The sequence below is a fragment of the Acidovorax sp. FHTAMBA genome (assembly GCF_038958875.1).
Taxonomy (GTDB): Bacteria; Pseudomonadota; Gammaproteobacteria; order Burkholderiales; family Burkholderiaceae_C; genus Acidovorax.
Window position 1 is genome coordinate 2,596,533 of sequence record NZ_CP152407.1, and the last position, 226,027, is coordinate 2,822,559.

The window sequence follows — 226,027 nt, forward strand, 5'->3', positions numbered from 1 at the left end:
GGCGCCTCCAGCGGCCTGGGCGCTCAGTTTGCCCGCACGTTGGCCCGCGCGGGCGCAGGCGTCGTGCTGGCCAGCCGCCGCGTGGAAAAGCTCAAGGAGCTGCGTGCGCGCATCGAAGGCGAGGGCGGTGATGCCCATGTGATCGAACTCGATGTGACCGACCACGACTCCATCAAGTCCGCTGTGGCCCATGCCGAGACCGAAATGGGCTCCATCGACATTCTGGTGAACAACTCGGGCGTGAGCACCACGCAGCGCATTCAGGACGTGACGCCCGAGGATTACGACTTCATCTTCGACACCAACGTGAAGGGCGCCTTCTTTGTGGCGCAAGAGGTGGGCAAGCGCATGCTGGCCCGCTCGCGCGGTGCCGCGCCGGGCAGCTTCACGGGCGGTCGCATCATCAACATTGCATCGATGGCGGGCCTGAAGGTGCTGCCGCAGATCGGCGCCTACTGCATGAGCAAGGCCGCCGTGGTGCAGATGACCAAGGCCATGGCCCTGGAGTGGGGCAAGTTCGGCATCAACGTGAATGCGATCTGCCCGGGATACATCGACACCGAAATCAACCACCACCACTGGCAGACCGAGCAGGGCAAGAAGCTCATGGACATGCTGCCGCGCAAGCGCGTAGGCCAGCCGCAGGACCTGGACGCGCTGCTGGTCATGCTGGCCAGTGACCAGAGCCATTTCATCAATGGCGCGGTGATTGCGGCGGACGACGGCTTCGCGGTATGAAGATCGAAATCCCCGAGGTCAAAAAGCTCGTTTTTGAGACACGCTTCCCGGTGCGCTGGGGCGACATGGACGCCATGGGCCATGTCAACAACACCGTCTACTTTCGCTACCTGGAAACGGCCCGCATCGACTGGATGGTGTCGGTGGGCTGCAACCCCGACCCGCGCGGGCAGGGGCCGGTCATCGTCAATGCGTTCTGCAACTTCTACAAGCAGCTCGAATACCCCGCCGATGTGCTGCTCAAATTCTACGTGAGCGACCCGGGCCGTACCACGTTCGAGACCTGGGGCACGATGGAGCGGGTGGACCAGCCGGGCGTCATCTGTGCGGCCGGTGGTGCCACCACCATCTGGGTGGACTTCCCGCAGCAGAAGGCGGCGCCGCTGCCGGACTGGATGCGGACGTTGGTGACGGCGGACTGAAAATTTAGTGAAATAGGGCTCCAGCGCTTTATGGATAAGCACTGGCAGCTATCAAAAATGCAGCAATTGTGTCGTGCTGATCACTTCTGCTTGGGCACCCGACCCATCAGATAGAACTCGGGATTGGGCTGCATGCCCGCAAAGCTGGCCATGCGGTTGGACAGGCCAAAGAACGCCGTGATGGCCGCGATGTCCCAGATGTCCTCGTCGTCAAAGCCATGGGCGTGCAGGGCGGTGAAGTCGGCGTCCTCCACCTCGTGCGAGCGCTGGCAGACCTTCATTGCAAAGTCGAGCATGGCACGCTGGCGCGGCGTGATGTCGGCCTTGCGGTGGTTCACGGCCACCTGGTCGGCCACAAACGGTTTTTTCTCGTAGATGCGCAGGATCGCGCCATGCGCCACCACGCAATACAGGCACTGGTTGGCCGCGCTGGTGGCAGTGACGATCATCTCGCGCTCGCCCTTGGTCAGGCTGCCTTCTTCCTTGAGCATGAGTGCGTCGTGGTAGGCGAAAAACGCGCGCCACTCGGCCGGGCGCCGGGCAAACGCCAGGAACACGTTGGGGATGAAACCGGCCTTTTCCTGCACTTCCAGAATGCGCGTGCGGATGTCGTCGGGCAGGGTGTTCAGGTCGGGGAAGGGGTAGCGGCTCACGGTGGGTCTCCTGGGTGTTTGTTCTGGCCAGTATCGCGGATGCTGCGCGGCGCCGAGCTAACCGCGGGACGGCGGACCCGGGTCTGTGATCGTGTCCTTGGGGTCCGATGGGTCAATCGATTGGAATTGGCTATTGAATAAATTTGTTTAATTCAATTTACATATTTTCTGGTCATTTGTAACATCCTCCCCAACCTCACGGTTCCTTGCCACGTTTTCACAGGAGATTCCCATGACCTCAGAAGCCAAATGCCCTTTTGACCACACCAGGGCTGCACCGCCCAAAGGCCGTGGAAATGCGGACTGGTGGCCCAACCAGCTCAATCTACGCCCGCTGAACCAGAACTCCCCGCTCTCCGACCCGATGGGCGATGGCTTCAACTATGCCGAGGAGTTCAAGAGCCTGGATCTCGCTGCCGTCAAGGCCGACCTGCGCGCGCTGATGACCGACTCGCAGGACTGGTGGCCCGCCGACTTCGGCCACTACGGCCCCTTGTTCGTGCGTATGGCCTGGCACAGCGCCGGAACCTACCGCCTGGCGGACGGACGTGGCGGCGCAGGGGCAGGGCAGCAGCGGTTTGCGCCGCTCAATAGCTGGCCCGATAACGCCAATCTGGACAAGGCGCGCCGCCTGCTCTGGCCCATCAAACAGAAATATGGCCGCAAGATCTCGTGGGCCGACCTGATGATCCTGACCGGCAACGTGGCTCTGGAATCCATGGGCTTCAAGACCTTCGGCTTTGCCGGCGGCCGCCCCGACGTGTGGGAGCCGGACGAGAACGTGTACTGGGGCGCAGAGAGCACCTGGCTGGGCGGCGACAAGCGCTACAGCGGCGAGCGCGACCTGGCCAACCCGCTGGCCGCCGTGCAGATGGGCCTCATCTACGTCAACCCCGAGGGCCCCAACGGCAACCCCGATCCTGTGGCCGCAGCACGCGACATCCGCGACACCTTTGCGCGCATGGCCATGGACGACGAGGAAACCGTGGCGCTCATCGCGGGCGGCCACACCTTTGGCAAAACACACGGCGCGGGCGACGCCGCGCTGGTGGGCAGCGAGCCCGAAGCGGGTGGTATCGAAGACCAGGGCCTGGGCTGGATCAGCAAGCACGGCAGCGGCTTTGGCGGTGACGCCATCACCAGCGGGCTGGAGGTCACCTGGACCACCACGCCCACACAGTGGAGCAACAACTTTTTTGAAAACCTGTTCGGCTTTGAATGGGAGCTGACCAAGAGCCCTGCGGGCGCCCACCAGTGGACGGCCAAGGGTGCGGCGGCGACGATTCCGCACGCGCACGATCCGTCGAAGAAGCTGGTGCCCACCATGCTGACCACCGACCTGTCGCTGCGGTTTGATCCGGCCTACGAAAAAATCTCGCGCCGGTTCCTGGCGAACCCCGATCAGTTTGCCGACGCGTTCGCCCGCGCCTGGTTCAAGCTCACGCACCGCGACATGGGGCCGCGCGCACGCTACCTGGGCCCTGAAGTGCCCGCCGAAGTGCTGATCTGGCAAGACCCGGTTCCTGCGGTGGACCATGCACTGGTCAATGAACAGGACATCGCAGCGCTCAAGGCCAGGGTGTTGGCATCGGGCCTGTCGATTTCGGAGCTGGTATCGACGGCCTGGGCCTCGGCGTCCACCTTCCGCGGTGGCGACAAGCGCGGCGGTGCCAACGGCGCACGCATCCGCCTGGCACCGCAGAAAGACTGGGACGTGAACCAGCCGGCCCAGCTGACCAAGGTGCTGGGCACGCTGGAAGCCATCCAGCAGGAGTTCAATGCCGCGCAGACGGGGGGCAAGAAGATCTCGATGGCCGATCTCATCGTGCTGGCCGGTGGTGCGGCCGTGGAGGCCGCTGCCCGCAAGGCGGGCCAGGACGTGACCGTGCCGTTCGCACCCGGTCGTACGGATGCCACGCAAGAGCAGACCGATGTGCCTTCGTTTGAAGTCATGGAGCCGGTGGCCGACGGCTTTCGCAACTATGTGCGCCCCGGGCTGGAAGGCGCGGTGGCCGAGCTGCTGGTGGACCGCGCCAACCAGCTCACCCTGACAGCCCCCGAGATGACGGTGCTGGTAGGCGGCTTGCGTGTGCTGGGCGCCAATGTGGGCCAGGTGCCCCATGGTGTCTTCACGCAGCACCCCGGCAACCTGAGCAATGACTTCTTCGTGAACCTGCTCGACATGCGCACCCGGTGGCAAAAGTTACCGGACGCCGCGGGTGTGCTGGAAGGGGTGGATCGCAAGAGCGGTGCGCGCCAGTGGACCGGCACCGTGGCCGACCTGGTGTTCGGCTCCAACTCGGTATTGCGCGCCCTTGCCGAGGTGTACGCAGGCAGCGATGCCCAGGCGGTGTTCGTTCAGGACTTCGTGCGCGCATGGACCAAGGTGATGAACCTGGACCGGTTTGACCTGCACGGGCCCACCCCGAACGCCTGAGCGATCTGACTGCGCCACCGGCTTTGCCTGATGCAGGGCATGGTCGGTGGCGTTGTGCTTGGGGCATGTGGGGGCGGCTACCATTGCGGCCCACACCGAACTGGAGAGCCCGCATGACGCAAACACCCCCATCCACCAAAGACTTCGACAAGGGCCTGGCCACGCGCAAACAGGTCATGGGCGAGGACTTTGTGGCCAATGCCTTTGGCAATGCCACGCAGTTCACCCAGCCCATTCAGGAGTTCATCACCCGCAATGCGTGGGGCGATGTGTGGCAGCGCCCAGGGCTGGACATGAAGACGCGCAGCCTGATCACCGTGGCTTTTCTCACTGCTTTGGGCAAGCAGCACGAGCTCAAGGGCCATGTGCGCGGCGCGCTCAACAACGGTGCCACGGCGGCAGAAATCCAGGAAGTGTTGCTGCACGCCAGCATCTACTGTGGCCTGCCCTCGGCCGTGGAGGCTTTTCGCACCGCCGCCGAGGTGATTGACGGGCCCAAAAAGGGCTGACGCGAAGCGGCCCGGGGGGGGCGGGCTTTAGCCGCCCGCCAGCAGCTTGTGCACCAGGTCTGCCGCGGTGGATGCGTTGTACTTGCGCATCAGGCGCGCCCGGTAAATCTCCACCGTGCGGTGGCTGATCTCCAGCGTGCGGCCGATCTCCTTGGAGGTCAGGCCCTCCAGCAGGCGCGCGGCCACTTCCCGCTCGCGCCCGGTCAGCTCAGCCTTCACGGGGCGCTGCGAGCTCAGGTCTTCAAAGCTCCAGATGCCCGATTCATGCGGGGCATCGCGGTTGAGCGCGCGGCCCGAGACATGGCACCAGAAGACCTCGCCGTTGGCGCGCTTCATGATGCGGTTGTCGGCGTAGTGGCCCTTGGCGTTGAGAATGGGCTCCATGTGCGCGCCCAGGCGCTCATACTCGTCTGCGCTTGGATACAGTATCTGGAACGACTGGCCGATCAGGACCTCGCGCGAGGCGCCAAACATCTCGCAGACATGCCGGTTGCAGTCGACCATGGTGCGGTTGCGTGAGAGCACCAAGCCTACGGGGGCCATATCGAAAGCGAGTCGGTAATCAACGTCCATAGTGCAAATCTTTACGGGGTACTACTTATTCGGATAAGTAGTATCGTAGCGCATCCAAATACACAAGGAGATCGTGGTGAACAAGTTATTTCCCTCCGCGGCCGAAGCCCTTGAAGGCGTGGTTGCAGATGGCCAGCTCATGGCCGTGGGTGGATTCGGGTTGTGCGGCATTCCGGAGGCACTGATCGACGCATTGCGTGATTCGGGCGTCAAGAACCTCACCGTGATCTCCAATAACGCCGGTGTGGACGGCTTTGGTCTGGGCAAGCTGCTCGAAACCCGCCAGATCAAAAAAATGATTTCGTCCTATGTGGGCGAGAACAAGGAGTTCGAACGCCAATACCTGGCCGGCGAACTGGAGCTGGAATTCACCCCCCAGGGCACGCTGGCCGAAAAGCTGCGCGCGGGCGGTGCTGGCATCCCGGCCTTCTTCACCAAGACCGGTGTGGGCACGGTGGTGGCCGAGGGCAAGGAGCTGCGCGAGTTCGATGGCGAAACCTACGTGATGGAGCGTTCGCTGGTGCCTGAAGTGGCGCTGGTCAAGGCGCACCGCGCCGACAAGTCGGGCAACCTGCAGTTCCGCCTGACGGCCCGCAATTTCAATCCTGCCGCAGCCATGGCCGGCAAGATCTGCATTGTTGAAGTGGAAGAAGTGGTGGAAACCGGTGCCATGGTGCCCGACCAGATCCATCTGCCGGGCATCTACGTGCACCGCATCGTGCACAACCCGAACCCGGAAAAGCGCATTGAAAAGCGCACGATCACTGAAAAGGCGGGCGTTTGAGCCTGCCGTCATAGAACAAGCTGGAGAAATACATATGTCGTGGAGTCAAGACCAAATGGCGGCACGTGCCGCCCATGAGCTCGAAGACGGCTTTTACGTGAATCTGGGCATCGGCATCCCTACGCTGGTGGCCAATTTTGTGCCCGCCGACAAGGAAGTTTGGCTGCAGTCGGAAAACGGCATGCTGGGCATCGGTCCGTTTCCTAACGAAGACGAAGTGGATGCCGACCTGATCAACGCCGGCAAGCAGACGGTGACCACCATCAAGGGCTCGTCCATCTTCAGTAGCGACCAGTCGTTTGCCATGATCCGTGGCGGCAAGATCAACCTGTCCATCCTGGGCGCCATGCAGGTCAGCGAAAAGGGCGACCTGGCCAACTGGATGATTCCCGGCAAGATGGTCAAGGGCATGGGTGGCGCGATGGACCTGGTGGCAGGCGTCAAGCGCGTGATCGTGCTCATGGAGCATGTGGCCCGCAAGAAGGATGGCACCGAAGACATGAAGATCCTGCCAACCTGCACGCTGCCCCTGACGGGCGTGGGTGTGGTGGACCGCATCATCACCGACCTGGCCGTCATGGACGTGACGCCCCAGGGGCTCAAGGTGGTGGAGCTGGCTCCCGGCGTGACCTTTGAGGCCCTGCAGGCCAAGACCGGCGTCACGCTCATCCAGTAAACCTGCCCACCTGCCTGCCAGCCCGCCTGCGGGCAGAGCAGCCGCCAGGCCAAAGAAAGGCCGGGACTCCTTCAGGAGCTCCGGCCTTTTTTTGTTTTGCGTGGGGAGTTGTGCTGCTCCATCAGCGCAGTGAATTGATCTGACTCAAGCCGGGCTTGCGCAGGGTGCGCGCCGCAGTCGCCATCAAAGGGTAACGTCATATAGTCCAAGGCAAGCTCTTGTGTTGTGCATGACAGACCTTTCCCTACCCCCCGACCTCGATATCGAGAACAGCCCCCACTACTTGCGCGCCTTGGTCGGGATGGCCGACCAGCGCACGGTGGTCGCTGACGCTGCCATTTACAACGACAACGGCATCAAGCTGGTCGAAAAAGGCACCCGCATCGACAGCCGCCTGTATGACCGCCTGGTGCAGCACAAGCTGCGTGAACCCATCGACCGCCACCTGTCCATCGAAAACCCGGTGGACGTGCCCGCCCTGCTGGCGGCATGCCAGGCGCTGATCGAAGAGGAGACGCTGCCCCACATGCTGGCCGAGGCTCTGGGGGCCTCCGCCCGGCTGCTGGCGCCGCTGCGTTCGCTGCCCCTGCCTGCCTCCATGGCCTGCAAGCTCACGGTGATGCGTGACCAGCGGCCCGAACTGTTCCAGCACAGCCTGCAGATGATGACGGTGGCCATCTTCCTGGGCATCAAAAGCGGGTTGGCTGAACGTGAGTGCAGCACCCTGGCCGCAGCCGCCTTGCTGCATGACCTGGGGGTGCTGCACATGGACCCGGCCTGGAGCGACCCTGACCACAAGGTGGTGGGTGCGCAGCGCAAGCACCTGGTGGCGCATCCCATCTCGGCGATGCTGATGATCCGCGACACGCAGGCGTATCCGCGGGCTGCGGAAGTGGCCGTGCTGGAACACCATGAGCGCATGGATGGCAGCGGCTACCCGCGCGCGCTGGCAGGGGCCGACATCACACCCATGGGCCGCATCCTGTTGCTGGCCGAGGTGGTGGCCGCGTTCTACGAAAAATACGACGACATGCCCGCCCAGCGGCTGTCGCTGGTGCTGCGCCTGAACCACCGCAAGTTCCCCGCTGCGCTGGTGGCTTTCATCCTGCCGCTGCTGCAGGAAGAGGTGGCCCGCGAGTCGGCCCTGATGCCTTTGGGCAACGATGCACCCCGCCAGATCGAGCTGCTGGCCGAGGCCTTTGCCTGCTGGGACCAGCTCAAGGCAGGCCTGCCTGCCGATACGGCTGCAAGGGCCGGGGCCGGCAGCGCCTTTGGATTTGCGGATTCCCGCCTGGGGGCGCTCCAGAAAGCCCTGATCGAAGCAGGTTCCCATCCCCGGCACCTGGGCGAGCTGATGGCGCAACTGCAGGGCGACGCCATCGGCCTGGCCGAGGTGGCGCTGGTCGGGCGTGAGGCGCTGTGGCAACTGCAAAGCATCCTCAATGCCTGCCACCGCCGCTGGCCCCAGCTGTCGGACCGCGCCACGCCTGCAGACGCGGCAGTGGCGGACTGGTGCGACTGGGCGCTGCGCAAGCTGTAGCCTCACAGCGCTTTTCCTGACTGCTGTGCGGGGGCTCCGGGATGCCCCGGAATTCAAAATACTGGTTATATTAACAGTGTTTTTGATTTCTGAACTCCTGCACCACCATGCCTGCGCCATGCTCCCCCCTGCGGGTTGCGTTCGATCTGCCGTCTGCCGTGCCCGGCATCTGGCATGCGGACGCCTTGGGCGCGGGGCCGCAGCCCGTGCAGCCCACGGGGTATGCGCTGCTGGATGCGCAGCTGCCGGGGGGTGGCTGGCCCGTGGGGGCCTTGAGCGAGGTCTTGCAACCCGCCGTGGGCCTGCACGAATGGCAGCTGGTGCTGCCCGCACTGGCGCAGGCCGTGGCGCGCAGCGCAGGCGCCGTGGTGGTGGTGGCGCCCCCGTGTGAGCCCTTTGGTCCGGCGCTCAGGGCGCAGGGGTTGGCGGCAGAGCGCCTGTGCGTGGTGCGGGCCGACACCGCCCGGGCTGCGCTCTGGGCGGCCGAGCAGGCGCTGCGCTGCCGCGATGTGCTGGCCGTCATGGCCTGGCTGCCCCAGGCGCAATCTGCCGCCTTGCGCCGGTTGCAACTGGCGGCGGCGCAGCACGATCAGTTGCTGTGGGTGTTTCGCCCGCTCGGTGTCGCGCAGCAGGCGTCACCTGCGTTGTTGCGGCTGCGGCTGGAGGGGCAGGCCTTGCCGGGGGACGGGGTGGCGCCGCCCGGCATGCAGGTGCACATCCTCAAGCGCCGGGGGCCGCCGCTGGTGGAGGGGATTCTTCTGCCGGGCTGCCACCCCCGGCTGGCCCAGGTGCTGCTGGCGCAGGCCGAGCGCCGGCGCGCCGCGCAGGTGGTGGCCAGCGCCTGGGTGGCAGCACGCTCTGCGGCGGCAGCCCCGGCCCCTCCCGGGGGGCATGGCGCCCCGCCAGGGAAGACAGGGCCAGAGGGGAGGGGGCATGCACTGGATCGCGCTGCCATGGCCCTGGTGCGATGAGCCTTCTGGGCCTGTCGGCGGTACCGTGAAAGCGGCGGCGGCAGGCTGGTGGGCCTTGCGTTTCACCCCGCGCGTGGCGCTGGTGGATGGTGAGGCCGTGCTGCTGGAGGTCTCGACCACCGAGCGCCTGTGGGGCGGGCGCGATGCCTTGCTGGCGCAGGTGCAGCGTGCCTGGGCAGAGGCTTTTGCCGCGTGTGTGGATGCGACCTTGCCACCGCCAGGCGCCCAGGCCGCCTGGGGCACCGGGCCCACGGCCCTGGTGGCACAGGCCTGGTTGCGCATGGCGCTTGCCGGGCAATCGGACCGTTTGCAGCAAAGGATTGAAACCCTGCCCCTGCACACGCTGACCGCCCTGCGCCCGCATGTGCCCAGCCTGGAGCGCATGGGCTGCCGCACCTGGGGAGCCTTGCGGGCACTGCCCCGCGCGGGGGTGGCGCGGCGCCTGGGGGCAGGCGTGCTGCACGTGCTGGACCAGGCCCTGGGCCATGCCCCCGAAGTGCACGCCTGGCTGGAACTGCCCGAACAGTTCGCCCTGACCGCCGAGTTGCCCGCGCTGGCCGAGTCGGCCGATGCATTGCTGTGGAGTGCCCACCGCAGCCTCACCGCGTTGCAAAGCTGGCTGCAGGCTCGGCAGCGGGGGGCGCTGGCGCTGGAACTGGCTTGGCGCCACGACCTGCGGCGCATCGACGGAGTGGCGATTGCCCCCACAGAGGCCTTGCAGATACGCACGGCGCAGGCCACGCAAGACATAGCGCACCTGCGGCGCCTGCTGTCTGAAAACCTGGCGCGCACCACCCTGGCCGCCCCGGTCAACCAGATCACGCTGCGGCTGCTGGAATCTGCGCCGCTGCCGCACCGCAGTGCCAGCCTGCTACCCCCCGCAGGGCCGGGTGAGGGCGGTGACGCTGCCCAGGGGCAGGGCGAGAGCCTGCTCCAGCTGCTGGAGCGCCTGTCGGCCCGCCTGGGGGCGGACCAGGTACAGGCCCCGGTGCTGCAGGCCGACCACCGGCCCGAGTGCATGCAGCAATGGCGCCCGGCGGCCGAGGTGCTGGGCCGGGCCCGTGCCGTGCAGGCGGGGGCTTTGGGGCAAAAAGACGGTGTTCACGCTTTGCAGCCGACGACTGCCCGGTCCGACAGGCTTTCTGGCCGCGCACATTTGCCTGACGCCACCCTGTGGCCTGCCTGGCTGCTGCGTTCGCCGCGGCGGCTGGCGGTGCAGGGCAACCGCCCCTGCCACCATGGCCTGTTGCGCCTGCTGGCGGGGCCGCACCGGTTCGAGGCCGGTTGGTGGTCGGCAGCCGGGGAGGGCGCGGCAGACCCGGGCCAGCCCAGTGCGGGCCTCGCCCTGCGCGACTACTTTGTGGCGCACAACGATGTGGTCGGGCTGGTGTGGGTGTTCCGCGAGCGGCTGGCTCCGCAGGCAGGCGCCCCCGCGGCGACCCAGCCCCAGCGCTGGTTTCTGCACGGCATTTTTGGGTGATGCCATGGCACCTGCACACCGCAACACCCCCGCTGTGGCCCGGCAGGCAGTGCCGCCGCCCTTGTCCTTGCCGCCCTTGCCGCCTTTGCCGGACTACGCCGAGCTGCACTGCCTGTCCAACTTCAGTTTTCAGCGCGGAGCGTCGCATCCGCAAGAGCTGGTGGAGCGCGCTGCGAAGCTGGGTTACCAGGCCCTGGCGCTGACCGATGAATGCTCGGTGGCGGGCGTGGTGCGCGCCTGGGAGGTCGCCCGGGAATGCGGCCTGCACCTCATCGTGGGCAGCGAGTTTCTGTGGGGCGACCTGCGGGTGGTGGCGCTGGCGCGGGATGCCGAGGGCTGGGGCAACCTGTGCGAGTTCATCACCGCGGCCCGCGCGGCGGCACCCAAAGGGCAATACCACGTGGGTGCGGCCAGCCCATGGGCTGCCTTGGCGGGGTGCGAAGTGTTGCTGGCCCCCTGCCGCGAACGCTTTGATGCTTCTGATTTGATAGCTGTTAGCGCTTGTCTGTCAAGCGCCAGAGGCCAATTTGACTCTAATTTTGACGGTCACCTGTGGCTGGCGGTCGCGCTGCACCTCGCCCCGGACGACAGCCTGTGGCTGGCCACGTTGCAGCGTGCGGGCGCAGCCCTGGGCCTGCCGCTGGTGGCCGCGGGCGACGTGCACATGCACGCCCGCTCGCGCAAGCCGCTGCAGGACGTGATCACCGCCGTGCAGCGGGGGCGCAGCGTGGCCGAATGCGGCTTTGCCCTGCAGCCCAACGCAGAGCGCCACCTGCGCCAGCGCGTGCGGCTGGCCGGCATCTACCCGCCCGACCTGCTGGCCGCCACGCTCACGGTGGCGGAGCGCTGCACCTTCAGCCTGGCCGAGATCCAGTACCAGTACCCGCTGGAGACCGTGCCCCCCGGCATGACCCCCACCCAGGCGCTGGCCTGGCTGGTGGACAGCGGCGCCGCCAGCTTTTACCCGCAGGGCGTGCCCGCCGCCATTGCCGCACAGATCCGCAAGGAGCTGGACCTGATTGCGCATTGCCGCTACGAGATGTACTTCCTCACCGTGCACGACATCGTGCGGTTTGCGCGCAGCCAGGGCATCCTGTGCCAGGGACGGGGCTCGGCGGCCAACTCGGTGGTGTGCTACGTGCTGGGCATCACCGCCGTGGCGCCCGAGAACTCGCACCTGCTGTTCGAACGCTTCATCAGCAAGGAACGCAGCGAGCCACCCGACATCGACGTGGACTTCGAGCACGACCGGCGCGAGGAAGTCATCCAGTACATCTACGGCAAATACGGACGCGACCGCGCCGCCATTGCGGCCGTGGTCACCACCTACCGCACGCGCAGCGCGCTGCGCGACGTGGGCAAGGCGCTGGGTGTGGCGCCCACGCTGGTCGATGCGTTTGCCAAAGACCACCACTGGTTTGACGAAGACATTGCCGCAGACCGCCTGCAGGAGCTGGCACAAGGCCTGGGCACCCCGCTGCACCGGCACACCGCCGCGCTGTGGCTGGAGCTGGCCGCCGACCTGACGGGTTTTCCGCGCCACCTGAGCCAGCATGTGGGCGGCTTTGTGCTCACGCAGGGCAAGCTCACGCGCCTGGTGCCGGTGGAGCCCGCCAGCATGCAGGACCGCTCCGTCATCCAGTGGGACAAGGACGACCTGGACGCCATGGGCCTGCTCAAGGTCGATGTGCTGGCGCTGGGCATGCTCAGCGCGCTGCGCCGCTGCCTGAACCTGCGTGCAGCGCTGCGCGGTGAGCGCTGGCTGCTGCACGACATCCCGCGCGAAGACCCCGCCACCTACGACATGATCTGCGCCGCCGACACCGTGGGCGTGTTCCAGATCGAAAGCCGCGCCCAGATGAGCATGCTGCCCCGCCTGCAACCGCGCGTGTTCTACGACCTGGTGGTCGAGGTGGCCATCGTGCGGCCCGGCCCCATCCAGGGCGGCATGGTGCACCCCTACCTGCAGGCGCGCGAGCGCAGGTGCCGGGGCGAGCCCCTGCAGCTTGAGAAGCCCGAACTGGAGGCCGCCCTGGCGCGCACCCTGGGCGTGCCCATCTTTCAGGAGCAGGTGATGCAGATCGCCATGATCGCGGCGGGCTTCAGCCCCGGCATGGCCGACGACCTGCGCCGCTCCATGGCCGCCTGGAAGCGCAAGGGCGGCGTGCACCGGTTTGAGCGCCCACTGATCGGCGGCATGGAGGCGCGCGGCTACCGTACCGAATTCGCGCAGGCCATCTTTCAGCAGATGCTGGGCTTTGGCGAATACGGCTTTCCGGAAAGCCACGCCCACAGCTTTGCGCTGCTGGCTTACGCCAGCAGCTGGCTCAAGTGCCATGAGCCCGCGTGTTTTCTGGCCGCGCTGCTCAACTCGCTGCCCATGGGCTTTTACAGCGCCTCGCAACTGGTGCAGGACGCCCGCCGCCACGGTGTGCGCGTGCTGCCCATTGACGTGACCGTGAGCGACATCGACTGCACGCTGGAGGGCGCGCCCGAGCCGCTGCGCCCCGCACGTGGCCTGGGCGCGCCGCTGCTGCCGCAGCCCGCCGTGCGCCTGGGCCTGCGGCTGGTGGGCAGCCTGCATGCAGACGCCGCCCGGCGCCTTCTGCAGGCCCGCGCCACCGGACCCGCCTTTGCCAGCACCGAAGACCTGGCCCTGCGTGCGCAGCTGGGCCAGCAGGACCTGCAGGCCCTGGCCGCTGCCGACGCCCTGGCCAGCCTGTCGGGCCACCGGCGCCAGCAGATGTGGGATGCCGCCGCGCAGCACACCGCGCCGCCCCTGTGGCGCGACGTGCCCGTGCAAGAAGCGCCGCTACAGCTGCCCGAAGCGGCCGAGGGCGAAGAGATCCTGTTTGACTACGCCGCCACCGGCCTCACGCTGCGCCGCCACCCGCTGGCCCTGCTGCGCCCGCGGCTGGACCGCTGGCGCCTGAAAACAGCACTGCAGCTGAACCACGTGCCGCACGGCCGCAAGGTGCGCGCCTGCGGCATCGTCACCGTGCGCCAGCGCCCGGGCACCGCCAAGGGCACGATGTTCGTCACGATCGAAGACGAGACCGGCCCCGTCAACGTGATCGTCTGGCCTGCGCTGGTGGACACCTGGCGCAATGCGCTGCTCCGGTCGCAATTGCTGGCGGTGGAGGGCGTGTGGCAGTGCGTTGTCTCGCCCTCCGGCGGGGCGGCACCGGCCCCGGTGGTGCGCCATCTTGTGGCGCAGCGGTTCAAGGACCTCACACCGCTGCTCGGCCGCATGGCCCAGGCCTTGCGGGGCAGCCGCGACTTTCATTGAAAGCGGTGTTGCTCTTCTGCAGGTGCTGCTCAGCGGGCGGGCCGCGAGGCTGCGCCGGCCGCCCCTTGCGCACCGGGCTTGACGGGCTGGCGGGCCAGGTCGAGAAGCGGTTTGCAATGGGTGTCATCGTCGGCCGCCGGCACGGTGATGGGCAGCAGGGCCAGCGCCGCCGGGGCCACCACGGCGGCCACCACCGCTGCCCCTGCGCGCAGCAGCAGCGGGCCGGCCTCCACGCCCACATCAGGGTCACCAAACGTGCCCCTCACGTACAGGGGCGATCGCAGTGAAAAGAACTTCCATTCCAGCGATTCGGGCTTGATGCGCAGGTCGAGCGCCTCGGTGCCCAGGTCGATGGTGCCCGTGGCCTCCACCACGGCGTCGTCGGTGCTCATCTTCACGGTGCGCGTGGTGGCCAGGCCATCCACCACGGTGAAGTCAGCCACCGCGCAGCGCAGGTGCACTTCCTTGTCTTCGCCAAACAGCTTGCCCACGATGATGCTGCCCAGGTTGAGCGCCGCCAGGTCCAGCATCTGCTTGCTCAGCGTGCCTTCGCGCACATACAGGCGCATCTCACCCGTGCCGTGGCCCAGCAGCCCGGCCACGCTGTTGCCGGTGCTCGCCAGGGCAATGGCGCCGTCCATGCGGCCGAAGCTTTTCTTCATGAGCTCCACCTTGGGAAACAGCGCCGACAGCTGCAGGCCCTGCACGGTGCCGCGTATCTGGGCCTTGAGGGGAGCGGCGCGGCCATCGATGGTGACCTGCGATTCGATCTTGCCCTTGGCCACGCCAAACGTGAGGGGAGCCAGCCGCAGCTGCGCGTTTTCCATCACGGCACGCAGGCTCAGGTCCTGCAGCGGCAGGCTTTCGGGGCGGATGATGTGCCGGCCCTTGAACACGATGTCCATGTCCATGGCATTCCACCGCTCGGCCGCAAACTGCGAATCCGGCAGCACCTTGCCGCCCCGGCTGCGGGCTGGCTGGGTGTTGCCGGGCTGGCGGGTTCCCAGCGCGGGCCCCAGGTCTGCCAGGCGCAGCTGGTTGGATGTCATGGTGCCGGTGAGCCGGGGGCGTGGTTTGCCCGAGGTGTATTTGAGCGACCCCTGCAGGTCGCTCTGGCCCACCTTGCCGCGAAAGTCGCTGTACTCCCACACGGCGCGCTCGGGCTCCAGGCTGCCAGTCAGCCGTCCCCGCGTGGCGAACGGCGGGGTGCTGGGCAGCACCAGCCCGGTCAGCTCGTACAGGTCGGCCATGCTGGCGCCCTGGAGGAACACCTGGAAGTCCAGCCCCGAGAGCGCGCCCGGGTTCGCCAGCACGCCCTCGGCCGACAATGCCACGCTGCCTGCGCTCGCGTCAATCTGCAGCGGGTAGTTCACCACCTTGTTGCGCAGGCTGATCACCTGGCCCGCGCGCCCTGTGCCCTTGATCTGCGCCTTGGCGTAGCGGCCCTTGAGCTCAAAACGCAGCCCATAGGGCATGCCGTCCGGGGAGAGCGCGGGGTTGGAAGTGTCTGCCGTGGCAGCACTGGCAGCACTGGCAGCACTGGCAGCACTGGCAGCACTGGCAGGAGCGCCGGAAGCGGGGCTGGCGGGTGCGCTGGGCTGGATGGGGTCGATGGTGTCGATGCGCGCCTGCAGGTCCAGGTCCTTCATGCCATCGGCGTACCCCAGCGTGCCCTGGTGGATGACCAGCCGGTCCACATCAAAGCTCCAGCCACTGCGGGGGCCATCCTTGCGCGCAAAGGTCCAGTTGTTGGTGCCGTCCACCGTGCGGGCCAGCGCCACCTGCGGGCCGGTCAGGGCCACGGTGTCGATCGAGAGGTGCCGGCCCAGCAGTGGCAGCAAACGCACCGTGGCCGTGGCGTGGTCGATGCGGGCCATGGTAGCGGCCTGCGGCAGACTGGCGTCTTCATCTTCCCGTGCTTTGCCATCGGCGCGCTGGAAGGGCGGCGCAAACCCCTGCGGTTGGTCCATCACCAGCTGCTCGGCCTGCACCGTCACGCCGGGTATCCAGCGGTGCCAGCCGTCTTCCAGGGGCTGCGGCCAGCGCCACGCTGCCGACAGATCGCCTTCGATGGCAAAGTGCCTGCCCGTGGCCTCGCTCACTTTCTCGTTGATCCACGGTTTTGCGCGGTTCCAGTCCATCACCGCCAGTAAGACACCCAGCACCAGCAGCAGCGCGGCTGCAAGCCCCAGGGCTATCAGCAACCACCGTGCGATGCGCCGTCCAAGCGTCGGAGCGTGGCGCGCAGTGGCTGAATCAGGGCGGTCAAGATCGGCAGGGGGATGGGCGGGCGATGGCATGAAAAGGGTCGGGTTATGGCCCGCACTGCACACACCAACCGGTGGCAGGGCGCGTGCGCGCGGAGGGTCTGGTGGGTTTCATGCTAGCCCGCATCGGTGCGCGATGCGGCGTTGGCGATGCAACTGCCGCCCTTGTCCTACAGCCTCCTAAAATCGCCCCCCATGCACAACCCCCGCCATCCCCACGCCCCCCCCATGCGTGACGGTGTGGGGCCCAGCTGCGTGGTGCTGCCCAGCCACGGGCGGGGCAGCATGCTGGACTTTCTGGCACACCGTCTGCCCGCAGTCTCGCGCGACGAGTGGCGGCAGCGCATGCTGGCGGGCGATGTGGTGGACGAGCGCGGCCAGCCCGTGGCCCCCGGGCGCCCGTTTGAAGGCAGCCTGCGCGTGTACTACTACCGCAGCCTGCCCGCGGAGCCGGCGCTGCCGTCGGCAGAAACCGTGCTGTACCAGGATGAGCACCTCGTGGTGGCCGACAAGCCCCATTTCATGCCCGTTACGCCGTCGGGCCGTTACCTGCACAACACCTTGCTGGTACGACTCAAGCACCAGCTGGGGCTGCCCGAACTGTCGCCCCTGCACCGCATTGACCGGGACACGGCGGGGCTGGTGCTGCTGTCGGTGCAGCAGCGCACCCGCGGCGCTTACCAGGCGCTGTTTCGCGACCGACAGATCACCAAGCACTACGAAGCGGTTGCGCCCTGGCGTGAAGACCTCGTGTTTCCACGCGACCACATGAGCCGCCTGGAGGAAAGCCCGCAGTTCTTTCGCATGCAGGAAGTGCCCGGCGCGCCTAACAGCCACACGCAGATGCAACTGCTGGAGGTGGCAGCGTCTGGCGCCTGGGCCCGCTACCGCCTCACGCCGGTCACCGGCAAACGCCACCAGCTGCGCGTGCACATGACCGCGCTGGGCCTGCCCCTGCGCAACGACCCGTTCTACCCAGTGGTCAATGACCCGCCCGAAGGCGACTACACGCGGCCCCTGCAGTTGCTGGCGCGGTCGCTGGAGTTTGTGGACCCGGTCACACAGGTTCCGCGCTTTTTTGAAAGCGGACAGCGCTTGCTCCTGCCATAGCTGCGTAAGGAACCTACGGCCCGCCGTTCCCGCCAGACGTGCCGCTAGCGAAAGGGAATCGGTTTGTTCTTGGCCGGAGCAATCTTGGGCAGCTGCGAACTGAAGAGTTCAGCGAGAGCCCGCTGTGTGTCGGGGTGCAGGCGCCATGCCGTCCATCCCAGTCCCAAGCTGCGCAGGTACACCGTCACGTAAGCGTCTTCCAAGGGGTGCTTGACGGCGATGGTGGGGTTGTCCTGCGTCATCACCGAAACGCCGACACCATTTTCATCTTTGGGCGCAGGCGTGGTTTCGGGCGTCATCTGCGAGCGCAACGTGGCCAGCTCACGGATCACGTTCTCCAACTCTGACGCCGTGAGTGTCTTGTTGATCGCCAATGTGGCCTGCGTTCGGTCGTCGCTCAATTGCATTGGGCGTTTCCTTCTTTTGCTGGGAGTTTCTGAAGCCTCTATTGTCTTGCATTGTCCGGCCCTTGCTGCCGCGCTAAAAGCTCAAACCCTGGAGCGCAACTCAGACATAAATTCCTCCAGCCGGTGATTGAGGGGTGCCGCGGCGTGGCTACAATACTGCTAGAGTCGATACGCTGCAGCCTGAACTGAACGGCGGCCTCTCGTCAGCAGCCTCTGCGCAGAAGCCGTTGCCAGCCAACGGACCAGCGCCAGGCGGGTGTAGTTCAATGGTAGAACGGCAGCTTCCCAAGCTTCATACGAGGGTTCGATTCCCTTCACCCGCTCCAAATTGCCATCTCATCAGGCATCAAACCAACCTATAACCCGTTGTCTCTATTGGAGCAGCGGGTTTTTTGTTGTCTCACGCAACTTCATTGACTAGCATGACATACCAACTCTTTGGTGGCAGTTATGTTGGTAGGCGACCGGTACCAGCTTTTGCCAACAAGCCAAATACCAGCACACCTACCAGCGGGGCAGTCCGATGAGCTTGAACGACACCTTCATCAAGAACAGTACGAAGTACAGCGGACGGCCGTCTGGCGACAAGCACAGTGATGGCGGAGGGTTGTACTTGCACGTCACGGCAGCGGGCAAATACTGGCGAATGAACTACAGGCTGTACGGCAAGCAAAAGACTCTGTCGCTGGGTGTGTACCCCTCTATCTCACTCGCACAGGCGCGAAGGGGGCGCGATGAGGCAAAGAAACTCATCGCGCAAAGTATCGATCCGAGCATGGCAAAGCAAGAAGCAAAGCAGGCCGAAAAGCTGGCAGCAGCCAACACCTACGAAACTGTGGCTCGGGAATTCCACAAGCTCAAGGCCGAAAGCTGGAGCGCATCACAGGCTGCGAAGTGGCTGCGCATGAATGAGATGTACATGTTCCCGGAGATGGGGTCTATGCCGATTGCGTCAATCAGGGCGAAGACCGTGTTGGATGCGCTGCGCAAGGTCGAAGCCAAGGGCATTCTTAGTACAGCGCAAGACCTGCAACAGATGGCGGTCAGGTATTCCGATACGCCGTACAGACTGAACCGCCCCGGGTTTCGTGGAGGCCGGTTGGTTTAAGTCAGACCACCACCATGGAGGTCTGACTGGCGAGTTGCCGGTAGTAGTTTGCCTCAGCCTCTGCAGGCGGTATGTATCCGATCGGTCCGAGCAACCTGTGATGGTTGAACCAGGACACCCATTCCAGCGTGGCCAGCTCCACCGATTCACGGGTTGGCCAGGACCGTCGGTGGATCACCTCGGCTTTGTACAACCCGTTGATCGTCTCGGCTAAGGCGTTGTCATAGCTGTCGCCCTTGCTGCCCACCGAGGGCTCGATGTCTGCCTCTGACAGCCGTTCGCAGTAGCGGATGCTGACGTATTGCGACCCCCTGTCGGAATGATGAATCAATTCCCCATCACGCTCGGGTTGCCGGGCATACAGGGCCTGCTCCAGGGCATCAAGAACAAAGTCCGTGTGCATGGAGGTGCTGACCCTCCACCCCACAATGCGCCTGGCGTATACGTCGATCACGAAGGCCACGTACAGCCACCCCTGCCAGGTTGAAACGTAGGTGAAGTCCGAGACCCACAGCTGGTTGGGCCGCTCGGCCTTGAACTGTCTGTTGACCCGGTCCAGCGGGCACGGTGCTTTCATGTCGCTGATGGTGGTGCGAACCACCTTGCCACGGCGCACGCCCTGCAATCCCAGGCGCTTCATCAAGCGCTCGACCGTGCAGCGGGCAATGGACAGCCCTTCGCGGTTCATCTGTTTCCAGATCTTGTCGGCGCCGTAGACCCGCTTATTGGCTTGCCAGACGCGCTCGATGTGCGCCACCAGGGTGTCGTCACGTTGGGCGCGCGCGCAGCGCAGTTGGGGGTTGCGGTCCAGCGCCTGTATCTGGCTCTTCTCATCCACGCACAGCACCATCGCCTTGACGGGCGGGTCCATGTACAAGCCGACGATGTCACGGACTTTGTCGACAAAAAACGGATCACTGGAGAGCTTGAACGTCTCCTGGCGGTGCGGCTGTAGACCGAAAGCCCGCCAGATTCGACTGACAGCCGTCTGTGACATGCCCATTGCGTGGGCCATGGTGCGGGTGCTTCAGTGAGTCGCGCCAACTGGCACAGACTCCAGCGTCTTGACGATCACTGCATCGACGCGCTCATCTTCAATTGTGCGCGGAGCGCCAGGGCGCGGCGCATCCATCAACCCCCCATGCGCAGTTCAACAAAACGGCCCCGCCACTTGGAAACCGTCTGCTGCGTGACCCGCAGGCGTGCTGCGACCACTTTGTTGTCCAAGCCCTCTGCGCAAGCGAGCACGATCCGCGCTCGCAGCGCCAAGGCCTGCGCGGTCTTGCGACGCTTGGTCAACGCAATCAGTTGCTCTCGCTCCATCACGCTCAACACCAATGGAGTCTTCGGCCTACCGCTCATGGGCACCTCGTCGTGAAACACACTTCACGACTGATCACCGTCAGGGAAAATAATTCAATGAATTTTGAACTCAGTACACTAGCGCTTGATGGGTATGCGTCAGAAGCCATCAAAAGAGAAGCGCTTTTATTTCTGGACATCGCCCACGCACAGGTACTTGATCTCCACGTAGTCATCCATGCCGTGGTGCGAGCCCTCTCGGCCCAGGCCCGACTGCTTGACGCCGCCAAAGGGAACATGCTCGGTGGCCAGGATGCCGACGTTGGCGCCCACCATGCCGTATTCCAGCGCCTCCGTCATGCGGAAGATGCGACCCACGTCGCGGCTGTAGAAGTAGCTGGCCAAGCCAAACTCGGTGTTGTTGGCGGCGTCTATGGCCTCCTGCTCGGTCTTGAACTTGAAGATGGGCGCAAAGGGGCCAAAGGTTTCCTCGCGGGCGCACAGCATGTCGGCCGTGGCATTGGCCACCACCGTGGGTTCGAAGAACTGGCCCGAGCCCAGGCTTTGGAGGCGCTGGCCGCCCGCCACCACCTTGCCGCCCTTGGCCAGGGCGTCATCCACATGGCGCTGCACTTTTTCCAGTGCGGCTTCCTCGATCAGCGGGCCCTGGTTCACGCCGTCTTCAAAGCCATTGCCCACCTTGGCGGTTTTGACCCTGGCCGCAAACTTGGCGACGAACTCGTCGTACACGCCTTCCTGCACATAAAAGCGGTTGGAGCACACGCAGGTCTGGCCCGCGTTGCGGTATTTGCTGGCAAAGGCGCCTTCCACGGCGCTGTCGATGTCGGCATCGTCGAACACGATGAAGGGCGCATTGCCGCCCAGCTCCAGCGACATCTTCTTGACCGTGGGCGCGCTCTGCGCCATCAGGATGCGGCCCACTTCGGTGGAGCCGGTGAAGCTGATGTGGCGCACCACGTCGCTCGCGCACAGCACCTTGCCAATGGCAATGGAGTTGTCGCTGTCGGCCGGCAGGATGTTGAACACACCGGGCGGGATGCCCGCGCGCAGGGCCAGCTCGGCGGCGGCCAAGGCGGTGAGGGGCGTCAACTCGGCGGGCTTGATGACCACGGGGCAGCCTGCGGCCAGCGCGGGCGCCACCTTGCGGGTGATCATGGCGAGCGGGAAGTTCCATGGCGTGATGGCCGCACACACGCCGATGGGCTGCTTCAAGACCAGCAGGCGGCGGTTGTTGTCAAAGGTGGGCAGCGTTTCGCCATTGACGCGCTTGGCTTCTTCGGCAAACCATTCCACAAAGCTCGCACCATAGGCGACTTCGCCCTTGGCTTCGGCCAGCGGCTTGCCCTGCTCGGCGGTCATGATGCGGCCCAGGTCGTCCTGGTGGGCCATGAGCAGATCGAACCACTTGCGCAGGATGGTGCTGCGTTCCTTGGCGGTCTTGGTCTTCCACGGGCCCCAAGCGGCGTTGGCGGCGGCAATGGCGGCCTCTGCATCGGCCGGGCCCAGGTTGGCCACATCGGCCAGCTTGAGGCCGGTGGCCGGGTCGTTCACATCAAAGCGGCTGCTGCCAGCCACCCACTGGCCGTTGATGAGGCCATCGGTCTTGAGCAGGGTGGGGTCGTTGAGCAGGGCGAGGGGGGATGTCTTCATGTCCATGGAGGTCTCTCATCAGCAACGCAAGAAGGAAGGGGGCAAGGGTAGCGCCAAACACCTTGGCCGACTGTCGCGTCGGCAAACCTGTGCTGGCATTGGGGGTAGAAGAAAAATATGAATTAAATAGGGATCCAGCGCTTATGCAGAAAGCGCAGATAGCTATAAAAATGGGAGTATTTTTAGCGGGTCGGGTGCATGCGCTAGCGGCGCCTGCGGGGTTAGCGGTCGATGATGCGCCGTGCAAACTTTTCCAGGTAGTCCATCAGCTGCTCTGCACCTGCCATCGCCTGGGCTTCGTCGCCGCTCGCAATGCCCTGCGCCAGTTGCAGGTGCGCGCGGGCGCCTTCTGATACATCGCCTTCGTGCTGGTAGGCGTACCAGAAGCGGCGGCACTGCACGATGAGCGGTTGCACGCATTTGACGGCCGAGTGGTTCTGGCTGGCCTGGTGGGTGACGAGGTCGAGCGCATGGTCGGCCTGCATGTAGCCGTCCAGGTGGCCGCGCGTTGCGGCTTCCATCATGTTTTCGGCGCACCGCACGATGGCCTGGCGCTGCGGCGCGGTGGCGCGACGGGCGGCGTTGGAGGCGAGCAGCCGTTCCAGCACGCGGCGGGTCTGGATCACGTCCAGGTGGTCGGCAAGGTCGATGTGCGACACCAGCAGCCCGCGCCGGGGCTGCTGCACGATGAGCCCGATGGACACCATGCGCAGCAGCGCCTCGCGCACCGGCGTGCGGCCCAGGCCGGTGCGCTCCGCAATCTCGGCCTCGACCACCGGGCTGCCGGGCTGAAGCTGCAGCGTGGAAATCATGGTTTCGATGGCGTCGTAGGCCACGTCTGCCGCGCGCCGCTTGGGCGCTGGCTCTGGCGGGTGGGCGAAGGTGGTTGTCATCGTGCGCAATCCGGCGAAAGTGGCGGCATCTTAGAACCCGCTCAGGGTCTTTGCGCAGATCGCGCCGCAGCCCCATCGGCGGGGTGGGACGCTACTGGCGCTGCAGGGCTTTGGGGGGTGGCAGGTGGTGCCGCTGTGGCCAGTGTGCCGATACGCGCTGGCGCCAGCAGGTGCCGTGGGGGTGCAGGCACCCAGCCGAACAGGTGCTGCGTGGCTGCACCGCAGATGCGGCCCTGGCAGGCGCCCATGCCGCAGCGGGTGTGGAGCTTGGCATCGATCCAGCCGTCGCGATCGGCCAGCGCAGTGTAGGGCACGTCTTCGCAGCGGCACACCAGGGTGTCGGGCTGCGCCAGGGTTTTGAGTGCTTCGTTCAGTGGAAACGAAGCCTGCAACGCCTGCGCAAAGCCCTCCCAGTGCGCCAGCTGCGGGCGCAGCGCCTCAGCCTGTTGCGCGTTTCCCGCCGCCACATGCCCTGCCATGGCGCCCTGAACCAGTGCACGTTCGCTGCCGCCAAAGCCGGTGGCTTCACCCGCGGCGAACACTCCGTGCACGCTGGTGCGCATGTGGGCATCGACAGCCAGGCCCTGGCCACCGCTCAGCGGCCCGCCCAGTGTGCAGCCCAGCATCTGCCCCAGGTGGGTGTTGGGCACCAGCCCGAACCCGCAGGCCACGCGGTCGCAGGCCATGGTTTCTTCGGCGAGTTGGCCTTTGCGCAGCCTCACTGTTAGCACCCGGGTGGTGCCTTGGACTTCCAGTACGTGGCTACTGGCGCGCAACTGCGAGTGAAGCAGGGTGAGGGCCTGCACCGCCTTGGCAGGCCAGCGCGGCAGTTGCGCTGCAAAGCCTGCGAGCGCGCTCCACGGCGCCTGCTCGGCCACACGCAACACAGTGGCTCCGGCCTTTGTGGCCGCTGCCGCAGCGGCCAGCAGCAACGGGCCGGTGCCTGCAATGACGATGCGCTGGCCGCGCACGTCGAGCCCCGCCTTGATGAGGGCCTGCAAGGCGCCTGCACCCGTCACGCCGGGCAGTGTCCAGCCCGGGAAGGGCAGCAGCAGCTCGCGGGCGCCGGTGCACAGGATGATGCGGTGGCTGTGCTGGGTCCAGCCCCGGTCAGCGTCTTCCAGCAGCAGGGCCGGGGCCTTGTCGCCGGGTTGCGGGTCACCCAGGCCCACCACGCGGGTGCCAGGCAGCAGGCGGATGTTGGTGTGCCGGGCCAGCGCCGCGCGGTGCTGTTGCGCCATGGCGGGCAAGACCACCTGGGGGCCGTCGCGCCAGATCTGGCCACCGGGCTGCGGGTTGTCGTCCACGACGGTGATCGACGCACCGCTGGGCGCGGCTGCGAGCGCTGCGGCCAAACCTGCAGGGCCAGCGCCGATGATGAGGATGTCACAGCGCTCATGTGCCGGGTGGTGCTGGGTCATCGTTTTGCGCTCCCAGGGGCGGCGCCGACGTCGGTGTGGATCAGCATGCCCTCGGCGCAGACTGTCTGACATGCCAGGCGGGTGCGGCCATGGATGCGCACCCGGCATTCATGGCACACGCCCATGCCACACAGCGGCGCCCGGGGCTCGCCGGTGACCGAAGTGCGTGTGGTGCCCGGTGTTTGCTGCGCCAGCGCGGCGACGACGCTGGTCCCTGCTGGCACCTGAAGGGGCGTGCCATTCACGACGATCTGCACAAGAGAGCGCGCGGCTGGGGTCATGGGTGGCTCAGGCCCGCAAAGCGTGCAGGTGCATAGGGCGCAGGGTCGATCAATGGAGTGCCCCCGGTGATTTGCGCCGCCAGCAACTGCGCGGTGCCCGGTGCGGTGGTCACGCCCAGCCCTTCATGGCCCACGGCCAGCCACAGGTGCGGGTGTTCGGGGTGCGCGCCGATCAGCGGCAGGCTGTCGGGCGTGGCTGCGCGAAAACCGGTCCAGGTGCGGATGGCGTTGAGGTCGGCCAGGCCGGGCAGGTAGTCGAGTGCCCGTTGCAGCATGCGCGCCATGACGGCGTTGTTGATGGCGGGGTCGGTGGTGTCGAACTCGCGCGACGAGCCGATCAGCAACTGCCCCGTGGGCCGGGGCTGCACGTTGAAGGCCACAGAGGTACCGTCGCTGTGGTGGGCGCTGGTGATGTAGCCCAGCTCCACCAGCTGGTGGTGCACGGTGCCTGGGTAGCGGTCGGTGATGACGAGGTGGCCCTTCTTGGGCCGCAACGGCAGGCCGGGGCACAGCTGCGGGGCCTGGATGCCGCTGGCCAGCACGATGGCGCCTGCACTGCGCTGGCTCCCGTCGCGCAGGCTGACGGTGTGGCCGTTGATGTCCGTGACTTCGGCCTGTTCAAAAGCTACGGTTCCATGAGCTGCGGCCTGGTCCAGCAGCCACTGGGCTGCGCGCGGGGCGTAGACCACGCTATCCCCCTGCACCTTGAGCGCTCCCGCCAACCCGGGGCGCAGTGCGGGTTCTGCGCGGGACAGGGCGGCCGCGTCGAGCATGTCGCAGGCGATTCCGTGTGCTTGCAGGATGCTGCGTTTGTCATGGGCCGCCTGCAGCTCTGCATCGTTGGCGGCCAGCCAGAGCGTGCCGCAGGGCGTGAACGCACAGCCCGCATCCATGTGGGGTGCCCAGGTGTGCCAGAGGTCCAGCGATGTCTGGCTCAGCGCCAGTTCGGCAGCGTTGTCATCCATCACCACCAGATGGCCCATGCCCGCCGCCGTGGCGCCGCCGAGGCGCGCATCGATCACGCGCACCGACAGCCCGGCCTTCGCGAGGGCATGGGCACAGGCCGCGCCGACGATGCCAGCGCCGATCACAAGGACATCGGTGGTTTGCATGGGGCCGTGCGGATGGAAGGAGGCGGTTTACAGCCGGATGCCCCAGCCGAACGGGTCCGCCTCGTCGATCAGCAAGGTCGCTTCCGCGCTCATGTAGGCGCGGCCACGCATTGTGGGGATGACCTTGCCATCGTCCTGCAGCGTGTAGCTGGCCTCGAACTGGCTGCCGATGATGCTGGCCTGGCGCCAGAGTGCACCCGGTGCCAGCTTGCCGTCAGCCGCCAGGCAGGCCACCTTGGCGCTGGTACCCGTGCCGCAGGGCGAGCGATCATAGGCCTTGCCGGGACACAGCACATAGTTGCGACTATCGGCGGGGTCATCGGCTTGGTCATCGTCGGCAAACAGCTCGATGTGGTCGATCTCGCCGCCGTCGTCACCCCGAATGCCCTGGTCTTTGAGGGCCTGCTGCACGGCGCAGCTGTAGCCCATCAACGCCTCCAGGTTGTCGCTGGCTACACGCTGGCCGTGGTCCGAGATCAAGAAGAACCAGTTGCCGCCCCAGGCCACATCGCCGACCACGCGGCCATAGCCGGGCACCTCGATGGCCAATGCGTGGTGCAGCCGGTAGGCGGGCACGTTGCGCACGCTGACCGATCCATCGGCGTGCAGGGTGGTGGTGACGGTGCCCACGGGTGTCTCGATGCGGTGCTCGCCAGGCTGGATGCGGCCCAGGTAGGCGAGCGATGCGACGAGGCCGATGGTGCCGTGGCCACACATGCCCAGGTAGCCGCTGTTGTTGAAGAAGATCACGCCCGCCGTGTTGGCAGGGTCTTGTGGCGCACACAGAAGGGCCCCCACTACCACATCGCTGCCACGCGGCTCCAGCACGGTGGCGGCCCGCCAAGCGTCGTGGCGCTCGGCCAGCAGCGCACGCCGCTCGGCCATGGTGCCAGTGCCCAGGTCTGGAAAACCGTCGATGACAAGCCGGGTCGGCTCGCCGCCCGTGTGGGAGTCGATCACGTGGATGCGTTGCATGGTGCTCTGGTGGTGGTGCAGTAGGGCGCTCAGTGTCTCAGGCGACAGACTGGTATTTTGTAGGGCGCGTGGCCAGGGCCTTGCGCACCACGCTCTCCACAAACGCACGTTCGTCGCCCACCAGGGGCAGGCGGGGGCGGCGCATGTGTTCGGTGCCCACACCCACCAGTGCGTCGATGAGCTTGAGGTTCTGCACGAGCTTGTTGGACACATCCAGGTGCAGCATGGGCGTCATCCACTGGTAGAGCGGCAGTGCCTCGGCAAATTTGCCAGCCTTCATCAGCTCGTACAGCGCCACGGTCTCGCGCGGGAAGGCGCAGCCCACGCCAGCCAGCAGGCCGTCGCAGCCCAGCGCCAGGCCTTCGTAGGCGAGGTCGTCCACGCCCAAAAAGAGTTGGTAGCGGTCGCCCACGGTATTGCGCAGGTCGGTGATGCGGCGGATGTCGCCCGTGCTTTCCTTGATGGCGGCGATCCACTCGCAGTCGGCCAGCTCCACCATGTGTTCGGGTTTCAGGTCCACGCGGTAGGCCACGGGGTTGTTGTAGACCATCAGCGGGCGCTGGGCAGCGCCCGCCATGGCGCGCACGTTGGCCATGGCTTCGCGCGCGTCGGCCACGTAGATCACCGAGGGCATGACCATGTAGCCGGCCACGCCGAGCTTGTTGCCGCCGTCGATGTACCGCAGGGCTTCGCGGGTGCTGGTTTCGGACACGTTGGCGAGCACTGGTACGCGGCCGTCAGCGGCTTCGAGGGCGATCTTGGCAACCTGGAGCTTTTCTTCCAGGCTGAGGGTGCTGGCCTCGCCGAGAGAACCGCAGGTGACCAGCCCGTGGATGCCGTTGCGGATCTGGAAGTCGATGTGGCGGGCCGTGCCCTCGGCATCGATGGACTCGTCGGCGTGGAACTTGGTGGTGATGGCAGGGAAGATGCCTTGCCAGCGGGGTTGTGGGTTCACAGGGTGCTCCTTGGGTGCGATGGGCGATGAAGTTATTAATATATTAACAAGATATTTGAATGGCGCAAGCGGATTTTCAGCATTCCTTGGACTGGTCGCAGGCTGCATCCGTCCGGGCCTGTCTCCCTCCTGCCACGTGCCACACACCTGCAAACCTATAATGAAAGGTTGGTCCCCATAGGGGCAGCGACAGGCAACGCGCAGGTGCGCAGCCTGCGGCCTGCCTGCTCCGTGCAACCACTCCACAACACCATGAGCACACCCACTTTTTCTGTCGCTGACATCCGCAAGTCCTTCCTGGACTTCTTCGTCTCCAAGGGCCACACCGTGGTGCCGTCAAGCCCCTTGGTGCCGGGCAACGACCCCACGCTGATGTTCACCAACTCGGGCATGGTGCAGTTCAAGGACGTGTTCCTGGGCACCGACAAGCGTTCGTACAACCGGGCGGTGTCCGTGCAGGCCTGCCTGCGTGCGGGCGGCAAGCACAACGACCTGGAGAACGTGGGCTACACCGCGCGCCACCACACGTTCTTTGAAATGCTGGGCAACTGGTCGTTTGGCGACTACTTCAAGCGCGAGTCGCTCAAGTGGGCCTGGGAGCTGCTGACCGAGGTCTACAAGCTGCCGCCAGAGCGCCTGCTGGCCACGGTCTATCAGGAAGACGACGAGGCCTACGACATCTGGACCAAGGAAATCGGCCTGCCGCCCGAGCGCGTGATCCGCATCGGCGACAACAAGGGCGGCCGCTACAAGTCCGACAACTTCTGGATGATGGCCGACACCGGCCCCTGCGGCCCGTGCAGCGAAATCTTCTATGACCATGGCCCGCACATTGCGGGTGGCCCTCCCGGCAGCCCCGATGAAGACGGCGACCGTTTCATCGAGATCTGGAACAACGTGTTCATGCAGTTCAACATGGACGAGACGGGTGCCGTGACCCCGCTGCCCGCACCCTGCGTGGACACCGGCATGGGCCTGGAGCGCCTGGCCGCCATCCTGCAGCACGTGCACAGCAATTACGAGATCGACCTGTTCGACCAGCTCATCAAGGCCGCTGGCCGCGAGACCGGTGTGACCGACCTCAACAACAAGAGCCTGCGCGTGATTGCTGACCACATCCGCGCCACCGCCTTCCTGGTGAGCGACGGCGTGATCCCCAGCAACGAAGGCCGCGGCTACGTACAGCGCCGCATCGTGCGCCGCGCCATCCGCCACGGCTACAAGCTGGGCAAGAAGACCCCGTTCTTCCACAAGCTGGTGGCCGACCTGGTGCGCCTGATGGGCGATGCCTACCCATCGCTGCGCGCGCAGGAGCAGCGCATCACCGAGGTGCTGAAGGTGGAAGAAGAGCGCTTCTTTGAAACGCTGGCCAATGGCATGGAAATCCTGGACGCTACCCTGGACGGCGGCGCCAAGGTGCTGCCGGGCGACGTGGCCTTCAAGCTGCACGACACCTACGGCTTCCCGCTCGACCTGACCAATGACGTCTGCCGGGAGCGCGACGTCGAAGTGGACGAAGCAGGCTTCAAGACCGCCATGGAAAAGCAGAAGGCCCAGGCCCGCGCGGCCGGCAAGTTCAAGATGGACAAGGCGCTGGAGTACAGCGGTGCGGCCAACCAGTTCACGGGCTATGAGAATCTTGCGGAGACTGCAAAAATAGTAGCAATCTACGTAGACGGGACAAGCGCTGCAGCCCTGAAAAGTGGTCAAAACGGCGTGGTGGTGCTCGACACGACCCCGTTCTATGCCGAAAGCGGCGGCCAGGTGGGTGACGAGGGCGTCATCACCAGCGGATCGGCCAGGTTTGCCGTGGGCGACACGCTCAAGATCAAGGCCGATGTGTTTGGCCACCACGGCACGCTCGAAGAGGGCACGCTGAATGTGGGAGACACGGTGCAGGCCCAGGTGAACACCGCCGTGCGCGCCGCCACGGTGCGCAACCACTCGGTCACGCACATCATGCACAAGGCCCTGCGCGAAGTACTGGGCAGCCACGTGCAGCAAAAGGGCAGCCTGGTCAATGCCGACCGCACGCGTTTTGACTTCACGCACAACGGCGCTGTGACCGCTGCAGAGATCCGCGAGATCGAGCGCCGCGTCAACGAAGAAATCCTGTCCAACCAGCCCACCCAGGCCCGGGTGATGGACATCGAATCGGCCCAGAAGACCGGCGCCATGATGCTGTTTGGCGAGAAATACGGCGAAACCGTGCGCGTGCTAGACATCGGCACCAGCCGTGAACTGTGCGGCGGCACGCACGTGCAGCGCACGGGCGACATCGGCCTGTTCAAGGTGGTGGGTGAGGGCGGCGTGGCTGCTGGCATCCGCCGCATTGAGGCCGTGACCGGCGCCAACGCACTGGCGTACTTGCAAAACCTGGAAGACACCGTTAACCAGGCCGCCAGCACCCTCAAGGCGCCGGTGGCCGAACTCAATGGCCGCATCAGCCAGGCGCTGGACAACGCCCGCGCGCTCGAAAAGGAAGTGGCGGCCCTGAAGGGCAAGCTGGCCTCCAGCCAGGGCGATGAGCTGGTGAACCAGGCCGTGGATGTGAAGGGCATCAAGGTCCTGGCCGCCGCGCTGCCTGGCGCCGACGCCAAGACGCTGCGCGACACCATGGACAAGCTCAAGGACAAGCTCAAGACGGCCGCCATCGTGCTGGCTGCGGTGGACGGCGACAAGGTGCAGATCGCTGCGGGCGTCACGGCCGACAGCGTGGGCAAGGTCAAGGCTGGTGAACTGGTGAACTTTGTGGCGCAGCAAGTGGGCGGCAAGGGCGGCGGCAAGCCCGACATGGCCATGGCTGGCGGCACCGATGCCTCCAGGCTGCCAGCGGCGCTGGCCTCGGTCGCAGGCTGGGTGACGCAGCAGCTGGGCTGATACCCGCAGCGGGGCACGATGGCGGCGCGGGTCGCTGTGGTGGGGTGGCCCTTGTTGCCAGATAACGGGTGACGGAACACCGGCTACCCCCTACATTCAAGCGCATGGACCCCTTGCGCGAAAGCCTGCACGATCCGCTGCCTGCCGACGGCACCCGCTCCAGTCTGTCGGGTCCCGAGGTTGCCCACCCGCCCTGGTGGCGGCGTTTCACCATACCGTTCGAGGTGGTGATTGCGTCGGTGGTGGTGTCGGCCATGGTGCTGCTTGCGGTGCTGCTGGTCTACCAGGTGGGCACCAGCGCGCGCCAGGCCATCATTGCGGCGTCGGATGACAGTGCGCTGCACATCAGCCAGTTGATCAGCGAACGGGTGCACCATGTCGTGGACCCGGCCGATGCCACGCTGCGTCTGCTGGCGTTTGACCCCATTGCCTCTGCCACCAGCTTGCAGACCCGGTTGCGCCGCCTGCCGGTGTTGGTTCGCCTGCTGGAGCAGAACGCCTTGTTGTCGGCGGTGTTCATCGGGTACTCCGATGGACAGTTTTTGCTGGTACGCCCGCTGCGCAATGCGACGCTGCGTGCCCGGCTGGAGGCACCTGCAGAGGCGGCCTTCCTGGTGCAGTCCATGGCGCGGGAGCGGGGCACGGCGGGGGCAGCAGGCACTGCGGGCCTGACCGGCCGCTGGAACTACTACGACGCACAACTGAAGCTGCTCGATTCCTCGGTGCGGCCCAACTACCGCTATGACCCCCGCTCCCGTCCCTGGTACGCCCTGGCGGCTGAACGCAACACACAGGTTCTCACCGCACCCTATCTGTTTTTCACCACGCAAGAGGTGGGGGTCACGCTGAGCCAGCCCAGCGAGGACGGCCGCGCGGTGATTGGCCTGGATGTGGCGCTCACCGATCTGGGCCAGGAGATTGGCGAGCTCCGGCTCGTACCGCGCACCGAAATCGCCGTGGTGGACCAGGACCGCCGCGTGCTGGTCTACCCGGACATGTCCCGCGTATGGGTGCGCGAAGGCAACGACACCAGCCTCCAGCTGCGAACCCTGGAGGAACTCGGCGTACCCAGTTTCCAAGGCTTGCAAGGTATTGACCTCAAGGCGGGGGTCACGCGCCGGCTCGAGGCAGATGGGGAGGAGTGGTTGTTCAAGGTCCTGTCGCTCAAGTCGCAGCGCTGGGAAGGTCTGCACATCCTGATGGCCATCCCTACCCGCGAGCTGTTGGCAGATGTAAACGAGAACCTTCGGCGGCAGGTGTGGCTGTCCCTGGCGTTGATTGCGCTGATGCTGCTATTCGGGTGGCTGGCCGGAAGGCGGGTGGGGCGCAGCCTCTCGGGGCTGGCCCTGCAGGCGCAGGCCCTGGCGCGGTTCGATTTCCGGCGCCCGAGTCGTCGCATGTCACCCGTGCGCGAGGTACGCGCACTGGGCCAGGTGATGGACCGCATGTCGGACACCATTGAAGAGTTCCTGCACATCACGCACCATATCAGCGCCGAGTCACGCATGGACGTCATGCTCTCCAGTGTGCTGTATGAGCTGGTGCGCGCCACCAGCTGCACGGGGGGCGCGGTGTACCTGGTGGAGGCGCAGCGCACGGGCCTTGCGCGCACCGCAAGGTACTGCGAAGACCCGGAGCAGCAGGCGCGCTACCCGGACCACCTGCCCATGGCGTTTTTCATCAACCCGGCAGAGCCGCAGGACGGCGATGCCCAGGACGACGATCAGGCCCTGCCCCAGCGTGCACTGAGAGTGCAGCTGCGCACGCGCGATGGGCAGCCGCTGGGCCTGCTGGTGCTGCGCTACCGTTCCAACCAGCAGCAGGCCGATGTTCACTTCAGGGCGTTTGTCGAAAAACTCTCCGGCACGCTGTCGGTGGCCATCGAAACACGCAGCCTGATCGAAGGGCAAAAGAAGCTGTTCGATGCCGTCATCCGCCTGCTGGCCGACGCCATCGATGCCAAGAGCCCCTACACCGGCGGACATTGTGAGCGGGTGCCCCAGCTGGCCGAATCCCTGATGCAACGGATGTGCGAGGCCAAGGACGGGCCATTTGCCCATGTGGCCATGACGGAGGCAGAGCGCTATGAGTTCCGTCTGGGTGCCTGGCTGCACGACTGCGGCAAGGTCACCAGCCCCGAGCACATTATCGACAAGGCCACCAAGCTGGAGGCGCTGTACAACCGCATCCATGAGGTGCGCATGCGCTTTGAAGTGCTGTGGCGCGATGCCGAACTGGACTACTGGAAGCAGCATGTATCCGGCGTGGACCCTGAGCGGCTGCAGCGCGAACTGCTGCAGCGGCGGGAGCGCCTGCAGGACGATTTCGCATTTGTTGCCCGCAGCAACGTGGGCGGTGAATTCATGGCCGAGACCGACGTGCAGCGCCTTGCCGCCATCGGGCGGCAGGTGTGGCAGCGGCATTTTGACGACCGGCTCGGGCTGTCGCAGGCGGAGATGGCGCGGCTGGCGAAGGTGCCTGCGCGCAGCCTGCCAGCCAACGAGCCCCTGCTGGCCGACCGGCCCGAGCACATCGTGCCCTGGGGCGCCCGCAAGCCGCCGGTGGAGGCAGACAACCCGGCCAACCGCTGGGGCTTCGACATGGTGGTGCCGCCCTTCGAGGCACACCTGGGCGAGCTGCACAACCTGTCGATCCGGCGCGGCACGCTCACCGCGGAAGACAGGTTCAAGATCAACGACCACATCGTGCAGACCATCATCATGCTCAGCGGTCTGCCGTTCCCGCCGCACCTGGCACGCGTGCCGTCCATTGCCGGGTCGCACCACGAGAAGCTGGACGGAACGGGTTATCCGAGGCGCCTGAAAGGAGCCGATCTCACGCTGGCCGACCGCGTGATGACCCTGGCCGATATCTTTGAGGCCCTGACCGCAGCTGACCGGCCCTACAAACCGCCCAAGACCCTGTCAGAGTCGCTCAACATCATGTCTCAGTTGGTGCGCGAGCAGCACATCGATGCCAGTGTGTTCCGCTTCTTCCTGACCAGTGGTGTCTGGCGCGACTACGCCGAGCTTTTTCTCGACCCCGCACAGCGGGATGCGGTGGATGTGGACGCGCTACTTGCGTCGTCAGGGTAGGGGTTCAGAAGAGTTCGACGTCGTCGTTGGCCACTTTGGCCGTCAGCTGGCCGCTGGCCACCAGGTCATCGTAAAAACAGACCTGGTTGCGCCCATGTTCCTTGGCGTAATACAGCGCCTGATCGGCCTGTCCCAGGATCTCCACCGGTGAGCCCTTGGCCGTGCTGACAAAGCCCATGCTCACCGTGACCCGGCCCACCTGAGGGAACGGATATTCCTGCACGGCGAGCCGAAAGCGGTTGAACACCTTGTGGGCCGTGGTCAGCGTGGTGGAGCGCAGCAGCACCACGAACTCTTCGCCACCAAAGCGGAAGATGCGGTCGTGGCTGCGGAATGAGCTGCGCAGGATGTTGGCGATCAGGATCAGCACCTCGTCGCCATACAGATGACCGAACCGGTCGTTGACCTGCTTGAAGTGGTCGATGTCCACCACGGCCAGCCACTGCTGCAAGGGTTCGCCTGGCTGGGATGCATCGTCGGCGGTAAGGGGCTCCGGCGCTGACGCCAGGCGGCCACTGACCATGCCGTTGAGCGAGGTGCGCGAGAACTGCTCGTCAAAGGTCTTGCGATTGAACAGGCCGGTGAGCGCGTCGCGCTCGCTGTAATCCAGCAGCCGCTGGTAGTTCTGATACACCTGAAAAACGCCCTTGACCACTTCGAGCTTGTGCGCCGAAAAGGGGCGCGACTGCGTGATCTCCAGGCACGTGGTGACCTTTTCATGCATCCACACGGGCAGCCACAGGACATGGCAACCCTTGCGGGGCGATACCAGCGCGCTGTCGCGGTGGTTGGCGATACATTCGCGCAGGGCGGTGTAGTTGTCCAGAGTCTCGCGCCGGGGGTCGGAGGCGGCTTCCGAATCGGTGGAGACGAGTTGCCCGTCCTCGATCCAGGTGCGGGGGCGGACATGGGATACACCGGCATCGGTGAAAAGCTCCAGCGCGCGCACCTCGATGATGCCGCTGAGCTTTTGCAGGGTGGACAACACCGACACCTCCAGCCGAAGGTGATCGCGGTGACCCGTCATCTCCACAAGGTTTTGCAGAATCGGTTTCATAGGCGTTGTGTACGGGCGCGTCCGGTGGGGGCTACGGTTCAGTTTCGGCGTACGAACACCACATCCCACACACCATGCCCGAGCCGAAGGCCGCGGTTTTCAAACTTGGTGAGGGGGCGGTAGTCGGGCTGCGGTGCGAAGCCGCTGGCGGTGTTTTGCAGCAGGGGTTCGGCGCCCAGCACCTGCAGCATCTGCTCGGCGTAGGGCTGCCAGTCGGTGGCGCAGTGCAGATAGCCACCAGGCTTGAGGCGGGCGGCCAGCTTGGCGACCAGCGGGGCCTGGATCAGGCGGCGCTTGTTGTGCTTTTTCTTGTGCCAGGGGTCGGGGAAGAAGATGTGCACGCCGTCGAGGCAGCCCGGCGGCAGCATGTGGTCGATCACCTCGACCGCGTCGTGTTGCAGGATGCGGATGTTCGTCAGTTCCTGCTCACCGATGCGCTTGAGCAGCGCGCCCACGCCGGGCTCGTGCACCTCGCAGCACAGAAAGTTGTCATCTGGCCGCACACGCGCGATGTGGGCCGTGGCTTCGCCCATGCCGAAGCCGATTTCGAGCACCAGCGGCGCATGGCGGCCGAAGGCTGCTGCAGCATCCAGAGGCGCGGGCGCATACGGCAGCACAAAACGCGGGCCAAAATCTTCAAAGGCCTTGGCCTGGCCCGTGGTGGTGCGTCCAGCACGGCGCACAAAGCTCTTGATGGTCTTGGGATGGCTCACGCCAGCGGGTGCCCCGCCAGGGGTTGCGGGGGCTGCTGCGGTCGCAGCGGTGGGGGCAGATGCGGTGGTCAGTTCGGTCACGGTGCGCCATTGTAGTTTCGTCGCCACGCGGTGACCCAGTAGGCGAGGGCATCGGGCAGGCCCTGCGGGTGTGGGTGTTCGGCGGGCAGCGCGGGAAGGCCCAGCACCTGCGCGGCGCTGGCCAGTGCCTGGAGCGGCTCGGTCAGGTCCAGCGCGCGCGCACCGTTTTGCTTGGAGAGCTTTTCGCCGTTGTCCCCACACACCAGGGGTGTGTGCAGATAGCGCGGCGTGGGCAGCCCCAGCGCCTGCTGAAGCAGGATCTGGCGTGGCGTGTTGTCCGCCAGGTCTTCGCCGCGCACCACGTCGGTAATGCCCTGGTCGGCGTCATCCACCACCACGGCCAGCTGGTAGGCCCACAGCCCGTCGGCCCGGCGCAGCACAAAGTCGCCCACCGTGTCAGCCACGTTCTGCTGCTGTGCACCCAGGCGGCGGTCCTGCCAGTGCACGATGCTGTTTGCTATTAAATTAGTAGCTGCTTGCGCTTTATGGATAAGTGCCGGAGGCTGTTTTGGTTTGAAATCCGTTGCATTGAACCGCCACGACCGCGCCGCACGCCCCTGCAGCCCGTGGCGGCAGGTGCCGGGGTAGGGCAGCGCGGCATGGCGTTCGCGGGCGTGGCCGCGCGCCGCGTGTACGTTTTCGATGTCCTTGCGGGAGCAGGCGCACGGGTAGGCATGGCCCTTCACCACGAGCTGGTCCAGTGCCTGGTGGTAGCGCTCGCCCCGCCGCGATTGCCATTGCGCTGGAGCGTCTGGCAAGAGGCCGCAGGTGGCCAGCTGCTGCAAGATGACCTCGTCGGCGCCGGGCACGCAACGGGGGGTGTCCACATCTTCAATGCGCACCAGCCAACTGCCGTGGTGCGCGCGTGCGTCCAGCCAGCTGGCAAGCGCCGCCACCAGAGAGCCCGCGTGCAGCGGACCCGTGGGCGACGGTGCAAACCGGCCCACATAGCGCAGCGCTGCCCCATCGGCTGCCGTCATGCAACGGCAAGTGCGAGTTCCAGGCCGGACACAAACGCGTCTTCCAGCCGGTGCCCGAGGCACCAGTCTCCACAGGCACCCAGTCCTGCGCCCGCATCCCATAGGTGGGTTTTGCCCAGGGGGTGGGTGGTTTGGGCATAACGCCAGCGGCGCGTGTCGGCGTGTGCTGGCGTGGCACGGATGCCGGTGACCTCGGCGAAGGCCTTGAGCAGCTTGGCCTGCACACGGGCCTCGTCGTCCTCCAGGTGTTCGGCCGACCAGGCGGGGCTGGCCTGCACCGTCCAGCGCTCCACCAGGTTGCGGCCGGGCTTGGACGACTCGCGCGCCAGCCAGGCGATGCGGTGGTGGGTGCTGCGCGCAGCGTTCCACTGCGGGCCCAGCGTGGTGAGGCCCGGGCGCACGGCCTGGGGGTAAGCAAGCATCAGCGTCCAGCAGGGTGCAATGGCCACCCGGGACATGGCGTCGGCCAGGGGTGTATCCAGTCCCGAGCTGGAAATCAGGGCCTGGGCAGGCACTGCGGGTTGTGCCAGCAGCACGGCGTCGAAGCCTGCATACACATGCTGGGCACCGCCAGCACCCTCGGTGCGAAGCTGCCATCCCGGTGTGTTCAGCGCATCGCGCTCGATGCGCGTCACGCGGGTTTGCGTGATGAGTTGCCCGGCCTGCACCAGGGGCTCGGCCCAGGTGGCGACCAGCGATTGCATGCCGGGGCTGGCCACCCAGTGGGCCTCGCGGTGCGGCAGGCCCACGGCGGCCACACGGCCCGCGGCATCAAGCACCTGCACGGAGTTGGCGCTCCAGCGCTTGCAGATGCCGGGCACGGTGTCGATGGCGCGCGCAAAACGCGGATCGCGCACGGTGAAGTACTGGGCGCCCGCGTCAAAGTTGCCAAAAGGGGAGTCGATGGTGGCGGTGCGGCCGCCGGCCTGGGAGGATTTCTCGAACACCGTCACGCGGTGCCCGGCCTGCACCAGGGTGCGCGCGCAGGCAATGCCCGCCATGCCCGCGCCGATGATGGCGAAGTGGCGCTGCGGTTTCCCGGATCGGGTGGAGGGGGTGGGCGTAGCTGCGGGTGCGGGGGCGCTGGTGCGTCGGAGCCGTTTGGCGGGGAGAGGATCAGGTTTGCTCATGGAGGGCCTTTCGGTGACGTGCGGCGATTGAAATGCAATGCAAAACCAACACCAACCACTCTACACGCGGTAGGGCGCACGTCGCACTTGATCAAGGTCACAAATGATGGTGGTTTTCCAGCAGAGCGCGGCGTGTGGCGGGGCTTTGCAGCTGGTTCAGCCACCACTGCAGCGCCCGGCCCGGCGCGGTGAAGCCGGGGCCACCCCAGGCGTAGTGCACGCGCACGCTGCGCTCGGGCCGTGCCACGCGGCGCGTCACCAGGCGCCCGGCCTCCAGGTAGGGGCGCACCATGGGTTCGGGCAAAAACCCGCCGCCCAGCCCGCGCAGCTGTACACGCACCTTGGCCTGCATGGTGTCCACCGTCAGCACATCCTGCCCACCCAGCAGGCCCATGGTGGCGCCGCCGCGCGTGGCCGAATCGGCCACGGCCACGGCGCGGTGCTCCAGCAGCGTGGCATCGGAGATGGGCTCTGGCGCGCTGGCCAGCGGGTGGTGGGGCGCCACCACGTAAATGAAAAGCACTTCCCCCAGCGTGCCCTGCTGCAGGCCCGCCACATCGGTGCCCGGCACCGAAACCCCGATGGCCAGATCGGCCCGGCCCGAGGTCAGGTTCTCCAGCGTGCCTTTCATGATCCCGTCGCGCAGCTTCAGGCGCGTGGGGGGCTCCATGGCATAGAAGGCATCCACCAGCTCCAGCATGGTGTGGGGCGAGATGATGCCGTCCACCGAAATCGTCAGCTGCGGCTCCCAGCCGGTGGCCACGCGGCGCACGCGGTGGGCCACGGCGTCGATGTCCTGCAACAGGCGTGCGCCCTCGCGCAGCAGCTCGGTGCCCGCCTCGGTGGGGCGCGCCTGGCGCGAGCTGCGGTCAAACAGCAGCACATCGAGCGCATCTTCGATCTGGCGCACGCGGTAGGTGAGGGCGCTGGGCACCAGGCCCAGCTGCCGGGCCGCAGCGGCAAAGCTGCCTGCTTCGGCGATCACCTGCAGCATGGTCAGTGCATCGGGGGTCAGAACATCGCGTGCGTTTTGCATGGTGGCGCCATGTTAGTTCAGATTATTTGAATATTCCCATCAATCCAGCAGCCCCTGCTGGCCTGCCCGAAGTTCTACAGTTGAGTCTTGAAAGGAGCACTCACATGCTGACTGTTCGTAAATCGCAAGACCGGGGCCACGCCGACCATGGCTGGCTCAATTCCTTCCACAGCTTTTCGTTTGCCGGTTACTACGACCCGGCCCACATGGGCTTTGGCAACCTGCGGGTCATCAACGAAGACCGCATCGCCCCCGGCACCGGGTTTGGCACCCATGGCCACCGCGACATGGAAATCATCAGCTACGTGCTGTCGGGTGAACTCGCCCACAAGGACAGCATGGGCAACATCAAGGGCATTCCGCCCGGCGACGTGCAGCGCATGAGCGCAGGCACCGGTGTGCAGCACAGCGAGTTCAACCACGCAGCGAGCCAGACCACGCACTTCCTGCAGATCTGGATCGAGCCCAACGTGCGCGGCATTCCTCCCAGCTACGAGCAAAAGACTTTTGCCGAGGCAGAAAAACGCGGTGCGCTGCGTCTGGTGGCATCGCCCGATGGCGCGCAGGATTCGGTCAAGATCCACGCCGATGCCGCGTTGTATGCGGGTTTGCTGGATGGCGCGGACTCGGTCACACAGGCCCTCAATCCGGCGCGCAAGACCTATGTGCATCTGGTGCGCGGCGACCTGTCGGTGAACGGCCATGCGCTGTCGGGCGGCGATGCCGTGCTGATGGAAAAGGAAACCAGCCTGTCACTGACCGACGCCCGCAATGCCGAGGTGCTGGTTTTTGACCTGGCTCCCTGACGCACGCTTGTCCATCCCACCCTCCCTCCAACGTTCTTTAATTTCATTTTTTCACCAGGAGTTCATCATGTTCACATCCCTGCAAAATCCTCTGGCACTTGCCTCACGTCTTCTCTTGGCCGCATTGTTTCTGCCTGCCGGCATTGGCAAGATCACCGGTTTTGCCGGTACGGTGGGCTATATCAGCTCCGTCGGGCTGCCCATGCCCACCGTGGCAGCGGCGGTGGCGGCTGCCGTCGAGGTGCTCGGCGCGCTTGCGTTGATTTTTGGCTTTGGTACCCGTCTGGCGGCGCTGGCGCTGGCATTCTTCACGCTGGTGGCCAGCTTCTTCTTTCACGCCTACTGGAGCCTGCCCGCTGACCAGCAGATGATGCAGCAGCTGATGTTCTTCAAGAACGTGGGTGTGACAGGCGGCTTGCTGGCCCTGGCGGCCTTCGGCGCAGGCGGCTGGAGCGTGGATGCGCGCACCTCCGGCCGTTGAACTAAGGTTCAAAGACCTGTAGGCTGCAAGAGCGCTCCCGCGGGGATTGCATCCCGCGCGGGAGCGCAGTGCGTTTACTTCACCAGGGTTTGAACAGGAGTTTTTCGATGGCAGACATTGCGGTGGTTTATCACTCGGGCTACGGTCACACACAGCGCCTGGCCCAGGCTGTGGCAGAGGGCGCGGGCGCCGAGCTGATGGCCATCGACCCCGATGGCAACCTGCCCGAAGGCGGCTGGGAAACCCTGGCAGCCGCGCACGCCATCATCCTGGGTTCGCCCACCTACATGGCCGGCCCCAGCTGGCAGTTCAAGAAGTTTGCGGATGCATCGTCCAAGCCCTGGTTCAGCCAGGCCTGGAAGGACAAGCTGTTTGCAGGCTTTACCAACAGTGCCGGCACCAACGGCGACAAGCAGGTGACGCTGGACTATCTGTTTCACCTGGCTATGCAGCATGGCGGCATCTGGGTGGGCAACGGCATGATGCCGGCCAACTCCAAGGCAGCCACCCGCAACGACGTGAACTGGATCGGCTCCTACAGCGGCGCGATGGCGCAGTCGCCCTCCGACGCCTCGGCTGCTGAAATGTTTCCGGGCGATCTGGAAACCGGCCGGAGGCTGGGCCAACGCGTGGCGCAGATCGCCGCCAGGCTCGCGCTGTCATCGTGACCGGCCACCAGGGAGAATTGTTTATGCACCGCCCAAATTGTTCTTCACGCCGCGATGACGCAGCGGGAGACGTATCGTGAGCGCGCCCCTGCGCCTGGCAGGCCACGCCAAAGACCTGGGCGGCGGGTTTACGGTGCGGCGCCTGCTGCCTGCCGTGCAGCGCCAGGCCGTCGGGCCATTTTTGTTTTTCGACCATTTCGGACCTGTGACAGTGGAGCCCGGTGCGAGCCACGATGTGCGGCCCCACCCCCATATCGGGCTGGCCACCGTGACCTACCTGTTCTCCGGCGCCATCCTGCACCGCGACAGCCTGGGCCATGTGCAGCAGATCGAGCCCGGCGCCATCAACTGGATGACGGCGGGGCGGGGCATCGTGCATTCCGAGCGCCGCCCGGAGAGCCTTGCGAATCAGGCCTATGTGAACCATGGCATCCAGCTGTGGGCCGCACTGCCGCTGGCCCATGAAGAGGCCGACCCTTCGTTTGTGCACACGCCCGCCGCTGCCATTGCCGAAGTGCAGGTGGGGGCCGCCACTGTGCGCGTGTTGATCGGGCAGGCTTTCGGGCAGACCTCTCCGGTGGCCACCTATTCGCGCACGCTGTACCTCGATGTCCAATTGCCTGCCGGTGCCACGCTCGACCTCCCGGCCCTGCTGCCGGAGATGGCGGTCTATACCGTGGATGCTGCGGTCCAGATCGATGGGGAAACCGTGGCCGCGCAGCGCCTGGCGGTGCTGGAGCCGGGCCAGGCCACCCACCTATCTGCAGGTGACAGCCCGGTGCGTCTGATGGTGATTGGGGGCGACGCGCTGGATGCGCCGCGCCACATGTGGTGGAACTTTGTCTCCAGCCGCAAGGAGCGTATCGTGCAGGCCGCCGCTGACTGGGATGCCCAGGCAATGGGCCAGGTGCCGGGTGAGGTGGAGTGGATTGCGCTGCCAGAGCGCCGCTTCAAGCCTTGACCGGTTTGCGGGTGGGCTTGAATGATTTGGTTTCAAGCCAAATTGGCCTCTAGCGCTTGATGGTAAAGCGCTGGCAGCTCACTTACTGATAGCGATTTCACCAACCACGGGTGCAGGGTCGGTCGACAGGTCTGCCGCCAGCACCCGGCGTTCATCGAACACAAAACAGCCGCCGTGGTAGTGCGCACCATCGGTGAGCTCAAAGTATTTGAGGATGCCGCCTTCGAGCTGGTAGACATGCGCAAGGCCTTCTTCGCGCATCAAAATTGCAGCCTTCTCGCAGCGGATGCCGCCGGTGCAAAAGCTCACCACGGTCTTGTCCCGCAGCTGGGCCTTGTGGGCGCGCAGGGCAGGCGGGAACTCGGTGAACTTGTCGATGCGCCAGTCGATGGCGTTGTCGAAGGTGCCCGCATCCACCTCGAAGGCGTTGCGGGTGTCCAGCGTCACCACCTCGCGCCCGTCATCGTCATGCCCCTGGGCCAGCCAGCGGCGCAGCGTGGCCGGGTCCACCAAAGGCGCCCGTCCCTGCGCGGGCTGGATGGTCGGGTGGTCCATGCGGATGATCTCGCGCTTGACCTTGACCAGCATCTTGCGAAACGGCACCGTGGTTGACCAGCTCTCCTTGGGCTGCAGATCGGCAAAGCGGGCATCGGTGCGCAGCGCATCGACAAAGCCGCGCACCGCTTCGGCCGGGCCGGCCAGAAAGAAGTTGATGCCTTCTTCGGCCAGCAGGATGGTGCCCTTGAGGCCAGCGGCCGTGGCGCGCGCATGCAGCACCTCGCGCAGCGCTGCCGCATCGGGCAAAGGCACGAACTTGTAGCAGGAGATGTTCAGGATGGTGTCGATGGGAGTCACGGCCAATGGGCGCGATGGGGGCGCGCGGGTACTTCGATAGGAAAACGTCGCACAGAGCGACCCACAGGCGCCGCGTCGATGACAGGCGGGGCGCGAGCGCAGGCCCTCTCAGGGAGCGGGGCTCAGCAGCGTGGTTTCGATCTTGTTGGCCAGCTGGGCAATCGCCAGGGCAGCGGGGCAGCCCGGGGTTTGCAGCAGCAGCAGCTGGCGGCGCATCACGGCCTCGCGCACGGACGGGTCGGCCGGAATATCACCCATGTGGATCAGGCGCATCGGACGGCCCGAATCGGTGCTGACAAACCGGTCCAGCACCTGCTGCAGCTGGCTGGTGATGGCGCGGCCATCACCCGGGCGCGCGGCCTGGTTGATGATCATGCGCACGTGCTGGCGCTTTTGCTGCATCGCCAGCACCTTGATGGCCGCGTAGGCGTCCGTGAGGGAGGTGGGTTCGGGCGTGGCCACGATCAGCACCTCGGACGCCAGCGAGATCGAAAACAGCACCACATCCGAGATACCGGCACCGGTATCGAGCAACACCACGTCGTACTGCGGCGTCAGGGCCTGGATCACGCTCAAAAACTGGCTGCGCACTTCGGGCGTCAGGCGCGAATACTCGACCATGCCGGAGCCTGCCAGCAGCACGTTGAAGCCGCCCGGCGCCTGGATGACGGCGTCTTCCAGCGCAGCCTTGCCGGTGAACACATCGTGCAGCGTGATCTTGGGGTGCAGGTTCAGCACCACGTCGAGGTTGGCCAGGCCGAGGTCGGCATCCAGCACCAGCACACGCTGGCCCCGGCGCGTGAGGGCCGCAGCCAGATTGGCGGATACGAAGGTTTTGCCAACCCCGCCTTTTCCGCTGGTCACGGCAATGATGCGGGCACCTGGGGTGCCGGGCGCCACAGGCGTTGCCGCACCGGCGGGGGCTGCTGGCGAGGTGGTGGGGGAAGGGGACAGCGCGTCGCTCATCATCTAACTTTCAGTAGGCGCTGCCTGCGGGAGCGGGGTCCAGCGGAGGCAGATCGCCCCAACCCGAGGGGGTGTAGAGCGGGCCAAACAACAGGCTTTTTTCTTCGGCACTTACCGTGCTGTCCGGCTGCTCCTCGATGCAGATGCAGTTGCGGCCGCCCGACTTGGCTTTGTAGAGCTGGTGGTCGGCGCGGTCCGTCCACAGCAAGGTGGTCGAACGGATCCATTGCAGGGCGAATGCGCCGCCAATGCTGACCGTTACGTTGAGCTCGACAGAGCCGGAAATCCTGATGGGTGTGTTTGCCACCGCCCGGCGGATGCGCTCGGCCACCACGCTCCCGAAACCGGCCTGGCATGCCGGCAGCACCACGGCAAATTCTTCACCGCCATAGCGCGCCAGCGTGTCCATGGGCCGCACGCAGGCGCTGAGCGTGCGCGCCACGGACTGCAGCACCACATCACCGGCCAGGTGGCCGTGGGTGTCGTTCACGCTCTTGAAATGATCGATGTCCAGCATCAGCAGCAGCGCTGCTTCGCCGGACCGGGTAACGCGGTCGATTTCGCGCTCCAGCACCGCGCGGAAGTGCCTGCGGTTGGCCAGCCCGGTGAGAGGGTCCTTGAGGGAGAGTTCGCACAGGCCGTCAATGAGGCTCTGCAGGTATCGGGCGGGCACCTCGCGTTGCAAGGCGGCTTCGCTGCCGCCGGCCTGGGCCACCAGCGCATGGGCGGTGTCCAGGCGAAGGTCGCGAAGATCTACCAGGTGAGAGGCCGCAGAGTCAGACACAAAAAGGTGCAAAAAAGAGTTTTCGAAGTGTACCAGTGCACTTCAGAGCGCCCGTGGGCCCCAAACCCCTGCAAATCGCTCGGTTGGTGAAGGCCGGGGCCAGCCGGGCGGTCTGCATGCTCACTACACACGGGGTACGGGCGGTTCCAGCTGGTTGAGTGCCACCAGCGCTTCGGCATCGGTGCGGTACAAGGCCAGGCCGCTGCCGGCTTCCAGCAAGCCGGCCTGGCGCAGCACCCGTTCCACGGGCAGCTTGAGCCCGCTCAGGTGCAGCGTGCCGCCGCGCGACTGCAGCAGTGCCAGAAGCTGGGCGAATGTCTCCACGCCGGTCACGTCAATCCGGTTGATGGGCTGGGCCATGAGGCACAGATGCACCACCTCCGGGTGGCTGGCCAGGTGGTCCGTCACACGGCGCTCCAGCGCGCTGGCAGAAGCAAAATCGAGCTCTGCATCCATGCGCAGCGCCAGCAGCCGCGGCGCCAGCGCGGGCAGATGCCACAGGTGGCGGTCGCGCAGGCTGCCATCGGGGTGCAGGCCGACTTCGATGATGCGGGGGTGCAGCCGCTGGTACAGAAAGTGGCTCAGGTTCATCAGCAGGCCCACCAGCACGCCCCAGTACATCCGCGGGGCCGTGGCCAGCGTGAGCGCAAACGTCACGGCTGCGATCACGGCTTCTGTCCGCGAAACCCGCCACAGCCGCAGCAAGGTGCCGGGTTTGATGAGGCTGGTCACGGCCGTCACCACCACGGCGGCCAGCACCGACTGCGGTACGTGGTAGAGCGCCGGGGTGAGCCACAGCAGCACCACCAGCACCAGCGCAATCGCAAACAGTGTGGCCCAGCCACTTTTGGCGCCTGCGTAGAGGTTGATGGCCGAGCGTGAAAAGGACGCGCTGGTGGCAAAGCTGCCGCACAGCCCGCTGCTGATCTTGGCCAAACCCTGCCCGATCAGGTCCTGGTTTTCGTTCCAGCGCTCGCCGGAGCGCTGGCTCTCCACTTTGGCGCTGGACGCAGTCTCCAGAAAGCTCACCAGGGTGACCACCAGCACCGGCATCACCAGCGCAGAGAAGCTGGACCAGGGCAGGGCGGCAGGCCAGTAAAGATCCGGCATGCCCGATGGCAGCGCACCCACCACGGCGCCGCCGGCATCGGCGTAGTCCAGCGCCCAGCTCAGGGCCCCCGCCAGCGCCACCACCACAATGGCCGAGGGGAAGGCTGGCCGCCACCGGCGCGCAAGCACCAGAAGCGCCAGGCTGCCGAAACCAAAGGCTGCTGCCGTCAGGTCAAACAGGCCGGGCGAGGGGGTGGACAGCAGCGCGCTCCAGTCGGAACGCAGACCCGTGAGCGACGCGAGCTGCGACCCCAGAATCAGCAGCGCCGCGGCCTGCGTGAAGCCGCTGAGAACCGGCGATGTCACCAGGTTGAGCAACCAGCCAAAGCGTGCCAGGCCCATCACCAGCTGTACAAAGCCCGACAACAGCGCCATCCACGCCGCCAGCGCCACCCATTGCGCACTGCCCGGCTCCGCCATGCCGGTGAGCGACGCGCCAATCAACAGGCTGGTGAGCGCAGTGGGCCCGACGCCCAGGCGCGTGGACGCGCTGAACAGCACCGCCACCAGTGCCGGCACCAGTGAGGCATAGATCCCCGTGACCAGCGGCATACCGGCCAGCGCCGCGTAGGCCACCCCCTGTGGCACCAGCATGAGGCCGACCGTCATGCCGGCAAAGAACTCCCCGCGGATCAAGGCGCGGTCGGGACGGGGCCATGACAGAAAAGGAAACCAGCGGGACAGCGATGCACGGGAAAAAGACATGCGCCGATTGTCGCGGCTGCCAATGCTGTGCGGGGGGCGGCGAGGCGACGCCCCGGCAGTCTCGTCCTACACAGGGTTCAGCAATGTCCGACCTGCGCCTGCCATGGCCGCGCCTAAAGTCATTCCATCGTTTTTTAACTGAGAGGTTTTATCCATGAACTCCCTGATGCACTCCAGCCGTCCCGTTCAACGCATTGCCAGTGTGCTGGCGGTCAGCGCCCTGGCGCTGGGTCTTGCTGCCTGCAGCAAGAACGAAGAGCCCACCGTGGGCCAGCGCATGGACTCTGCCGTGGAAAAGACCGAGCAGGCTGCCGCTGACGCCCGGGTGAAGGCCGACAGCGCAATGCAAAGCGCGGAAAACACGGCCAAAGATGCCACCAACTCTGCCATGACGGCCGTGGATGACGCCACCATCACGGCACGTGTCAACGCGAGCCTGGCCCAGGATCCTGATCTGAGCGCGCTCAAGATCAATGTGGATACGGTGAACGGCAAGGTCACACTCAACGGCCCCGCGCCGTCCACGGTAGCCCGTGACCGCGCCGAGAGCCTGGCCAAGGCCGTAGACGGCGTGACGGCTGTGAACAACCAGCTGGTCGTCACCGCCAGCTAACGCAGGGCGGGCTCGCCCCGCCGCTTGCACCCACGCGCCGCCCGGGTCCTTGCCCGGGCGGCGCGCTACCATGGGCGGCATGAAAGCGCACAACCCCGACCTCGCCACCCGCCTTGTCCACCACGCCTACACACCGCCTGGCGATTTCGCCGCACCGCAACCGGGCGTGTACAAGGCCTCGACAGTCATCTTTCCGAACGTCGCCGCCATGCGCTCGCGCGAATGGAAGGACAAAAGCGGCTACACGTATGGGCTGCACGGCACGCCCACCACGTTCATTCTTGAAGAGCGCCTGTGCACCCTGGAAGGCGGTCTGCAGTGCGTACTGGTGCCCAGCGGCCTGGCCGCGATTGCCAACGTTGCGCTGGCGCTGCTCAAGCCTGGCGACGAAGTTCTGATCCCCGACAACGCTTATGGCCCCGGCAAAGACCTGGCCAGCGGCGAACTTGCGCGGTTTGGCATCACCCATGTGTTCTACGACCCGCTCGATCCGTCGGATCTGGCGGCCCGCATCACCCCGGCCACCCGATTGGTGTGGCTGGAAGCGCCGGGCTCGGTCAGCATGGAGTTCCCCGACCTTTGCGAACAGGTGCGCATCTGCCGTGCACGCGGCGTGACCACGGCGCTGGACAACACCTGGGGCGCGGGCCTGGCGTTCGCACCGTTCGACCTCACCAGGGACGCAAGTCTCGGCGTCGATATTTCCGTCCACGCGCTCACCAAATACCCCAGCGGCGGGGGCGATGTGCTCATGGGCAGCGTGATGACGCGTGACCTCGCCTTGCACATGAAGATCAAGCTCACCCACATGCGGCTGGGCCTGGGCGTAGGCGCCAACGACGCCGAAGCCGTGCTGCGAGCATTGCCGAGCATCGGCCTGCGTTACCGCGCCCATGACGAAGCGGCACGCAGCCTGGCGCAGTGGCTGCAGCAGCAGCCCGCCGTGGCGCAGGTGCTGCACCCCGCACTCGAAGGCTCGCCAGGGCACGCGCACTGGAAGGCCCTGTGCGGTGGGGCGCAGGGCGGGCAAGGGCTGGCGGCCGGCCTGTTCAGCGTGATGATCGATGCCCGCCATTCACAACAGCAGGTGGATGCGTTTTGCGACGGCCTGCGCCTGTTCAAGCTCGGCTACAGCTGGGGCGGCCCCATGAGCCTGGTGGTGCCCTATGACATCAATGCCATGCGCAGCCGCGCCAGCACCCACCTGAAGGCGGGCACGCTGGTGCGGTTTGCCGTAGGACTGGAGGGCGTGGAGGACCTGAGGCAGGACTTGCAGCAGGCCCTGGAGCGCGCCTTCAACTGAGGCAACGCCACTTCGGCTGTCAGCCGGTACCGCGGGATACGGGCTTTCCTCAGTGGCGCTGCCGCAGCGGCGGCCTTAGTGTGGCGGTATGACCGTGACCACCTCCAAGGCCGCGCCGGATGCACCGGGCGCGCCAGACATTTCCGAATCCCAGCACGCCGAGGCCATTGCCGAGCGCGTAAAGGCCCAGCAGGCCCAACCCATCCAGTTGCAGCCGGTGACGATGGGCGACCCTTTCCGCTGGCTGGCGCGGGGCCTGCAGGACGTGCGAAATGCTCCGGGCATCGCTGTGTTTTACGGCGTTTGCTTCTGGGGCATGGCGCTGCTTCTGGGGTGGGTGTTCCGTACCCGGCCTGAATACACCATGTCCCTGGCCAGCGGCTGCCTGCTGCTGGGCCCCTTTCTGGCCATGGGGCTTTATGACACCAGCCGCCGGCGAGAGGCCGGGCTGAAACCGCAGCTGAGCGAGTCGCTCACCTGCTGGGACAGCCACATGGGCAGCATGGGCATGCTGGTGCTGGTGCTCGTGGTGCTCGAACTGCTCTGGGGGCGTGCGTCGCTGGTGGTGTTTGCCGTGTTCTTCAACACCGGCATGCCGTCCACCACGGGGGTGCTGCAAGCCGTGTTCAACCCGCAAAACTGGAACTTTGTGGCGGTGTACACCCTGGTGGGGGGCGCGTTTGCCGCGCTGGTGTTCTCCACGTCCGTGGTCTCGATTCCCATGATTCTCGACCGCGACACCGACGCACTGACCGCAGGCATCACCAGCATCCGCGTGGTGTTCGAGAATCCCGCGGTGATGCTGCTGTGGGGCGCGCTCATCACGGGCATCGTTGCCGTGTCGCTGTGGTTCTGGGGCGTGGGGCTGCTGCTGACAGGCCCGGTGCTGGGGTTTGCCAGCTGGCACGCTTACCGCGCCTGCGTGGCGCCGCCACAGCGCACCGTCTGAAATGCACACCGCCGTTGCGGGATCAAGGCCGGCCCGCAGCGCCGGCGCAAAGCCCCAAGCTGTTACAGTGGGTCTCAACTTCAGGAAGCTACTACCTTGGCAACACCCAACTACGGATACGAAAAACGCCAGCGCGAACTCGCCAAAAAGCAAAAAAAAGAAGAGAAGCTGAGGGCCAAATCACAGCGCACACCGGGCGATCAGCAGGGCAGTGACCAGCCCGCTGAGGGGCACCCCGGCCATGACGGCGCGGCCCCCGGCCAGCCCGCAGCGGGCCCGGGCGCCTGAGGCCTCTTCAGCGCAGCAGTTTTTTCAGTTCCGGCCACACGTTGGCCAGCATCTGCGGGTGCGCTTCGGCGCGCGGGTGGATGCGGTCAGGCTGGAACAGACGGGTCGGCTCCGGCCCGTCGGCCACGCCCTTCAGAAAGAACGGCACCACTGCCGCTTTCTGCGCCTTGGCCACCTTGGTGAACAGGCCGGCGAACTGATCGGCATAGGCGGTGCCATAGTTGGGCGGCACCTGCATACCCACCAGCAAGACCTTTGCACCGGCTTTTTGCGCCGCTTGCGTCATGAAGGTGAGGTTCTCCTCGGTGTTCTTGAGCGGCAGGCCCCGCAGGGCGTCGTTTCCGCCCAGTTCCACCACCACATGGCTGGGCTGGTGCTGGGCCAGCAGCGCCGGCAGGCGCGAACGGCCGCCGGATGTGGTCTCGCCACTCACGCTGGCATTGACCACCGTGGCGCTCATTTTTTCCTGGGCCAGCTGTTTTTCCAGCAAGGCCACCCATCCGGTACCACGTGCCAGCCCGTATTCGGCGCTGAGGGAATCGCCCAGCACCAGAATCACCGGCGGCCGGGCCGGTGCGGTGGCGGCCTTGCCGGGGGCCTGGGCGGCCGCCAGCGGCGCACAAAGCCCCACCACCACGCCGATACCGGTGCTCAGGATAAAGTGGCGCCGTCGCTGCAGATAACGAATCAAAGTAAAGAACCTTTCATGCCTGAATCCTCCACATTGCCCACGACATCATCTTCCACACCCATCATTGCGGTGGAGCATGTCTTCAAGTCGGTGACGGATTCCACCGGAACCCTCGACATTCTGCGGGATATCGATTTCCGCCTGGCTGCCAGGGAAACAGCGGCCATTGTGGGCGCCTCGGGTTCGGGCAAAAGCACGCTGCTGTCGATCATTGCCGGGCTGGATACCCCCACGCGTGGCACCGTGCGGCTAGATGGCCACGACCTCTTTGCCATCAATGAAGACGAGCGCGCCGCGCTGCGCGCCCAGAAGGTGGGCTTTGTGTTCCAGAGCTTTCAGCTCATGGGCAACCTCACGGCGCTGGAAAACGTGATGCTGCCGCTGGAGCTGGCCAACCGCCGCGATGCCCGCAAAGCCGCTGCCGACATGCTGGCGCGCGTCGGGCTGGGTCAGCGCCTGTCGCACTACCCCAAGGTGCTCTCGGGCGGCGAACAGCAGCGCGTGGCGCTGGCGCGGGCGTTTGTGGTGCAGCCGGCCGTGCTGCTGGCCGACGAGCCCACGGGCAGCCTCGACTTCGCCACCGGCGAGACCATCATGAAGCTCATGTTCGAGCTGAACCGCGAGCAGGGCACCACGCTGGTGCTGGTCACCCACGACCGCGCCATCGCCGAGCAGTGCGAGCGGCGCATCACCATCGAAGCCGGGCGGGTGGTCTGAACCAGTTTTTTTTGGTGTTTTTGGCCTCCAGCGCTTATCTGTAAAGCGCGGGCAGCTATTCATTTAATAGTGTGACGGAGTGGCTGTCTGCGCTCAGCGGATAATCCCTCCCCATGTCCAGCCCCAAAGTTCTCTTCGGCTTTCACGCCGTGGGCGTGCGTCTGAAGACCGCGCCGAAATCCATCATCGAGATTTACTACGAAGCCACGCGGCGCGATGCCCGCATGCGCCAGTTTCTCGACCGCGCCCGCGAGGCGGGTGCCCGCCTCATCGAAGCCGACAGCGTGCGCATCGCCAAGCTGGCCGGCAGCCATGGCCACCAGGGCGTGGCCGCACGGGTGGAGCCCGTGAAGGTCGCCACTTCGCTGGATGAACTGCTGGAAGACCTGGAAGCCGCCGGCATTGAGCAGCCCCTGCTGCTGGTGCTCGACGGCGTGACCGACCCGCACAACCTGGGCGCCTGCCTGCGTGTGGCCGATGGCGCGGGGGCCCATGCCGTCATCGCCCCCAAGGACCACGCCGTGGGCATCAATGCCACCGTGGCCAAGGTGGCCAGCGGCGCGGCCGAGACCATGCCGTACTTCATGGTGACCAACCTCTCGCGCACGCTGAACGAGCTCAAGGAGCGCAACATCTGGTGCATCGGCACCAGCGACGACGCGCCCAAGACCATCTACCAGGTCGATCTGAAAGGCCCCGTGGCCCTGGTGCTGGGCGCCGAGGGCGACGGCATGCGCCAGCTCACGCGCAAGACCTGCGACGAGCTGGTCAGCATCCCCATGAAGGGTGCGGTCGAGAGCCTGAACGTGTCGGTGGCCAGCGGCGTGTGCCTGTACGAGGCGCTGCGCCAGAGGACCTGACCTGCTGCCGCCGATGCAAAGCGCGTCGCCCGACACCATCAAAGCCTGGGTGCAGCAGGCGCGCCACGTCGCCGTGCTGACCGGCGCCGGTATCAGCGCCGAATCGGGCGTGCCCACCTTTCGGGATGCGCAGACCGGCTACTGGGCGCAGTTCCGGCCCGAAGACATGGCCACGGAAGCAGGCTTTCGCGCCCACCCGCAGCGCGTGTGGGACTGGTACCAGTACCGGCGCGAGCTGCTCGCAGGCGCTTTGCCGAATGCGGGCCACATGGCCCTCGCGGCGTTCCAGCAGCAGTTTCCCGGCCGGATCACGCTGATCACCCAGAACGTGGATGGCCTGCACCAGCGCGCCGGCAGCACCGGCGTACTGTGCCTGCATGGCGACATCTTTGAAGACCGCTGGCTCGACATGCCGCGCAACTGTTGCCATGTCGAGCACGCCGTGGCGGGTCACCCGCCGCATTGCGACCGCTGCGGCAACCTGCTGCGGCCCGGGGTGGTGTGGTTTGGCGAAGCCCTGCCTTTTCGCACCCTGGAGGCCGCGCAGCAGGCTGCAAAGGCGTGCGACCTGATGCTGGTGGTGGGCACGGCCGGGGCGGTGTACCCGGCGGCGGGCCTTGCGCACCAGGCGCGCGCTGCCGGGGCGCGGGTGGTGGTGGTCAACCCCGCGCCCAGCGAGCTCGATGGCACCGCCCACGCGGTGCTGAGCGCCCCGGCGGCCCAGGTATTGCCAACGCTGCTGGGCTAGTTGCGTCGTTTTGGTGCATTTGCTGTCACAAAGCTGACACGTGGCGGGCCCGCTTGCCGGTAGCCTGCCGCACCTTTGTCTTTACACCCCACTCCCACCATGAGCCGTCGTCAATTTCTCCTGCGTGCCACCCAGGCCGCTGCCGCCACGGGCCTGCCCCTGTGGGCCCACACCGCCAGCGCGGCGGACGAGGGCCTGACGCCCAAGTTGATCACCCTGGGCTGCTCGATTGCGCTCACCGGCCCGCTGGGCCAGGCGGGCATCGAGCAGGTGGCGGGCATGAAGGCCGCGTTTGCCGAGGTGAACCAGGCGGGCGGCATCCATGGCCGCGAGATCCGCATGGACCCCAAGGACGACGGCTACGTGGCCGCCCGCACCCTGCAGAACGTGACCCAGATGGTGGATTCGCAATCGGTGTTTGCCTTGATCTCGCCCCTGGGCACCGCCAATACCGCTGCCATCCTCCCGCTGATCGAAACGCGCGGCATACCCACCGTGGGGCCGGTAACGGGCGCCACCTCGCTGCGCAGCCCGGAGGCCCGCCACGTATTCTTCCTGCGCCCCACGTACCGTGAGGAAACCCAGCGCCTGGTCAAGCAGATCGTGGACATGGGCCTCAAGCGCATTGCCGTGGTGTACCTGGACAACCCCTTCGGCAAAGAAGTGCTCAAGGACATGTCGAAGGCGCTCGACGACATCAAGGTGGAGCGCGCCGGCGAATACGCGCTGGCGGTGGACGGCAAGAACGGCGCCGATCTGGCCGACAAGGTGGCCGCAGAGCGCCCCGGCGCCGTGCTGCTGGCCACCACAGGCACGGCCAATACGGCCTTCGTGCAGGCATTTCGCACCAAGGCCCAGGGCGTGCCGCTGGCGGGGCTGTCGGTCACGGTGCTCGCCTCGGAGATGCCCAAGCTCGCAGCGTCCTCGCGCGGCCTGGCGCTGGTGCAGGTGTTTCCGGATGCCAATTCGCTCAAGTCGGTGGCGGTGCGCAAGTTCCAGACCACGATGAAGGCCGTGGGCGCCGATGCTGCCTACATCCACAGCGGCAGCGCGCTGGAGGGCTGGCTCAACGCCCAGATCATGATTGAAGGCCTGAAAAACGCCGGCAAGGACCTCACGCGCGAACGCCTTCGCGCCGGGCTGGCCAGCATCCGGTCGCTGTCGTTTGGCGACTTCAACGTGGGCTTTGGCAACAAGGCGCCATACATCGGCTCGGACGCGATCTACCTGGCCGTGTACGCCGAAAACGGCCGCCGCATCAGCTGACCGGCGCGGCCTGCCCCCCCTACACCCAGCCCATCGCCCCCAGCACCGCCCCCGCGCCCAGCATCCACAGCAAGTGCAGCCGGGTGCGCCACACCAGCACCACGGTGCTGGCGGTGAGCAGCCACAGGGGCCAGTCGGTGGTCCAGTCGCCGTGGGCGCGGGCCAGCACCCACGAGGTGGCCAGCAGCAGGCCTATCACCACCGGCGCCATGCCCTGCTTGAAGGCGCGCACGCTGCGGCGGTTGCGGTTGCGGTGGCCCCAGCGGGTGGCCAGCCAGGTCAGCAGGCTGCTGGGCAGCATCACGCCCAGCATGCACAGCGACATGCCCAGCGCGCCCAGGGCCCAGCCCGCCATACCCGGCCCACCGGCGTTCACGCCCACGTTCCAGCCCAGCAGCGCCACAAACAGCACATTGGGCCCCGGTGCGGCCTGGGCGATGGCGATCGACGCGCTGAACTGCGGGTCGGTCAGCCAGGCCTGGCGTTCGACGAGGAACCGGTGCATGTCGGGCGCTGTGGCAATGGCGCCGCCCACGGCCAGCAGCGACAGCGCCAGGTAGTACAGGAACAGGTTGAGCCAGTCGCCCGCGCCCAGAGCCAGGGGCAGTGCGGTCATGGTGCGAGCTTTCGGAAGGTGAGCACGCAGGCGGCGCCGCCCAGCACGGGCAATATCCAGAACAGCGGCAGCCGCAGCCACGCCATGCCCGCAAGGGCCAGCCCTGCCAGCGCCATGCACATCGGCCGGCCCAGCGGGTGGTTCTGGATGGAAGCAAACAGCTTGATGCCCACCCCGGCAATCAGTCCCGCCGCCACAGCGCCCATGCCGCGCAGCGCGCCCGCCACGGCCGGGTGGCTGGCGAATTCGGCATACACCACGGCCAGCGCCAGCACCAGCATGAGCGGAAACGTCAGCATGCCCGCCAGCGCCGCCAGCGCGCCGCGCAGGCCAAAGTAGCGGTCGCCGATCATGATGCTCAGGTTCACCACGTTGGGGCCGGGCATGATCTGCGCCACAGCCCAGTCCTCCAGAAACTCCGCGTTCGTCATCCAGCGCTTTTTTTCCACCAGCTCGCGCTGCACCACCGCCAGCACGCCGCCAAAGCCCTGCAGGGCCAGCCAGGTGAAGGACCAGAACAGATCGCCGGGGCTGCGGGGCTGAGGCCGCTGTGGAGCGTCGCCGGAGGGGGAGGGCGGGTTGGCGTCTGTGGCCATGCTGTGTATGGGCAAAAAAGGCCGCAAACGCTTGATGGTATTGCGCAAGCAGCTATCAAATAATGAGTAATGGGCCGGGCGGCCTTGGGTTATGGCTTTCAGCGCGCCATGTTACGCGTGCCGCGCGGCGCGCCAAGCTTGCGGGCGGGGCATGGGCGTCGTGGTGTGGCAGGGCGGGGGCGGTGATTTGCGTTCGCGGGCGGGTGGGCACGCCGGTATGCTGCGGGCTGGTTGCATCCCAAGGACCCTCCGCCATGAAACTCATTCGCTACGGCCAGCCCGGCGCAGAACGCCCCGGCCTGGTCGACGCCACCGGCACGCTGCGCGACCTGTCGATGCTGCTGCCCGACATTGGCCCCGCACAGCTCAACCCCCGCACCCTGGCCGCTCTGGCCGCCATCGACGCGAGCCGCCTTCCCGCGGTGGACGGCACGCCGCGCCTGGGCAGCCCGGTGGGTGGCGTGGGCAAGATTGTGTGCGTGGGGCTCAACTACGCCGACCACGCGCGCGAGGCCGGCCTGCAGCCGCCTGCCGAGCCCGTGCTTTTCATGAAAGCCGTGACGGCACTCAGCGGCCCCAACGACGACGTGCGCATTCCGCCCGGCGCCACCAAGACCGACTGGGAGGTCGAGCTGGGCATCGTCATCGGCACCCGTGCGCAGCAGGTGGCCGAGGCCGATGCGCTGCAGCACGTGGCGGGCTATGTGCTGGCCAACGATGTGTCCGAGCGCGCCTGGCAGATGGAGCGCGGCGGCCAGTGGGACAAGGGCAAGAGCTACGACACCTTTGCGCCCATCGGCCCCTGGCTGGCCACGGCCGACGAAGTGCCCGACCCGCACGCCATCGACCTGTGGCTGGAGGTGAACGGCCAGCGCGTGCAAAACGGCAGCACGCGCAACTTCATCTTTGGTGTGCCCACCGTGGTGTCGTACATCAGCCAGTTCATGACGCTGGAGCCCGGCGACGTCATCCTGACCGGCACGCCCGCCGGCGTGGGCCTGGGGCAAAAGCCCGCGCCCTGGTTCCTGAAAGCGGGCGACGTGGTGCGCTTGGGCGCCACGGGACTGGGTGAGCAGGTGCAAAAGTGCGTGGGCGGCTGACAGTGCAGTGATGGGGCAGTGATGGGCCGTTGAGCGCGGGCGGCATCGGCAGGTCATCGCCAGGCCCGGCGTGGTTGACTATCGCCACGCTTGCCCCGTACCCTGCCAGCCTTCACGACTTTCACAAAGAAGACGCCAATGACCTCCGCCACACGCCGCCTGCACTTTGAGCGCCACCGTACCGACCGCATTGGCTGGTTGCGTGCCGCCGTTCTGGGGGCCAACGATGGCATCGTCTCCACCGCCAGCCTGGTGGTGGGTGTGGCGGCGGCGCAGTCCAGCCAGTCCACCATCGTGATGACGGCAGTGGCCGGGCTGGTGGCGGGCGCGATGTCCATGGCGGCGGGTGAATATGTGTCGGTGCACTCGCAGGCCGACACCGAAAAGGCCGACCTCGACCGCGAGCGCGCCGAGCTGGCGGCCGACCCCGCCGCCGAGGCGCGCGAGCTCACCGCCATCTATGTGGACCGGGGCCTCACGCCCGAACTGGCCCAGCAGGTGTCTGAGCAGCTCATGGCGCACGATGCGCTGGGTGCCCATGCGCGGGATGAACTCCATGTCTCGTCCGCGCTGGCCGCCCGCCCGGTGCAGGCCGCCATCACATCCGCCGCCGCTTTTGCCGTGGGCGCCGCACTGCCGCTGGCCGTGGCCGCTGTGGCACCCATGGCCAGCCTGCTGTACTGGGTGGCGGGTACAGCGCTGGGGTTTCTGGCTGTGCTGGGGGCGGTGGCAGCCCGCACGGGCGGCGCGGGCATGGCCGTGGGTGCCTGGCGCGTGACCTTCTGGGGCGCACTGGCCATGGCGATCACGGCAGGCGTGGGGACATTGTTTGGGGCGCCGGTCTGACGCTTTGCCAGACACCCCCCGCACGCACCCCTGTGCGAAAGCCTATGTTCCCAGCTTGCCCACCAGCAGGTGGTCTTTGGTGCGCCAGCCCGCCTGCTCTGGCGTGCTTACCTTGAAGATCTTCAGGTCTGCCTGGCTGGCGTGCTTGACGCGGAACACCTTGAAACTGGCCTGGTTGGGGTAGGCCACAAAAAACCAGATGCCGTCGCCGCTGGCCTGGCTGGCGTAGTGCACCTCGTGCCAGCACAGGTCGGCCTGGGTGGCGTGCGCCACTTCGCAGATCAGCGCGTCGGCCTGGTGCTCGTACTTCACTTCCAGAATCTTGGCCATGGGCGTCCTCTGTGATGATGTGCAAGGGTAGCCAGACTTTCCGCCCGCCATGCCCCGGGTTGCTACGTAGTCAGGCCAGATTCTACGTAAAAAGTGCCACCAGCGCTTGATGGTAAAGCGCTAGCAGCTATCAATTCAGGAGCTAATGAGTTCAAGGGTTCAGGCGCTGCCGCCAGCCGGTGCCAGCTCCACGCGGTTGCGCCCTGCGGCCTTGGCCGCGTACAGCGCGGCATCGGCGCGTGAATAGAAGCCGCTGGCGTCTTCGGCGGGTTGCAGCGTGGCCACGCCAATGCTGATGGTGGCGGGCTGGGCCAGCCAGGTGGCCTGGCCCACGGCGGTGCGCATGCGCTCGGCCACCTCCAGGGCGCCCTCGGTGTCGGTGTTGGGCAGGATCACGGCGAACTCCTCGCCGCCCACGCGCGCGACGATGTCGATCACCCGCGCGCAGCCGCCCAGCACCTGCGCGATGGCCACCAGCACGGTGTCGCCCACCTCGTGGCCGTGGTTGTCGTTGATCTGCTTGAAGTGGTCCACGTCCAGCATCAGCAGGCTCAGCGGCGTCTTGCGGCGCTCCACGATCGCCAGCTCCAGCTGCAGGCTGTGGTCGAACATCCGGCGGTTGTTCAGGCCGGTCAGCGCATCGGTGGTGGCCATCTCGCTGAGCCGCAGGTTCAGCTCGTCCACGCGCTGTATCTGCGCCACCAGCTGCTGGTTCAGCGCCTCGGCGTCCTGCAGTGCCTTGCGCAGGCGCACCTCGCGCATGGCGCAGTGCGCCAGCTCCACCAGCACTTCAATGTCCTGCTCCGTCCAGCGCTTGGGTTTGAAATCCACCGCGCAGAAACTGCCCAGCATGTCGCCTTCTTCGCTGCGCAGCGGGATGCCCGCATACGCCCGGATGCCCAGTGACTTCACGGTAGGCACATCGCGAAACACCGGCAGCTGCGTCACATCGTCCAGCACCAGGGCGCCGTCAGACACCAGCGAGTAGTGGCAGAACGTACGCCCGTGCAGTTCGCGGGCGGAGGCCAGGGGCTCGCCGAAGCCATAGGCGCTCTTGTAGAAGTCGCGCTCCGCGTCCAGCAGTGAGACGAAGGTGACCGGCGCCCCCGTGAGCTTGGCGGCCAGCCGGGTCAGGCGGTCAAAGCTTTCTTCGGCCGGGGTGTCGAGCAGGCCGGTGGCGTGCAGTGCCGCCAGCCGCTGCGGGTCTGCCAACGCCGTTGCAATACGGGCTTCGTCGGCAGGCGGCGGGGGCGGTGTGTCCATGGCGCATCGTACCTATTTGTATAAAACCCTGTCACTGCGCCAGTGCCACGCCACCGGCCAGCCGTTCGCTGACCACGCTGCGCACCGGGCCGGGCGCGCCTTGCAGCAGCGCCGGCCACTGGCTGCGCGCCAGTTTCACCACATCGCGCAGCAGGGCCAGGTGCCGGGGCACGCGCAGCAGCCCGGCGGATTTCATCAGGCCTTCCATGTCGGCCCAGGTCAGCGCCCGCAGAGTGTTGTCGATGGCGCGGTTCATGCCGTACTGGCTGGGCGGCACCCCCTCAAAAAATGCTGCCACGCACACCGGGTCGTACACCGGGGCCAGCTGGGGCAAGCGGCCGTCGGGGTACACCAGGGCCCAGTTTTTCAGGTGGGCATCGGTATTGCCCATCAATATGAAAGCCACCATGCGCGCCAGAAACTCGCGCGTGTCCTGCACCGGCTGGCGGCTCAGGCGGTTGAGCACGCGCAGCATGGTGGCCCAGTCCTGCAGCGCGCCCTTGCCATGGGCTTTGCCGTACTTTTGCCGGGGGGTATAGCCCAGCACCTGGTTGAACTCCTCCATGTGCACCCGGGCGCCGCCGGGCAGGTGGTCAAAGCGCTGCACGGCCAGAATTTCGTTGAACGGCACGGTCTCGGGCAGGTCGGCCTCGGCGCGGGTGATCACGCGCACATCCGCGCAATGCAGGCCCAGCGCCAGGCACAGCTGGTAGCCGGTGAACTCGTTGGCTACCAGGTCGGGGTGGGCCGTGGTGGGCAGCTTCAGGATCACGCTGCCCGCCGCGCCCTGGCGGCGCACGGTGTAGCGGCGGCCGTCCTGCACCGCGCTGAACTTGGTCACCACGCCGGGCAGCGAGGCGGCGTCTTCCACCGGGTATTCCACAAACCCCGGCTCCAGCACATCGAGGCCCTGGGTGGTGTGCCAGTGGCGCACCACGTCCGGGATGCCGTCTTGGGCGGGCACGGGCTCCACCTCCAGCGCGCCCATCAGGTCGTGGCCTGCGGCGGCCAGCAGCTCGAACTCGTCGTCGGGGCTGCAGCCGCGCTCGCGCGCCAGGCGCTCGCGGTTGTGGCCCTCGGGCAGCAGGTTCTGAAAATACACCGGCCAGCGCCCATCGGTGCGCACCAGCCGCGCATCGCGCGCCGACGCCAGAATCTGCTGCGTGGCCGCCTCGTCGGCACCCTGAAAGCTCAGCGACAGGGTGGGGCGCTGCGGGTTGCGGATATAGCTCTCGTCAAACGACACGCGCAGGATGTCGCCGTACTGCGAGAGGTAGCCAATGGGCTCGCGACCGCCCGCCGACCCGTCCGCGTTCGCCGGGCGGTGCAGGTACAGGCGCAGGTAGCGGATGGAGGTGGTCATGGGGTAGGGTCAGCGGCGCAGACTATCCACCACCGAGGGCGGCGCATCCGCGCCCTCCGGCTGGCCCAGAAACTTGCCCCCCGACTGGATGAACGCCGCAAGGCTGGGCCGCAGGCTGCTGGGCACGGCAATGATGTCCATGCCCAGCACGCGGGCCATCTCGGCCAGGGTGGAATAGCGCGGGTCCAGGTCGCCGCCTTCGGTGCGCTGCACCGTCATGCGGCTAAGGCCCGCGCGCTCGGCCAGCTCGGCCTGCGTCATCTGGTGGGCCTTGCGGGCTGCGGCCAGGGTGGGGATGAGGTCGGTTTGCATGATCGTATTTATACGCTTTTTTAGACAAAAGCGCATTGTTATATGCAAATTGACCGCCCGTGTGACGGCTAGCATGCGCGGCCACGGCCGCCGTGCAGTGGCCGCCGTGCCATCGCCGCCGAGCAGTGGCGGCCGTGTAATCGCCGCCGTGAAATTAGCGCCGGTAGTGCCGCCGGTAGTGCCGGTGCCCGGTGGCTCAGCCCTGCATGAACGGGGCAAAAAACCCCGTCAGCCCAGCGTGGTCGCCCAGCGGCACCACGTGTGCCACGTACTGGTCCGGGCGCACGATGACCAGGGCGCCCTGCGCGCGGTCCACGCCGCGCAGGTCAAAGATGTCGGCGTTGCCGGTGGGGCTGGCGCAAAAGACCTTTTCATAGTCGAGCAGGCCGTAGCGGCCCTTGGCGGGCAGCAGCAAGGGCGGCAGGGCGTCCATGGCCACATCGCGGTGGCTTTGCTGGAAGATGGCGCGCAGGTCGAACACGGCGTCCACATCCTGGCCCGCGCGGGTGTAGCGGCGCACGGGGGAGTCGGGCGATTCTGCGAGGAACCTGCACAGCGCGCGCACACCGGTCTGTTCGTCGTGCAGATCCTGGGCGCCCGCAAAGGCGTAAAGGCGCCAGCGGCCGTCGGCCTTGCCCGCGTGGCCCAGGTGCACGGGCCGGGCGTCGCTTGCCCGCACCACCGGGGCTGAATGGAAACGTGTGCCGATCACAAACCCGGTGGCCAGGCCCTGGTGCGTGGCGGGGCCGGTGATGACCGATGCTTGGTAATGCGTGCCCACGCCCGCAGTGAAGCGGCCGTGCTGCTCAAAATACCGCTGGAACTCCTTGGGGTCCACCGCGCCAGAGCGGTCGCTGAACATCGTGGCCCATTCGCGGTCGAAGTCGATCAGCTGCTGCGCCACCACCTGGCGCTCGCTGGAATAGGTGTGCAGCAGCTCGGGCCTGCACTGCCCGCGCAGCACGGCGGCCAGCTTCCAGCCCAGGTTGAAGGTGTCCTGCATCGAAAAATTCATGCCCTGGCCCGCCTTGGGGCTGTGGGTGTGGCACGCGTCGCCCGCGATGAAGACGCGCGGCAGCGGCGCGCCGGGGCCTTCTTCCAGCACATCGTCGTATTTGTCGCAAATGCGCTGGCCGATCTCGTACACCGACCACCACGGCACCTCTTTCACGTCCAGGGTGTAGGGGTGCAGCACACGCTGGGCGCTGGCGATGAGTGCATCAAGCGTGATGTTGCGGTGCGCCACCCGCTCGTCCTCGCCCAGCTTGTCCATCTCGACATACAGGCGCACCATGTGGCCGCCTTCGCGCGGGATGACCAGCACATTGCCGTGGGCAGACTGGATGGCCGCCTTGTAGCGGATGTCCGGGAAGTTGGTGGTGGCCAGCACGTCCATCACGCCCCAGGCGTGGTTGGCCGAGTCGCCCACCAGTTGCCGCCCGATGGCCTTGCGCACCCCGCTGCGCGCACCGTCGCAGCCCACCACATAGCGCGCCTGCACGGTTTCGATCTGGCCCGCATGGGCGCCATCGGTGCGCTCCAGCCGCACCGTAACGGGGTAGTCGGCCTGGCTCGGGTCTACCGTGGCATCGACAAAACGGCGGCTGTAGTGGGGCTCCAGGCGGCTGGGCGCGTTGCGCATCACGTCCAGGTAAAAGTCATGCACCCGCGCCTGGTTGAGCACCACGTGCGGAAACTCCGACAGGCCATCCTCCGTGTCCTGCACCCGCCCGTGGCGGGCAATCTGGCCGGGCTGGTTTTCGTCAGGCTTCCAGAAAGTCACCTCGTTGATCCAGCAGGCCTCCTTCAGCACCCGCTCGCTGAAGTCAAACGCCTCAAACATCTCCATGGTGCGGCAGGCAATGCCGTCGGCCTGCCCCAGCTGCAGCGGGCCATCCTTTTGCTCGACGATGCAGGTGTGAATCTCCGGGAACGCCGCCAGCTGCGCCGCCAGCGTGAGGCCCGCAGGGCCACAGCCCACGATCAGCACATCCACCTTTGACGGCGCCGCGTCGGTGTGCGGCAGCGCCCCGGGCGCGGCTGCGTGGATCAAGGGGTCGCCAGGCTGAAAGCCATTCAGGTGGAATTGCATGGTCAAGGAGGTTTGTGAGGGGAAGAAAGAAAGGGCGGCGGAACGAGCGAAAGACCAATAAATCAGTATTCTGAACGTCAGTATACGTACGATATCCCGGTGACACAATCCACCCATTCCCCAGAACCCCTGTGCCATGGCCCTGCAACCGCCCACCGACCGCCCCGAACTCCCGCAATTTCCCGGCCACTGCATACGCCGCCTGCAGCAGGCGGCGGTGGCCGTGTTCATGCAGGACGCCGAGGCCAGCGCCATCACGCCCGTGCAGTTTGCGGTGCTCTACACCCTGGCCGACCAGCCCGGCATCGACCAGCGCACGCTGGCGCGCGAGGTGCACTTTGATACGTCCACGATCGGCAGCGTGGTAGACCGCATGGAGGCCCGCGGGCTGCTGACGCGCAGCCTCTCAGACCACGACCGCCGCGTGCGCCTGCTGCACCTCACCGACGACGGCGCACAGCTGCTCGAGCGCATGGTGCCCAGCGTGCTGCGTGTGCAAGACCGCATCCTCGCGCCACTCACCCCGGCAGAGCGCGAAGAATTCATGCGCCTGGCGCAGCGGGTGGTGGCGCACCATGGCGCGTCGGGCGGCGACTGAGACAGAGCGCTGCGGCGCGCACCCGGCGCCTTACCCCCGCCAGGCCGTAACGCCCCCTCCCGCCACCGCCTGCGCCCGGCCCAGCGCCTCCAGCGTTTGCAGCAGCGTGGGCAGGCCCTTCTTCCACGGGCCCCGGCCTTTGAAGCGGGCCTCGATGGCGCTCAATGTGAGCGGGGTGGGGCTGGCGGCCAGCGCATCGGCCACGGCGCGCACCTGCTCGGGCAGCGTGGCGGGCCAGGGGTTTTGAGCCGCGGGTTTGGATTGCTCAGTTTTTGATAGCGGTTTTTCACTATCAAAATCAGCCTCTGGCGCTTGATCCTCTTGCGCCAGCAGCTCCTGTTTTTGCAGTGAATTTTGCGGGTTTTGAAAGTCGGGCCGCAGCCAGCGCACGCGGCCCTGGGCTTCTTCTGCGGCGCGCTGGGTGTTGAGCTGCACCAGGTGGGCCAGGATGTCGTCGGTGGTTGCGGTGGCGGGCAGGCCGTAGGCCGCCAGCACGGCGGCGTCCAGCTCGTCGTGCAGCTCGCGCAGCACGCCCACCAGGCCCTGGGCGTGCTGGGTTTTCTCTTTGGCCGTGAGCGCGCGGCCTTCGTGCAGGGCGGCCAGCACGTTGTAGAGGCCGGTGAGGGTGAGGCCGGTGTTGCCGGATTCGGGGGCGAGAACGCGCTTGCGATGCTGGTCGATTTGCGCGGCGAGGTGGGCGATGCGTTCCCGCAGGGCAGGGGTCAGGCCGGTGTCTTCGTCGGGGAAGGGGAAGGTTTCGAAGCAGCGGGATTTGACGTAAACAGGATCGTTGCCGACGCCGAGCCAGCTACCAACCGCCAGTGCCCAATCGCCGTGGAGCCGACTGGAAAGGACGCCCAGTGCAAACGTGTCTTGTAGGGCGATAGCCACGAGCTTGTTATCGGGCAGAACGCTGGCGTCGAGGAACTGGAATGTGCGGTGTTTGGCGGTTTCGACCGTGGCGATGTAGCGGGGTAGGCCAGCGAGTTGCCTGCGAAGCACTTTGCGTGGTTCGCCAAACACCCACCAGTTATCTCGGTAGCTGGCTCTGTTGTTGCGATCTCGCTCAGGCTTTACGTTCTCCAGCAACCATTGATATGCCGCAGGTTGTTGTTCTCTCAATTCTTCTGCTGTCAGTCCAAAAGCATCGATGACCATAACGCCGCGCGGTTTGTCCGTCAGGTCGCGACCATTGCGGTAATGGCGAATGAGAGGGAAGTTGCCCAACGTTGCGGCTTGTTCCGGTTCCACAATGAAGCCCGCACCGAACAACTGAACGCCGCGATTGCTGAGGTTTAGGTTGGCGTTCAGTGCGTGGGCGCGAGCCACATTGGCCCCAGCACTCAAGTCGGCATGAATCACCCCGGTGCGCTCGGCAAGCGCTACAGCAACTTCCCCGTGCTCACCGGGCCTCTCGTCCGTCACCGTGAGCAATTGCCCTTCGCCCGCACCGGGCGCAGCTACCGTCATGGCAATGCGCACGGCTGCGCCGTTGGCGCCGTCCACCCACGGGTGGTCGGGAATCGCCATGACCAGATGCAGTGGCTGCACCGTTTGAATTGTCGCTTTCGTGGGGGGGGGTGACAATCTTGCCTCAACCACGCGCCGGTTGAACGTCTGGCGCAGGCTGTTGGTGGTGATCAACCCCATGCGCCGCGTGTGACCTGCGGCCACTTGGGCAGCGGCGTGGTGCCACCAGAACATCACGAAGTCCGCGCTCTCGGGCACCTCGGGCCAAGCGCCACGCAGGGCTTGCACGTAGCCATCGCCCAAGGCGGCGCGCATGCTGGCGGCGCCAATGAACGGCGGGTTCCCCACAATGAAATCCGCCTGCGGCCACAGCGCCTGCCGGGCGCCCACGTAGCGCCATTGCGGCACCTGGGCGGCTTCGTCGGGCACTTGTCCGCCCGTCACAGGGTGGGTTTTGAACGTGGTGCCGTCCCAGCGGCTGAGCAACTGGCCGGCGTCGTCATAAGCGAGTTCTTGCGCATCCCAGGCCAGCACGGCGTCGCGGCATTCGATGTTGCCGTAGTTGTGCACCACGGGCTCGGCCACGGCGGCGTTGCCGCGGGTGCGGATGTGCCATTGCAGGTAGCCAATCCACAGCACCAGCTCGGCCAGGGCGGCGGCGCGTTCGTTCAGTTCGATGCCGCGCAGTTGCTGCAGGGTGACGGTTTCGCCTTCAAAGCCGAGCTGGTCTTGCGTGTGGCCAAGGGCTTCGAGCTGGTTGACGACTTCGCCCTCCAGGCGCTTCAGGTGTTCCAGCGTCACATACAAGAAGTTGGCGCTGCCACAGGCCGGGTCGAGCACGCGGGTGGTGCACAGCTGGTGGTGGAATTTTTTGACTTCGGCGCGGGCCTCGGCCAGCTTGGCTTCTGCCGCCTTGCCTTGCAGCGCGGCGGCTTCGTGGGCCAGCACCAGGGCGGCAGCCTGGGCGTTGGCCCAGTCGGCGCGCAGGGGTTCGATCACGGTGGGCAGCACCAGGCGCTCTACGTAAGCGCGGGGCGTGTAGTGCGCGCCCAGGGCGTGGCGCTCGGTGGGGTCCAGGGCGCGCTCCAGCAGGGTGCCGAAGATGGCGGGCTCCACCTCGCGCCAGTTCGATTTTGCGGCGGCAATGAGCAAATCAATCTGCTCGGGGGTGAGCAGCAGGCTGTAGCCGTCTTGCCCCGCGCCCTTGAACAGCTTGCCGTTGAAGTGCAGCACGGGCTTGGCAAGGGCCGCGCTGAAGCCGCCCCGGTCCATGTCGGCCCACAGAATGCGCAGCATGTGCTGCAAGGTGGCGGGGTCGCCCCTGTGGGTTTGCAGCAGGCCCAGAAAGGCGCCTTTGGGCAGCAGCTCCACGTCTTCGGCAAACATGGAAAAAAGGCAGCGGGTGAGATAGGCTGCTACTGTTTCAGGAGCTATTGGCGCTTGCTGCATAAGCGCTGGAGGCTGATTTGGCTTGAAGTTTGCGCCATTGCCTTCGAGCGACTTGGCCAGCTGCGCCAGCAGCGCGGCCACTTCGCGGGTGACCTGGGCGCTGATGCGGGCGGGGTTGAGGCTGTCGGGGTCGGTCCAGATGCGGCGCAGGCGGTCTTGCACCTCGGGCCGGGCCAGGTCGGCCAGCTGGAGGCGGTGGCTGCGCGGGTCGGGGTAGGGGGTGTAGGTGCCGCCGGTTTTGCTGAACTCGGCATACACCTCGATCACGGTGCCCACATCGACCACCAGCACAAAGGGCGGGCGGCCCTCGGCGCCGGGCAGGGCGCGGGCGTAGGCCTCACCCTGGCTGCGGGCGCGCAGCAGGCCGTCGTCAAAGCCTTTGGTGTGGCTGCCGGCCTTGAGTTTTTTGGCCTCCAGCACAAAGTGGCCGCGCCGGTAGCAGTCAATGCGGCCGGCGCTGGTGCTGCCGTCGCCATGGGCAAACGTCACAGGGCGCTCGAACATGTAGGTTTGCTCGGGCGTGGGGTGGGGCTTGTCCACACCGAGCAACTGGCACAGGTCCATCACAAAGCTTTGCGCGGTGGCCAGTTCGCTGGCGGTGTTGTGTTGCCAGCGCTGGATGAAGGCGTGGGCGGCGGCTGTGGTGGTGGTGTGGTCTCCCATGCCGGGGATCATAGCCACGGGGCGGGCGATGGCCGGTGCCTGCGCGCTATGGAGTTGGCTTCGTTCAAACTGAAATAAACCCGTTCGGGCTGAGCCTGTCGAAGCCTCGCGCAGCGCTTCGAGAGGCTCAGCGAGAACGGTTCAACGGGGTTTCACGGGACTCCATCAGGCGCGGCGCTTTGCGTGCTGGCGCAGCCAGGCGGCGAAGGCGTCTTCGGGCAGGTCGCCTGCGGCGACGGAGAGCATGGTGAGCGTGGTGTCGGCCTGGCTGGCGGTGAGCCTGTACCCGTTGACGTACAGAAACAGGCCGGTGGCCAGCAGCGCGGCGCGCTTGTTTCCGTCGACAAACGGGTGATTTTTGGCCACACCCACGCCATAGCTGGCCGCGAGGGCTGCAAAGTCCGGTTCACCGTAAGCGGCGAGGTTGATGGGGCGGGCGAGCGCCGAGTCCAGCAGCCCTTCGTCCCGCATGCCCTGGCCGCCGCCGTGTTCCGCCAGGCTTTCTGCGTGCAGCAGCAGCAACGCCTGTTTGCTGATCCAGCGCCAGCTCATTTGGCCAACTGGTGAAAGGTGTCGCGGTATTCGCGCATGAACTCGCGGCCTGCGGTGATTTCTTCTTCCAGCGCCGGGTCGTAGGGCGTGAGAATGAATCCCTCGGCGCATTCGGTCAGAAAGACCGATTCGCCCTTTTGCAGCTTCAGCCGTGCCAAAGCCTCTTTGGGCAGTACAACGCCCACGGAATTGCCGATCTGGGTGAGCTTCAGGGTGTGCATGGCGGCTCCAAGTGTTATTACGGTTGTAAATACTAACATGCCAACCAGCCCATGGCCAGGCGCTGGCCAGGCGCTGGGTAGCGCAGGCTGCAGCAGGCTTTGGTAACGTGGCGCCCACCCCCGCAAGAACCTGCTCTACTGCCACCATGCCCGACTCTGCCCACCTGGCCGCCCGCCTTCGCACCGCACAGCCCTGCCTGTGGACCAACCCGCAGCGTCAGGCGCAGCCGCCTGCCGTGGTGCAGGCGCTGGGGCGTGGCATCAGCCTGCAAGACACGCACGCCGCGGCTGCGCGGTTCGCGCGGTTTGCGGGCCTGCTGGCCGAGGTCTTTCCGGAGCTGGCGGCCAGTGGCGGTGTGGTGGAGTCGCCCCTGCTGCCCGCCGCCGCGCTGCAACCCGCGCTGGGCATGGCGCCGGGGCAGGGGCGCCTGTTCATCAAGGCCGACCACCGCCTGCCCGTGGCGGGCTCCATCAAGGCCCGGGGCGGCATGCACGAGGTGCTGGAGTTTGCCGAGGGGCTGGCGCTGCAGCAGGGTCTGGTGGCGCCCGGCGGCGACTACCGCGCGCTGGCCACGCCCGAGGCGCGTGCGGTGCTGGGCCGCTACCAGGTGGCGGTGGGCTCCACCGGCAACCTGGGGCTGAGCATCGGGGTGGTGGCGTCGGCGCTGGGGTTTCAGGCCACGGTGCACATGTCGGCTGATGCCAAGGAATGGAAGAAAGACCGCCTGCGCCAGCGCGGCGTGCAGGTGGTGGAGCACACCGGCGACTATGAGCGCGCCGTGGCCGCAGGCCGTGCCGAGGCGGCCGGCAACCCGCTGTGCCACTTTGTGGACGACGAGCAATCGGTCTCGCTGCTGCTGGGCTACAGCGCGGCGGCCCTGCATCTGCAGCGTCAGCTGGCAGAGCAGGGCATTGCGGTGGATGCCGACCATCCCCTCATCGTGTACCTGCCGTGTGGCGTGGGCGGCGCGCCCGCGGGCGTGGCGTTCGGGCTGCGGCAGTTGCTGGGGCCGCATGTGCATTGCTTTTTTGCAGAGCCGGTGCAGTCGCCGTGCTTTCTGGTGCAGATGCTGGCGGGGCCGGGGGAGCACCCTTCGGTGTACGACTGGGGCCTGACCAACCGCACCGAGGCCGATGGCCTGGCTGTGCCGCGTGCATCGCTGCTGGCCGCCGGGCTGATGCAGCCACTGCTGTCGGGCGTGTTCACCGTGGCCGACGACACCTTGTTTACCCACCTGGTGCAGGTGCTGGACACGCTGGGCGAGCGCATCGAACCCTCAGCCGCCGCAGGCTTCAGCGGCCCGGCGATGCTGGCCGGCACCCCCGCCGGGCAGGCCTGGCTGCGCAGCAGCGGCGTGGGCGCGGTGCTGCAGGGCGCCACGCACCTGGTGTGGACCACCGGCGGCCTGCTGGTGCCCGATGCGCAGTTTGCAGGTTTTGTGCAGCGCGGGCGGGCGGTGCAGGCTGTGCCTGTTGAATGACTACAGGAAAGAAAGGAAACCCCATGGAATCAGCAGACACCATCGTGATTGGCGCGGGCATTGCGGGCGCATCGGTGGCCTGGCAACTGGCGCAGTCGGCCAGCGTGCTGCTGCTCGAGCGCGAGTCGCAGCCCGGCTACCACACCACGGGCCGCTCGGCCGCGCTGTACATGGCGACCTACGGCACGCCCAACATCCAGGCGCTGACACGGGCCAGCCGCGCGTTTTATGACGCGCCGCCGCCCGAGTTCGGGGCCAGCCCCATCCTGTCGCCCCGCGGCGTGGTGTATGTGGCGGGGCCAGACCAGCTGGACATGCTGAGGCAGGCCTATGCAGAGGCCCACGCCATCTCGCCCAATGTGGAATGGGTGGAGCAGGCCGCCCTGCTGGCCATGCTGCCCTGCCTGAAGCCCGAGGCCGTGGCTGCGGGCATGAGCGAGCCCGAGGCGGCCGACATCGACGTGCACGCTTTGCACCAGGGCTACCTGCGCGGGCTGCGCCAGCGCGGCGGCCAGGTGCTGACGAATGCGGAGGTGACCGCCCTGACGCGCCAGGGCGATGGCTGGCTGGTGACGCTGGCCGACGGCCGGGTGCTGCAGGCGCCCACCATCGTCAATGCCGCAGGCGCCTGGGCCGATGTGGTGGCGGGCATGGCAGGCGTGCCACCCATTGGCCTGGAGCCGCGCCGCCGCACGGCTTTCACTTTTGCGGTGCCCGAGGGCATGGATACCACCCACTGGCCCGCGGTGATCGCCATTGACGAGAGCTTTTACTTCAAGCCCGATGCCGGCCAGCTGCTGGGCTCGCCCGCCAATGCCGACCCCACACACCCGCACGACGTGGTGCCCGAGGAGCTGGATGTGGCCACGGGGATTTATCACATCGAGGAAAAAACCACCTTCCAGATCAGGCGCCCCTCGCACACCTGGGCGGGGTTGCGCTCATTTGTGCCCGATGGCGACCTGGTGATTGGCTGGGACAACCATGTGCCCGGCTTTTTCTGGCTGGCCGGGCAGGGTGGCTATGGGATTCAGAGCGCGGCGGGCGCCTCGCTGTTGGCGCGGCAGCTGTTGCGCGGCGAGCCTTTGGATGATGCGCTGGTGCGCGAAGGCGTGGTGGTGCAGGGGCTGTCGCCTGCGCGGCTGCGGTAGGCCGGGGAAGATCAGGCGAAGGTGTTGACCTGGGTGCCCAGCGTGCCCGATGTAGCCAGGGCGGGCTGGGGCATGGACTGCTGCATGGCATCGATCAGGGTGGAGGCCGACACGGCCTGCATGTCGAGTGCCTTCTTCAGCACCACCATGTTCAGTGCATCGGACGTTTTGGCACTGGCCAGCGAGGTGGCGGTGTTGACGATGCTGTTGGCGAGTGCGACGTCCATGGGGGTTCCTTCGGGTGTTGGTGTTTTATCGGCAAGCCGAGGCCCAGCTTGAGCGCCGTTACAACTGCCCGCGTTGCCAGGAAGCCCGCCTATTCGAGTGCGGGTACGCCCAGGGCCGGGCAGGCCGCCAGATCGGACGGGCGCGCGCTGGCGGTCTGGCGTGCCGCGTCGCGCAGGGCCGTGCGCAGGCCTTCTTCAAGGGTGGGGTGGTAGAACGGCATGCCCAGCAGGTCATGCACGGTGAGTTTTTGCTGGATGGCCAGGGCCAGCAGATGCGCCATGTGTTCGGCGTGCGGCGCACACAGCTCGGCGCCCTGCAGCTGGCCCGTGGTGCGGTGGGCATGGATGCGGATGCCGCCGTGGTTGAGCTGGGCAGTGCGTGCGCGGCCCTGGTTGGCATAGCTGGCGCTGCCGGTGATGGTGTGGTCAGGATCCAAGTCGGCAAGGCGCTGGCCTGCGGTGGCGATCTGGGGGTCGCAGAACACGATGCCCAGCGGGGTGCGGCGCTGAAAGGTTGTGGGGGTGTCGGCCAGGGCATTCATGCCTGCGATGTGGCCTTCGTCGGCGGCTTCGTGCAGCAAGGGGGCGTGGGTGTTGGCGTCTCCGGCCAGAAACACGGGCAGGTCGCCAATCTGCTGGGTCTGGGGGTTGACGGTGGGCAGGCCGCGCTTGTCCAGCGGCACGCCCAGGGTTTCCAGGCCCAGGTGCTCGATGTTGGGCACGCGGCCCATGGCGGCAATCACCTGGTCCACCACCACGCGGTTGGGGCCGCTGCTCACTTCAATGCCGCCGGGCACCTCCCGCAGCTCGGCCGGTGCGCCCGTGTACAACACCATTTCTTTCTTGAGCAGCGCGGTCAGCTCGGCGTTGAGCGCGGGATCGCTCAGCCCCGCCACCGTATCGCCGGTGGTGAATGCGGCCACCTGCAGGCCCAGCCGCGCCAGGGCCTGCGAAATCTCCACGCCGATGGGGCCCATGCCGATGACGGCAATGCGGGGGCCGAGGCTGGGCTGCTCGAACAGGGTGTCGGTGGTGAGCATGCGGTCGCCAAAAGCCAGCCATTCGTCGGGCAGGCTGGGGCGGGAGCCGGTGGCGATGATGATGCTGCGGGTGGCGTAGGCGGTGCCGTCGATGTCCACCCGCTGTGGGCCCAGAAGGGTGGCGCGCCCCGAAACCGCCGCTTTGCCCAGTGTGCTGGTGGCTTTCACGGCACCGGCGACAAAGTCATCCCGCAGGGCGCGCACGCGCTGCAGCACCGCGGGCAGGTCGGCAGTGAGGGCACTGGCGCCGCGCAGGCCGAATTCTTCAAACGCGTGGCGGCGGTGGAAGGCGTTGGCGGCTTCGATCAGCGCCTTGGACGGCATGCAGCCCACGCGCGCACAGGTGGTGCCCCAGGGGCCTTCGTTGACGATGAGGTAGCGGTCGGTGCGCTTGCGCACTTCGCGCAGCGCGGCCAGGCCTGCCGTGCCTGCGCCGATGATGATGGTGTCGAGCGGTTGGCTCATGGAGGGTCCTCGTCAGCCGGTGATGCTGCGAGTGTGGCGGCACGGTGCTTGTGCGCGTGTAGGCGCAAAGGCATTTATGGCTGCACCGCCTGATCGGGCCTTGCCGGTGGGGGCTCAGTCTTCTGGCTCAGTCCAGCCCACGCGGCCCTGGCCGCTGTTGTTGATGCGCAGCACGAAGTCGGCGGCTTGCGCTTGTGGCAGGCGCAGCTGCAGGGTTACCAGCGTGCCGTGCTGCACGCCCGTCAGCTCGGCGCCTGCGGCGTCGATTTCGCGGCGCAGCAGGCCCTCGAGCGCGTAGGGCACGTGGCACTGCAGGGTGGTCATGCGCTGCAGCGTGACCTTGGGCGCGGTGAGCAGCGCCTGGGCAATGGTGTCGGTGTAGGCGCGTACCAGGCCGCCCGCGCCCAGCTTCACGCCGCCAAAGTAGCGCACCACCGTGGCCAGCACGCCTTCGAGGTCCTGGTGGCGCAGCACGTCGAGCATGGGGCGGCCCGCGGTGCCGCCGGGTTCGCCGTCGTCCACTGCGGCCGACTGGCCACCGGCCAGCAGGGCCCAGCAGATGTGGGCGGCGCCGGGGTGCTGCTTCCACAGCGCATCCACGGCGGCCTGGGCGCTGGCCCGGTCGGCCATGGGTTGCACGCAACCGATGAAGCGGCTCTTCTTGATCGTGATGTCGCTGTGCGCCGGCGCGGCCAGGGTGTAGGGCATGGGGCGCAGAGTGTAAAGCCGGGTGAACGCGGTGCTTTGGGTGGTGGCGGCACCGCCTGCGCGCCAGATAGTGTTGTTTTATGTCTTCTGTCACACACCGCGAAGGCATGCGTTCCTACACTGGAACCTTCTTGCTCCGGCCTACGCTCGTGCTACCAATTTGAAAGCACCCCGGTCAGCAGAAAAGGAACGCCATGTTTGCCACACCCGCCTCCGCCGCATCGCACGAACCCTCTTTGGCCAGCCGCGTGTTTGGCCGGTGGGCAGCCCAGCGTACGCCGGTGGGCACGGTGCCGGTGGCAAGCATGTCTGCCTCCCCGCAGGTTGCAGCCGCAGATGACGAGAACGTGCCCGATCTTGCGCAACGCGTGCGTGAAGTGGGGGAGTGGTAAGCGAGAAGCAGTGCTGCGGCTTGCCGCGGCTTTGCCCCACTGAATCCTGGCCCTGAGGGGCCATTTTTTTGCTGCACAGGGACACGGCGCCCTGCAGCGGCGCTGCAACCCCCAAGTCCCCCGTTATGCAAGGGCAAGGCGCAGGCAGCGACAAAATGACCCTGCGGCCGTAAAATCGCGGGTCAATCACCACCGCTGCGCCCCATGAGGCCCTTGACGCTCAAGGGCCGGCCGCGAACCTCCTTTGCATGAACGCCCCCGTTGACGTCTCCTTTTTTGCGCGCGCCGCAAAGCCCTTGACCAGCTACCGTCCGTACTGGGCCAAGCGCTTTGGCACGGCCCCGTTTTTGCCGATGAGCCGCGCCGAGATGGACAAACTGGGCTGGGACAGCTGCGACATCATCCTGGTGACGGGCGATGCGTATGTGGACCACCCGAGCTTCGGCATGGCCGTGATCGGCCGCACGCTGGAGGCCCAGGGCTTTCGCGTGGGCATCATTGCCCAGCCGGATTGGCAAAGCGCCGAGCCGTTCAAGGCACTGGGCAAGCCCAACCTGTTCTGGGGCGTGACGGCGGGCAACATGGATTCGATGATCAACCGGTACACCGCCGACCGCAAGATCCGCAGCGACGACGCCTACACCCCCGGCGACATTGGCGGCAAGCGCCCCGACCGCGCGGCCATCGTCTACAGCCAGCGCTGTCGCGAGGCCTACAAAGACGTGCCCATCATCCTGGGCGGCATCGAAGGCAGCCTGCGCCGCATCGCCCACTACGACTACTGGAGCGACAAGGTGCGCCGCTCCATCGTGGTGGACAGCAAGTGCGACCTGCTGCTGTTCGGCAACGCCGAGCGCGCACTGGTGGAGGTGGCCCACCGCATTGCGGCGCGCGAGCCGGTGGAGCAGATCACCGATGTGCGCGGCACCGCCTTTGTGCGCCGGCCCGATGATGAAAGCGGCAAGGGCTGGTTCGAGATCGACTCCACCAGCGTGGACGAGCCCGGCCGCGTGGAAGCGCACGTCAACCCGTACATGACCACCAGCGAGCAGGCGGCAGCGCAAGGCAGCACCTGCAGCAAGGACGACGGCAGTGCAAACGTTGCTCCTGAATCAATAGCTGCTGGCGCAAGCGGTATAAGCGCTGGCGGCCAAAAAGACCCAAAATCTGCCGAACCCAACCCCGCCATCCAGCCCATGCTGTTCGTGGCCAACCCGGCGCTCAAGGCCAAGCTCAAGGTGCCCCCGCGCGACAAGAGCGTGATCCGGCTGCCCAGCTACGAGCAGGTGAAAAGCGACCCCGTGCTGTATGCCCATGCCAACCGCGTGTTGCACCTGGAGACCAACCCCGGCAACGCCCGCGCGCTGGTACAGGCCCATGGCGAGGGCGTGACGGCGCGCGACGTGTGGATCAACCCGCCGCCCATCCCGCTCACCACGGCCGAGATGGACTACGTGTTCGACCTGCCGTATGCGCGTGGCCCGCACCCGAGCTACGCCGACGAAAACGGCAGCCACGACGGCGCGACCAAGATCCCCGCGTGGGAGATGATCCGTTTTTCGATCAACATCATGCGCGGCTGCTTTGGCGGCTGCACCTTCTGCTCCATCACCGAGCACGAGGGCCGCATCATCCAGAGCCGGAGTGAAGACTCGATCATCCAGGAGATCGAGGACATCCGCGACAAGGTCAAGGGCTTCACCGGGACCATCAGCGACCTGGGCGGCCCCACGGCCAACATGTACCGACTGGGCTGTCGCTCGCCCGAGATCGAGGCCGCCTGCCGCAAGCCCAGCTGCGTGTACCCCGGCATCTGCCAGAACCTGACCACCGACCACGGACCGCTGATCAAGATCTACCGCCGTGGCCGCGCGTTGAAGGGCATCAAGAAGATTCTCATCGGCTCGGGCCTGCGCTACGACCTGGCCGTGAAGAGCCCCGAGTACGTGAAGGAGCTGGTGCAGCACCACGTGGGCGGCTACCTGAAGATCGCGCCCGAACACACCGAGCAGGGGCCGCTGACCAAGATGATGAAGCCGGGCATCGGCAGCTATGACAAGTTCAAGCAGATGTTCGAGAAATTCAGCGAAGAGGCGGGCAAGAAGCAGTTCCTGATCCCGTACTTCATCGCCGCGCACCCGGGCACCAGCGACGAGGACATGATGAACCTCGCCATCTGGCTGAAAAAGAACGGTTTTCGTGCCGACCAGGTGCAGACGTTCTACCCCAGCCCCATGGCCACGGCCACGGCCATGTACCACAGCAACAAGAACCCGCTGCGCAAGATCACGCGCGACAGCGAGGCGGTGGACATCGTGCGCGGCGAAAAGCGCCGGCGCCTGCACAAGGCCTTTTTGCGCTACCACGACCCCAACAACTGGCCGCTGCTGCGTGAGGCGCTCAAGGCCATGGGCCGTGCCGATCTGATCGGCAACGGCAAGCACCACCTGATCCCGACCTTTCAGCCGCTGACGGACGGCGGCTACCAGAGCGCGCGCCGGAAGAACTCCACGCCCGTGGGACAGAAGGCAGAAGTGCCCAAAGCCCAGCCCATGCGGGCAGCCAAGCCGGGTCAGCCACAGAAGGGTCGCATCCTGACCCAGCACACCGGCTTGCCGCCGCGGGTAACCGGCGCGGGCAAACCCTCCGCACGCAAGCCGCGTTGATCGCTGCCGCGCGATGAGGCGGTCGCGGCAAGCGACCGTCGGCCAAGGCTTGAACGCACCGGGATCTCGGGATCCTGTTGTTCAACCTTCCGCTGCGTGGGTGCCCACCACGACCGATTGCGGCCCCTCACCTGCAGGCTGCGAGATCAGGTCTTCAATGATGAAAGTGCGGTAGTAAAACGCAGTGACCGCGCCTTCGGGGGCGATGGCTTCCACCAGGGTGTCGGTGTTGTCCTTGTCGGCCATGGTGATCAGCATGCCGTGATGACCTTGGCCTGCCAAGTCGGCAATGCGGCGCACCATGTCGCCTTCGGCACCCACGGAGGGCAGGAGCGCGTCGGCCGTGCCGAGCGTGCGCACGATGTCTTGCAAGATGACGTCCGGGCTGGCATAGGCGGTTTCGCCGTGGTGGCCCGCTGCCTGCAATGCCGTGGCTGCCTGGCGCACACAGTCTTCATCGGGGAAAAGCGCAAACACATGGCCTGTGGGGTAGAAAACACCGCCCATGTTGGTCATGGAGGAGTCGAGAACAAGGTTTTTCATGGGCATCTCCCGGGGTGTTGTTTCAGACCCCCTGATTGCACCCAACTACGACCACTTTCGCTGTAGGCCAGCGGGCCAAATGCGGGTCAGCCTGGATTGGGATTTCAAGAGCAAAAATGCGTTGCAGCGCTCTGCAGTGTTGCGCAATCAGCTATCAAAATAAAAGCGGGTGACGCGTTCACCCCAGCCCGCCGAATGCCCACACCAGCAGGGCAAGGCAGTTGAGCGCCACCGTCACCCAGTACATGCGCCGAAACGGTACCTTGGCCGTTTTGTGGCGCAGCAACTGCTGCGCGAACCATGCCCCTGGCCACCCGCCTGCCAGTCCCAGAAGGTGCAGGTGGCTTTCCGGCGTGCGCCGCTGGGCGCCGCCCTGTGCGGCGCTTTTGTCGAGGGCGTAGATGAGCACGGTGAGCACGTTCACCGAGACCGCCGCTCCCAGCACCCACAGGGGGATCTGTCCGGCCCGTGCCCCCCACGCCAGCGCTGCAGCCCAGGCGGCAACAAGCAGCAGTACGCCCCCTGTGGATGCACCGGAATGCCGGCCCCTGCGGCCGCGGCGTGGGGGATCGTTGCGTTGCGGCATGTAAGGGCTTGAAGCGGGGGATTGCTGTCAGGTGAGCGTGTGAAGCGGAATGTCTTGTGCCGCCGCCAGCGCGTCAAGTTCAGCCCTTGTCTTTGTCAGGACAAAGGCTGCGACGGCGGCATGGGTGGCCGCACTGCGCAAGGTGGCGGGGTTGCCGTCGGCAGGCAGGCCGGCGGCAGCGCACAGACGGGCCGCAAAGTGGGGCTCCAGCGCAGCCACGGCAACGCGGCCATCTGCACAGGGGTAGATGCGGTAGCCCGCATGGTGGCCGCCCACGTCGCCGCCGGGCGTGGTCAGGCCCCAGTCGCGCGGCTGGGCCAGCCAGGCTGCGGCGTCGGCCAGGGCCACTTCAATGCACACACCGCTGCCTGTGTGGGCACGCTCCAGCAGGGCCTGCAGCACGGCCTCGCTGGCCATCAGGGCGCCACCCATGTCGGCGTACAGGGTGGGTGGCATCTCGGTGCCGGTCACCAGGCCTGCGTCGGCCAGGTAGGTGAGGTCGTGGCCGGGTTCTTCGGCACGCTCGGCCGCAGCGCCCACGATGCGCACCAGCGAAAGGCGGGGGTATTTGGCCTGCACGACCTCCCAGGAGAGGCCCAGTTTGGTGAGCGCCGAGGGGCGAAATGAGGTGATCAGCACATCGGTGCGGGCCAGCTCCTTGTGCAAGGTGGCCTGACCTTCGGGTGTCTTGAGGTGGGCATGCACCACGCGGACGCCCTGGTGCAGCGTGGCATAGGCCGCCGGGCTGTAAATGCCCATGGGGTCGGCACTGGGGTGGCCCGGCGCGGGCGGGGGTTCGAGCTTGGTGCACTCGGCCCCCATGCGTGCAAACCGCATTAGGGCGGCGGGGCCGGGCAGGTTGAGCGCGAGGCTCAGGACGCGGACATTGCGCAGGGGCTGGGGCAGGGCGGTTGTCATGGGTGTGGGGTTGTGTCGGTGTTGTGGCTTTGAACGGAAGGAGAAAGCGCGGCGCTGGAACTTCACGGGGCGCGTGGGCTCAGTCCCTGCGTTATACATAATTTGTTACGCTCCCCGACCCATGCAACGCAGAACCTCGTTGGCCGCCCTCACGGGCCTGGCCGCCTTTCCGGGAGCTTTCATGACCACGTCCCTGAGCAGTGCCGCCACGGCATCTGCGTTGCAGGCGCTCAAGCCCTCGCCCCGCATGCCCGTGCTGTTTGTGGGCCACGGCAGCCCCATGAACGCCATCGAGGACAACGCCTGGCGACGCAGCTGGCAGGCCTTGGGGGCGGAGCTGATGGCGCGCGCGGTGCAGCCGCAGCTCATCCTGTGCGTGTCGGCCCACTGGCTCACACGCGGCGGCTGGCAGCTGACGGGCATGGCCCACCCCAAGACCATCCACGACTTTGGCGGTTTCCCGCAGGAGCTGTTTGACCAGCAATACCCCGCGCCTGGCGCTCCGCAAGTGGCGCGCAGTCTTGCGGCCGAACTGAAGTCACCCGCTACTGGCGCCGCACTGGGCGTGGACGAAGCTGAGTGGGGCCTGGACCACGGCACCTGGTCGGTGCTCAAGCCCATGTTCCCCAAGGCGCAGATCCCTGTGATGCAGCTGAGCATGGACTACAGCCGCGCCCCGGCCGAGCACTACGCGCTGGGCCAGCAGCTCAAAGGCCTGCGCGAGCGGGGCGTGCTGATCGTCGGCAGCGGCAATGTGGTGCACAACCTGCGCCTCACGCGCCGTGGCACGGCCGCCAACGAGGCCTACGACTGGGCCACCGAGTTCGACACCGTGGTGCAGGGGCAGATCAAGAAGGGCCAGCTCGGCGCCCTGCAGGACTTCCAGAAACTGGGTGCCGTGGCCAAACAGGCGCACCCCACGCACGAGCACTATCTGCCGCTGCTGTACGCGGCGGGAGCCGTGTTGCCCAGCGAGATGCCGCGCTTCTTCAACACGGGCTATCAGTCGGCGTCGATCTCGATGCGGTCGGTGCTTTGGGGGTGATGGGGGCGTCCTGTCTGTAGTGGTTTGCTTCAATTTTTATAGCTGATGGCGCTTATGGATAAAGCGCTGAAGGCCAAAATGGCTTGAAAACTATCTGCACTGGCGATCAGCGCGGCAGGTCATCCGCCCGGATCGTCAGCCACGGCCAGCGTCCGCAGTAGCTTTCCGCCTTGGCCTGGAACAGCGCCAGATGTGGACAGGCAGGGTTGGGGCGCAGCAATCCGGCATACAGCTCTTCAAGTCCGTAAGGCAGGTCGTAGTCCTTGATATTCGCAGTCGGCGCCCAACCCGACTTCAGGTTCCACACCGTCTGAAACAGGCAGCCCGCCACCAGCCAGACATCGGGCAGGCCCAGAAACGGCAAACGCTCCAGAAGGTCCGCGTTGTGCGGGTTCTGGAGCGCTTCGCTCACAAAGCGGCGCGCGAGCGCCGCTTTCTCATCGTGCTCAGACCACCTTGGCAATGGCCTGGCAGACGTAGTCGATGTTCTTGCTGTTCAGGGCAGCCACACACATGCGACCGGTGTCGGTGCCATACACGCCGAACTCGTTGCGCAGGCGCACCATCTGGTCTTTGGAGAGGCCCGAGTAGCTGAACATGCCGATCTGCGCGGTGATGAAGCTCATGTCCTGCTTCACACCGGCGGCCTTGAGGCCATCCACCAGCTTCTGGCGCATGGCCTTGATGCGCACGCGCATCTCGCCCAGTTCCTTCTCCCACAGCGCGCGCAGCTCGGGGTTGTTCAGCACGGCAGCCACCACTGCGCCACCGTGGATGGGTGGGTTGGAGTAGTTGGTGCGGATGACGATCTTGAGCTGGCTGAGCACGCGCGCGGCTTCTTCCTTGTCGGCGCACAGCACCGACAGGCCACCCACGCGCTCGCCATACAGGCTGAAGCTCTTGCTGAAAGATGTGGAGACAAAGAAGTTCAGGCCGGCAGCCACGAACTTCTGGATAACAGCGCCGTCTTCGGCGATGCCGTGGCCGAAGCCCTGGTAGGCCATGTCGAGGAAAGGCGTGAGGTTCTTGGCCTTGACCACGGCGATGACCTGGTCCCACTGCCCGGGGGTGATGTCGTAGCCGGTGGGGTTGTGGCAGCAGGCGTGCAGCACGACGATGGTGCCGGGGGCTGCGGCGTTCAGGCTGGCGAGCATGCCTTCGAAGTTCACGCCGCGCTTTTCCGCGTCGTAGTATGCGTAGGTGCCGACTTCAAAACCGGCGTTGGTGAACAGCGCGCGGTGGTTTTCCCAGCTGGGGTCGGAGATCAGCACCTTGGCGCCCGGGCTGACCTTCTTCAGAAAGTCAGCGCCGATCTTGAGGCCACCGGTGCCGCCGATGGCCTGCACGGTGGCCACGCGGCCAGACTTGACGGGTTCGCTGTCGGCGCCGAACACCAGGCTCTTGACGGCGTTGTCATACGCCACGATGCCGTCGATGGGCAGGTAGCCACGGGCCGTGGGGGTGGACATCATGGTCTTTTCTGCGGCCTGCACGCATTGCAGCAGGGGCAGCTTGCCGTTGTCGTCGAAATAAACGCCGACGCCCAGGTTGACCTTGTTGGAGTTGGTGTCGGCGTTGAATTGCTCGTTGAGGCCCAGGATGGGGTCGCGGGGGGCCATTTCGACGGCGGTGAACAGAGACATGAAAATCCTTGGAAAGAGGTTGTCAGTAGCGAGGAAGCCGGGTGTGGTGTACCGTTCCGGGTTCCGCCGATTTTAACGGCCCGCCCATTCCCATCGTTGACCGCCACCATGCCGGAACCCACTGAAGTCATTACGGAAAAGCAGGACGGCGAGTTCGTCCGCTTCCCCGATTCCCCGTTTGAGCTGTTCCAGCCGTATCCACCGGCAGGCGACCAGCCCGAGGCCATCAACAAGCTGGTGGAGGGGCTGCATGACGGGGAGACCTTCCAGACGTTGCTGGGCGTGACGGGCTCGGGCAAGACCTTCACCATGGCCAACGTGATCGCGCGCATGGGCCGCCCGGCGATCGTGTTCGCGCCCAACAAGACGCTGGCCGCTCAGCTGTACAGCGAGTTCCGCGAGTTCTTTCCCAAGAACGCCGTGGAGTACTTCGTGAGCTACTACGACTACTACCAGCCCGAGGCGTACGTACCCCAGCGCGACCTGTTCATCGAGAAGGACAGCGCCATCAACGAGCACATCGAGCAGATGCGGCTCAGTTGCACCAAGAGCCTGATGGAGCGGCGCGATGTGGTGATCGTGGCCACCGTGTCGGCCATCTACGGTATTGGAGAGCCCGAGAGTTACCACCGCATGGTGATGACGCTGCGGGTGGGGGACAAGCTGGGGCAGCGTGACGTGATTGCCCAGCTGATCCGCATGCAATACCAGCGCAATGAGGCTGATTTTTCGCGGGGCAAGTTCCGCGTGCGGGGCGACACCATCGATGTGTTCCCGGCCGAACACTCCGAGCTGGCCATCCGTATCGAGTTGTTTGACGACGAGATCGAGAGCCTGCAGCTTTTCGACCCGCTCACGGGCCGCGTCAAGCAGAAGATTCCGCGCTTTACCGTGTACCCCAGCAGCCACTACGTGACACCCCGCGACAAGGTGCTGGCCGCCGTGGAGACCATCAAGCTGGAACTGGCCGAGCGCCTGCAGCAGCTGGTGGCAGACGGCAAGCTGGTGGAAGCGCAGCGGCTGGAGCAGCGCACCCGGTTTGATCTGGAAATGCTGAGCGAAGTGGGCCACTGCAAGGGCATCGAGAACTACACGCGCCACCTCTCCGGCGCCGCGCCGGGCGATCCGCCGAGCACGCTGACCGACTACATGCCCAAGGACGCGATCATGTTCCTGGACGAGAGTCACCAGATGATCGGGCAGCTCAACGCCATGTACAGCGGCGACCGCTCGCGCAAGACCACGCTGGTCGAATATGGGTTTCGCCTGCCGTCAGCGCTGGACAACCGGCCGCTCAAGTTCGAGGAGTTCGAGCAGCGCATGCGGCAGGTGATTTTTGTTTCGGCCACACCGGCCGACTATGAAAAGACCCATTCCGGGCAGGTGGTGGACCAGGTGGTGCGACCTACCGGGCTGGTCGACCCCGAGGTCGAAGTGCGCCCAGCCACCCATCAGGTGGATGATGTGCTACAAGAAATACGCATTCGCGTTGAAAAGCATGAGCGTGTACTCATTACTACGCTGACCAAGCGCATGGCCGAGCAGTTGACCGACTACCTGACCGATAACGGCGTGAAGGTGCGCTACCTGCACAGCGATGTGGATACCGTGGAGCGGGTGGAGATCATCCGTGACCTGCGCCTGGGGGCGTTTGACGTGCTGGTGGGGATCAACCTGCTGCGCGAGGGGCTGGACATACCCGAGGTGTCACTGGTGGCCATTCTCGATGCCGACAAGGAAGGCTTCCTGCGCGCCGAGCGCAGCCTGATCCAGACCATCGGCCGTGCGGCGCGGAACCTGAACGGCCGTGCAATTTTGTACGCAGACCGGATCACCGACTCCATGAAAAAAGCCATGGGCGAGACGGAACGTCGGCGCATCAAGCAGATCGCACACAACGAGGCCCACGGAATCACGCCGCGCAGCATTGTCAAGCGGGTGAGAGACCTGATTGACGGCGTTTACAGCGAAAAAGCCGGCAAGGACGCCGAGCGGCTGGAGCAGGAGGCCTTGCAGCGGGCGCAGGTGGAGGACATGTCCGAGAAGGATGTGGCCCGAGAGATCAAGCGCCTGGAAAAGCTCATGCTGGAACATGCGCGTAATCTGGAGTTTGAGCAGGCTGCCCGGGTGCGCGATCAGCTCACGCGGCTCAAGGACCAGGCCTTCGGGGCGCATGGCAACGATTCCGTGGCCTTGTGATGGGCGAACGATGGAAAATAACTATCAGGTCGATTAAAAACCAGTTGGTTATTTAACCCGACAGAATCGATAGGGATTTGTGTTATACTCCTGCAAAATACTCAAGAAAACAGCCCAGCGATGAAGGGCTCCGTGCCAGGCAACTGTGCGGAGTAAGGGGCGGAGACGGTGCCTCGCTGACGACCAGTCAGTGCAGGTGGTTTCTACAACGAACAAGCCTTAGCACAAGGAGCTTGCGATGCGTCTCACAACCAAAGGCCGTTTTGCGGTCACCGCCATGATTGACCTGGCCCTGCGCCAGAACAATGGACCCGTCACCCTCGCCGCCATCAGCCAGCGCCAGCAGATTTCGCTGTCGTACCTGGAGCAACTCTTTGGCAAGCTGCGTCGCCATGAACTGGTGGAATCCACACGTGGCCCTGGCGGCGGGTACACACTGGCCCGCAAGGCAGGCGACATCACGGTGGCAGACATCATCGTGTCGGTGGACGAACCCATCGACGCCACGCAATGTGGCGGCAAGGAAAACTGCCTGGGCGAAGCCGGCCGCTGCATGACGCATGAACTGTGGGCATCGCTCAACCAGCGCATGGTTGAGTTCCTGGATTCGGTCACCCTGCAAAAGCTGGTGGACGAGCAGATCGCCAAGGGTGTCCAGATCGAAGACAAGCCAGTTGTGCGCCGCGCCATCTCGACCACCCCGGTGGTGAAGCCGATTCGTGTGAATGCTCCGAACTCCGTATTTGCGCTGGGCAACGTTTTCGCCAAATCCTGACCGCCGAGAGAGGCTTGTGCCGGCCTCCGGGTCGGCACCGCCGTGAGCCCTGTTTGAACCCCATTTGTTTTATTGCGTTTGCCAGCCAGCAACCCTACTGAGCCAGCCATGGACATGACCCCGCACTTTCCCATCTATCTCGACTATGGCGCCACCACGCCTGTGGACCCCCGCGTCGTGGATGCCATGATTCCCTGGTTGCGCGAGCACTTCGGCAATCCGGCGTCGCGCAGCCACGCCTGGGGTTGGGAGGCCGAAGAGGCCGTGGAAAAGGCGCGCGTTCAGGTGGCAGACCTGATCGGTGCCGACCCCCGCGAAATTGTCTGGACCAGCGGTGCAACCGAGTCCATCAACCTGGCCTTGAAGGGCGCTGCCCACTTCTACAAAGGCAAGGGCAAGCACCTCATCACGCTCAAGACCGAACACAAGGCCGTGCTGGACACCATGCGCGAGCTGGAGCGCCAGGGCTTTGAAGCCACGTACCTGGATGTCCAGGAAGATGGTCTCGTCAACATGGATGCCCTGAAGGCCGCCATCCGCCCCGACACCGTGCTGGTCAGCATTCTGTTCGTCAACAACGAAATCGGCGTGATCCAGGACATCCCTGCTATCGGCGCGCTGTGCCGTGAAAAGGGCATCCTGCTGCATGTGGATGCCGCCCAGGCCACCGGTCGTGTCGAGATCGACATGAACGTGCTGCCCATCGACCTGATGAGCATGACCGCCCACAAGACCTATGGCCCCAAGGGCGTTGGCGCGCTGTATGTGCGCCGCAAGCCCCGTGTTCGGCTGGAAGCGCAGATGCACGGCGGTGGCCATGAGCGTGGCATGCGTTCGGGTACCTTGCCCACGCACCAGATCGTGGGCATGGGTGAGGCTTTCCGCATCGCCAAGGAAGAAATGGCCGAGAGCAATGCCAAGGCCCATGCCTTGCAGCAGCGCCTGCTAGATGGCTTGAAGGACATTGAACAGGTGTTCATCAACGGCAGCATGGAGCGCCGCGTGCCGCAGAACCTGAACATGAGTTTCAACTTCGTCGAAGGCGAATCGCTCATCATGGGCATCAAGGGCTTGGCGGTGTCTTCGGGCTCGGCCTGCACATCGGCCAGCCTGGAGCCCAGCTATGTGCTGCGCGCCCTGGGCCGCAGCGACGAGCTGGCGCACAGCAGCCTGCGCATGACCATTGGCCGCTTCACGACGGAAGAAGAGATCGACTACGCCATCTCCACCATCCGCGAGAACGTGGCGCGCCTGCGCGAGCTGAGCCCGCTGTGGGAGATGTACCAGGACGGCATCGACATCAGCACCATCCAGTGGGCTGCGCACTGATCCCCTGAAGACTTTGTATGAATTGAAGAGGTAAACATCATGGCTTACTCCGAAAAAGTGGTTGACCATTACGAGAACCCCCGCAATGTGGGTTCCTTCGACAAGGGGGATGATTCGGTGGGCACCGGCATGGTGGGCGCGCCCGCCTGCGGCGACGTGATGAAGCTGCAGATCAAGGTGAACCCGGAGACCGGCGTGATCGAAGACGCACGCTTCAAGACCTACGGTTGCGGCTCCGCCATCGCCTCGTCGTCGCTGGTGACCGAATGGGTCAAGGGCAAGACGCTGGACGAAGCAGCGGCCCTCAAGAATAGCGAGATCGCTGAAGAGCTGGCCCTGCCGCCCGTGAAGATCCACTGCTCCATCCTGGCTGAAGATGCCATCAAGGCCGCTGTGCTCGACTACAAGACCAAGCACACAGCCGCTGCCGCTGCCTGATTTGACAGATTAATAGATCGAGAGACATGGCCATTACGCTGACAGAAGCCGCTGCCCGGCACGTCAACCGCTACTTGTCCCGCCGAGGCAAGGGCCTGGGCGTGCGCCTGGGCGTCAAGACGACCGGTTGCTCCGGGCTTGCCTACAAGCTCGAATATGTGGATGACAGCGAGCCGGAGGACATCGTGTTTGAAAATCACGGCGTCAAGGTGCTGATCGATCCCAAGAGCCTGGCCTATATCGATGGCACCGAGCTCGACTTCGTGCGCGAGGGGCTGAACGAAGGCTTCAAGTTCAACAACCCCAACGAGCGTGACCGCTGCGGTTGTGGGGAGAGCTTCCGCGTTTGAGCGCACGCTGTCCTTCGCGCCGACAAACCGCCATCGCGCTGCGTGCTGGCGGTTTTTTCTTGGTATTTTTGACTTTCCGTCTGCTTTCCAGCGCATGAACCTGCAATCTGACGACTTCGAACTGTTTGGCCTGGAGCGCCGCTTTGCGCAGGAGCGTAGCGCCATCGACGCGCGCTGGAAGGAACTTCAGCGCGAAGCCCATCCCGACAAGTTTGCGGCGCAGGGCGGGGCCGCGCAGCGTGTGGCCATGCAGTGGTCGGTGCGCATCAACGAGGCCTACCAGCGCCTCAAGGATCCGATGCGCCGCGCCGCCTACCTGTGCGAACTTCACGGAGCGCCCATCAACGCCGAAGACAATACGGCGATGCCCGCGGCATTTTTGATGCAGCAGATGGAGTGGCGCGAGGCGCTGGAAGATGCACGGGAAGAGAGCGCGCTTGATGCGCTGGAAGATGGCGTCAGCCAGGCCCGCCGCGCGGCGCTGGCGCAGTGCGAGCAACTCATCGACCAGCTACAAGACTACGCGGGCGCGGCCCGCCAGGTCAGAGCCCTCATGTTCATTGCGCGATTTGCTGACGACATTGAACGTCGCCGAGAGCAGCTGGGACAATAGAACATTGAGCGGTTTAGCTTTCCCACAGGGAGCCCGGTTGTTGTGATGGCGGGCTCCACCACGTTGAGACCCGAAATTTCATGGCGCTTTTGCAGATCTCCGAACCCGGCCAATCCCCCGACCCGCACCAGCGGCGTATTGCGGTAGGCATTGATTTGGGCACCACCCATTCTTTGGTGGCGGCCGTGCGCAACGGCGTGGCTGAGTGCTTGCCCGACGCCCAGGGCAGGGTGTTGTTGCCCTCAGTGGTGCGTTATCTGGAAAAGGGCGGGCGCCAGATCGGATACGACGCCGTTGCCGCGCAAACACACGATGCACGCAACACCATCGCCTCGGCCAAACGCTTCATGGGGCGTGGCCTGAACGATGTGGCGCAAGCGGACAAGTTGCCGTACGACTTTGTAGCTTCCAGCGATGCGCAGGCGGGGGGGATGGTCAGTGTTGCCACGGTAGATGGCAACAAGTCTCCCGTCGAGGTGAGTGCCGAGATTCTGGCCACCCTGCGCTACCGCGCCGAAGACACGTTCAATGATGACCTGTACGGTGCCGTCATCACGGTGCCGGCCTATTTCGATGACGCCCAGCGGCAGGCCACCAAGGATGCCGCCAGGCTCGCGGGCATCCATTTGCTGCGTCTGATCAACGAGCCCACCGCGGCTGCGATTGCCTATGGACTGGACAATGCCAGTGAGGGGGTCTACGCCGTGTACGACCTGGGCGGGGGCACCTTTGACATCTCCATCCTGCGCCTGACCCAAGGGGTGTTTGAAGTCATTTCCACAGGCGGCGATTCGGCGCTGGGCGGCGACGATTACGACGCTGCGCTGGCAGACTGGGTGCTGCAGCAGCTCGGGCTGGAGGCGACCACGCCTGCAGACAAATCAGCAGTGCGTATGGCTGCGCGTGCCTGCAAGGAGGCGTTGACTGCTACTGATATTGCAGCATTCAGCGCTTTACTATCAAGCGCTGAGGCCCGATTTGACGTCAAACTTAGTGACTTCGAAGCGATAACGGCCAATTTGACCGCGCGCTCCATGGCCGCTGTGCGCCGTGCGTTGCGCGATGCCCATCTGGGTCGCGATGAGGTGCAGGGTGTGGTCATGGTGGGCGGCTCCACGCGCATGCCCCAGGTGCGGCGTGCCGTGGAGGAATTTTTCGGCAAACCGCCTCTGACCAACCTCAATCCCGACGAAGTGGTGGCGCTGGGCGCAGCCATCCAGGCCAACCAGCTGGCGGGCAACAACACCGCAGGCGACTTGCTGCTGCTCGATGTGATCCCTCTGTCGCTGGGTATTGAAACCATGGGCGGGCTGGTGGAGCGCATCGTGGCGCGCAACGAGACCATTCCTACTGCCAAGGCGCAGGATTTCACCACCTACAAGGACGGACAGACCGCTCTGGCGATCCACGTGGTGCAGGGAGAGCGTGACCTGGTACAGGACTGCCGCAGTCTTGCGCGCTTTGAGCTTCGGGGCATCCCGCCCATGGCTGCGGGAGCCGCTCGCATCCGTGTGACCTTCACGGTCGATGCCGATGGCCTGTTGAGCGTAAGCGCGAAGGAGCAGGGCAGCGGCGTGGAGGCGCGGATCGACGTGAAGCCGTCTTACGGCCTCTCGGATGACCAGATAGCCCGCATGCTGCAAGACGGGTTCGCGACCGCCGCGCAGGACATGAAAGCGCGCGCCGTGGTGGAAGCCCGTGTGGACGCCGACCGCATGCTGATCGCTACCCAGAGCGCGCTGGACGCGGATGGCGATGTGTTGAGCGCGCAGGAGCGTGCCGCCATTGATGGCCTCATGGTGACTTTGCGGCACCAGCGCGACTCCGAAGACGCTGCGGTCATCGAGGCTGCGACCGATGCCCTGGCCAAAGGTACCGAAGCCTTTGCGGCCCTGCGCATGAATCGCGGCATTCGGCAGGCCCTGGCTGGCAAGAACGTGCAGGCCCTCTGAGCCTGGTGAACGCACCCCACCGTACAAAAAATACAACCCCCATGCCCGTCATCAAGATCCTTCCCCATCCCGAGTACTGCCCCGCAGGCACCGAAATCACGGCACCCGCCGGCACCTCGATCTGCGAAGCTCTGCTCGACAACCACATCAACATCGAGCATGCCTGCGACATGAGCTGCGCCTGCACCACGTGCCACGTCATCGTGCGCCAGGGCCTGAACTCGCTGAATGCCGCTGAAGAAGAGGAAGAGGACCTGCTGGACCGCGCCTGGGGCCTGGAGCCGCAGTCGCGTCTTTCCTGTCAGGCCATCCTGGCGCAGCAGGATCTGGTGGTGGAGATTCCGAAGTACACGATCAACCACGCCAAGGAAAACCACTGATGTCCAGGCAGATCGTTCTCGATACCGAAACCACCGGCCTTTCGGCCGAAGGCGGGGACCGCATCATTGAGCTCGGCTGCGTGGAGCTGCTCAATCGCAAGCTGACCGGCAACAACCTGCATCTGTACTTCAACCCCGGCCGTGAAAGCCATGAAGACGCGCTGAAGGTGCATGGCATCAGCAACGAGTTCCTGAAAGACAAGCCCAGATTCGCCGAAGTGGTGGATGACATCCTTCAGTACCTGCAGGGCGCCGAGATCATCATCCACAACGCGGCGTTCGACGTGGGCTTTCTGAACAAGGAGCTGGAGCTGGTGGGCCGTCCGGCTTTCCGCACCTATGTGGAGAGCGTGACCGACACGCTGGTCATGGCCAAGGAGATGTACCCGGGCAAGCGCAATTCGCTCGATGCCCTGTGCGACCGCCTGGGGGTGGACAACTCCGGCCGGACCTTGCACGGCGCCTTGCTGGATGCGGAGCTTCTGGCCGATGTGTACATCAGTCTCACGCGCGGCCAGGACGCCCTGTTGATGGTGGATGATGAAAACGTCACCAGCGATGGACTGAAGGTTGCAACGATCGACTTGCGGCTGTTGAGCCTGCCCATCCTGCGCGCCAGCGAGCAGGAGCAACTCCAGCATGCGGATGTGCTGGCGCAGATCGACAAGGCAAGTGGCGGCAAAACAATTTGGCGTGCCGTTCAGACAAGCTGAAAACCTGTGCCATAATCGTGGGCTGTCACAGAGACACGGGTGATTAGCTCAGCGGTAGAGCACTGCCTTCACACGGCAGGGGTCACATGTTCGATCCATGTATCACCCACCACGCTTTCTGACGGTCGCGAATGCATTCTGATCAGAGTGCCATCGTCGGGTGATTAGCTCAGCGGTAGAGCACTGCCTTCACACGGCAGGGGTCACATGTTCGATCCATGTATCACCCACCAATTTGAAACCCCTGCAGATTCCGTCTGCAGGGGTTTTTTCATGCCCATGCGCATCCAGTGATGGGGTGCGCGCTGGCGGCGCCAGTGCAGCTAAAGTGTTGTGTCGTCTTCCAATGCGGCTGCTTTTGGCGGCTGCCCCGATAGTCCTCTCACCCCTCTCGCAGTGGATGCGCCCGAACCATGATCACGTTTCATAACCCTCTTCATCAAGGCCATGCGCCCGCCCACGAATTTTTTCGGGGTGAACGTGTGCCCTGTTTCGAGAAGCCCGCACGCGTGGACTACGTGGAAGCGGCGTTGCGGGCGCGGGGTCACGGTCTGCTGCCGCCCGACACAGATAGCGTGCCAACGTTGTCCGAGGTGCATGCGCCGAGATACCTGGCCTTCCTGCAGACTGCTTGGCAGCAATGGCTGGAGCTTGATCCTGCGAATTCCGCCATCCAGCCGTTTCCGTCGGTCTGGCCGGTGCGCACCCTGCGCAGCGATTTGGAGCCACTCAATTTCGTTGCCCGCCTGGGGCTTTATTCGATGGACAACGGCACCCCCATGGCGCCGGGAACCTGGGCTGCAGCCAAGGCCGGTGCGGATGCGGCTGCAAGCGCTGCGTCCAGGGTTGCCCAGGGTGCGCGCGCAGCGTTCTGCTGTACACGCCCTCCGGGCCACCATGCGGGCCCCGACTTCATGGGCGGCTACTGCTTTCTGAACAATGCGGCTGTGGCTGCGCAGGTACTGCGCCACCAGGGTGCGCGGCGTGTGGCAGTGCTGGATGTGGACTACCACCACGGCAACGGCACGCAAAGCATCTTCTATGACCGGGCCGACGTGCTGTTTGTCAGCATCCATGGCGATCCGCGTACCGAATACCCGTTTTATCTGGGCCATGCTGATGAAACCGGCGTGGGAGAGGGCGAAGGTTTCAACCTGAACCTTCCGCTTCCTGCGGGCACCAGTGCCGCCGCCTGGTTGGATGCTCTGGAGTTTGCCTGTGCGCGCATTGACCGCCACGGGGCTGACGCCCTCGTGATTTCCCTCGGACTCGATACCTTCGAGGGTGATCCCATTTCCAAGTTTGCGCTTGCGTTTGCTGATTTCCGCCGGGTGGGTGAGCGCCTGGCCGGGTTGCGACTGCCCGCCGTCTTTGTGCTTGAAGGCGGCTATGCGGCTGCAGAGCTGGGGACCAATGCCGTCAATGTGCTTGACGGGTTCGAGCAGGTCTGAGGACTTCGCATTCATTTAAGGTTTGTGTGATGGCAGATGACGTGGAATGTGTGGTGGTTGGCGCTGGTGTGGTGGGGCTGGCGGTTGCGCGCGCACTTGCCCTGCAGGGCCGCGAAGTGATGGTGCTGGAGTCCGCGGACGCCATCGGGACCGGAACCAGCTCGCGCAACAGCGAGGTGATTCACGCCGGGCTCTACTATCGCCCTGGCTCGTTGAAGGCCGGGCTGTGCGTGCGGGGGAGGGACATGCTGTATGCCTACTGCGCCGAACGGGGCGTACCCCACAGCCGCTGCGGCAAGCTCCTGGTGGCCACGTCAGAGGGCCAGCTCCCGGGTCTTGAGTCCATCCGGGCGCGCGCACATGCCAACGGCGTGCTGGATTTGCGCTGGATGGAACGGCACGAAGCTCTGGACCTGGAGCCCGCGTTGGACTGCGTCGCCGCATTGATCTCGCCCAGCACCGGCATCGTCGATAGCCACGCACTGATGCTCGCACTGCAGGGTGATCTGGAGCACGCTGGAGGAATTGTGGTGCTCAATACGGCTCTGGGGCTTGCTGAGTGTGCGCAGGATGCTATTTATTTGCTAGCAATGGACGGCACGCGGTTGCGAGCGCGCACCGTGGTCAATGCGGCGGGCCTGCACGCACCCGGACTCGCCAGCCGGTTCGCTGGCTTGGCGCCGGTTCATGTGCCGCACGCCCGCTATGCCAAAGGCTGCTATTTCACTCTGTCGGGAAAATCCCCCTTCAGCCACTTGATCTACCCGGTGCCTGAATCGGCAGGCCTGGGGGTGCACCTGACCCTGGACCTGGGTGGTCAGGCCAAATTCGGGCCCGATGTGGAGTGGGTCGATTCGCCCGAGGATTTGCTCGTAGACCCCGCGCGCGGGGACGATTTCTACGCTGAGGTACGCAAATACTGGCCCGGGCTGCGTGACGGCACCCTGTCACCGGGGTATGCGGGCATACGTCCCAAAATCCACGGCCCGGGCGAGCCTGCGGCGGACTTTGTGATTCAGGGACCATCAGCCCATGGTATCCCAGGCCTGGTCAACCTGTTCGGGATCGAATCACCGGGGTTGACAAGCGCTCTGGCAATTGCCGAACATGTGGCCGAACTCGTTTGATCTGCGGCAAGGCATTTTCAATCCGTTACCTCATGCGACCCCGTCCTACGAAGGGGAACAGCACAGGTGGATAAGATGAACTGGTGTTCTGAATGGCTCGGCCGAAAGGGCCGCCCTATTTTTTGTTGCTTCAAGAAAGGCTTGTATGACTGCTTCCGACACCACCACCACCCAGGGCGAACTGGAAAAGCTGGTTTCTGATCTGCGGGGGCTTCTGGCCAACAAAGATCTCGACGCAGTCCCTGAGATCAAGCTGCTGCGCCAGCGCCTTGACGATGGCATGCACAACGTGCGCGAATCTGCCGTGCGCGCTGCGCAAGACGCGGCTCGCCAGGCCAAGGAAGCGGCCCTTGCAGCGGACCGCTATGCGCATGACGAGCCTTGGCGCGTAGCCGGCGCCGCACTCGCGGTGGGGGCACTGGTGGGTTTTCTGCTGGCGCGCCGCTGATCCGGGCTGTTTGGGCTTGAGTACGCAACACAAGGGCTGCGAATGAACTGGCTTTCTCTTCTGGGGCTGGAGGCACTGGTAGCCCGTTGGCGCGCCAATGTGATCGAAGGCGCGATTGCGGTGGAAGACCGGATGGACCTGGCCAGGCTGGAATGGCACGATCAGAAGCAGCGTTTGCAGCAAATGCTGGTGCTGACCATCGTGGTCGCAGGGCTCACGGTGGTGGCGTTGATCATGCTTTCGCTGGCGGTGCTGGTGCATTTCTGGGATACGCCCCATCGTACGCTGGTGGCCTGGCTGGTTGCCGCTGTATGGACTGTGGGATGGGCCGCGATGCTGATGTCGCTGGTGTCTGTGGTTCAGAAGGCGGGGAATGGTTTTGCCCTGACGCGCCGCGAACTCGCGCAGGACTGGCGGGATATCAAGGAACGTCTGTGATGGCAACCCCGACTTCATCGCTTCAACCCATGACGCAGCAGGCTGTTCCATCGCCGACGGCTGACCAGCAAAGGGTGCTGGACCGTATTGCTCTGCAACGCGAACGTCTTCGCGCCCGCAGGGCCGCACGGGCCCAGTCGTTGGCACTGGCGCAGCGTGAACCGCTTGGCGCCGCCTTGGACGAGTCTATGCTTTGGCGTGTTGCAGGTTTTGCGCGGCAGCATCCTGTGGCGGTGGCCACCATGGCAGGTGTTGCTCTGGTAGCGGGGCCGCGCCGCCTGATCCGGTGGGCTGGGGTGGTTCTGCCGATGCTCATGCGGTTGCGACGCTGAGCAGGCGCCGGTATTGGGCCTCAAGATGCCCGCCACTTCACATCAAAAAGCCGCTGTTGACAGCGGTTTTTTATTGGACACGGGACTGCCGGAGATATCGTGTATTCATCTCATGGCTTTGATGGCCTTTGCCGCCTTGACCACCAGTGCAGGGCCTTCGTAGATCAGCCCCGTATAGATTTGCACCACATCCGCACCCGCGCGGACTTTGCTGACCGCGTCTGCTGCGCTCATGATGCCGCCCACCCCAATGATGGGAAAGCGGCTGCCAAGCGCGGCGCGCAGCTGGCGGATAACCTGGTTGCTGGCCTCCAGCACCGGCGCTCCGCTGAGTCCACCGGCTTCCTCGGCATGGCGCAGGCCCTGCACTGCGGTGCGGCTGATGGTGGTGTTGGTGGCGATCACGCCGTCCATCCCGTGGCGTTGCAGTGTGGCGGCGATCACCGACACCTGGGCTTCATCGAGGTCGGGGGCAATTTTCACGAACACCGGCACGCGGCGACCATGCTGGGTGGCCAGGGCCTCACGCCGCTCGGCAATGGCACCCAGCAAGGCGTCCAGGGCAGCGTCGCTTTGCAGGGCCCGCAGGTTCTGGGTGTTGGGTGAGCTGATGTTGACCGTCACGTAGTCAGCGTGGGGATAGACGCCCTCCAGACAGGTCAGGTAGTCGCTGGTGGCATTCTCGATGGGGGTGGTGGCGTTCTTTCCGATGTTGAGGCCCAGCAGCAGGGGATGTTTGCGGCTTTGCGAGCGAAATTGAGCCTGCTGCACGTTGTGCAGGAACGCGTCAAGGCCCTCGTTGTTGAAGCCCAGGCGGTTGATCAGCGCGCGTGCTTCTGGCAGGCGGAACATGCGCGGCTTGGGGTTGCCAGGCTGCGCCTTGGGCGTCACCGTGCCGACCTCGACAAAGCCGAAGCCCATGGCCCCCAGCGCGTCGATGCAGCGGGCGTTCTTGTCCAGGCCTGCCGCCATCCCCACGCGGTTGGGAAAGGTCAGGCCCGCCAACACCACGGGGTCGTCCACGGTTTCATTGCACCAGGCCCATTGCAGCGGGGTGCGCTGCCCGCGTGCCAGCATGTCCATGGTGAGTTCGTGGGCGGTCTCGGCATCCATGCCAAAGAGAAAGGGGCGGGTGAGGGCGTAGGGGATGAGGGACATGGAGAGATAATTCAAGGATTACCCCCGATTTTCTCCCATGACGACCACTCCTTCCCTCACCCAAGACGAACTCAAGACCCTGGTAGGCCAAGCCGCGCTGCAATACGTGGTGCCTGGCGATATCGTGGGCGTAGGCACCGGCTCCACCGTCAACAAGTTCATCGACGCTCTGGCCACCATGAAGAACCAGATCAAAGGTGCTGTCTCCAGTTCAGTGGCCAGCACGGAGCGGCTCAAGGCGATCGGGATCCCAGTGTTGGATGCCAACGACGTGGAATCGCTCGCGGTCTACATCGACGGAGCGGATGAAATTGATGGCAAAGGCCACATGGTCAAAGGTGGTGGCGCCGCCTTGACGCGCGAAAAAATCGTTGCGGCGCTGGCCAGGCGCTTTGTGTGTATTGCAGACGAATCCAAGCTGGTCCAGGTTCTGGGGCAGTTTCCTCTGCCGGTGGAGGTGATCCCGATGGCTGCCAACCATGTTGCTCGGCGTTTTGCAGCGATGGGTGGCCAGGCGCAGCTTCGGATGCGGGATGGGCAACCGCTGGTCACCGACAACGGTCAGCAGATCCTGGATGTCCGCGGGCTCTCGATCACGGACCCGTTGGCGTTTGAATCCGACATCAATCAGTGGCCGGGGGTGGTGACTGTGGGGGTTTTTGCGCACCAGAAGGCATCTGTCTGTCTTCTGGGCACCGCGCAAGGTGTGAATACGCTTACTTACTGACCTGCGCTGCGGATGAGTGGTGACAAGCACAGGTGCCCGATCTCGCCGACACGCGTCTAGGTGAGATAGCGTCGGGCTGCGGGCAGGGTGAAGTCAACGGGACGACGTGTCTTCCGCAACCGGAGGGGAGAACAGATCCCAACTGGCCATGAAAAGTGCTGCGATGACCGGGCCAATGACAAACCCGGTGAGTCCGAACAAGGCCATACCGCCCAGCGTGGAAATCAGCACCACGTAGTCGGGCATCTTGGTGTCCTTGCCCACCAGGATGGGGCGCAGTACGTTGTCGACCAGCCCGATCACGAAGATCCCGAAAGCAGTCAGCACCACGCCCTGCCATATGGCACCCGTGGCCAGAAAGTAGATGGCAACGGGTACCCAGATCAGTCCCGCGCCCACCGCGGGCAGAAGCGACAGGAACGCCATCAGTACGCCCCACAGTACGGGGCCCTGGATTCCGAGAAACCAGAACATCATTCCGCCGAGTGCGCCCTGGGAGGCCGCCACGACGATATTGCCCTTGACAGTCGCACGGATCACGGTGGTGAATTTCCCCACCAATTGCCGCTTGTGCGTCTCATCCAGCGGGGTGGCCTGCCGAATACGCAATGCCAATCGGGCACCATCGCGCAACAGGAAGAACAGCAGGTAGAGCATGATGCCGAAGCTGACGATGAACTGCAGCGTGTTCTGCCCAATGCTCAGCGCCTGCGTGGCAATAAACTGGCTGGCCTGTACGGCGAACGAAGACAGCTTTTGTTGAAGCTCCCCGAGGCTGGTGAGTTCAAGACGGTCCATCAAGCTCGCAGCCCAGGGCGGAAGGGCTGCGATGACCTGTTGCAGGTACAACCCGAAGTTGATCTGGCCGGAGCGAACCCGCTCGTAGATCACCGTGGCTTCTTGAATCAGTGACACGGTGATGGCGGCCATCGGCAGGATCACTACCACGAGACACAGGCCCAGCGTGCACAGCGCAGCCAGCGTGGGGCGTCTGGGCATTCGGCGCAGCAGCTTGCGGTGCAGCGGCGCAAAAAGAACGGCCAATATCACCCCCCAGAAAACCGCCCCATGAAACTGCCACAGGATTGCGCCAAATGCGATCGTGACAAGGATGAGCAGTAATAGGAAAGCTTTGTCCTGAAGGTTGTGATGCAGCATGGATAGGCAAAGGAGTGAGACCCCGGAATGTACGCGAGCCCGGACGCCGCACTGCTGTCAGGCGCTGCGACGGGGCTTCAGATGGAAGCTTCGGCGGGCCAATGGTGTTCGGTGGCACAATAGCGGCCGTACCAAGGCCCTTCCCCAGCCACAGTCGCATCCGCCAACCGGTTCAGCCGTGTCGCGGAAGGTTTCTCAACCAGCTAATGCTTTCCCAAGGAAAGCGGAGGTCAGCGGAATATGAGCGATACGACATCCGTCTATCAAGCCTACCAAGGCAACACTTACCTCTTCGGCGGCAATGCGCCCTATGTCGAAGAGATGTACGAGAACTATCTCGCCAATCCAGGCAGCGTGCCTGATACATGGCGTGAGTATTTTGATGCGCTGCAGCATGTGCCTGCAGTCGACGGCAGCAATGCCAAGGACGTTCCGCACCTCCCGGTCATCAACGCTTTTGCCGAGCGCGCCAAGCAGGGCGGCACCAAGGTGGTCGTGGCCTCCGGGGCGGATTCGGAAATGGGCCGCAAGCGTACCGCCGTCCAGCAACTGATCGCCGCCTACCGCAACGTGGGCCAGCGCTGGGCGGATCTTGACCCCCTCAAGCGCACCGAGCGCCCCGCGATTCCCGAGCTGGAACCGTCTTTCTACGGCTTCAACGATGCTGACCAGGAAGTCGTGTTCAACACCAGCAACACGTTCTTCGGCAAGGAATCGATGACGCTGCGCGAGTTGATCAACGCGCTGCGCGAGACCTACTGCGGCTCCATCGGTGCCGAATACATGTACGCCACGGACCAGAATCAGAAGCGCTGGTGGCAGGAGAAGCTCGAGACGATCCGCAGCAAGCCCAGCTTTGGCCCTGAGAAGAAGAAGCAGATCCTTGACCGCCTGACGGCGGCGGAAGGGCTGGAGCGCTTCCTGCACACCAAGTACGTGGGTCAAAAGCGGTTTTCGCTGGAAGGTGGTGAGAGCTTCATTGCCGCGATGGATGAGCTCATCCAGTCTGCGGGCGCCAAGGGCGTGCAGGAGATCGTGATCGGCATGGCCCACCGCGGTCGCCTGAATGTGCTGGTCAACTCGCTGGGCAAGATGCCCAAGGACCTGTTCGCAGAGTTCGACCACACAGCGCCTGAAGACCTGCCTGCCGGTGACGTGAAGTACCACCAGGGTTTCAGCTCGGACGTGACCACCCCCGGCGGCCCGGTGCACCTGTCGCTCGCGTTCAACCCGTCTCACCTTGAAATCGTGAACCCCGTGGTGGAAGGTTCGGTGCGCGCGCGCATGGACCGTCGTGCCGACCCCCTGGGCCAACAGGTGCTGCCTGTGCTGGTGCATGGCGATGCTGCCTTTGCGGGCCAGGGCGTGAACCAGGAAACCCTGGCGCTGGCGCAGACCCGTGGTTACTCCACGGGTGGCACGGTGCACATCATCATCAACAACCAGATCGGCTTCACCACTTCTGATCCGCGCGATGCGCGTTCCACGTTGTACTGCACCGACATTGTCAAGATGATCGAGTCGCCAGTCTTGCACGTGAATGGCGATGACCCGGAAGCCGTGGTGCTGGCCACCCAGCTCGCACTGGAGTTCCGCATGGAGTTCCGCAAGGATGTGGTGGTGGACATCATCTGCTTCCGCAAGCTGGGCCATAACGAACAGGACACGCCGGCACTCACGCAGCCGCTGATGTACAAGAAGATCGGCCAGCACCCCGGCACGCGCAAGCTGTATGCCGACAAGCTGGCAACTCAGGGCCTGGGCGAATCGCTGGGCGACGACATGGTCAAGGCGTACCGCGCTGCGATGGACGCGGGCAAGCACACGGTCGACCCCGTGCTCACCAACTTCAAGAGCAAGTACGCCGTGGACTGGAGCCCCTTCCTCGGCAAGAAGTGGACCGACGCGGGTGACACCGCCATTCCTCTGGCCGAGTGGAAGCGCCTGGCCGAGAAGATCACCACCATTCCCGAGAGCGTGACCCCCCACCAGCTCGTTAAGAAGGTGTACGACGACCGCGCGGCCATGGGCCGTGGCGAAATTCCTGTGGACTGGGGCATGGGCGAGCACATGGCGTTTGCCTCACTGGTGGCCAGCGGTTACCCGGTGCGCCTGTCGGGCGAGGACTGCGGTCGTGGCACCTTCACGCACCGTCATTCCGTCATCCACGATCAAAAGCGTGAAAAGTGGGACACCGGCACCTATGTGCCCCTGCAAAACGTGGCCGAAAATCAGGCACCGTTTGTGGTTATCGATTCCATCCTTTCGGAAGAAGCGGTGCTGGGCTTTGAATACGGCTACGCGTCCAACGACCCGAACACACTGGTGATCTGGGAAGCGCAATTCGGCGACTTTGCCAACGGCGCGCAGGTGGTGATCGACCAGTTCATCGCCTCTGGCGAAGTCAAGTGGGGCCGTGTGAACGGCATCACGCTGATGCTGCCGCACGGCTATGAAGGCCAGGGCCCAGAGCACAGCTCGGCGCGCCTGGAACGCTTCATGCAGCTGGCGGCTGACGCCAACATGCAGATCGTGCAGCCAACCACGGCCAGCCAGATCTTCCATGTGCTGCGCCGCCAGATGGTGCGCGACCTGCGCAAGCCGCTGATCATCATGACGCCCAAGTCGCTGCTGCGTAACAAGGACGCCACGTCGCCGTTGTCCGAGTTCACCAAGGGCAGCTTCCAGACGGTGATTCCGGAGCAGGATGAGTCGATCGCCAAGAAAGCCGCGAAGGTCAAGCGGGTGATTGCCTGCTCCGGCAAGGTCTACTACGACCTGGTGAAAAAGCGTACGGAAAAAGAAGCCGATGACGTTGTGATCCTGCGCGTCGAGCAGCTGTACCCGTTCCCGCACAAGGCGTTTGCCGCAGAGCTCAAGAAGTACCCCAACGCTACCGATGTGGTCTGGTGCCAGGACGAGCCACAGAACCAGGGTGCGTGGTTCTTCGTGCAGCACTACATCCACGAGAACATGCTGGATGGTCAGAAGCTCGGCTACGCCGGCCGTGCCGCCTCGGCGTCGCCCGCGGTGGGCTATGCCCACCTTCACCAGGAGCAGCAAAAGGCGCTGGTGGACGCCGCATTCTCCAAGCTCAAGGGTTTTGTCCTGACCAAGTAAGGCCAGCAACACCTACCGAACACAGAACAGAACCCTACTGAAAGAATTCAAAATGGCTATCGTAGAAGTCAAAGTCCCCCAGCTGTCTGAATCCGTGGCGGAAGCCACCATGCTGACCTGGAAAAAGAAGGCCGGCGAGGCCGTGGCCGTGGACGAGATCCTCATCGAGATCGAAACCGACAAGGTCGTGCTCGAAGTGCCCGCCCCCTCCGCAGGGGTGCTGGCGGAGATCATCCAGGGCGACGGCGCCACCGTGGTGGCCGAGCAGCTCATCGCCAAGATTGATACCGAAGGCAAGGCCGGTGCAGCCGCGCCTGCCCCTGCCGCATCTGCGCCGGCACCCGCCGCAGCCGCCCCAACGGCAGCCCCCGCCGCCGCTGGCGGCTCCAAGGGAGATGTCGCCATGCCTGCCGCTGCGAAGCTTCTGGCGGAGAACAACCTGTCAGCATCCGCGGTGGCTGGTACCGGCAAGGACGGCCGCGTGACCAAGGGCGATGTGCTGGCTGCCGTAGCCGGTGGCGCCAAGGCCGCAGTCGCCCCCAGCGTGATCCCCACCGGCGTCCCCACCAAGGCACTGCCGCAGGTGTCGGCACCTGCCGCGAAGGAAGACCTGGGCGATCGCCCCGAGCAGCGCGTGCCCATGAGCCGCCTGCGCGCCCGCGTGGCCGAGCGCCTGCTGCAGTCGCAATCGACCAACGCCATCCTGACCACGTTCAACGAAGTGAACATGGCGCCGGTGATGGAGATGCGCAAGAAGTTCCAGGACACCTTCACCAAGGAACATGGCGTGAAGATCGGCTTCATGAGCTTCTTTGTGAAGGCTGCTGTGCACGCCTTGAAGAAGTTCCCTGTGCTGAATGCTTCGGTGGATGGCAACGACATCGTCTACCACGGCTACTTCGACATCGGTATTGCCGTGGGCTCGCCCCGTGGCCTCGTGGTGCCCATCCTGCGCAACGCAGACCAGATGAGCTTTGCCGACATCGAAAAGAAGATTGCTGAATTCGGCAAGAAGGCCGCAGAAGGCAAGCTGGGCATTGAAGAAATGACCGGCGGCACGTTCTCGATTTCCAACGGTGGCACCTTTGGCTCGATGATGTCCACCCCCATCATCAACCCGCCCCAGTCGGCCATCCTGGGCGTGCACGCCACCAAGGACCGTGCCGTGGTCGAAAACGGCCAGATCGTGGTCCGTCCGATGAACTACCTGGCCATGTCCTACGACCACCGCATCATCGACGGCCGCGAAGCCGTGCTGGGCCTGGTGGCCATGAAGGACGCGCTGGAAGACCCATCGCGCCTGCTGTTCGATATTTGAGCGCCGAGCGCTGAAAGCATCGACCCACCCATGTGGCCTGGCCTGTGCTGGAGCCCGTCGGTGGGTCTTTCTCCAACTGATCGAGTGAGATTTCCCCATGAGCAAACAATTTGATGTCGTCGTTATCGGTGGCGGCCCCGGCGGCTACATCGCTGCCATTCGTGCAGCGCAGCTGGGCATGAACGTGGCCTGTATCGATGAATGGAAAAACGACAAGGGCGGCCCGGCCCCCGGCGGCACCTGCACCAACGTGGGTTGCATTCCGTCCAAGGCGCTGCTGCAATCGTCCGAGCATTTCGAGCATGCCAACAAGCACTTTGCCGAGCACGGCATCACCGCCACCGGCGTCAAGATGGACGTGGCCAAGATGATTGCCCGCAAGGACACCGTCGTGAAGCAGAACAACGATGGCATCCTGTACCTGTTCAAGAAGAACAAGGTCAGCTTCTTCCACGGCCGCGGCTCGTTCGTGAAGGCAGCCGAAGGGGGCTACGAGATCAAGGTGGCGGGTGCCGCTGAAGAGACCATCGTTGGCAAGCAGATCATCATCGCCACCGGCTCCAACGCCCGTGCGCTGCCCGGCACGCCGTTCGACGAAGAACTGGTGCTGTCCAACGACGGCGCGCTGCGCGTGGGCGCGGTGCCCAAGAAGCTCGGCCTGATCGGCTCGGGTGTGATCGGCCTGGAAATGGGCTCGGTGTGGCGCCGCCTGGGCGCCGAGGTCACCATCCTCGAAGGCCTGCCCACCTTCCTGGGCGCGGTGGATGAGCAGATCGCCAAGGAAGCCAAGAAGGCTTTCGATAAGCAGGGCCTCAAGATCGAACTCGGCGTGAAGGTTGGCGAGATCAAGACCGGCAAGAAGGGCGTCTCCATTGCCTACACCAACGCCAAGGGCGAAGCCCAGTCGCTAGAGGTGGACAAGCTCATCGTCTCCATTGGCCGCGTGCCCAATACCATCGGTCTGAACACCGAAGCCGTGGGCCTGCAGCTCGACGAGCGCGGCGCGATCGTGGTCGATGCCGACTGCAAGACCAACCTGCCCGGCGTGTGGGCGGTGGGCGACGTGGTGCGTGGCCCGATGCTGGCGCACAAGGCCGAGGAAGAGGGCGTTGCCGTGGCCGAGCGCATTGCCGGCCAGCACGGTCATGTCAACTTCAACACCATTCCCTGGGTGATCTACACCAGCCCCGAAATCGCATGGGTGGGCCGCACGGAGCAGCAGCTCAAGGCCGATGGCGTCAAATACAAGGCCGGCAGCTTCCCGTTCCTGGCCAACGGCCGCGCACGCGCGCTGGGCGATACCACCGGCATGGTCAAGATGCTGGCCGATGCCGAGACCGATGAAATCCTGGGCGTGCACATCGTTGGCCCACAGGCCAGCGAGCTGATTGCCGAGGCTGTTGTCGCGATGGAATTCAAGGCCAGCAGCGAAGACATCGCGCGCATCTGCCACGCGCATCCTTCCCTTTCGGAAGCCACTAAGGAAGCGGCCCTGGCCGTGGACAAGCGCACTCTGAACTTCTGATTTTTGAATAAAAACCGGCTCTAGCGCTTACGGAGTAAGCGCTAGCAGCTATAAAAATCATAGCTTCAGGGTATCGAACTCGTGACTGTCAAACAGGCTTACCTGGCTGAGCTGGCCGCCAAGGGCTACCAAAGTGATCCTGCGCAGCTGCGCGCGGTCGATGCGCTGCAGCGCTGCGCTGACGACTGGGCGGCCTACAAGGCGCGACGGTCCAATGCGCTCAAGAAGCTGATCAACCGGCCTGACGTGCCGCGCGGCGTGTATATGTATGGGGGGGTGGGGCGGGGCAAGAGCTTCCTCATGGAATGCTTTTTTGATGCCGTGCCCCTCAAGCGCAAGGTCCGTCTGCACTTTCACGAGTTCATGCGCGAAGTACACCGCGAACTCGCCGGCCTGCAGGGCACGGTGGACCCGCTGGATGTGCTGGGTGCGCGCATCGCCAAGCGCTACAAACTCATCTGCTTTGACGAGTTCCACGTGGCGGACATCACCGATGCCATGATCCTGCACCGCTTGCTGGCAGCACTGTTTCACAACGGCGTGGGGTTTGTGACCACGTCGAATTTCAAGCCTGATGACCTGTACCCCGACGGTCTGCACCGCGACCGGATCCTTCCCGCCATCGCGCTGTTGAATGAGCGGCTCGAGGTGGTGAACGTGGACAACGGAGTGGACTATCGCCGGCGCACCCTGGAACAGGTGAAGCTGTACCACACCCCGCTGGGGCCGCAGGCCGATGCGGAGATGAACACGGCGTTTGACCAGCTGGCGGAAGTGCATGACGAGGACCCGGTGCTGCACATCGAGGCCCGAGAGATCCGCGCCCGCCGCAAGGCGGGGGGGGTTGTCTGGTTTGATTTCCGAACGCTGTGCGGCGGCCCGCGCTCGCAAAACGACTACCTCGAAATCGCGACGCAATTTCATACGGTGCTGCTGTCGGATGTGCCGTACATGCCGGTCAGCATGGCATCGCCTGCGCGGCGGTTTACCTGGCTGATCGACGTCTTGTACGACCGGCGCGTCAAGCTCATTCTGTCTGCTGCGGTCCCGCCTGAGCAGTTGTACACCGAAGGCCCTCTGGCCCATGAGTTTCCCCGCACGGTATCGCGGCTCAACGAGATGCAGTCCAAAGAGTTTCTGGCCCTGGAGCGCCGCACCGTGGATACGGGGCTGACATGAGCGGCACGCGGTGGTTTGGCCCAGTTTTGGCGCTGGTGGCCGGTTGGGGCTTTGCTGTGGCGGCCATCGCGCAGCCTTCGCTTGGGTCTGAAGGTGTAGCCGGCCAGCAGCACGCGCCCCTAACGGCAGCGCGCGAGGCAGAACACGACCGCATCCGCCAAGAGCGGGAGGTTCTCAACGTCCGGCGTCAACGCGATGAATCCGTGTGCTATCGGCGGTTCATGGTGGAAGACTGCCTGCGGGGTGTGCGGGCACAAGCGCGGGATGATGAGGCCCGTCTGCGCGTGCGGGAAATTGAACTCAACGACGCAGAGCGCAAGGAAAAGGCTGCGGCACGGTTGAAGAGCATTGAAGAGAAGCAGCGGGCAGTGCCGCAAGGTGCGGGCACCCAGGGGCCTGTGTTGCGCCGGGCGTTGCCGGAGCCCAAGGCCGATAAGGGGCTGCGTGATTCGCAGGCGGCGCAGCGTGCTGAGCACCAGCGCAGCAAGCTCCAGCAGCGATCCCGGGAGCAGGCTGCGCGGGAGAGAGCTGAATCTGAACGCGCGGCCCGCGCGCGGGTGCGCCATGCGCAGCGGCTTGAGGCAGCGCAGCAACGCCGTGAGCGCGTGGCTCAGTCAGAGGCAGAGGCTGCCTTGCAGGGTCGCAAGCGGCCAGCGCCGCTGCCCACGGGGTCGGCCGTCGTCAGCCCTTGAGCATCAACCGGACAGCGTAGGGCGTATCCGCTTGAAGAGGTAGTGGGCACCATAGCCCCGGCGGGAGGCCCGAGCTTGATCAGGGTTTCGCGGCGTCTACCGGTGCCAGGCGAGCGACTTTTTTCTCTTCCACCAGCGCCTCTATCTTCACGATGACCAGGGAGAGGTTGTCCCCACCGCCGCGTGCGCGCGAGCGGGCTTTTTCAATGAGGAACTCGGTGGCTTCCCGCGGGGAAAGGGAATCCACCACCGAGCCGAGTTCGGTGGGCGAAAAGTAGTGCCAGACGCCATCGCTGCACGCCATGAGTACATCGCCAGGTTGCAGTTGCGGGATGATGTGGGTGGTGATGGGTGGATCGCTTTCAGTGCCCAGGCAACCCACGAGGATGTTCGAGTGCGGGTGGTTGTTGGCCTCTGCCTCCGTCAGCTCTCCCCGGTCCACAAGCGCCTGAACATAGGAGTGATCGCTGGTACGGAACACCATGCGCGCACCCTGGAAGTGGTAGATGCGCGAATCACCTGCATGCACCCAGTGGCAGTCGCCACGCGGGTTGATGAGGAAGGCCGCAATGGTGCTGTGGGGTTCCTGCTCGGCCGAAATGGCGGTGAGCCGGATCACGATGTGGGCCTCTTCCACCATGCTCTTGAGCATGGCAACCGGGTCATCTGTGTCTGGCGAGTAGCGCTCGAAGAGCTGGCGTGCGGTCATCATGACCTGATCCGACGCCTTGCGCCCGCCGCTGCGTCCGCCCATGCCATCGGCAATGACGCCCAGCACGCAGCCATTGTGCCGTTCGTGGGAGATCAAGGTCACCTGATCTTGCTGGTACTCCCGGTCACCCTTGTGGATGCCGGTGGACGCGATGAGGCGAAACGCTTTGGTCATGCTGGTGATTGTGGGGGCGCTTGTGCAGGAGAGCTTCGCGCAAAGGGAACCAAACGCGTATTATCCGCCCGCCTGTGGCATTTTTGCCATCCTGCAGCACTTGCCTTGAACCTCCACCCGCCGAACCCGACTCTTTCGCAGCTTCCTGTGCAGCGCGCCTGCCACACTGCGCGCGCGTGATGGACCTGTCGGCAATGGTTCAGGAGGTCTTTGCCCCAGGCGGCGTTCTGGCGCGCGCCGACGTGCACTTTCAGCCCCGGCAGGGCCAGACGCAAATGGCGCTGGCCGTGGCCGAAACCGTGGAAAAGGGCGGGGCGCTGGTGGTGGAGGCGGGAACCGGCGTGGGCAAGACCTTTGCCTACCTCGTTCCTGCCCTGTTGAGCGGTGAGCGGGTGCTCTTGTCTACCGCCACAAAGGCGTTGCAAGACCAGCTGTTTTCGCGTGACCTGCCGCAGGTGGCTCAGACGCTCGGTCTGCCCGTGCGCATGGCGCTTCTGAAGGGCCGTGCGAGCTATCTGTGCCTGTACCGGATGGAGCAGGCTCGCCACGACGTATCAGGCAGCGGGCCGGGTGTTGCACGCGTGTTGGCCAGGGTCGAACGCTGGTCGCAGGGCACCCGCTCGGGAGACCTCGCCGAGCTGACGGGACTGGATGAACGGTCGCCGGTGGTGCCGTTGATCACATCCACGCGTGAGAACTGCCTCGGTTCGCTGTGCCCCCGGTTTCGGGAATGCCATGTCCATCTGGCGAGGCGGGAGGCCTTGGCTGCGGACATTGTTGTCATCAACCACCACCTCTTTTTTGCCGATGTTGCGGTCCGCGAGTCGGGTATGGCCGAGCTCTTGCCGACCGTGCGTGTCGTGGTGTTTGACGAAGCGCACCAGATCAACGAGACCGGCGTGCAGTTTCTGGGGCTCTCACTGTCCACGGGTCAGCTGATCGATTTTGGCAAGGACCTGCTGGTGGCTGGGCTGCAGCATGCGCGGGGCTTCGCGGACTGGACGGGGCTGGCACACCGGCTGGACCAATCGGTCCGGGATCTGCGCCTGGCTGCAGGCACCCGCGCCATCGATACAAGGCTGCGCTGGACGGGCGAAGCACCCGAGGGGTGTGCGCCGGACGCCTGGCAGGCGGCCCTGCGCGGCGTGGCACTGGCGTGCGCACAGGCGCAGGAGGCGCTCGACGCTGCCAGTGAAACTGCCATCGACTTTGTGCGCCTGTATGAACGCGGGGCCGAGTTGCTCGCGCGTCTGGGCCATTTTGCGGGGTCTGCAAACCTGGATGCCGTGCGATGGGCTGAGCTGGGTGCGCAATTGCGGCTGACAGAATCCCCGCTGGACATCGCCGAGGCCATGCGGGCACGGATTCTTGCGAGTCCCGCAGACCAGGTAGATGACGATGGTTGGCCCGGGGAGAGCGCGCCCGGGCCCGGCAGGGCATGGATTTTTACCTCGGCCACCCTGGGTGACGATGACAAGCTGAGCTGGTTTACCGATCGCGCAGGCTTGCAGGACGCGCGCATTCTGCGCGTTCCGAGCCCGTTTGATTACGCTTTGCAAGCAGCGCTGTATGTGCCAGGGCACCTGCCGTCCCCGTCTGATCCAGCGCACAGTGCAATGCTCGCGAGATGGGTCGCCCATTGGGCAGCGCAGCTGGGTGGCCGCACGCTGGTGCTGACGACCAGCCTGAAGGCCTTGCGCACGATTGGCGATGCACTGAAGGCGCAGTTTTCTGCGACGGTCGTGCTGGACGTGCTGGTGCAGGGAGAGTGGCCCAAGCGCGCGCTGATGGAGCGCTTTCGTGAAGGGGGTGATCACGGACAACGGGGCTGCGTGCTGGTGGCGTCGGCCACGTTCTGGGAGGGTTTTGACGTGCCGGGCGACGCCTTGCAGCTGGTGGTGATCGACAAGCTGCCTTTTCCGCCACCGGGAGACCCTCTCGTGGAGGCTCGCACGCAGCGCATCGAAAAAAATGGCGGTAAAGCATTCAGGTCGTACGCTTTGCCCGAAGCTGCGGTGGCGCTCAAGCAGGGCGCGGGAAGACTGATACGGCGTGAGACCGATCGTGGGCTGCTGGTGGTGGGAGACACCCGCCTGGTGACCATGGGCTATGGCAAGCGGTTACTCGGCGCGCTGCCGCCGATGCGGCGTCTGGAGTCAGAAGCTGAATTCGAAGCCGCTGTTCAGGCGCTCACCAGAACTTCCACCACGGATCAGACTTTTCCTTGAAGCCGTCGCGCAGATAGGCGCTTTGCGGATACGACGTGTCCATCACACGGCGGGCGTCGTCACGAAGCTGGGTCATGCCCAGCGCATCGTATGACTGAATGAGGATGTACAAGGCCTCTTCCAACGCCGGCACTCCCTGGTAGTCTGCCACGGCTGCCTGCGCGCGGCCGATTGCAGCCACGTACGCTCCCCGCTGAAAGTAGTAGCGGGCCACATGCACTTCATACTGGGCCAGCGAATTCACGATGTACGTCATGCGCAGGCGAGCGTCCTGCGCATAGCGTGATTCGGGGAAACGCGTCACCAGCTCACTGAAAGCCTCGAAGGAATCCTTGGCAGCTTTCTGATCGCGTTCGGAAAGATCCTGACGGGATATGAACGAGAACAAACCGAGGTTGTCGTTGAAGTTCACGAGGCCCTTGAGGTAGAGCGCGTAATCAAGGGCGGGGCTGGCGGGATGCAGCTTCATGAAGCGGTCCAGCGTGGCAATCGCCTGGGCTTTTTCACCGCCCTTGTAATGCGCATAGGCCTTGTCGATCTGGGCCTGCTGGGCCAACGGCGTACCTGCAGCACGCCCTTCGAGCTTTTCAAGCAGGGGGACCGCCTTGTCATAGGCGCCGCTGTTCATCTCATCCTTGGCTTCTGAATGAATGCGGTTGGGGCTCCAGGTGGCCGTTTTGTCTTCGGTTGTGCTGGAGCAACCTGCCAGCAGACCGGCAAGCAGCAAGGCAGAAACGAGGGGCAATGGGGCACGCAGCATCGAAGGCAGCTTTCAGCAAAAGAAGAAACGGGGTGCAGGATATCCGGGCCTCAAAGAGGCGGACGCAGTCGGCATCGCACGCACTTCGGGGCATTGTAGCGGGGCGGCGCCGGTAAAGAGGTGGAGTGCCGACAGGATTCGACGGGTCGGCGCGGCAGGCTTTCTACAATGGCTCCATGTTTGTTCACTTGCGCCTGCACACCGAGTTTTCCGTCGTTGACGGTACCAATCGAATCGATGAGGTGGCCAAGGCGGCCGCCAAAGATGGCCAGCCTGCGCTGGCCATCACCGATCTCAACAACCTTTTTGGCGCGATCAAGTTCTACAAGGAAGCGCGAAGCAAGGGTGTCAAGCCCATCCTGGGGGCCGAGATTTTTCTGGAAGGCGAGGCGGGCGCAGCCCCCTCACGACTGATCGTTCTTGTGCAGAATCGCCAAGGTTACCTGAACCTGTCGGAACTGATCGCGCGTGCGTGGACGCGCAATGTCGTCAAAAACCTGGCGCTTTGTACCTGGGCCTGGTTGGAGGAGTTGTCGGAAGGGTTGATTGCCCTGGCCGGGGCACAGGCTGGGCCCGTGGGCCAGGCTCTCCTGAAGGGGGACCAGTCGGGCGCCGCAGAGCTTGCCTTGCGCCTGGCAGGGCTGTTTCCACACCGGTTTTACATCGAGTTGCAGCGTGCGGGCCGTGTGGACGATGAAAGCCACGTGGTGGCTGCTGCGCAGTTGGCGGCGCGCCTGAGCTTGCCCGTGGTGGCCACACATCCTGTGCAGTTCGCCACTCCAGACGACTATGAGGCCCACGAGGCGCGCGTCTGTATTGCAGAGGGGGAGATCCTGGCCAACCCCCGCCGCGTGCGCAAGTTCACGCGCGACCAGTATTTCAAGTCGTCTGCAGAAATGCAGGCCTTGTTCGCTGATGTTCCGTCGGCCATCGCGAACACGGTGGAAATTGCCCAGCGTTGCAACCTCACGCTGGTGCTTGGCAAGCCGCAGTTGCCGGACTTTCCCACTCCCAATGGCATGCCGATCGATGAGTTCTTTCGTTTTGCCTCGTTCGAGGGGCTGGAGGAGCGCCTGAAGCTTCTCTTCCCCAAGGAGTCCGACCGCGACCAGCAGCGTCCCCGCTATGTGGAACGCCTGGAGTTCGAGATCGGCACCATCCTCAAGATGGGGTTTCCGGGCTATTTCCTCATCGTGGGCGATTTCATCCAGTGGGCCAAGAACAACGGTTGCCCCGTGGGGCCTGGACGGGGGTCGGGTGCTGGCTCGCTGGTGGCGTATGCGCTCAAGATCACCGACCTCGACCCCCTGCAATACAACCTGCTGTTCGAGCGGTTTTTGAACCCCGAGCGGGTGTCCATGCCGGACTTCGATATTGACTTTTGCCAGTCCAATCGGGATCGGGTGATCGACTATGTGAAGGAAAAGTACGGCAAGAATGCCGTGAGCCAGATTGCCACCTTCGGAACCATGGCTGCCAAGGCCGCCATCCGCGACGTGGGCCGGGTAATGGATATGAGCTACATGTTCTGCGACGGCATCTCCAAGCTGGTGCCGGGCAAGCCCGGCATGTCGTACACGCTGGCCTATCCGCCCGAGGTCAAAAAAGACGGCGACAAGAACAACTACGCGCTGGAGCTTGAGCCGCTGCTGTACGAACGCGTGCAGAAGGAGGAAGACGTCAAGACCATCATCGAGATGGCGCAAAAACTCGAAGGCATGACCCGCAACATCGGCATGCACGCAGGCGGAGTGTTGATTGCGCCTGGCAAGCTCACGGATTTCTGCCCGCTTTACCAGCAGCCGGGCAGCGAATCGGCGGTGAGCCAGTTCGACAAGGACGATGTGGAAGCCATCGGCCTTGTCAAATTCGACTTTCTGGGTTTGGCCACGCTCACCATCCTGGAGATTGCGCGCCAGTTCATCATGAAGCGCCACAAGGGGCAGGAAAACTTTGCGTACGAAGCAGTCCCACTGGACGATGGGCCCACCTATCGGCTGTTCTCTGAGGGAAAAACGGAAGCCGTGTTCCAGTTTGAAAGCCGGGGTATGCAAGGCATGCTCAAAGAGGCGCGACCCAGCCGGCTCGAAGACCTGATTGCACTCAACGCCCTCTACCGCCCCGGGCCCATGGACCTGATTCCCAGCTTCGTGAATCGCAAACACGGCAAGGAAGTGGTGGAGTACCCGCACCCGCTGGTGGAGAAGGTACTGGCCGAGACCTACGGGATCATGGTGTACCAGGAGCAGGTGATGCAGACCGCCCAGGTGCTGGGGGGCTACAGCCTGGGTGGCGCCGACATGCTGCGCCGCGCCATGGGCAAGAAAAAGGCCGAGGAAATGGCCGAGCACCGTGCCATTTTCCGAAAGGGCGCAGCCGAAAAGGGCATCAGCCAGGAGAAAGCTGATGAGGTGTTCGACCTGATGGAGAAGTTCGCGGGCTACGGCTTCAACAAGTCGCACGCGGCCGCCTACTCACTGCTGGCCTACCACACGGGCTGGCTCAAGGTGCACTACACGGCCGAGTTCTTCTGCGCCAACATGACCGTGGAAATGGACGACACCGACAAGCTCAAGGTGCTGTTCGAGGACGCGCAGAAAATGGGGCTTTCGTTCGAGCCGCCCGATGTCAATCGGGGCTTCTACCGCTTTGAGCCTGTCACCGACAGGATCATCCGATACGGCCTGGGCGCGGTGAAAGGAACTGGCCAGCAGGCCATTGAAGCCATCGTGGCAGCGCGCGAGGGGCGCGGAGACGGACCGCATGGGTCAACCAAAGGCCCTTTCAAGAGTCTTTTCGATTTTTGCTTGCGGGTGGACAAGGCCCGCATGAACAAGCGCACGGTGGAGGCCCTGATCAAGGCAGGTGCCTTCGACTCGATCCACATGAATCGCGCGGCCTTGGTGGCCTCCATCGACCGGGCCTTTGACTTTTCGGCGGCCACCCTGGCCAATGTGAACCAAGGGGGGCTTTTCGACATGATGGGCGACGACGCCCATGGTTCCAGCACGCAAGAGCCGGATCTGGTGGACGCCGTGCCCTGGGGTATCAAGGAGCGGTTGACGCAGGAAAAAACCGCTGTCGGGTTCTATCTTTCAGGGCATCTGTTCGATGAAGTGGCCACCGAAGTGCGCCGGTTTGTGCGCACCTCCATCGATGAACTGCTCGACAGCCGCGAACCGCAGGTGCTCGCGGGCATCGTCAGCGACTTCCGCGTGATCAATGGTCAGCGCGGCAAACTGGGCCTGTTTCGGCTGGATGACAAATCGGGCGTCATTGAGGCGTCTGCGGACGAAGCGCTGCTCAATACCTACCGCAACCAGCTCAAGGAAGACGAATTCGTCGTGATGATGGGACGCTTGCAGCTCGACCATTTCAGTGGGGGCCTGCGCGTGAAGGTGCAGCAGGTGTGGGACCTGGCGGGTGCGCGTTGCCGGTTCGGAAAATACCTGCACGTTCTGGTGGGCGACAAGGGGCCGGACGTGCACCGCCTGGTCAAGGAGTTCCCTCCACGCCGCGAGGAGCTTGCCGAGGGTGAATTGTTCCACGGGCTGCGCGTGCGCATGGGTGTGCGCTGCATCGCCGAGGACGCCACAGCTGTGGCAGAACTACAGCTGGGCGAAAGCGCCCGGTTTTATCCCACGGACGCTGCATTGGCCGCCTGGACGGCCCAGGCAGGCAGCGGATCGGCCACCGTGGTGTACGAGTAGTCCGGGCACTCGGCAATCGCTCGGTGAAATATCGTGAAGCCGGTAGCTTGAAAAAAACCGGATCAACGTCAGATTTCTCTCACGTCAGCGCCCCCCGCGGATCGCTAGAATGATTTTCATGGCAACAAAACCACCTTCACCCCCCACCGCGCCGCCGGTTACACGGCCTGCGCGGGATGACGGCGGGTCGGTCGTGCTCGAAAGGCGCACGCAAAAGACCCAGCCGCCCCAGATGTACCAGGTGGTCATGCTGAACGATGACTACACCCCCATGGAGTTCGTCATCGTGGTTTTGCAGGAGTTTTTCAGCAAGGACCGAGAACAAGCCACCCAGATCATGTTGAAAATCCACCTCGATGGCAAAGGCGTCTGCGGCGTTTATTCCCGTGATGTGGCTGCCACCAAGGTGGAACAAGTGCTTGACGCCGCCCTCAAGGCGGGCCACCCACTGCAATGTGTCAGTGAGCCTGTTGAATAACAGGTTTTTGATCCCGATCTAAAGTTATCCCTTCCACGCAAGCACAAAGGAGTTCACATGATTGCCCAGGAACTGGAAGTCAGCTTGCACATGGCCTTCGTTGAGGCCCGTCAGCAGCGCCACGAGTTCATCACCGTGGAGCATCTGTTGCTTGCATTGCTCGATAACCCCAGCGCAGCGGAGGTGCTGCGCGCATGTTCGGCCAATATCGATGATTTGCGTTCATCGCTGTCGAATTTCATCAAAGACAACACGCCCCAGGTCGCTGGCAGCGATGAGGTGGACACGCAACCCACGCTGGGGTTCCAGCGTGTGATCCAGCGCGCCATCATGCACGTGCAGTCCACCGGCAACGGCAAGAAGGAAGTCACGGGTGCCAACGTGCTCGTAGCCATCTTTGGCGAGAAGGATTCGCATGCCGTGTACTACCTGCACCAGCAGGGCGTGACGCGCCTGGATGTGGTCAACTTCATTGCCCACGGCATCAAGAAGGGCGAACCGCCAGAGCCCGCAAAAGCCGAGAACCAGGCCGAAGGTGAGGAAGGCGGTGGTGGCGAGCGCAGCGAAAAGGCCTCGCCGCTGGAGCAATTCACGCAGAACCTGAACCAGGCCGCCAAAGACGGCAAGATCGACCCGCTGATCGGCCGCCACTATGAGGTGGAGCGCACGATCCAGATCCTGTGCCGCCGCCGCAAGAACAACCCGTTGCTGGTGGGCGAAGCTGGCGTGGGCAAAACGGCCATTGCCGAGGGCCTGGCCTGGCGCATTACCCAGAACGACGTGCCCGAGATCCTCGCTGAGGCCACCGTGTATTCGCTGGACATGGGCGCGCTGCTTGCGGGTACCAAGTACCGCGGTGATTTCGAGCAGCGCCTCAAGGGCGTTCTCAAGTCGCTCAAGGACAAGCCCAACGCGATTCTGTTCATCGACGAGATCCACACCCTGATCGGTGCGGGCGCTGCGTCGGGCGGCACACTCGATGCGTCGAACCTCTTGAAGCCAGCGCTCTCCAGCGGTCAGCTCAAGTGCATTGGCGCCACCACGTTCACCGAATACCGTGGCATTTTCGAGAAGGACGCAGCGCTGTCCCGCCGCTTCCAGAAGGTGGACGTGGTCGAGCCCAGCGTGGCCGAGACCATCGACATCCTGAAGGGTCTCAAGAGCCGTTTTGAAGAGCACCATAGCGTGAAGTACGCCGCCGCCGCCCTGCAGGCTGCGGCGGAGCTGAGTGCCAAGTACATCAACGACCGCCACCTGCCCGACAAGGCCATTGACGTCATTGACGAGGCCGGTGCCGCCCAGCGCATCATGGTGCCCAGCAAGCGCAAGAAGACCATCGGCAAGGCCGAGATCGAAGAGATCGTGGCCAAGATCGCGCGCATTCCGCCCGCGAATGTGTCCAACGACGACCGTGGCAAGCTACAGACGCTGGAACGCGACCTGAAAAGCGTGGTGTTCGGCCAGGACAAGGCGCTGGAAGTGCTCGCCAGCGCCGTCAAGATGGCGCGGTCGGGCCTGGGCAAGGGCGACAAGCCGATCGGCTCGTTCCTGTTCAGCGGCCCTACAGGGGTCGGCAAGACCGAAGCTGCCAAGCAGCTCGCGTACATCATGGGCATCGAGCTGATCCGCTTCGACATGTCCGAGTACATGGAGCGCCACGCTGTGAGCCGCCTCATCGGCGCGCCCCCGGGCTACGTGGGGTTCGACCAGGGCGGCCTGCTCACCGAAGCCATCACGAAGAAGCCGCACGCCGTGCTGCTGCTCGACGAAATCGAGAAGGCGCACCCGGACATCTTCAACGTGCTGCTGCAGGTGATGGACCACGGCACGCTGACCGACAACAACGGGCGCAAGGCCGACTTCCGCAACGTGCTCATCATCATGACCACGAATGCGGGCGCTGAGACGATGAACAAGGCGACGATTGGCTTCACCAACCCGCGGCAGGCGGGCGACGAGATGGGCGACATCAAGCGCCTGTTCACGCCCGAGTTCCGCAACCGGCTGGACGCCATCGTCAACTTCAAGGCGCTTGATGAGCAGATCATCCTGCGTGTGGTGGACAAGTTCCTGCTGCAGCTCGAAACCCAATTGGCCGAGAAGAAGGTGGAAGTCACCTTCACCGACACGCTGCGCAAGCACCTGGCCAAGAAGGGTTTCGATCCGCTGATGGGCGCGCGCCCGATGCAGCGCCTGATCCAGGACACCATCCGCCGCGCGCTCGCCGACGAACTCCTGTTCGGCCGCCTCACCGAAGGTGGTCGCCTGACGGTGGACATCGAGATGAAGACCGACGACAAGGGTGTGGAAACCCCCGAGGTGCTGCTGGACATCCAGCCGCTGCCGAAGAAGGACCGCGCCGCCAAGTCCGAACCGGCCGAGCCGGAAGAGGCCACCGCCGACTGAGGCATGCAGGATGGATGCGCGGCGGGCCCACCGGCCAGCCGCTTTCCATCCAGGCGTCTTTACCCAGGCCGACCGTCCTTGCGACGGTCGGCTTTTTTATTGTTAGCTCCCGTTTTGATAGCTACCAGCGCTTGATGGTTGAGCGTTTGAGCGCCATGAAGGCCAAAAATGGCGTGGAACGGGCGCAAGGTGCTATGAGATTTGTAGTCTGCGCCTGCGCGTGCCCACTGCGCTGATACGTTTGCGAACAGATCCGCAAGGCGACAGACACCCGCAGCGCGGCACTGCAGCACATACTGCGCGCTTCCTGCACGAAAGGCGCGGCATGACGCTCTCCCTCCGACGTTTCGAACCTCCGCTGCGCGCAGCCGGAGCGTGCCTTGCTGGCGTCGATCGCCGCATCGCCATCATCAGCCTGTGCGTAGCGGTGGCTGCCTGTGGGGGAGGCGGCGGCGCCGACCCCGCACCCGGCCCGACACCCGGGGCGCCCGCTCCCGCGCCGTCCGCGCCTGCTCCTACGCCAGCACCGGCACCGGGCACCGCCAGTTACGGCGATCTGAACGGAGCTGCGCTGGGCGTGGGCGCCTCGCTGAACGGCGCGGTGCCTTTTCCGGCCGACAACGCGTGGAACACCGACATCAGCACGCGCCCGGTGGACTCCAACTCCGACAACCTGATCGCCAGCATCGGCCGGGACCGCGGCCTGTTCCCCGACTTTGGATCGGGCCTGTGGGAAGGCGCGCCCATCGGCATCCCTTACGTGGTGGTGCAGGGCAGCCAGCCGCGCGTGCCGGTGGTGTTTACCGACTATGCGGCCGAAAGCGACCCCGGGCCGTATCCCATTCCGCCCAACGCGCCCATTGAAGGCGGCCCGGCCAGCGCGGGCGACCGCCATGTCATCGTGATCGACCGGGACAACAACCGCCTCTACGAGACGGGCAACAGCTACCCCCAGCCGGACGGCAGCTGGCGCACCTCCGGCGGGGCCGTTTTCCATCTCGACAGCAACACCGTGCGTCCCACGGCGCAGCCCCGCTGGACCAGCGCCGACGCGGCCGGCCTGCCGATTTTTCCGGGCCTGGTGCGGTATGACGAGGCCTCGCGCGGGCCGGGCGGCATACGGCATGCGCTGCGCTTTACCGTCAGCCAGACCCGTCGCGCCTATGTGCCACCGGCCACGCACTGGGCCTCCAGCAGCACCCATGCCAACCTGCCGCCCATGGGCATGCGCGTGCGGCTCAAAGCCAGCTACGTGATCCCGGAGAGCTTCTCGGCCGAGAGCCGGGCCATCCTTACCGCGCTCAAGACGCACGGGATGATGGTGGCTGACAACGGCTCCAACTGGTTCCTGAGCGGCGCGCCCGACGAGCGCTGGAACAACGACCGCCTCAAGTCCGAACTGCGGCTGGTGCTGGGCCGGCATTTTGAGGTGGTGCGCATGGACGGGCTGGTCACGCCCTGAGGGTCCATGCGCACAAGTTAAGCGCAGCGAAATTCAGGGCTGCGCAGTCAGCCGCTCCAGCAGCTCCAGAGTCGGGTAGCCGTCCGCCACCGCGCCCACGCTCTGCTGATACCGCCGCAGTCCCGCCCGCGTGGCGGGGCCGGCCACGCCGTCGGGTGTGCCGGTGTCAAAGCCGCGCTCGTTCAGCGCCGTCTGCAGGGTGCGCACCTGCTCGCGCGACAGGGGTTGCAGGTCGCGCGGCCAGGCGGCCACCACACCCGGCCCGCCGTCGATCTGTTGCGCCAGCAGCGCCACGCCCAGCGCGTAGTTCACCGCGTTGTTGTAGCGCAGCAGGGTGCGAAAGTTGGGCCCCACCAAAAAGGCGGGCCCGCGCGCGCCGGCCGGGGCCAGGATGGACGCTTCGGCCAGCGTGGGCAACGTCTGTCCCTCCACCGCCTGCACACCCTCTGCTGCCCACTGCGCCGCGCCCTGGCGCACGCTGAGCTCGGCCCGGGTGTAGTCAAAGCCCGGCGGCAGGCGCACCTCGGCGCCCCAGGGCTCGCCGCTGCGCCAGCCCGAGCGGGCGAGAAAGTGCGCGGTGGACGCGGCCACGTCCGGGATGCTGCCCCAGATGTCGCGCTGGCCGTCGCCGTCGGCGTCCACCGCGTAGGCCAGGAACACGGTGGGCATGAACTGCGTATGGCCCATGGCGCCGGCCCAGGAGCCCACCATGCGGTCAGCGCCGATGTGGTCCTGGTCCACGATGCGCAGTGCGGCCAGCAACTCGCCCTGCGCCCACGCGCGGCGGCGCCCTTCATGGGCGAGCGTGGCCAGCGCATCCACGGTGCGGAAGCTCCCGAAGTTCTGGCCATAGTTGCTCTCCAGCCCCCAGATGGCCGTGAGCACCGGGGCGGGAACGCCATAGCGCGCGGCGGCGGCGTCCAGCGCGGCCTGGTGCTCGGCCCGCTTGGCCTGGCCGTTGGCAATGCGCTGGGGTGAGGCCGCGCTGTCGAGGTAGGCCCACGGCGGGCGCGTGAATTCGGGCTGGGATCGGTCGAGTTCCACCACGCGGGGCAGCCACTGGGCCTGGCCGAGCACGTCGCGCACGGTGTCAGGGCGGATGCCCGCTGCCAGTGCCTGCTGGGTGAAGGCGGCGCGCCAGGCGGAAAATTCTGCGGTGTGCGGATCGGCAGGCGTGGAGGGCGTGGACAGGGCGGGTGGGGGTGGCGCGATGGGTGGCGCGTTTTGTTGCGACGTGGGTGGCGAGGTGGCAGATGCGCAGCCGGCCAGCGCCAGGGCTGCTGCCATGGGCCACGTTGCCAAGGTGCGCAAAAGGGAGTTCGGTGCGTGCATGGCCCCATTGTCCCGCGTGCCGACTTATCCCCTGTGTCTGTGTGTTGCACTATCGTTTTGATAGCTGCTGGCGCTTTATGGATATGCGCTGGGGGCCAAAAACACCTTAAAACCGGTTACATTTGACGGCTGTTCCCGCCCCGCCCGCCATGCACGCACACACCTTTCTCTGGCACGACTACGAAACCTTTGGCGCCAACACACGGCGTGACCGGCCTGCGCAGTTCGCGGCCATCCGCACCGATGCCGAGCTGAACGAAATCGGCGAGCCGCTGATGCTGTATTGCCAGCCCGCCAACGACTATCTGCCCGACCCGGTGTCGTGCCTCATCACCGGCATCACGCCCCAGCAGTGCCTGGAGCAGGGCGTGCCCGAGCACCAGTTTGCCGCGCGCATCGAGTCCGAGTTTGCGCAGCCCGGCACGATTGGCGTGGGCTACAACACCATCCGGTTTGACGATGAGATCACGCGCTTCATGTTCTGGCGCAACCTCATCGACCCCTATGCGCGCGAGTGGCAGAACCAGTGCGGCCGCTGGGACCTGCTGGACGTGGTGCGCATGACCTATGCGCTGCGGCCTGACGGCATCACCTGGCCAAAGAAGGACGACGGCACGCCCAGCTTCAAGCTCGAACATCTCTCCAAAGCCAACGGTCTGGTGCACGAGGCCGCACACGATGCGCTGTCGGACGTGCGCGCCACCATTGCGCTGGCCCGCCTCATCCGCCAGCACAACACCAAGCTGTTCGACTTTGCGCTGAGCCTTCACAAGAAGGACCGCGTGGCCGCCGAGCTGCGGCTGCCCGCCACCACAGTCACGGCGCGGGCGTTTCTGCATGTGTCGGGCATGTTCCCCACCGAGCGTGGCTGCCTGGCCGTGATGTGGCCGCTGGCCAGCCACCCCACCAACAAGAACGAGCTGATCGCCTGGGACCTGGCCCACGACCCGCGCGAACTGGCCACTTTGAATGTGGAGGACATCCGCCTGCGCATGTTCAGCAAGGCCGATGCGCTGCCCGAGGGCGTCACGCGCCTGCCCATCAAGACCATCCACCTGAACAAGTCGCCCATGGTGGTGGGCAATGTGAACACGCTCACGCCCGCGCTGGCGCAGCGCTGGGGCATCGACCTGGCCCAGGCCGCGCAGCACGCCGAGGTGGCGCGCGCGCTGCCCGACATGAGCGGCATCTGGCCGGCGGTGTTTGCCCGCCCGCAAGAACCCGCGCCGGATGTGGACCAGGACCTGTACGGCGGTTTTGTGGGCAACAACGACCGGCGCCTGCTGAACGACCTGCGCACCCTGAGCGGCGACCAACTGGCCAAGGCGCGCGCGCACTTTGACGACCCGCGCCTGGCCGAGCTGCTGTGGCGCTACCGGGCGCGCAACTTTCCGCAGACGCTGTCGCCCGAGGAGCAGGAACGCTGGGAGGCCCACCGCGCCGCCTGCCTGTTTGACGGGCACGGCGGGGCGCGCACGGTGGAGCAGTTGTTTACCGAAATCGACGAACTCTCGGAGACCGCCGACGACGAGCGCACGCAGGACATTCTGGGCGCCTTGTACGATTACGCCGAACACATCGCACCGGAAAGGTAGCCCCCCTGAGGCGCTGCGCGCCTTCCCCCCTGGGGGGGACGCACCCGGTGGCCTGGCAGAGCCAGTTCCACGGGTGCGCTGGCGTTAAGGGCGCGCCGGTATATATCGTCCCGCCTTGCACGTAGACCAGATGAAACAGAGCAGCCGCAGATTTTTATGACGACACCGCAGAACCACAGTTTCACCACCCAGATCGTGCACGCCGACCGCCTGGGCGGCGCCGAGCAGGGGGCCATCCACAAGCCCATCCACACCTCGGTGCAGTACGGCTACGAGAAGGTCGAGGACCTGATCGCCGTGTTCCAGGGCACGGCCAAGGGCGGCTTCAACTACGCACGCCAGGGCACGCCCACCACGGCGGCGCTGGAGGCCAAGATCACGCAGATGGAGCGCGGGCATGGCTCCATCGTCTTCTCCACCGGCATGGCGGGTATTTGCGCGGTGTTCCTCACGCTGCTCAAGGCGGGCGACCATCTGGTGGCCAGCCAGTTCGTGTTTGGCAACACCAACAGCGTGTTCGGCACGCTGGCCGACCTGGGCATTGAAGTGACTACGGTGGACGTGACCGACGCCGCCAACGTGGCCGCCGCGCTGCGCCCCAACACCCGCATGGTGTTTGTGGAGACCATTGCCAACCCCGGCACGCAGATCCCCGACCTGGAAGGCATTGGCGCACTGTGCCAGCAACGTGGCGTGCTGTACGTGGTGGACAACACCGTGGCTTCGCCCTACCTGTTCCGCGCGGCCACGGTGGGTGCGGGCCTGGTGGTCAACTCGCTCACCAAGAGCATTGGCGGGCAGGGCGATGCACTGGGCGGCGCCATCACCGACACGGGTCTGTTCGACTGGTCGGGCTACCCCAACATCTTTGCGGCCTACCGCAAGGGTGATGCCAAGAGCTGGGGCCTGCAGCAGATACGAAAGAAGGGCCTGCGCGACATGGGCGGCACGCTGTCGTCGCACGCAGCCCACCAGCTGGCCTTGGGCGCGGAGACGTTGGCGCTGCGCATGGACCGCACCAGTGCCACCGCCCTGGCGCTGGCCCAGTGGCTTCAGAAGCACCCGGCCGTCTCGCGCGTGCTGTACCCCATGCTGCCCTCGCACCCGCAGCACGCGTATGCGCGCAAGCACCTCAAGGCGGGCTCGTGGCTGCTGTCGTTCGAGCTGCGCAACCCCGACCAGTGCCTGGCCGTTTGCAATCGCCTGCAGCTGCCCATCAAGGCCACGGGGTTGGCCGACACGCGCACGCTGATCATCCCGGTGGCGCACACCATTTTCTGGGAGGCCGGCCCTGCCGTGCGCGCTGCCATGGGCATGGGCGACGGCATGATCCGCGTGTCCGTGGGCCTGGAAGAGGTGGAAGACCTGCTGGCCGACTTTGAGCAGGCGCTGGGCTGATCACTTTTCAGGTACCAGCGCTGGCAGCGCCGCCAGGTGCTGGCCGGCCTTGTAGCCCTGCTCCACGGCGCGGCGCAGGTCGCTGAGCTGGGCCAGCCAGTCCACCGCCGCGGCCACGTCCACCGTGCCGCCCGCGCCTGCCTGCAGCAGCGCGGCTTTGGCGGCCTGGTAACGCTCCTCGAAGGCGTTGTGGGCCTCCTCCGCCAGCCAGGTACCGCCCGCTTCGTCTGAAGCAAAGAAATCCAGCGCCGCCGTAAACACCGGGACCACGCAGGTCAGCAGTGCGTCGTGTGCCCCCGTGGCAGGCGCGGCGGGGGCCCAAGGGATGGTCACGGCGGGCACGGGCGGGCGCAGCGTGTGCACGGCCTGCTGGCCCACGTGGTGCATCACGCGCGCCAGCGTGTCGAAATAGGTGGCAATGCGCAGCAGCTCGGGCAGCTGCCGTGCCACGTCCTGCGGCATGGGCTGGCGGCTCACCTCGCTCACGAAAGCGCCTATCTGGCTTTGCAGCTGCTCCACCGTCTGCAGCTGGCGCGCCAGCCGCGCGTCGGACTGCGGCGCGGGTGCGGGCCAGTGCAGGGTCACCGGGTTCAGCCGCGCGGAGTCGGACGCCAGCCGCAGCGCACAGTGGCCCAGGTGGGCCAGCTCGCGGCGCAGGGCCTGCAGGGCCAGCTCGGGCACGGCGGCCACGTTGTGGTCCAGGTAGCGGGCGCGGGCGGCATCTTCCTCGGCCGAGCGGAAACGCACCAGCAGAAAGCGCACCAGCGGCCCCGACAGCGGCCACATCAGCAGCACGCCCAGCGCGTTGAAGCTGGTGTGAAACAGCACAAGCTGCGTCACCACATCGCCGTTGCCGGTCAGCCAGACCCCCAGCCCATGGATCAACCGCAGCAGCGGTGACAGCAGCACCATCGCGACCACGGCGGTGACCACGTTGAACAGCACATGCGCCGCCGCCAGCCGCCGCGCATTGGACGTGGCGCCGATGGCGGCCAGGATGCCGGTGAGCGTGGTGCCCACGTTGGCGCCAATCACCATGGCCGCGCCCGCCTCCACGGGCAGCATGCCGCCCGCCACGGCGGTGAGCACCAGCGCGAGGGTGGCCGACGAGGCCTGCAGCACGATGGTGAGCAGCAGACCCATCAGCACGGCCAGCGCCATGCTGGCCCCGTCGGTGCCGAAGGCCGGCAGCGACTGCGGGCCCAGCCCTTCGAAGCCGTCCTTGAGCAGGTCGATGCCCAGAAACAGCACACCAAACCCCGCGAGCGACGTGCCCAAAGCACCGCGCCGCGTACCCTCGCCCGTGAGCTTGAGCGCCATGCCCACGCCGATGAAGGGTAGGGCGAAGGCGTCAATCTTGAAATTGAAGCCGATGGCCGCCACCAGCCAGCCCGTGACGGACGAACCCAGGTTGGAGCCGAACACCACCCACAACGCCGAGGTGAAGGACAGCAGCCCCGCGTTGACAAAACCGATGGCCGCAACCGTCATGGCCGTGGACGACTGCATCAGCGCCGTGAGCAGAACGCCCGTGAACAGACCGTGCAGACGGGTGCGCGTCCAGGCGGCGAGGATGCGCTCCAGCGCCCGGCCTGCCGCCACCTTGAGACCGTCGGTCAGCATGGTCATCCCCAGCAGGAACAGGCCGATGCCGCCCAGCAGCGTGGCGCCAAGTAAAAGGGGAGACGTGGATGGCATGGTGTCGATGCTATCAACAAAATAGCTGTAGGCGCTTTATGGACGGGCGCTGGAGCCTCTTTTGGCATGCAATTGACTGCATTTGCCACAATGGCGCCCATGTCCTCACCGCAGCACACCCCCGCCACCATCGGAAAGTACCGTATCGAACGCGAACTGGGCCGGGGCGCCAGCGGCATCGTTTTTTTGGGGCTGGATGGTTTCCGGGGCCGCAAAGTCGCCATCAAACAGACCCATGCCCACCTGCTCAAGCAGCCCGAGCTGGCCGAGCGCTACCGCAAGCTGCTGCGCAACGAGGCCGCGCTGTCGGGCCGCCTGCGTCACCCCAACATCGTGCGCCTGCTGGATGCCGATGAAGAAGCGCTGCCGCCGTATCTGGTGCTCGAATATGTGGACGGCCAGCCGCTGTCCGACTTTGCAACGCCCGACACCCTGCTGCCCGTGCCGCAGGTGCTGGACATCGCCTTCAAGTGCTGCAACGCGCTCGAATACGCCTGCCACGAGGGCCTGGTGCACCGCGACATCAAGCCCGCCAACCTCATGCTGGCGCGCGGCGGCGATGTGAAGCTGACCGACTTTGGCGCCGCCCTCTCTCTGCGCAGCGACGCGACGCAGCTCTCGGGCCTGGTCGGTTCGCCGTCGTACATGTCGCCCGAACAGGTGCGCGAGCAGGATCTCACCCACCACAGCGACATGTTCTCGCTGGCCGTGGTGGTGTACGAGCTGCTCACCGGCCGCCGCCCTTTTGATGGCGACACCGACTTCGCCACGCTCTACAAGATCAGCCACGAAGCCCCCACACCGCCCAGCCTGTTGCGCGCATCGCTGCCAGCGCATGTGGACGAGGTGCTGCTGCGCGCGCTGGCCAAGGAGCCCGCCGACCGCTTTGCCACCTGGGCCGACTTTGCCCAGGCGCTGCTGGCGGCCCACCGGGGCCTGCCGCGCCAGCGCTCGCAAGACACTGAGGCCGAGCGCTTTGCCGCCCTGCGTGCGCTGCCGTTTTTTGCAGACTTTCACGACGTCGCGCTGTGGGAGCTCATGCGCCTTGGCAGCTGGCGCCGGCTGGAGCAAGGCACCGTGCTGATGCGCGAGAACACGCCCGGCGACTCGTTTTGCATCCTCATCGAAGGCCAGGTGGCCGTCAGCCGCCAGGGCTGGAACTTGAGCACGCTGGGCCCTGGCGTCACGCTGGGCGAGATGACCTACCTGCGCCCCGACAACCGCACCCGCACCGCCACCGCCGTGGCCGAGACCGAGGTGCTGGTGCTCAAGGTGCGCAACCCCGCGCTGCGCGAGGCGTCGGAAGATCTGCAGTCGCGCTTTGACAAGGCGTTCATCAAGCTGCTGGTAGGGCGGTTGATTGCCACCAACGAGCAGCTGGCTGAGTGGGAGCTGGTGGCGGCGCCGGGGCCTGCCGGTGGCTGAGGCTTAAGTTGCAATTTAATTGATAGCTGCTCGCGCTTACCTCATAAGCGCGAACGGCCTATTTCATCCAAAAAACCGGTAGCACACCATGATGGCGGCGATCACGCCCGCCAATTCGGCGAGGAGCGCGCAGCCCACGGCGTGCCTGGCGCGGTGAATGCCCACGGCACCAAAGTACACGGCCAGCACATAAAAGGTGGTTTCCGTGCTGCCCTGCACGGTGGCGGCGGCCAGGGCGGCGAAGCTGTCCACGCCCTGGGTCTGCATGGTTTCGATGAGCATGGCGCGCGCCGCGCTGCCTGAAAACGGCTTGACCAAGGCGGTGGGCAGTGCGTCCACAAACCTTGCGTCGGCGCCCAGCGTGGTCACGCACCAGCGGATGCCATCGAGCACATACCCCAGCGCCCCCGAGGCGCGGAACACGCCCACCGCGCACAGCATGGCCACCAGGTAGGGCAGCAGGCCCTTGGCCACGTCAAAGCCTTCGCGGGCGCCGTCGATGAAGGCCTCGTACACCGGCACCTTGCGCCATGCGCCCAGCGCCACAAACAGCACGATCAGCGCGAACAGGGTGAGGTTGCCCAGCAGAGAGGACAGGGATGCGAGTGCGGCGGTGCTGAGCGTGGTGAGCAACGCCATGAAGCCCGCCAGGCCCAGCGCCACGGGCAGCAGGTAGGCCAGCACCACGGGGCTCCACAGCGGCAGGCGCTGCACCACGGCCACGCTCAGCAGCCCCACCAGGGTGGATGCGGACGTGGCCAGCAGGATAGGCAGAAAGACCAGCGTCGGATCAGGCGCACCCTGCTGCATGCGGTACATGAAGATGGTGACCGGCAGCAGCGTGAGCGAGGATGCGTTGAGCACCAGGAACAGGATCTGCGCGTTGGTGGCGGTGTCGGGCTCGGGGTTCAGCTCTTGCAGCGCCTTCATGGCCTTCAGGCCGATGGGCGTGGCAGCGTTGTCCAGCCCGAGGGCGTTGGCGGCAAAGTTCAGCGTGATCAGCCCCAGCGAAGGGTGGCCGCGCGGCACGCCGGGCATGAGCGCGGCAAACAGCGGCGCCAGCCAGCGCGCCAGTGCGTCCACCAGGCCCGCCTTCTCGGCAATGCGCAAGAAACCCAGCCACAGCGTGAGCGTGCCAAACAGCAGCACCATCACCTCGACCGAGAGCTTGGCCATCTGGAACAGCGCCTGCACCATGGCCGAAAAGATGTCGGCATTGCCACCCACCAGCCACTGGGCTAACGCGGCCACCGCCGCTGTAATGAAGAAACCGAGCCACAGGGTGTTGAGCATGGGAGAGATTCAGAGGCGAGGGCGCCCGGCGGGCAGGCTGCCGAGGTTACACGCTGGCCCACCGGGCGCCGCGCACATGTACCCCGTTTGGCACCGCCACGACAGCGACAGGGTCGTCTGAACGCGATGGCCGCATGGCCGCGGGTAAACTATAGGGTTTTGCCGCGCGGAGCGACCCACGGCAAACATCCTTCCAACATACACAAAGGTAACCCATGGGCGCGCAGTGGAAAGCAAAAGGCAAGGCACAGGTGGCCGACGCCAAGGGCAAGCTGTTTGGCAAGCTGGTCAAGGAAATCACCGTGGCCGCGCGTGGCGGTGCCGACCCGGCCAGCAATGCACGCCTGCGCCTGGTGGTGGAGCAGGCCCGCAAGGCGTCGATGCCCAAGGACACACTGGAGCGCGCCATCAAGAAGGGCTCCGGCACCGGGGCCGATGCCGTCAACTACGAGCGAGTGATCTATGAAGGCTTTGCGCCGCACCAGGTGGCGGTGATGGTCGAATGCCTGACCGACAACGTCAAGCGCACGGCGCCCGAAATGCGCGTGCTGTTCCGCAAGGGCCAGCTGGGCACGTCGGGCTCGGTGGCCTGGGATTTTGACCATGTCGGCATGATCGAAGCCGAGCCTGCCGTGGCAGGTGCCGACCCCGAAGAGGCCGCGATCGAAGCCGGTGCGCAGGACTGCGAACCCGGCGATGAAGCCGGCACCACCACCTTCTGGACCGACCCGGCTGAGCTGGACCTGGTAAGCCGCGCGCTGCCCGCCCATGGCTTCACCGTGCTGTCGGCCAAGCTGGGCTACAAGCCCAAGAACCCGGTGAACCCCGCCAACCTGACGGCCGAGCAGCTGGAGGAGGTCGAGAACTTCCTGGCCGCCATCGATTCGAACGACGACGTGCAGAACGTGTTTGTGAGCCTGGGTGGCTGACGCGGTTCCACTGGCACCACCAGCGACTGATTTGCAGCCTTTGAAGTACGAACCCACTTTGTCATGACGGCAGACCACTACGCAGCCCTCGGGCTGGCGGCCAACGCGTCGCTGACAGACATCAAGAAGGCCTTTCGCCAGAAAGCCTCGTTCTACCACCCCGACCGCAATACGGCCAGCGACGCCGCGCAGCGCTTTGCCGAGGTGCAAAAGGCCTATGAAGTACTGTCCGACGACGACGCCCGCCAGGCCTATGACGACAACCGCCGCCGCAACCTGCTGGACGACCCGCTGCAGACCGCCCAGGAGATCTGGCAGGCCTACAGCACGCGCATTCTTTCCAATCCTTCTGCCCTGTGAAACTATCTCCTTATTTTTATGACCTTCGCTCCGCCTACCAGGCCGAGCTGGATGACCTGATCTCCGATTCCGAAGGCAACGACGTTCTGCGCAAGCGCCTGGCCGAAAAGCGCAACGAAATGGCGTTTCTGGTGCAGATGATGGAGCTGGCCCCCGAGATGGTGGCGGTGGTCTTTCACCGGGGCTTTCGCTTCCTCAAACCGGCGGCGGTGGAGCACCTGCTGGGCCTGCCGGTGAACGAGCTGCCCGACTGGCACAGCCTGAGCCACGCGGTGGCGCTGGAGCCCTGGGCGATGGGCCTGGCCGAAACGGTGTTGCGTGAGCCCCTGGGCGCGCGTTTTCTGGCGGTGGCTGCCGGCCTTGAATACCTGCAGCAGCACGCCCGCATGGCCCCTGCTGCCGCAGCCCATGGCGACAGCGATGCCGAGGACGACGGTGAAGACGCCGCCGAACACGACGACGACTACAACGCCTTGAGCGCCGACGATGCGGTGGACCCGCACAACAGCCGTACGCGCGACGAGGCCAGCGCCAACTGGCTGGCCGATGTGGGCTTTGAGCGGAAAGAATGAACCACCCCCTGAGTCGCCTTCAGCGCCTTCCCCCTCTCCTTCGGGAGGGGGACGCACCCGGTGGCCTGGCAAAGCCAGCTCCACGGGCGCACTGGTTTGGGCCACGCCAGTTTCATCGGACTGCGCGCGTTGCCTGGCGATGTGGAAAATCAAGAAGGAATATGCATGAGTGACCGCAACCACCTGGCCCTGATCACCAGAACCACGAGCCTCATCGCTGCCGGTGACATCGTGGGCGCGGAATCCGCGCTGTCCGAACTGGCGGATGCCGAAGGCGACAACGCCCTGATGGTGGTGCTGGACCAGCTCGCGCCCAAGGACATCCTGGCCGTGATGCGCGAGTACGACGATTCCAAGGCCTCCGTGGTCAACCTGCTGGTCACGCCCGAGCAGTTCGCCCGCGCCATGGTGCTGGAAAAGCAGTACAAGGACCTCACCCACACGCACCTGCGCAACATGGTCAACGCCGTGGTCTTTCGCGACGACGCCGACCCGGTGGAGTTCCTCACCGCCATTGGCGACCTGGAAGGCGGCGCCGAGGCCCTGGCCAACTACTTTGCCGAAAAGTGGAGCCGCATCGAGGCCTTTGCCCGCACCGGCACCTTTGACGCGACCGAAGATTACGGTGTCACGCTGAGCGACGACGAGCTGCTGGCCTCGGGCTACGTGCAGCCGCGCGTGGACCAGGACGAGGTGGCCGACCGCGACTGGATGCAGATGGCCTGGCTGCTGCGCTATGAATGCCGCGACCTTTTCATCGAAATGCTGCTGGTGCTGCGCGCCAAGGCCCGTGCGTTTGACCTGGGCCTGGAAGAGGGCGACGAGACGGCGGAAGAAGATGACGGCAAGTTCGAGACCAGCGAAACCGACCGCGGCAAGGCCACACCTGCCGCACGTGCTTCTGACGAAGAATCCGCTATTTAGAGAACAACCCCCTGTGGCGCTTCGCGCCTTCCCCCTTCTCTCGAATGGCTGTGCCATTCGGGAAGGGGGACACCGCCAGCGCGGCGGGGCGGCCCTTGCGCGGCGGTCCTGGCCTGGGGCCGCGCCAGTTGTAAAGAGCGTGAGCAACACCTAGCGCGATGGATACCCACATGACCCAGCCCGATACGCCTTCATCTGATGCCCAGCCGGTTGCAGCCGCGAACGCCCTGCAATTGCACGACGCGCGGCCTTTCTTTGAAAAGGCGCTGGTCTACGGTGTGCAGCACGGCTTCATTGATGCCGACCGGCTGGCCGCCATCAACACCGATGCGCCCAAGGGCATGGTGCAGATTGCCCGCTACTTTGGCAGCGAGTTCTTGCGGCCCGAGCTGGAGAAGGCGCGCGACCGCATGGTCAACCTCATCAGCCTGTACCTGCTGGAGACCACGGACGGCGACCTGGCCAAGGCGGCGGTCTCGCTGCGCGACAACTCGTTCCTTTCGCGCTCCAAGGGTGGCTCCGACATGCTCAAGCGGCTGATTGCCATGCCCGAGAGCAGCAACTTTGGCATGGCGGGCTATGCCGATGCCGAGACGCAGCTTTTGGCCGTGTGGTCGCTGCGCAGCCATGCTGACTACCGGGCCGAGCTAGCGCGCCGCTCGCAGATTGCGCAGGCCATCCATGCCGCGCAGTGGTTGGCTGAGCAGTTCGATCTGGACCCCGATGAGCTCGAAGCTGCAGGCGCCGACGCCGAGGCGGTCATCCGCACCGGGCTGCTCATGGTGGCGCTGGCGCCCAGGTCCATGGACCTGGGCGAATGGCCCAACACCGTGGCGTTTGAAAAATGGGTGCTTGCTCAGCGCAAGAAGAAGCTGGCTGCGCCTTCACAGCTGCGTCTGCCCTCCGGCCTGCCCGTGGAGCTGCGCGAGGCAGTGCAAGCACACTGCGCCAGCGTGCTGGCCGACCTGCCCAAGGTACTGGATGCCGCCACACCGCTTCGCACGCTGCTGCGTCCCACGGGCGCTTTTCGCGCGCGCTACTTTCTGCTGGATGACCCGCTGGCCGAGGTGGACAGCTTCCACCGCAGCCTGGATGCGCTGGACGAGGGTGAAGAGCCCCCGCTGCCTGCCAGCAAGACCTGGACAAGAACCACCCAGGGCAACGACGATGAACATTCGCTGCTCACGCTGTTCCTGTGCCTGGCTGCGGGTGTGCCCAAGAAAACCCTGTTGACCGAAAAGACCGCGGCCAGCCTGGTGCGCAAGGTGCGCAAAGCGGGCCTGCAGCCCCAGCTCGCCACCGACTTCATCCGCGCGCACGCGCCCGGCGTGCACCAGCAGGACTACATCACGCTGTGGACGGGTTTCTTTCAGGATGCAGAAAATACCTTGCTCAGCGACATGGACTACCAGCTGCACGACGCTCTGGCCCTGCTGCGCCGGGAATGCAATGTGGTGGGTTAAACCGGCCCGCAGTCAGAAGCGCCCCGCGCCGCTGCCAGCGCCTGTGCCATCCCGCGTGGGGCAGAACGATCTTCCGGGTCAGGCCGGTTAACATTCCAGCCGCCCGCCCCACACCCTCACAGTGCACACGCCCACACTTCTCATCATTGCAGCGCTTCTGACGGGGCTTGTCACCGCCGTGCTGTATGCCGTGTGGTCGTTCAACCGGAATATCCCCGGACTGCGCCTTTGGATGCTTTCGTTCCTGACGGGTTCGGTGTTCGGTGTGAGCCTGCTGGTGCGGGAGCGGTTGCACGAGGTGGTGGCGGTGGTGGTGTCCCAGGCCACGGTATCGCTGGCAGCGTACTTTTGCCTGATGGCAAGCCGCACCTACATGGGGCGGCGGCCTTTTTCGCATGTCTACGCGGTGGTGGCCATCGCTACGCTGGTGGCCTTGTCGGTGTTTTTCACGGTGGTGCAGCCCCATCAGGGCATGCGTTTTGTGTTCGCGGGGCTAGGTGCCGGCATCTGCTACCTGCTGGCCGCAGCCACGCTGGCCCAAGGTGGTGTGCGCCGCGTTCCCGCGCGCTATCTGTTTGCCCTGGTGGCCGGGTTGCACGGGTTGTTTCTGTTGCTCCGTCCGGCGCTGTTCCAGCTGTGCGCTGCGGGGGCCCCCGGGGAGGCTGCGGGCGCAGGTCTGGTGGCGCAGCTTTCGCAGTTTGTGGTGCTCGAAGCCATTGTGGCGGTGGTGCTGCTGGCGTTTGGAGCGCTGATTCTGGCCAATGAATACATCACCACCGAGTTGCGGCACCTTGCCGAGGTGGACCCGCTGACCAGCGTTTTCAACCGCCGCGCGTTTCTCACGTTACTCGACAAGGCCATCAGCAGTGCCCAGCGTACGCAGTCTGCGTTGCCCGTGATGGTGATCGACCTCGATCATTTCAAGAAGATCAACGACACGCGGGGCCACCGTGCGGGTGACGATGTGTTGCGCCACTTTGTGATGCTGGCCCTCCGCTGTCTGCGCAAGGAGGACGTGATGGGCCGCCTCGGAGGCGAGGAGTTCGCCATCTTCCTGCCGAATGCGGGCGATGGCGGAGCCCTTGCCGTGGCGGAGCGACTGCGTGCCCTGGTGCAAGCGCAGCCGCTGCTGGCAACGGACGCGTGCCCGATTCCGCTCACGGTGAGCGTGGGTGTCACGCTGTGCGCTGATGGCGACTCCGCAGACTCGGCCCTGCAGCGCGCCGACGAGGCCATGTACCTGGCCAAGGAGCGGGGTCGCAACCGGGTCGAGACGCTGGCCAAGCCCGCCGCCGCGCACGCCGTGCACGCCGCCACTGAGAGCTGAGTGCCGCCGGCCAGGGATGATAGCGACGGCTATCGCTGTGGTTTGCGCCTTGCCTGACAACGATTTCGATATTTTTTCACCGAACTTCCAACTCAGTGCACTAGATGGACGTGAAATCCACACTGCCAGGCCGTCCGTGCACCTGCAGCTGTGCCACGGGCGCCGGGCTGCTGGCCAGCCGCTTGCCGCGCCGCCACACCCCCAGCCGCACAGCGCGCAGGCGGATGGCCTCCACCGGGTTGCGCGCGTGCAGCAGCACAAAGTCGGCATGGCAGCCGGGCGCGATGCCGTAGTCCTCCAGCCCCAACAGGCGTGCAGGGTTCACCGTCACCGCATCGAAACACTGGCGCATTCCGGCCTGGCTGGTCATCTGGCCCACGTGCAGGCCCATGTGCGCGGCCTCCAGCATGTCGGCGCTGCCGCCGCTGTACCAGGGGTCGAGCACGCAGTCGTGGCCGAAAGCGACGGTGAGGCCCGCCGCCATCAGCTCGGGCACGCGGGTCATGCCGCGGCGCTTGGGGTAGGTGTCGTGGCGGCCTTGCAGCGTGATGTTGATGAGCGGGTTGGCCACCACGCCCAGTTCGGCCTCGGCCATCAGGGGGATGAGCTTGCTCACGTAGTAGTTGTCCATGCTGTGCATGGAGGTCAGGTGCGAGCCCGTCACGCGGCCTTGCAGGCCCAGGCGCTGGGTTTCGTACGCCAGGGTTTCCACGTGGCGCGAATGCGGGTCGTCGGATTCGTCGCAGTGCATGTCCACGCGCTTGCCTCGCTCGGCCGCCAGTTCGCAAAGGATCTTCACGCTCTCGGCCCCCTGGGCCATGGTGCGCTCGAAGTGCGGAATGCCGCCCACCACGTCCACGCCCATGTCCAGAGCGCGTTTCAGGTTGTCGAGCCCGCCCGGCGCGCGCAGTACCCCGTCTTGCGGGAAGGCCACCAGTTGCAAGTCGAGGTACGGCGCCACGCGCTGCTTCACATCCAGCAGCGCCTGCACGGGCAGCAGGCTGGGGTGGCTCGTGTCCACATGGCTGCGGATGGCCAGCAGTCCGCGCGCCACGGCCATGTCGCAATACCGCAGGGCGCGCTCCACGATGGACTCGTGCGTCAGCGTCGGCTTGAGCTCGCCCCACAGTGCAATGCCTTCGAGCAGCGTGCCACTCTCGTTCACGCGCGGCTGGCCGTAGCTCAGGGTCGAGTCCATGTGGAAATGCGCGTCCACAAAAGGCGGGCTGACCAGCAGGCCAGCGGCATCCACCGTTTCATGCGCAGAGGCTTGCAGGTCTTCGGTGACTTCGAGGATGCGCCCGTCTTGCACGGCAATGGACATGTTCTGGCGGCCGTCGGGCAGGGTGGCTTGGGTGATGAGCAGGTCGAGCATGGCGTGGGTCTTGTGGGTCAGGCTAGGTGTCGGGTTTTTTCAAGACGTGAGCGGGCTCTGTGCCTAAGCTCTGGGTCTCGCTTTGAGCATCAACGGTTCAGTGCATCCATTCTTACAAAGGCAGTTCTCATGCAATTTGGCTACACGATTCTCTACGTCGAAGACGTTCCAAAAACCATCGCCTTTTACGAACAAGCTTTCGGCTTCGCCCGCCGCTTTGTACACGAGGCTGGCGATTTTGGTGAACTGGACACCGGCGCCACCGCGCTGGCGTTCTCGTCGCTGCGGCTGATGTCCGAGCTTGGCAAGAACCCGCAGCGCGCGTCGGCCGATGCGCCCAGTTTCGAGATCGCGTTCACCACAGCCGACGTGGCCGCCGCTGTGCAGCGCGCGGTGAATGCCGGTGCGCGCCTGGTGCAGGCGCCCGAGCAGATGCCCTGGGGCCAGACCGTGGCCTATGTGGCGGATATCAACGGGGCGCTGGTGGAGCTGTGCACGCCTGTGGCGCCCCCGGCCGCTTGAACTGTGGGGATCACTTTGGCGCTGGCAGCGTCGCCCCGTCATTGGCGCCAGGTGCACACAACAATCAGGCATAGCCCGCCTGCGCCACCGTGGCCAGCAGTTGCGGTGCGCCGCGCAATGACGCAGGTGTTTGCCCCAGCCAACGCAGGCAATCGCGGCTGAAGTGCGCCTGGTCGGCATAGCCGTGATCCGCGGCAATCTCGGCCAGCGGTTGCGTTGTGCCCAAGGCCAGTGCGGCTCTGCGCACCCGGGCCAGGGCGCGCCAGAAACGGGGCGTTTGGCCGGTGGTGCGATGGGTCAGGCGCTCCAGGCTGCGCTCTGAGACTCCCAGGCTGTGCGCCGCCGCGCCTACGGTTCGGCAATGCGCCAGCGAGCGGAGCGCTTCTTGCGCACGCGGGTCCGCGCGGGTGTGCTGGTCAATGGCTTCCAGCAACAAGGTTTCCGGCGCCGTTGTGCCACCACCGGCCAAGCTGGAGGAGGGCCGCCCTGCGCGGTGCTGGGCTTGCTGCCAATCCTGCCAAATAGCTTGTGCAGACCTCAACAAGGCGGGCCCGTCAATGCGGGTGCCCGGTACAAGGCGAAAGCCCAGCCATTGTTCGCCCGCACGCCCCGGCACGACCACTGCAGCATCGGCCAATGCAGAGATATGCCAGTCAGAGTGGCCGCGCGCATCGATATGCAAGATGAGGTCGCTGCAGCCATCGGGCAACACCGTGGTGGGGTTTGCGTCGGTGGTGTTGAACTGCCAACGCGCCAGCACCGTGGGGGGCAGCACAGGTAGTGCGATGCGATGAAGCGGCGTGGCGGGCATGGCAGGGTAGGGGCTTAGCGCCTTTGGGTGGTGCGAAAACGCACATCGCCTGGCTTGTGCCCTGCATCGATGGTGATGCGGAAAGCACGGTCTCCATGGCCGGACTCCGCCCGCGCGGTAAACCGAATGCCTCGGCGCGTGGGCTGACAGTTCATCTGGGTCAGGGTGATTTCGGCGTGGTCGTTGTTGATGGCGTCAAAGCTGTGTGTGTGCACCTCGCTCGCGCTGTCGTTGCCGTCGCGCACGATCCACTGCAGGTACACAAACGACTGCCCATAGCGCGTTGCGTGCACGATGCGATACATGCCTTGGCCTCCCCCGGGCTGCGTGGGCGCGTGCCATTCGCCACAGACCTTGATCCAGTCCACATCGGGCGCGGTGGCAAAGGATTCATACGGCATGTCCATGCCCAGCGCGTGGGCCTGGCCCGCGCAGGCCAGCAGAGCCGGGGCGAGCCAACGGGCAAAAGTCTGTGGAACCAGTTTCATCGCTCTCCCTTGCGATACGGCTTCATCAGCGCCTGTGGATACGCCGCCTTGCGCGCCACCAGCACCAGCGCCAGGATGGACAGCAGGTAGGGCAGCATCAAATACACCTGGTACGGCAGCCATGCATCGCCCGCCTGCTGAAGGCGCAGCTGCAGCGCATCGAAGAAGGCAAACAGCAGGGCGCCCAGCAACGCCTTGCCGGGCCGCCACGAGGCAAACACCACCAGCGCCACACAGATCCAGCCCCGGCCGTTGATCATGTTGAAGAAAAACGCGTTGAAGGCCGACAGCGTGAGGAACGACCCCGCTACGCCCATCAGCGCCGACCCCGCCACGATGGCGCCCGTGCGTGTGGCCGCCACCGAGATGCCCTGGCCTTCGGCCGCTTGCGGGTTCTCGCCCACCATGCGCACGGCCAGGCCGAGCGGTGTGCGCATCAGCACCCAGGCCAATAGCGGCACCAGCAGCAGGGCCAGCAAGGTAAGTGGCGTCTGGGCAGAGAGGATGGGAATGCCCAGCCACTCCATGGACGCAAAGGGCTCAATGGTGGGCGGCGTGTTCACCTTGGGAAAGCTCACGCGATAACCGTAGTAGCTGAGCGCAGTGGCCAGCAGCGTGATGCCGAGCCCTGACACATGCTGCGACAGCGCCAGCCCCACGGTGAGCCACGCGTGCAGCAGGCCAAACACCGCGCCAGTCAGCGCCGCCACCAGCACCCCGGTCCACAGCCCGTAGCCCGCGTATACCGCCAGCCAGCCGGTGAAGGCGCCTGCGACCATGATCCCTTCAATGCCCAGGTTAAGCACGCCCGCGCGTTCGCACAGCAGCACCCCGAGCGTGCCCAGGACGAGCGGCGTGGCCACCCGCAGGGTGGCGATCCAGAAGGCAGGATTGGCGAGGATGTCGAGCAGTTCGGTCATTTGCCCGCCTCGGCACTGGTTACTTTAATTTTTATAGCTGCTAGCGCTTGATGGATAAGCGCTAGAGGCCAATTTGGCTTGAAATTCTGGTGCGCGTGCTTGTTCATGGCGCTCTCATTTCCACCGCACACGGTATTGCGTGAGAAGCCCGGCCACCAGCACCGCAATCAGCGAGGTCGCAACGATTACATCCGCAATGTAGGTGGGCACGCCCACTGCGCGGCTCATGCTGTCGGCCCCCACCAGCACGCCCGCCACAAAGGTGCCCGCTGCGATCACGCCCAGCGGGTGCAGCCCGGCCAGCATGGCGATCACGATGCCGCTGTAGCCGTAGCCCGGCGACATGTCGAGCGTCACATAACTCGTGCGGCCCGCCACCTCGATGGCGCCTGCCAGCCCGGCAAGCCCGCCCGAGAGCAGGGCGACGAGAACGACAGTGCGGGTTATGGGCACGCCTGCAAAGGCGGCAGCCCGCGCATTGGCCCCGGCAGCGCGAATGTTAAAGCCCGGCACCGTGCGCGCCAGCAACGCCCACAGCATCACCGCCAGAGAGATGGCCCACAGCAGGCCGGTGTGCAGACGCGTCTGCGGCACCAGCTTGGAAAGTTCCAGGTCGCCCTGCAGCGCCACACTCTGCGGCCAGCCCATCGAGAGCGGGTCTTTCATCGGGCCATCGAGCAGGGCCGACACCAGCAGCAGCATGATGAAGTTGAGCAGCAGCGTGGTGACCACCTCGTCCACCCCCAGCCGCGCCTTCATCAGCGCCGGGCCCAGCAGCAGCGCGGCGCCCGCCAGCGCGGCGGCCAGCATCATCAGCGGAAAGAGCACGTAGGGAGACCACTCCAGCCCCGTGCCGCCATGCATGCCGCCCACAGCCACGGCGGCCAGCGCCCCGGCGTAGAGCTGCCCCTCGGCCCCGATGTTGAACAGCCGCGCGCGGAAGGCCACGGCAGCGGCCAGCCCGGTCAGGATCAGCGGCGTGGCGCGGGTGAGGGTTTCGGTCAGCGCGAACACCGAGCCGAACGCGCCTTGGAGCAGCAGCGCATAAGTGCGGCCGACCGGCGCCCCGGCCCACAGCACCAGCAGGCCGCTGATCAGCAGCGTGAACACCACGGCGCCCACCGGCGCCAGCACGTAGGCGGCGGGGGATGTGTGGTTGCGTTTTTCGAGTCGCATGGGGTTGTTGCTTTTGGCGTGTTTTATTGATCCGGCATCCGTCCACACGAACCGTTCACGCTGAGCCTGTCGAAGCGCCACGCAGGGCTTCGACAGGCTCAGCCCGAACAGTGGGGGGAGCGCCCGCCATGGCCAGGCCGATGGCTTCGCGTGTCCAGTCTTCGGCGCGTCGCGCCTCGCTCAGTTGTCCGTCGTGCATGACGGCCACACGGTCCCCCAGGGCCAGCACTTCGTCGAGGTCGTCCGAAATCAGCAGCACCGCCGCACCGGCATCGCGCGCTGCAATGAGCTGCTGCTGCACAAACATCACTGCACCAATGTCCAGCCCCCAGGTCGGCTGGTGTGCCACGATGAGTTGGGGTGCGGGCGCTGTGTTGCCTGCATCGTCCTGCGGCGGCAACAGCGCCCGGCCCAGAATGAGCTTTTGCATGTTGCCGCCCGACAGCGACCGCGCGGGCGTATCCGGCCCGCCGCCGCGCACATCAAAGGTCTCGGCTACGCGCTGCGCATGCTGGCGCGCGGCGCGGCGTTTGACCCAGAAGGCGCGCAACCACGGGTGCGCAAACCAGGGGCCGCGCAGGCGTTCGGACACGGCGTTCTCCCACACCGGCAAGTCGCCCACCACGCCCACGGCGTGCCGGTCTTCGGGAATGCGGGCCACGCCCTGGCTCACCAGCCACGCGGGCCGGGCTTGCAGGGGGGCGCCACGCAGCGTGACCTGGCCGGTGGCGGCTGCACGCACGCCACACAACACATCGGCCAGCGCCACCTGGCCATTGCCGCTGACGCCTGCAATGGCCACGATCTCGCCTGCGCGCAGGGTGAGGGATACATCGTTCAGCCGGTCGCGCCCGGTGGGGGCGGTGCTGACGTTGCTCAGGGTGCAGATGGGCTCGCCCACGTTCTGCGCGGGGCGGCGTTCGGCCGCTTCGATCGCATGGCCCACCATCCACTGCGCCAGTTGCCCTTGGGTCGTGCCCTGCGCTGGCGCCTCGGCCACCAGCTTGCCCTGGCGCAGCACGGCCACCCGGTGCGACACGCGCAGCACCTCGCCGAGTTTGTGGCTGATGAAGATGATGGACAGGCCCTGCGCCACCATCTGCGCCAGGGTGTCGAACAGTGCCTCGCTCTCCTGCGGGGTGAGCACGGCAGTGGGTTCATCCAGGATCAGGATGCGGGCGCCCCGGTAGAGCGCTTTCAAAATTTCGACCCGCTGGCGCTCGCCCACCGAGAGACTGCCGACCTTCGCATCGGGGCTCACTGGCAGGCCAAACTGCTGCGACACGGCCAGCAGCTTGGCGCGTGCCTCGCTGCGGCGCGAAAAGGGCTGCCATAGGGGCTCGCTGCCCAGCAGCACGTTGTCCAGCACCGTGAGGTTGTCGGCCAGTGTGAAGTGCTGGTGCACCATGCCAATGCCCGCCGCCAGCGCCGCACGCGGCTGGCCGGGGGGCAGGGGCTGGCCGAAGACTTCGATGCTGCCTTCGTCGGCCACGTAGTGCCCGAAGAGGATGGACATCAGCGTGGACTTGCCCGCGCCGTTTTCGCCCAGCAGGGCCAGCACTTCGCCACGTGCGAGGGTCAGGCTGATGCTGTCGTTGGCAACGAGCTTGCCAAAACGCTTGGTGATATTCGCGAGCTTCAGCACGGGGGTGGTCATGGCCCAGATGGTATTCAAGATTGATGGCAGGTCGCCCTGCTGCGTTCTGTAGGCTGGAGCGATTTTTGTCACAGCAGTTTCAATTGGATGCGTGGCGAGGGAACGCCCATCCCCTGTCTCTGCATAGGATTCTGCAGTCTGCAGTCTGCAGTCTGCAGTCTGCAGTCTGCGGTTCACGCGGCTTGCAGCCTCAACACATCCCCTTCACTTACCTGGCATGACCACCACACTCCCAAGAACCGATTATGGGCACTCCGGCCTCTACGATCGGTCCATTTTCCAGAACGAGTTCACAGCGCAATTCAGCAAGAGTGGCCGGTACAACGCCGCTGCTATCCCCGACATGGTTACGCTGTTGGGCATGATGGAACGCGACCCCGGTATCACCGATGTGCGGCAGGTAGCCTACATGCTGGCGACAGTCATGTGGGAGACGACTTCTCCGACCACAATCTCCCGCCCCGCGTTGAGCAAGAAAGGCCGTCCTCTGGTGGACAAGCACAAACAACCGGTCATGGTGCGCGAGCGCAAGTGGCTGATGACCATGGCACCTGTTGACGAAGTCGGGCGGGGCAATGGTCGCAGGTACCATGAGCCCGTGAAGGTCAAGCAACTCCCTAGCGGGTCTGTGAGAATCACAGAGCAGGATGGCGATCAGTTCACGGTGTCGCCTGCCGGGTTGATTTCACCAGTCACCAGGAATGCCAAGATGGGAACGGTCGATGGGGGCGTGGCTGACGCAGTTTACGCCCGCGATGATGGAGTGGAGCAGGCGTATTTTGGCCGGGGCTACGTGCAGCTGACCTGGTGGTCAAACTATGCGACTTCAGGGGTTGCATTAGGGCGTGGACTCGATCTGCTGGTCAATCCAGAGCTCGTGAAGACACCGGAAGTGGCTTACGCATTGATGTCGCATGGCATGCGGACTGGACGAGGGTTCGCAAACGGCCGCAGTTTCCCCCAATATTTCAGCGCCGGCGCAACGAACTATGTGGCAGCGCGCGGGATGGTGAACGGCAGCGACCATGCCGCCGACATCGCCGCAATCGCGTTGCAGTTTGAGAAAATTCTGCTCAAGGCCCGAGTCGCCAGAGTCAATGAGGAGGTAACCCCATGACGCGTGCATTTCGACGTCGGATGCACGGGCTGTTGTGGAGTGCCTTAGTGAGTATTGCTTGCATCCCGTCAATCAATGCCGCACAGGCATCGACCAGTGCCAGCAGGACCACCGCGCTTCCTACCTTGTGCGGATGGCTAGACAACCCCACTCCCGGTAACGTGGAACTTCTGGACCGCGATGGCCGCTGGGAGATCGCGATGCAGGGCGGCCATCAGGCGGAGGGCAACCTGCCGGCCTTCACCTCGGCGCGCTGGGTGCGCACGGGTCACGGCAGCGCTGGGTATGGATGCGTTTGCATCAAGGCCCGCGTCGACAGGGACGAACGCAAAATACTCCAGATGGTGCAAGCGCGCTCCATGCCACTGCAGACCTGCCGCAAAGATCCCGCGATAAAGGGGGAGGAACCGTTCAATCCGCTGAAGTGATACGCGTGAACAACCCACTGCCGGGTCGCGGTGGTTGGGTGATGCGGCGGCATGTCAGTTCAGCACGAGACCGCCAGAAACGCCGCAGCAAACTGGGCGCCTTGGCGCCCGCTGAATTCGGTAACTACTTGGCCGTCGACTTGGGCTGGCTGTCGTCCACCTTCACGGTGAACTTGCCCGCCAGGATGTCCGCCTCTTTTGCCTTGACCTTGGCCACGATGTCGGCGGGCACCTTCTTCTCGAACGTGCCCAAGGGGGAAAGTTCAGAGCCCTTGTGCTTCATCATCGAATACGGGCCGTAGTCCTCGGCGGTGAACTTGCCTTCCTTTACCAGCTTGAGCGCGCGGTCGATGCTGGGCTCCATGTGCCAGATGGCCGAGGCGACCACGGTGTCGGGATACTGTGGCTGGGTGTCGATCACGTTGCCGATGGCGAGCTTGCCTTTTTCCTTGGCGGCGTCGCTTACGCCAAAGCGCTCGGCGTAGAGCACATCGGCGCCCTTGTCGATCATGGCGAAGGTGGCTTCCTTGGCCTTGGGTGGATCAAACCAGCTGTTGATGAAGGTGACGGTGAACTCGACCTTGGGGTTGGTTTCCTTGGCACCGGCCATGAAGGCGTGCATCAGGCGGTTGACCTCGGGGATGGGAAAGCCGCCCACCATGCCGATCTTGTTGGTCTTGGTCATGCCGCCGGCGATCATGCCGCTGAGGTACGCGGGCTCCTGGATGTAGTTGTCGAACACGCTGAAATTGGGCGCCTGCGGCTTGCCCGACGAGCCGAGCAGGAAGGAGGTCTTGGGAAAGTCCTTGGCCACCTTGCGGGCGGCGGCTTCCACCGCAAAGGCCTCGCCCACGATGAGCTGGTTGCCGCCGGTGGCGTACTCGCGCATCACGCGCTCGTAGTCGGCGTTGCTCACGTTTTCGCTGGCCTTGTATTCGATCTCGCCACGCGATTCTGCGGCCTTGAGCGCCTTGTGGATGCGGCTGACCCATTGCTGCTCGAAAGGCACCGTGTAGATCGCCGCAACCTTGAGCTTGGACTGCGCGAAGGCCAGAGAGGGCGCCATCGCCATGGCGGCAGATAGGGCCATGGAAGTGCAGAGCAGGCGTCCGGTGAAGATGCGGCGAGTGGTCATGGTGGGTCCTTCAGACAAGCGAACAAGGAGGTTGGGTGTGCTGCTACCAAGCAAGGAGCGCGCCAGTCGGTGGCTGTGTAACTGCAAACCAGCGGCAAGTCTGCCAGAGGAAAGCCACCAGTTGGTAAAAAAATGGTGCATGCGTGCAGCGCATCCGGAAACCAGACCGGGGCACCCCACCACGGTAGGGCTCCCAATTGGCAGATGCGCATCGCAGCGAGACCCGGTGATGAAAAAAAGCCACCGCTGGGCGGCAAGCCCTGCGGTGGCTGGTGCACGGGCGCTGCAGTTGTGCGCTTATTTGGTGCCAAAAATGCGGTCACCCGCATCGCCCAGGCCCGGCAGGATGTAGCCGTGGTCGTTCAGCTCGCGGTCGATGGCGGCGGTAAAGATCGGCACATCGGGGTGGGCCTTTTGCAGTGTGGCCACACCTTCGGGCGCGGCCAGCAGGCACACGAACTTGATGGAGCGGGGGTTGAGCTTCTTTAGGCGGTCCACACAGGCGGCGGCCGAGTTGCCGGTGGCCAGCATCGGGTCCACCACGATGATGTCGCGCTCGTCCATCTCTGACGGCATCTTGAAGTAATACTCCACCGGCTGCAGCGTGGCGGGGTCGCGGTACAGGCCGATGTGGCCCACGCGGGCGCCGGGCACCACGTTGAGCATGCCGTCCAGAAAGCCGTTGCCTGCGCGCAGGATGGAGACCAGCACCAGCTTCTTGCCGTCGATGACCTTGCCGGTCATGGTTTCCAGCGGGGTTTCGATCTCGATGTCCTGCAGCGGCATGTCACGCGTCACTTCGTACGCCATCAGCGTGGACAGCTCGCCCAGCAGGCGGCGAAAGCTGTTGGTGCTGGCGTCTTTCTTGCGCATCAGCGTGAGCTTGTGCTGGACGAGGGGATGGGTGATGACGGTGACGTTGCTGTTCATGGCCTGGCCTGTGTTTTTTTGGGGGGAGAAGCGGGCAAGTCTAATCTGCAAGAAACCGCGCGTAGCGCGACAGATCCACGTTGCCGCCACTGATCAGGATGCCCACCCGCTTGCCGCGCACGTCCACACTGCCATGCTGGGCACCGGCAAAGGCCAGGGCGCCTGTGGGCTCAACCACGAGTTTCATGCGTTCGGCAAAAAACCGCAGTGCCTCGACCAGTTGCGCATCGGTGGCGGTCACCATGTCGTCGGCCAGGCGCGCGATGATGGGGAAGGTGATTTGCCCCAGCGCCTGGGTTTGTGCGCCATCGGCAATGGTGTGGGGTGTGGGGATCTGCACGATGTGGCCGGCGCGCACCGACTGCTGGCCATCGTTGCCGGCTTCGGGCTCCACGCCCACCACGCGGCAATGCGGTGCCAGTGCCTCGGCAGCCAGCAGGCTGCCCGCCAGCAGGCCGCCGCCGCCCACGCAGACAAAGAGGTAATCCAGGTCCGGCACATCTTCCAGCAGTTCCTTGGCGGCCGTGCCCTGGCCCGCGATGACATGGGGGTGGTCAAACGGGGGCACCAGGGTCATGCCACGCTCCAGCGCCAGCTGGCGGCTGATGCCCTCGCGGTCTTCGGTGTAGCGGTTGTAGGTGACGACCTGGGCTCCGTATTGCCGTGTGGCGGCCATCTTGGCGGCGGGAGCGTCTTCCGGCATCACGATGACGGCGGGCATGTCCAGCAGCCGAGCCGACAGCGCGATGGCCTGGGCGTGGTTGCCGGCCGAAAACGCCAGCACGCCACGCTCACGCTGCTCGTCGGTGAACTGCGCCAGGGTGTTGAAGGCGCCGCGGAACTTGAAGGCGCCGGTGCGCTGCAGGTTCTCGCACTTGAAGAAAAGCTGTGCGCCCAGCGCCTCGTCGGCCGTGGTGGAGCGCAGGACGGGCGTGTGGTGCGCCATGCCCTGGAGCCGGTGTGCGGCCGCAGCCACGTCGTCATAGGTGGGCGGGGTGAAGCTGGGCGAGGTCATAAGGTGGCATCCTTGGTTGCACGCAGGGCGCAGCGGTGGCTTGCCCCTTCATGCCCGGATGATAGCCCGTTGAGCTGCCTTTTAAAACAAAAATGGCCTTCAGCGCTTATCCCATAAGCGCCAACAGCTATGATTTTTGATGGCCGGTCTGCACCTAGCCCAGTTCGCTGAACCGTTGCAGCGGGGTGAGGGAAGGGAAATCGCCCGCGCGCTTTTGCTTCATGGCCGTGACCGATTCGCGCACATGCTGGTTGCTCCAGATGGCGCCTTGCAGCCAGCCCATCTGGCGCAGGCTGTCTTCCACGCTATGGTCGCGCGCGTAGTTCACGGCCTGCTTGGTGCCCCAGATGGCCACAGGCGGCTTGCTGGCGATCTCTTGCGCACACTGCAGCGCGGCGGCCAGCATGGCCTCTTGTGTGTCGAACACCTCGTTGACCAGGCCGTAGCCAAGTGCTCTGGCTGCGCCCAGGCGGCGGCCGGTGTAGGCCAGCTCTTTCACCACGCCCAGCGGGATGAGCTTGGGCAGGCGCTGCAGGGTACCCACGTCGGCCACCATGCCAATGTTGATCTCCTGGATGCAAAAGAACGCGTCGGCCGTGGCGTACCGGATGCAGCCTGCCGTGACCATGTCCACCGCGCCGCCAATGCAGCCGCCCTGGATGGCCATGATCACGGGGATGCGCAGGTTGTCGATGCGGGTGAAGGTGGCCTGCATGTCGGTGAGCAGGTCGAAGATGGCGGCGCGGCCTTCGGGGCTCTGGTCGTCCATGGTGATGGCGCCGCCAAAGGTCTCGAGCGCCATGCCAGCACTGAAGTGCTTGCCCGTGCTGCTGATGACCAGCGCCCGCGCCTCGCCTCCCTGGTGCAGCCGGGCAAGCACCGCGTCCAGCTCGCGCCAGAACGTGGGGTGCATGGTGTTCATGGCCTCGGGTTTGTTCAGAACCAGATGGGCTACGTGGTCAGTGATGCTGAGGGAAAAGCAGGTGAGGGCAGGGGTATTCATGGGGTGCCACTGTAGACCTGCTGGCGCGCGCCGTGTCGTCGCCTGGGCGACTTTGGGTGTTTTTGGCCTCTGGCGCTTATCCATAAAGCGCCAGCAGCTATCAATTCAGGAGTTAAAGGCTGCGCTGATGCCGCCTTTGTCGGCGCAACTCAATCCCCTCCGCCGCCGCAACCGCCGCCATCTCCGCCCCCGTCGGAGCTGTCGGCCCCGCCGAAATCCCCTGAACTGCCGCTGTGGCTTCCGTCCGAAAAGCTGGTGCCGCAGTAGGTGCCGCCACCAGTGCCACCCGCATCGCTTTTCTGGCCGATGTCGGAGCAGTCAGGCACATACGTGAAGCCGTTGGGGATGGCGAACTTGGCATCGAGCGCGAACAGCAGCGGAAGGCGGCTGGGCGCCTTCGGGTCGATGGACTCCTCCTTGCACGCCCAGTACCAGGTGCGGCGCAGACCATCGTTGTGGCGGGCCTTTTTGCCCAGGGCCTCGGCGGGCGTGTGGTGCAAGAAGAAGCCCAGCGCGTCGCGGCACCAGTTTTTGTAGGCCTGGGTGTGCAGGATGAACTCATGCCACAGCACATCGACCGCCCGGGAGGGCATGGCCACAAACTGTTTGTTGCTGCGCAGGCTGGCCATGAAAAACTGGCGCAGCCCGCGTTCGACGAGTTCACAGTCGCGCGGGCTCAGGTGGGGGTAGGTCTCGCGCAACTTGCGCTGCAAAAAGCGGGGCAGGGGCGCTTCGCGAATGTGGCGCCGGCGCACCGATTGCGTCCACTGGAGAACCAGCACGGTCAGCACCACCGTGAAGAACAGATAGAAAAGCCAGATCCCGCGAAACTGCCAGACGCCTGCAACTATCCCGACGAGTGCCAATGCCCAGACTCCGAAGGCAAGCAGCCTGATCTTGTCGCCCAGGCGCAGTAGCAGGTATTCGAATCGTTTCATCGCTCCTCCTTTTTTGTTGTTATGTCTGGCGATTTCACGACCGTCATATGACTGATTGATGACACACTTTTATGTGTCGTCGAATTGTCACGCGCGCTCCCGCCAGCCCGGCACTGGTGGGCTGGCAGGGTGGTTGGCGAAAATGATGAGCGGGGTTGGCGCTCGACGTGGTGCGCACGGCTTGGGTGGTGCGCGGGCGATGGGGGTGGGGCGTTCGGCGCTCCACCCAAGGCTTAACGGCGCTTGCTGCCGCCAAAAATGCTGCCCAGTACCCCGCGCAGGATTTCGCGGCCCAGCGAGGTGCCCATGGTGCGAACCGCCGATTTGGCCATGGTTTGCGCCAGGCCGTCGCGTTTGCCGCCGCGCGGGCCGGTGCTGCCAAACAGCACATCGTTGAGCCCGCCCATCAGGCCACCGCCGTCGCCCCCCGCCGCTGCCCCCGCCGGGCCAGCTTTGCCGTTTTCGGCAGCCTGGGTGGCGGCATCCTGGGCGCGGCCCTTGAGTTTTTCGTAGGCCGATTCGCGGTCCACGGTTTTTTCGTACACACCCGCCACCAGCGAACCTGCCATGAGCGCCTGGCGCTGTTGCGGCGTGATGGGCCCGAGCTGGCTGCCGGGCGGGAGCACGAAGACGCGCTCGGTCACGCTGGGGCGGCCCTTGGCGTCCAGAAAGCTCACCAGCGCCTCGCCCACGGCCAGCTCGGTAATGGCGGCTTCAATATCCAGGCCCGGCTTCTGGCGCATGGTGGTGGCCGTGGCTTTCACGGCCTTCTGGTCGCGCGGGGTGAAGGCGCGCAGCGCGTGCTGCACGCGGTTGCCCAGCTGGGCCAGCACACTGTCGGGGATGTCCAACGGGTTCTGTGTGACGAAGTAAACACCGACGCCTTTGGAGCGCACCAGGCGCACCACCAGTTCGATGCGCTCCACCAGCACCTTGGGTGCCTCATTGAACAGCAAGTGGGCCTCGTCGAAGAAGAAGACCAGCTTGGGCTTTTCGGGGTCGCCGATTTCGGGCAGCGTTTCAAACAACTCCGACAGCATCCACAGCAAAAATGTGGCGTACAGGCGCGGCGAATTCATCAGCTTGTCGGCCGCCAGGATATTGACCACGCCGTGGCCGTTGGTGTCGGTCTGCATGAAGTCCTGGATGTCGAGCATGGGCTCGCCAAAGAACTTGTCGCCACCTTGCTGCTCGATCTGCAGCAGCCCGCGCTGGATGGCGCCCACACTGGCGGCGCTGACGTTGCCGTATTCGGTGGTGAACTCCTTGGCGTTGTCGCCCACGTACTGCAGCATGGCGCGCAGGTCTTTAAGGTCCAGCAGCAGCAGGCCGTTGTCGTCGGCGATCTTGAAGACCAGGTTGAGCACGCCCAGCTGGGTCTCGTTCAGGTTGAGCATGCGGCCCAGCAGCAGCGGGCCCATGTCCGAAATGGTGGCTCGCACAGGGTGGCCCTGCTCGCCAAACACATCCCACAGGGTGGTGGGGCAGGCCAGCGGGGTGGGCAGGGGCAGCCCACGGTCCTTGAGCACCGCCGCCAGCTTGTCGCCGATCTTGCCGGGCTGGCTGGCACCTGTGAGGTCGCCTTTCACGTCCGCCATGAACACCGGGACGCCGATGCGCGAGAAATTCTCGGCCAGGGTCTGCAAGGTCACGGTCTTGCCCGTGCCGGTGGCGCCGGTGACAAGCCCGTGGCGGTTGGCCAGGCCGGGCAGCAGGTGGCATTCGATGGTGTCGTGCTTGGCAATCAGCAGGGGTTCGGCCATTTCGGGTTTCCTCGGAGATCGGTGGCGGGCAAAAAGTAAAATCGCGCCCACTAGATTAAATCAATACAAAAGGACTTCCCGTGGCAGGACACAGCAAATGGGCGAATATCCAGCACCGCAAAGGGCGCCAGGATGAAAAACGCGGCAAGATCTGGACGCGCATCATTCGTGAAATCACTGTGGCTGCCCGCTCGGGCGGCGGCGACCTGTCGGCCAACCCCCGCCTGCGCCTGGCGGTGGACAAGGCCAAAGCGGCCAACATGCCCGCCGACCGCATCAAATACAACATCGACAAGGCCACGGGCAACGCCGAAGGCCTGACCTACGAAGAAATTCGCTACGAGGGCTATGGCATCGGTGGCGCGGCCATCATGATCGACACCATGACCGACAACCGGGTGCGCACCGTGGCTGAAGTGCGCCACGCATTCAGCAAGCACGGTGGCAACATGGGCACCGAGGGCTCGGTGGTGTTTCAGTTCAAGCACTGTGGCCAATTGATTTTTGCACCCGGCACCAGCGAAGACAAGGTGATGGAGGTGGCGCTGGAGGCGGGCGCCGAAGACGTGGTGACCGACGAAGACGGTGCGGTGGAGGTGTTGACCGCCCCGGCCGACTTTGAAGCCGTGAAGAACGCGCTGGAGGCCGCTGGCCTGACGGCCGAGGTGGCGGGCGTGACCATGCGGCCCGAGAACACCATCGAGCTGACCGGCGACGACGCCGCCAGGATGCAAAAGCTGCTGGATGTGCTGGAAGACCTCGACGATACGCAAGAGGTCTATCACAACGCTGCATTGTGAAGCTCCCCCTGAGGCGCTTGGCGCCTTCCCCCTCCGTCGCTGTGCTGCGCTTGCGGGAGGGGGACGCCACCAGCGCACGGAGCGTTAGCGACACGGAAGTGTCTTGGCGGCCCTTGCGCGGTGGCACTGGTCTGGGTCGCGCCAGTTTTGTCGGTTGTGGGTGTAGCACCCAGCGCGATGGGTTGCTGAGATAGTTTTTTACGAACCCCTGTGCTTTGGCTTTGTGCCAGGCAGGGGTTCACCAAAGGTTCCTATGAAAGTACTTGTGATTGGTGGCGGCGGCCGTGAACACGCGATGGCGTGGAAACTGAGCCAGTCCCCCAAGGTGACCAAGGTGTTTGTGGCGCCTGGCAACGGTGGCACCGCCTTGAACTCCAAGCTGGAAAATGTGGCCATCTCCGACGTGCGCGAGCTGCGCATGTGGGCGCAGGCCGAGAAAATCGCGCTGACGGTGGTAGGCCCCGAGGCGCCGCTGGCCGCCGGCGTGGTCGATGAGTTCCGTGCCAACGGCCTGCGCATCTTTGGCCCCACCAAGGCTGCGGCGCAGCTCGAGAGTTCCAAGGCGTTTTCCAAGGCCTTCATGCGCCGCCACGGTATCCCCACCGCCGACTACGACACCTTCACCGACCCGGCTGCCGCCCACGCGTTTGTGGACCGGCTGGGCGCGCCCATCGTCATCAAGGCCGACGGCCTGGCGGCAGGCAAGGGCGTGGTCGTGGCCATGACGCTGCAGGAGGCCCACGATGCCGTGGACTTCATGCTGGTGGACAACAAATACGGCGTGACCCACAACGAAGGTGGCGCGCGCGTGGTGATCGAGGAGTTCCTCGAAGGCGAAGAAGCCAGTTTCATCGTGCTGTGCGACGGCAAGAACGTGCTGGCGCTGGCCACCAGCCAGGACCACAAGCGCCTCAAAGACGGCGACGAAGGTCCCAACACCGGCGGCATGGGTGCGTATTCGCCCGCGCCAGTGGTCACGGCCGATGTACATGCCCGCGCCATGCGCGAGATCATCCTGCCCACGATTCGGGGCATGGAAAAGGACGGCATTCCCTACACCGGTTTTCTGTATGCAGGCCTGATGATCGACGCCAAGGGCCAGCCCAAGACGCTCGAATTCAACTGCCGCATGGGCGACCCCGAGACGCAACCCATCCTCATGCGCCTGAAAAGCGACTTCAGCGACGTGATGGCTGCTGCCGCTGACGGCAAGCTCGACCAGATGGAACTGCAATGGGACCGCCGCACCGCACTGGGCGTGGTCATGGCCGCCCATGGCTACCCGGAAAACCCCCGCAAGGGCGACCCCATCACCGGCTTGCCCGCCGAGGCGGACGATGCCATGGTGTTCCATGCGGGCACACAGCTGAAAGACGGTGTGGTCAGCGTGATCGGTGGCCGGGTGTTGTGCGTGACCGTGCTGGCCGACAGCGTGAAGCAGGCGCAGCAACGTGCGTATGACGTGGCACGCGGCATTCACTTTGATGGTGCGCAGTACCGCCGTGACATTGGCTTCCGGGCGGTGAAATAGCCCCCCCTGAGTCGCCTGCGGCGCCTTCCCCCCACAGGGGGACAACGCCCTCGCTGCGGTGCGGCACTTGCTTGGCGTCCCTGGCCTGGGCCGCGCCAGTTTGACCGGCAGCGCATGGCGCCGATGGCAATGGATAACTGAAATGCAACAACCTGGATTGAATCCGGCCACTACCGTGGCAACCGTAAGCAGCTACTTGCAGGGCCTGCAGGCGCGCATCACCGATGCACTCGAAGCCGTGGAAGCCGCACAAGGCGAGGGCGGCGCCCGCTTTCTGGCCGACGCCTGGAGCAAACCGCCCGGCGAGATGCTGCAGGGCGACGGCAACACGAAGATCATGGAGGGCGGTCTGGTGTTTGAACGCGCGGGCTGTGGCTTCAGCCATGTGCGCGGCCCCCAGCTTCCGCCGTCGGCCACGCAGCATCGGCCAGAGCTGGCGGGGGCCCCGTTCGAGGCCATGGGCGTGTCGCTGGTGTTCCACCCGCGCAATCCTTACGTGCCCACCGTGCACATGAACGTGCGCATGATCGCGGCCGGGCACCCCGGCCAGGCGCCGACCTGCTGGTTTGGCGGTGGCATGGACCTCACGCCGTACTACGGCTTTGAGGAAGACGCAGTGCACTTTCACCGCACTTGCCGCGATGCATTGGCGCCTTTTGGCGATGACAAGTACCCGCGCTTCAAGCAGTGGTGCGACGAATACTTCTACCTCAAGCACCGCAGCGAGCAGCGCGGCGTGGGGGGCGTGTTCTATGACGACTTCTCGGAACTGGGCTTCGAGCAGAGCCTGGCCATGACGCAGTCGGTGGGCGACGCGTTTTTGAGCGCCTATCTGCCCATCGTCGAGAAACGCCAGGGCACTGCTTACGGTGAGCGCGAACGCGACTTCCAGCTCTACCGCCGCGGGCGCTACGTGGAGTTCAACCTGGTGTGGGACCGCGGCACGCACTTTGGCCTGCAGTCGGGTGGGCGCACCGAGTCGATCCTGCTCTCCATGCCGCCGCTGGTGTCGTGGTCCTATCAGCGCGCTGACGCTGCCGACTCGGCTGAAGCCGACCTCACGCAGCGCTTTCTGGTGCGGCGCGACTGGCTCGCAGATGGGGCCGTCACCACGCCCTGAATGCTGCGAGAAGCGCAAAAGCTATAATTTCAATAGCTGCCTGCGCTTTTCAGATGAGCGCCAGAGGCCAAAAACACCTCACATTGCTGCAGCGCCCCAGCACGACACCCGCGCAACACCCAAGGCTCAGCCCGCTGGCTGTGCGCTGCGTTGCACGCTATATTGATTCCATTCCCTTTCTAATCACCGCCTGATGACCACCTCGACCAAATCGGAAACCGCCGCCAAAAAAGACGTTACGAAACTCCAGCGCGCCATCGTTGATGGCCTGGAGGACGTCAAGGCGCAAGACATTCAGGTCTTCAACACCGAGCATCTCTCGCCGCTGTTTGAACGGGTGATCGTGGCATCGGGCACCTCCAACCGCCAGACCAAGGCCCTGGCCGCCAGCGTGCGCGACGCGGTGAAAGAAGCGGGCTTTACCAAGCCGCGCATCGAAGGCGAAGACAACGGCGAATGGATCATCGTGGACTGCGGCGCGGCTGTGGCGCACATCATGCAGCCCGCCATCCGCCAGTACTACCGCCTGGAAGAGCTGTGGGGCGATACGCCCGTGCGCCTGAAGCTGGGCGCTGCCAAGCCCGTGTCCAGCGCCGCCACCGAATTGGCCGAGAAGAAGTCGGCCCAGAAGGCTGCCAAGTCCGACGCGAAGGCTGCTGGCAAGGCGCCCGCAAAGAAGGCGGCCGCCGCACCCGCGGTGCCTGCGCGCTCCGGCAAAGCCACAGTGAAGGCCGTGGCCAAGGCAGCCGCCAAGCCCGCAGCCGCTCCGGCCAAATCGGCTGCCAAACCTGCAGCCAAGACCCCCGCCAAAGCCCCCGCAAAGAGCAGCAGCACGGCCAAGGCCACACCGGCCAAAACCACCGCAAAGCCAACCACTGCTGCCAAGAAGCCGGCGGCCACCAAGGCACCGATCAAGACCGTGGTGGTCAAGCCATCGGCTCCCCGCGGCAAATCCGCAGCTGCTGCCAAGACGGGTGCCAAGCCCACCGCAGCACGTGGCGGCGCTGCCGCCAAACCGGCAGCCAAGAGGGCACCGGGCCGCAAGTGATTGCAGCCTTGGTCCATCGACGGCCCTCCCGCACCCGCTCACCCGCGCACCGCGCCTGAGTTGCCATGAAGCTGCTGATCGTGGCCGTGGGCCAGCGCGTGCCCGACTGGGCGCAGACCGCCTACGACGATTACGCCAAACGGTTTCCCCCGGAGCTCAAGGTCGAGCTCAAAGCCGTCAAGACGGAACCGCGCGGCTCCAAGACGCTGGAGACGCTGTATGCCGCCGAGCGTGAGCGCATCGAAGCCGCCATCCCCCGTGGCACGCGGGTGGTGGCGCTGGACGAACGCGGCACCAACCTCACCACCAAGGCCCTGGCAGAACGCCTGAAAGGCTGGCAGCTGGGCGGCGACGATGTGGCGCTGGTCATCGGCGGGCCGGATGGACTGGACCCCGCCTTTCGGCAGGCGGCGCACGAACGCATCCGCCTGTCGGATCTGACCTTGCCCCACGCCATGGTGCGCGTGCTGCTCATCGAGCAGCTGTACCGCGCCTGGTCCGTGAATGCCGGGCACCCCTACCACCGCGAATGAGGTGGTGCCAGCGGGTGTGCTGAAGCGTTACTATTTTATTGATAGCTACTAGCGCATGATGGATAAGCGCTAGAGCCGATTTTGACCATAAATCTGTTCATGCCTGACTTCATCTACCTCGCCTCCCAAAGCCCGCGCCGCCGTCAGCTGCTTGAACAACTGGGCGTGCGCCACGAGCTGCTGTTGCCCAATGTGGAGGGCGACGAGGCCGAAGACGCCGAGGCCATCGAGGTAGTGCTGCCCGGCGAAGCGCCCACGGCCTATGTGGAGCGCGTGACCGCCCTCAAGCTTGATGCCGCTGTGGCCCGGCGCGCAAGGCGCCAATTGCCGCAGGCGCCCATCCTGTGCTCGGACACCACCGTAGCCCTCGGCCGCACCATCTACGGCAAGCCCGACGACGCGCTCCATGCCGCGCGCATGCTGGCTGAGCTGGCGGGCCACGAGCACCGCGTGCTCACCGCCGTGGCGCTGCAGGTGGGCCCCAAGCGCCTGAGCGCGCTGTCGGTGTCGCGCGTCACTTTTGCCGCGATGACGCCCGCGCAGATCGACGCCTACGTCGCCACTGGCGAGCCACTGGGCAAGGCGGGGGCGTACGGCATCCAGGGCCGGGCGGCGGCGTATGTGGAGCACCTGGCCGGCAGCTATTCGGGCATCATGGGTCTGCCCATGTACGAGACGGCGCAACTGCTGCGTGCGGCGGGCTTCCCTCTATAAGCAAAAGAACATGGTGACGCTGTCATGCAACAAGACATCCTGATCAACTGGTCGCCCCAGGAAACCCGTGTGGCTGTGGTGGAGCATGGCGCCGTGCAGGAGCTGCATGTGGAGCGCACGCTGGAGCGTGGCCTGGTGGGCAACGTCTATCTGGGCAAGGTTTCGCGCGTCTTGCCCGGCATGCAGTCGGCCTTTATCGACATTGGCCTGGAACGTGCTGCGTTTTTGCATGTGGCCGATGTGTGGCAGCGCCAGCCAGACGGCGAGCCGCCTGCATTCGCCCGCAAGAACGAGCCGCAGGTGCCGATTGAAAAGCAGGTGTTCGAGGGACAGTCGCTCATGGTGCAGGTCATCAAGGACCCGATTGGCACCAAGGGCGCGCGGCTGTCCACGCAGATCAGCGTGGCCGGGCGCCTGCTGGTGTTCTTGCCGCAGGACGACCATGTGGGCGTGTCGCAGAAGATTCCGCCCGCCGAGCGTGATGCCCTGCGCGCGCGGCTGCAGGCGCTGGTGGGCGACAAATCCACGGGCGGTGGCGGCGGCTTCATCCTGCGCACCAACGGTGAGGATTCGACCGATGCCGAACTGGCCGAAGACATTGCCTACCTGCGCAAGACCTGGGCGCGCATCAAGGAGGCATCTCTCAAGCTGCCCGCCATGTCGCTGCTGCACCAGGACCTGGATCTGCTGCAGCGCGTGCTGCGCGATCTGGTGGGCGACCACACGCAGACCATCCGTATCGATTCGATGGAGCAGTTCCAGCGCCTGCGCGCGTTTGGTCAGGAATTCATGCCCGCTGCCGTGGGCAAGCTGCAGCATTACAAGGGCGAGCGGCCCATCTTTGACCTGTATTCCATCGACGAGGAAGTGGCCAAGGCCCTGGGCCGCCGGGTCGATCTGAAATCGGGCGGCTACCTCATCGTGGACCAGACCGAGGCGCTCACCACCATCGACGTGAACACCGGTGGGTACGTGGGTGCGCGCAACTTCGACGACACGATCTTCAAGACCAACCTGGAGGCCGCCCAGGCCATTGCGCGCCAGCTGCGCCTGCGCAATCTGGGCGGCATCATCATCGTGGATTTCATCGACATGGTGCGCGACGACCACCAGCAGGCTGTGCTGGCAGAGTTCAAAAAACAGCTCGCCCGCGACCGCGTGAAGACCATGGCGGGCGGCTTCTCGCAGCTCGGCCTGGTGGAGATGACGCGCAAGCGCACCCGCGAATCCCTGGCCCACATGCTTTGCGAGCCCTGCGAGGCCTGCCAGGGCAAAGGCAGCGTGAAGACCGCGCGCAGCGTGTGCTACGACATCCTGCGCGAGATCCTGCGCGAAGCCCGCCAGTTCAACCCGCGCGAGTTCCGCGTGGTGGCTTCACCCCGTGTGGTGGAGCTGTTTCTGGACGAGGAAAGCCAGCACCTGGCCGGCCTCTCGGACTTCATCAGGAAGCCGATATCGCTGCAGTCAGAAAGTGCGATGGGGCAGGAGCAGTACGACATCGTGCTGCTGTAGGCCACGGCCGCCTGTGTGACAGCCATGGGCCTCGGTCAGGCGTCGATCTGCATCGCAGGGCGCGCCTGTACCCGGTCCAGCCAGGCCTGCACATGCGGGTGCGCATGGACGGGCGCGCCCAGGTACACGCTGTAGCCCAGCACCGAGCCCACTACTAAATCCACCAGCGAATAGTCGGCACCCAGCATCCAGGGTTGCAGGACCAGCCGGGCGTCCAGCACTTCCAACAGCTCGTTCAGCTGACGCATGACTGCTTCTGCCTGGGCGGTGTTGCGCCACACCTCTTCGCCCTGGGTGGCGACATGCAGGCGCCCCACCAGCGCGCCATAGGTCACATACGACCACGTGCACCACGACAGGGCCTGCAACGCCTCGGGTGTGCCGCCTGCGGGCCACAGGCCACGGTCCACACCATAGCGATGGCCCAGCCACAAATGGATGGCCAGGGCTTCGAACATGGGCGCGCCGTCCACCGTCAACGTGGGCACCTTGCCGTTCGGGTTCAGGGCCAGGTAGTCTGGGCGGCGCTGCTGGCCAGTGCGGATGTCGATCTTCACGCGCTCATGCGGCACACCCAGTTCGGTGAGGGCGCATGCGATAGGGGTGGCGCTGGACATGGGGTGCCAGTAAAGGACGATGGACATGGAGAACTCCTTGGTAGTGGTGGAAAAAAGGTGGAGTCACTGTAAGAATCATTGCGGACAATTTCAGTCCTCGATCCACCGTACAGTGGCGCCATGCTGACCTCCTCAATCCGACTGTTGCGCCTGCTGTCTGGGGTGATCTCACTTTCGGTGCAGATTACCCGGTTAGGACGCTCGGGTTAACCCTAGATTAGTGTTTTCTGAGGTCAGGTGGTCTGCCCTCCTGGCAGTCTTTTCAAAGTGTGGTTTGAAGACGAGCTGTCAGTTGTGAACCGGTGGCCTGCGTGAGTCCCGTTCGCCCATCGACCAAAAACAACGACTTGCAGAACGGCCGATAGAGCCACGATCGATCATCCACCGCCACCCATCTGCGATGTGGCACATCGTTGGCCCAAAGCCAGGCATGGCACTCGGCCTCCCGCTCGTACCCCACCAGCGTATTCGGGACGTTCGTTAGATCGCAATATCTGGGGGTAACGCCTTCGATCATGGCGGCAATGTCCGGAGAGAACCTTTCCAATAGATCCTCATAGGCCTGTTCCAGGCGCCAGGTGCTGGTGATCACGATCTGGCACTCGGGCACCTGTCGTAACGCATCTTCCAAGATCGATAGGCAACAGAAGTGCCTCGACTCGTGGCAGTGCTCTGGGTGCAGGACCCCATCAAAATCCAGAAAGAGTATGGGCACAGCGCGACTTCAGAAACAGATTTCCAACAGGGGCTGAATATTTTTTCGAGTTAGCGAGCCTATGAGACTATTTGGTCGTGGTCTTTTTAGTCTCATTGGACGGAAATCGGGTGGATGTCTTCCCGAAAGCGTGTTCCACCCCAAGCCGACTTTGGTCGGGCGCTGCAGCAATTGCGCGCGGCACGCGGCTTGGTTCAGGAAGACATGTTGCTGGCAACGAGCCGCCGACACATCAGTCGCATCGAGCAGGGACATCAAGTGCCCAGTATCCGCACCATCGAGGTATTGGCCGAGCAGATGCAGATCCACCCTTTAACCTTGATTGCTACCGCGTACTGCCCAGACCTGGACACGAACTTGGTCAATGAACTCCTCAGGACCGTCAAAGCGGACTTCAAGGGCATCATTTCAGACTAGGCTTGGCATTCCGATTCGGCCTGTTCCTTGGCATACTGAACCAGCATTTGAAGCCCTTGTATCAGACCGGTGCCAATGGGTGTGGCATCTTGGCGGTGCAACATCCGATTGACGATCTCCCGATCCACAGCAGTGCTGAGCAAGCACAGTGCTTCTTGCAGAGTTTCGAGGCCCACTTCCAAGCTGTCGCCTGAACGTTTGGCTCCCGCCTTGGTCAGAAGCAACAGGGCGAGCGGTAAGGCTGCACTAGCGGGATCGTGATCCCCGCTCCAATCCGAGCCAGACAGAAGGTCTCGGAGTTGGTCTGACATCAACAATAGGTGGTTGTCATCCAGCGCATCCGGCAGGATGGCTTCCCAACCCCGTGACGTGATCAGGCGCAACATGTCCTGTGCTCCAAATTTTCCTAGGGTCGCTTTTTCCAAACGCAGCATCATTCTTCATTCAAGTTAATATGAGACTAATTGGTCCCTTTTGGGGCCGTGGCGTGCGAAGATAGCTGAATGGAATGCCATTTTTGTTTTCCAAGTGTGCCCGTCTCCCAATGGAAATAAACCGGTTGCCCAGATCTGCTTAAAGAGGCAACCAGTCTGTTGCCTCATGCGTTTGCCCCCTTGAAAAACCGCCTGGATCTCACCCGCTTGGCCGAACTTGATCGGCAGTTTTGCGATTTCGCGAAGCTGCAGCGGAATGCCACGCCCAGGTGTGGCTGGGCAAAGACGGTGAGATTGGCCTTGGGCATGAGTTCCAAAGCGCTAGGTGAGCGCTTGGGCATGACGGCGCAGGGAGTCCGCAAACTGGAGCAGGCCGAGGCCAACGGCACTATCACGCTGAATACGCTTGCACGTTTGGCTCATGGCCTGGACTGTGAAGTGCACTACATGTTTGTTCCCCGAACCAGTTTGGTGGAGCAGGTGCTCAACCGTACTCAAGACATCGCTGGAATTGCGTTGCCGTCCACGTTGAAGGGGGCGGAGGTGCTGACAGATGCAGAGACGCTGATGGCCCTTACGAGTGCGCTGGTAAAAGTGAGCAAGCGTGGCCTTTGGTGAGTCAGCGCTGGTTCTCCTACCGATACAACCCCGCGATGAGTTTGAACTTCGTTGCTATCATTAGCGCAAAGCAAGCCCCCGGTGCGACCTCTGCGAAAGCATGCCCCCGGGGGCGACGTTTTTCTGAGAGGTACTTTGATGAAATCTCTCTCCGAAGCTCGCGACAGCTCTTGAGAGATCACCGCGCCATGGAATTGCACCGCACAGGTCAGGCTGCCCGCAAGGCGAAGCGCGTCATCACAATCAAGGTCAAGCACGCTCTTCCTGTCATCACCGCAAGGGAATATGCGCGCTCGGGCGATGCAACCAAAGATCCGACACTCAGGCGACGCCGCTGTGCCATTGTTAACGGGACTGATCGGTAACTTGTGGACACGAATTCTGCCCCCATCGCCCTAGAAGACCACATCGCTATTCTCACTATGCTTGTGCGGCGCATGGTTGATGAGTCTGGTGACCCAACTGGTTTCGACGCACAGACCTGGCTTAATCACTGGCTCGTGGGGGTGGTCCCAGCGTTGGGTGATCGAAGGCCTCTCGATGTGCTCAAAGAGCCCGGCGGCCTTGAGGTGGTGCGGAGCTTGCTCATGCGTGTCCAGTCTGGTGCGTTCTCGTAGGAATACGCACGTGGCTGGCAAGTTCTGAGTCCGCTCTGGCCCCGCCTGTTGACGCCGACCGAAAACTGAGCCACTTTTTGGTGTGATGCCGACCTAAAACTGAGCCAGGTGTTTTACCTACCCTGCTGTTTTGTGCAGCAAGGGAATGAAGAGGGTGATCACCATGGACATGATTGGCAAGATACGGCGGATGCACCGCCGGGACAAGAAGACGAAGCGGGAGATATCGAGGGCCACGGGCCTGTCGCGCAACACGGTGGCCAAGTGGCTGGACGAGGCGCAGCCGGTCGAGCCCAAGTACCGCCGGGAGGCGGCGAAGGCGACCAAGCTGTCGGCGCACGAGGCGGAGCTCAAGCAAGCCTTGAAGGCCGATGCCAAGCGGCCCAAGAAGGAGCGGCGCACGGCCAAGGCCTTGTTCACGCAGATCAAGGCAGCGGGCTACGAAGGTGGCTACACGCGGGTGACGGATTTCATCCGCAAGTGGCGCCAAGGTGAAGGCCAACAGGCGGCCTGCAAGGCCTTCGTGCCATTGACCTTCGAGCTTGGCGAGGCCTTCCAGTTCGACTGGAGCGAAGACGGCTTGCTGGTGGGCGGGGTGTACTACCGCATGCAGGTCTCGCACATGAAGCTGTGTGCCAGTGGGGCCTTCTGGCTGGTGGCCTACCCCAGCCAAGGCCACGAGATGCTGTTCGATGCGCACACCCGCAGCTTTGCAGCGCTGGGTGGCGTGGCACGCCGTGGCATCTACGACAACATGAAGACGGCGGTCGACAAAGTCAAGAAGGGCAAAGGCCGCGTGGTCAATGCGCGCTTTGCAGCCATGTGCGCGCACTATCTGTTCGACCCTGATTTTTGCAACCGTGCCAGCGGCTGGGAGAAGGGGCGCGTGGAGAAGGATGTGCAAGACAGCCGCCGTCGCATCTGGGTGGAGGCGGGGCAACGGCGCTTTGGCAGCTTTACCGAGCTCAATGCGTGGCTGGGCGAGCGCTGCCGGGCTCTGTGGCGAGAGCTGCGCCACCCGCAGCACAAAGCGTTCAGCATCGCCGAGATGCTGGAGCTGGAGCAAAGCCACCTGATGCCGATGCCGGTGGCCTTTGATGGCTATGTTGAGAACCCGGCCAAGGTGAGCAGCACCTGCCTGGTGACGGTGGCGCGCAACCGCTACTCGGTGCCCTGCGAATGGGCGGGGCAAATGGTCAGCACACACCTGTACCCGGCGCAGATCGTGGTGGTGGCCGGCGATGCTATGGTGGCCACGCACGAGCGCCTGAGCGATCGCAACCAGACCCGCTACGACTGGCAGCATTACGTGCCGCTGATCGAGCGCAAGCCGGGCGCGCTGCGCAACGGCGCGCCCTTTGCAGACCTGCCCGAGCCATTGCAGCGCATGCGCAAAGGCTTGCTGCACCAGGAGGGCGGCGACAGGGTGATGGCGCAGGTACTGGCCGAGGTGCCCAAGCAAGGGCTGGACGCCGTGCTGGTGGCGGTGGAGTTGGCCCTGGAGAGTGCGCCGCCATCGGGGCGGGTGAGCACCGAGCACGTCATCAACGTGCTCGGCCGCCTGCAAGCGCAGCCCCTGCCCGAGACGGTTGCGACCAACCTGCAAGTGAGCCAGACACCCCTGGCCGACACGGCGCGCTATGACAGCCTGCGCGCTGGCAGCGACATGCAGGAGGCCGATCATGCGTGAGCTGGACAAGGAGTTCAAAGAGCTGCGCCTGTACGGCATGGCCGGGGCCTGGGAGGACCTGGTCAAGCAAGGCGGCCACGCCACGCTGGAGAGCTCGCGCTGGCTGCTGGAGCACCTGCTGCAAGCGGAAGTCACGGACAGAGCCATGCGCTCAGTGAGCTACCAGATGCACACGGCGAAGTTCCCCGTGCACCGCGACCTGGCGGGCTTCGACTTCGAATGCTCGCCCGTGGACAAAAAGCTCATCGAGCAGTTGGCCAGCATGGCGTTCACCGAGCAGGCGCACAACGTGGTGCTGGTGGGTGGCCCCGGCACGGGCAAGACGCATCTGGCCACGGCCATCGGCGTGGCGGGCATCACGCGCCATGGCTCACGCGTGCGGTTTTACTCCACGGTGGACCTGGTCAACGCACTGGAGCAGGAGAAGGCCCAAGGCAAGGCAGGCCGCATCGCAGCGAGCTTGCAGCGCATGGACCTGGTCATCCTTGATGAGCTGGGCTACCTGCCCTTCAGCCAGGCAGGCGGCGCCTTGCTGTTCCACCTGCTGAGCAAGCTCTACGAGCAGACCAGCGTGATGATCACCACCAACCTGGACTTCAAGGAATGGTCCAGCGTGTTCGGCGATGCCAAGATGACCACGGCACTGCTGGATCGACTCACGCACCACTGCCACATCGTCGAGACGGGCAACGAGTCCCACAGGTTCATGCACAGCACAGCCGTGGCCAAGAAACGCATCAAGGCACGCGAACAGGCCAAGAAGGCTGAGCCGTTCTGAGCGGTTCAAGGGCAAGCCGCTACGGGCTTCGCCCTGCGCGGCTTACCCTCAACGGACGACCACCGAGCTCGATCACCAAGGAGACCAAAACCGACCCAAGGCACTACACTTATCCACAGCCGACCTTCACAGGTTGGCCATTAGCCCTGGCTCAAAATTCAATCGGCACGGTGGCTCAATTTTGAATCGGCGCCAACACCGAAGTTGCTCCCCGCCCATAAGACACCGCCGTGCCTCTCCAGCCTTGGCTGAACCGCACCGTCGGCGGTGTCGGTCTGACCATCGCACTGGGCGACTTTTGCTACTAGACCACGACCGTGATCCTGCCGGGATTTCTGGCGGTGTTGGGCGTGCCGGCGGCAGCCCTGGGTTTGATCGAAGGCGCCGCCGATGCGATGGCCAGCTTCACCAAGATAGTGTCTGGTTACATCGCCGACAAGTTAGGGCATCGCAAGCTGCTGGTGCTTCTGGGCTATGCATTGACCCCTGTGGGCCAAGCCCTGATCGCATTGGCCGCAGGCTGGCCACTTCTGCTGGCGGGGCGGCTGTTGTCCTGGTTCGGCAAGGGTTGCGTGGCCCGTTGCGCGATGCCATCGTGATCCAGGCCATCCATCCCGAAGCGCGTGAACGGGCCTCCGGTTTCCACCGGGCAATGTATACGATCGGCGCCGTCGTCGGCCCATTGTTGGGGGTAACCCTGCTGGGCTGGGCACAAGACCTGCACTGGGCAGATGCTGCTGGCCCGTTCCGGCTGGTGCTATGGCTCAGCGTCATCCAGGGCGTGCTTGCAGTCATCGCGTTCCTGACCCTGGTGCAGGATCCTGCGCACTCACCCAATCCCGGCCTGCGCCTTTTCAACACCCTGCGCGGCCTGCCATCTCGCTTCAAGAAATATTTGGCCGCGGTAGGAGTTTTCGGACTGGGAGACTTCTCACACAGCCTGCTCATTCTGGCGGCCACCCAACTGCTGACAGCGCGCCTTGGCATCGTTCACGCCGCCCAGGTAGCCGGGCTGCTCTATGTATGGCGAAATGTCGTGCAGCTCCTGGCCTCCTATCCGGTGCGCGCGCGGGCCGACCGCATCGGCTCGCTGCAAGTACTGGTGATCGGCTATGCGCTGGGCGCGCTGACGGCGCTGGGAGCGGTGGCTGCCTTCTGGTGGCAAGTCGACAGCATTCCCGTGTTGGCGTTGGTTTTCCTGGCCGCTGGGCTCTATATGACCGTTCAGGAGGCGCTGGAATCGACGGTGACGGCTGACATGGTGGCGCAGGACAAGCTGGCCACCGGCTATGGCGCGCTGGGCACAGTCAACGGCATCGCCAGCTGATTTCCACCTCGGCCGTGGGCTTGTTGTGGACGGCAATGTCGCCTTTGCTTGCCTTTGGGTTGGCGCCCGTGCTGATGGCCATGGGTACGCTGGCGCTGAGGCGTGTGCGGTGAGTTGCCAACGTCTGCGTCCATCCAGGGCGCAGCGTGGGACTGAGGGGTCGCCAGTATTGCTCTCTCCTCACCTTCACCGCTTGCATGATGGGTCTATCAGCGGTTGTCGGGTACGAATATGCCACTGGGTCCAGCAGGGAACTCTCGACCCCATAGGCTGTGATCTACAATTGATAGCATGCCCCATCGCTTGCGATCATTGCTGCTGGTAATTGCCTTGTTATGGCAATCCATCGGCATGGTCACTCCATTTGCGGTAGCACAGCGCGCGGACCAGATGGCCCACATGGTGGTCCATACCCAGGATGTCGACCATCACCACCACGAGGATCTCTCAGCGCATGTGGAGGCATCTGGTGGGCTCGACAGCCACGAGCACGCAGACACGGGGGTCACCCCGGCCGGTCTGTTGCCTAGTGCCTCGTTGAAAGTTCCCAGCCTTCCCCCTGCAAGCCCTGCCGCGCTCATATTGCAGCGGTACATCCCTCCCTCCTTGGACGGGCTTTTACGCCCTCCCACAGCGCTCGCCTGAGCGTGAACGTCTGCCGCGCATGAAGGCGCGCTGAGCGTTCATCCATTCCCTCCCTGACTTCTTTCGCCCAATGGCATCAGGCGCAGCGCGCCCGCTTGCGTTCGCCTGGGCCTTTTCAATGTCGCGGCAACGCGCGACATCGGGCACTCGTTCGCTCATATTTTGGAAGGCACTTCATGAACCTACCGCTCTGGTTGAAGCGGCTCGCTCCGGCCTTGCTCCTGTTGATTCCCCTGGTGGCCGTCGCGCATGGCATCTCCGAGGAGGATCGACAGCGCATGCTGGACGGTGGCTATCTTCAGTACATCGGTCTTGGCGCAAGCCACATGCTCACGGGCTACGACCACTTGCTCTTTCTCTTCGGGGTGGTGTTTTTTCTCTCGTCCTTCAAGGACGTAGCGAAATTCGTCACCGTGTTCACGATCGGGCACTGCATCACGCTGATCTTCGCCACGTATTTCAAGATCACCTGGAACTACTACCTGATCGACGCCATCATCGCGCTGAGCGTGATGTACAAGGCGTTCGACAACAACGGCGGGTTCCAGAAGCACTTTGATATCAAGTCGCCGAACCTTCTTGCAGCAGTGTTCGGATTCGGCCTGCTGCATGGTTTCGGGCTGTCAACGCGCTTGCAGCAGTTGCCGCTGGGCGACGACAGCGGCTCCATGCTGCTTCGTATCCTCAGCTTCAACCTGGGCGTGGAGCTGGGCCAGATCGCGGCTCTCACCGGCATGGTTGCCTTGCTCGCACTGTGGCGCCATCGACCGTCATTCAAGCGGTTCAGCTACATGGCCAACCTGGGACTTTTCTATGCCGGGGTGTACCTGCTTTTCATGCAGTTGCACGGCTACCAGCATGACGTCGATCCAGACAGTTTCCGATTCCCCGCCGCCGAGCACCAGCACGTCCATGAAGACATGGACATTCAGAAATCGACTGATGACAGTCGCAACACCCTTTGACCCGCTTTACCAACCGAAAGACAGCACCATGAAATACCTGATCGCCGCCGCAACCATCGTCTCTGGCTTCACCTTTGCGACCCCCGCGCTAGCCTCCGAGGGGGGCAGTTGCCACTTCCATGGCAACAAGCCCACCACCGACACGGTTGTGGTGGGATGCGCCAATCAGCGCAGGGACGCGCTGGTAGGCAGCGGCAAGCTGAACAAGCCGTGGCAGGCCGTGAAACACGACAAGGTCGAGATGGTCGACGGAAAAAAGGGCAAGGAATGGCGTGTGACGTTTAGCAACCCCGCGGAACAGGACAAGAGCAAGGCAACGCTCTACATGTTCTTCACGCCGGCAGGCAACTTCATAGCGTCGAACTTCACTGGCCAGTAACGCATGGCCGCCCCTGCAGCAGATGCGGGGGCCCTCCCAGGGGATGCCTGGAACGAAAACACCCTCAGGGGTGAAATCTTCCAGGCGTTCTCGCGGGATCAAAGGTACTTGGTCAAATCCTTGAATTCGGCTATCGATGCCCGCGCGGAAGCTGCACTTGCGCCCACGACCTGGTCCAGGCAGTTGTCGAGATGGTCATGGATCACCACCTTCTTGGCGGCGCTGATTGCGCGTTCCACCGCGTGCAGCTGCTGGGCGATTTCGTTGCACGGCCGGTGGCTCTCGATCATGGCGATGACATTCGCCAAGTGGCCGTTGGCCCGCTTCAATCGCTTGACCACGTCGGGATGACTGGCATGTAGGTGTTTCTCTGTCATGCCATATCCTATCCCCCAGGATACGATACGGTCAATATTTCTCCATTCCACCGATTCGCTGGAGGATTGGTGGCCAACGACTTCCCCAGAAAGGTCCCCCATGTTGGAAGTGCTTGCAAACAGAACCTATCGGCACCTGTTCTTCGCGCAGGTGATCGCCTTGCTCGGCACTGGGCTGGCGACCGTGGCGCTCGGCCTGCTCGCCTTCGATCTGGCAGGAGCAAATGCGGGCGCGGTGCTGGGTACGGCACTCGCCATCAAGATGCTGGCTTATATCGGCGTCGCGCCGGTCGCGTCGGCCATGGCAGAACGCTTGCCCCGCCGCGCGGTTCTGGTTGCGCTCGATCTGATCCGGGCAGGCGTGGCCCTCATGCTTCCATTCGTGACCCAGATCTGGCAGGTATACGTGCTGATCTTCGTGCTGCAGTCTGCATCCGCCGCATTCACGCCCACCTTCCAGGCAACCATTCCGGACGTGCTGCCCGAAGAGAACGACTACACGAAGGCGCTTTCACTGTCCCGACTGGCCTACGACCTCGAATCGCTGGCCAGCCCTATCCTGGCGGCATTGTTGCTGACCTTCGTGAGCTACCACAGCCTGTTTGGTGGCACGGTCGTTGGCTTCATCGCATCGGCCGCCCTGGTGATATCGGCCGTGCTGCCGAAGGCCAAACTGCCACCAAAGCGCAGCATTTATGAGCGCACTACGCGGGGCCTGCGGATCTATCTGGCGACGCCGCGCCTGCGTGGGCTCCTTGCACTCAATCTCGCCGTGGCCGCAGGCAGCGCGATGGTCATCGTGAACACTGTGGTTCTGGTGCAGTCGCAGATGGGAATGACGCAGACCTCCACTGCCATCGCGCTCGCTTGCTTTGGCGCCGGGTCCATGATCATGGCCTTGCTGTTGCCCCGGCTTCTCGACCGCGTGCGCGAACGTCCGGCCATGCTCGCCGGCGCATCGGTGGTCGCGGCGGGTCTCATGCTCGGTTGGGCGCTTGCGAACCGGTACGAGGTGTTGCTGCCTCTGTGGTTTGTGATGGGCCTGGGCTACTCCCTGGCCCAGACTCCCTCGGGGCGCCTGTTGCGCCGCTCGTCAAGCGAAGAAGACCGGCCTGCGCTGTTTGCCGCCCAGTTTGCGCTCTCGCACGCCTGCTGGCTCATCACCTACCCGCTGGCGGGATGGGTGGGCGCCCGATTTGGTGTGGACGCAAGCTTTGCATCGCTGGGGATCGTCGCGGTGGCCGCCATCGCCGTTTCTGCCTGGCTATGGCCCGACCGGGAGCCCTCTGAGCTGTCGCATGCACACGATGACCTGCCGCCAGACCATCCGCACCTTGCCGGGGCGGGGCAAACCGGAGGGCGAAAACACTCTCATGCATATGTCATTGATGACGAGCACCAGCGCTGGCCGCAGTAGCCGCCCGTGCAAGCGAGGGAAGGGGCGCAAATCAGTGGGTGGTGATGCCAACTGCCAGCGCGTTTTTCCGATGGCGTGGCCGGGCGAGACGCGGGAGCAGGTGCTGCAGGCGTCCAGGCCCCACATATTTGTCCTGCAAGCAGGATCGAAAATTCACCAGCTGGGGCACAATGGTTGCCGCTGCTAAACACGGCTCCTTATGTCTACCCCTCTGCGCCAAATCCCCCTCCAGAAGAGCCGGTCCCCGGTCTCGCTGGCGCGCGCATTGTGGATTGCCAAGTGGCTCCTGGTGCTGGTTCTGGCCTGGGACCAGATTGCCTCGCCCCTGCACCAGCACCATCACGACTCAGGAATCGACGGTTCCTGGATCGGTGCGATGCAGGATGGCGCCGGCGCCGAGGCGCTGCATGTGGACGATGGCGACAACCTGGCGCTCTTCGCTCACGCCACCATGGCCGTGCAGTTGCAGGCCGCTTCCGGCCAACTGAGCACCGCCAGCGAACCGGTCGCTCTGTTCTTTGCCTTCGCCGAGGTCTTCGACTCCGGTCAGGTGCGGGAACCGGACGTTTGGCCGACCTACGTCGCGCCGATCTACCCATCCTTCCGAAGTCTGCCTCCAGGGGGTCGTGCGCCCCCGCTCCACACCTGAAAAGCCCTTTCTTTTGCTTTTCCTGACCGCGCGCCTGGTTCCAAGGCTGTGGTCGTTTGTGGAGTTTTCCGATGCTGTACCGTTTTTCCCGGCTGGCGCTTGGCCGCCTGGCCGTTTTCGTCTTCCCTTGTCTGATCGCTGCGCCGCTGGCGGCCCTCGCGGCTGACGAGTTTCCCGTCAGCGCCGCCCAGATGCAGTCCCTGGGCGTGCAAGTGCAACGCCTCGAAAAGTCCGGCGACTCGTCGGGGCAGGCCTATTCCGCCCGTGTGGTTCTGGCACCAGGCCAGGAACAGGTAGTCAGCGCCCCCCTGGCCGGCGTGGTCGACCAGTTGCTGGTCGCCGAGAACGATGCCGTCAAGGCCGGACAGCCGCTGATGCGCCTGATCAGCCCTGAGCTCGGCGAGTTGCAACTCAAGCTGATGGAGGTCAATTCGAGCAGCCGGCTGTCGCAAAAGGCCTTGCAGCGCGAGCGCCAGCTCTTCTCGGAAGGCATCATTCCCGAGAGGCGTGTGCAGGAGGCAGAAGCCACCGCAGCACAGGACGCAGCGCGCAAGCGCCAGGCCGAGGCAGCGCTTCGGCTGGCGGGCCTGGACAGCGGGCGGATCCGCAGCATTGCTGAAGGGGGCAACGTCGAGTCGACCATTACCGTTCGCGCCAAGGCTGCGGGTCTGGTGGGAGACGTGTCCGTCAAGCCTGGCCAGCGCGTACAGCAAGCGGACATGCTTTTGCGCATCGCCAATACCAGCAAGCTGGGGTTGGAAATCCAGATTCCATCGGCCCGCAATGCCCAGGTGACAACGGTGAAGGGCGCCCCGATCACTGTGATGGGGCGAACCGGAGTGCAAGGCGAGGCGCTCAGCGTGAGCCCTATGGTCAGCGACAACCAGGTACTGACCCTGAAGGCGGCGATCACCAAGGGATCTGAGCAGCTTCGGCCCGGGGAGATCGTGCAGGTGCAGGTACCGTTCGCTGGCGCTGGCGAAGGCTGGTCAGTTCCCCTGCAGTCGGTAGTGCGCCAGGGAGACAAGGCCTATGTTTTCGTGCGCACGGACAAGGGCTTCGTGGCAACGCCAGTCACCGTGCTGGCCAGCGCCGGGCAGACGATGCGCGTGACGGGTGGGCTGCAGGTTGGCCAGGAGATCGCTACCGCGTCCGTGATCGCGCTCAAGGCGGCGTGGCAAGGCAAGGGCGGGAGCAACTGAGATGCTGACACGCCTCGTTCAATTTGCCCTTGCACAGCGGCTTTTCGTGCTGCTGGCAGGGGCCCTCCTGGCTGGAGCGGGCTGGTTCGCCTTCAAGAACCTGCCCATCGACGCCTTTCCCGACGTGTCCAGCACGCAGGTGAAGATCATCATGAAAGCGCCCGGCATGACGCCGGGAGAGATCGAAAGCCGCGTGGCCATACCGATCGAAGTGGAGATGCTGGGCATCCCCAAACAGCGCATCTTGCGCTCCGTCACCAAGTACGGCCTGGTCGATGTGACCGTCGATTTCGAGGACGGGACTGACATCTACTGGGCCCGCCAGCAAGTGTCCGAACGCTTGGCCAACATCAGCGCCGACCTGCCGCCTGGCATCACCGGCGGCATGGCCCCCGTGACGACGCCGCTGGGCGAGATGTTCATGTTCACCATCGAGGCCCCCAACATGACGCTGGAAGAGCGGCGTAGTCTGCTCGATTGGGTGATCCGGCCCGCGCTGCGCTCGGTCCCCGGCGTCGCCGATGTGAACGCGCTGGGCGGAAAGGTCCACAGTTTCGAGGTGGTCCTTGACCCGGTGAAAATGTCCGCGCTTGGCCTGTCCGCCGCGAAGATCAAGGCGTCCATAGAGGCCAACAACCGCAACGATGGCGCTGGCCGGCTTGGAGAAGGCGACGAGGTGCTGCTGGTGCGCAGCGAAGGCAGCATCCGCACCAAGGACGACCTGATGGCCATCGTCGTCAAGTACGACAAGAATGGCAGCATACGGCTGCAGGACGTGGCGCAGGTGCGGGACGGCAGCGTCACGCGCTATGGTGTGGTGACCATGGACGGCAAGGCCGAGGCCGTGCAGGGCCTTGTGCTGGGCTTGGCCGGTGCGAACGCGCAAAAGGTGGTGGAAGGCGTTACCCGCAAGATCGAGGAGATCAAGCCGACCCTGCCCGCAGGCGTTGAGCTCAAGGTCTTCTACAACCGCGCACAGTTGGTCGAGAAGGCCGTGGGCACCGTATCGCGCGCACTGCTGGAGGCTACCGCGTTGGTGCTGGTGCTTCTGGGCGCATTCCTTGGGAACATCCGGGCAGCCGTGTCGGTCGCCGTTGTACTTCCGCTCTCCGCGCTGGCCACCTTCCTGCTGATGCGTGCCGCCGGCATGTCCGCCAATCTCATGAGCCTGGGGGGCCTCGCCATTGCGCTGGGCATGCTGGTGGACGCTGCCGTCGTAGTGGTCGAGAACATCGTTCAGCACCAGGCCGCAGACGAATCCAAGGGCAAGCTACCCCGGCTGCATATCGTTTTCCGTGCCGTGCGTGAAGTGGCGGCTCCGGTTGCTGCGGGCATCCTGATCATCGTGCTGGTGTTCCTGCCGCTGCTCACGCTGCAAGGCCTGGAAGGCAAGTTCTTCGTTCCCGTGGCCATGACCATCGTCTTTGCGCTGGCCAGCTCATTGGTGCTGTCGCTGACCATCATTCCGGTGCTTTCTTCCTTCTTGCTGACCAAGGTGGCCCACCACGAGCCATGGCTGCCGCGCCAGTTGCTCAGGGCCTATGAGCCGACGCTGTCGTTCGCGTTGCGCCGTGAGCGGGTCGTGTACGTGGTGGCATGCCTGATGCTGGTGGCCGCTGCGGTGGTGTACTCGTTCGTGGGCAAGACCTTCATGCCGCCGATGGACGAGGGCGACATCATCGTGGGGATTGAGAAGCTTCCTTCGGTGAGTCTGGAAGAAACGGCCGCGCTGGACCTCAAGATCCACCAGGCGCTGATGAAAGACATTCCCGAGATCACGGGCGTGGTGGCGCGTGCGGGATCCGACGAAATCGGGCTCGACCCGATGGGCCTGAACCAGACCGATACCTTCCTGGTGCTCAAGCCACGTTCGGAATGGAAGGTTGCGAACAAGGAGGCGCTGATCGAGAAAATTCGCGGCGTCCTGGACCAGCTTCCCGGAATCAGCTACAGCTTCACGCAGCCCATCGACATGCGCGTCTCGGAGATGATCATCGGCGTGCGTGGCGACATCGCCATCAAGGTGTTCGGCCCCGATCTGGACAAACTCAATGAGCTGGCTGGGCAGATCGAAGGCCTCATGAAGCAGGTGCCGGGCAACCAGGACGTTTACACCGTGGAGAACGATGGCGTGCAGTACCTGCGTGTCATCGTGGATCGCGTGGCCGTGGGGCGCTATGGCCTGTCCATCGAGGATGTCCAGGACGCGCTCAGGGTGCAGGTCGAAGGCCAGCGCGCGGGCACGGTGATTGACGGGAACCAGCGCATTCCCATCGTCCTGCGCGGAGCCGATGGCGTGAAGATCTCGCCATCCGAGTTCGCGGCCCTCACGATCACCACGCCGGACGGCGTCAACGTACCTCTTCAGGAGCTGGCGAAACTGGAGCGCGACAGCGGCCCAGTCAAGATCGACCGGGAGATGGGCAGCCGCTACAGCGTCGTGATCGCCAACGTAACGGGGCGCGACCTGGTCGGCTTCGTCGAAGAAGCCAAGGCGAAGATCGGTCAGGCAGTGCAGTTGCCCACCGGTTACCGCATTGCCTGGGGCGGCCAGTTCGAGAACCAGCAGCGCGCGGCCGAACGACTGACGCTGGTGATTCCGCTGTCGCTCGGAGTGATCTTTCTGGTGCTGTTCTCCACCTTCGGGTCGGTGCGACAGGCCTTGCTGGTGCTCAGCAACATCCCGTTCGCGTTGGTCGGTGGCATTTTCGCGTTGTGGCTGACGGGCGAGTACCTTTCAGTGCCGGCATCCGTGGGCTTCATTGCACTGCTGGGCATCGCAGTGCTCAACGGCGTGGTGCTGGTCAGCTACTTCAATCAGCTGCATGCGGAAGGCTTGTCGCTTGTGGAGTGCGTGACCCAGGGCTCACGCCGAAGACTGAGGCCGGTGCTAATGACCGCAGCGATTACAGCGTTTGGGCTCATCCCCTTGTTGTTCGCATCGGGCCCCGGCTCCGAGATCCAGCGGCCGCTGGCCATCGTGGTGATCGGAGGCCTCATCACCGCCACCGCGCTGACGCTGATTCTCTTACCGATTCTTTACCTGCGCTTCGCCCATCCCAAGAGGCCAAACGAAGCGCCTGCACAGGAGGCCGTACATGCCTAAGCATTGTCTTTCACTGGTATGCAGCCCGGATATTGCCGAGAAGCTGCTCGATGCTTTGCTGACGGCTGTGTCAGACCAGGTCTTCACGAGCACCCCCACCTTCAGTCATGGCACGCCGCACGGCCGCCTTTCTGGGGTGGAACAGGTCATGGGACGCAGCAGTTCCGTGCAGATCCAGCTCATCGTCACGGAGGAGCAATTGAACAACACGCTGGTAACGGTGCACCTGAAATTCAAGGGCACGGGGTTGTGCTACTGGGCTTATGAACTGAGCGCTGAAGGGGTAGTGGAATGAAACAGTGGATTACTATTGCGGGAACGGCCGTACTGATGATTCTGAGCGTACCTGCCGGTGCGTGGGTGACCGACTCCGCGCCCGAGTTGCTGCCAACACCCCTGGTCCGCCAGGCGATTGACCAGGACCCTTACGTAGTCGAAGCGCGCCGTGCCCTCGCCGCGGCTGGGCATGGCGCCGCGGCGTTGCGGTCCGGCTCGCACGAGTGGACTACCCGGGCCATCGTGCAAAGCCGACGGTATGACGCCGGCGGGCGCTCCAACGAATGGGAGGCCGGCCTTGAGCGTGCTTTGCGGATAGGCGGCAAAGCCAGGCTGGACGGCGACATCGGCGAAGTAGAGATCGCAATTGCGCAGGCAAAATTGGGCGAAGCGATCCATGAGTCCGCGAGGGCGCTTGCCGACCTGTGGATGGATGTTATCGCCGCTCGCCGGCTCAAGGAGGTGATCGGTGAGCAAAGGGGCTTTGCACAGGAAAGCCTCAAGGCCGTGGAAAGCCGCCGCAAAGCGGGGGATGCCTCGGTGCTGGACGTCAACCTGGCCACGACCGATCTGGTTGAGATGGACCGTCAGCTCAGTGCTGCAGGGACAGCCGAGGCAAAGGCCCATGCCAAGCTGAACTCGCGGTTTCCTCTGATCACCGAGCTTCCGAAACTCACTGTTGATCCCAGGCCGCTGGAGACTGGGCAAGCACAATGGCGTGAGCGCATTCTGGCCGAGAGCGACCCGATCCGCATTGCTGAAGGCCAGGCCCGCAAAGCCGCCCTGTCAGCGGACCGCATGCGAGCCGACCGAACGCCCGATCCCACCGTGGGGGTCTTTGTCGCTTCGGAGGCCAGGCGCAGCGAGCGCATCTACGGCGTGAGTGTCAGCATCCCCTTGGCCGGCACCTACCGCAACGAACGCATGCTGCAGGCCCTGCAGGAGGCGGAAGCCGCCCGCGCACGGCTAGATGGCAAGCGTCGCGAGATGGAGATGGAGGTCGCTGAGACCTACATCGATGCCATGGGCAGCTTCGAGCGCTGGCGCCTGACCTCGCAAGGGCTGTCGGCGACCCAGAGCAGCGCCCGTTTGACCCAGCGTGCCTACAGCCTTGGAGAGGTGGACTTACAAGGCCTGCTGCTGGCCCGTAAGCAAGGCCTGGATGCCACCATGGCAGCCGAGCAGGCCCGCATCGAAGCCCTGCGTGCGCAGGGCCGGCTGATGATCGACGCCCATTTGGTCTGGGGGCTGGAGGAAGATTGATGCTGCGCCAGCGCTGGCATGCGCGCCGCATGCCATGCACGCGCCCGGGTTCACCGGGTGTTCTGAATATTCGACATGTCCAGGCACCAATTTGAACTCGGACTGCGTTGCTGCCGCACGGGTTCACCGTGCGGCACATCTGCGTCCATGGCGGCGCGAATGGGGGACTTTGTCTACCCTGTTCGTGCCTGGGCCGCAGTCACCGCCAAAGAGCGGGTTTGCCTATGTTGGTTCGCATAATTGGTGGCGTGCCAGGCAAGCTGGTATGGGTCATGGTCGGAATGCTGGTGGCAGCGTTCGTGGTCTGGAAGCTGCGGCATTGGTGGCTCATGCACCATCCAGAGCAGGACATTCGCATCAAGTACAGCCGAAGACTGGCTGAGCGTCTGAGGCTACGCAGGGTGGCGCAGCGCACAACTCGGACACGCAGAAACGCGCGAAAGCGCGCACACGATCGCGGGCATCAAGAATGACGACGCCGCTACGCCATTGTTAACGGGACTGATCGATAACTCGTGGACACGAATTCTGCCCTCACCGCCCTAGAAGACCATATCGCTATTCTCACTATGCTTGTGCGGCGCATGGTTGATGAGTCTGGCGACCCAACTGGTTTCGACGCACAGGCCTGGCTTGATCACTGGCTCGTGGGGGTGGTCCCGGCATTGGGTGATCGGAGGCCTCTCGATGTGCTAAATGAGCCCGGTGGCCTGGAGGTTCTGAGAAGCTTGCTCTTGCAGGCCCAGTACGGCGCGTTTTCGTAGGTGTACGAAGGGTGTTGGTAAGTTCTGAGTCCGATCTGGACCTGCCTTCATCCCCGCTGGGCAAATTGCCACCAAACAGAATCCCGACATACGGTTATGTCCACTAACCAGAATTCCCCTTATCTCCCCGCGTCCACTCCACGCAGCGCGGACGTCGTTCTGTACCTGGACCTCGATGGTGTTGTCCACCATGAGAAGGTGCTCTGGCATCCCCGCAAAGGCATCCACATGAGTCCGTATGAGGCTGCAGGACATTCCTTGTTCGAATGGATCTCTGTCCTGGAGTCGGTGCTTGAACCCTACCCAGCCGTTGCCTTGGTACTGAGCAGCACCTGGTGCATCCGTCCCGGATACCGCGCAACCCTCAAACGCCTTCCTGTCTCCTTGCGTGCTCGATTTATTGGTGGGACGTACCACAGGCGTGTGCATGGCGTGGATCCCTGGAACCTTTCCATGTTCCGCACCACCCCCCGGGGCGTGCAAGTTCAAGAGGACGCTCAGCGCAGAAAACCCCGGCAGTGGATAGCTCTTGATGACGATCTGGAGGATTGGCCTGACTCTTGTTGGCAAAACCTGGTCGCATGCGATGGAACAACGGGCTTGTCAGACACCGGAGTCCAACAGGAGCTGGGGGAGAAGTTGCGCTGCTGCTTTTCGGCTCTGTCCGACAACCACTTGTAGTTTCTATAAACAATCAGCTGACGAGGGACGGGCGGCGAGAGCAGACACTTTGCAGCCCGTGGTAATTGGCATACTGCTGACTGCTACTCTGTTTATGTGCTGACACTGGGCTTTGCCCACATTGATGTTGGCGCCGATGAATCTTGACAGTGTCATGTGTATCTCCTTGGGTTTGAATGCACGTGACCCGGAAACTGCACCAACGCCTAGCCAGCCGACGGGTCACGTGTGACAGTTTGCTGACCGTATGCCGACAGCTTGCGCACCGCAGGATTACAAGTTTGTTATGTTGTCGCGCCTGGCTGTGTGATCGATTCGACACTGCCGGGCATGGCATCGGCCGGCGCTCCAAAGTGGTCGTTCCGCCTGGGATGCCACTACAATTTTCCGGATGCACTCCCGCACCCGACTGCTTGTTTTCCTCTTGGTACTGTTGCCGCTGCAACTGTGCTGGGCGGCAGTGGGCGCGTACTGCAAAGATGAAGGACCGGGCTCCTTGCCTCCTGTGGCAATGCATTGCTGCGAGCACGCACAGCTGCGGGACGGAGCAATGGATGAATCCACCCGAGCTGGCGATGCAGCGCCCAGCGTGGACTGTGGTTCCTGCCATCTGCAGGGCACCGAAGCCTTTCAGGCGCAACGCGATCTACTGCCGGCCTTTCCCCTGGGGCGCTTTTACACCGACACGCGCGGGTGGCCGTCTTCAGAGTCCGTCAGTCGCCCCGAACGCCCGCAGTGGCCCGCCCTGGCCTGACCAGGGCATCGGTCACCACCGTCTCCGATCCCCGCCAAGCGTGCCAGCACAGCGTGTGCTGGCCTCATTAGCATGCCTTCGGGATCTTTCCATGTCCTCCACTGTCGGGTCGAATGGCTCTGGAATCTACACACGCAGTTGTGCCTTGATCGGTGCCTCCTGCCAGAACCGTTGTTCAAGGAGGCGTCGATGAGCCGGCCCTCGGTGCTGCTCCTGATCGCCTGGCTGCTGGCTGTGTCCGCCACCGGCAGTGCGTTGTTCATCGGCGAAGTCATGGGCATGGCTCCTTGCGTCTTGTGCTGGTACCAGCGCATTGCCATGTTCCCGCTGGCCTTGCTTCTTGGAATGGCCTTTTACAGCGACGACCGCCGGGGCGCTGTCTATGCCTTGCCTCTGGCGCTGGCGGGTGCGGTCGTGGCTGGTTACCACAGCCTCTTGGCGGCAGGCCTGGTGCCCAAGGCTTGGGTCCCCTGCGGCGCCGGCGTGTCATGCGCCGATCAGAAGCTCGACATCCTCTACGGCATTGAGTTGCCCTGGCTTTCACTGGCGGCGTTCATTGCCATCGCCGTCTCGCTCTCCCTCTATCTGCGAAAAACAGACAAATGAAACACCGAAAACTCATCATCTTCCTCGTGCTGGGCATGGCCTTTGTGGCCTTCCTTGTCGGCGTGAATCTGTACCAGAGCCGCGTGCAAAGTGCACAGGAGCTGCAGGTGGCAGGACAAGCTGAACGCCTGGTCCGCATGCATTCACCCGTGATCGGGCCCCGTGAGGCACCCGTGACCATCGTCGAGTTCTTCGATCCCGCCTGCGAGACCTGCCGCGCCTTTTATCCGGTGGTGAAGGAACTGATGCAGCAGTACCCCACCGAAGTGCGGCTGGTCATCCGCTACGCGCCTTTCCACCAAGGCTCGGAGCAGGTGGTCAAGCTACTGGAATCGGCCCGGCGGCAGGACAAGTACCTGGCCGTGCTGGAGTCGGTGCTGGCCGCACAGCCGCAGTGGGCGGACCATGGAACCCCCAACCTGGAGTTGGCCTACAAGGCGGCTGAACAGGCGGGGCTGGACATGCAACGGGCGCGGGCGGACATCGCAGCCCCTGCATTGGACGCCGTGGTGCTACAGGACGTGCAGGACCTGACCGCCCTCAAGGTCGAGAAGACGCCGACCTTCTTTGTCAACGGGCGCCCGCTGCCCAGTTTTGGCCACAAACAGCTGGCTGACCTAGTGGCGCAAGAGGTCTCCAAAACCAAGAAATGAAAGCGGGACATTCAAGTAAGCGCTCCGCAAGCCCACCGGTGGACTTGGCGCGCGCTGACCAACGCTCAGTGGGAATGCGCATGCTCCTTGGTTTCTGAGCGGCTTGGCTTGGCGGCTGGCTCCACCCGTGTACCGCGAAGCAGACGCAGTCCGTTGGCTACCACCAGCAAGCTCGCTCCCATGTCCGCGAAGACCGCCATCCACATGGTGGCCGTGCCAACGACCGCCATCACCAGGAAGACGCTCTTGATGCCCAGCGCCAGGGTGATGTTCTGCCAGAGAATGGCGTGGGTGCGCTTGGATAGACGCACTGTCTCGGCGACGCGCTGCAGGTCATCGTTCATGATGACCACATCGGCTGCTTCCATGGCCGTGTCGGTTCCCGCCGCACCCATGGCAAAACCTATGTCGGCCTGCGCTAGCGCCGGCGCATCGTTGATGCCGTCGCCGGTCATGCCGGTGGCGCCATAGCGCTTTTGCATTTCCTTGATGGCATCGAGTTTGGCTTCGGGCAGCAGATCGCCACGGGCATCGTCAATGCCGGCCTGGGCAGCGATGGCCTTTGCCGTGGCAGTGTTGTCACCCGTCAGCATCACCGACGTCACTCCCAGCGCCTTGAGGTCGACGATGGCCTGCTTCGACGTCTCGCGAATGGTGTCCGCTACCGCAAACAGCGCCAGGACGCGCGATTCGTCCGCCAGGAGGGTGACCGTGCGGCCTTGTTTTTCATGGGTGGCCAGCTCCGCCTCCAGCTCCGGACCGCACAGTCCTAGCTCATGTATCAGTCGGTGATTGCCCAGCATCAAGCGCACACCATTGACCATGCCTTCGACGCCGCGCCCAGGCAAGGCCTTGAAGCTTTCTGCTTCTGGACCCTTTACATCCAAGCCCTGGACAATCGCCTTGGAAACCGGGTGGTCGGAACGAGCCGCCAGGCTGGCAGCCATCTGCTGGACTGCTGCCTCGTCACCGGCACCCCACACCTGCCACTTCACCAGCTTGGGTTTGCCTTCGGTGATGGTGCCGGTCTTGTCCAGCGCCACCGCCTTCAGAAGCCGGGCATCTTCCAAGTAGGTTCCGCCCTTGATCAAGATCCCACGGCGCGCTCCCGCGGCCAATCCGCTGACCACCGTGACCGGCGTGGAAATGACCAGAGCGCATGGGCAGGCGATCACCAGCAGAACCAGGGCCTTGTAGAGCGCCTCCAGCCAGGTAAGTCCCATCAGGAAAGGAGTGAGGACCGCCACCGCCACGGCAATGGCGAAGACTGCGGGGGTGTAGATGGAGGCGAACCGATCGACAAAGCGCTGCGTCGGAGCGCGCGTGCCCTGCGCTTGCTCAACGGCTTGGATGATCCTGGCCAGGGTGGTGTTGCTCGACAAGGCTGTGACCTCGAACTCCAGCTCACCAGTCTCGTTGATCGTGCCGGCAAACACCTGGTCGCCAGGTGCCTTGTCCACGGGGATGCTCTCGCCAGTCACGGGGGCCTGGTTGATGGCGCCATTGCCCTTGGTCACCTTACCGTCCAGCGGCACGCGTTCGCCCGGCTTGATGCGCACGGTCGCTCCAATGGCCACCGAAGCCACCGGTGTAGCGGTCCATGCTCCGTTGGTGCCCAGTACCAAAGCCTCTTCGGGCGCCAGTTCCAGCAAGCCCTTGATAGCGTTTCGGGCCCGGTCCACTGCCTTGGCTTCGATGAGCTCCGCAATCGCGTACAGAGCCATCACCATCGCGGCTTCTGGCCACTGACCAATGAGGAATGCGCCGGTGACGGCCACCGACATCAGCGCATTGATGTTCAGCTTGCCGCGCAGCAGCGCCGCAAGGCCTTTTTTGTAGGTGTCGATGCCGGCCAGCCAGATAGCCAGAGCGGCAATCGCCATGCCGCCCACTTTCCAGGCCATCTGGTCGGGCGCGAAGAACGAAAGTACCTCAGCCCCTGTGGCGAACACCAGCGCGGCCACCAAACGGGAGATGCCGCCTGCAAAACCATGCCCATGGTCGTCGCCTTCGGCGGATCCAGCCGCGTGTCCGCCCTCAGTTTCGCCGACGCCTGCAACTGGTTGCGGATCGAAGCCCGCATTGCGGATGGCGTCGAGTGCCAACGGGTAGGTGCCTTCCTCTGCATCGATCTTCAGCGTCCGCGCGCCCAGCTGAAAACCCAGAGAGCGGATCCCATCCAGAGGCTCCAGCGCCCGACGAATCTCCGCCTCCTCGGCGCTACAGTCCATGGTCGCAATGCGAAACACCCGGCCTTGGCTACCCTGGGTGTTTGCCGCAGTGACCACGGGCTGTGGATCGAAACCCGCCTTGCGGATGGCATCGAGCGCAAGGGGCAAGGCGCGATCCTCCGCATCGATCTTCAGCGTGCGCGCGCTGAGCTGGAAGCCCAGAGAGCGGATACCCTGTACAGGCTCCAAAGCCCGCCGTATCTCAGCCTCTTCGGCACTGCAGTCCATGGTGGCGATCCTGAACAGCTTAGCTTGGTTCGGGTTGCTTGGTGAAGGATGCGAAGTTGGGACACTCGAACAGCCCGAGGAGCAGCAGTTGTCAACAACGCCTGGAGAGGTACTGGTTTCTGATTTCATAGCCTGATTGGAAACCTTGAAGTGACTTTAAAGTCAAGCGGCAATCAAAATACGGCTGCTTCTTCCTGCGAAAATCGGATCCTTGAACGTGCCGCGCTCAGTAGCAGTGTCACAGGCGGTCTAAGTCTGTCGAATTCGCCATCAGTTAGGACGGATTTCGATTCCCACACTCGTCACCCCGTTTTCTGACGATGCGAATGGCTTGCCCTGATGCATGCGTGCAATACCGCCTACTATGGCCAACCCGAGGCCATGGTTGCTCTGCCCATGGCTGCGAGCAGGATCTGCGCGGAAAAATCGGTCAAACAGCTGCGGAAGTATCTCGGGATCGATCGTGCTGCCGTAGTTGGTGACACTGATCAGCACACGACCCTCATCGGTGGTTCTGAGGTTGATCTGGACGATTGAGCCAGAGCTCGCGTATCGAGTGGCGTTGCCGAGCAAGTTCGACAGGGCCCGGCGCAGCAACGGCACGTCGAAGGCGCCATGCGCATCACCAACCACTTTAGCTGTGAGAGCTGCCTCGGACAGCGCGGCCTCGTGGTAGTCCAGTACGTCAGCAGCCACTGATGCAAGGCTCGCCACGGGCGCGCGGCGCGCTCCCACACCCCGATCCGCCTGGGACAGGAACAGCATGTCATTGACGATGCCGGTCAGGCGGTGCAACTCCTCCAAGTTGGACGCCAGCACCTCGCGCATATCCGCCCGCTCAGGGCGCAGCAAAGCCAATTCATTGTTGGCAATGAGCGTGGCCAAAGGCGTGCACAACTCATGCGCCACGTCCGCATTGAAGCCCTCCATTTGTAAATACGCCTTCTCAATGCGCGCCAGAAGCGCGTTGAACTGGTCGATCAGAGGCACGAGCTCAAGGGGCTGCTCGGCGCTGTCGAGACGTTGATGTAGATTGTCAGCCGACACTGCGCGCGTCTGACTGGCCAGTCTTCGGACGGGCGCCAGGCCCAAGTTGACCAGGGAGAATCCGCCCAGCGATACAACGATGGCCCCACCGATGGCTGCGACCAGCAAGGTAAGAGCAAGTCGGTGCAACAACTGGTGGTCGGTTCGGATGTCCAGCGACAGCTGAACGCGCAACTTCTCTGAGGGAGTCTGGTCCGCAGTCTGTGCTACTTCGAACTGCCGTTGGCGCCATACCGTCTTGGCACTCTGGTTGCGGGCGTGGGCGTAGATAACAATCCCGTCCGCCTGCGCGACTTCGAGCGACAGATCTCCGTGCCCAACAACGAAGTCATCGAGTTTGTGCGCAAGGTCTTCCGAATCCCCATGCCCCTTGCCATCCTGCAGCAAGTGCCGAATGACGATTTCTTTTTGTGCCAGCGTTTCCTCTTGCCGATCACGAAAATTGAACTCGGTCACCAGATAAACCATCAGACAGACCACCCCGAGTCCGGCAAAGCTCTGCAGCGCCAGCCACCACGACAACCGCTGGCGCAATGAGCGATGTTGGGCCAACGCCTTCATCCGTTGCGGTCCTCCATGACATATCCCATGCCGCGAATGGTGTGGAGCAGCGTAGTGTCAAACGGCACATCGATCTTGGTACGGAGGCGCCGGATCGCGACCTCCACCACGCTGGTATCGCTGTCGAAGTTCATATCCCACACCTGCTCAGCGATCTCAGTGCGAGAAAGCACTTCCCCTTTTCTTCTCAGAAACAGAGTCAGGAGCAGAAATTCCTTGGCAGTCAACTCCAAACGCTGACCACGCCGGGACGCTTTGCGCCGTACAAGGTCCAATTCAAGGTCCGCCAAACGCAGTTGCGTGGGCTCTGCGGCATCCCTCGCACCATGGGTCCGCCGGAGCAGCACCTGAATGCGGGCGCTCAGTTCGGAAAACGCAAAGGGCTTGACCAGATAGTCGTCGGCACCCGTCTTGAGTCCCAATACCCGATCCTCGACGCTGACCCTTGCTGTCAACATCAAGACCGGCGTCTGCTTGGTCTTGCGAAAGGCTGTTAAAAGGCTGAAGCCGTCGATCCCTGGAAGCATCGCGTCCAAGACCAGCAGATCGTGCACGCCTTCCAGAGCCATGTGAAGGCCATCCACCCCGTTGTGTGCAACGTCCACCACGTAGCCGGCCTCTCCCAGGCCCTTGCGCAGATACTCGGCCAGCTTGACTTCGTCTTCGATGAGCAAAATTTTCATGCTGCCATTCTCGAAGAATCCGGCCTGTTCGTAGTTTACGACTTTGTTATCTGGCTGTTGGCGCCTTGTCGCACTCGGTTTTTTAAAGTATCCCTGTGTCGAAAGGCATAGTCCCGGCAGATCGCCGAGGGCTGATTTAAATCAAGGGACAACACCATGACCGTTCGCAAACCCCTCACGCTCACTTTGATTGCCTTCGCTATCGCGGCTCCAGGATTGGCATCTGCCTCGTCGCTGTACCATCCCGCCGACGGCGAAGTGGGCATGACCACCCATCCCGACCACATGCAGAGCACAATGTCCCGTGGCGATGTGCTTCAGGCTGTCGAAGTAGCGCGCCGGGATGGCACGCTGGCGACCCTTTCACGCGGGGGGGCGTTGCCTGTCAAAGCAACGGGCGCAACGAAGACCCGTGAGCAAGTTCAACAGGAATTTCTCAACATGTCTGCAGCTGAAAAGAAGGCTCTTCAGGACCTGAACGGCGGCGCTCGCTGATTTCTAAACCCAGCGCTCCGCAGCGGCCATCCACGCCCGAGCGCGCCCTTCATGACGCATGCTAGACTTCAAAAATGCGCCGCTTGATCGCCGTTCTTATGCTTGCATTGCTTCCGTTCCAGTTCAGCTGGTCTGCGGTGGCTGCTTATTGCATGCATGAGAGCTCAACCTCGCAGTCGCAGCATTTGGGGCATCACGAACACAAGCATGAAGCCAAAGGCGGGAATGGTCAGGCCGAAAAGTCCAGCCAGGGTGCAGTTGCATTTGATGTTGACTGTTCAGTTTGCCATGGCGCGGGTATCGGGGCCTTGAGCTGGTCAGATGCAAAGCCAGCCTTTTCCCATGACAGCCGTGTGGAGTCTTCCCCAGGCCAGCGCCTGCTGGCTGTAACGCCCACGCCCCCTGACCGACCTCAGTGGTCCGTCCTCGCCTGATCGGCGGGGGCATCTCACTTTTCTTTTTCAGTCTTGTCCGCCATCGCGGCGGAAGCAGTTGCGTGTGTTGCAGCTGAAGTGACTGACGAGTTGCCAGGCAGCTGCACGGTTGCCAGTCCGCCGATTCCCTCGTGTTTTGAAATCACTGGAGAATCGGATGTTCAAGGGTATTTACCTTCAAGAGATGCCGCACGCATGGCGCGGCGGTAGAAAGATCAAGCTCGCGGCAGGCGCCGCAGCTATATGGCTGAGCGCCTCGGGCGGTGCCTTTTCCCAGGGCCTACCACCAGGGCCAGCCGTTGGCGAACGAGCACCTCAGTCAGCTGCAGCGGCCGCAGCTGAGCCTTTGTCCCTGGCCAAGGCCATCGAGCTAGCCCTGGAGGGAAATCCGGAGGTGGCTGCGGCAAAGCGCCAATGGGAGGCAACCGAAGGACAGGTTCTTCAAGGACGCTCGCGCCCCAATCCAGAGCTCGCGTACTCGCTGGAAGACACACGCTCCAAAACACGTACGCAAAGCTGGCAACTCAATCTTCCCGTGGAACTGGGTGGAAAGCGTGCGGCACGCACTAAGGCGGCCGAAAAATCGCGCGAGCAAGCACAGGCCCAACTCGCCGAGCTGCAAGCCACCGTGCGGGCCAATGTCGCTGCCGCTTACTTTGATGTTCTGACTGCGCAGGAACGATTGGTACTGGCCAGAGACAGCGCAGCGCTGGCCAAATCTTCAACGGATACCGTCTCAAAGCGTGTAGCCGCTGGCAAAGTATCCCCAGTGGAAGAGTCCAAGGCCCGGGTTGCCGAAGCCGGCGTTCGCGTCGAACTCGCCCAGGCCGCAAGCGAACAACGCAATGCACTGTCTCGCCTTTTCGCGCTGTTGGGACGGATCGATGCGCCTTACACCGTCCTGGAGGGCAAGGCCGAGAACCTGCCCTCGGTCCCGAGCCTCGTCGATCTCCAGCCCCTGATTTCTTCTTCGCCAGGCGTGGTACTTGCGCGAATCGAGGTGGATCGGCGCAAGGCCTTGACCGACCTGGAACAAAGCAAACGCGTCCCCGATGTCACCGTCAGCGTCGGCATGCAGCGCAGCAACGAGACGCAGCGCAACGTCCTTCTTTTCGGGGTCTCTTTGCCTCTTCCCGTCTTCGACCGCAACCAAGGCAACCTCCTGGAGGCGCTGAAACTTGAGGACAAGGCCCGCGATGAGCTGCAAGCAGCCACCGTGCGCCTGCACAGCGAAGTGGCGCAGGCACGAGAGCGCCTTTCCACGATCACCGCAGAGGTTCAGTCACTGCAGCAGGAAGTTCTGCCCGGTGCGAAGTCGGCCTATGACGCCGCCACCATTGGGTTCGAGAACGGTAAGTTCAATTTCCTGGAAGTGCTCGATGCCCAACGCACTTACTTCACAGCCAAATCCCAGTACCTCAAAGCCCTTGGCGAAGCACACCGTGCAGCGGCTGATATCGACCGCCTGCTCGGGGCCAGCATGGTTCCCGGCCTGATCGCAACGCAACACTGAGCATGACCATGAACACGAACTCCAGCAAATCCACCATCAGTAAAAAACACCTGATCGCCATTGCAGTAGTCCTCGCAATAGGGGTCGGCGCGGGAACCTTCATCTTGCAAGGTGGCGGCAAGCCCAAAGCCGCAGCCACCGAGGACGATGGCCACGGTCACGGCGGCCATACCGAGGCCAAGGGACACGGCGACGGCGAGCACCATGGCAAGGGTAGCGAAAAGGGCCACGACGATGACAAGGGGCATGCCGATGGTGAACACCATGAAAAGAGCGAAGCCAAGGGACCACATGGCGGTACCGTGTTCAAGGAAGGCGACTTCAGCTTGGAAGCATTGTTGTCTGAAGACGGTGGCGAGCCTCGACTGCGAATCTGGCTGTCCGACAAAGATAAACCGCTGCCCCTGAATGCTGCAACGGTCACGGCAACTGTGACCCGCCCGACAGATGAAAAGCAGAAACTGACGTTTGCCGCTGAAAAAGACAGTCTTGTCAGCCGAGAGATCGTTGCTGAACCCCATGCGTTCGACATCGAGATCATTGCGCAGACTGCCACAGAGCCTTTCATGTTCGTGATGAGCAAGGAAGAAGGAAAGATCGAACTGACCGATGCCCAGATAAAGGCTGCATCCATCAGCCTGGACGCTGCTGTGAAAGCCAACATCAAGACGGCGTTGCTCCTTCCCGGGGAGATACGCTTGAACGAAGATCGCACGTCTCACGTTGTTCCCCGGCTTGCGGGAGTCGTGGAAAGCGTCAATGCCAGCTTGGGCCAAGTGGTCAAGAAAGGGCAAGTTTTGGCGGTGATCGCGAGCCCGACTGCTTCCGAGCAACGCAGCGAGCTGCAGACGGCCCAAAAGCGCTTAACGCTGGCAAAGACCACCTACGAGCGAGAAAAAAAGCTGTGGGAGCAGAAGGTGTCTGCCGAGCAGGACTACCTGCAGGCCAAGCAGGCCTTGAGCGAAGCAGAGGTCGCAGTAGCCAACGCCAATCAGAAACTGAGCGCGATGGGCCTGTCCGCCTCGTCGGTAGCAGGACTGAACCGTATCGAGTTGCGAGCGCCCTTTGATGGCATTGTCATCGAGAAGCACCTTAGTCTCGGCGAAGCCGTGAAGGAAGATGCTGCGGTTTTCACCATCTCGGACCTTTCTCAGGTATGGGCTGAGATCAACGTTCCGGCGAAGGATCTGCCATCGGTGCGCGTGGGCGAAAAGGTCACGATCAAGGCCACCGCCTTTGACGCCTCCGCTACAGGCACTGTCGCTTTTGTAGGAGCGCTCATTGGCGAGCAAACCCGAACGGCAAAAGCCCGTGTGGTTCTTGACAACCCCAAGGGCGCTTGGCGCCCCGGCCTGTTTGTCAATATTGAAGTGGTGTCCGAAGAAACGGCAGCGCCTGTAACCATCTCGGCCGACGCCGTCCAAAACGTCGGGGAAAAGCCGGTGGTCTTCCTCAAGGTTGATGGAGGCTTTATCGCTCAACCCGTGAAGTTGGGCCGAAGCGATGGCAAGCGGGTCGAAGTCCTCTCGGGTCTCAAAGCCGGTATGCCCTACGCCTCGACCGGCAGCTTCGTCGTGAAGTCTGAACTCGGCAAGGGATCTGCCGAACACACGCACTGATCGCGGAGCGCATACATGTTTGAAAAACTCATTCGATTCTCGATCGAGCAGCGATGGTTGGTGCTTCTAGCGGCCCTGGGCATGGCGGCGCTTGGCGTCTTCAGCTACCAAAAGCTGCCTATCGATGCGGTCCCTGACATCACGAACGTCCAGGTTCAGATCAACACCCAGGCCGCAGGCTACTCGCCTTTGGAGACTGAGCAGCGGGTTACATACCCCATTGAGACGGTCATGGCTGGCCTGCCAAACCTGGAGCAGACCAGGTCGCTTTCGCGGTACGGTCTGTCGCAGGTGACCGTCATTTTTAAAGACGGAACCGACATCTATTTTGCTCGGCAGCTCGTCAACGAGCGTATCCAGGAGGCGCGCGACAAGCTGCCTGCCGGCATCACGCCAGCGCTGGGGCCCATCTCGACCGGGCTGGGCGAAATCTATCTCTGGACTGTCGAAACCAAGGACGGGGCGAAGAAGCCCGATGGCTCACCCTATACCGCAACAGACCTGCGCGAGATTCAGGACTGGATCATCAAGCCACAGCTGCGAAATGTTCCTGGCGTGACCGAGATCAATTCCATTGGCGGCTTTGCCAAGGAATACCAGATCGCGCCAATCCCTGAACGCCTGGCTTCTCTGGGCGTGACACTGCAGGATGTGGTCACTGCGCTGGACCGCAACAACGGCAATGTGGGCGCGGGCTATATCGAAAAGCGTGGCGAGCAGTATCTGATTCGTGCACCTGGTCAGGTGAAGTCGCTTGAAGACATCGGTAACGTGATCCTCAGCAGCGCCAACGGTGTTCCTGTGCGCGTTCGCGACGTGGCAGAAGTTGGCATTGGCCGGGAACTGCGCACAGGTGCTGCAACAGACAACGGACGCGAAGTGGTCCTCGGCACGGTGTTCATGCTGATCGGCGAGAACAGCCGGACTGTCTCGCAGGCGGTGGACAAGAAGATGTTGGAAGTCAACAAGAGCCTCCCAGAGGGGGTACACGCGGTGACAGTCTACGACCGTACCGTGCTTGTTGACAAAGCCATCAGTACGGTGAGGAAGAACCTGCTGGAAGGCGCGGTTCTGGTGATCGTGATCCTGTTCCTCTTCCTGGGCAACATTAGGGCCGCAATCATTACCGCGATGGTCATCCCCTTGTCGATGCTCTTCACGTTCACCGGGATGGTTCACTACAAGGTGAGTGCCAACCTGATGAGCCTGGGAGCCCTGGACTTCGGCATCATCATCGACGGTGCTGTCGTGATCGTGGAGAACTGCGTGCGGCGACTTGCCCACGCACAAGCGCACCACGGTCGGCCACTGACGCGGGCCGAGCGCTTCCATGAGGTGTTTTTGGCATCCCAGGAGTCACGCCGCCCATTGCTGTTCGGACAGCTCATCATCATGGTTGTGTATCTGCCGATCTTCGCGCTCACGGGCGTCGAAGGAAAGATGTTTCACCCGATGGCATTCACGGTGGTCGCCGCACTGCTGGGCGCGATGATTCTGTCGGTGACATTCATCCCGGCAGCGGTGGCCCTTTTCATCGGCAATCGGGTCAGCGAGAAGGAGAATTTTCTCCTTGGCTACGCCAAACGCCTCTATGCCCCGCTGCTTGATCGCGTGATGGGTGCCAAAACGCTGGTTCTCACCATTGCCGCTGTTGCAGTAGTCCTGTGCGGGTTGATCGCGACCCGCATGGGCAGCGAGTTTGTGCCCAATCTAAATGAAGGCGACTTTGCGATCCAGGCGCTGCGCATCCCAGGTACCAGCCTTTCCCAGTCAGTCCAAATGCAGCAGCAGATTGAAAGGACCTTGAAAGAGAAATTCCCCGAGATCGAGCGCATTTTCGCCAGAACCGGTACTGCGGAGATTGCCTCGGACCCCATGCCGCCGAACATTTCGGACGGGTACATCATGCTCAAGCCCGTGGACGAATGGCCTGAGCCGCGCAAGACCCGAGACGAGTTGCTTGCCGCAATTCAGGAAGTCCTGGGCAAAATTCCTGGCAACAACTACGAGTTCTCCCAGCCCATTCAGTTGCGCTTCAACGAGCTGATTTCGGGTGTGCGAAGCGACGTGGCGGTAAAGATTTTCGGTGACGACATGGACGTGTTGAACAAGTCCGCCGAAGAGGTCTCCGCAATGCTGCAGAAGATCCAGGGGTCATCCGAGGTGAAGGTCGAGCAAACAACAGGCCTTCCGATGCTCACGGTGAACATCGACCGCCAGAAGGCTGCACGCTATGGCCTTAACGTCGCCGACATCCAAGACACCGTGGCCACCGCCATCGGTGGTCGCGAGGCGGGCACCATGTTCGAGGGAGACCGCCGGTTTGACATCCTGGTTCGCTTGCCTGAGACCCTGCGTAACGACCTGGAAGGGATGAAACGGCTCCCTATTCCGCTGCCGCGTTCTGCCAGTGGCACGGAGGCCAAGACGAACTTCATCCCCTTGGGCGAGGTCGCGACTTTCGAACTTGCACCCGGCCCCAACCAGGTGAGCCGCGAAAACGGCAAGCGGCGCATCGTCGTAAGCACCAACGTGCGCGGGCGCGATGTGGGTTCCTTTGTGGCAGAGGCCGAGCAAGGCCTGGCCCAGATCAAGATTCCTACCGGCTACTGGACGAGCTGGGGTGGAACCTTCGAGAACCTGCAATCGGCCACGAAGCGCCTGCAGATCGTTGTGCCTGTGTCTCTGCTGCTGGTTTTCGTGCTGCTGTTCGCAATGTTCGGCAATGCCAAGGACGGTTTGCTGGTATTCACAGGCATCCCGTTCGCTTTGACGGGGGGCATTCTGGCGCTTTGGCTTCGGGATATCCCGATGTCCATCTCCGCGGCCGTTGGCTTCATCGCGCTCTCTGGGGTGGCAGTGCTCAACGGGCTGGTGATGATTTCCTATATCCGCAGCTTGAGGGAGGGCGGCGTTGGACTTGACGAAGCGATCCGGGATGGTGCGTTGACCCGGTTGCGCCCCGTGCTGATGACTGCCCTGGTGGCCTCGCTGGGCTTCATTCCCATGGCCATTGCGACGGGCACCGGCGCTGAAGTCCAGCGTCCCCTGGCCACCGTAGTGATCGGCGGAATTCTTTCTTCTACGCTGCTCACGCTTCTCGTGCTGCCGATTCTTTACCGTCTGGCCCACCGGCCCGACGAGGAAGATGAGGACGTGTCTGCTGAGCCCTCGCATCCCCCGGACGTGTCCGCTCCCGTGTAGTTGAAACGGTCCCGCTCGCTGATCGCGGGACCTTCCCTTTTCTCCAACCCCAAAGGAAATGTCATGAAACTCTCCCAACTCATTCTCGCAGTGGCGATGTCGGCCTGCGGCACGGCGTTCGCTGCTGACAACCATGGTCACGACATCAAACCGATGCACGGTGGTGCTGTCGCCGAAGCCAAGGAGGTCGAGTACGAACTCGTCGCCAGCGCCGACAAGCTGCAGCTCTATATGCGCGATCATGGAAAGCCAGTTGCCGTGGCGGGAATGACCGCCAAGGTCACGCTGCTGGCAGGCAGCGAGAAACAGGATGTCCAGCTCCAAGCCGGTGACGGCAAGCTGGAAGCCACGGGCAGCTTCAAAGTCCCCGCCGGTACCAAAGCCGTCGTCGCTGTCTCGAAGGCCGGCAAGTCGGTTGCCTCTGTTCGTTTCACGCTGAAGTAATACGAAGCCTGGCTGGGGGGATCGCCCTCGCGACGCCCCAGTGTTGATCCACTTTCGGCAGTCCGTTCACGTCAAAGCAACTGACTACATAGCGGCGAGTTCGGTCAGCCCATCGGCAATATGCCTTTGCTGAAGGCAAAAAGGAGCGATCCATGTCAATGCAGGCGGCACAGGTCGCGCCTTTTGCCAAACTGTTCTGGATTTGGATCGGCTTGTTGACCTCCGTGTTTGTGTTTTGGAGGCTGCGGCGTATCTGGCTCAAACGCCATCCGCCAATGGACATAAAAATCAAGTACAGCCGACGCTTGGCCAAGAGACTAAGGGATCGACAGGCAATGCGGTTGACATGCCGAAAAACACCGAAATCGCGGCATCGCCAGATGTAGTCGAAGGAGGCAGACCGTGGGGTAAAAGTGCCGGAGTCGCTGACGAACCTTCAGCCGCTACTCAACAGCCTCAACAGAAAATGCGTATGTGCTTCGGCCCCGTAAAAACTACCGTCAGCGTGGATGGCAGACGCACGACTCCTCGTGTGCAGCGGACACAAGTTCGTCAAGAATCCCACAGTGCTGAGCCTCTCCACTGCCCGAGCAGCGTGAGCGTAGCTGCAGCAACTGCTTTTCTAGCGCCCGCATGCTCTTGAGCCTGGCGCGTACGCGAGCCAGTTGATCGTCCACAAGAACGTCCACATCGCCGCAGTGCGTGTCGGGCTTGTCCACAAAACCCAGCAGTCGATTCACATCTGCTAATGGCATGTCCAGGGCACGGCAGTGGCGGATGAAAGATAGGCGCTGCACGTGCTCCGCTTCATAACTTCGGTAGCCGTTGTCACGCCGCGGGGGTTCGGGCAGCAGCCCCTGCTTTTCGTAGTAACGGATGGTTTCAATATCCACGCCCGTCGCAAGGGCCAAGTCTTTGATCTGCATATAACGCTCGCTGCAAGGTAGGTCTTGACACTGTAGCGGCTCCAGGGTTTTCAATACAAGCATTGAAAAGAAAATCTATGTCCGCTCATTGCTGCGACCACAATGCCCCCAAGCCAGAGACCATCGTCAATCTACCCCGGTACCGCAAGATCCTATGGGTTGCGCTACTCGTCAATACCGCTATGTTTCTCATTGAGATCGGCGCGGGTGTTCAGGCGGGCTCTCTATCGTTGTTAGCCGACGCGGTGGACTTTGCCGGCGATGCTCTCAACTATGCCGTCTCGCTCGCCGTGCTGGCATCGGCGCTGGCCTGGCGCGCTCGCGCCGCTATGGCCAAGGCAGTGAGCATGATGGGTTTTGGCCTCTACGTGTTGGGCGCGGCGGTGTGGTCTGTATGGCACGGTGGAGCGCGCAGGCCATGACCATGGGCATGGTTGCGTTGCTGGCGCTGCTGGCCAACGTGGTTGTGGCGTGGATGCTTTATGCCTTTCGCGAGGGCGACGCCAACATGCGCAGCGTGTGGCTGTGCTCGCGCAACGATGCAATTGGCAACGTGGCGGTCTTTATGGCGGCGCTGGGCGTATTCGGCACCAGATCGGCTTGGCCCGACCTGGCGGTGGCAAGCCTGATGGCGGCGCTGGCGTTGCATGGCGGCTGGACGGTGATGCGACACGCTCGAGTTGAGCTAGGTAAAAGCAAAGCGCAAGGAGATCAACATGCCCACGTCAGTTGAGTCATCGGGCGACAGCCGATTTGACGGCGCCGCGTTCGCCAAGTTGGTTCAGGGCGCGAAAGCTGCATCCTCCGCAGAGCAGGCCTGGCCTTACCTGGAGGCGGCCCACGTCGTGGGGCAACTGCACCTCAAATCTCACCTGCAGACCCACGCAGAGATGTGTAACTTAGCAGTGCGAACTCGAGATTGGCCAGAGGTGGCAGGGCAGTTGCTCAGGCTGGCGTTGGTGCCACTGGGCCACCTAAGCGGCCGCCTCCCGATAGGCAACCCTGGGCGGGCTACGGTGAGCGCGTTCGAGCCCTTGCCTGTGCGCCCCGAGTTGGCTGAGTTGATAACCAAAGCTCGCAATCAGTAAACCCCCGGTCGGCGAATTTCTTAGTCGGTGTCACGCTATCGAGGATAGAACGAATGAGCTGCAGTCGGATCCAGCCCCCATCACTAAAAATGGCTTCAAGCCACCGACTCGATTGCATGCGCCTCTGGCTGTAAATAACCGACAGTGTGGCATCGGAGCCAATCGCGTCGCCGATATCGATCTCAGGTGAGAGAGTGCGTATCGTGGTTGTTCAAGTGATCGTCATACGCCTAAGCCATTCCTGGCATTCGCAACGTCACCAGCGCTTGGCGGATAGAGTTGCGCATCATGTTTTTCCACACCTGCACCAATTTTCGACTAAGTTTTTCTTTGAGGCGCCTCGTACTACGGATGGCGCTGCACCATAGGTTCGTCCGTCAAACTGACCAGCCCAGCTTGTGTGCGTTGCTGGTCTGATCATGGCGCGTGTCATCTTCCGTGTGCAAATAAATACTGGTGGTGGCGATGTTTGCGTGCCCCAGGTTGTCGCGCACGGCCTTGAGGTCCATATTGTCGCTTTGGTGAGTGCCTGCCGTATGGCGCATCCAGTGGGCGGAGGCCTGTTCCACATGGGCCGCTGCTGCCTCGTGGTCAGTGCCTAGGTTTCGCAGGCGCGCTGCCGTTTTACGGAAAATGTCCTTAATCAATTCGTGCACGCCACTGCGTCCCATGGGGCGACATCCACCAATAAGGGGCAACAGCAGTGGGAGCGTATCTCCCTCTCGTGGTAGTAGGGCCAAGTTGCGTGCATTCCTGTAACGCATCAACTCTGACACTAACTCATCGGTCGCCGGAATCGCCCGCGTTTTGTCCCCTTTTCCTCGTATCTCCAGCCACCAGCGTTCATGCCCGTCTGCTCCGCGACGCCAGTAAAAATCTCCCATCGAGTTGTTGCAGACCTCAGAAATCCGCAGGCCACCGATGTAGAGGAGCGAGAAGAGCCACCGATATCGGGCCGCTTGGAGAGCGAGGCGAGGCGTGCCAGTGGGAAGGGACTCAATCGTTGCGCGTACTTGCGCCCAGTGCTCGTGTGGCAGGAACCTGCTGGTCTTGGCCGGTCGCGCCACAGATTTGCGGCGGCGCAGAGCTAAGGGGTTGCCCGCCAGATACCCGGCTTGAACCAGCCAGTTGAAGAGGCTGTTGAGGATCGAGAGTGCCTGGCGCTGGCTTTGCCGGTCCAGTGGCTTGGCGAACGGACGCCAGTGGGGCGAAGACCTCGGCGCCTTCTGCGCGACCTGCATGACCCATCGATCAACCGGTTGGGGATCTTCCAGAAAGGACTCGTAGACCAGGAAATCCTCGTGGGTCAGATCGGACAGGGCCTTTCCATACTGGTGTACGCACCAAAGCAGCAGTCTTTCCGCCTCCTTTCGATAGCTGGCCAGCGTGGCCGGTGAATCCTTGTAGCGCGCCAGCCAAGCCAAAACTGCAGAGCGGTCGTCATTGGCCGCGACCTGGGGCAGGCCCTGGGCCCGATTTCGGCCACGCTCTCCGGAAAGATGAACGGGTAGCACCAAGCCGTCCAAGGGCTCAAGATGCGCCAAAACTGGGCTCTATGCCGTTTTGTGTGGAACTTGACAACCTCAAAGACACCGATGCACCCATCCATCAGCCTGCGGCAATGCTGGTTGCAGCGGATTGAGCGGCAAATGCTCGAGCCTGGACATGCGCAAATACGCGATGGCAATGAAGTGGCTGGCGGTTCTGAAGCCCCTGGCAGCTCGCTTGGCCTGCTGCAGCAAGCCGTTCATGGCCTCCACATAGGCGTTGCTGCGACTGTCCAGCATCCCGCGCACGACCGCGTCGAATCGTTCGCTCAAGGTCTTGGCCAGTTTGCGGAACGGCTCCAGGCGGCTGCGCCGCGCCCAGCTCAGCCAGCCCTTCAATTCCTTGCTGGCATGCTCCCTGTCGTTGCCCGCCGCTGCACTGGCGTAGACCGCGCGCAGTGCCATCTTCAGGCGCCACGCCCGCGCACTCTTGAGCGTGCAGCGCTGAAGCCAGTGCATCGCGCTGGTTTGCCTGGCGCTCCAGTCCCCGGGATTGCGGCGCATACCCCAGGCCAAACTCTTGAGCAGCTTGCGGTCGTTGTCGCCCAAGGCCTCCTTGATCGCCTGGGGCTGGGTGCTCATCTCTTGGCGCCGCACCCCATCCATCGCCTCGTTGGCCATGGCAATCACATGGAAGCGGTCGTAACTGATCTGGGCATTGGGCAAGGCCAGTGCTACGCCCTTGGCGTAGGCCGCACTCATGTCCTGGCAGACATGTTCGATCTGGGCTGGATCGCCTGCGTGTGCCTTGAGGTCGGCAGCGAAGTCCACCACGCTTTGGTGATCACGCCCCTCGCAAGCAAACAACAGTCGCTTGGCATCGAGGTCGTGCACCACGGTGATGTAGTTCTGTCCCTTGCGCAGGCTGGTCTCGTCGATCCCCACCGTGCGCACCGTGCTCATGTCGTCCAGGGCGCGGGCCTGATTGACGTAGTACTCGATACGCCGCCACAGCGCCTTGTCCGCACAGCGCAGCAGTGCAGCCGCCTGGCGCACCGGCAGCGTCTGGCACAGAGACAAGGCCAGAGCTTCAAACAAGGCAGTAAAGCCGCTGCCTTCGCGTGCCCAGGGCACCTCCATCTGCGTCGTCTTGCCGCAGGCCGTGCAGGCAATGCGCGGTACCTGGGCGTGCAGCCAGGCCTCGTACTGAAAGAAGTCCAGGTGCCGCCATTGGCGCTTGAGCCGGTCATGCACGCCTTGCCCTGCAGCCTGGCAATGGGGGCACGTCAGGCGATTGGCCTTGCAGGTGAGCTCGAAGTCGATGCGCCGACGTGCGGTGTCCAGTTCCACTTTCTCAACGCTCCACGGCTCCTGCAAACCCAGTGCGCTGGTGAACAGCGCCTCAATGCCAACACCCATCTTGCAATCCTCCTCAGCAAAAAGCACCGCCCGGTGGATTTGTGGACAACTCGGATTGCCGAGTTGCCCACAAGCCCCACCGGGCTCCACTACGATGGATTCTCGCTGTCAAATTCCACACGAAACGACGAGGAACCCAAAACTGTCGGGGCGACGGTCAAACTGCTCATGGGCCAAATTCTATGGACATTAGAGTAATTATGTCCAGAGATTGAAAATTAATTCAATGATTTATACGTTATACGTTGTATTATTTAAGAATGAGCGAAGAATCCGAAATCCAAGCCGAAGTTGAAGCCCTGCGGGAGCGTTTCAGCGATACGAAAGCGTTGTACCGCGAGGTTTGCGCGTTGCTGTTCTTCCGATACGGCATCACGCCCACAGCCAGCAAGCTCTATCAGCATGTGCGCAAGGGCTCCATGAGCGCCCCGGCCGAAGCGCTGGCCAAGTTCTGGGAGGATCTGCGCGGCAAGGCCCGGGTGGAGATCGATCACCCCGACTTACCGGAGGCGCTTAAAGAGGCCGCAGGCCAGGCGGTCAGCGTGCTGTGGACCCAGGCAACGGAGTTGGCACGCGGGGAGCTTGCGGTCCTGCGCGTCGAGGCACACGCAGAAGCCCAGAGTGCTCAGGCAGACCTGAAGGAGGCTCTGCAGCGAAGCGCCGTCCTGGAGACCCAGATACAGACCGCACAGACCAAAGTCACCGAACTGGAGACCCGAGCTCAGGCCCTTGCTGCAGAGCTTGAGCAGGAACGGCGTGCGCACGCTGCGAGCACAGCGAGAGGTGAGGCGCTGTCCAGGCAGGTGGATGAGCTGAAGCTGGAGCAATCGAAGAGCAGGCAGCATTTCAGCGCCGAGTTGGAAAAAGGACGTGCAGCTATTGATGAAGCCGCCCAGCGATCTACCGAAGCGGAGCACCGGGCGCTTCGGGAAATTGACCGAGAGCGAACCGCGCGTGCCCAGGCGGAAAAGCAATTGGAGCAATTGCGAGGCAAGCTGACAGAGACCGAACGCGACTGTCACGCCAAACTACTCGAAGCCAATGCTGCACAGAGCAGGTTGGCGGCAGAAGCAGCCGGTGCTCGCGCCTCCTTGGCCGAAATTACCAGGGCGCACCAGGCGCAATCGGCCGAGCTACAGCAAGCTCTTCAGGCAGTTGCACAGCACAAGGCCGAAGCTGGCACCTTGCGTGAACTGGTGGAGCAGTTCAGACCGACGCAGAAATCTTCTCGAAAAAGCGTGGTGGTGAAGCACCAGAAGTCAAGTGAGCAGGCCTCTGGCGAGTCAAGGGTGACGCGTCGATACAAGAAGGAATAAATGACGATTCTTTAATAACCAAAAGGCTTATGAGTCAAAACTGGCCGTATCCTGGCTTGCCCTCCGCTCGCAAGAAAAAACCGATGGACGGCCATTGATTGCTTGCACGTCGGCCGTCAGTCGGCGAAAACGCTCCACACAGTATCTGCTATACAAACTAGCGACGATCCAATGGCACGCGACGACTTCACGAAACCGACCAAGAATCAGGCTTACCAGCGGGCGGCAGGTCGTTGCTCCAATCCCGATTGCCGCGCCACCACCTCCGCGCCAGTGGGCGAAGTTGACTTCTCCAATGTGGGGGTCGGCGCGCATATTCATGCGGCATCGCCTGGGGGGCCGCGTTATCTCGCTGCAATGACCGCAGAGGACCGGCGCGGCTTTGGCAACATCATCTGGCTATGCCAGACCTGCTCGACGATCATCGACCGAGATCCGGACTCGTACCCTGCAGAAACGCTCAAAGCATGGAAAACATCGGCTGAGGCAAGGGCTCTGATGGAGCAAGGCAAGCGGCTTCCCGATGAAAAGGATATCTATCGCATGGCGGCCATGGCCATGGGCACCCGAACGCCTGGGTTTTATCCAGAAGCCATAGGCAACGTGCACAAAGCCTTGGTCGATCAATTGGAAGCGGTGGATCCAAGGTTCACTGTTTCAACGGCGTACTCGGGTGGCAACACAACGATTACCGTGGGCGCGAAAGAGACCGTGTCTTTCTCCATCAAGATTGGACAGGAATCGGCTGATGTCTGGCGCAAGGGCCTTCAGGCGTCCATTGACGAGGGCCGTGAAGCGACGCTACCACTCGATGGGGTCGTGTTTGAAGGATCAAAAATCTTCGACGTGCTGCATAAGGATGCCAACTTGGCATCGATAACAATCATCCCTGCGGCGCGTCCAGCGGTGTTAAAGATACTGGCGCCCCAGAGTAACCCTCCGATTTTTGAGATTATCACTGGCAAAATAACTACTGGGCGTAAGCAAATCAGATTTTCAGGCGCTGGATGCGGTGGACTTCTCGACGTAGAAATAAATTTCACGCCAATCGGTGAGGATGGTATTCAGTCTGCCTCGACACTGACAACCAATCTCAAAGTGTGGCAGGGAAAGGACGCGGCAAACCCTCCGTACTTGGACACACTCATCAATTTGTTCGAAACAATTTTTGACGCGTGCGCCCCTATTTCTTTCACCATGGAAGTCGATGGAAACCAAGTTTCAGCGGGGAATTTCCATACACCTAAGCATATAGAGGAGATGGAGGAAATGCTTGGATTCGCTCACTACGTAAGGCGAGCGAGAAACGTGCTTAGATACCTGCGTCAGAGTGCACAGATTGATATTTTTGCGATTATTCCCGCGAGTGATTATCGGGCCCTGGCGCGAGTCAGCGATATCATTGAGGGCAAGCTTTCCTACCAGCGCTCACAAGTCACAGCACCGCCGGAGATGACTGTCGGCTGTACTGGTGAGGAGGAAAAAAACCTGATGGAAACTGTACGCAGAGGTAGCTTTTCCGTCCTCAAGCAGACAGAGCCCGCATCGTTGGTCACCATCTATGGGAAAAAATACGAAGTACCCCCGACTACCAGCTATTACTCGCCAGTGAGACTGCATATCCTGAGTAAGAAGAAGAAAAAGGAGATCGTTGACTTCCGACTACGTATCGAAATGGCGGATAATTTTACAAGCCAAACGTTTTTCGATGTTCAGCAATGAACAACTTCCCAATAGGTATGTGGGCAGGAAAAAGCTTGGATTATAAAGTGGGCATTCACCGTTAAATATACCTTCTTAACAAATGATCCCCGCGAACTCCTTCTCGAACATTCATCAAGAATACCTGGATGCTATGAAATGGATGGCCAATCTAGGGATTAGTATCCAGAGTGGACGCACTTCCAACTATGAAAAAGTCATCGGCTACTGGAAGGATGCGTACCTCACTGCCTCCATTGAGGAGGCGAACCAAGCATTTCCGGATTTCGTAAGTTCATTGCTTGAAATCGTAGAGTTCACAAGAATTCACAAGGCCTTGCAAGACGTTTCTCCGCTCGAACTGACCTCAGTAATCGAAAAGCTAAAGAAGGCCGTCAACGGCCCAGTCAATATAGTCAGCGAGACCCAAAAATCCACGGCCGCACGTAATTTCCTTTTCGAAGCAAGCGTAGCCGCCATGGCTCATCGCCCAGCTCGGAGCGTGGAGGCGATCTTGAATGCTCGCAGCGACACTGGAATCAAGATCGAGGGACGGAAAATTTGGGTTGAATGCAAACGGGTGACCAGTGAGCAGGCGCTGGAGGGCAATCTGCGCAAGGCCTGTTCACAACTTCAGGAGACTTTCAAGACAGAGATTGGATCCGGCCACCGGGGCATCGTTGCGATGGATGTGTCAAAAATACTCAATCCAAAAGGAGACCTTTTGGTTGCCAAAGATGATGCGGAGTTAACCAGGACGCTGGCGCGTTTGCTGCAAGATTTCGCCAACAAGCATTCAGGCCTCTGGCAACGTGTTTACGCCGAGAAGAGCAGAAAAATCATTGGGACAGTCTTCCGACTTTCATGCTTGGCAACATCTGAAGCGAGGAAAATGGCCGTTCAGTGCTCTCAATGGGCGGTAAGCCCGAGAGCAGACGCAACAACAGCAGATGTACAGATTCAAAAACGACTGGTGGAAGCCTTGTCACAAGATCTCTGAAAGATGTTGTGCTCGCTGGTGAGCCCGTCGTGCTCAGGAGGTTCTGTGCGGCCACATATGGAGCGGCAGCAATCCGAAGGATGGGGTTGGGGCAGCTGATTTTTCCCGGATCTGCTAACCCGGTAAATCGCACGCAAAAAGAGGCGCCTATTTTTTAAGCAAAACTCTAAGTTGTTGATTTTATTGATGTTTGCAAGCTGCTAACCCGGTAAATCGCACGCAAAAAGAGCTGACATTTGAAAACTTGCGCGCGTCCAGGAGTGCGTCTTGGAGCACGGGCGAGGGCTCACGGTGGGGGGGCGCAAGGACTTCGACACTGGTCTTGACTCCGGCTGGTTCGCTCGGTAGTGGCTCAAATTACCGATTCACTGCAAACGTGCCACACGCTGCTTGGCTGGGCGCTCAATGAGCGCATCGATGTAAGGATCCATGTCGAACGCAATCGTCCCCCGAAAATTCACGTGCTCGAAGTGCACGGGTCCGATGCGGCGCAGCCAGCTTTCATCTATGGGGTGTTTGGCCACCTTCCAGCGATCCACGACATCTTGCATCTTCATGGTGTTCCAGCTGATCACGACGTTGGTCAGCAGGGTGTGCGCTGTTGAGATAGCCCGCAGCTCATCAGCCCTGCGCCCGCGTGAGACTCCTACACGTCCGTGGTACACAGCGCGCTGCAGCTGGTGTACAGATTCGCCCCTGTTGAGCAAGGCATGCATCTCGCGGCGAAACTCGGGAATGGTGAAATAGTCACACAAAAAGATCGTACGCAGCAACTTGCCCAATTCGTCTGCGGCAGCGTGCACGGGATCGCCCCGCGCCGCGCTGCCAAGGCGGGCGATAGCTTCTCCAGCTGTCAAGCGCCCTTGCCGGATAGAGGCAACCAGGTGCAGTAGGTCCATCCATCCGGCTCGAATCTTCCCAAGCGAGACCTTCCCAACGGTTAGGCGCTCCAAAGCTTCCGGCACAGTGTCCCCCCTGGCCAAGAACATCTTACGTTCCGACAATTGGCGCAAACGGACGCACAGATCGAAGCCCAGCAACTTGGCGATGGCCATCGCTGCGTTGGTGTAGCCATGGGTGTCCACAGCAAGCAGGGATAGTCGGATCTGGTCCTCGCGGCGGGAACAGTTGTGCGCTTCGACACCGTCCACCGCTGGCGCTGCTTGCCGGTCATTGATCACGATAGGCTGGTCATGAAACAGTGCCCAGGTATCAAGCATGTGCACATAGATGCCAACACCATGCTGCTTGCGGCGGTATTCCATACGCGCCGAGTGCAGGTACCGTGACGTATCGAGCGTCATCGAATCAGAGGATGCTTTGTCGCCCTGGCCCCAGAGTTTGGCAATAGGCATGCTTTGCTGGAACTCAATGACCCGTGAGTTGGCCTCCCGCAAACGGCCGCTGGCCTCCGTTGCACGCATGGCCATAGTGACCTGAGACACCTGCAGGCCTGGGATCATCGCGCATACACCTTTGGCAGTGTTCTCTGTTCCGTGTGTGTATAGGGCGCCGTAGACGGCCTTCAGTTCAGCCATGTCTTTGGCTCTGCGGCCTAGCAGAGCCTGGCTAAAGCCGCTTTTTGCGTCGATCTCGACCAGCATGTTGCCAAACTGGGCATCGCCGATCATGTTGAACATGCTCTCGCGTGTCTTGGTGACCTGGGGTTCGACTTCAAGCGCCTGAATCGGTGCAATGTGAATATGCCCCTGGCTGTCTATGGTCAAGGCCCCGTCCTCCACGGCCTGCACCAGTTGGCCGATGCCCGCTTTGACCCGTCCCAGCACGCGCTCCAGGAACTTATCTGGATTGTCCGTCAAGCTCAAAGCTCGGATCAGCGACTTGTGCTTCTCGGCCCACTGCGTTTCGGGTATCAGCTGATCGGCACGGTTGCGATGGCGGCTGCTGTGTTCCAGCCACAGCTTTCCGCCCTTGATCGCTTTCTTCAAAGAAGTCGCTGCGCTTGCTTTGAGAGCTGCAAGAGCAACCTTGCGATCAGGGCCTTCCAGCAGCGAGTGCCAGCTTGGGTCCGCAACCGACACATCAAACCCCTCGGGAAGGCTGCTGATGCCGCGTTTGGACAAATCGCGCAGCGTCTTGAGCTGCTTGAGCGCCTTGTCCGTTTCGTCGCCTTTGATCTCCAGGACTCCGAGGGCATTGAGCAGGGCAGACATACGCGGCGCTTGATCCTTCACCAGTGTTTCGCGGACGAATTGAGCCCGCGTGCCAGCAAAGTTTTCTCCATTCTTGGGTACCAGGTCGCGCATCGCCGCGACGATCTGAGCATCGGTCAACTGCGTGTCGTAGAGAATGTCCTTCAGCTTGACGCGCTCGGCACGCAGATCCACAGCACTTTCGGCCTGCTTCTTTAGGACCTTGCCAGAGGCCTTGTGATAAAGATCTGTGAGACATCGCGCACCGATGTCTGCGGCGAGATCGGTTTGATCCAAGAGGGTGACATGCAGGAAAGAGACGATGCGCAGATCGCGCTGATCCTCAGAGAGAAATTTCGTCGCGGAGGGTGGACGATTGATCACCTCTTGGCTGTACGCCCTGAGACGATTCAATGGAATCGCCGACAGCTTCCACTTGTGAACTTGCAGTGACTTGAGGCACTCGATTTTCTTGGTGACCTCGCTCAGCGTGATCTGCCCGTGCTTCCCTGGGGGTGTGCGCAGCCACTCCAGCACTGTGTGACCGCCAGGCCCTGATCGCTTTGAGAATGCGTGCGAGAGCGCCGCCTGAACCTGTTTGGGTGGCGCGCAGGTGCGGACCGCTGCGATTGCTGCATTCTCCTGTTCAGCAAAGGCCATGCGCGCCATGTCGCGCAGTGTCCGGTCACCAGGCAGGACGATCCGTCGATCAAAAAGCCAGTGTTCTGACTGTTGGATCAGGTCATCGACTGATACCGCTGAGGCGGAAAGCTCCCCCAAAGCATCTGCCAGGAGCGGTTTGGTGGTGTCATCTACTACCGCGAAGCCGACACGTTCCCGAGCCCAGAGCTGGTGCTCGTATCGCGTGTCCTTGTCCTTGTACAGCGAGGTCACCGAAGCGATATCCGTCGCATGCATACCAAGCGCTGAGGTCAGGTACCGCAGCAAAACGGAGGGGAGGCCTGAAAAGGCATCGGGGTGCCGCCCGGTGGCGCGCAGCATGACCAGTTGGACTGCAGCGCCAAGGCGTGCAGTCCCTCTGAACCGGGGCGGGCGCAGCTCCTGGATGTCTTCAATGCTCAGCCCAAAGCACTCTTCGACTTCCCGCTTAGATAGCGATTTTGGCAGGGTATCGGCGCCAACGAAACGTAGGTAGTAGCTAGACAAGCTGGTCCTCCCGTGGCTGGCGTGGTCGCAAGCCTGCTGCAGTCTACGTATTCGCTACTGATAATTCCAGACAATAAAAAATTGCGGGTTAACCCGTAGCTCTTAACCGGGTTTTCTGCACGGAAAGTGAGATCACCCCGAGACGCTCAGCGGCTGGGCGCTGGTGGGGATGGCGTTGGCAGTGGCGGGGGTGTGGCTGGCGCGGCAGACGAGGTAGGGCCTCAATAGGCCCTGCAGATCAGAGCTTGCGCAGCCGCTCCAGCGCTGCACGCAGCGTTTCGTCCTTCTTGGCAAAGCAGAACCGCACCACCCGCTGGTCAAACCCGTCGCCATAGAACGCCGACAGCGGAATCGCCGCCACGCCCACTTCGCGCGTTAGCCATTGGCAGAAATCGGCTTCGTTCAAATCGCTGATGGCCGAGATGTCCACGCACTGGAAGTAGCTGCCGGTACTGGGCAGCAGCTTGAAGCGCGAGCCCTCCAAACCTTGGCGGAACAGGTCACGCTTGGCCTGGTAGAACGCGGGCAGTTGCAGGTAGGGCGTGGGGTCTTTCAGGTAGGCAGCAAGGCCATGCTGCATGGGCGTGTTGACGGTGAACACGTTGAACTGGTGCACCTTGCGGAACTCGGCCGTCAGGGCGGCGGGGGCCGCCACAGTGCCGACTTTCCAGCCCGTGACGTGGAAGGTCTTGCCAAAGCTTGACACGATGAACGCGCGGGCGGCCAGGCCTGCAAAGCGCGCTGCGCTCTGGTGCTCGGCGCCGTCGAACACCATGTGCTCGTACACCTCGTCGCTGATGAGCAGGATGTCGGTGGGGGCGAGCAGGTCTTCGAGCTGGCGCATTTCCTCGGCCGTCCAGATGGTGGCGCTGGGGTTGTGCGGGCTGTTGATGAGGATGGCGCGGGTGCGCGGCGTGATGGCCGCGCTGATCCTGGCGAAGTCGGGCCGGAAGGTGCCGGGTGTGAGCGGCACGCGCACCGCCTTGCCACCGGCCAGCTCGATGTTGGGCACATAGCTGTCGTAGCAGGGGTCGAGCACGATCACCTCGTCGCCAGCATGCACGATGGCCAGGATGGCGGTGATGATGGCCTGCGTGGCGCCAGCGGTGATGGTGATTTCGGTGTTGGGGTTGTAGGCGCGGCCGTGCAGCGCCTCGATCTTGCGGGCTACGGCCTCGCGCAGCGCGGGGATGCCGGGCATGGGCGGGTACTGGTTGTGCCCGGCCTGCATGGCAGCGGTGACGGCGTTCACCAGCTCGGGGGCGCATTCAAAGTCTGGAAAGCCCTGGCCCAGGTTGACGGCCTTGTGTTCGGTGGCCAGGGCCGACATCACCGTGAAGATGGTGGTGCCGACGTGGGGCAGCTTGCTGGGGAAAGACGGGGTACGGGCGGTAGCACTGGCTGGGGTCATGGCGCAAACAACGTAAAAATCAAAGGTGTTTCAGGGGCAGGTGGATCACGACGCAATCACAGCTCGTAATCGTTGACGTGGCCCGTCATCGCGCGGGCGATAAGGTCGCGGCTCAGGCGGTCGCTGAGCAGTTCGGCAAACTTGTAGACAAAATTGCGCAGGTAAGCGCTGCGTTTGAAAGCCACACGGGCCACGCTTTGGCCAAAAAGGTGCCCCACCGGGCGCACGGCCAGGTCGCCCACCGGGTCGTCGCGCATGGCCATCTCGGCCACGACGCCGATGCCCAGACCCAGGCGCACGTAAGTCTTGATCACGTCGGAGTCGATGGCTTCGAGCACGATGCGGGGCGTGAGCTTGCGCGCCGCAAAGGCGTGGTCGATCTTGCCCCGGCCGGTGAAGGAGGGGTGGTAGGTGATGAGGGATTCGTGGGCCAGGTCGTCCAGGCCGATGCGTTCCTTTTGCGCCAGCGGGTGGTCGTTGGGCACGACCAGCACGTGCTGCCATTCGTAGCAGGGCAGGGTGACGAGGTCGGGGTAGTCGGCCAGCGATTCGGTGGCCATGCCGATCTCGGCCACTTCGTCGATCACCATGCGCGCCACCTCGTGCGGGGTGGCCTGGTGCAGGCTGATGTTGACCTTGGGATAGGCCTCGCGCAGCCGGGCCACAGGCACCGGCAGCACATAGCGGGCCTGGGTGTGGGTGGTGGCGATGCTCAAGGTGCCGCTGTCCTGCGCGCTGAACTGCTCGCCAATGCGCTTCAGGTTACCCACCTCGCGCATGATGACTTCAATGCTTTTGAGCACGTGCTGGCCGGGCTCGGTGATGCGCTTGAGGCGTTTGCCGTGGCGGGCAAAGATGTCCACGCCCAATTCTTCTTCCAGCTCGATGATGGCTTTGGAGACCCCGGGCTGCGAGGTATGCAGGGCCTTGGCGGCCTCGGTCAGGTTGAGGTTGCGGCGCGCCGCCTCTTGAACGAAGCGGAATTGGTGCAGGTTCATATCTGATATCGCCTAAAGGGTTGCATCATTATGCTGCAACCGTCTAAGCGATTCGATGAAAACTCCACGTCAGTTGGGTGGGGCCTCGCAAGCAATTTCGGCCATCAATGCCGTCATGCGCGGGTCTTCGCCAATGGCAGCCTGCACATGAAATTCAATAGCCGGGTGGGTGTTGCGCAAATCCTGCACCAGCAGGGGGAGGTCTTCCCGGGCATGCTTGCCGGTGCCCAGGAACATGGGAACTACGGTGATCTGCGTTGCGCCCTGGGCCGCGAGTTGGCGGCAGGCATCGGCCAGCGATGGGGTGCACAGCTCCAGATAGGCACACACCACAAGCCGGTCGGGCTGCTGCGCAGCGATGCGCGCCGCTACCGCCTCCAGCGGCACGCGCCAAAGTACATCACGTGAACCGTGGGCAAACAAAATGATAGCTGCTTGCGCTTGCTGCATAAGCGTTAGAGGCCTAAAAGACTAAAAAACTACCGGCGAAGCACCAGCCACCCAAAGGCGGCCAGCGAGAGCGCCGAGTAAATGAGCCCGGGCGCTGCGGCGGTGAGCCACGGCGACCAGTTCTGAAGATTGCCCGCGTAACCGAAAACGTTGTTCAGCAGGAAGAAGCTGATACCCGCCATGACCCCGCCAAACACGTAGCCCGCGATGCCCCCCGAGCGGAAGTGCAGGTAGGCAAAGGGCAGCGCCAGCACCACCATCACCAGGCAGGAGAGCGGATAAAACACTTTGCGCCAGAACTCGATCTCATAGCGCTGGGCCGACTGGCCATTGGCATCGAGGTGCCGGATGTACTGGAACAGGTCGATGGTGGCCATGCGATCGGGCTTGAGCAGCGAGGCGGCCACCATGTCGGCGCTGATCCGGGTGGGCCATTGCAGCGAAGGAATCTGCAGGTGCTCCACATGCGCCTGGTCCGCATCGCGCTGCTCAAAGCGGCTGGTTTGCACGTTGTCAAGGGTCCATGCGCCATCTGCTGCGAACTGGCCCGAAGCGGCACGGGTCTGCGAGGCCAGCCGGCCCTGGGCGTCGAACTCGAAGATGCGCACATCCTGCATGCCCCCATTGGGCGTGAGCGCGCGTACGTTAACGGCATACGAGCGGTCCTCCTGGCGCTCCTTCAGCCAGGCGCCCGTGGCTCCCGTGGTCAGCCTGCCCAGGTATTTCGCCTTGACCAGCTGGGCGGCGCGGTCGGTGGCGGGGGCAATGTAGTCTCCGATGGCAAAGGTCAGCAGCACAAAAAAGCCGCCCAGCGCCAGCAAGGTGCGCAAGGCCTGCCAGGGGCCCATCCCGCTCGTGCGCATGATGGTGAACTCAGAACTCTGCGCAAGGCGTGCCATTACGAAGATGGTGCCGATCAGGACCGTGATGGGCAGCAGCTCGTACAGATGGCTGGGTATGCTCAGCACCACGAACAGGAATGCGTGGGAGAGCTGGTAGCCTTCCGGGCCCCTGCGCCCCACCGAGCGCAGCTCATCGACCAGATCAAAGAAAAAGAACAGTGCCAGAAACCCCACCGTGACAAAAGCGACGGCAAACAGGGCTTCGCGGTGGATCAGTCGTCGAAGGGTTTTCATGCTGCGCTCCGGGCGAGCCTGCGTTGCCAGATGCTTCGCACGGACCAGTGGTTGTGGCGCGCAGCCAGGATCAGCAGCGACGTCAGCAGCATGCCGCCGTGCAGCAGCAGCATGAAACTGGCCAGCCCCAGACGGCCGGCGCCCACCCAGCTTTGTCCGAGCGTCATCAGGTTGTAGTAAACGATGAATGCAAAGAGGGCAAACACCAGGCTGGTGCTGCGTGCCGCGCGGGGGTTTACGCTGGCCACCGCCAGGCCCAGCACCACAAAGTTGATGGCGGCCAGTGCCAGCCCCAGGCGCCAGCCGAGCTCGGCGCGGTAGGCCGGAGTCGGCTTCTTGAGCAGTTCGTGCGTGGCGCGGGTCTTCACTGAAAACTCTTCCGGCGAGCCGGACGGCGCAGACCCGATGCGCGTGCCGTATTCGGCAAACTCGCTGATCTTGACGCCGGGTTGATCGCGCGAGGTTTCCAGTCGCTGGCCATCACTCAGCACGGCAATGCGCTCGCCGTCGCGGATCTCCAGCCGCGCACTGCGGGCAGAGGTGACCGATTCGCGCGCGCCTTCGGTGGCCGCAATGAAGATGTTGTTGCCCGCCTGGGTGTCCGGGCTGTCCTTGTCGATGAAAAACACCCGGCTGCCGTTGGAGGATTCCTGAAACTCGCCGGGAGCGATGCGGTCGATGTCGCTGCGCTGTTCGTAGCGCGTTTTCAGTTCCTGGATCTGGGAGTTGGCCCAGGGCCATACCAGAAGGGACAGCACGGCAATCACCACCATCACCGGCCAGGCAAACCGCAGCAACGGGCGCAAAAGGCTGATCAGGCCGCGGCCACTGGCAAACCAGATGACCATTTCGCTGTCACGGTACATGCGCGAAAGCGTGCCCACGACGGCAATGAAGAGGCTCAGGCTAAGGATCGTCGGCAGCTGGCCCAGCACGGTGAAGCCCATGACCAGCATCACATCCGAAGGGCTCACGCTGCCCTTGGATGCCTGCCCCAGCGTGCGGATGAGCATCATGGTCATGACCACGGTCACCAGCACCACAAGCGTCGCGCCGAAGCTGCGCGCCAGCTCCTTGCGGATGGATGAATCGAATAACATTGGCTCGAAGGAAAACACCAATTATGAACTTTGATCTCAAGACCCTCGAACTTGCTGCGGCTGCATCAGAAAAATGCGACCTGCTGGTTGTTTTGCTACCCGATGGATTAAAGCCTGGCAAGGATGCCCTGTCGGCATTGGCGGCACTTGCGATCAAGAACGGTGATCTTTCCACCAAGGCCGGCAAGCAGTTGCAGCTCTATCAGGTGCCAGCGGTAGCCGCCCGCCGCGTCGTGCTGGTGGGGCACGGCGATGGTTCCGCGCGCGCCACGCGCCAGGCAGTGCAGGCCGTGGGCAGCGCCATCAAGGCAGCCCAGACCAAGCGCCTGGTTCTGTGTTTTGCCGGCAAGGCGTCGGCCGGTGCTGTCAGTGCCTGCGTGCAGGCGGTGGCAGAAGCCAGCTATGTGTACGTCACCACCAAGAGCAAGGCCGAGGCCCGCAGCCTGAACCGCTGTGTGGTCGGTGTGCAGGACGCGCCGGCCGCACGTGAGGATTTCGACGCCGGTGTCGCGCTGGTTGCCGGAATCGAGTTCGCGCGGGAATGGGGAAATCGGCCCGCCAACCATGCCACCCCCAGCCTGCTGGCAGATGCTGCCAGGACGCTGGCGAAGCTGCCGCGCATCCAGTGCAAGGTGCACGGCCCGGCGGAGGTGGCGCGGCTGGGCATGGGGGCCTTTCTGGCGGTGGCCCGGGGCTCTGAGGAGCCTTTGCGGTTCATCGAACTGCGATACAACGGCGCGGCCAAAGACCAGCCGCCCGTGGTGCTGGTGGGCAAGGGCATCACTTTCGACACGGGGGGCATCTCGATCAAGCCGGCCCCCGAAATGGACGAAATGAAGTTCGACATGTGTGGCGCTGCCAGCGTTCTGGGCGCGTTCCGTGCGCTGGGCGAGCTTCAGCCACCCATCAACGTGGTGGGGCTGATTCCCGCCTGCGAGAACATGCCTGACGGCCGCGCAGTGAAACCCGGCGATGTGGTCACGAGCATGAGCGGGCAGACCATTGAAGTCCTCAACACGGATGCCGAAGGGCGGCTGGTACTGTGCGATGCGCTGACGTACGCGGCCCGCTTCAAGCCCGCTGCGGTGGTGGACGTTGCGACGCTGACTGGCGCCTGCGTCATCGCTTTGGGGGGCGTGCGCAGCGGCATGTTCTCCAACAACGATGCGCTGGCGTCGGCGCTGCACGCCGCAGGGGAGGTGGCGCAGGATCCCTGCTGGCGCATGCCCCTGGACGACGACTACGCCGAAGGGCTCAAGAGCAACTTTGCAGACATGGGCAATGTGGCCGGCCGCGCCGGGGGCTCCATCACCGCCGCCAAATTCCTGCAGAAGTACGTGGGCGAGATGCCATGGGCGCACCTGGATATTGCTGGCACGGCCTGGAAGGGCGGGGCATCCAAAGGGGCCACCGGGCGGCCGGTCGGACTGCTGATCCACTACCTGCTGGGGCAGGCCCAGGTGGCCCAGCCCGCGCGCAAGCCTGCTACGGCGAAACGCGCACCGCGTGCCAAGGCGCCCTGATTCGCCATGACCGAAGTTGCGTTTCACTTCAACGCACCGGACAAGCTGGCCTACGCCTGCCGCTTTGCCCGCAAGGTGACGCGCAGCGGGGCGCGCCTTGTGATTGCTGCACCAACGGACACGCTGGCCTTGCTGGACCGCCAGCTTTGGAATCTGGCACCCCAGGACTTCGTAGCCCATTGCATGGCCGATGCGGATGAAGATCTGGTTCTTGCATCGCCTGTGCTTCTTGCGACGGATATCCGCTCTGTGCCGCACCACGATGTGCTGCTGAACCTGCACGCGGACGTGCTGGAAGGATTTGGCCAGTTTGGCCGGCTGGTGGAGGTGGTGAGCGCACACGATGAAATCGACCGGGGACAGGCGCGGGCGCGCTGGCGCCACTACGCCTCGCGCGGCTACGCCATCACCCGCCATGATCTTGTATTGAAAGCTGGCTGATGGCTCTGCCTCCTCCCAAAACTCCCCCGCGCTTTGTGCCCACACTCACCGAAGTGGTGCAGATGCCGGAGTCCGGGCGCTCACCGGTGCCGGCCGCTGCACCAACGCGCACCACGGTCATGTCGCCAGCGGCAGCAACGGGTGCAAGGCCAGCGGCTGCACCTGTTTCAGCAGGGCAACCGGCGGTACGCCCCCCGAGCCCTTCACCCTTGCCTGCTGCCCGCCCCATGGCTCCGCCGGCATTCAGCTCAACCAGCCCACGGACACAGCCCGCCGTGGCGATGCCCCCGCCCAAGCCGGTGGCACCGATGGCAGCACCCGCACCAGCTCCGGCAAGAGCACCCGCCCGCCCCATGTTGACCCGCCCGCTGCCGGAAGGCATGGAGGAATACATGGTGCACCGTGTCATGCAGCGGGTGGATGTTGTCCTTGATCAACGCCTGCGCGAGGCAATCGCCACGGTGGTGCAGGAGCAGACCCGATCCGTGCTTCCGCGCCTGCGCGAGGAGATTGAATCTGTCGTGCGGCACGCCGTCTATGAAGCGGTCGCCGACGAGCTTGCGAGTGGCGCACCCACAGCCACAAAGGGATGACAGGGTATTCCCCTGTGGTTTCCCTCGCATTTAATCGTGTTCCCTAATGATCTGGCCCGTAAATTGCGATATGTTCGCCTGCGTTGAGACACAAGAATATTCTCAGCGTTTATCTTTACTGGAGATTGATATGCAATTGAAGTTGAAACTGACCGTGGTTGCTGCTATCGCGGCTGCTGCTGGTGTGGCCTCTGCACAAGAGCAGGTGGTCAAGATCGGCCACGTGGCTCCGGTTTCCGGCGCCCAAGCCCACTACGGCAAGGACAACGAAAATGGCGCCCGCATGGCCATTGAAGAGCTGAACGCTCAAGGCATCACCATCGGTGGCAAGAAGATCAAGTTTGAACTTCAGGCTGAAGATGATGCTGCGGATCCGAAGCAAGGCACGGCCGCTGCGCAAAAGCTGTGCGACTCCAAGGTCGCGGGCGTTGTGGGTCACCTCAACTCCGGTACCACGATCCCAGCTTCCAAGGTCTACAACGACTGCGGTATTCCGATGGTGACGGGCGCGGCAACGAACCCCAACCTGACCAAGCCCGGCTACAAGACCACCTTCCGCATCATCGCCAACGACAACGCACTGGGCGCTGGTCTGGCGTTCTATGCCGTGGATACGCTGAAGCTCAAGACCGTGGCCATCATCGACGACCGTACTGCTTACGGCCAAGGTGTGGCAGACGTGTTCAAGAAAACGGCTGCTGCCAAGGGCATGAAGGTGGTTGACGAGCAGTTCACCACCGACAAGGCAACCGACTTCATGGCCATCCTGACCGCCATCAAGTCCAAGAATCCTGATGCCGTGTTCTTCGGCGGCATGGACCCTCAAGCCGGCCCCATGCTGCGCCAGATGGAACAGCTGGGCATGGGCAACGTCAAGTACTTCGGTGGTGACGGCGTCTGCACGTCTGAAATCGCCAAGCTGGCAGCCGGTGCCAAGACCCTGGGCAACGTGATCTGCGCTGAAGGCGGTTCTTCGCTGGCCAAGATGCCTGGCGGTACGGCCTGGAAGGCCAAGTACGATGCCAAGTACCCAGGCCAGTTCCAGGTCTACAGCCCCTACACCTACGACGCCACGTTCCTGCTGGTCGACGCCATGAAGCGTGCCAATTCCGTGGACCCCAAGGTGTATGTCAACGAGCTGGCCAAGTCCAACTTCAAGGGCGTCACGTCCACCATCGCTTTTGAACCCAACGGCGAAATGAAGAACCCTGCCATCACGCTGTACGTGTACAAGGACGGCAAGAAGACTCCTCTGTAATCAGGAGCATTCTCTGGCGGGTGCCTCGCAGCATCTGCCAATTTCAAAAAAGGGCTTCCACAAGGAAGCCCTTTTGCATTGGTACCCGGTGTTGATGGCGGCTGCCTCAATGCCCTGAAGGCTGCTTTTCTGATCAAAAAGCCTTGAATCGCTTGACTGTAAAGCGCTAACAGCTACTGAATGTATAGCATCACTCCAGTTGCCTGCTATGAACCCACGCTGCGGCGGTCGATCTTGCGGCTGAGCACGATACTGGTCTGCGTCTGGTGCACGCCGTCCAGTTGGCCCACCTTGTCGAGCAGGGTGTCGAGCTGCTCGTGGCTGGTGCATCGCAAGAACACCAGGTAGTCAAACGGCCCGCTCACGGCCGATACCTCTTCGACCTCGGCCATGGCCTCCAGCGCGCGCAGCACAGCGGGCGCTGTCTTGGGCAGCACGCTGATGCTGCACCAGGCCCGCACGGTGGTGGCGTCAAGCCGCGTACCCAGCCGCACCCCGTAGCCCACCACCACGCCCGAGCGCTCCAGCCGCGCGATGCGCGCCACCACGGTGGTGCGGGCCAAGCCTAGCTTGCGCGCCAGCGTGGCCGTGCCCTCGCGCGCATTGGCCTGCAACAGTCTGAGCAGTTGCCGGTCGGTGTCGTCCAGGGCTTGGGTCATGAGGGCTCCGTCCAGAAAGTCATAACGCCCATCATATTCGTCGTTATGGCAAAACAAAGAGCTGGTTTCGACGTTTTTGAAGCTACACATTGACAGTGCTGTTGCCTAGCATCAAGGCATTCACAACACCTCGCCGCTGCATGCGGCGAGCACTACCGGGAGCGCTGCCATGACCACCTTTGCCACTATCTCGAACTCCACCGCCCGCCGCGCCATCACCATCCTGGGGGCGGGTCACATCGGCTTTGCGATGGCGCTCTTGCTGCAGCAGTCGGGCGACTACGACATCCTGGTGGCGGACCGTGATCCGGCCCGCTTGGCCGAGGTGGCGGCTTTGGGCATCTCCACCCGGTTGGTCACAGACGACGCAAGCCTGCAGGCCGCCATCGACCGTCGCTTTGCCGTGCTGAACGCATTGCCCTTCCACCGCGCCGTGCCCGTGGCCACGTTGTGCGCCAGCGCAGGCGTGCATTACTTTGACCTGACCGAAGACGTGGCCAGCACCCAGGCCATTCGCGCCCTGGCCGCCAATGCCCGTAGCGTGCTCATGCCCCAATGTGGGCTGGCCCCTGGGTTCATCGGCATCGTGGGCAACGACCTGGCCCGGCGTTTTGACACCCTGCACACGCTGCGCATGCGCGTGGGTGCGCTGCCCCGCTACCCGCAGGGCGCCCTGCGCTACAACCTGACCTGGAGCACCGAGGGCCTCATCAACGAGTATTGCAACCCCTGCGAAGCCATTGTGGACGGCGTGCGCACCACGGTGCCCGCGCTGGAGGGGCTGGAAACCTTTGCGCTGGACGGCGTGGAGTACGAGGCCTTCAACACCTCGGGTGGGCTGGGCACGCTGACCGAAACGCTGGCAGGCAAGGCCCGGCAGGTGGACTACCAGTCCATCCGCTACCCCGGCCACAACGCCATCCTCAAGCTGCTGCTCAACGACCTGCGCCTGCGCGACCGGCGCGATCTGCTCAAGGACATTCTGGAGACGGCCATTCCGACCACCGACCAGGATGTGATCGTGGTGTTTGCCACCGCATCGGGCCTGAAGGGCGGGCGGCTGGTGCAGGACTCGTACTCCGCCCGCATCGTGGGCACCCAGATGGCGGGGCACACGCTGAGCGCCATTCAGCTCACCACGGCAGCGGGCATCTGCACGGCGCTGGACCTGGTGGCGCAGGGCCAGTTGCCGCAGCGAGGGTTTGTGGGGCAGGAGGCGGTGGGGCTGGAAGACTTTCTGGCGAACCGCTTCGGCGCGGCGTACGCCGAAGAAGGCGTGCTGACCTTGTGACTCACCGCCCCCCAGGCTTCTGATACATCCCCTCAATCGCCTGTGCAAAAAACGCCATCAGATTGTTGCGCTTGAGCTTGAGCGTAGGCGTCATGAAGGTGTTTTCAATCGTCCAGGGCTCCAGCGTCAGGTGCACAGCGCGGGGCACTGCGTAGCGGGCAAAACTGGCGGTGTTCTTCTCGATGCGGGCCAGCACGGCGCGGTGCACGCTGGGGTGGTTCAGGCTGTCAGCCGCCTGGGGGTTCAGGCCCAGGTCAGCGGCGAGCCGCTGCCACTCGCCCGGGTTCAGCACGGCCACACAGGCGATGAAGGGGCGGTTTTCGCCCACCACAAAGGCCTGCTCCAGCAGCGGGTCGGCCAGCAGGGCCAGTTCCAGGTCGCCCGGCGGGATCTTTTCGCCAGTGGATGTGACGATGATTTCCTTGATGCGGCCTTTGATGTAGATGCGGCCGTTCAGGATGTCGGCCTGGTCGCCGGTGCCCAGCCAGCCGTCGGTGCCCAGGATGCGCGTGGTGTCTTCGGGGCGCTTCCAGTAGCCCTTCATCACGATGGGGCCGCGCACCTGCAGCTCGTGGTTGTCGCCGATGCGCACCTCCACGCCGGGCAGGGCCTTGCCCACGCAGGCGGGGTCGTTGTCGTCCAGTGCGTTGACCGACACCACCGGTGCCGTCTCGGTCATGCCGTAGCCCTGGATCAGCGGCAGCCCCAGGCCCAGAAAACACTTCGCAATGGTGGGCGACAGCGGCGCGCCGCCACTCACCGCCACGCGTACACGGCCGCCAAACTGGGCCAGCAAAGGCTTGGCCACCAGGGCCTGCAGCACGGGCCAGGGCAGGGCGGCCATCCAGCCTGCGGCCTGGCTGCTGGCGTCTGGCGTGGGGGCAGCCAGCCCCTGGGCTGCACAAAACCGGGCCCAGCCCTTGTTCTGCGCGGCTTCGTACAGCTGCATCTTCCAGGGCGTGGGCGAGAGTTTTTCGAGCAGCTTGGCGTGGATGCGCTCGTAAATGCGCGGCACCGACACCAGCACCGTGGGGCGTATGGTTTTCAGGTCTTCGGCCAACTGGGCCACCGAGCGCGCATAGGCCACGCAACTGCCCGCTGCAATCGGAAGGTAATAGCCGCCCGTGCGCTCAAACGTGTGCGACAGCGGCAGGAAAGACAGGAACACGTCGTCCACCGTGGGTGCAATGCGCTCGAGCACCGCCTTCACATCGCTGACCACGTTGCGGTGGGTCAACATCACGCCTTTGGGTTTGCCGGTGGTGCCTGAGGTGTAGACGATGGCGGCCAGGTCATCCTCACCCGGTGGCGCCCAGGTACGCAGCGCGGCCGCATGCTCCGCGCCGGAGAGCCACTGCGCCAGCGTACCGACCACAGGGCCATCGTCGCCAGTCGCAAGCGTCACCATAGCGGCTTCGTCGGCGTCAGTGGCGACCACGGCGCGCAGGGCCGGGAACGGCGTGCCCACGGTGCGGATCTTTTCCCACTGGTCGGCCTGGCTAACGATCAGCATTGATGCCTCGCAGTCCGCCAGGATGTAGGCGATGCTTCCGGGGTTGTCGATGGCGTGCAGCGGCACGGGCACGCCACCAGTGGCCAGCGTGGCCTGGTCGGCGCACATGGCATTGAGGCCGTTGGGCAGCAAGATGGCCACGCGGGCTGCCCGGGGCAACTGCATGGCGGCCAGGGCCTGGGCCCACGTGCTCACGCGCTCTGCGGTTTGTGCCCAGGTCAGGCTGGCCCACGCCTGGCGGGCGGGATCAAAAGCCCGGTAGGCCTCGGCATGGGGGGTACGCGCGGCGCGGTAGGCCAGGAGCTGGGGCAGCGTTTGAACGCTGGCGATATCGGCGGGGGTAGAAGTCATCAAACTCGGCGGTAGAGGCTGCGGTGGCGAGCGGCGCCACGGCCTCGGTGGAAACCCGAAGGATGATAACGAGCGAAGCCGTGACCGGGCTGCGAGCGATCACCCCATGTGTTGCAAATGGTGCGTTCCTGTTTGCGGAATGATCGTGGTCGCACCGGTGCGGCTTGGCACGGCCTGGCTGAGACCGTAAACACGTTCTGACGCGTGCGGGTTGGACCTTTTCAGGTTGCCGCTTCCAGCCCTTGCGCAAAGTGCGCCTGCATGGCTTTGGCCGTGGCTTTGGCGTCACGCGCCACCATCGCGGCCAGGATCGCGCGGTGTTCGCTCAAGGAATCTTCAATGCGCCCTTGTTTGAACAAGGAGTTGTGGCGGTTGAGCTTCATCACCTTGCGCAGGTCGGCCACCATCTGGCTGCGCCAGCGGTTGTCGGCCAGCTCCAGCAGCAGCATGTGAAAGCGCTCGTTGATGGCAAAGAACTTCTCGCGGTCGGCGGCTGCCGCTTCCAGCTCGGCGTGCAGATCCTGCAATTCTTTCAGCTGTTCTGGTGTGGCCGTGGTGGCCACCACGCCAGCGGCGTCGCTCTCCAGCAGGCTGAGCAGGTGGTACACGTCGCGGAGGTCTTTTTCGCTCATCTCCGTCACATAGGCGCCACGGCGCACCTTCATCGTGACCAGGCCCTCTGCGGCCAGCACCTTCAAAGCCTCGCGCAAGGGGGTGCGGCTGATGCCGAATTCCTCGGCAATCTTGAGTTCGTCGATCCAGCTGCCTGGCTCCAGCTCGCGGCGGAAGATGCGCTGGCGCAATTGCTCGGCCACCTCTTCATACAGCGCGCGGGGAGTGAGGGTAAGGGCAGACATGGGTCGGATTGTAAGCTGCGAAGAATATTTTGAATCAATAATTATGAATGATGTAAACTCGCCGCCACATCGGGATTAGCCCGAGCGCCGTTCTGCGCCCACACACCGCCATCTTCGGAGAAGCCCTTGCCATGAGTGACAACGCCCCCAAAACCGCCCCCGAATTCGCCGCGTCTTCGCTGGAAGCCTGGGCCAAGGCCGCAGCCAAGTCGGCGCCGGGTGGCGATGTCAATGCCCTCAACTGGGTCACGCCCGATGGCATCACCGTCAAGCCGCTGTACACCGCCGAAGACACGGCCAGCCTGCCGTACGCCAACACGCTGCCGGGTTTTGAACCCTACCTGCGCGGCCCCCAGGCCACCATGTATGCCGTGCGGCCCTGGACGATTCGCCAGTACGCAGGTTTTTCGACAGCTGAAGAATCCAACGCCTTCTACCGCAAGGCACTGGCTGCGGGCGGGCAGGGCGTGTCTGTAGCCTTCGACCTGGCCACCCACCGGGGTTACGACAGCGACCACCCCCGCGTGACGGGCGACGTGGGCAAGGCCGGGGTGGCGATCGACTCGGTCGAGGACATGAAGATCCTGTTCGACCAGATCCCGCTCGATAAGGTCAGCGTATCGATGACCATGAACGGCGCCGTGCTGCCCGTTCTGGCGGGCTATGTGGTGGCGGCGGAAGAGCAGGGCGTCTCGCAAGAAAAGCTCAGCGGAACCATTCAGAACGACATTCTGAAAGAGTTCATGGTGCGCAACACCTACATCTACCCGCCCAAGCCGTCGATGAAGATCATTGGCGACATCATCGAGTACACGGCCAAGAACATGCCGAAGTTCAACTCGATCTCGATCAGCGGCTACCACATGCAGGAAGCCGGGGCCAACCAGGCGCTGGAGCTGGCCTTCACCCTGGCCGACGGCAAGGAATATGTGAAGACCGCCATCGACAAGGGCATGGACGTGGACGAGTTCGCCGGGCGCCTGAGTTTCTTCTGGGCGATTGGCATGAACTTCTATCTCGAAGTGGCCAAGATGCGCGCCGCCCGCCTGCTGTGGTGCCGCATCATGAAAGCCACGGGCGCCAAGAACCCCAAGAGCCTCATGCTGCGCACGCACTGCCAGACCTCGGGCTGGAGCCTCACCGAGCAGGACCCCTACAACAACGTGGTGCGCACCACCATCGAGGCCATGGCCGCCGTGTTTGGCGGCACGCAAAGCCTGCACACCAACAGCTTTGACGAAGCCATTGCGCTGCCCACCGAGTTCAGTTCGCGCATTGCGCGCAACACGCAGCTCATCATCCAGGAAGAGACCCACATCACCAACGTGATCGACCCCTGGGCCGGCAGCTACATGATGGAAAAGCTGACCCAGGACATGGCCGACGCCGCCTGGAAGATCATCGAAGAGGTCGAGGCCATGGGCGGCATGACCCAGGCCGTGGACAGCGGCTGGGCCAAGCTCAAGATCGAAGCCGCCGCCGCCGAGAAGCAGGCACGCATCGACAGCGGCAAGGACGTGATCGTCGGCGTGAACAAATACAAGCTCAAGAAGGAAGACCCGGTCGACATCCTGCAAATCGACAACATGAAGGTGCGCGACGGCCAGATTGAGCGCCTGAAGAATATTCGGGGAAAACGCGACCCAGCGCTTGTCCAGCAAGCGCTGGATGCTCTCACTTCTGCAGCAGAAAGCGGCGAAGGCAATCTGCTGGACCTGTCGATCAAAGCCGTGCGCCTGCGTGCCACTGTGGGAGAGATCAGCGATGCGCTGGAGAAGGTTTTTGGGCGCCACCGCGCCGATACGCAAAAGGTGACCGGTGTGTACGCAGCAGCCTATGACTCGGCCGAAGGCTGGGACAAACTCAAGACCGAAATCAACGCCTTTGCCGAAGAACAAGGCCGCCGCCCCCGCGTGATGATCGCCAAGCTGGGCCAGGACGGCCACGACCGGGGCGCCAAGGTGGTGGCCACCGCGTTTGCCGACCTGGGGTTTGACGTAGACATGGGCCCGCTCTTCCAGACCCCTGAGGAATGTGCCCGCCAGGCGATTGAAAACGACGTGCACGCCGTGGGCGTGAGCACGCTGGCGGCGGGCCACAAGACACTGGTGCCCGCCATCATCCAGTCGCTCAAGGACCAGGGTGCGGACGACATCATCGTGTTCGTGGGCGGGGTGATTCCGGCGCAGGACTATGACTTCTTGTACGAGTCGGGCGTCAAGGGCGTGTACGGCCCCGGCACACCCATTCCCGCCAGCGCCAAGGATGTGCTGGAGCAGATTCGCAAGGCGGTGGCTGCGTGATGGAACTCATTGCCATAACCCCAACCGTTCGGGCTGAGCTTGTCGAAGCCGGGGCACTGACCTGTGTGGGCCTTCGACAGGCTCAGGCTGAACGGTCGTGGCTGGTTCGGGCTGAAGAGTTTGATGCAATCAAGGGCCCGATCCAATTCAACGCTTGAAACATGCGCCCGTTTTACGTTTACATCCTGCGCTGCGCCGACGGTTCTTACTACGTCGGCCACACCGATGACATGGAGCTGCGCATGCAGCAGCATCAAAACGGTGACGTGGGCTACACAGCGCTGCGAAAGCCCATAGAGCTTCTCTGGCAAGGTGAGTTTGAGACCCGCGAGGGCGCGCTGGCTTTCGAGCTGCAGGTCAAGGGCTGGTCGCGGGCTAAGAAGGAAGCATTGATGGCGGGGGATTGGGAACGAGTGCAAGAGTTGGCGCAGTCGCGCGGAAAATCCACCAGTGCACCCCGGCTTCGACAGGCTCAGCCCGAACGGGTGGGGAGAGACGAAGCCAGCACACCCCCAGCCGTTCGGGCTGAGCCTGTCGAAGCCGGGGTGAAAACTGTCCCAAACGTGCTCCAAGGAATCATTGGCCAGCCCGGCACTCTCCAGCGCCGCGCTATGTCCAAAGCCATCACCCTGCTCGAATCGACGCGGGTGGACCATCGCGCCCAGGCCGACGAGCTGCTGACCCAGCTGCTCCCGCACACCGGCAAGGCCTTCCGCCTCGGTATCAGCGGCGTGCCCGGCGTGGGCAAGTCCACCTTCATCGAAGCACTGGGCCTGTACCTGATCGGCCAGGGCCACCGCGTGGCCGTGCTCACCATCGACCCCTCCAGCACCGTCTCGGGCGGCTCCATCCTGGGCGACAAGACGCGCATGGAACACCTGTCGGTGCACGAAAAGGCGTACATCCGCCCCAGCCCGTCCAGCGGCACGCTGGGCGGCGTGGCCGAGAAGACGCGTGAAGCCATGCTGGTCTGCGAAGCCGCAGGCTACGACGTGGTCATCGTCGAGACCGTGGGCGTGGGCCAGAGCGAGATTGCGGTGGCAGGCATGACGGACATGTTCGTGCTGATGCAGCTGCCCAACGCGGGCGACGACCTGCAGGCCATCAAGAAGGGCGTGATGGAGATTGCCGATCTGGTCGTCATCAACAAGGCCGACATCGACAAGAACGCCGCAACACGGGCCGAGGCGCAGATCACATCGAGCCTGCGCCTGCTCAGCCAACACGGCAATCCGGAAAACGCCCACCACGACGAAACGCTGTGGCACCCGAAGGTGGTGCAAATCAGCGCGCTGCTGGGGCAGGGCGTAAACAGCTTCTGGGCCGCCGTCACGCAGTTCCGCCAGCTGCAAACCGCCAACGGACGCCTGGCCACGCGGCGCGAGAAGCAGGCGCTGTCTTGGATGTGGGAGCGCATCGACGCAGGCCTCAAGCTCGCGTTTCGCCAGCATCCGCAGGTGCGTGAGCTGCTGCCCCAGATGCAGGCCGATGTGGCCGCAGGACGCATTGCGGCATCGACTGCAGCAAGAAATCTACTGCTAGCGCAATCCCATCAAGCGCTGGCAGCTATCAAATGAATAGTAGATACCAACCCATTCACCAAAGGACGACCATGCAAGACATCCTGGATCAACTGGAGAAAAAGCGTGCGCTGGCACGCTTGGGCGGCGGGCAAAAGCGCATCGATGCGCAGCACGCCAAGGGCAAGCTCACCGCGCGCGAGCGCATCGAGCTGCTGCTGGACGACGGCACGTTCGAGGAATGGGACATGTTCGTCGAGCACCGCTGCACCGACTTTGGCATGGAAGACAACAAGATCCCCGGTGATGGCGTGGTGACCGGCTACGGAATGATCAACGGCCGCCTGGTGTTCGTGTTCAGCCAGGACTTCACGGTGTTTGGCGGCGCACTCAGCGAAACGCACGCCGAGAAGATCTGCAAGGTGATGGACCAGGCCATGAAGGTCGGCGCACCGGTCATCGGCCTGAACGACTCGGGCGGCGCCCGCATCCAGGAAGGCGTGGCGTCGCTGGGCGGCTATGCCGATGTGTTCCAGAAGAACGTGCTCGCCAGCGGCGTGATTCCGCAGATCAGCATGATCATGGGCCCGAGCGCCGGTGGCGCCGTGTACTCGCCCGCCATGACGGACTTCATCTTCATGGTGAAGGACAGCTCGTACATGTTCGTGACCGGCCCCGAAGTGGTGAAGACCGTGACCCACGAAGAAGTCACCGCCGAGGAACTGGGCGGCGCCGTGACCCACACCACCAAGAGCGGCGTGGCCGACATGGCGTTTGAGAACGACGTGGAGGCGCTGATGATGCTGCGCCGCCTGTACAACTACCTGCCGCTCAACAACCGCGAAAAAGCCCCGGTGCGCCCCAGCAACGACCCGGCCGATCGCATGGACCGGAGCCTGGACACCCTGGTGCCCGAGAACCCCAACAAGCCGTACGACATGAAGGAGCTGATCCTCAAGACGGTGGACGACGGGGACTTCTTTGAGCTGCAGCCCGAATACGCCAAGAACATCCTGATCGGCTTTGCCCGCATGGAAGGCCAGACCGTGGGCATCGTGGCCAACCAGCCGCTGGTGCTGGCGGGCTGCCTGGACATCAAGTCGAGCATCAAGGCCGCGCGTTTTGTGCGCTTCTGCGATGCGTTCAACATCCCGGTGGTCACGTTTGTGGACGTACCCGGCTTCATGCCCGGCACCAGCCAGGAGTACGGCGGCATCATCAAGCACGGCGCCAAGCTGCTGTACGCATATGCCGAGTGCACCGTGCCCAAGATCACCGTCATCACCCGCAAGGCCTACGGCGGCGCGTACGACGTGATGAGCTCCAAGCACCTGCGCGGCGACGTGAACCTGGCCTGGCCCAACGCCGAGATCGCGGTGATGGGCGCCAAGGGCGCGGTGGAAATCATCTTCCGCGAAGACAAGAACGACCCGGTGAAGCTGGCCGCGCGTGAGGCGGAATACAAGCAGCGCTTTGCCAACCCGTTTGTGGCCGGTGCACGCGGCTTTATCGACGACGTGATCCTGCCGCACGAGACGCGCAAGCGCATCTGCCGGTCGTTGGTGATGCTGCGCGACAAAAAGCTCGAAAACCCATGGCGCAAGCACGGCAACATCCCCCTTTGAGCGGCACTGCCACAGCCCTTGGGGCGTCGTTGCCGGACCTTGTCGTAGCGCTGCTACTGCCTGCGGTCCGGCGCCTAGCCCCAACCGCTGCGCTGGGCTGTGCCAGCACCTAACCCAATACGTTTCGGGTAAGAGCCCTTGGAAAGAGACACAACATGTTCACCAAAATCCTGATTGCGAATCGCGGCGAGATTGCTTGCCGGGTCATCGCTACCGCCAAAAAGATGGGCATCGCCACCGTCGCCGTCTACTCCGACGCCGACAAGGAAGCCCGCCACGTCAAGCTGGCCGACGAGGCCGTGCACATTGGCGCCGCGCCCTCGCGCGAGTCCTACCTCCTGGCCGACAAGATCATTGCGGCCTGCAAGCAGACTGGCGCACAGGCCGTGCACCCCGGCTATGGCTTCCTCTCCGAAAACGAGGCCTTTGCCAAACGCTGCGAGGATGAAGGCATTGCGTTCATCGGCCCCAAGGCGCATTCGATTGCGGCCATGGGCGACAAGATCGCGTCCAAGAAGCTGGCCAACGAGGCCAAGGTCAACACGATTCCTGGCTACAACGATGCCATCGCGGGCCCCGAGCAAGCGGTGGAGATTGCCAAGGGCATTGGCTACCCCGTGATGATCAAGGCCTCGGCCGGGGGCGGCGGCAAGGGCCTGCGCGTGGCGTTCAACGACAAGGAAGCGTTTGAAGGCTTTGCCAGCTGCCAGAACGAGGCCCGCAACAGCTTTGGCGACGACCGCATCTTCATCGAGAAGTTTGTGCAGGAGCCGCGCCACATCGAGATCCAGGTGCTGGGCGACAGCCACGGCAACGTGATCTACCTGAACGAGCGCGAGTGCTCCATCCAGCGCCGCCATCAGAAGGTGATCGAAGAGGCACCATCGCCCTTCATCAGCGATGCCACCCGCAAGGCCATGGGTGAGCAGGCGGTGCAACTGGCCAAGGCCGTGAAGTACCAGAGCGCGGGCACGGTGGAGTTTGTGGTCGGCAAGGACCAGGACTTCTACTTCCTGGAGATGAACACCCGCCTGCAGGTGGAGCACCCGGTGACCGAGTGCATCACCGGCCTGGACCTGGTGGAGCTGATGATCCGCGTGGCGGCGGGCGAGAAGCTGCCGTTGACACAAGCCGATGTGAAGCGCGACGGCTGGGCCATTGAGTGCCGCGTCAATGCTGAAGACCCGTTCCGCAATTTCCTTCCGTCCACCGGCCGTCTGGTGCGCTTTCAGCCGCCAGAGGAATCAATGTTCCAGTCCGATACGACCAAAAAATGGGGCGTGCGGGTGGACACGGGCGTGTATGAGGGCGGCGAGATCCCCATGTACTACGACTCGATGATTGCCAAGCTCATCGTGCACGGCACCGACCGCAACGATGCGATTGCCAAGATGCGCGCGGCGCTCAACGGGTTTGTGATTCGTGGCATCAGCAGCAACATCCCGTTCCAGGCCGCGCTGCTGGCGCACCCCAAGTTTGTGACGGGCGATTTCAACACCGGCTTCATCGCCGAGAACTACGGCAAGGGCTTCCACGCCGAAGACGTGCCGCACAGCGACCCGCTGTTCCTGGTGGCGCTGGCGGCTTTCATGCACCGCCGCTACCGCGCACGCGCCTCGGGCATCAGCGGTCAGCTGGCCGGGCATGAGGTGAAGGTGGGCGAGCAGTTTGTGGTGGTCACGCTGGGCGCCGAAGGGCAGAACCAGCACCACGAAGTCACGGTGTCTGACTTTGAAGACAAATCGGGCTCCAGCGCCGTACTGGTGGGCGGTACCAGCTATCAGATCAGTAGCAACGCCACGCTGGGCCAGATTCGCGTGCAGGGCGCCTGCAACGGCCAGGGCTTTACGGCCCAGGTGGAACGCGGTGTGGGCAAGAACCCGCTGGCGCTGCGCATTGCGCACAACGGTACGCAGATCGACGCGCTGGTGCTGTCGCCGCTGGGCGCGCGTCTGCACAAGCTGATGCCCTTCAAGGCGCCGCCCGATCTGTCCAAATTCCTGCTCTCGCCCATGCCGGGCCTGCTGGTCGATGTGGCGGTTCAGCCTGGCCAGAAGGTGCAGGCAGGTGAAAAGCTGGCAGTGATCGAGGCCATGAAGATGGAGAACATCCTCTTTGCCGCGCAGGACGGCGTGGTGGGCAAGATCACGGCGGGCAAGGGCGAATCACTCTCGGTGGACCAGATCATTCTGGAATTCCAGTGATCTGCCGCCAGGTTCGCTGACCTGTTGTCGCTAACCCATCCAGAGGGGCTTTGCGCCCCTTTTTTTAGCCTTTTTGGCCTCTGGCGCTTGAGGAGTAAGCGCTGGCAGCTATCAAATATGGAGCATTCATGAGCACGACCCAACGCCCCTTCAAAGTGCTGGGCATCCAGCAGGTCGCCATTGGCGGCACCGACAAGCAACGCATGAAGACCTTGTGGGTGGACATGCTGGGCCTGGAACAGACCGGCACCTTCCAGAGCGAACGTGAGAACGTCGATGAAGACATCCTGGCCATGGGCAAGGGCGCCTTCAGGGTGGAGGTGGACATCATGCAGCCGCTGGACATCGACAAGAAGCCCGCCGTGCACAACACGCCGCTCAACCACATTGGCCTGTGGATCGATAACCTGCCCAGGGCGGTGGAATGGCTCACTGCCAAGGGCGTGCGCTTTGCGTCTGGCGGCATCCGCAAGGGGGCTGCGGGGTATGACATCACCTTCTTGCACCCCAAGAGCAACGACGAGTTTCCGATTGCAGGCGAAGGCGTGCTGATCGAACTGGTGCAGGCCCCGGCGGACGTCATTGCCGCCCTGGGCTGAGTGTTCTGCTACACTTTGTCCGGCCAGCGCGCTTCAAGCCCCTCGGCAACAGCGCTTATCTCCCGACGGGGGCAGCTCACTAGCGCAGCAGTTAACTTCAGATGTCAGCTAGTTGCCAACGGGTGGTGCGTGCTGGCAGGCAGCGACATGCAATGGCCGCCAAATTTCTGGAAATGCCCGTCTTCTGCGCGCAAAAAAATTTGTACTTCCGAGCCGTTACGCCCGCCGTTTTGTTGGCGCTTTTTGTGACCCCGCAGCGTGCGTTTGTGCCGTTTTCTCCTCCAGAATCCGCCCCAGCCGCTGCGCACCCAGCCCGAACCCCATGGCGCGGCTGGCGCGTGCCGATGAACGATGACTAAGTAAGCAACCCTGGCCCACCGCTGGCATCCCGCCGCTGCAGGGCCAATGCCTTGACTGTTGAAGGAACCCACCCGATGTCCGCCACCATGGCTCCAGCCGCTCCCGCCACCGTACAGACCACGCAACCGGTTCAGTTGCACCGCCGCAACCCAGCCCCCGCGGCCCAAGGCCCCTGGTCGGTAGAGGCCATCCAGGCGCTACTCGACAAGCCCCTGATGGACCTGCTGTTCGAAGCGCAAACCGTGCACCGCCAGCACTGGCCCGCAGGCGACATCGAACTGGCGACGCTGCTTTCCGTCAAGACCGGCGGCTGCCCTGAAAACTGCGGCTACTGCCCGCAGGCGGCCGAGTTCGACACGGGCGTAAAGGCTGAAAAGCTGATGGAGGTGGACGAGGTAGTACGCGCAGCCCAGGCCGCCAAGGACGCGGGCGCAACGCGGTTTTGCATGGGCGCCGCCTGGCGTGCGCCCAAGGACCGCGACATCGAAAAAGTCAGCGCCTTGATTGGCGCGGTGAAAGGCCTGGGCCTGCAGACCTGCGCCACGCTGGGCATGCTCGAGTCGCACCAGGCGCAGGCGCTCAAAGATGCGGGCCTGGACTACTACAACCACAACCTGGACACGGCCCCCGAGTACTACACCGACGTGGTGAGCACCCGTGCCTACCAGGACCGGCTGGACACGCTGCAGAACGTGCGCGATGCCGGTATCAGCGTGTGCTGCGGCGGCATTGTGGGCATGGGCGAGGCGCCCGTGCACCGCGCAGGCCTGATTGCGCAGCTGGCCAACCTTCAGCCCTATCCGGAATCGGTGCCCATTAACAGCCTGGTGCGCGTGCCGGGCACACCGCTGGCGGACAGCGAACCCATCGACCCGTTCGACTTTGTGCGCGTGATTGCGGTGGCCCGTATCACCATGCCCAAGGCGCGCGTGCGCCTGTCGGCAGGCCGCCAGCAATTGGGCGAGGCCGTACAGGCCTTGTGCTTCCTGGCCGGGGCCAACTCGATTTTTTACGGCGACAAGCTGCTGGTGACCGGCAACCCTGACGTGGACGCCGACGTGCAACTGCTTGCCAAGCTGGGGCTGAATGGCCACCGCACCGCGAGCACAGAGGCTGGCCCCACGCACTGCGCCTGACGCCACCCCGTAAAAAGGCAGCGGCACTGCCTGTGCGGCGCCCGAGTCACTGGGGCTCTGCAGGAAGACCGGCGGCCAGGCGGTCCAGCTGCGCCAGCCGGGTGGGTTCCGCATCGGCAAACCGCTGCGCGATGCGCCTGAATTCTTCCGACAGGGTCAGGAAGGCATCGACGATGTCCGGGTCGAAATGGCTGCCCCTGCCATCGGTGATGATTTCAACGGCTTTTTCGTGCGAGTACGCGGGTTTGTAGACGCGCTCCGAGATGAGCGCGTCATACACATCGGCCACCGCCATCAGACGCGCTGACAGCGGGATGGTGTTGCCGGCCAGGCCCTCTGGGTAGCCCGAGCCATCCCATTTCTCCTGGTGACTGTAGGCAATCTCCTTGGCGTAGCGGAAGAACGGGTTGTCCTGCGTGGTGCCGGTTTCGGCCGCAATGATGGCGTCGCGCCCCAGGGTGGTGTGCGTCTTCATGATCTCGAACTCTTCCGGCGTCAGCTTGCCGGGCTTGAGCAGGATGCGGTCGGGGATGCCCACCTTGCCAATGTCATGCAGCGGGGCCGACTTGAAGATGGTTTCGATGGCCGTGTCGGTGAGTTCGGGTTGGAATCGCGGGTGGTTTTGCAGGTGGCGGGCCAGGGCTTCCATGTAGTGCTGCGTGCGCCGGATGTGGTTGCCCGTTTCGTTGTCACGCGTTTCCGCGAGAGATGCCATCGCGCGGATGGTGGCATCCTGCAGCTCGGCCATGGCGCGTGTGCGGTTGGCCACCTCCTGCTCCAGAAACTGGTTGTGCTGTGCCAGAAAATCCCGTGCGCGCTTGAGCTGCAGGTGGTTGCGCACCCGCGCCATCACGATCGCGGGGTTGATGGGCTTGGTGATGTAGTCCACCGCGCCCAGCTCCAGGCCGATGCTTTCGTCCTCGGCAGCACTCATGGCGGTGAGGAAGATCACGGGGATGTCTTCCGTCTCGGGGTTGAACTGCAGGCGCCGCAGCACTTCATAGCCGTCCATGTCCGGCATCATGATGTCCAGCAGGATGAGGTCGGGCTTGCTCTCGCCTGCCACGATCTGCAACGCGCGCTCTCCGCCGGGGGCCAGTTTGACCTTGTAGTCCGTGCGCAGCAGGTCGCTCATCAACGACAGGTTGTCGGGCGTATCGTCAACGACCAGCACCGTGCATCGCCCGCTGGGCGCGAAAGGGCTATTCATGGTGGGGCTCCTTATTGTTGCGAATGTCTGTCGGGGCCGTCTGGCGCAGTGCAGCCAGGGCTTCCAGGAAATCGTAGCTGTCGAGCGCGCGTTTGATCTGGCCGTATGCAGGCCCCAGGTGCGCGTGCAGAGGGCTTGCAGATTCTTTGAAGAGCTCGATGGCATCGGAGACGTCCTCCGCCAGCAAGGCGGCGAGCCGGTCCACCAGCTGTTGCGCCGCTGCAGCGTCCACCGGCATGCCGTCGCTCGCACCGCCAGGGGGCGTTGCCTCCTCCGCGGGCAGGGCAGCCTGCAAAGCAGCCACCAATGCATTGCATGCTGCTTCGACAGGGCGGAGCACCGAGTCCACTTCATCGATGGGCAAGTTTTGCACTATGGCCTCTTCGGCCTTTTGCGCCTGGGCAGCCAGGGCCGTTGCGCCAATGGTGCCTGCGGTGCCTTTGAGGGTGTGCATGGCACGCAGTGCGTCCGGCTGCTGGCCGGCGGCCAGTGCAGCGCGGGTGGTCTGCACGGCATTCGCCTGCCCGTGGATGAACTTGCGCAAAAGGCTCTCGTAGGCAATGCGTTTGCCCAGCACACGCCGCAGTCCGGCTGATACGTCGAGTCCGTCAATCTGCCGCAGGGCATCATCGGGTGCAGGATCGGGAGCAGTTTCGGAATTGGGGTGGCGCGGGCCAGAGGATTCATTTGGAACATCACCAATGGCATGCGCTCGACCAGCCTGGTCGAGGTCCCCACCAGCGTTGCCTGTGGCGCGCGGCCGGATCCACTGCAGCAGGGTGGCAAAAAGTGCATCCGGGTCGATGGGTTTGGCCAGGTGGCCGTTCATGCCCGCTGCAATGCACAGGTCGCGGTCGTGGCTCATGGCGTTGGCGGTCATCGCCAGCACGGGCAGGTCCGCCCAGGCAGGGTTCTGGCGCAGGTGCCGTGTAGCAGTCAGGCCATCCATCACGGGCATCTGCATGTCCATCAGCACCAGGTCATAGGAGGTTTGGGCCAGCATGTCGAGCGCCACCTGCCCGTTGTGGGCCACGTCCACCGCCAGGCCCGCGCCGCTCAGCAGTTCGGCGCCCACCTGCTGGTTCAGGTCGTTGTCGTCCACCTGCAGCACGCGGGCCCCCGCGATGGCCGACAGATGTGTAGCGTGGCGTGGCGCGTGCGCCGCGCGTCCGTCGGCCGACCGGGCCTGCCCCCCTAGTGCCTGCATGGCGGCGTCAAACATGGCAGAGGGGCTGACAGGCTTGGACAGCATCAGCGTGAGCCCGGCACGCTGCAGCTCGTCTTGCACATCGTCGCGCCCGGCCGCCGTGACGATGATGGTGTGGGGCGGGCGCTGCAGGCTGGCCAGCGCGCGGTGGGTGTCAAACCCGTCCATTCCCGGCATCATCCAGTCGAGAAACGCGAGCTCGCAGGGGCGCCCGGCCTGTTCGGCGGCCCGCGCCAGGGCAACCGCCTCCTTGCCAGACGATGCCGTGGTGACCGTAAAGCTCATGCGGGTCAGCATTTCACCCAGGATATGCCGTGCCTGCTCGCTGTCATCCACCACCAGCACATGCCGCCCCCGCAGGTCGGGGGTGGGCAGCAGCGGTGCATGGTGCGCGGTACCCAGGCCCAGACGGGCGGTGAACCAGAAGGTGCTGCCCACACCGGCCTGGCTTTGCACTCCCACCTCGCCCCCCATGAGCCCGGCGAGCTTCCTGGAGATTGCCAGGCCCAGGCCGGTGCCGCCGTATTTGCGGGTGGTGGACGTGTCGGCCTGTTCGAACGACCTAAATAGCCGCGATTGCTGCTCTGACGTGAGGCCTATTCCCGTATCCTGGACCTCGAACCGCAGGAGGACGCCGGTGTCGTCGCGCACGGTTTCGGTCACCCGCACGATGATCTCGCCGCGCTCGGTGAACTTGACCGCATTGTTGGCGTAGTTCACCAGGATCTGCCCCAGCCGCAGCGGATCGCCGCGCAAGTGGTCGGGAAGGGCAGGGTCTACGTCGAAGAGCAGCTCCAGGCCTTTGTGGGCGCACTTTTCGCTGACCAGATTGGCCACGTTGTCCAGCACGCCGCGCAGGTCAAAGTCCACCACTTCCACTTCCAGTTTGCCTGCTTCGATCTTGCTGAAGTCCAGGATGTCGTTGATCAGGCCGAGCAGGTGCTGGCCCGAGCGCTGGATTTTTTCTACATAGTCTCGCTGGCGTGGGGTGAGGTCAGTGGCGAGGGCCAGGTGGCTCATGCCGATCACCGCGTTCATGGGGGTGCGTATTTCGTGGCTCATATTGGCCAGGAAGTCCGATTTCATCTGCGAGGCATCTTCGGCGCGGGCGCGGGCAATCTCCAGTTCGTCTTCGTGCTCGCGCAGGGCGGTGTTCACCTTCTGCAGCTCCAGGGTGCGCTCGGCCACCCTGGCTTCCAGGGCCTCTTCGTTGCGTTTGAGGGCTTCCACCAGCTCGTTTTGCGCGGCCAGCGCCTGGGACGCGGCCTTCTCGCGCTGCAGAAACTGCCGTGCCATCGCAAACGCCAGAAGAAAGGTGAGCAGCGCCTGGAACACGGTGAGCCCGGTGGTCAACAGTGTCTGGCGCTTAACCTCGGCGTTGCGTGAATCGCCCAGCATGGCCGACACGCGTGAGGCGTCGAGAGAAAGCTCCTGCACAGTCTCGCGAAGGGCGTCCAGTTCGGTGCGCAAGAGCCGCATGTTCTCAAGGCTGGAGGCTGCATCCACGCTGGCGCCGAAGTAGCTGTCGCCCGCGGCCACGAACCGCTGCAGTGCCGACAGGGCCTTGTCGTAGATCGGCTCCTCCTGCATCAGCGTGCGGGACGTGCCGCTCTCCAATGCACTGAAGCGGCTCAAAAACAGGTCATACCGCAGCTCCAGCCTGTCCAGGGTGATGCTGGCCGGGTCCAGCTCGAAATGGTGCAGCGCATGGTCCAGCTTTTCGTATTCGACGTTGAGTTGCAGGAAGGACCAGAGCGCATTTACATCGCCGCGTCGCATCACCGCCTCTACGTTGCGGTACTGGCTGTATTGCACAGCCGCAATCGCAAGATACGCGAACACCAGTCCCGTAACAATCAGCGGCAGGATGTGTTTGCTGCGCAGCATGATGGGGATAGGTGGGGAGGAGCCAGGCGTTACCGGATGCGTAGCGCGTTGAGCTGCCAGGCTGCCCGGTTGTAGTAAAGCTCGCTGCGCAGCTCTGCCTTGGTGTCAAAGGGGTAGACGATGAAAAGCGGGCCTTTTTCGCGGATGCGCATGGGCCGGTTGTTCATGAGCCGGGCGACGATGACATCGTGTCGCGTTGCGTCTTCCGCCGGTATCTCTGTCCTGTAGTCGTTCAGGGCCACGGCCGTGATCCTGGTGCCCTGTGCGCCCACGGCGGCCAGTACGTCGCGCAGCAAGGGCCCGGTGAACGTGACTGCGTTCGGGTACCAGGGTGTCTGGGTGGTGAAACTGTGCTGGGGCAATTTTTCCAGCATCTGCATGTCGAACTGCGCCTGGGCGCCGACATTGGTCTGGCTGATAGCCCCTTCAACAGTGAGTACGACGGGCCCGCCCGGCTTGTCCAGCGCGTGTGCGCCCAAGCCGATGAACGCCGCCAAAAACGCTGCGGATCGGCACGCCCCGCCGGCAACCGCGCGTATCCCCGAAAGACGAGCAGACATGGCGCCCCCTTTTTTTGCAACAGTCTCATGGACTGGTGCTCAAAATGTAAACCGATTTGCGGTGGGGCGCAGAGCTTTACGGTTGCTGATGTCAGTGAGGGGCGGGGCCGCTCAGATGGGGCGTTGGCCAGGGTCGGTCAGTTGCCGCCGCTGGCCGCGGCCATGGTGTCCCACGCCTTCAGCGTCTCCGCTGCGTACATGAGTGCAGGGCCCCCGCCCATGTAAACACAGACGGCCAGCATTTCCTCCAGCTCACTGCGGGTGGCGCCCAGTTTTTGCAGTGCCTTGACATGAAAGCCGATGCAGCCGGAG

198 protein-coding genes, 3 tRNA genes and 4 pseudogenes (2 of these 205 only partly in view) are annotated in these 226,027 nt (G+C 63.9%); 123 read left to right on the plus strand and 82 right to left on the minus strand.

The genetic code is table 11. The features are described from left to right. Both AAFF19_RS12255 and AAFF19_RS12260 read left to right on the plus strand, forming a co-directional pair. A protein-coding gene (locus tag AAFF19_RS12255; RefSeq protein ID WP_182119162.1) for an SDR family oxidoreductase crosses the window boundary here: on the plus strand, positions 1-738 show its 3' portion. 45 nt of this gene lie to the left of the window's left edge; only the last 738 of its 783 coding nucleotides appear in the window; the start codon falls outside the window, past its left edge; its stop codon occupies positions 736-738. Then, the gene (locus AAFF19_RS12260) at positions 735-1,160 is read left to right on the plus strand and encodes a thioesterase family protein (RefSeq protein WP_008906245.1); all 426 of its coding nucleotides are present in this window, start codon (positions 735-737) and stop codon (positions 1,158-1,160) included. The genes AAFF19_RS12255 and AAFF19_RS12260 overlap by 4 nt, the downstream gene beginning before the upstream one ends. 80 nt (positions 1,161-1,240) lie before the next feature. Here AAFF19_RS12260 and AAFF19_RS12265 read toward each other — a convergent pair whose 3' ends face one another. Further along, complete coding sequence (locus AAFF19_RS12265) at positions 1,241-1,813, minus strand: peroxidase-related enzyme (RefSeq protein ID WP_008906246.1); 573 nt, start codon at positions 1,811-1,813, stop codon at positions 1,241-1,243. A gap of 232 nt (positions 1,814-2,045) precedes the next feature. On the opposite strand from AAFF19_RS12265, the gene katG reads away from it, so the two are divergent. Together katG and AAFF19_RS12275 are read left to right on the plus strand one after the other, a co-directional pair. Next, on the plus strand, positions 2,046-4,250 hold the full coding sequence (katG, locus tag AAFF19_RS12270; protein WP_182119161.1) for a catalase/peroxidase HPI: 2,205 nt from the start codon (positions 2,046-2,048) through the stop codon (positions 4,248-4,250). A 113-nt stretch (positions 4,251-4,363) separates the two neighbouring features. Next, positions 4,364-4,759 carry a carboxymuconolactone decarboxylase family protein gene (locus tag AAFF19_RS12275; RefSeq protein ID WP_182119160.1) on the plus strand — a complete coding sequence of 132 codons (396 nt, stop codon included), beginning with the start codon at positions 4,364-4,366 and terminating at the stop codon, positions 4,757-4,759. 27 nt (positions 4,760-4,786) lie between these two features. On the opposite strand, the gene AAFF19_RS12280 is transcribed toward AAFF19_RS12275, so the two are convergent. Continuing rightward, on the minus strand, positions 4,787-5,332 hold the full coding sequence (locus AAFF19_RS12280; RefSeq protein WP_008906249.1) for a PAS and helix-turn-helix domain-containing protein: 546 nt from the start codon (positions 5,330-5,332) through the stop codon (positions 4,787-4,789). 76 nt (positions 5,333-5,408) lie between these two features. Here AAFF19_RS12280 and AAFF19_RS12285 point away from each other — a divergent pair, with 76 nt between their 5' ends. The 6 genes from AAFF19_RS12285 (at position 5,409) to AAFF19_RS12310 (ending at position 14,072) form a co-directional block, all read left to right on the plus strand. Beyond that, positions 5,409-6,116, plus strand: coding sequence for a CoA transferase subunit A (locus tag AAFF19_RS12285; protein WP_008906250.1), 708 nt, complete (start codon positions 5,409-5,411; stop codon positions 6,114-6,116). Between the two features lie 34 nt (positions 6,117-6,150). Next, positions 6,151-6,792 carry a CoA transferase subunit B gene (locus AAFF19_RS12290; RefSeq protein WP_008906251.1) on the plus strand — a complete coding sequence of 214 codons (642 nt, stop codon included), beginning with the start codon at positions 6,151-6,153 and terminating at the stop codon, positions 6,790-6,792. A gap of 229 nt (positions 6,793-7,021) precedes the next feature. Beyond that, complete coding sequence (locus AAFF19_RS12295; protein ID WP_342720258.1) at positions 7,022-8,332, plus strand: HD domain-containing phosphohydrolase; 1,311 nt, start codon at positions 7,022-7,024, stop codon at positions 8,330-8,332. Between the two features lie 107 nt (positions 8,333-8,439). Then, on the plus strand, positions 8,440-9,303 hold the full coding sequence (imuA, locus tag AAFF19_RS12300) for a translesion DNA synthesis-associated protein ImuA (RefSeq protein WP_342720259.1): 864 nt from the start codon (positions 8,440-8,442) through the stop codon (positions 9,301-9,303). After that, positions 9,266-10,783, plus strand: coding sequence for a DNA polymerase Y family protein (locus AAFF19_RS12305; RefSeq protein WP_342720260.1), 1,518 nt, complete (start codon positions 9,266-9,268; stop codon positions 10,781-10,783). The genes imuA and AAFF19_RS12305 overlap by 38 nt, the downstream gene beginning before the upstream one ends. 4 nt (positions 10,784-10,787) lie before the next feature. Continuing rightward, positions 10,788-14,072 carry an error-prone DNA polymerase gene (locus tag AAFF19_RS12310; protein WP_342720261.1) on the plus strand — a complete coding sequence of 1,095 codons (3,285 nt, stop codon included), beginning with the start codon at positions 10,788-10,790 and terminating at the stop codon, positions 14,070-14,072. A 29-nt stretch (positions 14,073-14,101) separates the two neighbouring features. On the opposite strand, the gene AAFF19_RS12315 is transcribed toward AAFF19_RS12310, so the two are convergent. Beyond that, entirely contained in the window at positions 14,102-16,372 is a 2,271-nt protein-coding gene (locus tag AAFF19_RS12315; RefSeq protein ID WP_246330838.1) for an AsmA family protein, read from the minus strand. Between the two features lie 162 nt (positions 16,373-16,534). On the opposite strand from AAFF19_RS12315, the gene AAFF19_RS12320 reads away from it, so the two are divergent. Further along, on the plus strand, positions 16,535-17,449 hold the full coding sequence (locus AAFF19_RS12320; RefSeq protein WP_182119155.1) for a pseudouridine synthase: 915 nt from the start codon (positions 16,535-16,537) through the stop codon (positions 17,447-17,449). Positions 17,450-17,493: 44 nt separating this feature from the next. On the opposite strand, the gene AAFF19_RS12325 is transcribed toward AAFF19_RS12320, so the two are convergent. Next, positions 17,494-17,856: a hypothetical protein gene (locus tag AAFF19_RS12325; RefSeq protein ID WP_182119154.1), complete on the minus strand. Its 363-nt coding sequence runs from the start codon at positions 17,854-17,856 to the stop codon at positions 17,494-17,496. Positions 17,857-18,108: 252 nt separating this feature from the next. Between AAFF19_RS12325 and AAFF19_RS12330 the strand changes: the two genes are divergently transcribed. Together AAFF19_RS12330 and AAFF19_RS12335 are read left to right on the plus strand one after the other, a co-directional pair. Continuing rightward, a tRNA-Gly gene (locus tag AAFF19_RS12330) sits at positions 18,109-18,182 on the plus strand. Between the two features lie 197 nt (positions 18,183-18,379). Then, positions 18,380-18,964 (plus strand): integrase arm-type DNA-binding domain-containing protein, encoded by a 585-nt coding sequence (locus tag AAFF19_RS12335; protein WP_182119153.1) that lies wholly within the window; start codon positions 18,380-18,382, stop codon positions 18,962-18,964. A 1-nt stretch (position 18,965) separates the two neighbouring features. On the opposite strand, the pseudogene AAFF19_RS12340 reads toward AAFF19_RS12335, so the two are convergent. The 8 genes and pseudogenes from AAFF19_RS12340 to AAFF19_RS12375 all read right to left on the minus strand — a co-directional run bounded on the left by AAFF19_RS12340 (position 18,966) and on the right by AAFF19_RS12375 (position 27,574). After that, a pseudogene (locus AAFF19_RS12340) lies at positions 18,966-20,326 on the minus strand (IS3 family transposase). Positions 20,327-20,452: 126 nt separating this feature from the next. Next, on the minus strand, positions 20,453-21,943 hold the full coding sequence (locus AAFF19_RS12345) for an NAD-dependent succinate-semialdehyde dehydrogenase (protein WP_342720262.1): 1,491 nt from the start codon (positions 21,941-21,943) through the stop codon (positions 20,453-20,455). A gap of 215 nt (positions 21,944-22,158) precedes the next feature. Beyond that, a complete protein-coding gene (locus AAFF19_RS12350; protein ID WP_182119152.1) occupies positions 22,159-22,830 on the minus strand; it encodes a GntR family transcriptional regulator in 672 nt (223 codons plus the stop codon). A 41-nt stretch (positions 22,831-22,871) separates the two neighbouring features. Further along, a complete protein-coding gene (locus AAFF19_RS12355) occupies positions 22,872-24,251 on the minus strand; it encodes an FAD/NAD(P)-binding oxidoreductase (RefSeq protein WP_342720263.1) in 1,380 nt (459 codons plus the stop codon). Beyond that, positions 24,248-24,532: a (2Fe-2S)-binding protein gene (locus AAFF19_RS12360; RefSeq protein ID WP_342720264.1), complete on the minus strand. Its 285-nt coding sequence runs from the start codon at positions 24,530-24,532 to the stop codon at positions 24,248-24,250. Before AAFF19_RS12360 ends, AAFF19_RS12355 begins: the two co-directional genes overlap by 4 nt. Further along, positions 24,529-25,644 (minus strand): FAD-dependent oxidoreductase, encoded by a 1,116-nt coding sequence (locus AAFF19_RS12365; protein ID WP_342720265.1) that lies wholly within the window; start codon positions 25,642-25,644, stop codon positions 24,529-24,531. Before AAFF19_RS12365 ends, AAFF19_RS12360 begins: the two co-directional genes overlap by 4 nt. A gap of 27 nt (positions 25,645-25,671) precedes the next feature. After that, positions 25,672-26,619 carry a 4-hydroxyproline epimerase gene (locus AAFF19_RS12370; protein WP_008906282.1) on the minus strand — a complete coding sequence of 316 codons (948 nt, stop codon included), beginning with the start codon at positions 26,617-26,619 and terminating at the stop codon, positions 25,672-25,674. Between the two features lie 37 nt (positions 26,620-26,656). Further along, positions 26,657-27,574: a dihydrodipicolinate synthase family protein gene (locus AAFF19_RS12375; protein ID WP_342720266.1), complete on the minus strand. Its 918-nt coding sequence runs from the start codon at positions 27,572-27,574 to the stop codon at positions 26,657-26,659. Positions 27,575-27,826: 252 nt separating this feature from the next. Between AAFF19_RS12375 and alaS the strand changes: the two genes are divergently transcribed. After that, positions 27,827-30,454: an alanine--tRNA ligase gene (alaS, locus tag AAFF19_RS12380; RefSeq protein ID WP_342720267.1), complete on the plus strand. Its 2,628-nt coding sequence runs from the start codon at positions 27,827-27,829 to the stop codon at positions 30,452-30,454. Between the two features lie 104 nt (positions 30,455-30,558). After that, entirely contained in the window at positions 30,559-33,549 is a 2,991-nt protein-coding gene (locus AAFF19_RS12385) for an HD domain-containing phosphohydrolase (protein ID WP_342720268.1), read from the plus strand. A 4-nt stretch (positions 33,550-33,553) separates the two neighbouring features. Here the strand turns inward: AAFF19_RS12385 and AAFF19_RS12390 are convergent, their stop codons facing one another. The 5 genes from AAFF19_RS12390 to AAFF19_RS12410 form a co-directional block, all read right to left on the minus strand. After that, positions 33,554-34,606 (minus strand): GGDEF domain-containing protein, encoded by a 1,053-nt coding sequence (locus AAFF19_RS12390; RefSeq protein WP_008906286.1) that lies wholly within the window; start codon positions 34,604-34,606, stop codon positions 33,554-33,556. A gap of 38 nt (positions 34,607-34,644) precedes the next feature. Then, positions 34,645-35,400 carry a tRNA (guanosine(46)-N7)-methyltransferase TrmB gene (trmB, locus tag AAFF19_RS12395; protein WP_008906287.1) on the minus strand — a complete coding sequence of 252 codons (756 nt, stop codon included), beginning with the start codon at positions 35,398-35,400 and terminating at the stop codon, positions 34,645-34,647. Then, positions 35,397-36,380 carry a tRNA glutamyl-Q(34) synthetase GluQRS gene (gluQRS, locus tag AAFF19_RS12400; protein ID WP_342720269.1) on the minus strand — a complete coding sequence of 328 codons (984 nt, stop codon included), beginning with the start codon at positions 36,378-36,380 and terminating at the stop codon, positions 35,397-35,399. The genes trmB and gluQRS overlap by 4 nt, the downstream gene beginning before the upstream one ends. After that, a complete protein-coding gene (locus AAFF19_RS12405; RefSeq protein WP_182119147.1) occupies positions 36,377-37,510 on the minus strand; it encodes an FAD-dependent oxidoreductase in 1,134 nt (377 codons plus the stop codon). Before AAFF19_RS12405 ends, gluQRS begins: the two co-directional genes overlap by 4 nt. Positions 37,511-37,607: 97 nt before the next feature. After that, the gene (locus AAFF19_RS12410) at positions 37,608-38,546 is read right to left on the minus strand and encodes a LysR family transcriptional regulator (RefSeq protein ID WP_342720270.1); all 939 of its coding nucleotides are present in this window, start codon (positions 38,544-38,546) and stop codon (positions 37,608-37,610) included. A gap of 104 nt (positions 38,547-38,650) precedes the next feature. Here AAFF19_RS12410 and AAFF19_RS12415 point away from each other — a divergent pair, with 104 nt between their 5' ends. The 4 genes from AAFF19_RS12415 to AAFF19_RS12430 all read left to right on the plus strand — a co-directional run bounded on the left by AAFF19_RS12415 (position 38,651) and on the right by AAFF19_RS12430 (position 41,462). Then, entirely contained in the window at positions 38,651-39,352 is a 702-nt protein-coding gene (locus tag AAFF19_RS12415) for a pirin family protein (protein ID WP_342720271.1), read from the plus strand. Between the two features lie 67 nt (positions 39,353-39,419). Next, positions 39,420-39,833 (plus strand): DoxX family protein, encoded by a 414-nt coding sequence (locus tag AAFF19_RS12420; RefSeq protein ID WP_008906292.1) that lies wholly within the window; start codon positions 39,420-39,422, stop codon positions 39,831-39,833. Between the two features lie 107 nt (positions 39,834-39,940). Beyond that, positions 39,941-40,501, plus strand: coding sequence for a flavodoxin family protein (locus tag AAFF19_RS12425; RefSeq protein WP_008906293.1), 561 nt, complete (start codon positions 39,941-39,943; stop codon positions 40,499-40,501). 76 nt (positions 40,502-40,577) lie between these two features. After that, positions 40,578-41,462 carry a pirin family protein gene (locus tag AAFF19_RS12430; RefSeq protein WP_182119144.1) on the plus strand — a complete coding sequence of 295 codons (885 nt, stop codon included), beginning with the start codon at positions 40,578-40,580 and terminating at the stop codon, positions 41,460-41,462. 78 nt (positions 41,463-41,540) lie between these two features. Here the strand turns inward: AAFF19_RS12430 and AAFF19_RS12435 are convergent, their stop codons facing one another. The 4 genes from AAFF19_RS12435 to AAFF19_RS12450 form a co-directional block, all read right to left on the minus strand. Beyond that, entirely contained in the window at positions 41,541-42,308 is a 768-nt protein-coding gene (locus tag AAFF19_RS12435) for a sulfurtransferase (protein WP_342721849.1), read from the minus strand. Between the two features lie 117 nt (positions 42,309-42,425). Then, on the minus strand, positions 42,426-43,283 hold the full coding sequence (locus tag AAFF19_RS12440; protein ID WP_008906296.1) for a MinD/ParA family protein: 858 nt from the start codon (positions 43,281-43,283) through the stop codon (positions 42,426-42,428). A gap of 10 nt (positions 43,284-43,293) precedes the next feature. Then, positions 43,294-44,067, minus strand: coding sequence for a GGDEF domain-containing protein (locus AAFF19_RS12445; RefSeq protein ID WP_342720272.1), 774 nt, complete (start codon positions 44,065-44,067; stop codon positions 43,294-43,296). Positions 44,068-44,190: 123 nt separating this feature from the next. Further along, positions 44,191-45,882, minus strand: coding sequence for a SulP family inorganic anion transporter (locus AAFF19_RS12450; RefSeq protein ID WP_342720273.1), 1,692 nt, complete (start codon positions 45,880-45,882; stop codon positions 44,191-44,193). A 154-nt stretch (positions 45,883-46,036) separates the two neighbouring features. On the opposite strand from AAFF19_RS12450, the gene AAFF19_RS12455 reads away from it, so the two are divergent. The 4 genes from AAFF19_RS12455 to AAFF19_RS12470 all read left to right on the plus strand — a co-directional run bounded on the left by AAFF19_RS12455 (position 46,037) and on the right by AAFF19_RS12470 (position 49,035). Beyond that, the gene (locus AAFF19_RS12455; protein ID WP_246330832.1) at positions 46,037-46,495 is read left to right on the plus strand and encodes a BON domain-containing protein; all 459 of its coding nucleotides are present in this window, start codon (positions 46,037-46,039) and stop codon (positions 46,493-46,495) included. A gap of 70 nt (positions 46,496-46,565) precedes the next feature. After that, on the plus strand, positions 46,566-47,798 hold the full coding sequence (locus AAFF19_RS12460) for a PLP-dependent transferase (protein ID WP_342720274.1): 1,233 nt from the start codon (positions 46,566-46,568) through the stop codon (positions 47,796-47,798). Positions 47,799-47,886: 88 nt separating this feature from the next. Continuing rightward, on the plus strand, positions 47,887-48,747 hold the full coding sequence (locus AAFF19_RS12465; protein ID WP_342720275.1) for a DUF2189 domain-containing protein: 861 nt from the start codon (positions 47,887-47,889) through the stop codon (positions 48,745-48,747). A gap of 96 nt (positions 48,748-48,843) precedes the next feature. Continuing rightward, positions 48,844-49,035: a hypothetical protein gene (locus AAFF19_RS12470; protein WP_342720276.1), complete on the plus strand. Its 192-nt coding sequence runs from the start codon at positions 48,844-48,846 to the stop codon at positions 49,033-49,035. Between the two features lie 7 nt (positions 49,036-49,042). Here AAFF19_RS12470 and AAFF19_RS12475 read toward each other — a convergent pair whose 3' ends face one another. Next, positions 49,043-49,726, minus strand: a complete 684-nt coding sequence (locus AAFF19_RS12475) for an arylesterase (protein WP_008903351.1) — start codon at positions 49,724-49,726, stop codon at positions 49,043-49,045. Positions 49,727-49,741: 15 nt separating this feature from the next. On the opposite strand from AAFF19_RS12475, the gene AAFF19_RS12480 reads away from it, so the two are divergent. From AAFF19_RS12480 to AAFF19_RS12495, 4 genes are all read left to right on the plus strand, one after another. Further along, the gene (locus AAFF19_RS12480; protein ID WP_008903352.1) at positions 49,742-50,443 is read left to right on the plus strand and encodes an ABC transporter ATP-binding protein; all 702 of its coding nucleotides are present in this window, start codon (positions 49,742-49,744) and stop codon (positions 50,441-50,443) included. 113 nt (positions 50,444-50,556) lie between these two features. Beyond that, positions 50,557-51,303: a 23S rRNA (guanosine(2251)-2'-O)-methyltransferase RlmB gene (rlmB, locus tag AAFF19_RS12485; RefSeq protein WP_124514221.1), complete on the plus strand. Its 747-nt coding sequence runs from the start codon at positions 50,557-50,559 to the stop codon at positions 51,301-51,303. A 13-nt stretch (positions 51,304-51,316) separates the two neighbouring features. Next, on the plus strand, positions 51,317-52,051 hold the full coding sequence (locus AAFF19_RS12490; protein WP_342720277.1) for an NAD-dependent deacylase: 735 nt from the start codon (positions 51,317-51,319) through the stop codon (positions 52,049-52,051). 99 nt (positions 52,052-52,150) lie between these two features. Next, on the plus strand, positions 52,151-53,317 hold the full coding sequence (locus AAFF19_RS12495) for an ABC transporter substrate-binding protein (RefSeq protein WP_342720278.1): 1,167 nt from the start codon (positions 52,151-52,153) through the stop codon (positions 53,315-53,317). A gap of 19 nt (positions 53,318-53,336) precedes the next feature. Here the strand turns inward: AAFF19_RS12495 and AAFF19_RS12500 are convergent, their stop codons facing one another. After that, positions 53,337-53,933, minus strand: a complete 597-nt coding sequence (locus tag AAFF19_RS12500; protein ID WP_182119138.1) for a chromate transporter — start codon at positions 53,931-53,933, stop codon at positions 53,337-53,339. Beyond that, on the minus strand, positions 53,930-54,529 hold the full coding sequence (locus AAFF19_RS12505; RefSeq protein WP_342720279.1) for a chromate transporter: 600 nt from the start codon (positions 54,527-54,529) through the stop codon (positions 53,930-53,932). The genes AAFF19_RS12500 and AAFF19_RS12505 overlap by 4 nt, the downstream gene beginning before the upstream one ends. Positions 54,530-54,783: 254 nt before the next feature. Here AAFF19_RS12505 and AAFF19_RS12510 point away from each other — a divergent pair, with 254 nt between their 5' ends. Together AAFF19_RS12510 and AAFF19_RS12515 are read left to right on the plus strand one after the other, a co-directional pair. Beyond that, entirely contained in the window at positions 54,784-55,629 is an 846-nt protein-coding gene (locus AAFF19_RS12510; RefSeq protein WP_342720280.1) for a fumarylacetoacetate hydrolase family protein, read from the plus strand. A gap of 138 nt (positions 55,630-55,767) precedes the next feature. Continuing rightward, on the plus strand, positions 55,768-56,475 hold the full coding sequence (locus AAFF19_RS12515; protein WP_342720281.1) for a VIT family protein: 708 nt from the start codon (positions 55,768-55,770) through the stop codon (positions 56,473-56,475). Positions 56,476-56,517: 42 nt separating this feature from the next. On the opposite strand, the gene AAFF19_RS12520 is transcribed toward AAFF19_RS12515, so the two are convergent. The 5 genes from AAFF19_RS12520 to AAFF19_RS12540 all read right to left on the minus strand — a co-directional run bounded on the left by AAFF19_RS12520 (position 56,518) and on the right by AAFF19_RS12540 (position 61,835). After that, positions 56,518-56,805, minus strand: a complete 288-nt coding sequence (locus AAFF19_RS12520) for a DUF6150 family protein (RefSeq protein ID WP_008903360.1) — start codon at positions 56,803-56,805, stop codon at positions 56,518-56,520. A gap of 159 nt (positions 56,806-56,964) precedes the next feature. Continuing rightward, positions 56,965-58,068 carry a sensor domain-containing diguanylate cyclase gene (locus tag AAFF19_RS12525; protein WP_342720282.1) on the minus strand — a complete coding sequence of 368 codons (1,104 nt, stop codon included), beginning with the start codon at positions 58,066-58,068 and terminating at the stop codon, positions 56,965-56,967. A gap of 31 nt (positions 58,069-58,099) precedes the next feature. Continuing rightward, positions 58,100-59,431 carry a HipA domain-containing protein gene (locus AAFF19_RS12530; protein ID WP_342720283.1) on the minus strand — a complete coding sequence of 444 codons (1,332 nt, stop codon included), beginning with the start codon at positions 59,429-59,431 and terminating at the stop codon, positions 58,100-58,102. A 9-nt stretch (positions 59,432-59,440) separates the two neighbouring features. Beyond that, complete coding sequence (locus tag AAFF19_RS12535; protein ID WP_182119613.1) at positions 59,441-59,743, minus strand: helix-turn-helix transcriptional regulator; 303 nt, start codon at positions 59,741-59,743, stop codon at positions 59,441-59,443. A 196-nt stretch (positions 59,744-59,939) separates the two neighbouring features. Beyond that, a complete protein-coding gene (locus tag AAFF19_RS12540; protein WP_342720284.1) occupies positions 59,940-61,835 on the minus strand; it encodes an FAD-binding monooxygenase in 1,896 nt (631 codons plus the stop codon). Between the two features lie 136 nt (positions 61,836-61,971). Between AAFF19_RS12540 and AAFF19_RS12545 the strand changes: the two genes are divergently transcribed. Continuing rightward, positions 61,972-62,433 carry a MarR family transcriptional regulator gene (locus AAFF19_RS12545; RefSeq protein ID WP_008903365.1) on the plus strand — a complete coding sequence of 154 codons (462 nt, stop codon included), beginning with the start codon at positions 61,972-61,974 and terminating at the stop codon, positions 62,431-62,433. A 30-nt stretch (positions 62,434-62,463) separates the two neighbouring features. Here AAFF19_RS12545 and AAFF19_RS12550 read toward each other — a convergent pair whose 3' ends face one another. From AAFF19_RS12550 to AAFF19_RS12560, 3 genes are all read right to left on the minus strand, one after another. Further along, positions 62,464-66,015 (minus strand): DNA methyltransferase, encoded by a 3,552-nt coding sequence (locus tag AAFF19_RS12550; protein WP_342720285.1) that lies wholly within the window; start codon positions 66,013-66,015, stop codon positions 62,464-62,466. A 165-nt stretch (positions 66,016-66,180) separates the two neighbouring features. Further along, complete coding sequence (locus AAFF19_RS12555; protein ID WP_008904762.1) at positions 66,181-66,567, minus strand: type II toxin-antitoxin system death-on-curing family toxin; 387 nt, start codon at positions 66,565-66,567, stop codon at positions 66,181-66,183. Next, positions 66,564-66,788 carry a transcriptional regulator gene (locus tag AAFF19_RS12560; RefSeq protein ID WP_008904763.1) on the minus strand — a complete coding sequence of 75 codons (225 nt, stop codon included), beginning with the start codon at positions 66,786-66,788 and terminating at the stop codon, positions 66,564-66,566. The genes AAFF19_RS12555 and AAFF19_RS12560 overlap by 4 nt, the downstream gene beginning before the upstream one ends. A gap of 146 nt (positions 66,789-66,934) precedes the next feature. On the opposite strand from AAFF19_RS12560, the gene AAFF19_RS12565 reads away from it, so the two are divergent. Both AAFF19_RS12565 and AAFF19_RS12570 read left to right on the plus strand, forming a co-directional pair. Beyond that, on the plus strand, positions 66,935-68,269 hold the full coding sequence (locus AAFF19_RS12565) for a D-serine ammonia-lyase (protein WP_342720286.1): 1,335 nt from the start codon (positions 66,935-66,937) through the stop codon (positions 68,267-68,269). Positions 68,270-68,292: 23 nt separating this feature from the next. Beyond that, positions 68,293-69,420, plus strand: coding sequence for an FAD-dependent oxidoreductase (locus AAFF19_RS12570; RefSeq protein WP_182119606.1), 1,128 nt, complete (start codon positions 68,293-68,295; stop codon positions 69,418-69,420). Between the two features lie 11 nt (positions 69,421-69,431). On the opposite strand, the gene AAFF19_RS12575 is transcribed toward AAFF19_RS12570, so the two are convergent. The 3 genes from AAFF19_RS12575 to AAFF19_RS12585 form a co-directional block, all read right to left on the minus strand. Continuing rightward, positions 69,432-69,647: a YjfB family protein gene (locus AAFF19_RS12575; RefSeq protein WP_008904766.1), complete on the minus strand. Its 216-nt coding sequence runs from the start codon at positions 69,645-69,647 to the stop codon at positions 69,432-69,434. 89 nt (positions 69,648-69,736) lie between these two features. Further along, entirely contained in the window at positions 69,737-71,152 is a 1,416-nt protein-coding gene (locus AAFF19_RS12580; protein ID WP_182119605.1) for a dihydrolipoyl dehydrogenase, read from the minus strand. A gap of 114 nt (positions 71,153-71,266) precedes the next feature. After that, entirely contained in the window at positions 71,267-71,860 is a 594-nt protein-coding gene (locus tag AAFF19_RS12585; protein WP_008904768.1) for a YigZ family protein, read from the minus strand. A 194-nt stretch (positions 71,861-72,054) separates the two neighbouring features. Here AAFF19_RS12585 and AAFF19_RS12590 point away from each other — a divergent pair, with 194 nt between their 5' ends. Continuing rightward, on the plus strand, positions 72,055-72,252 hold the full coding sequence (locus AAFF19_RS12590) for a hypothetical protein (protein WP_008904769.1): 198 nt from the start codon (positions 72,055-72,057) through the stop codon (positions 72,250-72,252). A 248-nt stretch (positions 72,253-72,500) separates the two neighbouring features. Then, a complete protein-coding gene (locus AAFF19_RS12595) occupies positions 72,501-74,918 on the plus strand; it encodes a YgiQ family radical SAM protein (RefSeq protein WP_342720287.1) in 2,418 nt (805 codons plus the stop codon). Positions 74,919-74,999: 81 nt separating this feature from the next. Here the strand turns inward: AAFF19_RS12595 and AAFF19_RS12600 are convergent, their stop codons facing one another. From AAFF19_RS12600 to AAFF19_RS12610, 3 genes are all read right to left on the minus strand, one after another. Beyond that, a complete protein-coding gene (locus tag AAFF19_RS12600) occupies positions 75,000-75,461 on the minus strand; it encodes a hypothetical protein (protein ID WP_182119603.1) in 462 nt (153 codons plus the stop codon). Between the two features lie 178 nt (positions 75,462-75,639). Continuing rightward, complete coding sequence (locus AAFF19_RS12605; RefSeq protein WP_182119602.1) at positions 75,640-76,047, minus strand: DUF1294 domain-containing protein; 408 nt, start codon at positions 76,045-76,047, stop codon at positions 75,640-75,642. 27 nt (positions 76,048-76,074) lie between these two features. Next, on the minus strand, positions 76,075-76,965 hold the full coding sequence (locus AAFF19_RS12610) for a CoA transferase (protein WP_182119601.1): 891 nt from the start codon (positions 76,963-76,965) through the stop codon (positions 76,075-76,077). Between the two features lie 139 nt (positions 76,966-77,104). Here AAFF19_RS12610 and ygiD point away from each other — a divergent pair, with 139 nt between their 5' ends. Beyond that, complete coding sequence (gene ygiD, locus AAFF19_RS12615) at positions 77,105-78,010, plus strand: 4,5-DOPA dioxygenase extradiol (RefSeq protein WP_342721850.1); 906 nt, start codon at positions 77,105-77,107, stop codon at positions 78,008-78,010. A gap of 106 nt (positions 78,011-78,116) precedes the next feature. On the opposite strand, the gene AAFF19_RS12620 is transcribed toward ygiD, so the two are convergent. Beyond that, positions 78,117-78,422: a nucleotidyltransferase family protein gene (locus AAFF19_RS12620; protein WP_342720288.1), complete on the minus strand. Its 306-nt coding sequence runs from the start codon at positions 78,420-78,422 to the stop codon at positions 78,117-78,119. A 34-nt stretch (positions 78,423-78,456) separates the two neighbouring features. Continuing rightward, positions 78,457-79,653: an amino acid aminotransferase gene (locus tag AAFF19_RS12625; protein WP_182119599.1), complete on the minus strand. Its 1,197-nt coding sequence runs from the start codon at positions 79,651-79,653 to the stop codon at positions 78,457-78,459. 108 nt (positions 79,654-79,761) lie between these two features. On the opposite strand from AAFF19_RS12625, the gene uvrB reads away from it, so the two are divergent. The 16 genes from uvrB (at position 79,762) to AAFF19_RS12705 (ending at position 92,198) form a co-directional block, all read left to right on the plus strand. Next, on the plus strand, positions 79,762-81,852 hold the full coding sequence (gene uvrB / locus AAFF19_RS12630; RefSeq protein WP_008904777.1) for an excinuclease ABC subunit UvrB: 2,091 nt from the start codon (positions 79,762-79,764) through the stop codon (positions 81,850-81,852). 238 nt (positions 81,853-82,090) lie between these two features. After that, on the plus strand, positions 82,091-82,627 hold the full coding sequence (iscR, locus tag AAFF19_RS12635; RefSeq protein WP_008904778.1) for a Fe-S cluster assembly transcriptional regulator IscR: 537 nt from the start codon (positions 82,091-82,093) through the stop codon (positions 82,625-82,627). 108 nt (positions 82,628-82,735) lie between these two features. After that, positions 82,736-83,956 carry an IscS subfamily cysteine desulfurase gene (locus AAFF19_RS12640; RefSeq protein ID WP_182119598.1) on the plus strand — a complete coding sequence of 407 codons (1,221 nt, stop codon included), beginning with the start codon at positions 82,736-82,738 and terminating at the stop codon, positions 83,954-83,956. Positions 83,957-83,995: 39 nt separating this feature from the next. Beyond that, positions 83,996-84,394 carry a Fe-S cluster assembly scaffold IscU gene (iscU, locus tag AAFF19_RS12645; RefSeq protein WP_008904780.1) on the plus strand — a complete coding sequence of 133 codons (399 nt, stop codon included), beginning with the start codon at positions 83,996-83,998 and terminating at the stop codon, positions 84,392-84,394. 26 nt (positions 84,395-84,420) lie between these two features. Further along, entirely contained in the window at positions 84,421-84,744 is a 324-nt protein-coding gene (gene iscA / locus AAFF19_RS12650; protein WP_008904781.1) for an iron-sulfur cluster assembly protein IscA, read from the plus strand. A gap of 94 nt (positions 84,745-84,838) precedes the next feature. After that, positions 84,839-85,357 carry a Fe-S protein assembly co-chaperone HscB gene (gene hscB, locus AAFF19_RS12655; protein WP_182119597.1) on the plus strand — a complete coding sequence of 173 codons (519 nt, stop codon included), beginning with the start codon at positions 84,839-84,841 and terminating at the stop codon, positions 85,355-85,357. Between the two features lie 80 nt (positions 85,358-85,437). Beyond that, complete coding sequence (gene hscA, locus AAFF19_RS12660) at positions 85,438-87,309, plus strand: Fe-S protein assembly chaperone HscA (protein ID WP_182119596.1); 1,872 nt, start codon at positions 85,438-85,440, stop codon at positions 87,307-87,309. A 41-nt stretch (positions 87,310-87,350) separates the two neighbouring features. Beyond that, complete coding sequence (gene fdx, locus AAFF19_RS12665; RefSeq protein ID WP_008904784.1) at positions 87,351-87,689, plus strand: ISC system 2Fe-2S type ferredoxin; 339 nt, start codon at positions 87,351-87,353, stop codon at positions 87,687-87,689. Further along, on the plus strand, positions 87,689-88,402 hold the full coding sequence (dnaQ, locus tag AAFF19_RS12670; protein WP_182119595.1) for a DNA polymerase III subunit epsilon: 714 nt from the start codon (positions 87,689-87,691) through the stop codon (positions 88,400-88,402). The genes fdx and dnaQ overlap by 1 nt, the downstream gene beginning before the upstream one ends. A gap of 37 nt (positions 88,403-88,439) precedes the next feature. Continuing rightward, a tRNA-Val gene (locus tag AAFF19_RS12675) sits at positions 88,440-88,514 on the plus strand. A gap of 46 nt (positions 88,515-88,560) precedes the next feature. Next, positions 88,561-88,635 (plus strand) — tRNA-Val (locus AAFF19_RS12680). A gap of 180 nt (positions 88,636-88,815) precedes the next feature. Then, the gene (locus AAFF19_RS12685) at positions 88,816-89,853 is read left to right on the plus strand and encodes a histone deacetylase family protein (RefSeq protein ID WP_182119594.1); all 1,038 of its coding nucleotides are present in this window, start codon (positions 88,816-88,818) and stop codon (positions 89,851-89,853) included. 29 nt (positions 89,854-89,882) lie between these two features. After that, positions 89,883-90,980, plus strand: a complete 1,098-nt coding sequence (locus AAFF19_RS12690) for an NAD(P)/FAD-dependent oxidoreductase (protein WP_182119593.1) — start codon at positions 89,883-89,885, stop codon at positions 90,978-90,980. A 145-nt stretch (positions 90,981-91,125) separates the two neighbouring features. Then, positions 91,126-91,428 (plus strand): DUF883 family protein, encoded by a 303-nt coding sequence (locus AAFF19_RS12695; RefSeq protein ID WP_008904788.1) that lies wholly within the window; start codon positions 91,126-91,128, stop codon positions 91,426-91,428. Positions 91,429-91,470: 42 nt separating this feature from the next. Beyond that, positions 91,471-91,866 carry a phage holin family protein gene (locus tag AAFF19_RS12700; protein ID WP_008904789.1) on the plus strand — a complete coding sequence of 132 codons (396 nt, stop codon included), beginning with the start codon at positions 91,471-91,473 and terminating at the stop codon, positions 91,864-91,866. Continuing rightward, positions 91,866-92,198: a hypothetical protein gene (locus tag AAFF19_RS12705; RefSeq protein WP_246330903.1), complete on the plus strand. Its 333-nt coding sequence runs from the start codon at positions 91,866-91,868 to the stop codon at positions 92,196-92,198. The genes AAFF19_RS12700 and AAFF19_RS12705 overlap by 1 nt, the downstream gene beginning before the upstream one ends. Before the next feature lie 105 nt (positions 92,199-92,303). On the opposite strand, the gene AAFF19_RS12710 is transcribed toward AAFF19_RS12705, so the two are convergent. Beyond that, a complete protein-coding gene (locus tag AAFF19_RS12710) occupies positions 92,304-93,356 on the minus strand; it encodes a quinone-dependent dihydroorotate dehydrogenase (protein WP_008904791.1) in 1,053 nt (350 codons plus the stop codon). A 37-nt stretch (positions 93,357-93,393) separates the two neighbouring features. Here AAFF19_RS12710 and rpiA point away from each other — a divergent pair, with 37 nt between their 5' ends. After that, entirely contained in the window at positions 93,394-94,083 is a 690-nt protein-coding gene (gene rpiA, locus AAFF19_RS12715; RefSeq protein WP_182119592.1) for a ribose-5-phosphate isomerase RpiA, read from the plus strand. A gap of 93 nt (positions 94,084-94,176) precedes the next feature. Here rpiA and AAFF19_RS12720 read toward each other — a convergent pair whose 3' ends face one another. Further along, positions 94,177-95,241 (minus strand): AI-2E family transporter, encoded by a 1,065-nt coding sequence (locus AAFF19_RS12720; protein WP_008904793.1) that lies wholly within the window; start codon positions 95,239-95,241, stop codon positions 94,177-94,179. Positions 95,242-95,481: 240 nt separating this feature from the next. Between AAFF19_RS12720 and AAFF19_RS12725 the strand changes: the two genes are divergently transcribed. The 5 genes from AAFF19_RS12725 to AAFF19_RS12745 all read left to right on the plus strand — a co-directional run bounded on the left by AAFF19_RS12725 (position 95,482) and on the right by AAFF19_RS12745 (position 103,075). After that, positions 95,482-98,361: a 2-oxoglutarate dehydrogenase E1 component gene (locus tag AAFF19_RS12725; RefSeq protein ID WP_008904794.1), complete on the plus strand. Its 2,880-nt coding sequence runs from the start codon at positions 95,482-95,484 to the stop codon at positions 98,359-98,361. Between the two features lie 52 nt (positions 98,362-98,413). Beyond that, positions 98,414-99,679 carry a 2-oxoglutarate dehydrogenase complex dihydrolipoyllysine-residue succinyltransferase gene (odhB, locus tag AAFF19_RS12730; protein ID WP_008904795.1) on the plus strand — a complete coding sequence of 422 codons (1,266 nt, stop codon included), beginning with the start codon at positions 98,414-98,416 and terminating at the stop codon, positions 99,677-99,679. Positions 99,680-99,776: 97 nt separating this feature from the next. After that, entirely contained in the window at positions 99,777-101,204 is a 1,428-nt protein-coding gene (gene lpdA, locus AAFF19_RS12735) for a dihydrolipoyl dehydrogenase (protein ID WP_182119591.1), read from the plus strand. An 81-nt stretch (positions 101,205-101,285) separates the two neighbouring features. Further along, positions 101,286-102,383, plus strand: coding sequence for a cell division protein ZapE (gene zapE / locus AAFF19_RS12740; protein WP_008904797.1), 1,098 nt, complete (start codon positions 101,286-101,288; stop codon positions 102,381-102,383). Next, complete coding sequence (locus AAFF19_RS12745; RefSeq protein WP_182119590.1) at positions 102,380-103,075, plus strand: hypothetical protein; 696 nt, start codon at positions 102,380-102,382, stop codon at positions 103,073-103,075. Before zapE ends, AAFF19_RS12745 begins: the two co-directional genes overlap by 4 nt. A gap of 79 nt (positions 103,076-103,154) precedes the next feature. On the opposite strand, the gene AAFF19_RS12750 is transcribed toward AAFF19_RS12745, so the two are convergent. Next, complete coding sequence (locus AAFF19_RS12750) at positions 103,155-103,961, minus strand: protein phosphatase 2C domain-containing protein (RefSeq protein ID WP_008904799.1); 807 nt, start codon at positions 103,959-103,961, stop codon at positions 103,155-103,157. Positions 103,962-104,140: 179 nt separating this feature from the next. Here AAFF19_RS12750 and AAFF19_RS12755 point away from each other — a divergent pair, with 179 nt between their 5' ends. Continuing rightward, a complete protein-coding gene (locus AAFF19_RS12755) occupies positions 104,141-106,189 on the plus strand; it encodes an ATP-dependent DNA helicase (RefSeq protein ID WP_182119589.1) in 2,049 nt (682 codons plus the stop codon). Here AAFF19_RS12755 and AAFF19_RS12760 read toward each other — a convergent pair. After that, positions 106,152-106,949: an outer membrane protein assembly factor BamD gene (locus tag AAFF19_RS12760; RefSeq protein ID WP_008904802.1), complete on the minus strand. Its 798-nt coding sequence runs from the start codon at positions 106,947-106,949 to the stop codon at positions 106,152-106,154. The genes AAFF19_RS12755 and AAFF19_RS12760 overlap by 38 nt on opposite strands. A 176-nt stretch (positions 106,950-107,125) precedes the next feature. Between AAFF19_RS12760 and dnaE the strand changes: the two genes are divergently transcribed. The 4 genes from dnaE (at position 107,126) to AAFF19_RS12780 (ending at position 115,005) form a co-directional block, all read left to right on the plus strand. Beyond that, the gene (gene dnaE / locus AAFF19_RS12765; protein ID WP_342720289.1) at positions 107,126-110,659 is read left to right on the plus strand and encodes a DNA polymerase III subunit alpha; all 3,534 of its coding nucleotides are present in this window, start codon (positions 107,126-107,128) and stop codon (positions 110,657-110,659) included. Between the two features lie 109 nt (positions 110,660-110,768). Next, complete coding sequence (gene clpS, locus AAFF19_RS12770; RefSeq protein ID WP_029414237.1) at positions 110,769-111,137, plus strand: ATP-dependent Clp protease adapter ClpS; 369 nt, start codon at positions 110,769-110,771, stop codon at positions 111,135-111,137. Between the two features lie 57 nt (positions 111,138-111,194). Beyond that, positions 111,195-113,543 carry an ATP-dependent Clp protease ATP-binding subunit ClpA gene (gene clpA, locus AAFF19_RS12775; protein ID WP_008904805.1) on the plus strand — a complete coding sequence of 783 codons (2,349 nt, stop codon included), beginning with the start codon at positions 111,195-111,197 and terminating at the stop codon, positions 113,541-113,543. Positions 113,544-113,868: 325 nt separating this feature from the next. Then, positions 113,869-115,005 (plus strand): hypothetical protein, encoded by a 1,137-nt coding sequence (locus AAFF19_RS12780; RefSeq protein WP_342720291.1) that lies wholly within the window; start codon positions 113,869-113,871, stop codon positions 115,003-115,005. 33 nt (positions 115,006-115,038) lie between these two features. On the opposite strand, the gene AAFF19_RS12785 is transcribed toward AAFF19_RS12780, so the two are convergent. Next, positions 115,039-116,337, minus strand: coding sequence for a lytic murein transglycosylase (locus AAFF19_RS12785; protein ID WP_342720292.1), 1,299 nt, complete (start codon positions 116,335-116,337; stop codon positions 115,039-115,041). Positions 116,338-116,486: 149 nt separating this feature from the next. Between AAFF19_RS12785 and sbcB the strand changes: the two genes are divergently transcribed. Both sbcB and AAFF19_RS12795 read left to right on the plus strand, forming a co-directional pair. Next, the gene (gene sbcB, locus AAFF19_RS12790) at positions 116,487-117,932 is read left to right on the plus strand and encodes an exodeoxyribonuclease I (protein WP_342720293.1); all 1,446 of its coding nucleotides are present in this window, start codon (positions 116,487-116,489) and stop codon (positions 117,930-117,932) included. A 156-nt stretch (positions 117,933-118,088) separates the two neighbouring features. Next, the gene (locus AAFF19_RS12795) at positions 118,089-119,330 is read left to right on the plus strand and encodes a cystathionine gamma-synthase family protein (protein WP_342720294.1); all 1,242 of its coding nucleotides are present in this window, start codon (positions 118,089-118,091) and stop codon (positions 119,328-119,330) included. On the opposite strand, the gene AAFF19_RS12800 is transcribed toward AAFF19_RS12795, so the two are convergent. Beyond that, on the minus strand, positions 119,331-121,028 hold the full coding sequence (locus AAFF19_RS12800) for a Na/Pi cotransporter family protein (protein WP_342720295.1): 1,698 nt from the start codon (positions 121,026-121,028) through the stop codon (positions 119,331-119,333). Positions 121,029-121,127: 99 nt separating this feature from the next. Between AAFF19_RS12800 and AAFF19_RS12805 the strand changes: the two genes are divergently transcribed. Beyond that, the gene (locus AAFF19_RS12805; protein WP_342720296.1) at positions 121,128-122,453 is read left to right on the plus strand and encodes a protein kinase; all 1,326 of its coding nucleotides are present in this window, start codon (positions 121,128-121,130) and stop codon (positions 122,451-122,453) included. Between the two features lie 63 nt (positions 122,454-122,516). Here AAFF19_RS12805 and AAFF19_RS12810 read toward each other — a convergent pair whose 3' ends face one another. Beyond that, complete coding sequence (locus tag AAFF19_RS12810; RefSeq protein WP_342720297.1) at positions 122,517-123,746, minus strand: nucleoside recognition domain-containing protein; 1,230 nt, start codon at positions 123,744-123,746, stop codon at positions 122,517-122,519. Between the two features lie 215 nt (positions 123,747-123,961). Between AAFF19_RS12810 and AAFF19_RS12815 the strand changes: the two genes are divergently transcribed. The 6 genes from AAFF19_RS12815 (at position 123,962) to AAFF19_RS12840 (ending at position 129,321) form a co-directional block, all read left to right on the plus strand. Beyond that, positions 123,962-124,675, plus strand: a complete 714-nt coding sequence (locus AAFF19_RS12815) for a YebC/PmpR family DNA-binding transcriptional regulator (RefSeq protein WP_008904814.1) — start codon at positions 123,962-123,964, stop codon at positions 124,673-124,675. Positions 124,676-124,738: 63 nt separating this feature from the next. Continuing rightward, positions 124,739-125,035 (plus strand): DnaJ domain-containing protein, encoded by a 297-nt coding sequence (locus tag AAFF19_RS12820; protein WP_008904815.1) that lies wholly within the window; start codon positions 124,739-124,741, stop codon positions 125,033-125,035. Next, positions 125,032-125,607, plus strand: a complete 576-nt coding sequence (locus AAFF19_RS12825; protein WP_342720298.1) for a hypothetical protein — start codon at positions 125,032-125,034, stop codon at positions 125,605-125,607. The genes AAFF19_RS12820 and AAFF19_RS12825 overlap by 4 nt, the downstream gene beginning before the upstream one ends. Before the next feature lie 165 nt (positions 125,608-125,772). Next, entirely contained in the window at positions 125,773-126,531 is a 759-nt protein-coding gene (locus AAFF19_RS12830) for a hypothetical protein (protein ID WP_342720299.1), read from the plus strand. 170 nt (positions 126,532-126,701) lie between these two features. Beyond that, positions 126,702-127,994 (plus strand): hypothetical protein, encoded by a 1,293-nt coding sequence (locus AAFF19_RS12835; protein ID WP_182119578.1) that lies wholly within the window; start codon positions 126,702-126,704, stop codon positions 127,992-127,994. A 121-nt stretch (positions 127,995-128,115) separates the two neighbouring features. After that, complete coding sequence (locus AAFF19_RS12840) at positions 128,116-129,321, plus strand: GGDEF domain-containing protein (RefSeq protein ID WP_182119577.1); 1,206 nt, start codon at positions 128,116-128,118, stop codon at positions 129,319-129,321. A gap of 100 nt (positions 129,322-129,421) precedes the next feature. On the opposite strand, the gene AAFF19_RS12845 is transcribed toward AAFF19_RS12840, so the two are convergent. Further along, positions 129,422-130,696 carry an amidohydrolase family protein gene (locus AAFF19_RS12845; protein WP_182119576.1) on the minus strand — a complete coding sequence of 425 codons (1,275 nt, stop codon included), beginning with the start codon at positions 130,694-130,696 and terminating at the stop codon, positions 129,422-129,424. A gap of 129 nt (positions 130,697-130,825) precedes the next feature. Here AAFF19_RS12845 and AAFF19_RS12850 point away from each other — a divergent pair, with 129 nt between their 5' ends. Beyond that, positions 130,826-131,218 carry a VOC family protein gene (locus tag AAFF19_RS12850; RefSeq protein ID WP_182119575.1) on the plus strand — a complete coding sequence of 131 codons (393 nt, stop codon included), beginning with the start codon at positions 130,826-130,828 and terminating at the stop codon, positions 131,216-131,218. Between the two features lie 64 nt (positions 131,219-131,282). Here AAFF19_RS12850 and AAFF19_RS12855 read toward each other — a convergent pair whose 3' ends face one another. The 5 genes from AAFF19_RS12855 to AAFF19_RS12875 form a co-directional block, all read right to left on the minus strand. Beyond that, a complete protein-coding gene (locus AAFF19_RS12855) occupies positions 131,283-132,029 on the minus strand; it encodes a helix-turn-helix domain-containing protein (RefSeq protein WP_182119574.1) in 747 nt (248 codons plus the stop codon). 14 nt (positions 132,030-132,043) lie between these two features. Further along, positions 132,044-132,517, minus strand: a complete 474-nt coding sequence (locus tag AAFF19_RS12860) for a hypothetical protein (protein WP_008904823.1) — start codon at positions 132,515-132,517, stop codon at positions 132,044-132,046. Beyond that, on the minus strand, positions 132,514-133,437 hold the full coding sequence (locus tag AAFF19_RS12865) for an ABC transporter permease (RefSeq protein ID WP_008904824.1): 924 nt from the start codon (positions 133,435-133,437) through the stop codon (positions 132,514-132,516). The genes AAFF19_RS12860 and AAFF19_RS12865 overlap by 4 nt, the downstream gene beginning before the upstream one ends. A gap of 114 nt (positions 133,438-133,551) precedes the next feature. Next, positions 133,552-134,613: an ABC transporter permease gene (locus AAFF19_RS12870; RefSeq protein ID WP_182119573.1), complete on the minus strand. Its 1,062-nt coding sequence runs from the start codon at positions 134,611-134,613 to the stop codon at positions 133,552-133,554. Positions 134,614-134,668: 55 nt separating this feature from the next. Next, positions 134,669-136,270, minus strand: a complete 1,602-nt coding sequence (locus AAFF19_RS12875) for an ABC transporter ATP-binding protein (RefSeq protein ID WP_182119572.1) — start codon at positions 136,268-136,270, stop codon at positions 134,669-134,671. Between the two features lie 217 nt (positions 136,271-136,487). Here AAFF19_RS12875 and AAFF19_RS12880 point away from each other — a divergent pair, with 217 nt between their 5' ends. Further along, a complete protein-coding gene (locus AAFF19_RS12880; protein WP_182119571.1) occupies positions 136,488-137,387 on the plus strand; it encodes a glycoside hydrolase family 19 protein in 900 nt (299 codons plus the stop codon). Continuing rightward, entirely contained in the window at positions 137,384-137,815 is a 432-nt protein-coding gene (locus AAFF19_RS12885) for a DUF4087 domain-containing protein (RefSeq protein ID WP_182119570.1), read from the plus strand. Before AAFF19_RS12880 ends, AAFF19_RS12885 begins: the two co-directional genes overlap by 4 nt. 124 nt (positions 137,816-137,939) lie before the next feature. On the opposite strand, the gene AAFF19_RS12890 is transcribed toward AAFF19_RS12885, so the two are convergent. The 6 genes from AAFF19_RS12890 to AAFF19_RS12915 all read right to left on the minus strand — a co-directional run bounded on the left by AAFF19_RS12890 (position 137,940) and on the right by AAFF19_RS12915 (position 144,599). Then, a complete protein-coding gene (locus tag AAFF19_RS12890) occupies positions 137,940-138,950 on the minus strand; it encodes a BMP family protein (RefSeq protein WP_008904827.1) in 1,011 nt (336 codons plus the stop codon). 297 nt (positions 138,951-139,247) lie between these two features. Then, complete coding sequence (gene upp / locus AAFF19_RS12895) at positions 139,248-139,880, minus strand: uracil phosphoribosyltransferase (protein WP_008904828.1); 633 nt, start codon at positions 139,878-139,880, stop codon at positions 139,248-139,250. A 40-nt stretch (positions 139,881-139,920) separates the two neighbouring features. Continuing rightward, a complete protein-coding gene (locus AAFF19_RS12900) occupies positions 139,921-140,895 on the minus strand; it encodes a threo-3-hydroxy-L-aspartate ammonia-lyase (RefSeq protein ID WP_182119568.1) in 975 nt (324 codons plus the stop codon). 154 nt (positions 140,896-141,049) lie between these two features. Next, entirely contained in the window at positions 141,050-141,898 is an 849-nt protein-coding gene (locus tag AAFF19_RS12905; RefSeq protein ID WP_342720300.1) for an enoyl-CoA hydratase-related protein, read from the minus strand. 149 nt (positions 141,899-142,047) lie between these two features. Continuing rightward, on the minus strand, positions 142,048-142,836 hold the full coding sequence (locus AAFF19_RS12910; RefSeq protein ID WP_342720301.1) for a hypothetical protein: 789 nt from the start codon (positions 142,834-142,836) through the stop codon (positions 142,048-142,050). A gap of 233 nt (positions 142,837-143,069) precedes the next feature. Then, positions 143,070-144,599 carry a helicase HerA-like domain-containing protein gene (locus AAFF19_RS12915; RefSeq protein ID WP_182119565.1) on the minus strand — a complete coding sequence of 510 codons (1,530 nt, stop codon included), beginning with the start codon at positions 144,597-144,599 and terminating at the stop codon, positions 143,070-143,072. A gap of 80 nt (positions 144,600-144,679) precedes the next feature. Between AAFF19_RS12915 and AAFF19_RS12920 the strand changes: the two genes are divergently transcribed. The 7 genes from AAFF19_RS12920 to rng all read left to right on the plus strand — a co-directional run bounded on the left by AAFF19_RS12920 (position 144,680) and on the right by rng (position 151,857). Beyond that, positions 144,680-145,399, plus strand: coding sequence for a YebC/PmpR family DNA-binding transcriptional regulator (locus tag AAFF19_RS12920; protein WP_008904833.1), 720 nt, complete (start codon positions 144,680-144,682; stop codon positions 145,397-145,399). A gap of 253 nt (positions 145,400-145,652) precedes the next feature. Beyond that, positions 145,653-146,930 carry a phosphoribosylamine--glycine ligase gene (gene purD / locus AAFF19_RS12925; RefSeq protein ID WP_342720302.1) on the plus strand — a complete coding sequence of 426 codons (1,278 nt, stop codon included), beginning with the start codon at positions 145,653-145,655 and terminating at the stop codon, positions 146,928-146,930. 142 nt (positions 146,931-147,072) lie between these two features. Continuing rightward, positions 147,073-148,050, plus strand: coding sequence for an oxygen-dependent coproporphyrinogen oxidase (gene hemF / locus AAFF19_RS12930; RefSeq protein WP_342720303.1), 978 nt, complete (start codon positions 147,073-147,075; stop codon positions 148,048-148,050). 193 nt (positions 148,051-148,243) lie between these two features. Beyond that, positions 148,244-149,098: a ribosome silencing factor gene (gene rsfS, locus AAFF19_RS12935; RefSeq protein ID WP_342720304.1), complete on the plus strand. Its 855-nt coding sequence runs from the start codon at positions 148,244-148,246 to the stop codon at positions 149,096-149,098. 65 nt (positions 149,099-149,163) lie between these two features. Beyond that, complete coding sequence (gene rlmH, locus AAFF19_RS12940) at positions 149,164-149,631, plus strand: 23S rRNA (pseudouridine(1915)-N(3))-methyltransferase RlmH (protein ID WP_007858784.1); 468 nt, start codon at positions 149,164-149,166, stop codon at positions 149,629-149,631. A 99-nt stretch (positions 149,632-149,730) separates the two neighbouring features. Continuing rightward, complete coding sequence (locus AAFF19_RS12945) at positions 149,731-150,345, plus strand: Maf family protein (protein WP_342720305.1); 615 nt, start codon at positions 149,731-149,733, stop codon at positions 150,343-150,345. Positions 150,346-150,369: 24 nt separating this feature from the next. After that, positions 150,370-151,857 (plus strand): ribonuclease G, encoded by a 1,488-nt coding sequence (gene rng / locus AAFF19_RS12950; RefSeq protein ID WP_008904839.1) that lies wholly within the window; start codon positions 150,370-150,372, stop codon positions 151,855-151,857. Positions 151,858-151,892: 35 nt separating this feature from the next. On the opposite strand, the gene AAFF19_RS12955 is transcribed toward rng, so the two are convergent. Together AAFF19_RS12955 and AAFF19_RS12960 are read right to left on the minus strand one after the other, a co-directional pair. Further along, entirely contained in the window at positions 151,893-152,501 is a 609-nt protein-coding gene (locus tag AAFF19_RS12955) for a glutathione S-transferase family protein (protein WP_342720306.1), read from the minus strand. 235 nt (positions 152,502-152,736) lie between these two features. Then, positions 152,737-153,189 carry an HAD domain-containing protein gene (locus AAFF19_RS12960; protein WP_099741089.1) on the minus strand — a complete coding sequence of 151 codons (453 nt, stop codon included), beginning with the start codon at positions 153,187-153,189 and terminating at the stop codon, positions 152,737-152,739. 114 nt (positions 153,190-153,303) lie between these two features. Between AAFF19_RS12960 and AAFF19_RS12965 the strand changes: the two genes are divergently transcribed. Beyond that, entirely contained in the window at positions 153,304-153,606 is a 303-nt protein-coding gene (locus AAFF19_RS12965; protein ID WP_082836262.1) for a helix-turn-helix transcriptional regulator, read from the plus strand. Here AAFF19_RS12965 and AAFF19_RS12970 read toward each other — a convergent pair. Then, positions 153,603-154,043: a hypothetical protein gene (locus AAFF19_RS12970; RefSeq protein ID WP_063459123.1), complete on the minus strand. Its 441-nt coding sequence runs from the start codon at positions 154,041-154,043 to the stop codon at positions 153,603-153,605. The two genes, AAFF19_RS12965 and AAFF19_RS12970, sit on opposite strands and share 4 nt — an antisense overlap. Positions 154,044-154,220: 177 nt before the next feature. On the opposite strand from AAFF19_RS12970, the gene AAFF19_RS12975 reads away from it, so the two are divergent. The 8 genes and pseudogenes from AAFF19_RS12975 to AAFF19_RS13010 all read left to right on the plus strand — a co-directional run bounded on the left by AAFF19_RS12975 (position 154,221) and on the right by AAFF19_RS13010 (position 161,059). Then, positions 154,221-154,658 carry a helix-turn-helix domain-containing protein gene (locus AAFF19_RS12975; RefSeq protein ID WP_099741088.1) on the plus strand — a complete coding sequence of 146 codons (438 nt, stop codon included), beginning with the start codon at positions 154,221-154,223 and terminating at the stop codon, positions 154,656-154,658. 188 nt (positions 154,659-154,846) lie between these two features. Continuing rightward, the gene (locus AAFF19_RS12980) at positions 154,847-155,023 is read left to right on the plus strand and encodes a hypothetical protein (protein ID WP_158236318.1); all 177 of its coding nucleotides are present in this window, start codon (positions 154,847-154,849) and stop codon (positions 155,021-155,023) included. Between the two features lie 72 nt (positions 155,024-155,095). Then, the gene (locus tag AAFF19_RS12985; RefSeq protein WP_233195217.1) at positions 155,096-155,275 is read left to right on the plus strand and encodes an MbcA/ParS/Xre antitoxin family protein; all 180 of its coding nucleotides are present in this window, start codon (positions 155,096-155,098) and stop codon (positions 155,273-155,275) included. Positions 155,276-155,438: 163 nt separating this feature from the next. Beyond that, positions 155,439-156,965: an IS21 family transposase gene (gene istA / locus AAFF19_RS12990; protein WP_056637686.1), complete on the plus strand. Its 1,527-nt coding sequence runs from the start codon at positions 155,439-155,441 to the stop codon at positions 156,963-156,965. Continuing rightward, positions 156,958-157,743 (plus strand): IS21-like element helper ATPase IstB, encoded by a 786-nt coding sequence (gene istB / locus AAFF19_RS12995; protein WP_024815605.1) that lies wholly within the window; start codon positions 156,958-156,960, stop codon positions 157,741-157,743. Before istA ends, istB begins: the two co-directional genes overlap by 8 nt. 350 nt (positions 157,744-158,093) lie before the next feature. After that, positions 158,094-159,070: pseudogene (locus AAFF19_RS13000) on the plus strand (MFS transporter). Positions 159,071-159,891: 821 nt separating this feature from the next. Beyond that, positions 159,892-160,680 carry a HupE/UreJ family protein gene (locus AAFF19_RS13005; RefSeq protein WP_121420052.1) on the plus strand — a complete coding sequence of 263 codons (789 nt, stop codon included), beginning with the start codon at positions 159,892-159,894 and terminating at the stop codon, positions 160,678-160,680. 28 nt (positions 160,681-160,708) lie between these two features. Beyond that, entirely contained in the window at positions 160,709-161,059 is a 351-nt protein-coding gene (locus AAFF19_RS13010) for a DUF6488 family protein (protein WP_121420053.1), read from the plus strand. Between the two features lie 98 nt (positions 161,060-161,157). Here AAFF19_RS13010 and AAFF19_RS13015 read toward each other — a convergent pair whose 3' ends face one another. Then, positions 161,158-161,436 (minus strand): metal-sensing transcriptional repressor, encoded by a 279-nt coding sequence (locus AAFF19_RS13015; protein WP_121420054.1) that lies wholly within the window; start codon positions 161,434-161,436, stop codon positions 161,158-161,160. Positions 161,437-161,536: 100 nt separating this feature from the next. Here AAFF19_RS13015 and AAFF19_RS13020 point away from each other — a divergent pair, with 100 nt between their 5' ends. The 10 genes from AAFF19_RS13020 (at position 161,537) to AAFF19_RS13065 (ending at position 172,807) form a co-directional block, all read left to right on the plus strand. Next, positions 161,537-162,853, plus strand: coding sequence for an MFS transporter (locus tag AAFF19_RS13020; RefSeq protein ID WP_121420055.1), 1,317 nt, complete (start codon positions 161,537-161,539; stop codon positions 162,851-162,853). Positions 162,854-163,052: 199 nt separating this feature from the next. Beyond that, on the plus strand, positions 163,053-163,502 hold the full coding sequence (locus AAFF19_RS13025; protein WP_121420056.1) for a hypothetical protein: 450 nt from the start codon (positions 163,053-163,055) through the stop codon (positions 163,500-163,502). 71 nt (positions 163,503-163,573) lie between these two features. Continuing rightward, positions 163,574-164,704 (plus strand): efflux RND transporter periplasmic adaptor subunit, encoded by a 1,131-nt coding sequence (locus AAFF19_RS13030; RefSeq protein WP_121420057.1) that lies wholly within the window; start codon positions 163,574-163,576, stop codon positions 164,702-164,704. 1 nt (position 164,705) lies between these two features. After that, positions 164,706-167,810: a CusA/CzcA family heavy metal efflux RND transporter gene (locus AAFF19_RS13035; protein ID WP_121420058.1), complete on the plus strand. Its 3,105-nt coding sequence runs from the start codon at positions 164,706-164,708 to the stop codon at positions 167,808-167,810. Beyond that, positions 167,803-168,105 (plus strand): DUF3240 family protein, encoded by a 303-nt coding sequence (locus AAFF19_RS13040; protein ID WP_121420059.1) that lies wholly within the window; start codon positions 167,803-167,805, stop codon positions 168,103-168,105. The genes AAFF19_RS13035 and AAFF19_RS13040 overlap by 8 nt, the downstream gene beginning before the upstream one ends. Next, positions 168,102-169,349, plus strand: a complete 1,248-nt coding sequence (locus tag AAFF19_RS13045; protein WP_121420060.1) for a TolC family protein — start codon at positions 168,102-168,104, stop codon at positions 169,347-169,349. The genes AAFF19_RS13040 and AAFF19_RS13045 overlap by 4 nt, the downstream gene beginning before the upstream one ends. A gap of 860 nt (positions 169,350-170,209) precedes the next feature. After that, the gene (locus AAFF19_RS13050) at positions 170,210-170,794 is read left to right on the plus strand and encodes an HAD domain-containing protein (RefSeq protein WP_182119624.1); all 585 of its coding nucleotides are present in this window, start codon (positions 170,210-170,212) and stop codon (positions 170,792-170,794) included. A 550-nt stretch (positions 170,795-171,344) separates the two neighbouring features. Continuing rightward, a complete protein-coding gene (locus AAFF19_RS13055) occupies positions 171,345-171,548 on the plus strand; it encodes a hypothetical protein (protein WP_099741086.1) in 204 nt (67 codons plus the stop codon). A gap of 189 nt (positions 171,549-171,737) precedes the next feature. Next, a complete protein-coding gene (locus tag AAFF19_RS13060; RefSeq protein ID WP_057267842.1) occupies positions 171,738-172,154 on the plus strand; it encodes a disulfide bond formation protein B in 417 nt (138 codons plus the stop codon). Then, entirely contained in the window at positions 172,151-172,807 is a 657-nt protein-coding gene (locus AAFF19_RS13065) for a thioredoxin domain-containing protein (RefSeq protein ID WP_182119623.1), read from the plus strand. The genes AAFF19_RS13060 and AAFF19_RS13065 overlap by 4 nt, the downstream gene beginning before the upstream one ends. Before the next feature lie 65 nt (positions 172,808-172,872). On the opposite strand, the gene AAFF19_RS13070 is transcribed toward AAFF19_RS13065, so the two are convergent. The 3 genes from AAFF19_RS13070 to AAFF19_RS13080 all read right to left on the minus strand — a co-directional run bounded on the left by AAFF19_RS13070 (position 172,873) and on the right by AAFF19_RS13080 (position 177,557). Then, positions 172,873-175,266, minus strand: a complete 2,394-nt coding sequence (locus AAFF19_RS13070; protein WP_182119629.1) for a heavy metal translocating P-type ATPase — start codon at positions 175,264-175,266, stop codon at positions 172,873-172,875. A gap of 270 nt (positions 175,267-175,536) precedes the next feature. After that, a complete protein-coding gene (locus tag AAFF19_RS13075; RefSeq protein ID WP_182119622.1) occupies positions 175,537-176,874 on the minus strand; it encodes a heavy metal sensor histidine kinase in 1,338 nt (445 codons plus the stop codon). Continuing rightward, positions 176,871-177,557: a heavy metal response regulator transcription factor gene (locus AAFF19_RS13080; protein WP_121420067.1), complete on the minus strand. Its 687-nt coding sequence runs from the start codon at positions 177,555-177,557 to the stop codon at positions 176,871-176,873. The genes AAFF19_RS13075 and AAFF19_RS13080 overlap by 4 nt, the downstream gene beginning before the upstream one ends. Positions 177,558-177,713: 156 nt before the next feature. Here AAFF19_RS13080 and AAFF19_RS13085 point away from each other — a divergent pair, with 156 nt between their 5' ends. The 6 genes from AAFF19_RS13085 to AAFF19_RS13110 all read left to right on the plus strand — a co-directional run bounded on the left by AAFF19_RS13085 (position 177,714) and on the right by AAFF19_RS13110 (position 185,266). Further along, a complete protein-coding gene (locus AAFF19_RS13085) occupies positions 177,714-178,052 on the plus strand; it encodes a DUF4148 domain-containing protein (RefSeq protein WP_121420068.1) in 339 nt (112 codons plus the stop codon). A 74-nt stretch (positions 178,053-178,126) separates the two neighbouring features. After that, complete coding sequence (gene czcI, locus AAFF19_RS13090) at positions 178,127-178,486, plus strand: cation efflux protein, CzcI family (protein WP_342720307.1); 360 nt, start codon at positions 178,127-178,129, stop codon at positions 178,484-178,486. A gap of 157 nt (positions 178,487-178,643) precedes the next feature. Further along, the gene (locus tag AAFF19_RS13095; RefSeq protein ID WP_182119621.1) at positions 178,644-179,999 is read left to right on the plus strand and encodes a TolC family protein; all 1,356 of its coding nucleotides are present in this window, start codon (positions 178,644-178,646) and stop codon (positions 179,997-179,999) included. A gap of 2 nt (positions 180,000-180,001) precedes the next feature. Next, complete coding sequence (locus tag AAFF19_RS13100) at positions 180,002-181,618, plus strand: efflux RND transporter periplasmic adaptor subunit (RefSeq protein ID WP_121420071.1); 1,617 nt, start codon at positions 180,002-180,004, stop codon at positions 181,616-181,618. Positions 181,619-181,633: 15 nt separating this feature from the next. Beyond that, on the plus strand, positions 181,634-184,822 hold the full coding sequence (locus AAFF19_RS13105) for a CusA/CzcA family heavy metal efflux RND transporter (protein WP_182119620.1): 3,189 nt from the start codon (positions 181,634-181,636) through the stop codon (positions 184,820-184,822). Positions 184,823-184,885: 63 nt separating this feature from the next. Further along, positions 184,886-185,266 (plus strand): hypothetical protein, encoded by a 381-nt coding sequence (locus AAFF19_RS13110; RefSeq protein WP_011805112.1) that lies wholly within the window; start codon positions 184,886-184,888, stop codon positions 185,264-185,266. 500 nt (positions 185,267-185,766) lie between these two features. Here AAFF19_RS13110 and cadR read toward each other — a convergent pair whose 3' ends face one another. Next, the gene (gene cadR, locus AAFF19_RS13115) at positions 185,767-186,192 is read right to left on the minus strand and encodes a Cd(II)/Pb(II)-responsive transcriptional regulator (RefSeq protein WP_041836261.1); all 426 of its coding nucleotides are present in this window, start codon (positions 186,190-186,192) and stop codon (positions 185,767-185,769) included. Positions 186,193-186,269: 77 nt separating this feature from the next. Here cadR and AAFF19_RS13120 point away from each other — a divergent pair. Both AAFF19_RS13120 and AAFF19_RS13125 read left to right on the plus strand, forming a co-directional pair. Continuing rightward, positions 186,270-186,925, plus strand: a pseudogene (locus AAFF19_RS13120) (cation transporter). Beyond that, a complete protein-coding gene (locus AAFF19_RS13125) occupies positions 186,909-187,280 on the plus strand; it encodes a DUF3703 domain-containing protein (RefSeq protein WP_182119619.1) in 372 nt (123 codons plus the stop codon). The pseudogene AAFF19_RS13120 and the gene AAFF19_RS13125 overlap by 17 nt, the downstream one beginning before the upstream one ends. 377 nt (positions 187,281-187,657) lie before the next feature. On the opposite strand, the gene AAFF19_RS13130 is transcribed toward AAFF19_RS13125, so the two are convergent. Continuing rightward, entirely contained in the window at positions 187,658-188,806 is a 1,149-nt protein-coding gene (locus tag AAFF19_RS13130; protein ID WP_342720308.1) for a site-specific integrase, read from the minus strand. A 57-nt stretch (positions 188,807-188,863) separates the two neighbouring features. Then, positions 188,864-190,186 (minus strand): ISL3 family transposase, encoded by a 1,323-nt coding sequence (locus tag AAFF19_RS13135; protein WP_342720309.1) that lies wholly within the window; start codon positions 190,184-190,186, stop codon positions 188,864-188,866. A 260-nt stretch (positions 190,187-190,446) separates the two neighbouring features. On the opposite strand from AAFF19_RS13135, the gene AAFF19_RS13140 reads away from it, so the two are divergent. The 3 genes from AAFF19_RS13140 to AAFF19_RS13150 all read left to right on the plus strand — a co-directional run bounded on the left by AAFF19_RS13140 (position 190,447) and on the right by AAFF19_RS13150 (position 194,203). After that, positions 190,447-191,502 (plus strand): DNA-binding protein, encoded by a 1,056-nt coding sequence (locus AAFF19_RS13140; protein WP_182119618.1) that lies wholly within the window; start codon positions 190,447-190,449, stop codon positions 191,500-191,502. A 171-nt stretch (positions 191,503-191,673) separates the two neighbouring features. Beyond that, a complete protein-coding gene (locus AAFF19_RS13145; protein WP_182119617.1) occupies positions 191,674-193,224 on the plus strand; it encodes a hypothetical protein in 1,551 nt (516 codons plus the stop codon). Positions 193,225-193,306: 82 nt separating this feature from the next. Continuing rightward, positions 193,307-194,203 carry a hypothetical protein gene (locus tag AAFF19_RS13150; protein ID WP_342720310.1) on the plus strand — a complete coding sequence of 299 codons (897 nt, stop codon included), beginning with the start codon at positions 193,307-193,309 and terminating at the stop codon, positions 194,201-194,203. Between the two features lie 365 nt (positions 194,204-194,568). Here AAFF19_RS13150 and AAFF19_RS13155 read toward each other — a convergent pair whose 3' ends face one another. The 6 genes from AAFF19_RS13155 to lptF all read right to left on the minus strand — a co-directional run bounded on the left by AAFF19_RS13155 (position 194,569) and on the right by lptF (position 202,618). Then, positions 194,569-197,523, minus strand: a complete 2,955-nt coding sequence (locus tag AAFF19_RS13155) for a Tn3 family transposase (protein ID WP_182119615.1) — start codon at positions 197,521-197,523, stop codon at positions 194,569-194,571. 238 nt (positions 197,524-197,761) lie between these two features. Further along, a complete protein-coding gene (locus AAFF19_RS13160; protein ID WP_342720311.1) occupies positions 197,762-198,934 on the minus strand; it encodes a pyridoxal phosphate-dependent aminotransferase in 1,173 nt (390 codons plus the stop codon). A gap of 56 nt (positions 198,935-198,990) precedes the next feature. Next, positions 198,991-199,932 carry a CysB family HTH-type transcriptional regulator gene (locus AAFF19_RS13165; protein ID WP_182119558.1) on the minus strand — a complete coding sequence of 314 codons (942 nt, stop codon included), beginning with the start codon at positions 199,930-199,932 and terminating at the stop codon, positions 198,991-198,993. Between the two features lie 69 nt (positions 199,933-200,001). Then, positions 200,002-200,382 (minus strand): CbiX/SirB N-terminal domain-containing protein, encoded by a 381-nt coding sequence (locus tag AAFF19_RS13170; RefSeq protein WP_034694052.1) that lies wholly within the window; start codon positions 200,380-200,382, stop codon positions 200,002-200,004. A 29-nt stretch (positions 200,383-200,411) separates the two neighbouring features. Then, positions 200,412-201,518, minus strand: a complete 1,107-nt coding sequence (gene lptG, locus AAFF19_RS13175) for an LPS export ABC transporter permease LptG (protein ID WP_342720312.1) — start codon at positions 201,516-201,518, stop codon at positions 200,412-200,414. Beyond that, complete coding sequence (gene lptF / locus AAFF19_RS13180) at positions 201,515-202,618, minus strand: LPS export ABC transporter permease LptF (RefSeq protein WP_342720313.1); 1,104 nt, start codon at positions 202,616-202,618, stop codon at positions 201,515-201,517. The genes lptG and lptF overlap by 4 nt, the downstream gene beginning before the upstream one ends. Before the next feature lie 23 nt (positions 202,619-202,641). On the opposite strand from lptF, the gene AAFF19_RS13185 reads away from it, so the two are divergent. The 4 genes from AAFF19_RS13185 (at position 202,642) to AAFF19_RS13200 (ending at position 206,433) form a co-directional block, all read left to right on the plus strand. Continuing rightward, complete coding sequence (locus AAFF19_RS13185) at positions 202,642-204,141, plus strand: leucyl aminopeptidase (protein WP_342720314.1); 1,500 nt, start codon at positions 202,642-202,644, stop codon at positions 204,139-204,141. Positions 204,142-204,147: 6 nt separating this feature from the next. Further along, the gene (locus AAFF19_RS13190; protein WP_008904848.1) at positions 204,148-204,582 is read left to right on the plus strand and encodes a DNA polymerase III subunit chi; all 435 of its coding nucleotides are present in this window, start codon (positions 204,148-204,150) and stop codon (positions 204,580-204,582) included. A gap of 353 nt (positions 204,583-204,935) precedes the next feature. Then, positions 204,936-205,175, plus strand: coding sequence for a hypothetical protein (locus tag AAFF19_RS13195; RefSeq protein WP_182119553.1), 240 nt, complete (start codon positions 204,936-204,938; stop codon positions 205,173-205,175). A gap of 130 nt (positions 205,176-205,305) precedes the next feature. Beyond that, positions 205,306-206,433 carry a branched-chain amino acid ABC transporter substrate-binding protein gene (locus AAFF19_RS13200; protein WP_008904851.1) on the plus strand — a complete coding sequence of 376 codons (1,128 nt, stop codon included), beginning with the start codon at positions 205,306-205,308 and terminating at the stop codon, positions 206,431-206,433. Positions 206,434-206,639: 206 nt separating this feature from the next. On the opposite strand, the gene AAFF19_RS13205 is transcribed toward AAFF19_RS13200, so the two are convergent. After that, complete coding sequence (locus AAFF19_RS13205; protein WP_342720315.1) at positions 206,640-207,092, minus strand: Lrp/AsnC family transcriptional regulator; 453 nt, start codon at positions 207,090-207,092, stop codon at positions 206,640-206,642. A 169-nt stretch (positions 207,093-207,261) separates the two neighbouring features. Here AAFF19_RS13205 and AAFF19_RS13210 point away from each other — a divergent pair, with 169 nt between their 5' ends. Beyond that, positions 207,262-208,383, plus strand: coding sequence for a saccharopine dehydrogenase NADP-binding domain-containing protein (locus AAFF19_RS13210; RefSeq protein ID WP_342720316.1), 1,122 nt, complete (start codon positions 207,262-207,264; stop codon positions 208,381-208,383). A gap of 1 nt (position 208,384) precedes the next feature. On the opposite strand, the gene AAFF19_RS13215 is transcribed toward AAFF19_RS13210, so the two are convergent. Continuing rightward, positions 208,385-210,247 carry a long-chain fatty acid--CoA ligase gene (locus AAFF19_RS13215; RefSeq protein WP_342720317.1) on the minus strand — a complete coding sequence of 621 codons (1,863 nt, stop codon included), beginning with the start codon at positions 210,245-210,247 and terminating at the stop codon, positions 208,385-208,387. A 221-nt stretch (positions 210,248-210,468) separates the two neighbouring features. Further along, complete coding sequence (locus AAFF19_RS13220) at positions 210,469-211,104, minus strand: GntR family transcriptional regulator (protein ID WP_342720318.1); 636 nt, start codon at positions 211,102-211,104, stop codon at positions 210,469-210,471. 131 nt (positions 211,105-211,235) lie between these two features. On the opposite strand from AAFF19_RS13220, the gene scpA reads away from it, so the two are divergent. From scpA to bioB, 7 genes and pseudogenes are all read left to right on the plus strand, one after another. Beyond that, the gene (scpA, locus tag AAFF19_RS13225) at positions 211,236-213,407 is read left to right on the plus strand and encodes a methylmalonyl-CoA mutase (RefSeq protein ID WP_182119548.1); all 2,172 of its coding nucleotides are present in this window, start codon (positions 211,236-211,238) and stop codon (positions 213,405-213,407) included. Between the two features lie 161 nt (positions 213,408-213,568). Continuing rightward, a pseudogene (locus AAFF19_RS13230) lies at positions 213,569-213,778 on the plus strand (GIY-YIG nuclease family protein); the annotation flags it as partial. A 174-nt stretch (positions 213,779-213,952) separates the two neighbouring features. After that, the gene (gene meaB, locus AAFF19_RS13235) at positions 213,953-214,984 is read left to right on the plus strand and encodes a methylmalonyl Co-A mutase-associated GTPase MeaB (protein ID WP_220459074.1); all 1,032 of its coding nucleotides are present in this window, start codon (positions 213,953-213,955) and stop codon (positions 214,982-214,984) included. 35 nt (positions 214,985-215,019) lie between these two features. Continuing rightward, complete coding sequence (locus AAFF19_RS13240) at positions 215,020-216,552, plus strand: acyl-CoA carboxylase subunit beta (protein ID WP_010458871.1); 1,533 nt, start codon at positions 215,020-215,022, stop codon at positions 216,550-216,552. Between the two features lie 155 nt (positions 216,553-216,707). Further along, positions 216,708-218,756, plus strand: coding sequence for an acetyl/propionyl/methylcrotonyl-CoA carboxylase subunit alpha (locus tag AAFF19_RS13245; RefSeq protein WP_182119546.1), 2,049 nt, complete (start codon positions 216,708-216,710; stop codon positions 218,754-218,756). A gap of 128 nt (positions 218,757-218,884) precedes the next feature. Continuing rightward, positions 218,885-219,355 carry a VOC family protein gene (locus AAFF19_RS13250; RefSeq protein ID WP_342720319.1) on the plus strand — a complete coding sequence of 157 codons (471 nt, stop codon included), beginning with the start codon at positions 218,885-218,887 and terminating at the stop codon, positions 219,353-219,355. Between the two features lie 434 nt (positions 219,356-219,789). After that, positions 219,790-220,851: a biotin synthase BioB gene (bioB, locus tag AAFF19_RS13255; RefSeq protein WP_008904863.1), complete on the plus strand. Its 1,062-nt coding sequence runs from the start codon at positions 219,790-219,792 to the stop codon at positions 220,849-220,851. Positions 220,852-220,897: 46 nt separating this feature from the next. On the opposite strand, the gene AAFF19_RS13260 is transcribed toward bioB, so the two are convergent. The 4 genes from AAFF19_RS13260 to AAFF19_RS13275 form a co-directional block, all read right to left on the minus strand. Beyond that, positions 220,898-222,061 carry a two-component system response regulator gene (locus AAFF19_RS13260; protein WP_342720321.1) on the minus strand — a complete coding sequence of 388 codons (1,164 nt, stop codon included), beginning with the start codon at positions 222,059-222,061 and terminating at the stop codon, positions 220,898-220,900. Further along, the gene (locus AAFF19_RS13265; protein ID WP_342720322.1) at positions 222,054-225,155 is read right to left on the minus strand and encodes a response regulator; all 3,102 of its coding nucleotides are present in this window, start codon (positions 225,153-225,155) and stop codon (positions 222,054-222,056) included. The genes AAFF19_RS13260 and AAFF19_RS13265 overlap by 8 nt, the downstream gene beginning before the upstream one ends. Before the next feature lie 29 nt (positions 225,156-225,184). Continuing rightward, positions 225,185-225,715 carry a molybdopterin-dependent oxidoreductase gene (locus tag AAFF19_RS13270; protein WP_085942548.1) on the minus strand — a complete coding sequence of 177 codons (531 nt, stop codon included), beginning with the start codon at positions 225,713-225,715 and terminating at the stop codon, positions 225,185-225,187. Positions 225,716-225,852: 137 nt separating this feature from the next. After that, positions 225,853-226,027, minus strand: partial view of a carboxymuconolactone decarboxylase family protein gene (locus AAFF19_RS13275; RefSeq protein WP_182119542.1) — the end only. Its footprint extends 185 nt past the window's final position; only the last 175 of its 360 coding nucleotides appear in the window; its start codon lies beyond the right edge, outside the window; it ends in the stop codon at positions 225,853-225,855.

What these genes read in the sequence shown, in the direction of transcription:
- AAFF19_RS12720 (WP_008904793.1), bottom strand. Translation starts at nt 95,241, where the DNA reads ATGCTGCATCACAACCTTCAGGACAAAGCTTTCCTATTACTGCTCATC.
- AAFF19_RS12905 (WP_342720300.1), bottom strand. Translation starts at nt 141,898, where the DNA reads ATGAATACCCCTGCCCTCACCTGCTTTTCCCTCAGCATCACTGACCAC.
- AAFF19_RS12350 (WP_182119152.1), bottom strand. Translation starts at nt 22,830, where the DNA reads ATGACAACCACCTTCGCCCACCCGCCAGAGCCAGCGCCCAAGCGGCGC.
- AAFF19_RS12280 (WP_008906249.1), bottom strand. Translation starts at nt 5,332, where the DNA reads ATGGACGTTGATTACCGACTCGCTTTCGATATGGCCCCCGTAGGCTTG.
- imuA (WP_342720259.1), top strand. Translation starts at nt 8,440, where the DNA reads ATGCCTGCGCCATGCTCCCCCCTGCGGGTTGCGTTCGATCTGCCGTCT.
- bioB (WP_008904863.1), top strand. Translation starts at nt 219,790, where the DNA reads ATGTCCGCCACCATGGCTCCAGCCGCTCCCGCCACCGTACAGACCACG.
- AAFF19_RS12440 (WP_008906296.1), bottom strand. Translation starts at nt 43,283, where the DNA reads ATGAGCGACGCGCTGTCCCCTTCCCCCACCACCTCGCCAGCAGCCCCC.
- AAFF19_RS12640 (WP_182119598.1), top strand. Translation starts at nt 82,736, where the DNA reads ATGGACATGACCCCGCACTTTCCCATCTATCTCGACTATGGCGCCACC.
- AAFF19_RS12705 (WP_246330903.1), top strand. Translation starts at nt 91,866, where the DNA reads ATGGCAACCCCGACTTCATCGCTTCAACCCATGACGCAGCAGGCTGTT.
- AAFF19_RS13080 (WP_121420067.1), bottom strand. Translation starts at nt 177,557, where the DNA reads ATGAAAATTTTGCTCATCGAAGACGAAGTCAAGCTGGCCGAGTATCTG.
- AAFF19_RS12540 (WP_342720284.1), bottom strand. Translation starts at nt 61,835, where the DNA reads ATGCAATTCCACCTGAATGGCTTTCAGCCTGGCGACCCCTTGATCCAC.
- fdx (WP_008904784.1), top strand. Translation starts at nt 87,351, where the DNA reads ATGCCCGTCATCAAGATCCTTCCCCATCCCGAGTACTGCCCCGCAGGC.
- AAFF19_RS13145 (WP_182119617.1), top strand. Translation starts at nt 191,674, where the DNA reads ATGGCACGCGACGACTTCACGAAACCGACCAAGAATCAGGCTTACCAG.
- AAFF19_RS12875 (WP_182119572.1), bottom strand. Translation starts at nt 136,270, where the DNA reads ATGACCACCCCCGTGCTGAAGCTCGCGAATATCACCAAGCGTTTTGGC.
- AAFF19_RS12460 (WP_342720274.1), top strand. Translation starts at nt 46,566, where the DNA reads ATGGGCGGCATGAAAGCGCACAACCCCGACCTCGCCACCCGCCTTGTC.
- AAFF19_RS12965 (WP_082836262.1), top strand. Translation starts at nt 153,304, where the DNA reads ATGTCTTCCCGAAAGCGTGTTCCACCCCAAGCCGACTTTGGTCGGGCG.
- AAFF19_RS12580 (WP_182119605.1), bottom strand. Translation starts at nt 71,152, where the DNA reads ATGAGCCAACCGCTCGACACCATCATCATCGGCGCAGGCACGGCAGGC.
- AAFF19_RS12900 (WP_182119568.1), bottom strand. Translation starts at nt 140,895, where the DNA reads ATGACCTCGCCCAGCTTCACCCCGCCCACCTATGACGACGTGGCTGCG.
- AAFF19_RS12315 (WP_246330838.1), bottom strand. Translation starts at nt 16,372, where the DNA reads ATGCCATCGCCCGCCCATCCCCCTGCCGATCTTGACCGCCCTGATTCA.
- AAFF19_RS12550 (WP_342720285.1), bottom strand. Translation starts at nt 66,015, where the DNA reads ATGGGAGACCACACCACCACCACAGCCGCCGCCCACGCCTTCATCCAG.
- AAFF19_RS12945 (WP_342720305.1), top strand. Translation starts at nt 149,731, where the DNA reads ATGCCTGACTTCATCTACCTCGCCTCCCAAAGCCCGCGCCGCCGTCAG.
- AAFF19_RS12745 (WP_182119590.1), top strand. Translation starts at nt 102,380, where the DNA reads ATGAGCGGCACGCGGTGGTTTGGCCCAGTTTTGGCGCTGGTGGCCGGT.
- AAFF19_RS12585 (WP_008904768.1), bottom strand. Translation starts at nt 71,860, where the DNA reads ATGCCCTACACCCTGGCCGCGCCGGCGCACAGCGACATCACGATCAAG.
- AAFF19_RS13165 (WP_182119558.1), bottom strand. Translation starts at nt 199,932, where the DNA reads ATGAACCTGCACCAATTCCGCTTCGTTCAAGAGGCGGCGCGCCGCAAC.
- AAFF19_RS12545 (WP_008903365.1), top strand. Translation starts at nt 61,972, where the DNA reads ATGGCCCTGCAACCGCCCACCGACCGCCCCGAACTCCCGCAATTTCCC.
- iscR (WP_008904778.1), top strand. Translation starts at nt 82,091, where the DNA reads ATGCGTCTCACAACCAAAGGCCGTTTTGCGGTCACCGCCATGATTGAC.
- AAFF19_RS12595 (WP_342720287.1), top strand. Translation starts at nt 72,501, where the DNA reads ATGAACGCCCCCGTTGACGTCTCCTTTTTTGCGCGCGCCGCAAAGCCC.
- AAFF19_RS12810 (WP_342720297.1), bottom strand. Translation starts at nt 123,746, where the DNA reads ATGCTCAACACCCTGTGGCTCGGTTTCTTCATTACAGCGGCGGTGGCC.
- hemF (WP_342720303.1), top strand. Translation starts at nt 147,073, where the DNA reads ATGCAACAACCTGGATTGAATCCGGCCACTACCGTGGCAACCGTAAGC.
- AAFF19_RS13015 (WP_121420054.1), bottom strand. Translation starts at nt 161,436, where the DNA reads ATGACAGAGAAACACCTACATGCCAGTCATCCCGACGTGGTCAAGCGA.
- rsfS (WP_342720304.1), top strand. Translation starts at nt 148,244, where the DNA reads ATGACCACCTCGACCAAATCGGAAACCGCCGCCAAAAAAGACGTTACG.
- AAFF19_RS12515 (WP_342720281.1), top strand. Translation starts at nt 55,768, where the DNA reads ATGACCTCCGCCACACGCCGCCTGCACTTTGAGCGCCACCGTACCGAC.
- hscA (WP_182119596.1), top strand. Translation starts at nt 85,438, where the DNA reads ATGGCGCTTTTGCAGATCTCCGAACCCGGCCAATCCCCCGACCCGCAC.
- AAFF19_RS12685 (WP_182119594.1), top strand. Translation starts at nt 88,816, where the DNA reads ATGATCACGTTTCATAACCCTCTTCATCAAGGCCATGCGCCCGCCCAC.
- AAFF19_RS13265 (WP_342720322.1), bottom strand. Translation starts at nt 225,155, where the DNA reads ATGCTGCGCAGCAAACACATCCTGCCGCTGATTGTTACGGGACTGGTG.
- lpdA (WP_182119591.1), top strand. Translation starts at nt 99,777, where the DNA reads ATGAGCAAACAATTTGATGTCGTCGTTATCGGTGGCGGCCCCGGCGGC.
- AAFF19_RS13150 (WP_342720310.1), top strand. Translation starts at nt 193,307, where the DNA reads ATGATCCCCGCGAACTCCTTCTCGAACATTCATCAAGAATACCTGGAT.
- AAFF19_RS13005 (WP_121420052.1), top strand. Translation starts at nt 159,892, where the DNA reads ATGAACCTACCGCTCTGGTTGAAGCGGCTCGCTCCGGCCTTGCTCCTG.
- AAFF19_RS12390 (WP_008906286.1), bottom strand. Translation starts at nt 34,606, where the DNA reads ATGAAACCGATTCTGCAAAACCTTGTGGAGATGACGGGTCACCGCGAT.
- AAFF19_RS12575 (WP_008904766.1), bottom strand. Translation starts at nt 69,647, where the DNA reads ATGGACGTCGCACTCGCCAACAGCATCGTCAACACCGCCACCTCGCTG.
- czcI (WP_342720307.1), top strand. Translation starts at nt 178,127, where the DNA reads ATGCGCCGCTTGATCGCCGTTCTTATGCTTGCATTGCTTCCGTTCCAG.
- AAFF19_RS13140 (WP_182119618.1), top strand. Translation starts at nt 190,447, where the DNA reads ATGAGCGAAGAATCCGAAATCCAAGCCGAAGTTGAAGCCCTGCGGGAG.
- AAFF19_RS13085 (WP_121420068.1), top strand. Translation starts at nt 177,714, where the DNA reads ATGACCGTTCGCAAACCCCTCACGCTCACTTTGATTGCCTTCGCTATC.
- AAFF19_RS12750 (WP_008904799.1), bottom strand. Translation starts at nt 103,961, where the DNA reads ATGACCAAAGCGTTTCGCCTCATCGCGTCCACCGGCATCCACAAGGGT.
- rlmH (WP_007858784.1), top strand. Translation starts at nt 149,164, where the DNA reads ATGAAGCTGCTGATCGTGGCCGTGGGCCAGCGCGTGCCCGACTGGGCG.
- AAFF19_RS12805 (WP_342720296.1), top strand. Translation starts at nt 121,128, where the DNA reads ATGTCCTCACCGCAGCACACCCCCGCCACCATCGGAAAGTACCGTATC.
- AAFF19_RS13100 (WP_121420071.1), top strand. Translation starts at nt 180,002, where the DNA reads ATGACCATGAACACGAACTCCAGCAAATCCACCATCAGTAAAAAACAC.
- AAFF19_RS13125 (WP_182119619.1), top strand. Translation starts at nt 186,909, where the DNA reads ATGCCCACGTCAGTTGAGTCATCGGGCGACAGCCGATTTGACGGCGCC.
- AAFF19_RS13195 (WP_182119553.1), top strand. Translation starts at nt 204,936, where the DNA reads ATGTTGACCCGCCCGCTGCCGGAAGGCATGGAGGAATACATGGTGCAC.
- istA (WP_056637686.1), top strand. Translation starts at nt 155,439, where the DNA reads ATGGACATGATTGGCAAGATACGGCGGATGCACCGCCGGGACAAGAAG.
- AAFF19_RS12835 (WP_182119578.1), top strand. Translation starts at nt 126,702, where the DNA reads ATGACCCAGCCCGATACGCCTTCATCTGATGCCCAGCCGGTTGCAGCC.
- AAFF19_RS13110 (WP_011805112.1), top strand. Translation starts at nt 184,886, where the DNA reads ATGAAACTCTCCCAACTCATTCTCGCAGTGGCGATGTCGGCCTGCGGC.
- AAFF19_RS12495 (WP_342720278.1), top strand. Translation starts at nt 52,151, where the DNA reads ATGAGCCGTCGTCAATTTCTCCTGCGTGCCACCCAGGCCGCTGCCGCC.
- AAFF19_RS12425 (WP_008906293.1), top strand. Translation starts at nt 39,941, where the DNA reads ATGGCAGACATTGCGGTGGTTTATCACTCGGGCTACGGTCACACACAG.
- AAFF19_RS12275 (WP_182119160.1), top strand. Translation starts at nt 4,364, where the DNA reads ATGACGCAAACACCCCCATCCACCAAAGACTTCGACAAGGGCCTGGCC.
- AAFF19_RS13210 (WP_342720316.1), top strand. Translation starts at nt 207,262, where the DNA reads ATGACCACCTTTGCCACTATCTCGAACTCCACCGCCCGCCGCGCCATC.
- lptG (WP_342720312.1), bottom strand. Translation starts at nt 201,518, where the DNA reads ATGAAAACCCTTCGACGACTGATCCACCGCGAAGCCCTGTTTGCCGTC.
- AAFF19_RS12325 (WP_182119154.1), bottom strand. Translation starts at nt 17,856, where the DNA reads ATGCAATTGAGCGACGACCGAACGCAGGCCACATTGGCGATCAACAAG.
- AAFF19_RS13050 (WP_182119624.1), top strand. Translation starts at nt 170,210, where the DNA reads ATGTCCACTAACCAGAATTCCCCTTATCTCCCCGCGTCCACTCCACGC.
- AAFF19_RS12780 (WP_342720291.1), top strand. Translation starts at nt 113,869, where the DNA reads ATGACGCTCTCCCTCCGACGTTTCGAACCTCCGCTGCGCGCAGCCGGA.
- AAFF19_RS12420 (WP_008906292.1), top strand. Translation starts at nt 39,420, where the DNA reads ATGTTCACATCCCTGCAAAATCCTCTGGCACTTGCCTCACGTCTTCTC.
- AAFF19_RS12260 (WP_008906245.1), top strand. Translation starts at nt 735, where the DNA reads ATGAAGATCGAAATCCCCGAGGTCAAAAAGCTCGTTTTTGAGACACGC.
- AAFF19_RS12520 (WP_008903360.1), bottom strand. Translation starts at nt 56,805, where the DNA reads ATGGCCAAGATTCTGGAAGTGAAGTACGAGCACCAGGCCGACGCGCTG.
- AAFF19_RS13045 (WP_121420060.1), top strand. Translation starts at nt 168,102, where the DNA reads ATGAAACAGTGGATTACTATTGCGGGAACGGCCGTACTGATGATTCTG.
- AAFF19_RS13215 (WP_342720317.1), bottom strand. Translation starts at nt 210,247, where the DNA reads ATGACTTCTACCCCCGCCGATATCGCCAGCGTTCAAACGCTGCCCCAG.
- AAFF19_RS12980 (WP_158236318.1), top strand. Translation starts at nt 154,847, where the DNA reads ATGGAATTGCACCGCACAGGTCAGGCTGCCCGCAAGGCGAAGCGCGTC.
- AAFF19_RS13250 (WP_342720319.1), top strand. Translation starts at nt 218,885, where the DNA reads ATGAGCACGACCCAACGCCCCTTCAAAGTGCTGGGCATCCAGCAGGTC.
- AAFF19_RS12855 (WP_182119574.1), bottom strand. Translation starts at nt 132,029, where the DNA reads ATGCCCGCCACGCCGCTTCATCGCATCGCACTACCTGTGCTGCCCCCC.
- rpiA (WP_182119592.1), top strand. Translation starts at nt 93,394, where the DNA reads ATGACGACCACTCCTTCCCTCACCCAAGACGAACTCAAGACCCTGGTA.
- AAFF19_RS12605 (WP_182119602.1), bottom strand. Translation starts at nt 76,047, where the DNA reads ATGCCGCAACGCAACGATCCCCCACGCCGCGGCCGCAGGGGCCGGCAT.
- AAFF19_RS13260 (WP_342720321.1), bottom strand. Translation starts at nt 222,061, where the DNA reads ATGAATAGCCCTTTCGCGCCCAGCGGGCGATGCACGGTGCTGGTCGTT.
- AAFF19_RS12865 (WP_008904824.1), bottom strand. Translation starts at nt 133,437, where the DNA reads ATGACCGAACTGCTCGACATCCTCGCCAATCCTGCCTTCTGGATCGCC.
- rng (WP_008904839.1), top strand. Translation starts at nt 150,370, where the DNA reads ATGCAACAAGACATCCTGATCAACTGGTCGCCCCAGGAAACCCGTGTG.
- AAFF19_RS12695 (WP_008904788.1), top strand. Translation starts at nt 91,126, where the DNA reads ATGACTGCTTCCGACACCACCACCACCCAGGGCGAACTGGAAAAGCTG.
- AAFF19_RS13270 (WP_085942548.1), bottom strand. Translation starts at nt 225,715, where the DNA reads ATGTCTGCTCGTCTTTCGGGGATACGCGCGGTTGCCGGCGGGGCGTGC.
- lptF (WP_342720313.1), bottom strand. Translation starts at nt 202,618, where the DNA reads ATGTTATTCGATTCATCCATCCGCAAGGAGCTGGCGCGCAGCTTCGGC.
- AAFF19_RS12860 (WP_008904823.1), bottom strand. Translation starts at nt 132,517, where the DNA reads ATGAAACTGGTTCCACAGACTTTTGCCCGTTGGCTCGCCCCGGCTCTG.
- AAFF19_RS12335 (WP_182119153.1), top strand. Translation starts at nt 18,380, where the DNA reads ATGAGCTTGAACGACACCTTCATCAAGAACAGTACGAAGTACAGCGGA.
- AAFF19_RS12410 (WP_342720270.1), bottom strand. Translation starts at nt 38,546, where the DNA reads ATGCAAAACGCACGCGATGTTCTGACCCCCGATGCACTGACCATGCTG.
- AAFF19_RS13055 (WP_099741086.1), top strand. Translation starts at nt 171,345, where the DNA reads ATGGATGAATCCACCCGAGCTGGCGATGCAGCGCCCAGCGTGGACTGT.
- gluQRS (WP_342720269.1), bottom strand. Translation starts at nt 36,380, where the DNA reads ATGACGGCAGCCGATGGGGCAGCGCTGCGCTATGTGGGCCGGTTTGCA.
- AAFF19_RS12760 (WP_008904802.1), bottom strand. Translation starts at nt 106,949, where the DNA reads ATGCTGCGTGCCCCATTGCCCCTCGTTTCTGCCTTGCTGCTTGCCGGT.
- AAFF19_RS13095 (WP_182119621.1), top strand. Translation starts at nt 178,644, where the DNA reads ATGTTCAAGGGTATTTACCTTCAAGAGATGCCGCACGCATGGCGCGGC.
- AAFF19_RS12915 (WP_182119565.1), bottom strand. Translation starts at nt 144,599, where the DNA reads ATGGCCGAACCCCTGCTGATTGCCAAGCACGACACCATCGAATGCCAC.
- AAFF19_RS12295 (WP_342720258.1), top strand. Translation starts at nt 7,022, where the DNA reads ATGACAGACCTTTCCCTACCCCCCGACCTCGATATCGAGAACAGCCCC.
- AAFF19_RS12955 (WP_342720306.1), bottom strand. Translation starts at nt 152,501, where the DNA reads ATGTCCATCGTCCTTTACTGGCACCCCATGTCCAGCGCCACCCCTATC.
- AAFF19_RS13105 (WP_182119620.1), top strand. Translation starts at nt 181,634, where the DNA reads ATGTTTGAAAAACTCATTCGATTCTCGATCGAGCAGCGATGGTTGGTG.
- AAFF19_RS12785 (WP_342720292.1), bottom strand. Translation starts at nt 116,337, where the DNA reads ATGCACGCACCGAACTCCCTTTTGCGCACCTTGGCAACGTGGCCCATG.
- AAFF19_RS12310 (WP_342720261.1), top strand. Translation starts at nt 10,788, where the DNA reads ATGGCACCTGCACACCGCAACACCCCCGCTGTGGCCCGGCAGGCAGTG.
- AAFF19_RS13245 (WP_182119546.1), top strand. Translation starts at nt 216,708, where the DNA reads ATGTTCACCAAAATCCTGATTGCGAATCGCGGCGAGATTGCTTGCCGG.
- AAFF19_RS12345 (WP_342720262.1), bottom strand. Translation starts at nt 21,943, where the DNA reads ATGGACATGAAGACATCCCCCCTCGCCCTGCTCAACGACCCCACCCTG.
- AAFF19_RS12525 (WP_342720282.1), bottom strand. Translation starts at nt 58,068, where the DNA reads ATGGACACACCGCCCCCGCCGCCTGCCGACGAAGCCCGTATTGCAACG.
- scpA (WP_182119548.1), top strand. Translation starts at nt 211,236, where the DNA reads ATGAGTGACAACGCCCCCAAAACCGCCCCCGAATTCGCCGCGTCTTCG.
- AAFF19_RS12910 (WP_342720301.1), bottom strand. Translation starts at nt 142,836, where the DNA reads ATGAAACGATTCGAATACCTGCTACTGCGCCTGGGCGACAAGATCAGG.
- odhB (WP_008904795.1), top strand. Translation starts at nt 98,414, where the DNA reads ATGGCTATCGTAGAAGTCAAAGTCCCCCAGCTGTCTGAATCCGTGGCG.
- sbcB (WP_342720293.1), top strand. Translation starts at nt 116,487, where the DNA reads ATGCACGCACACACCTTTCTCTGGCACGACTACGAAACCTTTGGCGCC.
- AAFF19_RS13030 (WP_121420057.1), top strand. Translation starts at nt 163,574, where the DNA reads ATGCTGTACCGTTTTTCCCGGCTGGCGCTTGGCCGCCTGGCCGTTTTC.
- AAFF19_RS12355 (WP_342720263.1), bottom strand. Translation starts at nt 24,251, where the DNA reads ATGACCCAGCACCACCCGGCACATGAGCGCTGTGACATCCTCATCATC.
- AAFF19_RS12360 (WP_342720264.1), bottom strand. Translation starts at nt 24,532, where the DNA reads ATGACCCCAGCCGCGCGCTCTCTTGTGCAGATCGTCGTGAATGGCACG.
- AAFF19_RS12800 (WP_342720295.1), bottom strand. Translation starts at nt 121,028, where the DNA reads ATGCCATCCACGTCTCCCCTTTTACTTGGCGCCACGCTGCTGGGCGGC.
- dnaE (WP_342720289.1), top strand. Translation starts at nt 107,126, where the DNA reads ATGTTTGTTCACTTGCGCCTGCACACCGAGTTTTCCGTCGTTGACGGT.
- clpS (WP_029414237.1), top strand. Translation starts at nt 110,769, where the DNA reads ATGATTTTCATGGCAACAAAACCACCTTCACCCCCCACCGCGCCGCCG.
- AAFF19_RS12815 (WP_008904814.1), top strand. Translation starts at nt 123,962, where the DNA reads ATGGGCGCGCAGTGGAAAGCAAAAGGCAAGGCACAGGTGGCCGACGCC.
- AAFF19_RS13135 (WP_342720309.1), bottom strand. Translation starts at nt 190,186, where the DNA reads ATGGGTGTTGGCATTGAGGCGCTGTTCACCAGCGCACTGGGTTTGCAG.
- AAFF19_RS12560 (WP_008904763.1), bottom strand. Translation starts at nt 66,788, where the DNA reads ATGCACACCCTGAAGCTCACCCAGATCGGCAATTCCGTGGGCGTTGTA.
- AAFF19_RS13240 (WP_010458871.1), top strand. Translation starts at nt 215,020, where the DNA reads ATGCAAGACATCCTGGATCAACTGGAGAAAAAGCGTGCGCTGGCACGC.
- AAFF19_RS12610 (WP_182119601.1), bottom strand. Translation starts at nt 76,965, where the DNA reads ATGACAACCGCCCTGCCCCAGCCCCTGCGCAATGTCCGCGTCCTGAGC.
- AAFF19_RS12530 (WP_342720283.1), bottom strand. Translation starts at nt 59,431, where the DNA reads ATGACCACCTCCATCCGCTACCTGCGCCTGTACCTGCACCGCCCGGCG.
- AAFF19_RS13020 (WP_121420055.1), top strand. Translation starts at nt 161,537, where the DNA reads ATGTTGGAAGTGCTTGCAAACAGAACCTATCGGCACCTGTTCTTCGCG.
- AAFF19_RS12570 (WP_182119606.1), top strand. Translation starts at nt 68,293, where the DNA reads ATGGAATCAGCAGACACCATCGTGATTGGCGCGGGCATTGCGGGCGCA.
- AAFF19_RS13205 (WP_342720315.1), bottom strand. Translation starts at nt 207,092, where the DNA reads ATGACCCAAGCCCTGGACGACACCGACCGGCAACTGCTCAGACTGTTG.
- AAFF19_RS12710 (WP_008904791.1), bottom strand. Translation starts at nt 93,356, where the DNA reads ATGTCCCTCATCCCCTACGCCCTCACCCGCCCCTTTCTCTTTGGCATG.
- AAFF19_RS12885 (WP_182119570.1), top strand. Translation starts at nt 137,384, where the DNA reads ATGACGCGTGCATTTCGACGTCGGATGCACGGGCTGTTGTGGAGTGCC.
- AAFF19_RS13040 (WP_121420059.1), top strand. Translation starts at nt 167,803, where the DNA reads ATGCCTAAGCATTGTCTTTCACTGGTATGCAGCCCGGATATTGCCGAG.
- AAFF19_RS12625 (WP_182119599.1), bottom strand. Translation starts at nt 79,653, where the DNA reads ATGTCTCTGTTCACCGCCGTCGAAATGGCCCCCCGCGACCCCATCCTG.
- AAFF19_RS13075 (WP_182119622.1), bottom strand. Translation starts at nt 176,874, where the DNA reads ATGAAGGCGTTGGCCCAACATCGCTCATTGCGCCAGCGGTTGTCGTGG.
- AAFF19_RS12830 (WP_342720299.1), top strand. Translation starts at nt 125,773, where the DNA reads ATGAGTGACCGCAACCACCTGGCCCTGATCACCAGAACCACGAGCCTC.
- AAFF19_RS12405 (WP_182119147.1), bottom strand. Translation starts at nt 37,510, where the DNA reads ATGAGCAAACCTGATCCTCTCCCCGCCAAACGGCTCCGACGCACCAGC.
- AAFF19_RS12850 (WP_182119575.1), top strand. Translation starts at nt 130,826, where the DNA reads ATGCAATTTGGCTACACGATTCTCTACGTCGAAGACGTTCCAAAAACC.
- alaS (WP_342720267.1), top strand. Translation starts at nt 27,827, where the DNA reads ATGAGCACACCCACTTTTTCTGTCGCTGACATCCGCAAGTCCTTCCTG.
- AAFF19_RS12490 (WP_342720277.1), top strand. Translation starts at nt 51,317, where the DNA reads ATGCAAAGCGCGTCGCCCGACACCATCAAAGCCTGGGTGCAGCAGGCG.
- AAFF19_RS13160 (WP_342720311.1), bottom strand. Translation starts at nt 198,934, where the DNA reads ATGACCCCAGCCAGTGCTACCGCCCGTACCCCGTCTTTCCCCAGCAAG.
- AAFF19_RS12555 (WP_008904762.1), bottom strand. Translation starts at nt 66,567, where the DNA reads ATGAGCTGGCGCTGGATCAGCAAACAGGCGTTGCTGCTGCTGCACGCA.
- katG (WP_182119161.1), top strand. Translation starts at nt 2,046, where the DNA reads ATGACCTCAGAAGCCAAATGCCCTTTTGACCACACCAGGGCTGCACCG.
- AAFF19_RS12450 (WP_342720273.1), bottom strand. Translation starts at nt 45,882, where the DNA reads ATGTCTTTTTCCCGTGCATCGCTGTCCCGCTGGTTTCCTTTTCTGTCA.
- AAFF19_RS12455 (WP_246330832.1), top strand. Translation starts at nt 46,037, where the DNA reads ATGAACTCCCTGATGCACTCCAGCCGTCCCGTTCAACGCATTGCCAGT.
- AAFF19_RS13035 (WP_121420058.1), top strand. Translation starts at nt 164,706, where the DNA reads ATGCTGACACGCCTCGTTCAATTTGCCCTTGCACAGCGGCTTTTCGTG.
- AAFF19_RS12845 (WP_182119576.1), bottom strand. Translation starts at nt 130,696, where the DNA reads ATGCTCGACCTGCTCATCACCCAAGCCACCCTGCCCGACGGCCGCCAG.
- iscU (WP_008904780.1), top strand. Translation starts at nt 83,996, where the DNA reads ATGGCTTACTCCGAAAAAGTGGTTGACCATTACGAGAACCCCCGCAAT.
- AAFF19_RS12290 (WP_008906251.1), top strand. Translation starts at nt 6,151, where the DNA reads ATGTCGTGGAGTCAAGACCAAATGGCGGCACGTGCCGCCCATGAGCTC.
- AAFF19_RS12690 (WP_182119593.1), top strand. Translation starts at nt 89,883, where the DNA reads ATGGCAGATGACGTGGAATGTGTGGTGGTTGGCGCTGGTGTGGTGGGG.
- AAFF19_RS13190 (WP_008904848.1), top strand. Translation starts at nt 204,148, where the DNA reads ATGACCGAAGTTGCGTTTCACTTCAACGCACCGGACAAGCTGGCCTAC.
- AAFF19_RS12820 (WP_008904815.1), top strand. Translation starts at nt 124,739, where the DNA reads ATGACGGCAGACCACTACGCAGCCCTCGGGCTGGCGGCCAACGCGTCG.
- purD (WP_342720302.1), top strand. Translation starts at nt 145,653, where the DNA reads ATGAAAGTACTTGTGATTGGTGGCGGCGGCCGTGAACACGCGATGGCG.
- istB (WP_024815605.1), top strand. Translation starts at nt 156,958, where the DNA reads ATGCGTGAGCTGGACAAGGAGTTCAAAGAGCTGCGCCTGTACGGCATG.
- hscB (WP_182119597.1), top strand. Translation starts at nt 84,839, where the DNA reads ATGAACCTGCAATCTGACGACTTCGAACTGTTTGGCCTGGAGCGCCGC.
- iscA (WP_008904781.1), top strand. Translation starts at nt 84,421, where the DNA reads ATGGCCATTACGCTGACAGAAGCCGCTGCCCGGCACGTCAACCGCTAC.
- AAFF19_RS13220 (WP_342720318.1), bottom strand. Translation starts at nt 211,104, where the DNA reads ATGTCTGCCCTTACCCTCACTCCCCGCGCGCTGTATGAAGAGGTGGCC.
- AAFF19_RS13060 (WP_057267842.1), top strand. Translation starts at nt 171,738, where the DNA reads ATGAGCCGGCCCTCGGTGCTGCTCCTGATCGCCTGGCTGCTGGCTGTG.
- AAFF19_RS12970 (WP_063459123.1), bottom strand. Translation starts at nt 154,043, where the DNA reads ATGATGCTGCGTTTGGAAAAAGCGACCCTAGGAAAATTTGGAGCACAG.
- cadR (WP_041836261.1), bottom strand. Translation starts at nt 186,192, where the DNA reads ATGCAGATCAAAGACTTGGCCCTTGCGACGGGCGTGGATATTGAAACC.
- AAFF19_RS13065 (WP_182119623.1), top strand. Translation starts at nt 172,151, where the DNA reads ATGAAACACCGAAAACTCATCATCTTCCTCGTGCTGGGCATGGCCTTT.
- AAFF19_RS12565 (WP_342720286.1), top strand. Translation starts at nt 66,935, where the DNA reads ATGCCCGACTCTGCCCACCTGGCCGCCCGCCTTCGCACCGCACAGCCC.
- AAFF19_RS12500 (WP_182119138.1), bottom strand. Translation starts at nt 53,933, where the DNA reads ATGACCGCACTGCCCCTGGCTCTGGGCGCGGGCGACTGGCTCAACCTG.
- AAFF19_RS12870 (WP_182119573.1), bottom strand. Translation starts at nt 134,613, where the DNA reads ATGCGACTCGAAAAACGCAACCACACATCCCCCGCCGCCTACGTGCTG.
- AAFF19_RS12795 (WP_342720294.1), top strand. Translation starts at nt 118,089, where the DNA reads ATGACGACACCGCAGAACCACAGTTTCACCACCCAGATCGTGCACGCC.
- AAFF19_RS12305 (WP_342720260.1), top strand. Translation starts at nt 9,266, where the DNA reads ATGCACTGGATCGCGCTGCCATGGCCCTGGTGCGATGAGCCTTCTGGG.
- AAFF19_RS12600 (WP_182119603.1), bottom strand. Translation starts at nt 75,461, where the DNA reads ATGAAAAACCTTGTTCTCGACTCCTCCATGACCAACATGGGCGGTGTT.
- AAFF19_RS12465 (WP_342720275.1), top strand. Translation starts at nt 47,887, where the DNA reads ATGACCGTGACCACCTCCAAGGCCGCGCCGGATGCACCGGGCGCGCCA.
- AAFF19_RS12880 (WP_182119571.1), top strand. Translation starts at nt 136,488, where the DNA reads ATGACCACCACACTCCCAAGAACCGATTATGGGCACTCCGGCCTCTAC.
- AAFF19_RS12590 (WP_008904769.1), top strand. Translation starts at nt 72,055, where the DNA reads ATGTTTGCCACACCCGCCTCCGCCGCATCGCACGAACCCTCTTTGGCC.
- upp (WP_008904828.1), bottom strand. Translation starts at nt 139,880, where the DNA reads ATGAACAGCAACGTCACCGTCATCACCCATCCCCTCGTCCAGCACAAG.
- AAFF19_RS12415 (WP_342720271.1), top strand. Translation starts at nt 38,651, where the DNA reads ATGCTGACTGTTCGTAAATCGCAAGACCGGGGCCACGCCGACCATGGC.
- AAFF19_RS12535 (WP_182119613.1), bottom strand. Translation starts at nt 59,743, where the DNA reads ATGCAAACCGACCTCATCCCCACCCTGGCCGCAGCCCGCAAGGCCCAC.
- AAFF19_RS13010 (WP_121420053.1), top strand. Translation starts at nt 160,709, where the DNA reads ATGAAATACCTGATCGCCGCCGCAACCATCGTCTCTGGCTTCACCTTT.
- AAFF19_RS13025 (WP_121420056.1), top strand. Translation starts at nt 163,053, where the DNA reads ATGTCTACCCCTCTGCGCCAAATCCCCCTCCAGAAGAGCCGGTCCCCG.
- rlmB (WP_124514221.1), top strand. Translation starts at nt 50,557, where the DNA reads ATGTCCAGCCCCAAAGTTCTCTTCGGCTTTCACGCCGTGGGCGTGCGT.
- AAFF19_RS12320 (WP_182119155.1), top strand. Translation starts at nt 16,535, where the DNA reads ATGCACAACCCCCGCCATCCCCACGCCCCCCCCATGCGTGACGGTGTG.
- AAFF19_RS12385 (WP_342720268.1), top strand. Translation starts at nt 30,559, where the DNA reads ATGGACCCCTTGCGCGAAAGCCTGCACGATCCGCTGCCTGCCGACGGC.
- uvrB (WP_008904777.1), top strand. Translation starts at nt 79,762, where the DNA reads ATGCCGGAACCCACTGAAGTCATTACGGAAAAGCAGGACGGCGAGTTC.
- AAFF19_RS13185 (WP_342720314.1), top strand. Translation starts at nt 202,642, where the DNA reads ATGAACTTTGATCTCAAGACCCTCGAACTTGCTGCGGCTGCATCAGAA.
- clpA (WP_008904805.1), top strand. Translation starts at nt 111,195, where the DNA reads ATGATTGCCCAGGAACTGGAAGTCAGCTTGCACATGGCCTTCGTTGAG.
- AAFF19_RS12510 (WP_342720280.1), top strand. Translation starts at nt 54,784, where the DNA reads ATGAAACTCATTCGCTACGGCCAGCCCGGCGCAGAACGCCCCGGCCTG.
- dnaQ (WP_182119595.1), top strand. Translation starts at nt 87,689, where the DNA reads ATGTCCAGGCAGATCGTTCTCGATACCGAAACCACCGGCCTTTCGGCC.
- AAFF19_RS12890 (WP_008904827.1), bottom strand. Translation starts at nt 138,950, where the DNA reads ATGACCACTCGCCGCATCTTCACCGGACGCCTGCTCTGCACTTCCATG.
- AAFF19_RS12365 (WP_342720265.1), bottom strand. Translation starts at nt 25,644, where the DNA reads ATGCAAACCACCGATGTCCTTGTGATCGGCGCTGGCATCGTCGGCGCG.
- AAFF19_RS12755 (WP_182119589.1), top strand. Translation starts at nt 104,141, where the DNA reads ATGGACCTGTCGGCAATGGTTCAGGAGGTCTTTGCCCCAGGCGGCGTT.
- AAFF19_RS13070 (WP_182119629.1), bottom strand. Translation starts at nt 175,266, where the DNA reads ATGGACTGCAGTGCCGAAGAGGCTGAGATACGGCGGGCTTTGGAGCCT.
- AAFF19_RS12505 (WP_342720279.1), bottom strand. Translation starts at nt 54,529, where the DNA reads ATGGCCACAGACGCCAACCCGCCCTCCCCCTCCGGCGACGCTCCACAG.
- AAFF19_RS13170 (WP_034694052.1), bottom strand. Translation starts at nt 200,382, where the DNA reads ATGCAGCAAGCGCAAGCAGCTATCATTTTGTTTGCCCACGGTTCACGT.
- AAFF19_RS12700 (WP_008904789.1), top strand. Translation starts at nt 91,471, where the DNA reads ATGAACTGGCTTTCTCTTCTGGGGCTGGAGGCACTGGTAGCCCGTTGG.
- AAFF19_RS12370 (WP_008906282.1), bottom strand. Translation starts at nt 26,619, where the DNA reads ATGCAACGCATCCACGTGATCGACTCCCACACGGGCGGCGAGCCGACC.
- AAFF19_RS12985 (WP_233195217.1), top strand. Translation starts at nt 155,096, where the DNA reads ATGGTTGATGAGTCTGGTGACCCAACTGGTTTCGACGCACAGACCTGG.
- AAFF19_RS13200 (WP_008904851.1), top strand. Translation starts at nt 205,306, where the DNA reads ATGCAATTGAAGTTGAAACTGACCGTGGTTGCTGCTATCGCGGCTGCT.
- AAFF19_RS12480 (WP_008903352.1), top strand. Translation starts at nt 49,742, where the DNA reads ATGCCTGAATCCTCCACATTGCCCACGACATCATCTTCCACACCCATC.
- AAFF19_RS12725 (WP_008904794.1), top strand. Translation starts at nt 95,482, where the DNA reads ATGAGCGATACGACATCCGTCTATCAAGCCTACCAAGGCAACACTTAC.